This window comes from Halorientalis brevis (assembly GCF_042678165.1).
GTDB lineage: Archaea > Halobacteriota > Halobacteria > Halobacteriales > Haloarculaceae > Halorientalis > Halorientalis brevis.
The window spans coordinates 39,826-209,606 of record NZ_JBHUDJ010000001.1 but is presented as its reverse complement, the minus strand read 5'-3'; the positions used below and the strand labels follow the sequence as shown (position 1 = coordinate 209,606).

Below are 169,781 nucleotides of genomic sequence, written 5' to 3'. Positions count from 1 at the left end.
GCCCACGTGGTCATCTGTGCGCGGGACGCCGACGCACTGGAGGCGACCGCCGAAACGATCCGCGACGCGGGCGGGTCCGTGACGGCCATGCGCGCGGACGTCCGCGACGAGTTCGACGTGGAACGGTTGATGGAGACGGCAGCGCGCGAGGGCGGGTCGATCGACGTCGTCGTCGCGAACGCCGGCGTGTATCACGGGTCGCCGGGCGAGACGCCGCTCACCAGCGAATCCTACGCCGCATTCGACGATCACATCCGAACCAACGCGCGGGGCGTGTTCACGACGGTCCGCGAATCGCTCCCACACCTGGCCGACGACGCCCGAATTGTCGTGCCCTCTGGCGCGATCGCACGCGACGCGAAACCCGGCTACGGGACCTACGCCGTCTCGAAGGCCACCGTCGAAGCGCTCGCTCGCGGGTTCGCCGCCGAACTGGACCAGTCGGTTGCGATCGTCGACCCCGGGCAGGTCGCCACCGACCTCGCGGGGTCCCAGGGGCGCGATCCCGAAGACGTCGCACCGATGTTCACCTGGGCAGCGACGACGGCAGCACCCGACGACGTCGACGGTCAGGTGGTCGATCTGAAAACCTGGAAACGGGCGACGAACTGACCGAACCCCCGTTCTCGCCGGACTGGCCCCGTCTCTGACTCCTCGACCGATGCTTTTATTATTACAAACGGGCGTTTTTAACGCAGATGTCTAATAACATGAGCACGAAAATTATTAACTCTCCTGGCTCTCCGTCACTACTCGGAATGGCAGGGGTCGTGGCGTTGACCCTGCTGTCCGGTGTGGCGGTGATTGCTGGGATCTGGAAGATGCTCGTGATCTCGTGGGTGGCCTTCGCGGCGATGGCGGGGGCGATCCCGTTCGGTATCAGGGCCGCCCGCGAGGCGAATCCGACCGGACTGGTCTGGGGCTACGGGCTTGCCAGCGGGGCAATGATAACGAGCGCGGCGGTGTTTCTGCTCCCGCAGGCGATCGGCCTCGATCCGCGAATCGGCGGGTTCGGCGTCGCTGCGGGCATCCTCGTCGGCTTCGGCTCGCACGTCCTCGGACACCGACTCGCACACGTCAACGCTGCGTTCGACAACACTGCCGTCCAGCTCTCTGCGCACGCGCTCTCGGCCGGCGTCATCATCGGGCTCATCTACGGCTCGATGCCGGAACTCGGCCTCCTGCTGGGCCTCGCGATCGTCTCCCACAAGGGCCCTGCCGGCTACGCTGCCGCGCGTCGACTGGCCAGCGCCGGTCGCTCTCCGTCTGTCATTCTGCTGCCCGCTGCCGGCATCGGACTCGCTGGCATCCCCTCGGCGCTCGTCCAGCTTCCGACCAGCCCCGCGATCAACGCCGCGATCTTCGGGTTCGCCGCCGGTATCTTCCTCCACGTCGCGATGGACTTCCTCCCGCGGTGTGAGGTCGGCGGCGAAGTCGGGGAAGTCGCGCGCCTCTCGGACAAGGCCCACCACCAACTCGACCGACTTCGCCTCCACGCCGTCCTGAGTACGTCGCTTGGCGTCGTCGTCGTCTTTCTCACCTGGCTCGCGATCGGTGCCTGAGACTGGCCGTCACCGGTTCGTTTCTGTGCGATCGGTCACTGTGCTCTGCTCCTTCCTGACGATCGACCATCCCTGGCCGCAATATAAGGATAATATATCTATAGTGGACTAATTAGTGCACAATTGGGACAAGATTTATGCCGTAGTCTGACGTTCGTTTAGCCAAGCGATGACAGAATGTGACAACTGTGGGTGTGCGGTCACGCACGTCTGGCGGCACCGCGCGTTCGGAAGCGAAACGCACCGTACCATCGAGTGGGTCTGTGCGGCGTGTCATCCGGACCTTCCCGACCGGTTCACCGACGACGCAGACGTGGGCGGCGAGCCTGTCGCGATCACGGACGGCGGCAAATCCATGTTCGAGTGTCCTACTTGTACGGGGCCAACGGTCAACGGTCAGGGCCTGTTCAGCTGCGTCGATTGCGGCTGGTCCGGACCGTACTGACTACTCACCAGCAGGTCGAACGCCCCCGCTTTTCAGAGCTCCCGACGCGTTTCCGGATCGTCCAGTTCCCAGAGGACGGCCGGGAGAAACGCGTCGAGATTGTCGACGACGCGGCGCTCGGAGACGTCAAGCCCCTCGCAGTGTTCGTGGGCGGACTCGCGCACGTCGACGTGGATCTCGTCGTCCTCGACGGTGACGGTCAGGGGAAACACCGAGCAGCGGGCGGGCTTCCAGTCGTGGTCGGCGTGCAGCGAACAGAGTCCGTCCTCGCGGAGGAAGAAACAGGCGTCGCCGTTCTCGTCGACGTGATCGTCGCGGTCCTTCCGTTCCTGGCGGACGAAGTCCTCGCCGCGGAACGAGGTCGTCGCCTCGGCGAGGTTGGCGCAGTCCGCCAGGGCGAGGAAGTCCGGTTCGTAGAGGAGGACGCCGTGGTGACAGCACCACGTACACTCCTCGACGCACTCGAAGGTCAGCTCGGGATCGAACTCGACCACGGCCTCCTTGCCGGGGTGGACCTCGACGCGACGGGCGTCGGACGACACAGCCGGCCGTTACGCACGCGGCGACAAAAGCCCGCGGTTCGGCGGCGACGGCCCTGCTACCCGCGTTCGACAGTTGCGTGGATCGACCGGCAGCCGTCCCCGTGGCGTAGTTTCAAGGCCGTCGGCCGACAACTATCGTCTATGACGATGGATACCACCGGGCAGTGGATGGGGACGCCCATGGACGCCGACGACATCGACGACCTGCTCGTCGGGAAAGGGTGGGGCATCCTCTCGCTGGCCAGCGACGACGAGCCCTACAGCCTCCCGGTGTCGTTCGGCTACGACGGCGAGGACGTCTCCTTCGTCTTCCTCGAAGACAGCCCCCACGGCCGCAAGTTCGAGTTCATCGACGACGGCAAGACGGCGCGGCTGCTCGTGAACGACATCAGGGGCCGGTTCGACTGGCAGAGCATCGCGATCACGGGGCCCGTCCGGCGGGTCGAACACGACACCGCTGACTGGGACCGGCTCGTGGACGCGCTCGACGACAACGGCTGGTTCTCCAGCGACTTCGAGCGCGCCGACTCCATCGACGACATGCACGGCTGGCGGCTCGAACTCGACGAAGTCCGCGGCCTCGAAGTCAAAGAGCGTTAGTTGTACTCGCGCCAGCGGTAGCCACACTCCTGGCACTTGAAAAACCGCGTCGGCGGTTCGTCGGCCGACCCGGTCTGTTTGATCGTGTACCAGGCCTTGCCGTGGCCGCACTTCTCGCAGGTGACGTCGTTGGCGGTCGGTTTCCCCTCGAAGTTCGCCCCTTCCTCGGTTTCGATGAGTTCGTCGCCGCTTTGCTCTTCGGTGGTGACGAACTGATCGGCTTTCTCCTCGTCTTTGGCCACGCGAGCGCCGCAGGACGAACAGACCATCTCGTCCCCGTCGGCGGCGTGCATCATCGACCCGCACTCGTCACAGAATTGCATAGTGGATACCCCAGACTACGGTCCCGAATCCCATTTGCCTCTTTCGGCTAGAATGGCTGGAGCGACTCGACCTCGGTGACCTCGAAGCGTGCGCCGCCGTCGTCGCCGTCGGTCACCGTGACCGTCCACCCGTGGGCGTCGGCGATCCGCTCGACGATGGCCAGCCCGAGCCCGGTGCCGTCCGTGGAACTGGTCACGCCCGGCTCGAAGACGTCCGCGCGCTCGTCGGCCGGGATGCCCGGTCCGTCGTCTTCGAGGTACCAGCCGGTACGGTCGCCGTCGATGGTGCCGACGGTGATCGACGGGCCGCCGTGTTCGAGTGCGTTGCGCAGGAGGTTCTCGACGAGTTGCTGGAGGCGGTCCGGGTCGGCCTGCAGCGTGGCGGTCTCGTCGGCGAGGGCCAGCGAGGCGTCGGTCGCGTCCACGGTGGCCCAGGCGTCTTCGGCGACGGTCGCGAGGGTGACGCGTTCGGTGTCGTCGAGGACCTTCCCCTGGCGGGCGAGCGCGAGCACGTCGTCGATGAGCGTCCGCATTCGATCGAGCGCGTCCGCGACGCGGCGGAAGTGCTCGGGGTCGTCCTCTTCACGCGCGGCGGCCAGGTAGGTCTCGGCGACGTCGATCGGGTTGCGGAGGTCGTGGGAGACGACGCTCGCGAACGTTTCCAACTGCTCGTTGCGCGCTTCGAGTTCGCGCTCTCTGGCGACGCGCTCGCTCTCGTCGGTGTAGACGAGGTAGCCGCCGTCCTCGGCGGGAATGTGCTGAAGGCGGAACGGGCGCGCGTCGCCGTCCACGGGACAGGTGACGCGGCGGTCCAGCGAGTCACCGCTTTCGATGGCGTCGGCGACGTCCGAGACGGTCACTCCCGACTCGAGCGTCTCCTGGAGTGACACACTGTCCCCCGCAGTCACGTCGAAGGTCGTCTCGAAGGCGGCGTTGATCCGCCTGATGACGATGCCGTCTGCCGAGCGCCCGTAGTGGATGACTGGGTCCGGGTGGACCGCCAGGAAGTCCGACTGCGCCATTACTCGACTCCTCTCGTCGTTGTCAAGCCCAGCTAATAAGTGTACGTACGAACCCGAGCTGTGAGTCCCAGAGGGCGGTCCGACGACGCGAAATTTCGCAAAGGTATTTCAGTGCGTATCGCGGAACACACGCACGAACGTGTCCGGGAAGTTCACGCAGACGGTGCTCGTCGTCGACGACGAAGAAGACGTGGCCGAGGCGTACGCGCTGAAACTGCGCGACGAGTACGAGACGGAAATCGCCTACGGCGGTGAGCAAGCGCTCGAGAAGGCGGGCGACCACGTCGCTGCCGTCCTGCTCGACCGCCGGATGCCCGACATCCACGGGGACGACGTCCTCGTGGAGTTCCGGGACCGCGGCTACGACTTCCCCGTCATCATGGTGACGGCGGTGGACCCGGACCTCAACATTCTGGAGATGGATTTCGACGACTACCTCTGCAAACCCGTCGACAAGGACACGCTGCTCTCGACGCTCGACCAGCACGTCGACACGCCTGGGTCGGACCCGCGACTCGACGAGTTCTTCCAACTGCTGTCGAAGCTGTCGGTTCTCGAAGCCGAGCGGACGCCCAGCGAACTCGAAGACGACGAGGAGTTCAACCGGCTCAAGCGTGAGGCCGTCGAACTGAGCAACGAGCTCCGGGAGTCGATGGACGACTTCGAGGAAGTGGTCGAAACCTACCGCTCGCTGGAACGGGGCTCCGGGCGCTCCCTGTAGTCAGTCCGAGCCGATCTCGCCGACGCTCTCTTCGAGCGCTCGCTGCTCGGCGACGACCGGACAGTTCACGAGCCGCACCTGCTCCATGTCGAGGAACTCCACGATCGCGGCTCCCTCGTAGGAACACGAAGCTGCGGGCGGCTCGGAAAAGTACTCACAGCGCTCGCAGAACCTGTGTTTCGAGACCTCGTAGAAGACCTTCTCGTCGAACTCCGGCATTCCTTCCGCTTCGGCGGCTGAGAGCACGTCCCAGACCGCGTCCGGGTCGATCTCGTCGACGCCGACCGACTCGAACGCGCCGAACGGATCGTCGTCCGACCCACCCTGGGTCCCGGCGCTGCTGAAAGAGTCGAACGGGTCGTCGGTCGCGTCCGCCCCGTCGCCGCTCTCGTCGGTCGCGTCCGCGTCCGAGTGCGCGTCGCTGCCGACGGGTCCCTTCGCTCCGTCGTCCGGTTCGGAGATCTGAGAGAACGGGTCGTCGGTCATGCGACCCGGCGGCGTCTGATCGTCGTCCGGCGGCACTGTCGGCTCGCCCGCGTCGCTCGTCTCCTCGGCGTCGTCGGGTCCCTCAAGGTCTTCGAAGGGATCGACGTCGTCGGGGGCGTCGAACGACTCGAACGGGTCGTCGCGCTCGTCCGAATCGTCACTCACTGGCGCTCACCGTCCGATGCGGCCTCGATCCCCTGTGCCTTGACCAGCTCCGGTTTCCCGAAGAAGCCCGTGCCCGGCGTGACGTCGGTCACCGTCGCGTTGCAGTGGGGACATTCCGGTTCGGTCAGCAGCGAAATGGCGACGCCCTGACCACAGGCCTCACAGCGGGCGCGCTCGACGTCGTGTTCGGCGGCCGTCCGTTTGAGCTGCTCGACGGACGTGTCTCGTTTGTTGTCGAACGCCGCGTTCTCACGCAGGTCCCTGACGACGTACGCCACCGTCCGCAGTTTCTCCTGCATGTCCTGGACCGTCTCGTCTACCTCGTCCAGGCGCTCCTCGTAGTCGGCCCCTTCGGCGTCGAAATCCGCGCGCAGGTCGTCGATCCCTGCGGCGATCTCCTCGGTCTCGGCGGCGAGTTCCGAAATCCGGTCGTCCAGCGCCTCGTGCTCGTGGTCGGCCGGGGCCTTCTGGTCGGTCTCCTTTTTGACCTGGATCACGCGATCGCGAACGTCCTCGATCTTCGCCACGAAGTCCGACTCGACCGACTGGAGCTCGCTCTGGAGCTGTTGGCTCGCCTGCTCGGCTGCCGTCTGGGCCAGGTCCGTCGCCCGCTCGTCGAGGGTCTCGGCGAGGTGCTCGTCAACCGCCGCGGAGACCTGCTCGTCGACGGCGGCCGCGACCTGGTCGTCGAGCGCCGCCTGCACCTGTTGTTCGACGTCGATGCGGTCGGCGACGGCGCCGGCGATGTCCGAGAGCCGCCCGGCGATGATGTCGCGGACCTCGTCTTCGAGATCGGTCGTTCGGGCGAGGAGATCGGCGTCGATCTCGGTGCCGTCGTCGAACTCTTCGGTCGCCTGGTGGGCCGCGAGCAACTGTACCAGAACCGTCTCACGGTCGGTGTCCCGGTCGGCGGCCTGCTGGTCGATCCACTCTGCGATCTCCGGCGGGAGTGAAACCGACACAGGCTCGTCTGACGGCTCGCTGGCCATCTACCGGACGTTGACTGCTACGATAGTTAAGAGTTTGCCACTCCTTATCAAATTGTAAAACAGTCTCGCCTGGAAGTAAGGCGGTCCTACCGGTCGGTTTGGGGGATCGCTGACGGGACGTGTCAACGAATCTTTCGAACGTCGCTGATGTCGAACCCGGCGTCGCCGATCTCCGTCTCGAAGCGGATGATGTTCTCGTCCTGGATCCGCGAGAGGACGCCGCGGAACTTCTTGAACACGAGCGTCCGGGCGCGTTCGCTGCCGCCCTGTTCCCACTCGAAGATCATCGCCCCGTTGGCCGCGTCGATCAACTGTCCGTGTTCGACCGCCGTGACCGTCTCGTGGTTGACGTGGACGAGGATGAGACCGTTCCATGAGTGGGCGGCCTTCTGGAGTCCCTTGAGGAGGTAGACGATGTCCGACCAGTCGTGTTCGTCGCCGATGGCGCTGATGAGGTCCGACAGCGAGTCGAGGATGACGAGGTTTCCCCGTGCGTGCTCGTTGAGGTAGTCGCCGAGCGCGGCGAACAGCTCTTCGCGGTCGTGACGGCCCGCCATGTCCCGGATGTGAGTCGTCTCTTCGGCGTACCACGGTCGCGGGACGCTGCTGGTGTGGAAGTACACTTCCGCCATGTCCATGAACTCGACCTGATCGAAGCCGGATTCGACGACCTCCGCGTCCATCACGCGATTCATCTCGCGGTAGAGCTGGTCGCTGTCGGCGGTGAAGGAGATGTAGTGGATCTCGTCGGGGAGGTCGGCACTGGACGCGAGGTCGCCGTAGTAGAGGTCGTGGAGGTCCTGGTCCGTGAGCCCCAGGCCGTTCACGATGGCGCTCGTGTACATGAACTCCCGCGAGCCGGCCCCGGACTCGCCCGACAGCAAGACGACGCTCCCCGGCGGCGCGCCCCCGTCGATCAGCGTATCGAGTTGTCGGATGCCGAAGGGGATGCGGTCCATACCGCCCAATACGGACGCGGTGCCGTAGTTGTTACGGGGATTCTGACCAGTCAGACTTTCGGTACAGAGTCAGACAAGATCCATACTACGAATTGCTTCGATTACACCCGCTGTAGAGGATAACTGATGCGGACTCCTCTTCAATCTGAAGTTCGTCGAGACGTGATGAGATCTCTGCTTTCGTCTCGTATCGAGAGAAGATGGACCAAAAACGCCCACTGCCTGCTGTTGCGACTTGCGAGATGCGGACAGCATCAGGGAATACCTCTTGGACTTCTCCCATCGAAGGTGTAGCGGGGATACGAATCTGACTTCGGATATCACAGACTGGTTGACCTCTCCAAACGATAGACGACATGCTTCGCACTTCGTATCCTACTCTGTCGGCCGTTTCACTGAGCTTCCGATGGTCGTCAGTCTCGAAAAAGACCATTTGGACGTCGTCGCCGGTGAGAATCACCGGTGCAGGTGAATCGAACTGTTGCCTGATCTCCTCCGGCGAAGGGGCTTCGAGAACGAACATCAATCCTCGCCACGGCGAACTTTCACTCCCGAGCTTCGATCCTTGTGGACTCTGCTCTCGATCTCCCTCCTGAGATTCCGAGACGTTCTGTTCACCGGGGGATTCCGAGGCATTCTCTGAACATCCTGCAACGGCCACGGAAGTAGCCACGACGGAAGTCTTTCGCAACAGTTCACGACGTTGCATTCGAGAAGACACTCAAAGGAAAATGATAAAAGATTTTTCAATAAATGGCCGTCTCTCCCATCTAATATTCGACGACAGAGTCACTCTAAGCCGGAACACTCTGCGTCTGGTTCTCGGGACAAAGTTGGACTATTCTTCGATTTCTGGATTGATATGGACTTGAACTAAGTAATCGAGGAAGCCCAGAACCAAAATAATCACTACAAGAACAAGAGTAGCTAAAGCCATGTTTGTTACCGTGACTGGGATTCCCTCTAAACTGCCTACAAGTGTCCCAGCTATGGCAGCAATTGCATATCTGAAAGCCTCTGCAACCGATTTTAAGTACCTATCTAAACTCATTTTGGTCCACAATTAAGCATAGGTTGGACCTACCTCCCAATATACATGTCCGATTCTGGCACCAGAGTCGGATAAGTCAATATGTTTTGTTTATTTGTCAATAGAGGTGGTGGGGATGGTATGACCTGAGCTGATCGCGATCCATAATTTCCGGACAGACCGCTCACAAGCGCTAATATACTAAACAATAGTCACCTCGGTCCGACTCCTTACCGTTCGACGCGAACGCCGCGATTCCGCGGCGCGGTGACGAGCACGCGGCCCTCGACGCCTGCTGCCCCCAGAGCGTCCCGTGCGGCCTCTCGCGCCTCATCCACGCCGCGCTCCTGGGTCACGCCGTACACGGCCGGCCCCCACGACGACTGGCCGGCCCCGGCGATGGCGGGGCAGTCGGCCAGTCGGTCGACGATGCGGCCAGCGGGCGGCCGGTAGACGCCGCCCTGCTCGTCGGCGTACCAGGCGCCGTTGAGGCGCCCGAGTTTCGCCACGCCGGCGCCGAACGTCTCGCGGTCACCTTCCGCAGCGGCCGGGAGCACCCGTCGGAGGAGCACGCCCCCGACTTCGTCGGCGATCCCGGTGTCGGCGCGTTCGACCACCGCGCGCATGCTCTCGTCCTCGCGCTGGCCGCTCCGTCCTTCGCTGGTTTCCGGGACGACGACGACGAACCGCCAGCTCTCGGGGAGTTCGTGTCGCGCCGTCACCGGGGGAACGCTCCACTGGCCGTCGGCGGGCGGTGCGGCGGTGAACAGTTCCGTCGGGTGGCCGCCGTCGACGACGAAGCCGCCGTCCGCGAAGGCGGCGACGCCGACGCCGCTCCGTCCGCCGCGACCGAGCGCGGGAGCGTGCTCGCGGACCGCCGGGTCCACGTCGTAGGCGCCGGCGATGGCCGTCAGCGTCGCGAGGGCGAACTGCGTCCCGCTGCCCAGGCCCACGTGGCGCGGGAGCCGGTCTCGAACCTCGATCTTGGCGCCGTCGACGCCGAGGAGGTCGACGGCCGTCCAGGCGTACTCGGCGGCGAGGTCGTCGTCGCAGCGGATGCCCTCGGCCGGTTCGGCTTCGACGACGACCCGGGGCTCGTCGAGGGCGACGCCGACGCCGCCGTACAGCCGCTCGCGGGCGAGCGAGAGGTTCTGGAACCCGAAGTGGAGGCGAGCACCGGCAGCGACGCGAGCGGTCATTGTCGGTTAGTTCTCGCTCCGATGCTAATGCGTTTCGGCACCGGCACTCGCGACGGGTGCGGTCCGAACCCGACTGCGGCATCCGGGCAATTAAAGCCGCCACGGGGACTGTCCTCGATTATGAGTCAGGAATCCGAGCAGCGGACGGCGTCCGACTATCACGAGAAGCCGGACGACCTCCCGAGCAACGACGTGACCGAGGGGGCCGACAAGGCCCCGCACCGGGCGATGTTCCGCGCGATGGGGTACGACGACGAGGACCTCGTCTCCCCGATGGTCGGGATCGCCAACCCCGCGGCCGACATCACGCCCTGTAACGTCCACCTCGACGACGTGGCGGACGCTGCCTACGAAGGCACCGACGAGGCCGGCGGGATGCCCATCGAGTTCGGGACCATCACTATCTCCGACGCCATCTCGATGGGGACCGAGGGGATGAAAGCCTCGCTGATCTCCCGCGAGGTCATCGCCGACTCCGTCGAACTGGTCGCCTTCGGCGAGCGCATGGACGGACTGGTCACCATCGGCGGCTGTGACAAGAACATGCCCGGGATGATGATGGCCGCCATCCGGACGGACCTCCCCTCCGTCTTCCTCTACGGCGGTTCGATCATGCCTGGCGAACACGAGGGCCGCGAAGTCACCATCCAGAACGTCTTCGAGGGCGTCGGTGCGGTCGCCGACGGCGACATGACCGAGGACGAACTCGACGACCTCGAACGCAACGCGTGCCCCGGTGCGGGTTCGTGCGGTGGGATGTTCACCGCCAACACGATGGCCTCGATCTCCGAGGCGCTCGGGTTCGCACCGCTCGGCTCTGCGTCCCCGCCGGCCGAGGACGAATCGCGCTACGACGTCGCCCGCGAGGCCGGCGAACTCGTCGTCGACGTCGTCCAGGAACGCCGCAAGCCCTCCGATTTCCTCACGAAGGAGTCCTTCGAGAACGCCATCGCGCTCCAGGTCGCTGTCGGCGGCTCCACGAACGCCGTGTTGCATCTCCTGGCGATGGCCGCCGAAGCGGGCGTCGACCTCGACATCGAGGACTTCAACCGCATCAGCCGCACGACGCCGAAGATCGCGGACCTCCAGCCCGGCGGCGAGAAAGTGATGAACGACCTCCACGAGGTCGGCGGCGTTCCGGTCGTGCTGAACGCGCTCCACGAGGCTGACCTGCTCCACGGCGACGCGCTGACGGTCACCGGCGACACGATGGCCGAGGCACTCGAAGCGCAGGATCCGTCGGCCATCGAGGACCTGGACGCGGAGTTCCTCCACACGGTCGACGATCCGATCCACGAACGGGGCGCCATCCGCATCCTCACCGGCAACCTCGCGCCGGACGGCGCGGTCATCAAGATCACCGGTGAAGACCACCTCCACCACGAGGGGCCGGTCCGCATCTTCGAGGACGAGGAAGGTGCTATGGAGTACGTCCAGGAGGGACACGTCGAGACCGGTGACGTCATCGGCATCCGCAACGAGGGACCCCGTGGCGGACCGGGGATGCGCGAGATGCTCGGCGTCACGTCCGCCGTCGCCGGGCAGGGTCACGCCGAGGACGTGGCGCTGTTCACCGACGGCCGGTTCTCGGGCGCGACCCGCGGGTTCTCCATCGGGCACGTCGCCCCGGAGGCGTACGTCGGCGGCCCCATCGCCGCGCTCGAAGACGGCGACGTCGTCACCATCGACATCGACAATCTGGAACTCTCCGTCGACCTCTCGGACGAGGAGATCGAACAGCGGCTCGACGCGCGTGACGACCCCGAACCGTCCTACACGACCGGCGTGCTCGCGAAGTACCACCGTGACTTCGGCTCGGCCGCCAACGGAGCAGTGACCAACCCCGGCGCGAAGCGGGAGTAACGAGCACACAACCGCTCGCGAGCCGTTTCCGGCCGTGTCTGGCGGTCCGTTTTTCTTCGGCGTACTTGGTACGGCGCTCGTCGAGGCGACACTCTGTTTATAAATAACCAGTGATATAGGGGATAAGTATAAGGTGAGTAGATGAGAAACAAACCTGTGCCCTAGGGGGGAACGAAGTGTACGATAAAAGCATCCTTGCGAAAAGTACAGGCGCATCGCTGGGGGTTGTCGCCGTCGTCGGCATGCTCTTTTTGAGCACCGGAACGGCGTTCGCAACACCCATCTCAGGTATCGGGGGGTTCGTGATCGAGGCGGACACGATCACGGGGCAGGACCTCATGCTGTACCCCGGTGACGGTGACGCGGAGAACTACTCGAGCGGCGAAGGCTATCCGCAGGGCGTCGTCGAACTGAACGGCGTGACGATTGACGATCTGAAGCTCATCAAGCGCTTCAACCTCAATCAGTACAACGTCGCCGACGCCAACGCGCGGCTCGTCATCACCGCCGGTAGCGGATCCGCGAACGTGACGTCCGGACAGCTGCTCCTCAAGACGCCAGAACTGTCAGCGACCAACGCTGAGTTCAGCGGCCTCGAGATCGACGAGGAGAAGACAGCGAACACCAGGAAGGGTATCCACAACATGATCACGCTGCGCGCACCGGGGAACGCGACCGAAGCCTCGGTCACGCGCCAGGTCAACCTGACCGGCGGTTCCAACCCCGGTCTGCTGCTCGAGGGCGCGCAGATCCGCGCGACCTACCTCGCGACCAATACGATCACGCTGCCCGACCTCGGCCTCGAGGTGCAGCTCGACACCAACAACAACGGCAACTACACCGATCCGCAGGACTACACGTAACGTAGTCACCTCGCTGACCGCGAATTTTTTCGACCCGTCGATCCACCGTGCAGCTCGACTGCTCCCCTCGCTCGGCGCCGAGTACCGGACGCGAAGTGCATCCGCCGGTGGCGTTTCCGCCAGCTCTCGACGCTCACTGAGACGCCGTGACTGCCTGGACGAGTCGTGCTTCGGCTTTTCGGAGGTGGTTCGAGGCGGTGCTCGGTGCGCAGTCGAGGCTGGCAGCGACGTCCTCGACGGTTCCCTCCCGAGGCACCTCGTAGTAGCCGTGGGCGAGGGCGGCACTGACCGCCTCCTGCTGCCGGTCGGTCAGCAGTGACTGTGACGGCCGGAGGCCCTGGCCGTACTCGCCGACCTGGTCGATCTGGACGTCGATCTCGGCCGGGATGGCGTCGACGGTGGCCTGGACGTCCTCGCTACGGCCGACGATTGCGACTTTGGTCTCGCCGTCTTCCGTGTACTCGATGGGCGGAATCGCCAACACGCGCCGTTCGAGGAACGGTTCGCGGAACTGGTCGTCCACGTCACGGGTTTCGTGCTCGATGTAGACGTAGAACGAGTCGCCGTCGATTCGCGCCGTCTCGTAGTCGACGACGAACGCGGAGTCGTCGAGTGCAGCGGTGTACGGGTCCATGGCACCGACGATCCGAAAGAGGATGATGTCGAGGTCCTCGGCGCTCGTGTTCCAGTTCAACAGCTCGGCCGTGTGCATCTCGTCGTGGCCCATGAGAAACGTGTGCATCGGATTGCGCCACTCGGGCGGCTCCCGGAGCGTGAGATGCAGGTACTTCATCGTCCGACTGCTGACCGGCCATTGATAAATAGGCTAGTGACTACGAGTCAATCCGTTTGCCAGTTCACTTCGAACTCCCACTGTCATGAACGGACGCGACGCTGCAGAGTCGACGCCAACGGTGAGCGCCGTCTCGGGGGTGCGTCGCCGATGAGTCTCGAAGAGCCAGCGCCACGCGCGGGCGAACTCGGCGCGACGGAGGCGGGCGTGGACTACGACCGCCTCGCTCAGTTGCTGGGCGAGAAACTTCTCGCTCGCGAGGACCACGGCAACGCCGAGGGGTTCGTCGTCCGTCCCGACGACGTCCAGGACGTCCTCAGCACGCTCAAGCGAGACGCCGGCTTCGACCACTGCGCCTGTCTGACCGCCCAGGAGTACCGGGACCGCTACGAGTCAATCTACCACCTCCGGAAGTACGACGACCCGACCCAGGAGCTGTCGGTCGTCGTCCCCACGAGCAAAGACGACCCGGTGAGCCAGTCTGCCGCGCCGGTGTTCCCCACGGCCGACTGGCACGAGCGGGAGGCCTACGACCTGATCGGCATCGAGTACGAGGAGCACCCGGACCTCCGTCGGATTCTCCTGCCCGAGACCTGGCAGGGCCATCCCCTGTCGCTCGAGTACAACCAGACCCAGCCCCAGATCGTCACGCTCCGCGAGCACGCCAACCCGCTGGAAGAAGACCATCGCGGCGAGGGGAACCACGCGGACACGATGTTCATCAACGTCGGGCCGCATCACCCCTCGACCCACGGCGTGCTCCATCTGGAGACCGTGCTGGACGGCGAGCAGGTGGCCGACGTCGACCCCGACATCGGGTACATCCACCGCTGCGAGGAACAGCTGTGTCAGCAGAGCACCTATCGCCACCAGATCATGCCGTTTCCGGACCGCTGGGACTGGCTCTCGTCCGGGCTGATCAACGAGTGGGCGTACGCCCGCACGGCCGAGGACCTCGCGGACATCGAGGTGCCCGAGTACGCGCAGGTCATCCGGACGATGGGTGCGGAACTCTCGCGGCTGGCCAACCACTTTATCGCCATCGGCACGTACGCGCTGGACATCTTCGGGGAGTTCAACGCCGCGTTCATGTACGCGATGCGCGACCGGGAACTCGTCCAGGACGTCCTCGAAGATCTCACCGGCCAGCGGATGATGTTCAACTACCTCCGGCTCGGCGGTGTGGTCTGGGACGTCCCGGAACCCCGCGAGGAGTTCTTCGCGAACGTCCACGAGTTCCTCGATGGCCTCCCCGAGAAACTCGACGAGTACCACACGCTGCTGACCAGCAACGAGTTGTTCCAGATTCGCTGCGTCGACACCGGCGTGTTAGACCCCGAAACCGCGAAAGAGTACGGCGTGACCGGACCGGTCGCTCGTGGGTCGGGCATCGACTACGACCTGCGGCGCGACGACCCGTACGGCTACTACGACGAACTCGACTGGGAGGTCGCGACGCAGGACGCCGGCGACAACTACGCCCGGGTACTCGTCCGGCTGCAGGAGATCGAAGAGTCCGCGAAGATCGTCCGACAGTGCGTCGACCTGCTGGCGGACTGGTCCGAAGACGACCGAACGCTGCAGGCCAACGTCCCGCGGACGCTCAAACCGGAGCCCGACACGGAAATCTATCGGGCCGTGGAGGGTGCGAAGGGGGAACTCGGGATCTACATCCGCTCGGACGGGACTGACACGCCCGCCCGGTTCAAGATCCGCAGCCCGTGTTTCTCGAACCTCTCGGCGCTGGCGGAAATGGCAGCAGGCGAGTACGTCGCGGACCTGGTGGCGACTCTCGGCAGCCTCGATACGATCATGGGCGAGGTTGACCGCTGAACGCGGTGCCTACCCGTCGGTTTCGTTGTCGGCGGTCGTCGTATCGAGCGGGGTGACGATCCCGTTCCCGACAGTCGCGGTGAGCGTGTACTCGCCCGAGTCGAACGTGACGTCCGAGAGTTCGCGCCACTCGCCGTCCTCGTACTGCCAGAGTGCGGGCGTCGTTTCGTCCCGTTCGTCGAGCGTTATCGACACAACTGGCATGCTCGGGCCGTCTTCGGCGCGCGAGACGTTGATCGCCGGCCCGACCGCTTCGTAGCCCTCGGGCGCGGCCGGCGGTTCGGCGTCCGTGATAGTCGCCGACCCAGCGGTGAGTGAGACCGTCCCGCCGGGGCCCATCGTCAGTGCCTGGACGGTGACGTTGCGCGACTCGACGGCGGCGTACACCGCGCCAGTGTTGTTCTGAACGGTGACGTTCTCGAACCGTGCCCCGGCGACGGCCGTGAGCGAGAGGGCGGTCTCGCCGTTGTCAGTCGCCGTGAGGTGGCTCATCTCGACGCGGCCGCTGTCGAGCATCGTGAGCCCGTCGCCCCCGTTGCTGCTCGTGGTCGTGTTGACGAACTCGGTGTTCCAGGCCGGACCGATGCGAATGCCCGTTTCGCCGTTCTCACGGGCCGTGGTGTTGACGAGCCGATTGCCGTCGAAGTCGTTGCTCGTGTACAGGCCCGTGCCCTCGTTGTTCGCGACGGTCGTGTCGTGGAACGTCGAATCGGTGACGTCCCGCGTGAGGACGCCGTCCTCGTTGTCCGTCGCGGAGGTGTTCTGGATGGTGATCTGCGAGCTTTCGGTCACTGTCAGCCCGTTCTGGCTGTCTGTGACGGTAACGGAACTGAGCGTCGAGTCCGTCACGTCCCGGTAGGTGACGCCGGTTCCCCAGTTGGCGACGTGGACGTTCCGGACCGTCACGTTCTCCAGCAGATCGCCGCCCTCGGACGCGGAGACGAGGATACCCGTCCCCGTCGCGTTCTCGCCGTTCGTCCCCGTGATCGTCTGGCCCTGTCCGTCGAGAACGACGTCGCTCGATTCGATGCGGATGCACGTGTCATTGGCGGGCGCGCTCACGTTGGCGGAGAGTTCGTACGCTCCCGGCTCTGTGATCGTCGTGCACTCGGTGACGGTCTGTGTCGTTGCAGCCGTCGCTCCGGCGGTACTCCCGACGACGACCCCTGCGACGAGTGCGGCAACAGCTACTGTCACTGGCCCTGGGACCCATTCCATATCCGTGGCTGGAATGCCAGTCAATTAGTTAGAAACCGCGTATTTCCAGATAAGCCTGGCTTAGAACGTCCGGTCCCCGGTCACCGCCGCACCGACGGGCTTCGATCGACGAACCGGAATAAACTGTTCAAGCTTACGTCTACGGGCTTGGACAACTAAACGTGTTTGGCTGTTCTCTCCAGGCGAGAATCTGGGAACGAGATAGGGCCGCAGTTCCCGTAGTCCCAATCGAGCGTCTCGTGGGCGACACCCGTCGCCACCTACCCACCATCCCCTGTCACGCAACCTATGCTCGATCCAGTCCTCGCTAGTCGATTCCAGTTCGCCCTGACGACCATCGTCCACATCATCTTCCCCGTGATGAGCATGGGCCTCGCCCCGTTTCTGGTCTACTTCACGTGGAAGGAGATACGCGGTGGTGCGCCGATCTACGAGCAACTGCGCCGCTTCTGGACGAAGATCTTCGCGATCTCGTTCGTCGTCGGCACCGTGACGGGCATCGTCCTGGAGTTCGAGTTCGGGACGAACTTCGCGGCGTTCTCGACGGTCGCCGGCGAACTGTTCGGCGGCCCGCTGGCGGTAGAGGGCATGATGGCGTTCATGCTGGAGGCGACGTTCCTCGGCATCTTCGTGTTCGGCCGTGAGCGGGTCGGCAACGCCCTCTACATGGTCTCGGCGGTCGCGGTCGGTCTGGGAACCTGGCTCTCTGCGGTCTGGATCCTGATCGCCAACTCCTGGATGCAGACCCCGCGCGGGTACGAACTCGTCGAGAAAGGCGGTCGGCAGATCGTGACGCTGACCGACCCGATGGCCGCGTACTTCAACCCGCGCTTCCCGTTCATGTTCGTCCACATGCAGAACGCGGCGGTGCTGTCGGTTGCGCTGTTCATGGCCGGCCTCGGCGCCTACTACGTGTTCCGCCACCACGTCTGGGGCTACCCCATCGAGAACGTGGGCTTCTGGGAGACGACGCTGAAGATTGCCCTCGTGGCGCTCGTCGTCACCGCGCCGCTGCAGGCGCTCCACGGCGACCTCTACGCGCGACACGTCTACGAGACCCAGCCCCAGAAGTTCGCCGCGATGGAGGCCGTCTGGGAGACCGACTCCTACGTCCCCGAGTACATCGTCGCGTTCCCGACGAGCCTCGAGGACCTGACGAACCCGAAGGCCAAGGAACTGTTCGGCATCGGCATCCCCGGCGGGGCGTCCTGGCTGGCCAGCGGGGGTGATCCGGAGGCGACCATCGTCGGGTTGAACGAGTACGGCGAAGCGCCGCCCGTCGCCCTCGTGTTCTGGTCGTTCCGCATCATGGTCGCGCTGGGCTTCTGGTTCATCCTGCTCGGATTCTGGGGGGCCTACCGCTGGTGGCGCGGCGAGCTCTACGAGGACGACCTCCTGCACAAGTCGCTGATGCTGTCGACGCTGCTCGGCATCGTCGCCGTCGAACTCGGGTGGATCGTCACCGAGGTCGGCCGCCAACCGTGGGTGATCCAGGGCGTCCTCGAGACCAGCGAGGGGGTCTCGCCGGGTCTCACCGGTGCCGAGGCGACCCTGACGCTCGCGGGCTTCGCGGTCGTCTACCTCGGACTGCTCGCGCTCTACACGTACGTGATCGCCCGCATCGTCCGCGCTGGACCGCCGACTGGCGACGACCTCCGCGTCGTCGAGCGCGAGGACGCCGCTCCTGAAGGGGTGGCCGGTGATGACTAAGCCGCTGTCGCTGGCCGCCGAGCCGCTGTTCGGACTGCCGCTCGCGGAGCTGTGGTTCGGCCTCCTGTTTTTCATCCTCGGGACGTTCCTGTTTCTCGACGGGTTCGACTTCGGCGTGGGGGCGCTGTTCGCGACTCGCGAGGACCACGAGGAGCGCGAGCAACTCATCGCGGCGATCGGGCCGTTCTGGGACGGCAACGAGGTGTGGCTGGTCGTGTTCGGTGGGGCGCTGTTCGCGGCGTTTCCGGTCGTCTACGCCAGTCTGTTCAGCCGCCACTACCTCCTGATGTTCGCCATCCTCGGGGCGCTCATCCTACGCGGCCTCGCCCCCGAAATGTACGAGCAACGCGAGGACGCGAACTGGCAGCGCTTGTGGGGCCGCGCGTTCGTCGTCGGGAGCGTCACGGCCCCGTTCTTCCTGGGGCTGTTCACGGCCAACTGGGCAGTCGGCGCGAGTCGGACGCTGACGCTGCCGGGCGTCGTGGTCGGGCTGGCCGTCGTCGCACTCACGATCGTCGACGGGGCAGCGTTCCTTCGACTCAAGACCCGCGGCGACCTGCGCGCGGACCTGCGGGCTGACGCACAGCGTGCAGTGGTCGCGTACCTGATCCTGGTCGTGCTCGCGCTCGCGACGATCTACGCGACGACGCCCCCGGTTCGCGCGGCGCTGCTCTCGCCGGTCGCACTGGCGCTCGTCGGGGTGACCGTCGGCCTCGCGGTGGGCTACGTGCTGGCGATCAGGGCTGACCGCCACTACCTGGCGTTCGCGGCGGCTGCCGGCCTCGTGTTCGCGCTGGTGGCCGTCGTCGCCCGGCTGACCTACCCGTACGTCGACCGGGTTGCCGGCGTGACAGTCAGCGAGGGGATCGTTTCGACGCTCCCGCTGAATCTCATGTCGATCGGGGCGGCCGTCCTGCTGCCGCTCGTCTTCGTCTACTTCGGCGTCCTCTACTCCGCGTTCAGCGGCCCAGTCGAGGCCGGGGAGTCGTACTGATGCCGGACGAACCGAAACTGCTCTCCCGCGTGTTCGTCACCTGGCTCGAACTCACGCTCGCCGGCATCACCGGCGGGATCGTCGGCACGTCGATCGGTGGCCCGCCGGGGTTCATCGTCTATCTGCTCACGACGCTCGTCTCCGTGGGTATCCTGCTGTACAACGTGAACGAACTCGTGACTGCGCACCTCGCCGCTGCCGACGCGACTCAGAGGTCGTAGTTCTTCTTGATGTACTCGATCTTGTGCTGGAGCGAGCGCCGCCCGTGGCTGATCTGCTTCGCCTGGCGCACGAACTCCTCGCGGACCCGGTCGAGTCGCTCGCGGATCGGCTCGTCGAAGTCGACGTAGCGGTACTCGGCCGGTTCGAGGCCGTACTTCTCGCGCAGGAGCTCGCCGGTGAAATAGTAGAAGTAACAGCGCTTCACGGTGGCGCTGGCCGCGTGCCGGCGACGGTTGGCCGCTTTCAGTTGCCGTTTCGACTCGCTGAACCGCTCTTTGATCGGTTCTTTGGTTTCGTGGGTGTAGCCCTTCTCGGTCAGGATCTCTCCGACCTCGTTCAACAGCGTCAGGGCGTTTGAACTGTGGTTCCGGGTTTTCGAGACCGCGCTGCGACCGTCCTCGAGCTGTTCGTAGAACCGCACGTAGTTCAGTTCCGACAGCGTCCGCATCGTGTCCTGGAACTCAGCGTACCCGCCGATGTCTTCCTCGCCGGCCGAACTCAACGTCGGGTACAGTCGTTCCTCGTAGACGTCCGCTAACTCGGTCCGGAACGCCTCGACGCCGTCCGAACTGTCGAGATGTCGATCGGGGTCCTCGGTCACTTCCTCCTCGAACTGGTCGCGGAACTGCGATTCGAGGTCGGTGTAGGCGTCCAGCATTCGCTCGCTGCGGTTCAAGACGCCGCCTTCGAGCACACCGACGTAGTCGTCGTAGTCTACGTCCGCGTCGTCGAGTGAGATCGTGCCGAGGTTTCCCGCCGCCATGTCGTCTTGCCGGAAGAACCCGCCGTGTGGTCATCAATGCTTCGGGCGATTCTCAAAATTGGTCCTCCCACTGCACCGTCTGTCCCGCGGTCGCCGCTTACGGTCTGCGCCACCGTCCCTCCGGGACGCCAAACAATCCCCTCGAATACGAGGCAGCAAGTTCAGTCTGGTCGCAATCGAACTGTGCGACGCTATGGCAGACAGAGACGAACTCCGCGAGCAACTCGTCGAGGCGTTCGAAGGCGCAGACTATCCGGTTTCCAGTCCGATGGACCTCGTCCCGGCGCTCCCGAACGGCCCGGCTACCACGTTCGAGTCGGGCGACGTGAGCTTCACCGCCATGGAACTCAACCAGAAGGGCGGTGGCGGGGACTTCCCCTACGACGACGTCGAATCGCTCACGGACGACGTTCTCGACGGCCTCGAAGACGAGGACTACATCTAATCGGCGTCGACGGCCGCTCCCGCTCGCCGGCTGTCCCACCGCCGACTCGCTCCACTACTGTGGTCCGGCGTCCTCGATGTATTAGAATAGTATCATTGCCTGTGCTGTCAACGGGGTGCCACGTGTAATTACGCTTAGGGTCCCTGTTGGCGTTATTTACGGTGGTTTGGCTGCTTAGTTTTCCCAAACTGTTTTATCTACGTCCGAACTACTCCATCGTAACATGACATTTTTTCACCGGTATTGAGTTCTCTCTGAGCCTTCTCTTTTCCGTCTCGGGAGTGTTACTGCTGGGACTCGCGGTCGTCGTCTCTCGGTATCCGGACGTTCGGGGTCGGAAACCGTTCATCGCGCTGTTGGCGCTCTGTTCGGTGTACTCGTTCAGTGCGGCGGCGAAGTTGCTGGCGCCACCGGCGGTCGAGTACGTCCTCGTGTGGCTGGAACTGCCCTTTGGCGTCGCCGTCGCAGTGGTCTTTTTCGTCTTCGCGTCGGCCTACACGGGCCGAGACTGGCACCGCACGCGGGCCTTCACCGTCTCGGAGACGATCACCATGCCACTGCTGGGGGCGATCCTGGTCACCAATCCGTTCCACAACTACCTCTGGACCGAGATCAGCTGGTCGACCGCCGTCTTCCCGCACTACGTGCATTCGGACTTTCAACCGCTGTTTCTGGTCTGTATCCTCGGTTCGTATCTCCTCGCGATGACGGGCATTTACATGCTGCTCAAACTGCACGTCCAGACCCGGTACAACACCACCTCGCAACTCCTGGTGATGTTCGGCGGGCTCCTCCCCTTTCTCGTGAACATCGTCTCGATCCTGGACGTCGCACCGATTCCCGGGCTGGATTACACGCCGTTCGGTCTCGCTGCCTTCGGAGCGCTGACGACCATGGCGATCTCCGAGGACCTCTTCGAGATCGTGCCGGTCGCCCGGGACACGGCCGTCGAACAGAGCAGCGAGGGGATGATCATCCTCGACACGAACCGGTGCGTCCACGACTACAACCAGTCTGCCAGTCACTACTTCCCGCAGCTCCCGCTGTACGAGGAACGGCCCATCGACGACCTCCTGCACGAACACGACCTCCCGTTCGATGCGGTCGACCAGACACAGACCCAGATCACGATCGATCGCCGCTCGACGTGCCATCTCGAACTCCAGATTTCCCCGATCAGGGACGGCCCCCATCATCTCGGGTGGACGGTCAACGTGACCGACGTCACCGAACTGCAGCGCCGACAACAGCACCTCGAAGTCGTCTCGCGCGTGCTCCGTCACAACATCTCCAATCGGATCACCGTCATCACGGGACACACCGACGTGCTGGCAGACCACGTCGACGCGGACGGCCAGCACCACCTCGAGGCGGTCACCGAGAACGTCAATTCCATCGTCGAGACCAGCGAGAAGGTCCGGCTGATCCAGCGCATCGTCGCCGATACCGACGGCAAGTCTACGATGCACCTCTCGAACGTTCTCGAGGACCTCGTTCGCCGGCAACGGGACGTCCACCCCGAGGCGACCATCTCACTGGACTGTCCCGAGGACGTGTGGGTGAACGCGTCGTGGGGACTCGAAGCGGCAATCGCGAACCTCATCGAGAACGCGATCATCCACAACCCGTCGGACACGCCGTGGGTTGAAGTCAGCGTGACGCTCGACGACCGCGTTCGCGTCGCGGTCGCCGATAACGGCCCCGGCATCCCCGCGACGGAACAGCGGATCCTCGAGAACGGCCTGACCGAAACGCCCCTCGAACACAGTTCGGGCGTCGGCCTGTGGCTCGTCTATCGCTTCGTCGAACAGTCCGGCGACGATCTGACGTTCGGCCAGAGCCGTCGCGACGGCTCCACCGTCTCCTTTACCCTCGAACGGGGCGAGCCGCCGCGGTAATTCCGAGCACGTGGCTGACGAGCTGGTATCGTGCTCGCATTTCGAACAGGAATTTTCAGCGGGACGGGTCACCTGTGAGTCGTCATTTCTCGCGTAATGTGTTAATTCACTGCCAGTGATTGGTGGCAAATAGGTTCACTATGGTGTCGGCGAACATCAGGGCACGGGTGAATCAACGTGGTAGTTCACACGCACACGATCGACGAACAGTTCAAACGCGTCGCGCTGCACGTCCACAGCCTCTCGGGCATCCAGGCGATCGTCGCCGCTGCGAAGACGGTGTTCATCACGTCGCTGTTGTCGCTCCCGCTCACGGCTGCGCCGCTCATCGCAGCACTCGTCACGCTGGGGATCTACACGGCGAACAAACTCACCGACCTCGACGAAGACAGCATCAATCGTCCGGAGCAGGTGGAACTGGTGACCGCGCAACGAACCCAGATCGTCGCGGCGATTCTGGTCAGTTTGTTCGCTGCCGCGGCGCTGGCGGTGCTCCGCGGTGGCCCGGCCGCACTGGCCATCACGCTGTGTCCGGTCGTCGCTGGCGTGTTCTACAATCAGGCGCTCGTTCCGGGACGCGACGTGCGGCTCAAGGACGTCTTCGCGGTCAACACGGTCCTCGTCGCCGGCGCGTGGGCGATCCCGCTCACGCTTCTCCCCTCCGTCCTCGCCGGGTCCGCGTCGGCTGGATTGCTCGCTGCCGCGACGCTGTTCATGTTTCTCAAGACCGTCGTCTCGGTCGAAGTGTTCAACGTCCGTGACGTCGCCGGCGATCGCGCCAGCGGCGTCGCCACTGTGCCGGTCGTCCTCGGACTCGAGAAGACCAAATACGTCCTCTACGCCTGTGACCTGCTCGCGCTCGCCGCGCTCGCACCGTTCGTCCTGCTGGTGTCGTCCACCTACCTCGTGTTCCTGCCGTTCGTCCTGAGTTCCCTCCTGATCACGTCCGCGCTCGATACGGTCCAGAACCGCGACCTGCTCTGCCTCCTCAAGGACGCCGAGTACCTCGGGCTGGCAGCCGTCGGTCTCCTCTTCCTGTAGCACTCCCTCGTGGGTCTCTCGTCGAGTTCGTCCACGACAGTCCGTCAGATCCACTCTGAGCGACGCCTTCGGGATCTCCTCGCGCAACGTTTCGTCGTACCGGTCTTTCCATCGACTGGGAACTCCACCTTGAATTTAAATACACGACCGTCGATATATTGGGTGATGTACGAGACAGTGCTCTTGCCGACCGACGGGAGTGAGACGGCCGCCAGCGCAGTCGACCACGCGATCGACGCCGCTGACCGCCACGACGGGACGGTTCATCTGCTGTACGTCGCCGACGCTCGCGTCGCGAACGCCGCGCCGGGACTCGCAATGGGCGAGATCAAGACGAAACTCGAATCCGAGGGCGAACGGGCGACCGCCGAACTCGCCGACCGCGTCGAGAACGCTGACCTCGACACCGTGACGGAAATCCGGGAGGGCATTCCGGACGACGAGATCCTCAAATACGTCGACGACGTGGACGCCGACCTCGTGGTGATGGGTTCGACGGGGAAAACCGTCCAAGAACGCGAGCGCGTCGGCAGCGTCACCGACAGCCTCGTCCGGAAAGCGGGGATTCCGGTCGTGTCCGTCCCGGGGAACTGAGCGGCCCGGCGACGCCGGTACCGATTCGACGACTGGCCCGGCCGATCCCGAAGGCGAGCCTGTGGTCCCGGCCGCGCTGTGACGTGGCAACTCGCGAGTTCTCAGACCAGCGGGTCGGCAGCACACGACTCGGCAGCTGCGCGTTCTCAGTGGGACAGTAGGCGGGCGTTCCGCCTTCAAACGCTGGCTTTGGCGTCTGCGATCCAGTGGAGAGGACGCTCCTGTTCCGTCTGTCCCCCGTAGTAGCTACTTATCGAAGAGTGGCCGATCCGCTATCCAGACGGCACCTGGGTCGACGGGAGACGATTGCGGTGAACTTGCGACACGCACTCCCGTCTGGTTGCGAGTTCATACGCTCTCTGCGGAGCTGTCACTCTCGAATTATACGGGTAAGCGACCTACAGCAGGTAATTCCGGCACCAGATAACCATACGTCCTACCGGGTTCTAGTCCGACGCACGCCGCATACGGGTTGTCGGTGGGTGTCGATGGCGACGGGAATCGGGCGTGCGTGACCATTCATGACCAGTGACCAAGATCCGACGGCAGATGCGAACGGCCTTTCCAACGTCCCTCTCGAAGAGTCCCGACGAACGCTGCTCCGCCTCCTGGGCTCGGCGACCACGGTCGGCGTCCTTTCAGGGACTGCTGCGGCAAGTTCCAGCGGCGGCGACGGTAAAGACGATGACGACCACGACAAACCGCATCACGACGGCGACGGACACGGGCACAAGAAACCATGCAAGGCTGATATATTCGACTGGCGGGGGATGTCGCTCCACCACGACAAGATGTGTGTCAGGAAGCTCTACGCCTCACCCGTCTGTCGTGACAAGAAGGTGTTCGGCTGTAAACACCTCAAGGTGGGCGTCAAAGGCGACACCGTCACGAAAACCCACGTCGAGCAGGTCAAAATGCGGGAGTCGCTGGAGCAGCGACTCCTCATGTTGGTCAAACACCTCGCCGACGGAGACATGGCGGGGAACTTCGACGACCTGGACCACGTCGACTCCCACCTCCCGAAGTGCTCCAAGAAGCATTTCAAGCGCCTGAAAAAAGACTTCAAGCACTACGGGCCCGCGTGTGCGCTCAAATACCGGCTTCGAGCCTATCGAAAGCACGAGCATCGCGGTTGTAAGCACGGCCACGAGAAACGCTGTGAGTGTAACCGCAAGCACGAGAAACCCTGTTACTGTGAGCGCGATCACGACCACGGGAACGGGTGTGACGGGAACCACGGCGGGTGGAAGCCCGGCCACGGGAACGAGTGTGACTACAAGCACGACGACCGCAAGCACGAGCGCTGGGACGGTTGCCACGAGAAACACGGCGGGTGGGAGCCGGGCCACGCGAAGGGCTGTGACTCCAAGCACAAGGACTGGAGAGACTGCGACTGCAAGCATCGCGGTTGTAAGCACGGCCACGAGAAACGCTGCGAGTGCAACCGCGAGCACGAGAAACCCTGCTACTGTGAGCAGGATTACGACCACGGAGAAGACTGCGACGGGAACCACGGCGGGTGGAAGCCCGGCCACGGGAAGGACTGCGACAAGAAACACGACGACAAGCACGAACACGGGAAGCACTGTGACGAGAACCACGACAGTTGGAAGCCCGACCACGGGAAAGAGCGCGACGGCAAACACGACGACGGCAAACACGACCACGAGAAATACCGCGACTGGAAGGACAAGCACGGCGACCGGAAGCCGTGCGTGCTGCTCTTCGAGATCTTCCTGATCTTCATCCTGGTCATGATCTGCCTGCTGTTCTTCTACGACCAGGATTAATTCGGAACCGTCCCGTTAGCCAGTTTTCTTTTACTGAGGTCTCCAGTAGGTACTCGATGGTATTCAGGCGCGATAAAAGGGAAAAAGTCGTGCTGCGTTACGACGTTTTCGGACCGGTGTCGGAGGCGAGCGTCGCGGAGTTGTCGCCCTCGGATGACTCGTAGACGAGACGGAGGTCGTAATCGTTGTCCACCCACATCCTCATATAGTCACCAGACACGACAGCACTGTCGCCACCCTTTTCGGAGCTTGTCGTTGCTGAGCCGTTTGCTTGGGCAGTCGACCATGCTGTGTTGGGGCCGTCTACCACATTTGGAGATCCGTTGTACGTTCCAGAACTGAATCCTTGGCCCCTGATCACCAACTCGCTTGCTTTGATCGTCGTACCACCATCATGAGTCACTGTCAAATTTCCGTATGGGTTGTTATTGTTTGCGTTATAATCCCACGTGAACTTCGCTTGCGGCGTCTTGTTGGTGGAATCGCCCAGTCCGAGTACGAACGATGCGATGACTGCTGCCAGGATGACCGTGATCGCGACCATCAGGATGACCCCGATGACCGGCGACACTGCGTCGTCCTCCTGCCAAAGTTGTTTGATGTTCATGGTTGTAGGTACCGTTTTCCACACCGCACCCCGGAAAGGACTCGTTTCTCTGTCGCTCTCTCCGCAACGACGAGGCGGATGCACCCAGGCATCCGTGACCAGCCCTTTCCGACGTCCCGGTGTTGATTCTAACGTTTCCAACCACATTGCATAAAACTTCTGGCAGTATCACTTTTCGAATTGCCAGCTGGTAAGGGGTGGTTACTACAACGATTAATGGCGTCTTATAGCCGCCATGTCTGGCGATCTCGTAAGTGTTGTCCCACTGTATTATTCAGTATCTCTGTTCGAAACGAGCGAGAAGGACAACGGCTCGAAAACTTCCACGGGCCGACTATTCCCCTGCATCTACTAGAGCATCTTCGTCGAAATCCCGCTGGGAAGGTGACCAGTCGTCAGGATCGTACCGGTCGGCCTGGGCTTTTCGGGTTCACCACGTCTGATCATCCTTCTCGACGCGCTCGACAGCACGGCGAACCTGCTCGTCAGTCGCACCGCTCTCGACGAACTGGAAAGTCGGAACGAACTCGTCTGGTGAGTACGGCCACCGTTCACGGTGCAGTTGTTCGATGACGAAGCGGAGTTTCTTGACAGCCTGCTTGGGTTACTCAGGGCTATTTAAAGAGCGACATCATTCAATAGTAGCACAGCTCGGAATATGGATCAAGGGACTCTGAACTGTCGGCTGTGGGAATTTAACAGAAAGTTGAGTGGGACCGCCGAGATTCGAACTCAGGTCCGACGCACCCCATGCGCCGAGGATACCGCTACCCCACGGTCCCGCATTTCGTCAGAGGAGTGTCCCCCGATTAAACGCTTCGTTTTGCGATTACGCCAAGACCCGTTCTAATTCCACGACGGTCCCGGCGTCGGCGCCGGGGTCACCGACCAGCCGGCCGATACAGACGGCAGCCTCGTCGGGCGTGTAACAGGCCACCAGCGGCCGCGCTTCCGTCTCTTCGCTGCCCACGTCGGCGTCGATCACGCCCGGCGCGTACACTGGCGCGCCCTCCGCGACCTCCACGGCGGCGCTCGGAGCGATCGTCACGCGGGGAAGGTCCACGAGCGCGCGCTCGGCCGGCTGGACGACGTCCCGCAACGCCGTCGCGTCGTCGTCCTCTTCCCACCAGCCGAGGGCGTCGGCGAGGTCCGGCAGCGTCACGAGGGTGGTGTCGTCGAACGATCCCGTCATCGTCCGGCGGAGGTGACCCATGTGCGCGCCGGTCCCCAGCGCCAGGCCGATGTCGTGGCAGAGCTTCCGGACGTAGGTGCCGCTCTCACAGCGCACGCGGAGCAGTGCCTGGCGGTCCTGGACCTCCAGGACGTCCAACTCGTGGATCTCCCGGATGCGGAGTTGTCGGCGGACGGCGCTCTTCCGGGGCGGTTTCTGGTAGATCGGCCCCTCGAACTCGGCGACGACGTCCGCCAGGTCGTTCGGGGCGGGGCCGTGGAGTTCCAGGACGGCGACGTACTCCTTGACGGCGTCGTCGAACACCTGGGCCATCCGGGTGGCGTCGCCGAGCAGGAGCGGGAGACACCCAGTGACTTTCGGGTCGAGCGTGCCGGCGTGGGCGATGCGGTCGGCACCGACCATGTCGCGGACCCAGGCGGCGACCTGGTGGGCGGAGGGGCCCGGTGGCTTGTCGAGATTGACGACTCCGAATCCGAGCAGATCGGCGGGCGAGCGCTCGGCTGGCGGACCCCGTTGCATGTCTGTGCCGTTGGCCCGCCCCGGCTTACGTTGTTCGATTGGCGGGCGAACCGTCCCGGTTCGCCTCCTGCCGTCGCGTCACGATCTTTATAGGTCTCCTCCACGAACCGGACGCCAATGCGTCTCGCTGGGCTGGTCGACGCCATCGCGCTCGTCGGCGTGGGGGCCACGGGACTGCTCGTCGCGGGGGTTCTGTCGGCGCTCCTCAAGCGGCCGCAGGTCGAGGTCGTCGACGTCGGGACGTGGCATCCACGCGGGGACGAACGGCTCGACGTCGTCACGACCGTCCGGGTGACGGACGTGCATCCGCTACTCGCGGCGCTGGGTGACCGACTCCGGGCCAGCTACTACATCGACATGAACGGGGTCCGCCTCGCGACCGGCGAGAAAGTGGGGATCGAACTCGACCGCGACGGCGAGCCCATCGAACTGCGGACGACGATCGAACACGAGAACGTCCCCGATCTCTGGGCGACGTTCGTCCGCAGCGACGAGTCGATCGCGGTCACGACCGGCGGTGAGATCGCTTTCGGTCCGTGGGGGCTGCTGACGGTCGCGATCCCGTCCGTCGAACGGCGCGTCCTCGACGACGAGACGCCGGTCATCGACGCCCTCTCCAGCGCCGCCGATGGGATCGTCGAGAACTACGCGCTGGATACGGGTTCGCTGGTCAGCCAACTCACCGACGGGTTGCTCAGGTTCGGCAGCACCAGTCCGGCCGTCGGGTACGAGATCGAGCGCGGGTGGGCGACCTGGGGCACGGTGACCCCCGCGGAGACGACCGTCCGTTTTCACTTCGACGTTCGCAACAGAGGTGACGTGCCGGTCCCGAGCGTGCCCGAAGTGCTCGACGTGACCCTGGAGATGAACGGCGTCGCGCTGTTCACGGCCAGGAACGACGGAGCCTCGCTCGTGGACGCCACGTCGGAGCCGCCACTGGCCCCCGGCGAGCGGCGGCGCGTCGAGTATCCAGTCACGATGGACAACGAGAAAGTCGACGCCTGGTTCCGCAGTCACGTCCGGAACGGCGAGCGCACAGAGCTGACGGCGAGCGTGCGCCTCGTCTTCAGATCGGCCGTCTTCGGGACGGCGCTGACGCTGCCGCCCGGTCGCGTGCCGACCGTCACCTGCGACGTCCAGACGGGGCTGCTCGTCGATCAGGAGACGAAAACCACCTGTGACGGGCCAGTCGGCACCCCGCGGTGAGGCTCGCCGACCCGGTCGTCGCTGCTCAGAACTCGTAGCGGACGTTCTCGACGGGATACGTCCCTTCGTCGCCGGCCGGGTCGTACGACTCGGCGGCCGCCAGGACCAGGTCGAGCGTCGCCTCGGCGTCCCAGCGGGCCGTGTTGACGACGAGGTCGTAGATCGAGCGATCTTCGATGTCGATGTCGTAGTACTCCTCGTAGCGCAGGGCCTCGCTGTCGGCTCGTTCGCGTTCGCTCTCGCGGACCTGGTCGACGGGGTCGCCCTCGCGGTCGGCGATGCGGTCGACGCGAACGTCGAAGGGGGCGTCGAGCCAGATTCGCAGATCCGCGTAGTCGCCCGCCATCCAGCCCGCGAGCCGCGATTCGAGGACGAGATCGTCCCTCTCTTCGGCGGTCGTCCGGAGGCGCCGGTCCAGATCGCGGTCGATCTGGTCGTCTTCTTCGGCGAGTTTGTTGAACTCGACGAGCGAGTACCCGCGCTCGTCGGCCAGCGCGCGGAAGATGTCGCCCCCACTGACGTGCTCTACGGAGAGCGCGTCGGCCAGGCCGGCAGCGAGCGTACTCTTCCCGCTGCCCGCCGGGCCGGAAACGGTAATCAACATACCCGACCTCGGTCACTGGCGCTAAAAGAGATTGTGTCTTCGCTCCGGCGTCCTCCCGGCCCCGATGACACCTGACCCGACACTCCGCTTTTCCCCGTCCTTCCCCATGTCCGTGCATGGGCGCGAGCTGGGATCTGACCCGCGGGCAGGTCGCCTGGACCGTTGCCGGCCTCGTCCTGACGCTCGTCGTCGCCTTCGTGCTGTACTCGTTCATCGGCGCCATCGTCGTCGGCGTCTTCCTCTACTACGCCATCCGGCCGGTCGACCGGTGGTTCGCCCGGTTCAGCGACCATCCCGCACTCAACGCGACGCTCACACTTCTCATCGTGGGCTTCCCGGTGCTCGCGATTCTCGGCTACAGCGGCCTCGTTGCCGTCCGCGAACTGAATGTCCTGTTCACCCAAACGGGCATCCAGCAGTACCGCGGGTACCTCCAGCCGTATCTGCACATCGCGCAACTCGCGGAACCGGGGCAACTGCGCTCGTTGCTCCGGTCGAACGTCGGCCGCCTCCTCGGCTATACCAATGCGGCGTTCACCTGGCTTCTCCGCCTGTTCGTCATCGTCACCGTCGCCTACTATCTGCTCCGAGACGACGACCGGATCGCCGCCTGGTTCCGGTCCACGTTCGACAGCACGCCTGCCGTCGTCTCGTTCATGAACGACGTGGATAACGATCTGACGACCATCTACACCGGCAATCTCATCACCATCGGCATTACGGCGCTGATCGCCGTCCTCGTGTACAACGGCCTCGATTTCGTCGCGCCGCGGGGGACCGGTGTCGCGTTTCCGCTGCTGCTCGGCCTGTTGACCGGCATCTTCACTATCGTGCCGGTCATCGGCATCAAGCTCATCTACTTCCCCTACACGGCGTATCTCGGCTTCCAGGCCGTCCGCGGTGGGGCGGTGCCCCCGTGGTATCCCGTCCTCTTTTTCGTCGTGACGCTGATCGTCGTCGACTCGATCCCCGATTTCTTCATCCGGTCGTACGTGTCGAAGGGCAGTCTCCACATGGGCCTGGTCCTGTTCGCGTACGTGCTCGGGTCAATTGCGTTCGGCTGGTACGGCATCTTCCTGGGGCCGATCGTCCTCGTGCTGTTCGTCCACTTCCTGCGGAACATCCTGCCGAACCTCGTGCAAGGGCGACGGGTCCAGATCGACGAGGACTGACCACTACTGAGTCCGAGACGAGCGTGAAAACGAAAATCGAGCGATCTACGTCGGCGTCGTCTGGATGTTCAGCGATTTGCGGATGATCTGGGTGAAGCCCATCGAGCAGAGGAAGTACCAGAGGATCCACGCCTGGAGCGGCCCGAGGACGCCCGCCGTCCAGGTCTTCGTGCCGACGAGCGGCATCGTGATCGTCTGGGGGTGAAGCGACTGCGCGGGCGAGAGGATCATCCAGTACATCCAGAGGAAGACCGGGATGGTCAGCAGCATGATCCAGACCATCGGGCGGAACTGCTCTTTGAACATGCCCATCTGGTCGCCCATGGCGTCCATCTGCTCTTGCTGGATGCGGTCGAGGGCCTCCTCGTCGCCCCGTTCCTTCGCCTTCTTGCGTTTTTCCTGGATTGCCTTCATCTGCTCCTGGTACTCGCCCATCTTGTCCATGTCCATCAGGTTCGCCTGCAGGAGCGTCGAGTACAGCCCCGTCAGCATCGCGAGTACCATCACGACCACGTAGAACGGGAGGATCGCTTCCAGGGGACCGAAAATCACGTCGAGCGCGCCACCGATCGTGTTGCGAACTGACGTCAGCGAGTAGCCCGCCATCATCGCGAGCGCGCCGACGCCGGCGAGTTTGTCCCACTGGGACCACGAGGAGTCGCCGTCCGTGTCGAACGACGCCGCCTCCTCGACCTCGTCGTCGGAGAGCGCCTCACGGATGCCGTCGGGGTCCTCGACGGCGAAGCCGTTGCCGTCGGCGTCGACGAGCAGTCCCTTCTCGATGAGTCGCCCCCACTGCCCACTGGTCATCTCGCCGCTGACGTCGCTCCACTCGACGGTGCCCTGCTCTTCGGCAACGTCCAGAACGTCGTCGAGCGCGTCGAGCAACTCGCCGTCTTCTCTGGCGAGCGACTCCACTTTCTCCGCTGTCCGTGCCATTATGCGCTCTGTAGGGAAGCACCGCTAATCAACCTTTTACTCTCGTCCGCAAAAGCGCAGCCGGAGAATCCGGCAGTATCAGACGCGCTCGTCGATCGCAGCGTCGATGTCGGCCCAGACCTCGTCGGGAGTCTGCTCGCCGTCGATGGCGACGAAGCCGTCGTGGTCCTGGTAGTGTTCGATGACCGGCTTCGTGTTCTCCTCGAACACGTCGAGGCGGTTGTTCACCGACTCCTCGTTGTCGTCCTCGCGCTGGATGAGTTCCCCGCCGCACTCGTCGCAGACGCCCTCCTCCTCGGGCTGGTTGAACTCGACGTGGTAGTTCTCGCCACAGTCGTCGCAGACGCGGCGACCGGTCAGGCGGTCGACCAGCTCGTCGCGGCTCACGTCGAGCGAGAGGATCACGTCGAGGTCGGTCATGTCTTCCAGCTCCTCTGCCTGGTCGAGGTTGCGCGGGTAGCCGTCCAGAACGAACCCGTCGGCGCTGTTGAGCGCCTCGTCGACGATGGCGTTGACGACCGCGTCGGGAACCAGGTCACCGGCTTCCATGTACGCCCGCGGCGTGTCGTACTCGGTGTCCATGTCGCTGATGTCCATGTCCTTGTTCGCTCGGAGCGCGTCACCCGTCGTGATGTGCTCGACGCCGAACTCCGCGGCGATGTTGCTGCTCTGTGTGCCTTTGCCTGCGCCCGGCGGCCCAAGGATCAGCAGGTGGGGGTTCGCCATACTCGCCGCTTCACCACCCCGGGACTTTTACTTATTGTTCTCGGCTGACCCGATCCAGGGAGCGAGGCTGGCGCGAACGCCGGCGACGACCCGGCTGCGAGCGACGACGAGTTCGGCGACGCCCCAGCAGAGCGCGATGAGCACGGCGACGACCCCGAGGAAAAAGCCGTCCGGGCCGAACCAGACGGGCCGCACCCAGGGTGCGACGCCCTGATAGGTGTCCAGTCCGCTCGCCAGGAGTCCGCCTCCGGGGAGGCTCGCGACCGCCAACTCGACGCGCTGGGGGAGCGACCGGTCAACGACCGCGTCCGATAGCGCGTCCTGTTCGATGGTGTACGACCCCGTCACGTTCTGGTCTGCCATCGTCGGCCCGCCGGCTTCCTGTCCGTGGACCGGCCGCTCGGCGTCGAAGGGGAGCCACGGCGCGTGATACGACCAGACCACGTCGCCACGCGGGGTGATCTCGACGACGCGGTGATTGATGGTGTCGGTGATCAGCGTGTTGCCGTTCGGGAGGCGGTCGGCGTCGCGGGGCCACGACAGCGTGTCGACGCCGACCTCCCAGGTCATCGACCAGTCGCAGTTGGGTTTCATGTCCCCGTCGAGCGGGTGGTCGGGATCGCCGCGGTCGCAGGCGTACTCGACGACGCGATCGTTCTCGCTGTCGGCGACGAGCAGCGTCGGCCGCCCCGCGTCGTCCTGCAGGTAGGCCGGGTTGTGCTGCTCGTCGAGGATCGAGTGGTTGCCGTCGGCGCCGAGACGCATGACGACGTCTTTCGTCGAGCGGTTGACCACGATCACCTGGTCGAAGTTCCGCGGCGACAGCATGTACAGCCCCGGCGCGACGACGTCGACGTCGTTGACGTGTGTCCAGTCCCCGGCCGAGATGCCGACGTCCGTGTCGTTCGCGTAGTGGTTCTTGAACTGCCACTCCCACTCGACGGCGTCGGTCGTCCGATTGTAGACGTACACCCGGTCGTTGCTCGTCCCGTTCTGCGTGTTTCGCATGTGCGCGATCAGCAGGTTCCCGCGCTCGGTGAGCGTCACGTCGTGGGTGTCCCACAGCGGCAGCGTCTCGCGCCACTTCACCTCCTGCGTCGAGCGGTCGATCCGGAGCACGCGCGTCCGCTGGCCGACGGTCCCGACCACGAGCAGATCGTCGTCGGGGAGCGGGTCGACGTCGTAGAACCACGACACGTCGAACTCCGAGCCGGAGACGTCCCACTGCGCATCGCCCTCCGGACCGACCGACAGCAGACGAGCCGGTTTGTTCGGGTTCACGTTGCCGCCGATGTTGTACCCCTGGACGGCGATGACGGTGCTGCCGTTTGCGGGCTCGCGGATCGTTCCCGGCCCGGCCGAGGGCGGCGTGTGCACGGCTGCTTCGCCGGCCGCAGCCAGGAGCAGGACCACGATCACCAGGGCCAGGACCGACCTGACGACGTGAGCGGTGCCCCAGCGAAACTGCGGGATGGAGGACCTCATGAACGGTTCGCCTGATTTTGGCTCATTTGACATATTTGTCTTTGGATTCCCGTCGTGCGGAACCGCGACGCTGTGTCACCGTGTCACATGTCGGTGGGCACGAGGACTGCCCGAGGGCAAAGAGTTAGGTCGCTGGGCGGGTCCGATACCCCTATGACGGAACGGACGCCGCCACTTCATGCGGTTCACGAGGAACGCGGGGCGAAGTTCACCGAGTTCGGCGGGTGGGACATGCCCGTGGAGTTCGACTCCATCCGGGGAGAACACGAGGCTGTCCGCGAGTCCGCCGGCATCTTCGACGTCTCGCACATGGGCGAGATCGAAGTCGGCGGCCCCGACGCCGAGCGACTGATGCAGCGACTCACCACGAACGACGTCGGCGCGCTCTCGCCGGGCCAGGCCCAGTACGCGATGATCACCGACGAGGACGGAACCATCTTGGACGACACGGTCGTCTATCGACTCCCGGAGGGAAGCGCCCACGACGCCGAGTTCCTCTTCATCCCGAACGCGGGCCACGACGAACAGATGTCCGAGCGGTGGGTCGACCACCGCGACGAGTGGGGCCTGGACGCGACCGTCGAGAACGTCACCGAGGAGTACGCCATGCTCGCCGTCCAGGGTCCGGACGCCGAGCAACTCCTGCTCGACGCGGTCGCCGAGGACCAGCGGACGACGATCTGTGACTGCTCGCGGTTCCAGGCCGAACCCGTCACCGTCGCGGGGGTCGAGACGCTCATCGCCCGGACCGGGTACACCGGCGAGGACGGGTTCGAACTGATCGTCCCGTGGGACGAGGCGGACGCCGTCTGGGACGCCTTCGACTGCCAGCCGTGCGGACTCGGCGCCCGCGACACCCTTCGCATCGAGATGGGCTTTCTCCTCTCCGGGCAGGACTTCGACCCCGAGGACGACCCGCGCAACCCCTACGAGGCCGGCGTCGGGTTCACGGTCAAACTCGACACGGAGTTCGTCGGCCGGGACGCCCTCGAACAGGCCGACGCCGAGGGCGTCGAGCAGAAACTCTGTGGGTTTCGCCTCGTCGACCGGGGCGTGCCGCGCCACGGCTACGAAGTCACCGACATCGACGGCGACGTCATCGGCGAGGTGACCAGCGGTACGATGAGTCCGACGCTGGACAAGCCCATCGGGCTGGCGTATCTCCCCGTGGAGTACCGGAGTCCGGGCGTGAACGTGTTCGTTACCGTCCGCGGCGAGTCGAAAAAGGCACAAACCCAGGCGTTGCCGTTCTTAGATAGATGACCTTCGAAGTGAAAGCGGACTGCCGGTACCTGGACTCCCACGAGTGGGCCCGTCGCGAGGACGGGACGGTGCGCATCGGCATCAGCGACTTCGCGCAGGACGAACTCGGCGACGTGGTGTTCGTCGAACTCCCCGACGCGGGCGACGACGTCTCCAAGGGCGAGGACTTCGGCGTGATCGAGAGCATCAAAGCGGTGTCGGACCTCTACGCCCCGGTCTCGGGGACCGTCACCGCCACCAACGACGACCTCGTCGATGCCCCCGAACTCGTCAACGACGACCCCTACGGCGAGGGCTGGATGCTCGAAGTCGACCTCGACGACGAGAGCGAACTCGAGGACCTCCTCTCGCCCGACGAGTACGAAGACCAGATCGCCTGATTGGCGGGGCCTTCCCCGCCGACCCTTCTTTTATTGGACCTGCTCCCGTACTGCGTGCAATGTTCGAGTCGGTCCTGATTCCGACCGACGGGAGCGAGCGAAGCGAGCGTGCGGCCGTCCACGGACTCGCGCTGGCGAGGGCGTACGACGCGACCGTACACGTGCTCTCGGTCGTCGAGACGACTGCACTCGACGTCGAGTCGGACGTCGAGACGACGGACGTCAAAACGACGCTCGAAGAGCGCGCCGAAGCCGCGATCGGAGGCGTCGAAGCACTCATCGACGACCCGACGCTCGACGTGGTGACCACGATCCGAGAGGGCAACCCGACCACCGAGATCCGGCGATACGCGACCGAATCCGGTATCGATCTGCTCGTCATGGGGACCCACGGCCGGACCGGTGTCTCGCGGTTTCTCCTCGGGAGCGTCACCGAAGAAGTCGTCAGAGAGGCGAGAGAACCAGTGCTGGTCACCCGATCAGAGGACCCCATCAAGACGGACTACGAGACGATCCTGGTTCCCACCGATGGGACCCCGGAGTCACGGGCGGCGACGCGCTACGCCGTCGACGTCGCCTCGCGGTTCGACGCGACGGTCCACGCCGTCTCCGTGGCCGACACGCGGATCGTCAGCTCCGGCCCACTCGTCGAATCGCTGCGAAGCAGTTGCGGCAAGGCCGTCCGGAACGTGGCCGTCCGAGGTACACAGCACGACGTGCCCGTCGAGACGCAGGTCCTGCAGGGGACGCCGGCCGTGGAGATCCTCGACTACATCGGCCACCACGCCATCGATTTCGTCGTCATCGGTCGACACACCCGGAGCGGCCTCGACCGGTTCGTGACTCGCAGCACCGGCGAGCGCGTGATCCGGAACACGGACGCGCCGGTGCTGTCCGTCCGTGATGGGGACGAGTCGTAGCCGGTGTGGCTGTCGGCTCGCGGACGGGTCGGTTGCCGGCAGCGTGCTTTTTTGCCCCGGCTGTGCAACCGAGAGTATCATATGCACCGGGCCGTAACTCCCGCGCATCGATGTCCGTGCGCCGGACGCAGCCACGTTTTACACCTGTTCAGTCATGACTGAAAACGACACACGCGGGAGCCCATACGCACCTCACACCGACGCGGAGACGCAGGCGATGCTCGACGCCGTCGGCGCCGACAGCGAAGAGGATCTGTTCGACATTCCCGAGCCAGTTCGGTTCGACGGCCAGTTCGACATTTCGCCGCGGAGCGAGCAGTCCATCCGGGCTGAACTCCGGGACACGCTCGGTCGCAACGACGACCTGACCGAGTTCCTCGGTCGCGGCCACTACGACCACTACGTCCCCTCGCTGGTCGACCACCTCGCCGACCGCTCGGAGTTTCTCACGTCCTACACCCAGTACCAGCCGGAGGTCGCGCAGGGGTTCCTGCAGGCCCTGTTCGAGTACCAGTCGATGCTGGTCGAACTCACCGGCCTCGAAGTGGCCAACTGCTCGATGTACGACGCCGCGACGGCGCTCGGCGAGGCCGCCACCCTCTCACAGCGGGTCCGCTCGGTCTCCGGCGACCGGGCGCTCGTCCCGGAACGCATGGCCGAGGGTCGTCGCTCCGTCCTCGAGAACTACGCTTCGGGTTCGGGTATCACCGTCGAGTCGTACCCGATGGCCGACGGCAACGTCGACGTCGATGCGCTCGACGACTTGCTGGCCGAGGACGTGGCGCTCGTCTACGCCGAGAACCCGACCGTTCGCGGCACCATCGAGGAGTCGCTCGGGGCGGTCGGCGACCTCGCGCACGCGCACGATGCACTGTTCTGTCTCGGCTCGGACCCGGTGGCACTGGCGCTGCTGGAAGAACCGGCGAGCGTCGGCGCGGACGTGGTGGTCGGCGACGCGAGCACGCTCGGCCTCGGGACCGCCTACGGGATGGGGATCGGCCTGTTCGCGACCCGGGAGGAGTACCTCCGACAGGTGCCGGGTCGACTGGTCGGCGTCGGCGAAGACGACAGCGGCCGCCGCGCGTACACGCTGACGCTCCAGACCCGCGAACAGCACATCCGCCGCGAGCGGGCGACCTCGAACATCTGCACCAACCAGGCCTGGGTCGCACTCAGGACGGCGATCCACGCCGCCTGGCTCGGGCCGGAGGGCCTGGTCGACCTCGCCGAGGACTGCGTCACGCTCGCGCGCGACCTCGCCGCGAGACTGGACGACGTCGACGGCGTTCGGGCACCGGCTCACGACCGCCATCACTTCCGGGAGTTCTGCGCCCGGACCGAGCGGCCGGCGGCTGACGTCGCGGCAGCCCTCCAGACGGAAGGCTTCGCGGTTCACGTCGTCGACGAGCACGAACTGCAGATCTGCGTCACCGACACGACGGCCGACGCGGTCGACGACTTCGTCGCCGCGGTGACGGAGGTGGTCGCATGACCGAGAACAGTCCCGACCACGAAGACGACCGGCTGGGCTACACGCAGGCCCGGTGGACCGACTCCGAGGAGCGCTACGAACCGCTGCTCGCCGAGAAGGACACCACCGAGGTCGAAATCGGTGGCGACTCGCCGCTTCCCGACGACCTGACGCGCGATTCGGTCGAACTGCCGTCGCTCTCGGAGCCGGAACTGGCGCGCCACTACACTCGCCTCTCCCAGATGAGCTACGGCGTCGAGAGCGGTCCGTTCCCGCTCGGGTCCTGTACCATGAAGTACAACCCGAAGTTCACCGAGGACGTGGCCGCCCTGCCCGCCGCAGGGGTCCACCCCGACCGCTCCGACGAGACCGTCCAGGGCACGCTCGAACTCATGTACCGGCTCCAGGACTACCTGGGTCGCATCGGCGGCATGGACGCGGTGACGCTCCAGCCGCCGGCGGGCGCGGCCGGCGAGTACGCCGGCATCCTCGTCGCGAAGGCCTACCACGAGGCCAACGGCAACGACCGCTCGGAGGTCATCGTCCCCGACAGCGCCCACGGGACCAACTTCGCGACGGCGGCGCTGGCCGGCTACGACGTGCTCGAACTCCCGAGCGCCGAGGACGGCCGCGTCGACCTCGACGCACTCGAGGCGGCCGTCAGCGACGACACCGCGGCGCTGATGCTGACGAACCCGAACACGCTGGGCTGTTTCGAGCGCGACATCGAGGAGATCGCGAGCGTCGTCCACGACGCCGGTGGCCTGCTCTACTACGACGGCGCGAACCTGAACGCGCTGCTCGGCCGCGCGCGACCGGGCGACATGGGCTTCGACATCATGCACTACAACGTCCACAAGACGTTCGCGACGCCCCACGGCGGCGGTGGCCCGGGCGCTGGCCCCGTCGGCGTGGCCGAGCGACTCGCACCGTTTCTCCCGAGCCCCCGCGTTCGGCGGACCGACGACGGCGCGTTCGAACTGTTCGAGCCCGAGCAGACCGTCGGGAAGGTCCACGGGTTCCAGGGCAACTGGCTGGTGCTCGTCAAGACCTACGCCTACATCGCGCGGCTGGGCGATCCCGGCCTCGCGGACGCCAGCGCCAAGGCCGTCCTGAACGCGAACTACCTCGCCGCCCAGATCGACTACGAGGTGCCCTTCGGTCCGTTCCATCACGAGTTCGTCGCCAGTGCGGGCGAGCAGGACGCCGCCGACGTGGCCAAACGAATGCTCGACTACGGCGTCCACCCGCCGACGACGAAGTGGCCGGAGATCGTCGACGAGGCGCTGATGACCGAGCCGACCGAGATCGAGAACAAACGCACTCTGGACCAGCTCGCGGCGGCGTTCGACGCCGTCGCAGCCGAGGACGAGGAGGCGCTCGACGCCGCACCACAGCAGACTGCCGCGCGTCGGATCGATCAGGTGGCGGCCGCCCGGACGCCCCGGCTCTCCTGGCAGGCGCTCGACGAGGAATCGTAGCGCCGTCTCCCGTCCTTACCTAGTTTGGTCTCGCGCTTCTCGGGGTCGCGACGCACCGCATAGTCGAATGAGCGAGATGCCACGCGTCATCGACGTCCGTCAGTCACCGATCGGGTGCCCGTGGACGGACTGTCGGCGCGGATCGACACCGTTCATTACCCCGCCGTGCTGTCTGCGCTGCTGCGTGCTCACGAGCACACCACCGTCTCCGGAACTCCGAGTCCCGCTGAGCGGTGCCTCTCCCGGACGCACTCACTCCACAGATTCCGATTTCATATAGCGTCATGTGGTTTATCTGCCTGGCGCTGTTCGCTAGACGGACCTGCCTCTCGCAGACGCGACGGCCGAATCACAGAGTCATCGGGCAAATAGAGTGGGCCAGAGCTGACAGACCGCTGGTGAACCGAGTGCTCGGTAGTGATCCCTCACGCTCTGATTGCTGCCGGCACCAGTCGCGTATCCCGGACGTCGGTGCCGAGATCCGGCGCCCTGGACTGCGACGGCAACCGGCGCGGCCGCTCCGGCGAACTGGACGGCGAGAGTACGGTTCAGACACGGTTCCAGCTAGCGGACGCCAAAAGACGGGCTGGTGTCCTGGTCTAGCTGCCCGCCGACTCCCCGGGGTCACATGGGAATCATCTGGATCAGAAAACTGACGCCGAACCGATGCCGGTGGCAGGCAGATGGGGTCGGCGCCAGCCGAGTCGGCCTCCATCTCGATCCGGCGAACTCGCCGAGGCCGTCACCGTCCTCGACGGCGAGTCGGGAGGGCAATCGTTGGTAGCCACGACGGGGTTGTGACACACGTTAACTGCCGTCGAGCTGAGCGATCGGTTCGATCCAGCGACGACCGCGCAGCTGGGGCTCGGCTATCGAGAATTGGTCGGCAGAAGCGGTGTTCAACTGTGGGGGGTGAATCGGATCAGGCCGTCGCGCCGGTGTTGATGCCGTCGATCGTAACGAAGCCGTAGTCACAGTCCGGGCAGTGCCACTTGACCTTCTCTCCTAGGTGCAGGGTCGTGCTCGCGGCGCGGTAGAACTCCTTGTCCTCCTCACAGTTCGGACAGTACTGCTCGCGGTCCATGCTCATACGTCCCGCATCGTACGCCTGCTAATTGAACGTCCCGGTTTCGACCATCGTCGCCGGGACGACGTAGCTCACTCTTCCCTTTCGAAATCTCCAGTGCTGGCGGTTTCGGATGATAGACCCTGTGTTGCGACTGTTTTGCGTGTCGTGGCTGTCGCGGCGAACGCAGCCCGGTAAACTGGTGGCCGCTATATCGAATCCCTCGGGTCGCCTTTCACGGATGCTCGCCGAACTGCGGCGTTCCGACCCGCTTTCCGGGGTAGGCGGCCACTTCGCCCTGTTTTCTTCCGTGTCCGAGTCGGAAACCTAACGAAGTTAGGTATCATCCATAGTTCGGTAGCGTCCGACCTGTCTCGTATGGCAAACGAGTTCGACGAAGTCATGACGGCGTTCGCAGACGAGATGGAAGCGTTCGAAGAGCGGATGCGGGCCGTCAGCGACGCGTTGTCGAAACACGAGGCGGACGGTCCCGACGCGACGGCGCCTGGCTCACCGGCTGCTGGGGACTGAGCGGTCCGGCGACCGTCTGAGCAGGTGTGCTCGCCCGGCCAACAACCCGACGAGAAAGCCCGTGAAGTGCGCGATGAGGGCGACGCCCGGCTGCCCGGTCGCGACGGTGACGGCGATCGCCAGAATCACGAACGCGAGCAACTGCGTCCGGCCCGAGAGCTCGACGCCGCCGATGGCAGCTTCTGCGAGCCTGTTCGCGGACAGCAGGTACCCGATGAACGCGAAGACCGCGCCGCTGGCGCCGAGGACGCCCGCCGGGCTGCCCAGCAGCGGTCCGATGGTGATCTCTGCGACGCCGGCCGTGGCTCCGGCCGCGACGAAGAAGGCGTGATATCGGAGCTCGCTGGTCTGGTGTTCGAGGATGAACCCCGGGAGCAACAGCGCGATGGCGTTCCAGAGGAGGTGCACCGGTCCCGAGTGGGCGTACACGCTGGTGACGATGGTCCAGGGATTCGTCGTCACCGGCGGCGCCAGGACGAACAGTGCGGGGAAGACGCCGAGCAGCCGTGCGACGGTCTCGACGGCGAACACCACCACGAACAGCGTGATCGTCGTGAGGGTCGGACTTCGGGCGGAGACCATCGCTCCTAGAGAGGGTCGCTGGCCGCATAACTTCCGGGTTCCCGCGCGGTGGGTCCCACGTCCGTCGTCGGGTACTATAAGACCGTGGCAGCCGTCTCCGCGCACATGAAAATCTATACCGGCCGCGGTGACGAGGGAATGACGGACCTCCGGAACATGGACCGCGTCTCGAAGGCCAGTCCCCGGATCGAAGCCTACGGGACCGTCGACGAGGTCAACGCGCTCGTCGGCGTCGTTCGGCCGACTGGCTACGACGACGTTGACGACCAGCTCAGGGAGATCCAGAATCACCTCCACGTCGTCCAGGCCGACTTCGCCAATCCCGATCCCGACGACGACGATCCGCAAATCCGGGACGAACACGTCGAGCAGCTCGAAACCTGGATGGACGACTACGACGACGAACTCGATCCCCTGGAGGCGTTCATCCTCCCCAGCGGGAGCGAGCCGGGCGCGAAACTCCACCAGGCGCGGGCAGTCTGCCGCCGGGCCGAACGCCGTGCCGTCACGTTCGGCTCCGAAGAGGCCGGCGTCAACGACGCCGCGATCGTCTACCTGAACCGGCTGTCGGACTGCCTGTTCACGCTGGCCCGCGTGGTCAACAAACGCGAGGGCGTCCCCGAGGAGAGCCCCAGTTACTGAGCCGGCTGTGGCTTCCCGGATTCGGGGAGCGCGGGCCGCGTCCAGTCAGTCCTGTCGAGATACGCCGAGAGCGGTGTGGGCGCGAAGTCCACGTGTCGCTTGAACTGCGCGACGAGCCCCGCCGGCGCGTCGCGGTTGTACCACTCGAACAGGCGCGCGTAGGCGTCCCCGTGCTGTGAGCGGACGACGTCGATCGGGATGTGAACGGTCTCCATCTCCCGGTGGAGGGCCGCACCGAACGCCTCGGCCATCTCGCCCAGCGTGACCTCTTCGCTGGCGACCGGAATCTCCGCACCCTGATACTGCGCCGGCGTCTCGAGGAGCCGTGCGACGAGGCGGCCAACGTCGGCCGCGTCGGTGAGTGGGAGTCGAGTCCCGGGCGCGAGCGGGAGCGCGAGCGTGCCATCGGTCACGTCCTCGCGTCGCAACTCGAAGTTCTGCATGAAGTAACTCGGGCGGAGGATCGTCGCTGGCAGGTCCAGACGCCGGACGTGGCGCTCGATCCTGGCCTTCGCGTCGAGCACCGGGACCTGCGTGTGCTGGTCGGCGCCGGCGACGGAGCTAAACACGAAGTGGTCGACGTCGGCCCGCGCAGCGACGTTCGCGACGTTGATTCCCTGGGTCACCTCGCCGTCGAAACCGGCTTCCCAGTAGTCAGTCACGGCGAAGACGGCGTCGACCGGCTCGATGGCGTCCACGAGCGTGTGTGGTTTCCAGAGATCTCCCTTGACGACGATCGCCCCCTGTTCTGCGAGTTTGCGAGCGGCCGTGCTGCTCGGATCGCGGGTCAGCGCGTACACGTCGATCTCTCGGTCGTCGGCGAGCAGCCGTCGCGCAACGGCGCCGCCCTGCGTTCCCGTCGCCCCCACGACGAGCACCCCCCGGATGGTCATGTCGATTTGCTATATCGGCCAGTGGTTTAAGCGGACCTATCTGTCAGACTGTCTGTCGGTGAAAGAATCGTCGATGACTCTCCTCACGTCCGCTCGTAGACGAGCACGCCGCCCTGATCGTTGGCGACGACCTCGCCACGGGATTCCAGCACGTCGAGGTGGCCGACGGCTTCGCTGATCCCGGCGAAGTACTCGGTGATCGGGAGGTCGCCGAACAGTCCCTCCATCACGTCCACTGGCGTTGTCGGCCCGTCGACGAGGGCAGCGACGTTCTCGGTTCGCTCGTCGTGTTCGGCCAGTATCTCGTCGATGCGGTCCGACGGCGCGTCGATCGGATCGCGATGGCCGGCCAAGAACCGATCGAACGACTGGTCGCGCAACCGGTCGAGGGATCGGTTGTAGGCGGGGAGGACGCGCGGCCGGTCCGCGTCAGGTTCGGGCGGCGGGACGAGAAACGGGTTCGGTGTGATGTCGGCCAGGACGTGGTCGCCGACGATGGCCCGCTGACCGTCGCCCGTCGCGTAGCGAAAGAGGAGTTCGCCCGCCGCGTGTCCGGCGGTCTCCCGGACCGTGAGGGTCGTGTTCTGGACGACGATGCTGTCGTCGGTCGTGACCTCGCGGTCGATGGGGACGCTGGGTGCGTACCGGAGGAACGCCTTCGGGAGGTCGGTGACGGTCTCGGCGGTCGCGCCGGCCATCCCGCAGCGCTCGAAGAAGTCCGTGAAGTAAGTTCGCTCGTACTCGAACCGCCCCTCGAAGTCGGCCACGATCGCCGCCGCGTCCGGACTGGCGACGACGGTGGCACCGCGGTCGCTGAACCGGTGGGCCAGGCCGAAGTGATCCGGATGGGGATGGGTGACCAGCACGCGCTCGACGTCGCCGGGGGCGATCTCGCGCTCTTCGAGGGCGTCGAGGAGCCGCGACCAGGCCTCTTCGCTGTCGGGACCTGGATCGACCAGCGTTCGCCCTGCGAGATACGCGTTGACCGGCCCGACCTGAAACGGCGTCGGGATCGAGAGGCGTGTGAACATACCTCCAGTTACCGGCACTGGGACAAACCCCTTTGGACTACTCGCTGGCGGGTGTAGGTGACCGGGCCACGGAGGGTGCCCACGGTAACGTCCTCGGCGGCCCAGACATGTGGAACAGACGCTGTGGCCGACCCCGCCGACGCGGGTCGCTTCGGCCAGTTTTAGGTATGCCTAAACCAGTGAAAAACCTTCTGGTTCGTCCGGTAGTACGAGGAATCGTCCCGCAGTGTGGCGATTTCGAAACTGTAGTGCCACAAACCTTATATCTGTCCTCGGCGTAAGGACGAATATGAACAAGCACTTCGAGGACACGCAGTACTACCTGAAACGGGCGGGCGAGACGGCGAAACGCGGTGTCGTCGAAGAGCTCGAACCGGTCGAGGAGCGGTTCAAGCAGTTGACCGGTGGCGACGCGGAACCGGAACCGGGTCGCCTCGACGAGGTACGCGAGGACCTCAAGGAGGTCCAGCTGAAGGCAGAGGGCGAGGCGAAGCAGGCGATCGCAGACGCTCGCGAGAAGATCGACGCGTATCGGAAACGCGAAGCGTGAACCGCGCCCTTCGAAGGTAACTCTTAAGTCGCGTGCAGGGATACGTCCGACCGCGGGTTGGTGATCTAGTCCGGTTATGATACCTCCTTCACACGGAGGAAGCCGGCGGTTCAAATCCGCCCCAACCCACTAACGAAGTTCTCGGTTTTCATCGGATGCTATTTTGGGGGCATAGCGTGCTGTACCTCCCGAATATCCGGGAATCGTGTTTCTGAATTTTGGGGGTGCAAAGTCCAATCGAGGAAGTTGGTTCCCCCGGACGCATTGCGTCCGGTGGTTTCCGTATCCGGAGGTGGGTGCGGTGTCTAAGACTGCAACCTCCACGCGCGAGGTTCCAGAGACGACCGTGCGGAACCGCTCGCAGTACGCGGACACCCTGCACCGGATCGATTCGGACCACGACGAGCCATTTCCGGCGTGCTGGGAACAGAATCGAGACGGCGAGTTTACCGACGTGCCGACCGTGGCATACCTGCCACACTACAATCTTTGTGGCAATCCTGAGTGTTTCGGGGGTGAGCAGGCGTGAACATCAAGCGAACCAGCCTGTCAGATCTGACGCCTGCCGAACGAGAGGTATACGAGGCCGTCGAGCAGGGACCGTTTAGTGCGCGCGAGTATGCGCATCACATCGGCTGCTCACACGAAACGGTGAGCCGTCTGCACGGACAAGTTCGCCAGAGTCTTGACGAGTCTGAAAGCGTTCCGTGGCCTGTCGAGTTTGTCCGGGCGTCACGACTGATTCGGGATGAAGCAACTGACGCCGACGTGCGCGCAGCCGTCGAAGCATTGGAAGCCGAGGAGTAGATGCCCGTCTTCGATCCGGTTTCACAGCAGTCCGTCCACATCCCTCGGCTGGACGAGCGGAGGCGCTGATGTCGCGGTATCTCAAGTGCGCGCCCCACGAGGGCGACGTGCGCTTTACCTTCGGCGTTCATCCCGATCCCGCCGTCATAGATCATGGCCTGGCACCGTACTACGCGATGCACGGGCTGATGAAAGAGTGGGGTGACAAGTGGAAGAGCCACGGGAAGCCCAGCCGAGAGGTCCAGTTCCGAGGAAAGCAGTGGGCGACGGTCTTCGATTACTCGAAGAGTGGTCTCGATCCCTGGAGTCACCAGTCGTTCCAGATCGAGGAGGTGCGTGAGTTCCACTTCTATTTCGTTGCGAAGGACTCCCCGCACTATTCCGGCCGACCTGCCGATCAGGATCAGCGCGTCGAGGGCGGGACTATCACCGTGCGGCCGCGCTGGCCGAATCTCACGTCAAACGGGAAACCCGTGTCAGTGCCGGACTACGGCGGGCCGTATCTGGACGTGCAGGTACAGGCGTCGAACATTCCGCACGAATCATACTTGACGCTCGTCAAGCGCGTCATGGACGCCTACGGGATTGCTGGGCGGTATTTCGACCAACCGCACCCCGACAGCCACATCAACGACCTGGCCTACTACGTGCGCCTGTATCGCTCTCAGAGTGGCCCCCTGTTCGCGCCGGACGGACCAATTGCGCGGTGTCACACGCTGATCCAGGGAGATCGAAGCGGCTACAGAAAGCACGTTGAAGACAACACCAAACTTCCCGGCTACTACGTCACCGCTACCGTCGAAGACGAGAAAGCTAGCGAGTTGATTCGCGGGCATAAGCTGGGCAAGGAGCTGAAACACTACTACCCGGAACATCCGGAAGTGTACGACCCCGACGACGCTCCATACCACCCGAAATTCGAGGTGTCTTATCAGACGGCACGAACCGAGGAAACTGTTCGATGGGACGATCTCGCCGACGCGCGTCGTGAACTGGAAGAGACGATTCTGAATTGCCTGGAATGGTGTGGTATCGCTACCACCGCCGACGGCAGTGCCTTCGTCAAATTTGATCCGTACTGGACAGTCGAAAACACGAACAAAGCTCGGAAGCTCGTGGCTTGTCCCCTGCCGAAGATCGAAGACGACCAAGAACATCGCGTGATGAAACTCTGGGGTGAAATGACGCAGAGCGACCGTGACGTGACCGAGTTACTGCTAGCTGACGGTGGGAAAATCTCGCCCCAGGAGGCAGCCACTCGAACGGGCTACACCTACCGGACGATCCGTAGAGTGATCGACCGGTTGGAAGGACTCATTGAGCATTCCTACGGCGAACTCGAAATTGTGAGTAAGCACGTGCAGCAGAAACTGCTGAAACGGGTGCGTGCAGCCGGTGGGAACTTCGAGCAGGCTATCGGCAGCGCCGTGATGGATCTCGCCGACGAAGCCGAGGAACGACCGCAGAACTCGTGGACGCGTCTGCGCCGTGAGTACGCGATCTCCATCGACACGGAGCCCGCAGACTGCCGGAAGCTTTTGACCATTGGCTACCAGCCAGCAGATCGCGACGAAGCTAGAGAGCTACTGGACCGCGTGAAATCACGCTACAGCGAACACGTCGAGAACAATCTGTTTGGCGTCCACGTCGTCGTTACCTATCAGGACGGCAGCAAAGAGCGGTTCCGGGATCTCGCGACCTTCCGGGGGATCAACGGGACCACGTCCGTCGAAGTTCAACAGCGTCACCGAGAGCACAACGACAAGGTGCGCGAGGGCTTCGACTGGGACAGTTGGATGACCGCTGAGCCAACCGGGTAACATACGACTGGCGAGAGGCATCACTGTCTCATACCCTCTTTTCCCGGCATATTCGGCCTATTCTATGGTTGGACTGTGGTTTGTGGTTAGATCTGCTTCGGTAGTGATCGGCGGTCACCCCGTTTGCCCAAGGAGGAACCGTACAAACCGTGTCCGGTTCCCTCTTAGAAGTGTGGCTAAGGCCACCTCATCAAAATACACCGCACCGCTGCAAAGCGCGCGAAAATTTTTTCATTATCTACTTGTCGAACGTGGCGTCAAGTTGACCTGCTAATGCCACGTCGGCATCCGTAACCGTCTCCGGGTTGACTAATTCGATTTCCTGCGTGAGCTTGTGGTGAATTCTTCGAATAGTACCGTTGGTCCCGTACCGACGTCGACGCCGGTGGATCGTTCTAAGTTGGTTCTCCGCCCAGTCACTCATCTCCTGGCTCTCAAGCAAATTGACGATAGTCTTTGCCTCTTCATTAATCTCTTCGTCACTGTCTGCCAATTGTCTGCATAATTGCTTAATATCGGTTAATACGTCGCTATCGCCTGATTGGCGGCTGAGAATTTCATCCTGCCATGTACTAGGTGTCTCCAATTCGCTAGTGAAGGACTCCAAACGTTCGTAGTCTTCTTTGGGAAGGGTGTGCCGAGTGTTATCGGACGAAGAGAACGACTCGAAGATTCGGACCTCGTCGGTTTCGAGGCGAGGGAACCGTGTAAACATTGTCTGACCGCCGATAGTAGTGCTCTGTAGCCGCTCGGGGTCGAAAATGGTCGTCCTCCATTCGGAGCGACCGCTACTATGTTCTAAGTGAGTGAGGGTAACGTATTCGTCGTCGTCGTTCGGTGCAACGAAATGCTGTGGCTCGGTTCGGCCTGCAACAGTGTCGCGCATCTCCTGCAACTCGTCGATACCCACATCGTGCTCCTCGCAGAATGCTTTCACTGAGTTCCGGAGGTCGTCGTACTTTGACCCAATTCCTTCTAACCGCTCGTCTCCGAACTCCCCACCGCCCTCTTCCAAGCGCTCGTACGTCATAAGCGTCTTATGGACCTGCTCTTCGGCGCTGTCTAGAATCGGCGCAGCGTGACCGAATGTGTTCGAGATGTCTTCGATCTTATCTTCGATCCGCTCGATAAGACCCAACTGCTTTCGGAGGTCACCAGTCGGGGCGAAGTTGTATATCCAGAGTTCATCGTGCCTCGTTGTGATTCGATCGATCCGCCCAATGCGCTGTTCCATCTTCATTGGGTTCCAATGGAGGTCGTAGTTCACTAAGGCCCGAGCGTCCTGTAGGTTCTGTCCAACCCCCAGCACATCCGTAGCTAACAGGATGTCTATCTCCTCTGCAGGGCCGACGTCTGCGTTCTGTGCCTCCGGTGCGAACCGCTCCACGATACGCTCGTCGAACCCACCTCCTCCGTGGACGAACCCAACGGTCGGATTCTCTGGCTCTCGCCCGAGCTTACCTGTGTCCGTCGTAGCTGGGTCTTCCTGAGTTAACTGTTCGAACAGGTGAGTAATCGTAGGAACATACTGGCTAAATATTATAACCTTCTCGTCAGGAAGTTCCCGGTTGATAAGCGCTTTCAGTCGCTCAGCCTTCGCGTCTTTCGTCTTACCGCCTTCCTCGGTTTGGAGTGCATCCTGTGCTTTCTGCTTGATGCGTTCTAGCTCTTTGAGGTCCTCGTCAATATCCTGAACGATCTCTTCTCTCTTGGACGGACTAACTCGGGTAATCGCATCGGCAACCTCATCGAAGTCCACATCCTTCGCAAAGCCGTCATCGAATGTGTCGCTAATTTGTTCGACGGCACTACTCCGAGCCTCCGCGTCTTCCAAGTCACCCGTCGCAATACTCCGAGTGATTCGCTCTCGCTTCATGAGTCGCTCGACGGAACTCTCGAAGGCAGCCAGACTACTCTCAAGACGTTTGAGGAGATTAATGAGCATCAGGACACTCGCATTCTGGTACTCGATTATCAGCTCCTCTTCCTGGTCGCCATCGGCGTCATACCGGTCCGCACTGACGTATGGGATGTTTAGTCCGGAGTCCTTCGAGTCATCCGTTCCAACCACGATATCGACGATTTCGCTGTAGAGTTCGTCGAGGCGAGGATCGTCCGGAGTAACCAGACGAGGCTTTCGTTCTGGGACACTAATCGAACGACCTCCTATCGTGATGTCGTCATAGTTGTCGAGAATGTACTTTCGGTCCCGAGAAATTACAACCTCGCGCATGATGGACTCAATGAGTTCCTCATAGTCTGAGAGGCGATTTTCCTCCCGTACGGTCCTTTCTTCCTCACTTGAGAGGCGATCATACTGTTTGAAAATCTCACTAGGTGAGAGGTTCTGCAGTTCGATGTCGAAGTCATCGTCGTCGGCGAAGACCTTGATGAGGTTGTCGACATCCCTGACAGAGTTGTGAATTGGAGTCGCGGTGAGCATCACGAATTTCTTGCCCTGACGGCCGATTGACTGGAGCTTAGCGTATCGTTGTGTTCCTGTGTTCCGAAGATTGTGGGCCTCGTCTATGAGGACCATGTCGACGCCACGGAGTCGCTGAATCTCCTTCTCGGAGAGACGTGAGAGCTTATTGAAGCTCATGAACGTTTTTTCCGCTGTCGTCGGGAACTCCCCGATCTCGGGATCAAGCAGGTCTCGCATCCACATCCGCTTGAGCCGTTTCGGTGCGATGATCAGGACCTCGTCGGGTGATGTCGTGTAGTCTTGTACGAGTGGAGCTCCGATGTACGACTTACCGAGCCCAACACTGTCCGCCAAAATGACTCCGTTGTACTTCTCCAATGGACGACGGGCAGCACGGAATGCATCCTGCTGGAAGGCCGTCAACTGCTCTTCATAGTCCCCAGAGATGTCCTCAAGCAGGGTTCCCTCGCGAACGTCGCGGTCGAACTGTTCGACGATGAAGCGCTTGGTCGCCTCGTACGGGGAGATTGTTTCGACCTCAGCAACCGACGTTTCTTTTCTACTGTCGATTTCAGGGAGATCATCGCCAAACTGTGAGTCCTCGATCTCGGCGGACATCAGCTCTTTGTCGAACTCACTGGCCTCGGCCCAGATCTCCTCAAACCACTCGCCGAGATACCTGATGGTATTGTTGTCCTTCTTTTCGACGTTGAGTTCGACGTTCCCGCGAAGACCGCTGGCCGAAAGGTTCGAGGAACCGATGATCGCCCGCCCAAGGTCCGGAGATCCAGCGGGGTGTTCGAAGAGGTAAAGCTTCGGGTGGAAGCGGCTATCGTCGTAGACCCTTACGTCGACCTTGTCCTCCTGAATGAGTTCGTAGAGCCGGTTGATACCCTCCTGGGCTTCGTCGCGGTCATACTCCTCCAGATCGTCAGCAAAGCCGCGTTCTATCTCGTCAATAGTACGCTGGTTAGTGTCCGTCCCTATGAGGATCTCAACGCGCTCGGCTCCCCGGAGATTCTCTTTTAGAAGATCAAACCCGCCGAGGTAGAAGTAGCCGACAGCGATACGGACGGTTTCCGCTTCTGGAGCGAGAGCGTTCGCCCGGTCGGCGACATCGTATTCTCGGTTGTCGAGGACATCGGAGTAGTCGGTCCAGTTTGGATTACTCATCCAAGTCCACCTGATAAATTTGCTCTACAATCTCTTCAACCTCTTCCTGAATCGATTCAAGAGACTCTGACCGGTTCCCTCGCTGAGATTCGATCGCTTCTTCTACCAGTGTTTCGACGCTCTCCCGCTGTTCTTCGGTCGGAATCGGAATGGGAATCAGCCGGAGGTCGGCAGTCTCCATTCCGGTTGAATTGATGAAATTTTCGGTGATGTGAATAGGTACTTCCGAGTTGAGGATCCCAGTGAGGTACTTTACCGATAGCTTTTGTGGGTCAGTTGGTGCCAATATACTTCCAGTAGCGTCTATAGCCCGATTATCCGTGTATCGCGCCCGGAGGTTTGCAAATCCACCTCTAGAAATGAAGACACCGGGCTCAAAGTAGTAGTCGATATTTTTCAGAATTCCGTTCCTGTGACTTTGAATCTCCTGTAATGACTCTTCTGACCAGTTTATGTATTCGACCTTAGATTTGTAGTACAGATCTGACTGGCGGAACCCTTTTTCGATTGGAACCCACGTAGCTTTCTCCGAGCTATCGATTCCATTTAATTGTTCATCGGAAGTGAGATTACTAGAATCCGCAACTCGGTCTTCGCTGATGACCCTGTCGAGGTATTTATATGCGTTTTCATTCCGCTCGTTCAGATCGAAATCTGGGTTTCGATTAGCTAACTCATTGGCTTCCTCTGTTCCTTCTAAAAATGCCATATACTTAGCATTTTTATCAGTTGTTAGCCCTTGTCCACCGAGAGTTAGTAGTCCGATTATAGACACGTCACCCGCATCCAATTCTGATATGTGGTTTCTATTTATTTTTTCCACATTATTTTTTAATGTCGTTACATCCTGTAGCTCGGCTTCCCACTCCTCAGCGAGTCCCTTGATCCGGGACATGAATTGGTCATGGAGCCTCAGGTTCATCTCCGTCGGCTCGAAAAACGCGCCCCGCAGCGTATCTTTGTAGACTTGGAGGCGGACGCGGTATCCGCGGGATGAGTCAAGCAAGTCAAGCGGTTCAACCCGTTCCGTGCCTGACTTTGAACTATCTAATTCCTGAACAAACGAGCGATACTCTTGGATCTCTGTTTCCGATGCATCTATATAATTAAACTTACATGATGGGTCCGGGTTCTGTTTCCGCAGTGCGAAAATAGCGGGCTCGACCGTCGCATCGAATGTGTCGGGGTTTGCTCGTAGTAAGTCGAGTAACTTGTTCTGCTGGAGCAATTGTCGAGTCGTCTGCTTGGAGCCGATGGTGTAGAACGTATTGCTCGTAATATAGGACAGCACGCCCCCCTCTCGTGTCAGCTCCCAGCCCCGGATAATGAATTTCTGGTAGAGGTCATGTCGCATCCGGGGAATGGTCTTATAGAAGTCGTACTCCTCGTCGTAGAATCGGGCCAGTTCTCCGATGTAGTCCTGCTGAGACTGCCCCTCGTATGGCGGGTTACCAATAACGATGTCAAACCCACCTTCCAAGATTACCTCCGGAATGTTTGTAGTCCAAGCGAAAGTTTCTTTCGCAGCTTCGGCAACGGGAGTCATCCAGTTGCCCTTTTCTACGGCTAACTGGGTCTCCAAATCGGACGTAAGTTCGCCAAGACGTTCAGTAAGACGGTCTTTTTTGTCGCCGTGGGCAGTCTGATACTTCGTTCGAACTTCGTGGATTTGTTCAAGCGTTTCGTCGAGCCCCCCGGTCAGTGTTTCCTGTTGGGCTTCAACGTTAGTCGGGTCATGTTCACCGACAAGACTGTTCCCAACAAAGAACTTGAACCCGAGGTTAGGAAGTGCGAACTCGTCGTTTGCATCAAGGAACTCCTCGTGATCAACATCAAGATCCTGCATCAAGTGGAGCCAAACGCGGAACTTACACAGTTCAATGCCGCCAGCATCAATGTCGACGCCGTAGAGCGTGTCAGCAATAAAGTCCTCTTTGAGCTGGAACCTACTGCGGTCATCCCCGCGACTCCCATCGAGTGTCTCTGATACCGCAACTAATTCCTCCAGCATAGCGATTATGAACGCGCCACTGCCTACTGCTGGGTCTAGTACCGTCGCAGAACGAAGCGCGTCATTGATATCCTCGATCTGATCATCAGAGAGAGATTCAGGGGCAGTATGGTCGCTAACGAGTGATACCGCTTCTTCGTGAGTGATGTCTGTCTCCCCCAGCAGATGCTGCTTGAGGGCATTCTTTGTCATGTAGGCAGTAATGGGCTTCGGAGTGTAGAACGCGCCTACCTCCGAGCGCTCGTCCTCCTGCATGAACATCTCAAAGATACGCCCGATGAACTCCGGGTCGACGACTAGCTCTTGCTCGCTTGGGTTCGACTCGCGGAGCGAGATCTTGTACCGACGGAGGAATCCTTTTGGCTCACCACCGTCGTCTTTCTCCGGGCTGAGAAGCGTATCGAAGAACGCCTCGTCAATCTTGACATCCTCCTCAATATCCTTTCGCTCGAACAAACCACCGTTGAGGAAGGGGATCCGGCCGAGGTTGTCCAACTCTGTCGTCCCCTCTTCCGAGAGTGCATCGAAGAACAGCGGCTCGAAGAAGTCGTCGTAGACGTGCTTGTCGTCCTCGTCGGCGACATCCTCGTATCTGTTCTCGACGTAGTCTACGTCCCCATCGAGCCATCCCTTCTCCTCAATGAACAGCAGGAACAGCACTCGGTTGACAACGGTTCGCGTGTAAGCGTTGAGGTTCTCTTCTGGGTCTTCCAGCCCATGAATAGCGTCCTGAAGATCTTCCCGGAATATCTCTCCGAAGTCCTGGTAGAAGCTTCGTGTTACCTCCCGGATGGAGAAGACATCCTCGACATCGCCTTCAAGACTCGTTCGTCCCTGTCCGGAGTCCACAGTGAGGTCGTTGAGATAGTCCAAATACGCTGGTTCGACCCCGAATTGTTTGACCGTGAAATAATTGAAGTCGAACGTCACTTCCACGTCTTCTGAAGAGAACTGCTGTTCTAAACGAAGGAATGTCAGGTCGTCATTCAATGGGCTTGTCAGGGGACCTTCGTCGGCGTCCCTATATGCGATAACTGTGAAGAGTTCATTTATCGGACTTCCATGGCGCTTGAGGTGCTGTTTTAGGTCGCTGAACGATGCACTGTCACCGGAGGCCTCAAGTTCGATATACCGGATAATTCCATCTCCGTCCTCGTCCACGAGATGGACTTCGTACCAGTCGTTCTGACCGCGCCCTCGAAGAATTCCGTCTGGCACGTCGACAAAGGAGCCATACCCTAATCCCTCAGAACCGAGTAAATAGTCGAGTATGTCGCCGCCGTCCTCAGCGGAAGCGAGCCCATCGATGGGTGTCCGAACAGACATATTTCGGTTGTGCGTTGGCCCACCACTCTTAAAATACCCTTGGCAGGAATCCCGTGGCTGATAATGATTCATGCGTCTGACGGGGACTGCCTGCCCTCCCCTATGTCAAACTTCGCCCCCTGCTGTGGTTGTTATCTATCCCATGAATTCAAGCCGGGGGTGAGATACAAAATCTCACTTTGCATTGAATCTCGTACGGCATGGAATCAAGAAGCGATACCGTCTCTCGGCTCTGAACAAACGATCCTCTCTTTCCTACGTAAGCCGGTCTTTACAATATCGCGTCATTAGAGAGGGTACATCAGAGTGACGTATTTTTCAATTTGGGAATTGATACACTAGTTCTGAAAACCATATTATACGCGCATATATTATAGAAGTATACTCGCCTGCCGGAAACGGAATCGGCTGTAACCACTTGCCCGCTAGTGATTTATTCGTTGGTCGATTCCACGCCCCATTCCGCGGATTCCGTGGTGTGTTCGTACACCCACGTTTTGCTCATTCCCACGATATCGGCAATCTCTGTGCCACTCATGCCCTTTTCGCGTAATCGTTGAGCTTGCCGACATTTTTCATCTTTCCGCGCTGTCTCAGCGTCACCATCTTGCCCGTCATCGAGCGCCCCGCTCATGTCGAACGAAGGATCTTCAGTTGTACTAAAACTGAGTCTCGTCTTCTTGATGCCAGTATAGACGGTGTTGGGCTTGGTGTCCTGAATTTCGGTGTTCCCAACGAGTTCCTGGCCGTAGACTTCCAGCCGTTTCTTCGAAGCCTTGTGAACGAACGCACCAGTTTGAGCAACCAACCGCCGGAGATCTCGCGAGAGGTCAGTAATTGTCTGCCCGACGAAACACACCGCGCGCTTCGTGCCTGCGGGCGCGTCACCCTTGCGCACGAGTTTCAACAGGCGCGCGAGCGCCTGGGCTTTCTGTTGGTCACCACCGACGCCAGTGAGTCCTTGGCCGGTTTCATCCACCAGCGCGAAAAAGTCGTCTGTGGACTCCTTGAATAGTGTTTCCAGTTCCGCGAAACTTGATACTGCTTCGACGTGCGGGTTCCGGTCGGCTGCACTCTCGACGTTAGTGACGATCCGCCCACGAGTGACCATGTGCCACTCGTCGGCCGCACCGAGTGCCCAGTCAGTTTTCCCGGCACCCATACCGCCAGTCACGAACAGACAGGTGGCTTCGGATATCAAGGTCGAGTGCAACCAGGCGCGATACGACCGGCTCTCGGCGTCTTTATCGTGATTAACCATGCCCACAGCGTACTGCATCTGCGAGACGTTGCCGGCTTCCACGGCATCCGTGAGCGCGTCTGTAGCTTTGTTCCGAAGGATCGTCTGATATAGTTCCGAATCTTCGACGGAATCCAGGCCAGAGTGTGCTGCCGGATCGAAGGCGGTCGCCAGGGAGTTCAACAGTTCGCGGGCGTCCGGGTTCGGGACCATGCCCGCGTGGGCATGCGCCTCATTAATCGCGCCCTCGCTGACGTGCTTGCGCAGCTGTGCGGCTGCGTAGGTGACCTGTTCGCTGGCTTTGCGGTCAGTCATCGGCCTGGCCTCCATCCGCGACAGCCTGCCGATCAGTCTGATCGGTTAGTCCGTCGTCGGAGATTGGGTCGGTTTCCTCGGTCTGGTGTTCCTGTTTCTGCTGTTCGTTCCGCTCGCGTTCTTCCCGCTCTTGGATATCGTAGTCGTCCATTGCGTCAGTAACCGCAGTCTCGATGTGTTCGCCTCGATGGATCGCGGTGGTTTCGTACTGTCCCACGAGGTCATTCACGATGTTTTGGACGGCTGTCCGAACGATGCTGCCCATTCGCGTGCGGATCGTCAGTCCTTCCTGGGCGTGCTGTTCGAGCGTCCGCCGAATTTCGTCGATCCGCTCGCGTTCCTGCAACAGCTCTAGATCGGTCGACGATCCGCGCCAGGTGCCAATGCAGACGTCGTAGTCGGGCCAGTATTGGCGACAGGCGTAGGCGTTGGCCTTGGTCTTGAGACGGTAGAGTTCACCCTTCTCGACGGTCAGATGTTCCCACTTCTCCGGCGAGAGACGATAGAGTGCGAACCCATTGTCTCGACTGTCGATATCGACGAGAAACGTCGCATCTGGCGAGTAGAGATAATCGACGATCTTCATCGCAGGGGCGTACCCGCCCGCGATTGCCGCGAGCGCGCCCATGGCGAACAGACGCGGGCCGCGCGGGATGGGCGGGAGATCGGGCAGTCCGAAGTACCACAACAGGCCGAGCGTGACGACGACAGCCAGGCCGATCCAGTGGCGATAGGCTTTCAGTAGTTCGACGGCTGCTTTTCGGCGGTTCATAGGACACGCTCCACGGAGCCCCTATCACTGTGAACGCGGTACCAGGCGACGAATGAGATAATCACCAAGCCACCGATGAAGCCGCTCAGGCCCGCTATTCGCGTGTCCTGCCAGGTTGGCTTGCCGGTGAAGAGGTGGGAATCTGCACTCTCGCTTGTTCGGTAGGGAACGGCGTAGCGGACACCATCGGAGACGATTGTGATACCGACCATGCTGCCAACCTGTGTAACAGGCATCGTCATGGTGGTGCGGCCGTCAACTACGGCAGTACGGGTGGGGAGTTCGCCCCCGCTCATGAACGCGCCGGCGTCGATCAACGTGACCGCCGTTGGCCTGTCGGCTTTGAACGTCAGCACGAGCGTCCCGTTCTGGCCGCCGTTGTCTCGATACGTCTTCTCGACGAGCAGCAAGTCGCCGTGTATTCGTTCGCCACCGACTGGCTGGGTTGTGTTCTGCGGTGTTGCTGTCGTCTCCTGAGCGGCTGCGGTCCCGGACAGAAGTGAGACTCCGATCAACAGCACGGCCAGCAGGGACAGCAGCGCGGCGAGTTGTGCGTGTTCTCTGGATAGTTTGAGTGTCATGGTCTGAAAAACGGGTAGTCGGTTATCTCCGTGGCATCAGCACCAGCAGGAGTACCAGCAGGAGCGCGCCAGCGGCCGCGACCCCGACCCCGCCGTAGGGGAGAGACACGTCAGCCAGCAGGCCGCCGCCACCACCGCCGGTCGAGCGATTGAGCAACCGTTGTTCGCGGGCTTCAAGCTCGGCCCGGAGGAGTTGGTTGGTCTCGATGATGCTCTTGAGATTCGAGACGTTGGCAGTCTCATAGCGCACTTCTCTGATAACAGTCCGCTCGACCATCTCGCCGTCTGCGTTGGTGATGTTCTCGATGGTAAACGGGCCGTCGAGGTCGATCACTCCGGAATCAGAGATGAGGTACTGCGGCCCCGGAAGTTCGCTCCCGTCGTATGTCTGGCCGCTCTCGAATGCGCCGCTGGGGGGATTTGTCCCGCTCGCGAGCATTCCTTTCCAGGTGTGGTGCCCGTGAGTCACCGAATAGTAACCGACCGTAGAGAGGTTCTCCGGCGTACTCACGTTCCGCGTGTTCGCGAGGCGGACTGCGGCCCAGGCCTGGAAGTTGCCTTCTGCCGCGAAGTTGCGGGCGATGGTCGAAGCTCCGACTGCCTGCGACCACGTGATATCGCCGGCTTGGACTTCCGCGTAGGTCTGATCGATCCAGGTTTTCACCTCTGCTTTCGTCTGCTCGCGCTGGGTGCGCATCTTTTGAAGCACTTGATTCCATGCCGTGGAGTTCGGAGTAGTGACGGTCTGATTCACCATCAGAACCGTGCTGCCGGTTTCAGAGACGAGCCCGTACTGGTTGATCCGGTAGGCATCGGCAGTACTCCCGTTCGAGAGGGAGACGGAATCCGTCGCCTCAATCGAGGCATCGTTCCGCTGCTCTCCATCTGTCCGGAGTCGGCCGACAAAGAACCCGTCTAGACCTTCGGTTTCTTCCGTGTGCTGGTAATCGTCCCAAGCGACGACGAGTTTGTTCCAGTCAGCGACGAGGTTGGTCACGCGGACGCTGTAGAACTCGTTGACAGACTCGTTGGCTTGTATCTGGGCTGCTGCTTGTGAGGTACCGTTATCGAGCGCGCGGCCGTAGGCAGCGAGCGCGTCGTTGCGAGCCTGCTGGGGGAGGCCCTGGAGGCCGTTGTGCCACCACTTCAGTTCGTCGCGAGCGTGCTGGGCAGCCGTGGCCGCGGCGATCTTGAGTTCAGTGCGGGCCTGCTCTTTGTCGGTGCCGTTGAGTGCGCCTGTATCGGTTGATCCATGCAGCAGGTCGCATCCCGGCAGCATGTCGCCATCAAAGTCCTCGTTGGTGCCCAGTCCGAAGGCCTCGGCCGTTTCACCACCTGCGGTGATTGCGAGGCCAGCGGTGAGGTCTATCGCGCCGCAGTTGTGGGAAGCTGCGGCGGTCCCGACCGGGCTCATGCCAGCCGACGACAGCACCAGCAGCGCGAGCGTAACGGAGAGCCCGCGCCGGAGTGTCGCTCGCATAGCGCTCTTGCGATTGGATCGTCCCGTCATGTTACCCCACGTAGGAGAGGCTGTAGTAGCCGCCAGCCTGGATGACGACGGCGATGAGGCCGGCGAACTTGTTACTGAGCAGGCCGCTCAAGACTGGGACGAACGGCGGGGCAATCACCAGGCCGACCGTGGCGACGACCACCCACAGTTCAACGAAGCCCATGCCGGAGAAGTCCCGGCGATTCGTGGCGTAGGCGATCAACAGCGCGAGCAGGCTGATAATCCCGGCGTAGGTAACCGTCGAGACGTAGCCGTCAGAGGTAAATTCGAGTGCGGTACTGGCGAGATCGAAGCCCATCAGCTCGAAGTTGATAAGGCCCATCGCGATGGCCGACGACAGCACAAAAAACGGGCTGATGACGGCATCCGGTAAGTCGAGTTTGCCTTGCATAGTGCGATTGCCGCCTGAAAGCGGCTATCTCGACCGAGTGAGCAATAGAGTAAAACAGAGGGTGGCAACAAAACATGTCTGTGAATAGATCGGGTTCTACACGGTTTTAAATGCAATAACCCATGTATGAATAATAACATATAGTAAAAATTAACAATCTGTATTTGATAATTAGCGCTCAATTGTGCGCACGATAGTAGCCACAAAGAGAGCAGTCAGGAATGCACCTATGAAACTCTCGATTGAACTAATGAAATGAATTATCGGTGCCTCTGGAGCTAAGTTCCCTGGGAGAAAGAATGAAGTGAATGCTTGAAGGCTAAAATTCAGATATTCAATAGATTGCTGGGTGTTTATTTGTATAACTAAATTTTTCTTCTCGATGATGATTTCTTTGGTAAGCCAATAGACAAATGAGAAAATAAATATAGAGCTAATAGACCATGATAAAATCCGCCGAGGGTTTTCACCATATTCACAGGAGATATCATAGAGATAATTTGAGATAATATTCACCCCTAGTTTCAGTTTGTCTTTGTAACTGTCTACTGATTTTATATCCGATATATATCGTTCTCTGCGGAAACGTCGCTCTCTTATCAAGAAATTCGATTCTGAGTGAGTATCTCCTTGCTGAGCGGCTCCCGCTTTTGCTTTTGAGTAAGTGGTTTCTCGTTTTAAGGGCTCCTGATCATTCTGTTTCAGAGCAACACCATCAATAATCCAATCAGAGTCTATTAGGGATCTGCGATAGTTTGAAAAGTCGAATCCATCGAATCGAGTGTCTGCAATATATAAATTATTAAATGCACTTTCACCGTTTGGCCAGCCCAAATCAACCGCGCCAAGAGTCGCATGACTTAATTGATACCGAGTTTTATCAGCATCTTTCACAATTAATTCTCCACGGTTAATATTCGCTCCTTCTAAGGAAATCGCATCTCTCCGATGACGGTGTATTTCCGCGCTCAAAGCCAGATAATCAAATGATAGTTGAGTGAACTCTATCGGCGACGTAGCTGAGACGTTTTCAAAATAGAAATAATCATCAGGACGCGATCCAGCAAAGCTTGCTGACAGGTCCCACATTTGACTGGCCAGAAAAGCGTAAAAATGGTTCCGCATTGCCTTTTGACAGGCAGAAGCATAATTCATGGAACTTTGAATCCCTTCAGCAGTAATATGATTGCTTATCGAGGTTGTAAGATATGGCGGGAATTGCCCTCCAAATGTCACATCTTCGAATCTAATAACATCCTCGAAGTGTGCTGAATTAAAACCAGTATATCCTAATGATGCCTCACTGAAGTCAACACGACCAAGAAATCTTGCAGAACCGAAATGCATTCCTACTTTTGCTTTGACACGCTTGAAACTTCCTCCGAGTCGGAAAATTGCATCTGAAAAAATAGCAGTAGTGTTGAAATTCACACCAGAAAATATTGCAAGATTTTTAAATTCTGTGCCAAGGAAATTTGCAGGCAGGGCGAATTCTGCACCTCTTTTGCCAATCTCTTCACTTACTTCTTTTATTGTTGCATCTTCTGGTTCTTGTTCACAGAACGATGCTGTGCCGTGGAATGTTGTATTATTGAATGTAGCTGTACCAAACGTGGTGTTCTCGAAATGTGAGTCACCACGGATCTCTGTCTTGCTCAAATCGAATACAGCCACTGAGCTATCCCAGAGGTTAAGATATTCAGAAAGTGTACTATTTTGGATGATCAGAGATGGTATATTGCAACCAGATATGTTGACATTATCATCGAACTTCATCTGTGAAAGGTCAATTTTGTGATTGAATGTTGAATAGCCAATACTGATTGGCTCGTCTAGATCAACAACCTCTTGTAGATCTTGAAAATCAAGATAAAGTACAGTACAACCGAGCAGCTTTATCCTCCCTACCTGACGAATTGTCTCTTTATATACCCTCTGCAATTCCTGTCTAGATGAATATAGCATGCTAACGACATCCGCAGAATGAAAAGCACAGTAATCAGTATCTCCTAAAGTTGGGTAAGGGCAAGGCTCTGGTTGTCTAACGCGATCTGCTGCTCCTTCCCAATATTCTGGATGAAACTCAAATTTACAGCTATTCACTATACCAAGATGACGTGTTCATATCAATTAAGTCTTCTACACAAAGGATATGCTAAGAATACATATGATTACTATCATTTGAGTTCATCCCTGAATAATTGTGGGTGTTTTTCCAATGGGCTACTGACCTGAACTTCGATCTGTAAAGCAAGATGTGGATTCAAACATCAGTAATCGGATAGAGAGAAAACCGGTTCGTATACTATGTACCGGACAAGGCGTGATTGTGTGAATTTACCGTAGGTGTACCCATCAATGAAAGTATCATTTACCTGGTCTTATTTCTCGTCTAAGCATATCTCTTGGAATTGTTGGAGTTACTGATATCATGGCAATTTTGTTCATTTTCATAAATGTAAGTGGTAATGCGTGAGGCATCACTTGTGCCCGACTGACCATTCGTGGTCGTAGCACACTGGGAGTTCATCGAGATCGAGGATAGTCGCAATTTGTGCTGGTGTAACGCTCCCCTCATCGACAGCTAACTGCATCAGCTGTTCGACCGCGCCAGTCGGGACGGCATCACACCCAGCCATCTGGATATAGTACTCGGCTGCTGTGTCGATGGCTTTACTCTTGGTGCGTTCACCAGTGGCGTCGACGAGGTGTTCTAGGCGACGCTCCCGGCCTTCGTTCATGTGAATTCGCATCCTGTTTTTGCACATGCTCCCTGGAATCCTAGCTGTTTCGACTAACTCAACCGGATATAGTATATAAAGAGAGGCCTGGTAGCCAGCGTGATCAGGGCGATTTCGCCGGTGGTCCTCAGCGATCACCGATCAAATTGCACATGGGGTGACCGGTCAGTATGTGCAAAACCGGGCGAGGGAAAATATCGACGTGCAACCGCCGGCTGTTGCACTGATATGGGTTTTTGAGCATCCACAGAACTCAATTCTTCCCAGTTTGTTACTGGTACTCATCGGGGGTTCCGGACATCCACCGAGTAGTAACCTTTCGGGATAACTTACATTAAGATGGGAAAAAGCACATGATACGCTGGTCTCATATATCGAAAATATGGCTAGTCTGATTATCGTTAATTAATTAACTATCTGGTTTTAGGGTTGTCACCATGGCAATACAGCAACTTAGAATATATGATATATTAGTGGATATTTTGCCTGGAATAATGTTTCTGCTTTTGCTGTTCCCAGTCACTACTGATACATCATTAGACAATATTCCTGATAGTCTGACCTCTGGAGCCGTCGCAGCCATTGTACTTGTAATATTTGGGTTGATTGTTGGACGAGGAATTCACTTTATAACTGGTAAGATCAATCAAATATTGCACACAAATATCGGGCTTCTTTTCGGAGTACTGATGTTACAAATATCATTATTGTTACTTGTGTCACAGGGGTTGCTACTAGTTTCCTCACCTTTACGCGACACTGAGTCTATTTCCGAGGTCTTCCTTTCATCACCAAGTCCTCAACCGCCGACACCAGAAGCTCTTATACTGTATTTGTTTTCACTGGCTTTCAGCATTTATGTGCTGTTCAGTCTTCAACTACCGATGATTAAACTCCTCCACGGACTCATATTGAATGTGATTCCAATAAATACCGAACAAGAGGGCCAAGATGATATAATAGAAGTGCTATATGCCGATGAAGATTCCTTTCAACCTGTACTTTTCAGCGACATAGACCATTTCAAATTTAGGCATCTTTACAAATTCTTGCCTGCTGAATATCCGGATGAAAATATTGATGAATGGTTTAAGAAAGGGAACACAAACATCACAAATCCATCTACTGAACTGGCCGGTCATTGTGAATCAACCATCTCGTCAAACATAAAAGAAGAAATAGAAAGTAAGGTAGATTTAGACATATATCAGACATCACTTCCAAACGGAAAACCTGACTTCAACTGGGTTCGTTACTTAGGGTATTCAAAACTCTTTGGTGAGCAGACTTTATATGGTCGATATAATATACTAACAACCTTTTCTAGGAACATTTCGTTCTCGCTTTGGGCGCCTTTTTTCATATTTTCATTAGTGAATATATTAGCGATATTAACAACATACACACCTACGATGAGATGGACTGATTGGACACTAGAACAAAGATACTTGCTTACATCGCTATTGTTATTCCTGGCTGTGACTTTTTCTGCACAGGTTAGTAGATTCTCAAAATTCAGAAATAGGCACTTTGTTATTGATTTCCATGAGAAACTCAAATCTGAGGATTAATTCCAACATCGTATTGTGGACACAACTGTTTATTTAGAACCCTGCGAAAAATATAGTAGAAGAAGTTGAGATTGTACGGCCAATTTGTGAGTGGATTGTGGAACCAATTCAACCTCTGTAACAAGATAGAGTAACTGAGAATGTTGAACTGGTTTTTTCCTATGACTAGACGAGAATGACGTAGGTTTCTTTGAAAACTAACCGGCTATAAAAGGTCCCAAGAATAATTAACTGCTTGAAATGAAATCCATTCCTACGTCTGTTATCCACCACGCTCGCCCCTGTCCAATCTTCTTACTCTCTACCAAGCCTCGATCTTCGAGATCCTGGAGTCGTTGATATGTTCCCTGCTCGCCAATCGTGAGTTGATCTGCAATCTCTGGGGCAGAGAGTACCGGATCTGTGGCATCAGCGATAATGGTTAGTATTTTATCATCACTCACAGTCGGTTTTCGGCCGCCCATAGGATAAGTAGTTGCGGGTGGCGTGTATAAGTTGACATGCATCAATACTTACCCTGGCACTATTAACTTCCCCAAAAGTATTAACTTCTCTGGGGAAATTGTATGCTCTCACGGAAGCTACATGCGGACCTCTACCAAGCAGGTCTGATCGCAAGAAGCGGACCCGATGTTGCAGCATCGGCCCGCCGTGGCTCCCGTATCCAAGCTACGGAAGCATGACTATCTTCAAATCCGCGGGACAAAAGCATCCCGCACGAAAGCGTCACGAATCGCTGTCGAAATTCCTTCTCACGGGTATCTGGAACCTGCCCCCGGTAGGGCTGAATCACTTCGCAAAGGTAGCTTCCGAAGACGGTTACCACCTACTGTGGGTGTGGCGGTGAGCGGGAATGAGCGACAATCTTGATCCGCTCGAACCGGAGGCAGCGATGGATTTGTACCTCGATACTCGACGAGGGGAACTTCGGCCGAAGACGTTCCGGTCACAACGCTATCGGCTAACAGCGTTCGTCCGGTGGTGCCGCGCCGAAGGCATCACTAACATGAACGACGTCGACGGTCGGACTCTCCACGCGTTCCGCGTCGCCCGTCGTGATGGATTCGAGGACTATGATCAGCACTACATGGACGATTACGCCGAGGTGGGACAGCAGACTCTCTACAACCATTTGTCCACGCTTCGTGTCTTCCTCCGTTTCGTTTCGAAGGTCGATGCAGTACCAGAGAGCTTGCCGTCGAAGATTATTCTGCCGACCGTCAGCGAAGACGAACAGGTAAGCGACACCACGCTCGACCCGGCCCGTGCCGATAGTATTCTCCACTATCTGGACCGCTATCACTACGCCAGCCGGAAGCACGTCATCTTGCTGTTGCTGTGGCACACTGGCTGCCGTGCTGGTGGTATTCGTGCATTGGATCTGGAAGACGTAGATCTCGACGGCACTCACCCGAGAGTTGACGGCCCAGCTGTGAATTTCGTTCACCGACCGGAAACCGATACCCCACTGAAGAACGGGGAACGTGGCGAGCGGTGGAACGGGATTTCCGAGTACGTCGCTGAAGTTCTCCACGACTACATCAACGGTCCACGGAACGACATCGAGGATTCCTACGGGCGTGATCCGCTTCTGACGACGAGACAGGGCCGGCCGCGTGTCTCCACGATTCGGAACACGATGTACGCGATTACAAGGCCCTGTTGGTACGGTGAAGAGTGCCCCCATGACCGGGAGATCGACTCCTGCGAGGCAGCACCGTACAAGATGGCGACGAAGTGCCCGTCGTCCCGGTCACCACACGATGCGCGGAGTGGATCGTTGACTCGCTATCTGCTACAGGATACGCCGCGCGACGTGGTTCAGGATCGGATGAACGTCTCGGACAAAGTTCTTGACCGCCACTACGACCGGCGGACCCTACGCGAGAAGATGGAACAGCGCCGCAAGTACCTGCCTGATCAGTAACCCATGAGCGAAGACATCAACCTACGAAGCCGCAACTACCACGTAAGCATCCCGACCCGCCCCAACCCACTGATTTTGCGCCGAACAACTCGTGAGGTTCACATCTGTCCTTGGACAGATTGCACCTAGAGGACGAGCGGTAGCGAACTCCTCGCGGTTCAAATCCTCACTAACGACGGCCTCATCTCTCAGTCACAGCTCCGCGACGAGCCGAGCGTCCTTTCTCTGCCGAACGTGGCAGAACCGCTTTTCCAAACCCGTAGCACAAGAACGTGTCTCACGACGAATCGCGTTTGCTGAACTGGTCTGCCCTGATACGAACGTGAGATTGAAGATAGCTACGTGTCTCTGAAAAACTGTAAGAAACAGAAAATGAGTTCGAAAAAACTCGCGAAGAGTGTCCTTTCTGACGGGGCGGACGAGCAGGCAACTCTGCGACGGGAACGTGACTTCTGGCGGCAACTGTTCGACACGGTCGTTGCAGCGTTTCCAGAGCCGGTAGTCGTCGTCGACGAGAGCGGTTGTATTACGCACTGGAACGAGGGAATGGCGGACATCATCGGGCGGGAAAAGCAGGACGTGATCGGCAAGCCGGCGTACGACGTCATCGGAACCGACGGCGAGACGGAAACGCTCGCCGAGACGGTCGTCAGAACGGGTGAGTCCATTCGGGAAGACGAGATCAGGACCGGGACGGGGACGACGGGGGAGACGTGGCACGTCCGGGCGGCGGGGTTCCCGTTGACTGCCGATGACGGCACAGTCGTCGGCGCCTTCGAGGTCGCGTCTCGGGTCACGGAACTCGTCGAACAGCGGTTGATGGTCGAGGAACTGCAGGAGCAGATGGCCGAGGAGGTCGAATCTGCAGTCGCCGATCTACAGACGTCGTCGGAAACCGTGGCGACGAGCTCCGAGCAGATAAGTTCGGTGAGCCGAGAACAGGCCCAGGATCTCGACGAGATCAGCGACGAGATCGCGACGTTCAGCGCGACGATCGAAGAAATCGCGTCGAGTGCGGAGGAGGTCAGCGCGACGAGCGACGAGGCGCGCCGATTAGCCGAGGCGTCCCAGGAGTCCGGGCAAACGGTCCTCGATATCACCCAGAAAGTGGCCCAAGCGGGTGAAAACGTCGGGATGAGCACGCAGGACCTCACCGCCAAACTCGACGAAATCGATCAGATCGTCGACGTGATCACCGAGATCGCAGAGCAGACGAACCTCCTCGCGTTGAACGCGAACATCGAGGCGGCCCGGGCCGATCAGGACGGTGAAGGGTTCGCCGTCGTCGCAGACGAAATCAAACAGCTCGCAGAGCAGTCGAAACAGGAAGTCGACGAGATCGAGCAGATCGTGTCGGAACTGCGGGACAACGCCGCCGACGTGACTGACAACGTCCAAACGGCGAACACACACGTCGAGTCCGCCGTCGGACACGTCGAGACGCTCGTGGAGAACCAGGTCGCGATCGTCGACGCCATCCAGGAAACGACGTCCGGTATCGACGAGATCGCCGACGCGACGGACGAGCAGGCCGCCAGCGCAGAGGAACTCGCCAGTATGGTCGACACGGCTGTCGAACGTGCCAAGACAGTCGCAACCGAGGTGGAAGACGTCGCAGCGGCAAACGAGGAACAGACAGCGATGGTCGACGAGATCCACGCGAGCGTGTCGCGGGTGAAAACGCAACTGGACTCGAAGTCCAGCTAACTCCCGCCCGCCTCGGCACGCGTTGTCCTACTATCCCCAGAACGTCACTTTGTGACCTGCCCGGTCCGAGCGAACCTGGAATTGTGATTTGAATGATAACTCGAGTGTGCGGAACACGAGTTGCTACTGAGGTTCTTTCGGAGTGTGACGGACCCGACAAAACTGATTCGGGTAGTTATCAAAAGTAACTTTCCGATATTCTGGTACAGGAGTCAGATACGATAATTTGGCCGAAAAAATCATAGGCGATAATTCTGTCTGTGGGTTCATGGTCAACACTGAGTATCCGCGAGATTGGCGGTCTCGCAGACGGGAGGTGTTCGAACAGGACGGGTACACGTGCCAGAATTGTGAACGGAAAGGCGGTGAAAAGGGCGACGCCGAACTGCTGGCCTATCACCTGGTCCCGCTCGACGCCGGGGGCTCTCACGATACTGCGAATCTGCTCACCGTGTGTCGGCAGTGTAAGCGACGACTCACCGAGGCGGCCGATGCTTCGGCCGAGGGGGCTGCCGAGGACTCGATGGTCGATCCGATCGAGTCACTGCAGGACCTCCAACGGGCGATCGCGTACGTGGACAAGATCGAAAGCCTGGTGTCGAAATACGCGAATCAGGTGCTCGGCGACGGTGACGTCGACGAGGGAGAGATCGTCAGGAACAGCGAGAGCTTTCTCATCGACGCGCGGGACGCGAAAAACCACATTCTCACGGCCAAGCTAATGTTCGCGAACCTGCATCTCGAGGCCGACACCCAGGCGAAGCGCGACGCGATCGCGCACCTGTCCGAGGAGGTTCTGGGTCTCCTGCGATACGAACTGGAGATCGTGGGCTACTTCCAGGACTACATCAACGTCCTGACGACGGTGAAGTGTCCGAAATGCGGCTACGACGCCGATCAGGACTCGAAGCTCTGCGGTGAGTGCAGTCGCGAACTTCCCGTGTTCTGGGAGTGTCTCCAGTGCCGAACGGACGTCGACGAACTCGACGAGGACTACTGCTCTGCCTGCGGGAACGAACTGCCGGAACTCCCGCCGGAACAGCAGCGGGAACTCGAATCCGTCCAGGAAGCAACCGCGGCGACGCTGACGGAGTGGCAGTCGCAGTTGGAGACGGTGCTGACCGTCGTCGAAACCGAAGTCGTTCCGGCACATAAAAACTGATCGCGCCGGGCTGGCGTCTTGCTCCTCTCGGACCACTCGCCCCTCGATGGCTCAGCTGACGATCTCTTCGATCGAGGCGTGCCCGAAACACACCGTCGTCCCGCGCATCGCGAACCGGTCACAGCCGTCCTCGCTACAGGGTTGCTGGGTGGGCAGACACATGTCTGTGTGGGTTGTCCCCAGGACACATGACTGTGTCGGCCGTTCCGACCCGAGCAGTTGCGGAACGGTAGCCGATCCGGGATCGGCGGCCGTCCGGCGCGGGCTAGTATCGGAGACGAATGGCCTGGGGGCGGGTGGCGTTGGCGCGTTCGACCAGCCGCTCCACGCGGTCGTCAGTCCCGGGGTGGGTCGAAAAGATACGCCCCAGTCCGTTGTCCTCGTCCCCGCGCGTGTACAGCGGGGAGAGCAGTCCCCAGTCGGGATTGCTGATCCGATCGATCTTCGAGAGTGCACGGGCGAGCGCCAGTGGTCTGCCGGTCACCTCGGCGGCCCGGTCGTCGGCAGCGAACTCGCGACGGCGCGAGTGGGCGCGAATCAGTAGCGTCAGCACGAGAAAGACGAGCGCGACGCCGTTGTGGACGAACAGCTGGAACTGCCCGAACAGTCCCTTCGACCACTCGGCGGGCCGGCCGCGTATCCAGGCCATCGCCCGGGCGACCCCAGTGACGAACAGCAAGAGCGGCAGGAACGCGAACGTGACGAACCCCACGACCGTCCGCATCGCGCTGTAGGCCATCGTCTGGACGAGGCTGTCGCGGCTCTCCAGGTGGGCGAACTCGTGGGCGAGGATCGCCAGCAGCTCCTCGTCGGTGAGAAAGCGAAACAACGCCCGATCGAGCACGACGACGCCGTTCCCGGCGCTCCCCAGGGCGAGCGCGTTGGGCAACGACATCTCGGCGACCAGGAGCCGCGGGGAGTCGACGTCCATCTCCGCCGCCAACTGGTCGACGCGGTCGTAGAGCCCCGGCGCTTCGCGTCGCGGAATCTCCACGGCGTCCAGACTCGACAGGATCCGAGCCGTGCCGAACTGATAGCTCAGATACCCGAAGACGACCGTCATCCCCGCGACGACGAGGACGGTCGTCCCCAGCGGGGGACGATTGGCCCAGAACGTCGCCAGGAGCGCGTACGTGAGCCAGGCAGCCAGGCCGTAGAACGCGAGCAGGGAGAGGCCGACGAGTCCCATCAGCAGGCGCAGTCCGAACCGACCCATACGCGGACATTGGCCGACGCCGCTCAAAGGCGTGTCGTCCCCCACAGCGGGCTCGTCGGTCGGCGCCCGACGGCGCGGCACCGACGTCGCTCGCCCCAAGATTGAAAAGGTCCGATGGGATAACTCCCCTCGTGCCGAACGTCGAAGTCTCGCTTCCACAGGACGTGTACGCACAGTTCGAACGGCTCGTCGACGAGGAGTTCGTCACTGAAGAGGAGGCCGTCGAGGAGTTGCTCTCCGCGGGACTGGACGCCTACACGCGTGACACTTCCGCAGACAATCCCGCGACGGACATGGCCGACGAGTTCGCCGACGACATGTGGGACACCGCCGAGGACCCGGCCGGTCGCGGTCCCGACGAGGACTTCCTCTAGGACCTCCCTGGCCTTCGGAGTCGGACCTGCCAGTGGCAACACTGGGGCCTCGCAGTGCCCGATCGCCGCCCGCAGTCACGCCGCTGCGTCGGCCTCGGCCGGACCGGCGTACTCCACGTCGTCGAGGCCGCTCGCTGCCAGAATCTCTGCGATTCGGTCCTCGCCAACTTCGGTGGCCGTCGCGTCGTCCGACGCCTCGACGGTCACGGACAGCGTCACCTCGATGTGGACGCGATACGGATCGAACGGGCCGGAGGGGAACTCGTAGACGTCCGTCGCTTCGACGTCGAGCGCGGCGATCGCGTCCGCACCCGCTTCGGTCAGTTGTTCGCGGACGTCGTCGGCCGCCGTCGATTTTGCGACGCCGGTACTCGCCGCGTTTGCAGTGCCGACAGACTCGATCTCGCGCCGGACCGTGTAGAGAGACATCGCCGCCTGCGTGTCGGCCCTCGAAGGATAAATACTTGTGGCGCAGTTCGAGGGCCGGGACCGCCCCCGGGCCACCACACGCATTTCCACCTGGCCGTGGAACTCCGGCCGTGACTCGCTACCTCCTCTACGGTGGCAAAGGCGGGGTCGGTAAGACGACGTGTGCGGCGGCGACTGCCGTGGGTCTCGCCCGCGACGGCCAGGAGACGCTCGTGGTCTCGACGGACCCGGCCCACTCGCTGTCGGACTCGTTCGAGCGAGACGTGGGGGCGGAGCCGACGCGGCTCGCCGACCACCTCTGGGCCGTCGAGATCGATCCCGAGGCACGCATGGACGAGTACGAGGACCTGTTCGCGACGTTGTTCGACGAGTTCGCCGACGTCGGCGTCCGCGTCGAGGACGAACAGATCGAAGACGTGTTCGCCGCTGGGCTCGCGCCCGGGAGCGACGAGGTCGCGGCCCTCGACACGCTCGTCGAGTACGCCGCCAGCGACCGCTGGGACGTCGTCGTCCTCGACACGGCCCCGACCGGGCACACGCTCAGACTGCTCGATATGCCCAGTGTGGTCGGCGCGACCGCCCGCACGGCGATGTCGATCCGCAGCCAGGTTCGCCGCATCGCCGACTCGACCAAGCGCATGGTCCTCGGGCCGGCCTACTACATGACCAGCCGAGAGGCAGAGACACAGGACCGCTTCGCCGACCTCCAGGAACGGATGGAGCGCGTGGCCGCGATCCTTCGCGACCCCGACCGAACCGAGTTCCGGGTCGTCCTCGTTCCCGAGCGCATGGCGCTAGCCGAAACCGAACGGCTGGTCGAGCAACTCGACGCCTTCGAGATTCCCGTCGACGGCCTCGTCGTGAACAAAGTAGTCGTGGACCCCGCGCCCGACTGCCAGCGCTGTCAGGCCAGACACGAGTCACAGCAGGCGATCATCGCGGAGACTCGCGAGCGGTTTCCGGACCACGAGGTCAGCGTCCTGCCCGAACGCGAGACCGACGTCCGCGGAATGGCGGCGCTCGGGGACGTGGCCGACTGGCTCGCCGACTGAGACTCGTCAGGACTCCCGGACGTGCGTCTCGTCGTCGCCCGCCGGCGAGTGCTCGCTGTCCGGGAGCGGGACGACGGCGTCGGAGCGGAGCCACGCGTGGGGGTTCCCGCGCTCACAGACGACGTACTCACCGTTCGAAACTTCGTATGCGGTCCAGGTCGGTGCCGCGTCCGAACGTTCGCTCATGGCGCTCGCCTGTCTCTTCGGCGTCGGGGACATCAACGCCGTCGACCGTTCCCACGCTGTGAAAACCTGCACTGCGAGCGCCCGTGGGCGGTCAGGCCGCCTGATACACCGTTTCGAGGGCGGTTTCGTATCTCGCGGGGACGCCGGACCTGAACTCCCTGGCCAGGTCGCGCGCCCGTCGGAGGTGTTCGCGGGCGCGCTCGAACGCGTTGCGTCCGGCCTCGTCGTCGCCCTGCTCGCGATACTCCTCGCCCGCCCTCACGGCCTGTTCGGCCGCCCGCTCGTGTGCGTTCAGACAGTTCTGAACGAGCCACTCGATCTGAAAGCGAAGTGCCGCCGGATCGCCGTCGAACCGGTCGTCGCGGTGGAGAATCCCGTGCACGTCGTGACACACGTCGATTGCCGTCCGCCAGCGCTCCGGTGCCGGTTCGTCGGCCTGGATCGCTTCCGCACAGGCGTTCATCGCGCGCAAGAGCGGTTCGGTCCGTATCTCCTCGACGGCTTTCGAGACGTCCGTCAGTTCCGATCGTAACTTCTCGGCGTCGCGATTCTGGCTCGCCGCGGCGAGGTCGACGGCGCGCTCGTACTGGGACTTCGCCGTGGTGTACGCGTCGAGCGCTGCCTCGTAGTCGTCCTCGCCTCGCGCGTCAGTCGCAGTCTCGGCGAGCTGTCGGCCCCGGAGGCGGTGGCCCCGAATCTCCGTCAGCGTGAGCCGGGTCTCGAGCTGGTCGATCCGACGCTCCATCGCGCGGGTGCCGGACTCGAACGCTTCTGCGACCTCGCTGGCCTGGTCGAGCAACTCCTGAGTCCGGCGATACGCGTCGGCTGCGGCCCGTGGATCGCCCGCTTCGATGGTGGACTCGATCGTCGAGAGGTGGTCTCTGGCCTTTTCGAGTCGCCGATCGACCGCGACCCAGTAGGCGATCGCTCGCTCGACGTACGCCTCGACCTCGTCCAGGGCCTCACGGCCGCTCAGCACGAAGTGATACGTGTCGCTGGTTCGGGCCGTGATCGTCAGTCGGCTCTTGAACACGCCGGTCTTGGTCTCGATCGAGCGGATCTCCGTGTACGGCAGGGAGACCTCGCGATTGCGGCCGCCCCGCTCGTCGTTTCCACCGACGACCAACAGCACTCGCTCGTTGGTAACGGCTGCAACGGCCTGGTAGTCCTCGCCCGGGGTGACGACCGCTGTCTCGCCGCCCCGTTCGTGTTTGATGCCCTTCGTCTCGTTCGAGAGCACGAACGCCGGGCGTTCGGACCCCTCGAAGTAGTCGGTCAGTCGTTTGCCTCGCAGGTACCCCCCCGACGACCCCGCGTCGGACCCGGATCGCAGTATCTGCTCGGCGTCCAAGCGTCCCCCCATACACTACACGTCGTATTTCTCACTTGTTGCTCCTCCATAATGAATCGCTCGACCGTTCACGCTCGGAAACCGCCGGTGCTCGTCGCGCTACTCGCCCAGTCGTCCGGCGGTCAGCGCCTCCTCGACGAGCCGATCGATCTCCACCTGTATCGACTCGATGGCTGCCTGCCGGTCTTGTCCGTCGTGGGACTCGCCAACGAGTTCGTGGGCCTCCATCGAGAGGGCTGCCAGTCGCCGACTGGTCTCCGTGTCCGGCCAGCCCGGGAGGTGGAGCTCCGAGACGACGGACTTCGAGAGACTGGCTTTCCCGTTCGACGAGATGTCCCGGAGCGTGCGCTGGTAGGGCGCGGAGTTCAACAGGGCACAGAGGAAGTGCGCGGTCTCACGGTGGTCCGTGGCGACGAACATGTAGTGGTCGCCGGGGATCACCGGTTGCTCTCCCAGATCGGGGTCCTGGCGCGTCGAGAGCACCGCGAAGTCCGGTTTGAATCCCAGCCGACACCAGGCGACCTTGTAGTCGGCCCACGTGTACTCCCCGAGACCGAACACCGAGTAAAAGGGGCCCTTGTCCAGCCACGACGACGACCGATCGAGCAAGGTCTCGCGATGGGCTGCGAGGTAGTCGTAGGTCTCCGGACAGGTCTCCCGGAGCCACGATTCGTTGTCCTCGCCCGCCTTCTCGGCCGGGACCAGGCGCAGGTCGTGCCCGGTCAGCCCGTACTTCCGCACGTGCCGCGACTTGACGTACGGATACACCAGGTCGGGCTCCAGTTCGTCCAGCACAGCCCGGTCGAGCCCGAACACGGCGTTCGCGTCGTCTTTGAGCCCGTGTCTGATGTCGTGGGCGCACTCGCCGAGTGCCGCGCGCTCCGCGTCGGCCCGAATCCAGGCCGTGGTCGCGTCGTCGGGGTCGAGCGGCCGCAACTCCGTCCGCTGTCGCGTCGCCGTCTCGCGCAGCGTCGACCCCGTCCCGTAGTCCGTGGACGCCCCGTCCGTCGACCGCCAGACCGTCGTCTCGATGGGGAACGAAGAGTCGGAATCGGCCGCGAACCGGTATAGCGCCGCGTTCGCGCCCACCTCGGGGAACGGCTCCAGGCCGGCGAAGTCGTGGACGTGTTCGACCGACAGGGACCGGTCGCCGACCTGGAGGCGGCGCAGGACGGCCCCCGCGGCGCCGCGCATGATGTCCCGTTTGAGGACGAAACTCGCCGTTCCGTCCCGGCGCAGGTACCGGTGCAGACAGACCCAGACGAACGGCACCGCGATGTCGTCGTTGTTGTGTCCCAGCCGTGCCACCACGCCCTCGTGTGGCTGCAGTCCTAACTCGTCCACGTACCGCTCGCGCAAGCGGGTCTTGAGTTCGCTGGGCAACCGCTCCCAGGGGACCCAGGGTGGGTTTCCTACGAGGGCATCGAACTTTCCGGTCGCCATCTCGCCGCTGACACGGGGGTCGTCTTCCCGCACCAGTCCGAGCGCGTCGGTCAGGAACACCGGGACTTCGATCTCGTCGACCGCAGGCGACGCCAGGTCGTCGAACAGGGTCGCGCAGTACGCGAGCTTCGCGCTCTTGACGGCCACCGGGTTCAGGTCGATGCCGACGACGGAACTGACGACGGCGTCGAGTCGTTCCTGGGGCGACTCGTCCGCGAGCGCCGTGAGCTTGCGGTCGAGACAGGCGGTCAGGAAGACGCCCGAGCCACAGCCCGGATCGAGGACCGTGGTTTCGGGGTCGTCGACGTCGAGTCCCTCGACGGCCAGGTCGGCGACGCCCCTGGGCGTGTAGTACTCGCCGAGGGCGAGGCGGACTTCTCGCGGGACGACCCGTTGGTAGAGGTCACGGAGCGCGTCGGGGCCGAGACGCCGGAGCGTCGCCTCGTCGACTGCTGCTCGCACTCGGTCGCGGCCGCGCTCCGGCGGCAGGATGCGGTCGTGGAGCGGCCCGAGGGCGACCGACAGCGCGTCGGTGTTCGTGCGCGGGTCGCGGTTACGGAGCGTGACGCCAGCGGTGCCTTCGAGGGCATCGAGCAGGGAGTCGACGAGAAAGTCGAAGTAGCAGGCTCGGACGAACACGCGATCGATGGTCTCGGCGTCGGGGGCGACGTCGCTCTCGGGGAGGGTCACGTCGGCGACCACGTCGCCGTGACACGCGCGAACGTACTCGGCCCAGGTGGCTCTGGCGTCGGCAACTGGTCCGTCTGCCGCCAGTCGGTCGTGTGCGTTCGCCACGTACTGGTGTGCGAGGTCGTCCGTCAGATCCGAGAGCAGTGCCCCCATGTCGCTGCCCGGTGTTCACTCGCCCCCGACATATAACTCCCGTCACGTCGCCTCCCGCTGGCTATTAGGGCGTGGCCCGCGTCTGTACGCGTCACCGATGACTGCGACCTTCGAGTTGTTCCGAGACGACGCGGACGAGTGGCGATGGCGGCTTCGACACGCGAACGGGAACATCATCGCCGACAGCGGCGAGGGATACACGACGAAGGCGAACGCCAAGAAGGGGATCCGGAGCGTCAAGGCCAACGCGCCCGACGCGGCGGTCGAAGAGCTCGAGTAGGGCCAGCGCACAGTGTCGTCGGTCCCGGTTTCTCACCGTCCGTGGAGTTCGACGTCGCCTGGCTCGCGGGGATGCCTCGTGGTCGATTCGTGGAGGCCGATCGAGTTCGTACCGCTGGAGGAAAGTGATGCGGATGAGGCGCGGCCTACACGTCCGTCGTCGCGAATCCCGCGGCGTCGAGAGCTTCGTCGAGGCGCTCCCCGTCGAGTAGCTTCACGTTGTGCTCTCGGGCGAGCGACCGGGCGCGCTCGGTGAACGACCCGTTCGTGACGACGACTACCACGTCGGCGTCGCCGTCGGCGTCGCGAACTGCGACTGCCGACTCGACGACTGACTGGTCGCACTCGCCGTCCGGTGACCGCTCCTCGACGACCAGCAACTGCTTCTCGGGGATCGGAGCCTCTCTGGTTGCGACGACGTCGACCACTCCCTCTCGATCGTGAGTGGTCTCCCAGTCTCGTTCCGTCCAGAGACGGGTGACGCGGTCGCGGACCGACGGCTCGTCGGTCTCGTCGTCGTCCGGAGCGGCATCGTCTGCGTCGTCGGTTCCGACGCGGTCGAGGTCTGCGTCGAGCTCTCGCTTCGCGGCCGCCAACTCGGCGGTCAGTCCGGGCTTGAGTTCCTCGGCGACTGTCAGTGCCGCGTCGACGTGTTCTCTCGCGGCCGTGAGTTCCTCGCGCGCCTGATCGAACTGCCCGGCGTCGCTGTACCAGTTGCCAGCGCGCCAGTGCTTGTCGGCGAGTTCTCGGCGCGCGCCCACGAGTTCGTCGACGACCGCCTCGATCGTCGTGCGGATCTCGTCGCTGTCACCGGCGAACCGCTGCGTGTCGTTGCCCCAGTCCAGGACCAGCGCGGACTGGTACTTCTCCAGGGCGTCCGCGAGCAGGTCGACTCTCGTGGATAGCTCCGTGGCGGCGGTGGCCTCCTCGAAGGTCTCCTCGGCGCGCTGGAGCGGTGACTTCGACAGGCGATCGATGCTCTGGGTCACCTGGTCTGCCCGCGCCCGGATGTCGTCGGCCACCGAGAGATCGCGTTCCCTGGCGAGGTCTAACGCTCGCTCGTACTGGTTTCGCGCCGCCAGGTACGCGTCGTACGCGTCGTTGTACTGCTCCTGGCGCCACAGGCGCTCGGCCGACGCCACGTCCGCTTTCGCGCGGGAGACGTGAATGTTGAGGGCGCCCTCGTCGAGACGCTGCTCCGTGAGCTGGATGCGTTCCCAGATGGCGTCCGCCCGGTCCTCGGTGAGTTCCGTGGCCTTTCGCTGGGCCTCTTCGACGTACTCGCGTGCGTTCTTGGCCGCCTCGCGTGCCGCCTCGTGGTCGCGCTCGGACGTGTGGTCGCTGATCGCGGCGATGTGCTTCCGGGCGTGTTGTAACTGGCTCTCGACGCGCGACCAGACGACCGCCGCCCGTTCCAGGTACTCCGCTGCCGACCTGAGGTCGACGCTACTGCGGACGTAGAACCGCCAGCGGACGCCGCTGGTCGTCCACACGTCGACGCTCTTTTTCAACACGCCCCGGTTCGTCTTGACGTCCTCGATCTCGGTGTACGGGACGCCGAACATCTCGTCACCGTCGTCACAGCCCCCGACGACGAACAACACCCTCGTGTCCGTCACCGCGGCGATCGCCCGGTAGTCGTCGCCCGGCGTGAACGCCGTACTGTCGTCGTCTGTCTCCCTGCGGACGCCCTTTTTCTTGTTCGATAGCAGGTGAGAAACCCGCTCTGACTCCCCCAGGTACTCGATGAGCGGTTTGTCCCGCAGGTACCCACTGGCGAATACGCCACCGCTGCCCGTCCCTGTGAGCAGTTCCTCGTCGCTGATTGCGTCGTCGTCGTGGGAAGCGAGCATGGCGGGTTCGTACTGAGTACTGTCACTCACTGCATATGAGTCATGCGGCCAGCTGTTGCTCAGTTTGAATCTCTTCGACCTCGCGTCGTCTGAACGACGCCGGTCTCACTGCCATCGTCTGCCGGAGTGCAGACGCGCGTCTGACTGAGTTTTAGGTGATTGCTGCCGAAACCGTCTGGCAGTTCACAATGTCAGGGCTCAAGATCGACATGCCGGACGAGTTACGACGGACAGCGACGGAAGCAGGCGAGGCGACTACCGAGCGTGGTCGAGAGGCCGCCGCTCGCCACGAGGGTGCGGTGGCGCATCCGGCTGGGCGGAAAAGCGAGACGTCGACGCCGCGGGTCGTCCGCTGGCACCGTGCCTGGGCGGGCGAGTCGAGCGTTTAGTTCCCGATCAGGTGATCGGCGATGCGCTGGGCACCGACGCTCGCACCGAGGTCCGGATTGTCGGCGGCCACTGCCTCGACGTCGCGGTTCAGCTCTTCGCTGAGTCGGTTCTCGAACTCGTCGACGATGCCCGGGATGCAGGCCATCCCGCCCGTGAGGACGATGGGCTGGTCGAGCGCGAGCTGGTAGACCTTGATGTGGTCGTTGGCCAGTTCCGGGAGGAAGCTGTTGGCGATCTCGTCGACGGCGTCGTCCAGGTACTGGTTGCAGGCGTCCATGACGCTACGCTCGATGGTGAACTCGTGGGCGCCGCCGCCCGGCTGCTGGATGATGTCCGTGAACGGCTCGAAGTCGACGAAGTCCGCGTGCTGTTCCTTGTACTCGCGCGCGGTCGTCGTGTCGATGTTGACGCGACCCTGGGTCTCGCCCTCGACGTTGTTCGCGATCATCCGGTCGACCTCGTTCCCGGTGACCGCACCCGTCGCGAAGGGGTTGAGCTGCTCGCCGCGACGGTACGCGGCTGCCTCCAGGTTCGTCGATCCCATGTTGACCGACACGAAGATCTCGCCGATGGCTTCCAGGCCGTCGCCCATCGCCGGAATCGCGCCACAGAGCGACTCGGGGTAGCTCTCGACCGTGCGCTGGCCGATGGCGCTCTCCTGGATGACGGCTTCGAGGTTGTCCAGGCCGCGCTCGTTCTCGATGGTCGGGATCGCGTACACGACGACGCTGTCCTCCGGAACGTCGTTCTCTTCGAGCACCGTGTTGAAGAACTTCTTCGTCAGCTCTGCCCGGTCGTCGTCCTCGGGCAGCCCGGACCGGAGCATGAACTGGACCCGGTCGGGGTACTGCGTCGCAGCTTCCTCGCCGTAGAGGACCTGTTCCTCGCCGGTGAGCGGATCGTCGTACGTCGCCAGACAGGTCAGCGTCCGAATGATGCGTACGTCGCCCGACTCTTCCGGGATCGCGATGACCGTCCGCGTACTCCCGAGCTTGACACCGACCGGAACCGGTCCGTCGCTCGCTGCGTCCGCCTCGACGTCCTGGGTTTCGGTCTCTTCTTCGACACGTTCCTCGGCCTCCGTCTCGGCCGGGTCTTCGCTCTCAGTCGCCGCCTCGTCGTCGTCCGCATCCGCTTCCTCGCTCATGACGGCCGTCGCTACTCGCGGCTCTGATATATAATCTACTCCTTGTCTTCAAAATTGATAAAGAAAGCGGCAGAACCCGTCCCCGTCCCCGACTTTTCGGTATGTCAGAGCATCGAGACGAGGCGCGCAACGTACACCAGACTGAGCTTGTGGCTGTCGATGTCGCCGTCCTGAACGGTGTTCGCGTCGGGCTCGTTGATCCCGACCAGGTAGTCGTTGAGCGTCGTCTGGATGTCCTCTGTGATCCAGCCGACCGACTCGTAGTACTGCAGTGCTTCGTTGGCGCCCTGGTAGCCGAAGTCCTCCAGGAGGAAATCCAGCCACTCGAAGACGACGATCTCGGCCGCGTAGTTCTCCGGCAGCGCGTCGAGATACGGTTTCGCCAGCTCGTCCTCGCCGGCTTCGAGGGGGAGCAGTTCCCGGTGAATATCGGAGTCGAACTGCTCCTGCAGGAGACCCTCCGGAGCGCCGAGTTCTGGTTCGGGTGTTCCCCAGCCGTCCAGTTCGGGCGGTTCTGCTCCGTCGTCTTCGTCGCTCGCCGGCGGGCTTCGTGGACCCTCGCTCTGACCGCGGGCCATCTTCCGAAGTTCGTCGAGGTCGTAATCACGTGGGTTGATGGTCATATTTTCTAGTGTTCACCCATTCTTGCTACTCTATGTTAAATGTTGCACCCCGTTCATGTCTCTGTTACGTGTGCTCTGGTCCTCGATTTTCGACGCGTCAGCCGGACGGCTGACTCCTGACTCGCGTGCGTCTGACCCGTGCGTCTGTTTCGGTTGCGAACCGACGATCGCTTTGCCCGGGTGAGACGCGAGCGGACCGAAGCCCCGTGACCGATCCACTGAGGGTTCATTCTCCCTGGTCAGTCGCGGCTTCCTGTCGTGGGCTCACCCACTCAGCAACAACGGGACCAGCAGAACGCCCATCAGCGTTGCCCGCCGCGCTCCGAACCGCGGCGGGATCGACCCCACTACCGTCGCGACGGCAAAGACGGCGACACCGAGCGCTCCTGCAAGCACGAACGACAGGACGACGAGCAGTCCCAGGACTGCCACTGACAGCCGGGTGTACTCGACGCGGCCGACCACCTGCAGATAGCGGTCGCCGAGGGCCAGCACCAGCAGGAACCCAACGATGGCCGCCAGCGCGACGCTCGCGAGCAGGAGCGGGAGCGCGAGCGGGACGCCCGCCTCCTCGACGGCGACCAACACGCCGGTTCGCGGCGACCCGAGCGCCTGGAGCGCGAACAGCGCGAAGATGGCGTTGGCCGTGTTCACGCCGCTGGTCGTGACCACGAACCCGCGTGCGCCGTACCGATACGGGACTGCCAGGAGCGCCCCCGTCGCCGCGATGGCGCTCGAGACACCGGGGACGAACCCGACGATCGCACCGGACAGCGTTCCCACCAGCGCCAGCCCGCCGACGGCCGATCGGGAGAGCGCGACCGTCGCATTGTCTTGCGTCGGGACGCCACCGCCTCCGATCGCCTCCAGCAGCACGGGCGCGCCGAACAACCCCGCGAAGAGCGGGGCGAGCATCCCGCCAGCCGCGAGTCCACCTGACTGCAGGTCGAGCGTCGCCATTCCCAGGACACCGCTTGCCACCAGCGCGAGCGCGGCGCCGACCGTCGCCCGGTAGCTCGATTCCGTCGTCACGAGCACGACCGCGACGCCGGCCAGCACGGCCGACAGGTGGTCGCGGAGCGTCGGATAGATCGCTGTCACGGCCTCGGTGACGGGCACCGCGAGCGGCACCGCGAACACGACTGCGAGCCCACTCCCCAGTGCCGACAACCGCAGTGCTTCCCGACCGCGGCCCGCCAGGACGAGTTCGTGCCCCGGGAGGGCCGAGGCGGCCATCGCGGGATCGGGAACCCCCAGCGCCAGGGTCGGAACTACGTCCAGGAACGTGTGGACCGTCCCCGCCGCGAGCATCGCTGCCCCCACGTACCGGGGCGGCCCCGGAATCGCGTTCGCGCCCGCCGCAAGGAGGAGCGCCATGTTGTTGGCGTGCAGGCCCGGTATCAGGCCGCTGACGGTCCCCAGTGCGATGCCGCCGAGCACGAACGTCAGCGCCGTCGCGGTCGCTTCCGGCGCGACTGCGACCCGGACGCCGAAGACCGTTCCCACCATCGAGCGGAGCTGGTCCCGGTTTCGGATAAAAACGTTCGCGCCGCTCAGTCGCCGGCTGGCGTCTCGGTCCCCGGCTGTTCGAGACCGGTGATCTCGAACCGCGCGCCCGCGTCGACGCTGTCGGTGACCGTGATCGACCAGCCGTGGGCGGTGACGACGTCGGTGACGATCGAGAGTCCCAGTCCGGTCCCGTCGGGACTCGTCGTGTAGCCGCGTTCGAGCACGTCGTCTTTCTCGCTGTCCGGGATGCCCGGGCCGTCGTCTGCCACGAAGAACCCTGTTTCGCCCTCTCGCTGGACGTTCCCGACGGTGACCGTCACGTCGTCCAGTCCGTGTTCCAGCGAATTGCGGTAGAGGTTCTCGAAGACGGTGAGCAACCGGGCTCTGTCGGCCTCGACGGTCCGATTACAGGTCACCGTCAGGCTTGCGGTCCGAGTCGAGACGTTCTCCCAGGCCGTCCGTGCGACCGCTTCGACGAGGACCGGCTCGGTGTCGGTGATCGCTTTCCCCTGTCGCGCCAACGTCAACGCGTCGTCGATGATGCTCGCCATCCGCTCGTGTGCGTCCCGTACGTCCACGAGGTGGTCTCGCTCGACCGTCACCGACTCGGTGTCGTCGGCGTCGACCAGCATCAGTTCGGTCCGGCCGGCGGCGACGGACAGCGGATTCCGGAGGTCGTGGGAGACGATGCTCGCGAACTCGTCGAGGCGTTCGTTCTGGTGTTCGAGCTGCGTCTTCTGCGTCTCGAGCGTCTCTTTCTGTCGCTGGAGCTGCTCCTCGCGTTCCTTCTGGTCCGTAATGTCGTGGAGGAGGATGACGTGGGCCGTCGATGCAGCGTCCCCCTCGGTCAGTGCCGAGATGCGCACGTCGTAACAGCGCATGCCGCTGTCGCTTTCGACCCAGATCTGATCGTGAACCGTCTCGACCGGCGTCTCGCCCTGGAGGATCGGCAGGAGTTCGTCCCCGTCGAGGACCTGGTTCAGTCTCGTGATGTCCGTGAGGTGCTTGCCGATGGGCCGTTCGGTCCCGATCATGAACTTCGCCGTCGCGTTGATGTCGACGACCCTGTCGTCGGGGTCCAGGACGACGATCCCATTGTCGACCTCCTGCATGACGAAATCCCGAGCGAGCGGGATCGTGCTGTCAAGTCGAGACCGAAACAGCGAGAGCGCACGGTCGACCGGCAGCCGCCGAGCGAACGTGACGCTCGTGGTCCCGAGCAGGAGAAGGCTCCCGACTCCCAGATACGTCAGCGGGAGCAGGGTGAAGTGCGGAAACGGGCTCACTCGCGTCACCGACGCGACCGTCGCCAGAACGGTGAGGATCGCCGTCATCCAGATGACGAAACTGAGCTTTCTGTAGACGTTTCTCGACCGGAGGAGCTTCCGGAACAGCAGGACGGTGTACGTGGCACAGATCGCGTACGACCCGGCGATCGTCGCGTACATCGCCGGGCCCCACGTGTACCGGAGCGTTCCGGACGCGACCCAGCTGTCCGCGACGACGAGTCCGTGCGTTCCGTTCGTGAGGCTGAAGCCGAAAACTGCGACTGGAAACAGCGACACGAGGGCGCGTCGACCTCGCGTGAGCCACTCGGCGCGTCCGCAAAAGTGCAGCGTAAAGAAGAACGTCGCCACGACGCTGAGGGGAATCGTCGGGATGAACAGCAGGAACCAGTACAGTTTCGCCTCGTAGCTGACGCTGGCGAACGTCAAGAGCGTGAACAGCGCCCACAGTCCGAACGCGACCTGGATCACCACCGCCCACAGTTCGGCTTCGCCGTCGCGCTGTCGCCACGCAACCACTGCACTGACCGCACACAGAACGACGGCGAGGGCGAGCGGAACCGTTACGGGCGTGTATTGAAACTGCATCGGTCTGAGCGCCGCCGAACGTGTCTGATTGTCATCCAGGCTGGCTTAACTCTCTCGTTCGAGTTTCACAGTTGATAATTTGGGCGCGGATCGGCCAACAGCGGTCGGTTCGACCGGTGTGAAGCGGCTCACGCTGGTTCCTTTCGGGCGTGACAATCTTCATGGGTCGAGACTGAGATGTCACGGTATGGCAGACGTGCGATTCCCGATCGGAGTGCCGGACCTGGATCGCCTCCTCGGCGGCGGCGTGACGGCGGGCGAGTCGATTCTGACGCTCGGCGACCCGGGTGCCGGGCATCGAACCTTCCTGTACACGGCCGCGATGGTGCACGGCGCCTGGCAGTCGGGGCTGAGCAGTTCGAGCTGGAGTACGGCAGCCTGACGGCCGAGATGACTGAGCCCGACACGGTCCACTACGTCTCGCTCACGATGAGCGAAGACCGGTTTCGACAGGAACTGCGGCACACGCTCGGCGAGGACTGGGTCGAGGCGGGACTCGCCGGCATCGAGTTCACCAGCTTCGCCGACGGCTACACCTCGCTGGCGCCGCTGAACGGCCACGACGCGGGTCGCTACCGCGAGTTCTTCGATCGGATCAACGACTTCTTCGAGCGGGAGGTCGGCCGGGACGTCGTCTTCTTCGACAGCCTCTCCAATCTCGTCCCGATCGTCCACAAGTTCGCCTCCTGGGAAGACATGTGGCTGGTGCTGGATCTGCGCCGCATCCTGAACCACCGCGACGGGACCGTGACGATAACCCACGCCGACGTCGGTGCGCTCACCGACCGCGGGTACGGATTCACGACCGCGATGTTCGACGCCATCCTGCGATTCTCGTGGGAGAGCGCCGGCACGCAGCGCTACCGCGTGTTGACCGTCGAGAAGTTCCGCGAGCTGATGGCGCGAGCCGGCGAGGACGTCTGGCGGAAGTTCGACATCTCGCTCGATCCGAACGGCGTCGGGATTCACTCGATCAAGAAGATCCCGGCAAGATAGCGCTGCTGCTCGTCGGCGTGAATAAAGTGGAGAATTGAGGGTGTGGCTGCGTTAGCCGAAGAGTTCGCCGAGGCCCTCGCCGTCGGCCTCGTCGTCCTCGTCGTCGCCGTCGTCTTCTGCTTCGGCTTCTGCTTCTTCCTCGGCCTCGTCGTCGTCACCCTCTTCGAGTTCGCCCTCGGCTGCGCCGCCCGCGGGGGCAGCTGCGCCGCCAGCCGGCACGGCTGCGGCCTGTTCGACGGCTTCCTCGATGTCGACGTCCTCGAGTGCCGCGACGAGGGCCTTGACGCGGGATTCCTCCACGTCGACCTCTGCGGCGTCGAGCACGTTCGTCAGGTTGTCTTCGTTGATCTCTGCGCCCGTCTCGTTCAGGATGAGTGCTGCGTAAACGTATTCCATGGTTGGTAGTTGTGGGTTTGGTATTTAGTTGTTAGCCGAACATCGCGCCCATCGCATCGCCTGCGTCCTCGTCATCGTCGTCGTCGTCGCCGGCGTCTTCGTCTGCGTCGGGCTCGTCGGCGTCGTCTTCGTCTGCCGATTCGTCTTCCTCGCCCGCCTCCTCGGCGGCCGGTGCAGCTGCGTCGACGTCCTGGAGCTCCTCAGGGAGCGCCTCTGGGTCGTCGATCTGCGCCGCGAGGGCGCGCACCTGCCCGTCCGCTTTGCTGATGAGGTCGGGCATGAGTTCCTCGTCCTCGATGGCGGCCTGGAGCCCGACGGACTTGGCCTCGCCCGCTCCTTTACCCAGGAGCGCGGAGACCGTCTGCGCGGTCGGGTAGACGGCGTTGATCGAGAGGTTGCGAGCACCCGCAACGGCTGCTTCGATGTCCGCCTGGTACTCCTCGACGTCCAGTTCGAGCTCTTCGGGCTCGAAGAGGACGCCGTCGGCGAACACTGCTCGGAGGTCGAGTCCGACTTCCTTGGGCTCGATGCCGAGTTCGCCGAGGACGTTCGCGAGCTGGTCGTCGACCGTCTCGCCCGCTTCCAGCACCGTCGAGTCGGCCATCACCTGGATGGAGCCTTCCTGGATGCGCGCTTCGGCGCCGACGGCCTGGAGCTCACCGACGAACTGGCCCGGGTCCATGCCGGTGTCGCCCTCCGGAATGACGATGTCGTTGGGGGCGACCTCTCCGGCGTTGATCGGGGCAGCCGTCTTCGAGGCCTCGAGCTGCTTGTACAGGGCGAACGGGTTGTCGTTCGTCCCGATGAGGCCGACCTGCCCGCCGATGTACTGTTCGAGGTCTTCGAGTCCGTCCTGGACCTCGTCGAGCGCACGGTGCATGAGCGTGTTCCGGCTCACGCGGAGCTCTGCGGTGCCGTGCAGGTTGGCACGCATCTTCTGCAGCTGGCGGCTCGGGATGCCGGTGATGTCGACGATCCCGACGCTGTCGTACTCGCCGAGCGTCTCGACGAGGTCGTCGACCTCTTCCTTTTTCCACTGCGGGATGGTCTCTGTCTTGCGTTCTGCGCTCATATCAGACGACCTCCACTGCCGGGCCCATCGTGGTCTTGACGAACACGGTGTCGATGTTGAGCGGGCCCTTCTCTAGTTCTGCGTGCAGTCGGCGGAGAATGACGTCGACGTTGTCGGCGATGTCTTCGGCGTCCATGTCCTCCGCGCCGACGCGCGTGTGGAACGTCCGCCGCTCCTTGCTCCGAATCTGCACGGTGTTTTTCATGCGGTTGACGACTTCGACGACGTCGTCGTCCGGGTCGAGCGGGGTCGGCATCTTCCCGCGCGGCCCGAGGACGGTCCCGAGATAGCGACCGATGTTCTGCATCATGCTCTGCTCTGCGATGAAGAAGTCAGTCGCGTCGGCCAGGTCCTTGGCCGCGTCGTCGTCGTCGCCCAGTTCTTCGAGGTCGTCCCCGTCGAGCACGTCGTCGGCGGCGTCTTCGGCACGGACGGCGGTCTCGCCCTCCGCGAAGACGACGATACTGGTCTCCTGGCCGGTTCCGGCCGGCAGGACCACGCCCGTATCGACGCGGTTCGACGGTTCGTTAAGGTCAATGTCGCGCAGGTTGATCGCGAGGTCGACCGTCTCGCGGAAATTCCGCGGCGGGGCCTCCTCGAGTGCGCGAGTTACTGCTTGCTCTATGTCCTGATCTGCCATTGTCCACCTCCGTAGTACGCGTAGTGCTCCTACGGCGTGTCACAGGCATTCGCCTGTTGTGTGTGAGGAATCGGATGCGAAACTTAAAGCCGTCGAACCGATACTCCCCCGAGCGACGTCGTCACGGGCGACGCTGTGTGCACTCCGTGATCGCGAGCGAACGGGAAGAAACGAGCCTGACAGTCAGGCTTCCGCGGCGAACTGGTCGTCGTACTCGCCCTCGTCGATGAGTTCCTTGAACTCGCGGGGGTTGTTCCCCTCGATGGTGACACCGAGCGAGGTGCAGGTCCCGACGACTTCCTTCGCGGCGTTTTTCAGGTCGTAGGCCAGCAGGTCGGTCTGCTTCTGCTCTGCGATCTGTTTGACCTGATCGACGCTGAGGTCGGCGACGAAGTCCTCCTGGGGCTCACCGCTGCCGGTGTCGAAGCCGGCTTCGTCCTTGATGAGCTCCGCCGTCGGCGGCACACCGACGTCGATGGTAAAGGAGCCGTCGTCCTCGTACTCGACGGTGACGGGCACTTCCGTGCCGTCGAACGCTTCCGTCTCGTCGTTGATCTGTTCGACAACTGCCTGCACGTCGACGGGCGTCGGCCCCAGCTCCGGGCCGAGCGGTGGGCCAGGATTGGCCTGCCCGCCAGGGACGAGTACCTCAATGGTTCCAGCCATATACTCCGCTATCACGTGGGCGCAGTTTTAAGGGTTGCTTTTGCGACCGAACAGACGCTTTTCCGTGCGACTCCGTCACGCGCGGCTGTGGGATCGTTTGTCTCGGTGCACCAGACGAAAATATGACGGGGACGCCGTCACTCGACCGAAATCCCGTTGCGCGTGAGGAACCGACTCGCTTCCTTGATCTCGACCGGACTACCGACGATCCGATACTGTGCGTCGTCTTTGAGGATCGTGAGCGTGAATCGGCTCTCTAGCTCGTCCCGGAGGCCCTCCAGGGCGGCCTCAGGGAGCAGGATTTGCGTGCTGTCGCGCAGCATCGCCGCGTCGGGCATCACCCGAAACGACGCCAGCTCGGCGTATAGGTGTGTCGAAACGGATTCTATGTTGTCTGTCTGATACCACGGGCAGCGGCCAGTCGGGGCAAGTGTCTATTTCCTTTGCGACCGTACGGCACCGTATGAACTACGACGTGGTCACGCTCGCCGTTCCACCTGGGGAGGCACACGACCGAATCACTGCCGCCGTGAGTGGACTGCGGACGACCGAGTCAAACAGCGGGTACGAGTACCGGACGTCACGCGGATTCCATCTTGCGACTGTCAGCGAGCATCGGACCGACGATGGCGAGCGGTACTCGACGCTCCGCTACCGGACGGCGATCGTTTCGCCGACGGCTGCACACGCCCGGCGGACGGCCAATCGAATCAAGGACGCGGTCGCCGACCTCCGCGTCTCGTCGGCACCCGGCTGAACCGACCGAGCGTGAGACAGCGGGGTGCTTCCCTGTCGGGTACCCCACCGTGGGCTGGATTTATTGGGTGGCTCGACCCCAACTACGATCATGACCGTCTACGAGGCCGAGGTCCCGGGCGTCGGAAAGAAGTTCGAACTTGACGCTGGCGACGGTGAGAGACTCATCGTTATCATCCACCACGACGGGAAACGCGAGGTGTACCGGCGACCGGACGAGAACGCCGACAGCGAGAAGCTGTTCACGGTGGCCGGCGAGCAGGCGCGGAAACTCGGTTCGATCCTGGAGGGTGCGTACTTCCAGCCGGTCGAACTCGACGACGTGCAGGTGCCGCTCGGCGACGCGATCATCGAGTGGCTCGACGTCACGGCGGACTCGCCGCTCACCGGACAGACGCTCCGCGACGCGGAAATCAGACAGCACACCGGCGCGTCCGTCATCGCGATCCAGCGGGGCGATCAGACCAGGCCGAACCCCGGCCCGGAGTTCACCATCGAGGCGGACGACATCCTGGTGACGATGGGGACTCGCGACGAACTGCAGGCGCTCACCGACCTGCTGTCGGGCGACCGTGAGGGGCCGACCGACGACGCCGAGGGCGCCTGACATCGATGGCCGGTGAACTGCTGCTTGAAATCGGCATCGCCTTCACGGCGGTCGCCGTCGCGGGGTCGCTGGCGTATCGAATCGGTCTGTCGGTGATCCCCGCCTACATCCTCGTGGGCATCCTGGTCGGTCCGAACGAGCCGACGGCCATCGGGAGCGTGCCCCTGACGCTGGTCACCGACGGGGATCTCATCTCCGGCATGGCGGAACTCGGGATCGTCTTCCTCCTCTTCTTTCTGGGGCTGGAGTTCAGCGTCACCCAGTTGCTCCGGGACCGCACCCGCATCGTCAAAATCGGGTTCGTCGATCTGGTCGCGAACTTCGGAGTCGGCGTCGCGCTCGCGCTCGCGTTCGGGTTCTCCCCCATCGAGACGCTGTTTCTGGCGGGCATCGTCTACATCTCTTCTAGCGCCGTCATCACGAAATCGCTCATCGACGAGGGGTGGGTCGCCAACCCCGAGAGCGGTCCCATTCTCGGGACGCTCGTCTTCGAGGACGTCTTCATCGCCATCTATCTGGCCGTGCTGTCGGCCGTCGCTCTCGGCGAGGGGACGCTCGCCGACGCCGGAACTGCCGTGGGCATCGCCTTCGTCTTCCTGGGGACGCTGACCGCCGTCGCCTGGTACGGCACGGAGTACGTCGAGCGGCTCTTCGGGACCGATTCGGACGAACTGTTCTTGCTGCGCGTCTTCGGCGTCACCGCGCTCATCGCCGGTGCGGCCCTGGCGACCGGCGTGAGCGAAGCCGTCGCCGCCTTCTTCGTCGGGACGGCGTTCAGCCAGACGGACCACACGGAGCGCATCGAACACGTCGTCGCCCCCGCGCGCGATCTGTTCGCCGCCATCTTCTTCCTCTCCATCGGACTCACGACGGAGATCACGGTACTCGCCGGGGTGCTGGACCTGCTGGCGGTCGCGCTCGTCCTGACGACGGCGAGCAAACTGGTCAGCGGCGCCCTCTCGGGACGCGTGTACGGGCTCGATAGCCGGCGCTCGCTACGGGTCGGTCTCGGGATGGTGCCTCGCGGCGAGTTCTCGCTGGTGATCGCGGCGCTGGCCGCGAGTGTCGGCGGTCCGACGCTCGGAACGGTCGTGCCCGCTTTCGCGGTCGGCTACGTGTTGCTGATGAGTATCCTCGGGACGCTGTTCATCCAGAACGCGGACGTGGTCGAGCGACTCCGAGCGACTGGATTCGCTTCGTAGCGGCTTCTCAGCCCCGCAGCAGGTTCATGACCTCGTCGGCCACCTCTGGTTCGGTCGCCACGACGTACTGCTTTCCCGCGTTGAGTACCGTGTCCGGCCGGGCGACGCGTTCTCCCTCGTCGTCGGAGATGATCAACGAGCCGGACGGGAACCGCACGTCGGACAGCTGCTTGCCCGCGGCGGGTGCGCCGTCCTCGACGCGGATGAGCATGATGTCCAGCGTCCCGGTGACGTCTGCCAGCGTCTGGACGTCGTTGCCGACGATCTCGTTCGCTGCGATCCGCGCACCCGCTCGCTCCGGGAAGCAGATGGCGTCGACGAAACGTCTGTACGAGTCGCCGCTGCCGTTCTCCACGCGCGCGACGGTCCGTATTGCGGGTGCGAGATCCGTCGCCGCCATGCAGATGGCGAGGTTCATCCCGCTCTCGCCGGTGAGCGCGGCGATGACGTCCTGGTTTTCGATGTCGACCTGCTCTAAGATCTCGGGGTACGACGCGTCGCCCTGGATGACGGTGGCGATGTACTCGTCGGCCAACTCCTCGCACAACTCCTTGTCGCGCTCGACGATGCGGACCGTGTGTCCGCGGTCGGTGAGAATCCGCGCTGTCTGTAGGCCGACGCGCCCGCCGCCCGCGATCACGACGTTAAGGTCTGTTGTCATGTCTTAGTCCTCCTGTTGCGGTTGCATCTGTATGTCGGTACCGCTGGCGTCCGCCTCGGTGCTCGGTGCGCCCGAGCCGCGTCTCTCCTTGGCTCGTTCGAGCGACCAGTGGACCACGACGCCCAGGCCGAGCCAGACGACGCCCAGCGCCCACGTCTGCCAGCTGATGAAGACGCCGAGCAGAACGTTGAGGACGATGCCGAGCACCGGTGGCACCGGATAGAACGGCATCTCGTATGGCCGAGTCATGTTCGGGCGCTCCCGGCGCAGGCGGATGACGCTCGCGTTCACCACGACGAACGACAGCAGGAAGAACAGGCTGGAGAGGTTGCCGACCTGCCGAATAGGGATGAACAGCACCGAGAGCACCATGACGACCGCGCTCGCCAGGATGGCGACCGCGGGCGTCCCGTACTTGTAGTGGATCTGGCCGAACCGCGGGAGCAACTGGCCTTCCCGTCCCATCGAGAACGCGACGCGGCTCGACGCGATGACGACCGCGTTGAGCGCCGTCAGCGTCGAGAACACGGCCCCGAAGATGATGAGCGCCTCACCGCCACCGAGAACCGGAATCGACGGCATGAACGACTTCGCGGCTTCGGCGATACCGGTCTCGCCCGCCGCGCCGAGTTCCTCCGCTCCGAGCGTCCCGATGGCGACGATCACGACCGCGAAGTAGACGATGACTGTCGCGAGGAGACTGATGAAGATCGCCCGCGGGATGTTCTTCCGCGGGTTCTTGACCTCCTCCGTCACTGTGGTGATGAGGTCGTATCCTTCGAAGGCAATGAACGTCAGCCCCATCGCCGGGAGGAGATCGATGGGCGTGTGGCCCGCCGGAAACATGGGCTGGAACTCCGCGCCGGAGAACCGGGCGGCGGTGAACCCGAAGCCGACGAACACCACCAGAATGGCCACCTTGATGAGCGTGAAGACCGTCTCCACGCTCCCGCTGGCTGCCGTCGAGAGCGCGTTCAGGAGCACGAGCAGTGCGACAGCGCCCAGCGCCAGCCCGGTGATGATCACCGTCGCCGCGTGTTCGGGGGCCGGCACGCCGCCCTGAAAGTAGATGTGGAGCAGTTCCAGGAAGTTCGGGGCAAAGCCCAGCGCGTACAGCGCGCCGGCGATCATGTACGCGAACCAGAGCATCCACCCCATCAGGAACGACACGAGGTCGCCGAACACCTCGTTGACGAAGGCGTAGCCGCCCCCGCTCCTGGGGATGGCGCTCGCTAACTCGGCGTAAGACAGGCCGGTGAACGTGGTGACCACGCCGTTGAGCGCGAACACCAGGATGGCTGCCGGGCCGGCGGTCTTGGCCGCCAGTCCCGTGAGAACGAAGATGCCGGCACCGATCATCGCGCCCATGCCGATCATGGTCGCGTCGAGCAGGCCGAGTGAAGCCTCGGGTGACCGCTCGCCGTGACTGCTCACTGGCACCTCCGACGCAGTGTCTCGCGACAGTTGTCCGCTTTGTCTACATGACTGACATGCTTCGACCTCGTCTGTGAGCCTGTGCGACGCATCAGATATGCACAATTGCTGGCCACTGACTGATAACTCTATGGCAGGTTACACACTGCTGGGGACCGGCCGTGGGAACGAGGCCCAACGAAAGCGCTTTTGAGTACCGATGGCCGAAGGAGAAACGATGGGGCTCGAGGAGGAAATCCAGGAGATCGAAGACGAGATCGCCGAGACTCCCTACAACAAGTCGACAGAGGCCCACATCGGCCGGCTGAAGTCAAAGCTCGCACAGAAGAAAGAGCAACTCGAAAAGCAACAGTCCGGCTCCGGCGGTGGCGGCGGCTACGCCGTCGAGAAACACGGCGACGCCACCGTCGCCCTCGTGGGCTTTCCCAGCGTCGGGAAGTCCACTCTCCTCAACGCCCTCACCAACGCCGACAGCGAGACCGGCGCCTACGAGTTCACGACGCTCGACGTGTTCCCGGGGATGCTCAAGTACAACGGTGCGAACATCCAGATGCTCGACGTCCCGGGGCTCATCGAGGGCGCCGCCAGCGGCCGCGGCGACGGCCAGGCGGTGCTGTCGGTCGTTCGCACTGCTGATCTGGTCGTGTTCATGCTCGACGTGTTCGAGATCGATCAGTACGAACGCCTACACGAGGAACTGTACAAGAATCAGATCCGCCTCGACCAGGAGCCCCCTCGCGTTTCGATCCGCCGCAAGCACAAGGACGGGCTCTCGGTCAACAGCAGCGTCGATCTGGACCTGGACGAAGGGACCATCAAGGAAGTCCTCCGCGACCAGGGGTTCGTCAACGCCGACGTGACGATCGGCGAGCAGGTCGACCTCGACCGCCTCATCGACGGCGTCATGGACAACCGGGAGTACATCCCCTCGATCGTCGCCGTCAACAAGGCCGACCTCATCGAACCGGACTACCTGGAGACGGTCAACGAGAACCTGCGTTCACACGACATCGACCCCGACGAGGCCATCTTCATCAGCGCCGAGGAGGAGAAAGGACTCGACTCGCTCAAAGAGGAAATCTGGGAGGCGCTCGGGCTCATCCGCATCTACATGGACAAACCTGGACGAGGCGTCGACTACGAGGAACCGGTCATCCTCCGGAAGGGCGACACCGTCGACGACGTCTGTAAGGAGATCGGCGGCAACTTCGACGAGCGCTTTCGCTTCGCCCGCGTGACCGGGCCGAGCGCCAAACACGACGAACAGCAGGTCGGCCGGGACCACGAACTCGCCGACGAAGACGTCCTGCGCATCGTGGCCCGGAAGTGATGGCCGCCGCCCGTCGCCGACTCCTGGCCGTCGCCGCCCTCGTCCTCGCTCCCCTGACCGTCGTCTTTTCCCGCAGGGCGCCTACCATCTTCTTCCCGTTCGGCTCGTTCACGCCGAACCCGACCTCGTTCACTGCGATCTGGGACTACTATCTGCGGTACACGAACGGCCTTCCGGAGTATCTCGTGGCGTGGGGCATCGCCGTGGTGCTGGTGGTGCTGGCGATCCTGAGCGCGCTCTCGGGCGTAGTCTGGCGCGAGGACGCCCGCGTCACGGCCGCTCTCCTCGCGCTGGCGGGCGCGAGCAACCTCGCGTTCGCTGGGGGATTCATCCCTCGCGTGGGATACACCGGCGTGCCGGTCGGGACGCTACTGCTCTGGACGGTCGTCTGGTGGTACTATCGGGACGCCTTCCGTCGGGTGCTGGCCGTCACCGAGCGTCAGCCGGACTGAGTCACTAGCCTTTTCGCCGTGCCGCCCGTGCCGTCGTGTATGCACGCGACGCTCGACCACGTGATGATGCGCGTCGAGGACCTCGAAGAGTCCCTGGACTGGTACAAGACCTACCTCGACTACGAGGAGTACGGTCGGTGGGAGGCCGAGACGTTCACCAACGTCTACCTCGCCCCGCCGGACAAACACGATGACGGTGCGATGCTGGAACTCACCTACAATCACGACGACCGGAGCTACGACATGGGCGACGCCTGGGGCCACATCGCCGTCCGCTGTGACGACGTCTACGACGCCTACGAGGAACTGCTGGACCAGGGCGTCGAGGACTACCGCGACCCCGACTCCTGCGGCGGGAGCTACGCCTTCGTGACGGACCCGGACGGCCACGAGATCGAGATCGTCGAGCGCGACCACGGCGCCAAGTGGAGCCTCGATCACACCATGGTCCGCGTCGAGGACGCCGACGCCGCTATCGGCTGGTACACCCGCAAACTGGAGTACGACCTGTTCCGCCGCGAGGAGTTCGACGACTTCGCGCTGTACTTCCTCAAACCCGAGGACGCTGCCCCCGAGGAGATGTCCGTCGAACTCACCTACAACTACGACGGCCGGAGCTACGAACTGGGCGACGCCTGGGGCCACCTCGCGGTCCGGGCAGACGACCTCCACGAGGACTGGGACACGCTGATGGCCCGCCACGCCGAGGACTACCGCGATCCCGAGAGCTGTGACGACCGCTACGCGTTCACCAAGACGAACGACGGCCACGAAGTCGAACTTCTCGAGCAGTAACGCCTCGTCCTGAACGGGGTCGCTGCCGTTTCTCTCCTCGTAGATTCCGTCGTCCGCTAGCTCGGGCACTGGTCGGGACGACTGCTCGCCGACGCTACCGGGCACTGTGGGTTCGCCGTCGAACTACCGAGTGTCGCGCACGTCGCACCCGCAGGCCGGACAGTTGAGCCGGTCCTGCTCGAACGTGAGCCCGCAGTACGTACAGGCGAACGCCGGGGTGCTGTCCAGGTGGCCTCGAAGTTTGTCGGTGATGCTCATGGTTGGGTGCGAGCCGTCAGTCGAGTTTCCCACACGTTCGGCAGCGTGAGCCGCCGGCGTCGGCGTCGTACACGAGCGATCCTTCCTCACAGTGACGACAGCCCATGTAACTGGCACTCAGACGCAGCGGCGGCGTTTCGGACGGTTCGAACGGTGAGTCGGAATCGACGTTTGACCTGTCTACGCTCATCGACTGTAACGAACGTCTACTGTTACAAAAGCTTAGTGGGCATACGTCCTAGTCTACCTAATATAGGTCAATATTCCCCAGGCCAAATGCGCACTCGTCGTGGGAACGACGATTCTAGCGGCTGGAAGTGGACAGTCGAGCAGATGGCGGGAGAAAGAGGGGCCGATGGGCGGTCGGGCGCCGGAACGCGTGCGTCGGCACGGAGACGCGGATTCGAGCCGGTTCGGTGCGAGCGGCTAGTCGTCTGCTTCGCCCGACTCGGTCGCGTGGTCGTGGTCGGGGCTCACCGCCTCGGGCAGGTCGGGAACGCGGCTCATGTCGTGGGTACCGGTCGGCGGGAGGTTCACCTCGGCGGCCGCCGAGGACTCCAGGTCCGTCGCCCCGTCGATGGCGTCCATCTCGCCGTCGGCCACGTCGCGGGCGTCCTGGTCGATGCGCATCGAGCAGAACTCCACGCCGCACATCGAGCAGAAGCGCGCTTCCTTGTAGTTGTCGCCGGGCAGGGTCTGATCGTGGTACGCTCGCGCGCGCTCGGGATCGAGCGCGAGGTCGAACTGCCGGCGCCAGTCGAAGTCGTAGCGGGCCGCCGAGAGCGCGTCGTCCCAGTCGCGAGCGCCCGGCAGGCCGGCGGCCACGTCGCCCGCGTGGGCCGCGATCCGATACGCCGCGAGGCCGTCGCGCACGTCTTCTGCCTCGGGGAGACCCAGGTGCTCCTTGGGCGTGACGTAACAGAGCATCGCCGCGCCGGCTCTGGCGGCCTCGGTCGCGCCGATGGCGCTCGTGATGTGGTCGTACCCCGGCGCGACGTCGGTCACCAGCGGCCCGAGCAGGTAGAACGGCGCTCCGTCACAGACCTCCTGCTGGCGTTCGACGTTGTCGGCCACGTCGTCGAGGGGAACGTGGCCCGGGCCTTCGACCATCACCTGCACGTCGCGGTCCCAGGCCACCCGAGTCAACTCGCCGAGGGTCTCCAGTTCCGCAAACTGCGCCTCGTCGCCGGCGTCGGCGAGACAGCCCGGGCGCAGCCCGTCGCCGAGGCTAACGGTCACGTCGTGCTCGCGGAAGATTTCGCAGATCTCCTCGAACTTCGCGTAGAGGGGGTTCTGCATCCCGTTTTCCTCCATCCACTGGGCGAGGATCGAACCGCCGCGGGAGACTATGCCCGTCGTCCGGCCGTCGGTCAGCGGGAGGTGTTCCATGCGCACTCCGGCGTGGATCGTCATGTAGTCGACGCCCTGTTCGGCCTGCTTCTCGATGACGTCCAGCAGGAGTTCGTGGGTCAACTCGGCCGCGCCGCCGGCGCGTTTGACGGCCTCGTAGATGGGGACGGTCCCGATCGGCACGGGCGAGTGTTCGACGTTCGCCCGGCGGATCTCGTCTAAGTCGTCCCCGGTCGAGAGGTCCATCACCGTGTCCGCGCCGTAGTGGACGGCAGTGTGGAGCTTCCGAAGCTCGCCGTCGAGATCGCTGGTCGTCTCGCTGTTGCCGATGTTGGCGTTGACCTTGGTCGCGAACTCGCGCCCGATAATCATCGGGTCCAGCGCCGCGTGGTCGTGGTTCGCCGGAATGACGGCCTGCCCCGCAGCGACTTGCTCGCGGACGAACGCCGGATCGCGGTTCTCCCGCTCGGCGACTCGCTCCATCGCGTCGGTTATCTCGCCGTCACGTGCACGCGCTAGCTGGGTCCGAGACATGGACAACTAGTGAATACCACTCGGTGATAAACTTTGCTCACGTCGGCGCATAGCCACGGTGGGAAGAAGCAGCACCGGGTTAACATCGAGCGGTCACTCGTCGACGACGACGACCTTGACCTGCTGGACGCCGCTCTGCGCCCGGAGCCGGTTCGCCAGTTCGCTGATCGCGTCGCCGGGACCCTCGACGACCAGCGTCTCCATGCAGGTGTCGTGGGAGAGGTGGATGTGCTGGACGGAGGTGATGATGTCGGCCATCTCGTGTTGGATGTTCTGGAGGGCGTCCGCGATGCCGTCCTCGTGGTGGTCGTGGACGATGACGATGGTCCCGTGGTGGCGCTCGTGGGTCCCTTCCTCCCACTCGTAGGCGGCGAAGAAATCGCGGAGGGCGTCCCGAATCGCCTCCGACCGACTCGCGTACTCCCAGTCGCCGACGATACCGTCGAGACGCTCGACCATGTCCGGCGGCAGCGTCAGACTGATCCGGTCGATGTCGTCGCTCATGGCGTCGCGTAGGAAACCGGTCCCTATAGGGGTTGGCTCACGCTTCTTTCCGGCGCCCCGTCGACCAGTAATACTGGCGAAGGAGAAAGTATTATTTGCGCCGGTCGGTCAGTGAACATATGCACATTCCCGATGGATACGTGGACCTGCCGCTCGCGGTGGCGCTCGCCGTCGCGTCGGTGGTGGTCCTCGCCGTCGCTGCTCGCCGTGGCGGTGACGAGCTAACCGACGCGCGGGCGCCCCTGCTCGGCGTCGTCGCCGCCGGCGTCTTCGCAGCGCAGATGCTCAACTGGCCGATCCCCGGCGGCACCAGTGCTCACTTCGTCGGTGGCGCGTTCAGCGCCATCCTGCTCGGCCCGCATCTGGGCGCGCTCTGTGTCGCCACGGTGGTCGTCATCCAGAGCCTCGTGTTCGGCGACGGCGGCGTCGTCGTCCTCGGCGCGAACGTGTTCAACATGGCCATCGTCCAGGTGTACGTCGGGTACGCCGTCTATCGGGTGCTCTCGCCGGTGGGCGACGTTCGGGCGGCGTTCGTCGCCGGCTGGCTCAGCATCACCGCCGCTGCCGTCACGGCCGGCGTCCAGCTCGGCCTCTCCTCGGCGTTCGCCTACGAACTGACGACGACGGTCGCCATCATGGGCGTCGGCCACCTTCTGCTCGGCCTCGTCGAGGGTGCGATCACGGCGGTCGTCTACCGCTACCTCGCCGACGCGCGTCCGGACCTCCGCCCCGGCGCTGACCCGGAGGTGAGCGTCTGATGACCCGCGCTGATCTCGACGGCTGGCGCAGTCGCGCCGCCCTCGTCCTGCTGGTCCTCGTCGTCCTCGCTCCGGTGTTCGGGTGGGCCGCCGGCCAGGTCGGGTACGCCGAACCGCTCGAAAACGCCGCCGAAGAGACGGGGGCAGCCGACGACGCGGACCCTGTCCACACCGGCGTCCTGCCCGATTACAGCGTGCCCGGGCTCGGGTCAGTGAGTGGGACGTTCCTCTCGGCCGTCGTCGGGACAGCGGTCACGCTGGTCGTCGCGACTGGACTGGGTCGACTCGTCGGCCAGACACATGACGCGGAGTGACCTGTTCGCCCGCACGGTCGGCAACCTCGCGGGGAAAGCGCGCTGGTTTCTCCTGGCCGAACAGACGCCCGACCGCGACGGGTTCCTCCAGGCCGTTGCCCCGTCGGTGAAGCTGGTCGGTCTCGTCGCGCTCGTCGCCCTCGCGGCGACCAGGGATGCGCTCGCGGCGGCGGCCGCACTCGGCGGCCTCGCGTGGCTGCTCGCGCTCGCGTCGCGGGTGCCCGCGAGAGCGTTCTTCGGGCGGGTGAGCGCCCCGCCGGCGTTCGCGTTCCTCGTCGTGGCTCCCCAGGCCGTCCTGATGGACGGCCCGGCACTGGGCGGGACGCCATTCTCGGAACCCGGCGTGAGCTACGTCGTCCTGTTCGTCGTTCGGGTCGCGGCCTGCGTCGGTTTCCTCTCGCTCGTGCTGCTGACCACGCGATTTACGGACCTGCTGGCGGGACTTCGCCGGCTCCGCGCGCCCGGCGTCGCCGTGACGCTGCTGGCGATCACGTACCGCTATCTGCTGGTCTTCTTCGCGGAACTCGAACGGATGGTTCGCGCACGCGAGAGCCGCACCATCCGAGCCCGTGGGATCCGGAAGACGTGGCGGGACTCGGGGAACTTCACCGGGACCTTCCTCCTGCGGAGCATCGAGCGTGGCGAGCGCGTCCAGCGGGCCGCACGCGCCCGGGGCGGCACGCAGCTGACTCACTACGATCGGACGCAGTCACTCGGTCGGGCTGACGCCGCGTTCGCGGCGCTGGTCGCGGTCGCCGTCGTGGCGGTGGTGCTGTGAGCGTGATCGAGGCGTCCGAGGTCAGGTACGCGTACCCTGATGGCACGCTCGCGCTCGACGGCGTCGATCTCGCGATCGAACGCGGCGACCGGGTGGCGCTCCTGGGGCCGAACGGCGCGGGCAAGAGCACGCTGCTCCAGTTGCTCGGCGGGCTGCTCGATCCCGACGGCGGTACAGTCCGGTACTTCGGCACCGATCAGCCTCCAGGCGAGGTCCGCGACCGCGTCAGCGTCTGTACGCAGAACCCCGCGGACTACCTGTTCAATCCCACCGTTCGCGAGGACGTCGAGTACGGTCCCGCCCAGCTCGACGTGCCGCCCGCCGAAGCCGACGAGCGAGTCGACCGCCTCGCGGACCGATTGGGCCTCGAAGGGCTGCTCGACAAGCCGCCGTTCCGGCTGAGCGGCGGCGAGAAGCGACGAGCGGCGCTGGCCAGCGCGCTGGCGACGGAGCCGGACGTCCTCCTCCTCGACGAGCCCGTGAGCAACGTCGACGCGGCCAATCGTCGGGCCATTCTCGACCTGCTCGACGAACTCGCCGCCGAGGGCGTGACCCTCGTCGTCTCGACGCCCGACACCGAACTCGCCCCCCACGTCGCCGATAGGGTGGTGCTGCTCGACACCGACGGGACCATCGTCCGGGACGGACCGGCCCGTGCGGTCCTGACCGACACCGGGCTCCTCGAACGGTGCGATCTCGTCCCGCCGCAGGTGGTCGAGCTGTTCTCCCGGCTCGACGAGTCGGACCCGCCGCTGACCGTCGCTGGAGCGGTCGAACGACTCGAATAGCGTGCACTGTCGGTCTCGACTGCCGATCGGCAGCCGACCGCATCCGGCGACGAGCGGACCGTACCGGCTGACGGGATGACCGTCCGTCCGCCTGGGGACGCTCTTCTCGAACGCTGGGTCGCTTCGAGCGCTGTTGGTCACGGTTCGTCAACGCTCCCGCGGCTCTGGCGCCCGCCCGTTGTATAATGAACGATCATGAGGTTTATGGGCGTAGGCGTCGGACGAGTGAGTGAGGACATCGCGTCCAGACTGACCATGACCCGGCCTCGACGAGACGAGATCGACCCGATGGTGCCAGAGTTCGCAACTGACACGTACGCGGCCGACGGAGGCGGTCGCATCACGACTGCGGGAGGCGTCGCAACCGACGCCGAGGCCGAGGCGCCGCTCGTTCCCGACCTCTCGTGACGAGTCGCCGGGCGTCCGGATTCGTCGCATCGCCAAGCGGATCGCACGGACCGTCCTTTCCCGGCTCTCTTCGCGCCCGAGCGATGGCTCCAAGCCGGCCGCCCTCGGGGAGAGATACAAGCCGTACTTTGATAATCGCGGTCGTTATTTGCGCGAGTATGGGGTCTGACCGAAACGAAGTGGACGACGATGAGTCGGACGCGCAGCCAGCGATCGTCACGGACGGGGGGCCAGAGGACGGCAGCCGGCGGACCTGGGACCAATCAGACCCGGACTCGCTCACGAGTACCGTAGTCCGTGCCGTCGCTGAGACCGCCGAGATCGATCCGCTGGAGATGTCCGAACCCCTGAACGACGTGCTGGACGCCGACGCACTGGGATCGCTCCTGGCGTCCGGCCCGGGTGACGGCAGCGTTTCGGTCACCTTCGAACTCGCTGGACAGGTCGTGACGGCACGCGACGACGGCGTGATCACCGTTCAGTCGGCCCCGTCCGCTTCTGGTGCCTGACGCCTCAGGACGCGTCGCTCGTGGTTTCGCTGAGCGTCGCTTCGAGGAGCGTTGCCAGTCCGCGCCGGAGCCGCTGTGAGGCAGCGGAGTCGGAGATGTCGAGCAGATCGCCGAGTTCGTCCAGCGTCACCGCTCGCGGGACCTCGAAGTAGCCGTGTTCCATCGCGGTCTGCAGCACCTCCCGCTGTTCGGGAGTCAGATCGCACTGTGGCACGTCGGTCGCCTTGCTCGGACTGTACAACTGCTGTAACTGGATCCGGATGTCTTTCTCCCGACAGCGGCGGCTGAACGTCGAGAGCGCTTCGTACTCGCGAAACCGCAGTCGGAAGGTCCACTCGTCGTCCCGCATCGACGCTTCGAGGACGATCGCGTCCGTTTCGAGCAGGACCGGAATCAGATCGTCTGGGCTGTCGTCCCACTCGATGTCGAGGAGCTGTCTCGCCTCCATCTCGGCGACGACCGTCACGCGCTCGACGTACTCGGTTTCGTCCAGCGCGTCGATGAGTGCGCCGGTCTCGGCAGTTTCGACCCAGACGTACGGCATCACTGTCGAGGAGATCGGGACGATCGACTCGACGCTAAGCGTCGCGTCCGGAACCGCCTGGAATGCCCGGCCGAGCGCGAAATCCGACGCGGAGAGGCGGACGCTTGCGATGACGCTCATGTCCCCGCCTCGGCGTCCACTGGCCGCGAGACGTCCCGTGCCGGCCGTCCGAGGGATCCTCTCGGTGAGGTGCTCCGCCGTTCGGGCCCCTGCTCATCGTTCACTCCGCGCTGTCCAGCCACGCGGTAGCTCGCGTCCATCATGTCAGGATCTAACAGTCCTGCGGCTGCGACCCCATCCGTGCGTCCCCGTCCAGATTCCAGACGAGCACCGAGCGCGACCAGTCAGTGTCGTGCCAGCTTGTTGCCCTAATAAATCGGCGTTCATCTCAATCCTGCCTTTTCATTCGAACCCATATACTACCCCTGCTTGGCTTCCGAAGGTGTTTATATATCAACCCGGCTCCCGTCACCCGGTTACCGGCGTCCCTACGTCGGCTGCGTGTCGGGGCGTTCGTTGTCGACCGTCGTCTCGGGTTCCTCCGGACCCTCGACGGGCGTCGACTGTTCGTAGACGTCCAGTTCGGCCGCTCGCTGTCGCCAGAACTCCTGGTACCCCTCCCGTTCGCCTTCGACGGTACTCATGCCGTCACGGACGTAGTCGAGGTTGAGGTTCACCTCTTCGAGCAGGCGTTCGCCGACGGCGTCGCTGAGGACGCCGTTCCGCGACGCGTCAATGATGGCACTTTTCTCCTGGCGGAGGATCTGGCGCTCGCCGACGAGCAACTCGATCGGAATACCGCCCGCAGCTGTACCCACTGGGGTTCCCGGCGCCGACCGAAACGGCCAGTCATTTATCAACCGCCACGTATGCGAGGATATGGGACTGCTGGGCCGGTTACTCGATGGGAGCGAAGCCGTGCGCGTCGGACTGTTCGTCGACGGACCGAACGTCCTGCGCTCCGAGTTCGACGTCGATCTCTCGGACGTTCGCGACGCCGCCGAAACCAGGGGCCACCTCGTCGTCACGCGGCTGTATCTCGACGAACACGCCTCGCCGGGGCTGATCCAGGCGGCCGAAGCCAACGGGTTCGAGGTCGTCACGACCAGCGGCGACGTGGACGTGAAACTCGCCGTCGATGCGACCGCGCTCGTCGCCGAAGACGCCATCGACGTGCTGGCCATCGCCTCGCGCGACACAGACTTCAAACCGGTCGTCGAGGCGGCCGCCCGACGCAACGTCCGAACGTTCGCGATCGCGCCCGGTGAATACGGCCGCTCCGACGCCCTCCGGACCGCAGCCCACGACGCCGTCACGCTGGAGTGACGGCGACCCTCAGAGAAACAGACCAGCGGCGACCGCACCGCCGAGGAGCACCAACGCGGCCCCGGCGACCGCTTGCGTACGTGCTCTGAACTGCAGGCGTCGGCCCCCGTCTTCGAGCGCACCGTTTGCCACCACGAGCGGCATCTCCGTCGTGTCGCGAACGACGAGTCCGTCGTCAGTGCGCGCGATCTCGCCGCGGAGCAGGAGTCTCTCGCCGTCACGGACGATGGTGGCCTGGTACCGGTCCGGCGTCTCCGATTCGAGGCCGAGGCGGCGACCGAGTTCCAGCCCCGCGAGGAGTCCGTCCTCGCCCGTCAGACCGAGGTGCTCCGAGAGCCGAGTGAGCAGACCGGGCTCGCCGAGCGGTCGATCGACGTCCGGGGTGCCGAGTTCGAGGTCCGACGCCTCGAAGGGGTCGTCTATCCGTTCGAGCGACTCCGCCAGGTCGGTGCTGACCCACGACTCGTCGAACCTGACCGGTCCCCACTCGTCAGTAAACTCGAAGTCGCCGACGGCGAGCCCGCTCTCGACGGTGGTCCAGCGGCTCCCGTCGGCTGCGTCGTCGTCTCGCTTCCGGCGGACCCGCCAGGCCCAGAGTGCGGGCGCGGCCCCGTCGATCGGCTCGGGGGGCGTCCGCTCCGGCGTCGCCTGGTCCCGCACGCGCGTCCGCCTGCGGACGATCGTCTCCGCGCCCGGCGCGAGTTTCTGCTCGGTCGTGGTCAGCAACTGGGCAATCGTCTTGAATCGGCCGTACGGCGCGCGCGCCTGGACGAGCGCACCCACTCCGACGACCACGGCGATACTGCCGACGAGGATCGCGTTCACGCTGGTCACGTGTCGGCGTTCTCACGACCGGATAGTAAAAGTCCATACACGAACTCACCGCCCACCACCGCGTCAGTTCGGGAGGAAGTCGACGACCGTGGTCGTGCTCTCGGCGATGACCCAGGCGATGAACACCACGTAGGCGACGAGCAGGAGGGCGGACTCGCCGTCCGTCAGCGAGAGGTCGGTCCGCATGACGGTAAAGAGGAGGATGGTTGCGGCGGTCAGCACCCCGAACATCGGGACGGCCATGGCGAAGTCGATGGGCGACTGGCCGACGATGAGGACGCCGACGGGGATCGCGACGAGGAGGTCGAACGTGTTCGAGCCCAGGACGTTTGCCAGCGACGCGACGCCGCGCTCGTCGCGCGCCTGCCGGACGCTCACCAGGGCGTCCGGCATGCTCGTCGCCGCCGCCAGGATCGTCACGCCCATGATGAACCCCGGGACGCCCAGCGACTGCCCGATGAGGTCGACGGAGTGAACGAGGCGCTCGACGGCCACCAGGATGACGACCAGGCCCGCCAGGAGGTAGCCCCACTGCGTTTTCACGTCGAGGTCGGCCGGGGGTTCCTCGGCCTCGTAGTCGCCCGTGTCCTGAATCTGGATGAAGATGTAGAGGCCGTACAGCCCCAGCGGAATGATGGCGAGCGGGCGCGTCACGAGGCCGACGAGGTCGCTGGTGGCGTTCGGGTCGGGATAGTAGATGACCGCGAGCGCGAACGTGATGACCAACACCGAGACCGCGAGCATGTAGAACTGCGCTTCCTTGTAGACGAGCGTGCGGTTGGACTCGATGTCGTCCTCGGTCAGGATGCCGGCCAGCGCCGGGATCACCAGGATGTTGAAGATCGCGGAGCCGACGATCGCGCCGACGCCGAGTTCGAGCGAGCCGGCGAACACGGCGGCGAACACGACCGACGCGAGTTCGGGGAAACTCGAACCGACCGCGGCGACGATCGCGCCCTGGACGACCAGCGGGAGGCCGTAGTACGTCGAGAGCTGATCGCTGGCGCCTTCGAGCCAGTCGCTCCCCTTCCAGACCGCGAGCGTCGCCACCAAGATGACGCCGACGTCGAACGCAGAGGCCTCGGCCATCGTGCGGGACCTCAGGGGGAATCCACAAAGCCGTTGCGCAGGCCGGGTGGTGAGACGAACCGCTTTTGGCGACGGCAGGCCCGCGTACGGACATGGACGAACTCGACACGCCGGTGCTGGACGACCACCTCCACCTCGATCCGGTGAACGGCCGGAACACCGAGGCCGTCGAGGAGTTCGCCGACCACGGCGGCACGCACCTCCTCGTGCTGAACAAGCCCTCGTGGTCGCTCGGGGTCGACGTCGACGCCCCCGAGGACTTCCGCGAGGTGTTCGACCTCACCGTCGAGGCGGCTGCGGACGCCACCGACGTGCTGGACGGGCGCGCCTGGCCCGTTCTCGGCGTCCACCCGGCGCTCATCTCTCAGCTGGAAGACCGCGGGTACGACCCTGCGGAAGCACGCGATCTGATGCAGGCCGGCCTCGACGTCGCCGCCGAGTACGTCGCCGACGGGCCTGCGCTGGCGCTCAAGTCCGGCCGCCCCCACTACGAGGTGAGCGACGAGAGCTGGGACGCCTCGAACGACGTGATGAAACACGCCTTCGAGTTGGGCGCCGAGGCGGGCTGTGCCGTCCAGCTCCACACGGAGGGCGGCGAGGACTTCCGTCAGGTCGCCGAGTGGGCCGAGGACCGCGGGCTCCCGCGCGAGCGCGTCGTCAAACACTACTCGGGCGGCCACGTCGAAGGCCCCACCCCGAGCGTTCTCAGCAACAAGGACGAACTGGAAGTCGCGGCCCAGGCGGGCGAGCCGTTCCTGATGGAGACGGACTTCATCGACGATCCCGACCGCCCGGGCGCGGTGCTCGGTCCCAAGACCGTGCCACGGCGCGTGCGCTGGCTCCTGCAGGAGGGCTACGACGACGCCGTCCGGAACGCACACGTGGAGACCCCCTCGCGCGTGTACGACATCGACACCGAGGCAACGCTCGATTCCTGATCGCCAGGGCCGAACCACTGATTTCTCGCGGGACCGAACGCCGGGCATGGACGTCGACTGCCCCGACTGCGGCGTGGCCATGCGACAGGTCCAGTACGGGATGAAAGCGGGCCTCGAGGAGTACCAGGCACCGTACGTGCGCACTGAAGAGCGTCGCGAAGGGCTGTTAGGGCAGCTCGGACTCCACGAACGCAAGCGGGTCGTGACCGTGCTGTGCCCGGAGTGTGGGCTCGTGCGCCAGTACGCGGTCCTCGACGAGTAGGCGATCGGCGGGGCGGGACGAACCTGTTAGGATGGTATTGAGTCGCGGTGACAGGTCTTCGTCGCTGGCGGTCGTAGCTCAGGGTGTTTATATTCCCGGCTGTGTATAGGGCGAGGTATGAGTGAACCGCCGGGTGCGTACTACACGGAAGAGCGTTGGCAGAACTGGATCGACAGGATCGACGAAGAAGACATCGATCCGGAAGACGAGGATTCGGCGCGCCTCCTGTTGAACCTCCAGGACGACACCGCGATCGCGGTCGCCAAGATCATCACGGCCTACGACGACGGCCACCTGGAGGAAGACGAGGCCGTTGACGAGCTCGCGGACGTCCGCGACATCGTCCTCGCGGAGGTCACCCTCGACGACGAGGAGAAACTGATGCTCGTCGACGGCGTCCAGACCTCCCTGGTCTGCGTGTTCTACGCGGCCGAGGAGTACATCGCGGGCGGCGTCGCAGAGGACGGCACCATCGAGGAGTACGTCCGCGCCGCCGCGGACGCGGAAGCCGAGGAAGACCTCGACGCGGCGCTGGGGTACTGTGCCCAGGCAGGGACGCGCATCATCGACGGGCAGGAACTGTCGATGGAACTGGCAGAGGACCTGGAGTTCGGCCTCGTCGCCGAGTGGGTCAACGGGCTAGACAGCCTCCAGACCGCGATGAGCGATCCGGAGGTCGTCGAAGAGGACGAAGAGGGCGAGTAAGCGCTGGCGCGTTCGTTTCTCCGATGCGCGTCACTCCCGCAGCGGCAGCGCTGCCCCTCTGTGGGTGACCCGTCCGCTATTTATATCAGTCCGGGTACCCAAATCGCAGTGAAATGCAACTCCGGGACGACGACAGGGCACAGGCCATTCAGATCGGCGCCGTCCTGCTGTTTGGTATTCTCGTCATCAGTTTCAGCACGTACCAGGCGTTCGTCGTCCCGAACCAGAACGAGAACGTCGAGTTCAACCACAATCAGCGCGTCCAGGGCCAGCTCCAGGAGGTGCGCAACGCGATCGTGTCGATGCCGGGCGCGAGCAGTTCCAAGTCGGTGTCAGTGGCGCTCGGCACCAGGTACCCCAGCCGACTGGTCGCGCGCAATCCCGGCCCGGTTTCGGGATCGCTCCGGACGCAGTGGACCGACGAAACGGACAGCGCGTCGTTCGATTTCTCGAATATCAGGGCGACCGACGAGGAAACGGACGACTTCTGGAACGGCGACCGGTCGTTCAACACTGGGATTCTCGTCTACGATCCCTCGTACAACGTCTATCAGGGTGCGCCAGTGAGCGTCTACGAGCATTCGGTCCTGTTCAACCGGTTCCGGGATGGCAATCGTCCCGTCACCGGACAGACGCTGATCGACGGCAAAGACATCACGGTCATCACGCTCGATGGGAAACTCGACCGAGCAGCCTCGGACACCGTGAGCGTCGACGTCGAACCGGTTAGCTCCTCGGACAGAACCATTCAGGTAACGGACACAGGTTCCGGTAACGTCGAACTCACGTTCAAATCACAGTTCCCGGAAGCGACCTGGGAATCGATACTCGAAGCGGAGTACGATCCCGACGGCACGGCTCCGGACAAGTATATTTCCGACATCAGCGATACGGGGGACGACTCTCCCTACGATATCACTCTCGAACTGGAACCCGACACGAATTACAATCTCAGGATGGCGAACGTCGGGGTTGGAAACGGCATTCCGGAGCGGGAACTGGCGTACGTAACTGACGTCGAAGGCGACGGATCCTCGGTGACGGAGGGCAACACCCAGGAACTCGTCATCGAGGCCCGGGACGAGCACAACAACCCACTCAGTGACGTGACGGTCGAACTAGACGAGGGTGATTCGGATGCTGATAGCAGCGAGTTCGATGACGTGAAGAAAACGACAAGCGCTGATGGCCGCGTCTCGTTTTCCTACGAGCCGAGCAGCACCGGCGACAAGGACATCGTGTTCAGCGCGAGCGAGCAAGACGACGTCCCGGACAGCGTTCCTGCAGAGCAGGAAGTGACGTTCGACGTGACTGTGCAAGCGTCAGGCGGCGGTGGTGGCGGTGGTGGTGGTGGAGATGGCGATGGAGATGGAGATGGTCAACCGCCGATTATCGAAACGTTTGACGTGACTGACAATAGCTTTGAGATAGGGTGGTATAGTTCAGCTCTCTACGAGATAGAATGGACCGTTACAGATCCAGACGGGGATATCGGTCCAGACTCGGTAACGGTATTCGTATACAACAAAGACGACAACGAAATGCAAGATACCTTCTCTGGATTAGACAAAACGGAGACTTCCTCAGGTAATTGGGATTACGACAATCAGTACGAGATACAACTCGAAGCAGAAGATGACGCAGGCAATAAAGTCTGTAAAGTCATTAAGGGGAAGGCTGATGGTAACAGTAATAACGAAAATAAGAAAACCTGTTAATTCCTTAGAGAATAAACCTCTGCCTTCAGGAATCTTGTGCTAATCGAAGTCGGGCGCGGAACGTAGCCACGATAGCCCGAGTACCCGCTGAAGTAAACTGCCCTCAGATTCACCGTCCCGGTGCTCGAACGGCCGTCGGCTGACAGCCGCAATCAACAGGTTGCGCCCGCTTCGTTTCGATAACGCATACCAGGATTCGCTCCGAAACGGGAAGATGATTGGTTCCCACGTCGTGCCATCTCCGTCGCCGAGCACGATTTCGGTCCCGTCGATCCGGGACACGCCGTCTCGATCAAGAAGTCGTTCGTGCGCGGTGCCAGCGGCGTCGGCGTCCCGGTACCGTTGGACGAACACCGATTGTGAGGGGAGTTCGGAGCTGTAATACTTCTCGTCGAGGTCTACCCACGCGGATACGATACAGTAGCACCTGTCGACCCGACTCGTGCCGACCTCCAGTTCTTCGACGACGTCCTGCAATCGAAGCTGACCGGATTCCAGATTCGATCCGTCGATGGTCGCTGTCGGCTTGGCCTGATACAGTGCCTCAGTTCGCTCAGTGCCTACTGACTGCTGGTTAACAAACGCCGTGTGACCGAGTTGGCCCTGGTGGTACTCGACCTCGAAAAGCGGCGGAGCAGGGATCGTATCAGCGTCTGAAACCATATAGTCGGCCAACCGATTCTGTATCGGGTCATTGGAGAGGTTCTTTTGGACATACGCCGCGCTGACAACGGCCTCGTAATGCTCGAACAGTCGAACGAGGCCAGCGACCACCATCGCCCGGTCACCCAAGTCGTTGAACCGCTTGATGACGTCGATCGTGTTTTTACTGAACTGCCGTTCCTTCTTCCCACCAGTGAAGTGGGGGTCGAACTCCGCTTCGAAGGTGTCTGCGAACGCCTGTGTCTCGTCTCGTAGCCGCTCGACGTCCGACGCGGCCAGCGGCGTCTCGTCCGACTGGTCCTCGCTCGGCTCCTGCCAGTCGACGTCTATCCGTCGCCAGCGCTTCTCGCCTTTCTCCCACCAGATGTTCCAGGGCCACCCCTGATCCATCTGGGGTCGGTCGATCTCGCCGTCGAGCCGTCGCACGTCCTGCTCGGTGAGCGGGACCGTCTCGCCGACCTCACTGACCGCCGACGTGACCTCGTCGCCAGCCTCCTTGTACGCCTCGATCGCGTTCGGGTATTCGGTGGCGAACCACGCCAACTCGTCCATGATCCGGTCGGTCGTCTCGGCGAGTCTGGCCTCTGCCTCGGTCACCTCCGCCTGCTCGTCAACGTCCGGTTCCGAGGGTTCGGTCGTGACAGTCTCCGGGGTTTCCTCGACGGGTTGGTCGGTCACCGCTCGGGTGGTCACGACCTCCGCGTCCGGCGTCCGCTCGGTCGGGCCGCGCGTGAGACAGCCCGCCGATCCCAGCCCGAGCCCGGCGCCGAGGGCTCGGAGGAACAATCGCCGCTGGTCGTCCATACCGTCTAGACAGACCTCGCACATATAATCATTTAGCCATTTGTGCCGTCAGGAACTCCGTCCGCGTTCTGGGCCAGTCGGCTCACCCGTCGGGGCGCGGTTAGACCGTGTTCCAGCGGCGGAACAGCACGATCCCACCACCCGCGAGCGTGATGACGCCCGCCCCGAAGACGTAATCCGGGACGAAGCCGATCAGTCCGCGCTCCTCCTGCCCGGTCCGCTGTTCGGTCGGCGTCCCGCTGTCCGGCTGCTCGTCCGGCGTTGCCGCTGGTGAACTCTCCGCGGGCGTCGTCGTGACTGTTCCGTTCGTGGTCGCGTCGGTCCCGTTCTGTTCCGTTGCGACGTCGTCCCCGAGAACGCTGATGGTCCGATTCGCGACGGTGTCCTGACTGCGTGCGACGATTTCGATCGCGGTTCGATCCGCCGTCAGCTCCTGGGTCAGCGTCTCGGACTCCCCGCGGTCCAGGTCGAACACGCCCCTGACGGCGGTGTCCCCGTCGACGGCGATCGCCAACTCGCCGGTGCCAGCGCTGTCGCCGGTGTTCGTGACGGTGGCGGACACGTCGAAGGTGGCGTTGTAGGCGGTCTGTGCGGGTGCATCGACGGTCACGTCGAAGTACGGCTCCTCGACCTGGCTGACGTTGCGGAAGACGACGTCGTAGGTGTCGATCGTCTCCTCGCCGACCTGGAACTGGACGTAGCCCTCCTCACCGACGACGCGACTGCCCAGGTCGAGTTCGGTGCTGAAGGAGCCGTCGTCCTCGACGTCGACCTGCTGTCGGGCCAGGAAGCTCGGGTCCTCCTCCGGCAGCTGTTGATCCGGCGGCGTGAGCCGGACGCTCACCATCGCCTCCGAACCTGGTGCGACGTTCGTGGTGCCTGACACCAGCGCGTCGGTGTCCGGTGCCAGCTGGACGGTTTCGTCGTCGCCTTCCCCGTCAGTGTTCGCGAACCGGACAGTCGGCTCCCCGAACGTGATCGCCGCAGCCTCGGTGACGTTCTCCCTGAATCCGTCCGGGAAGTACGGGTATGCGGGATTTGTCTCGTCGCCGTTTTGCCCGCCGAGCGGGCCCGCCCCGTCGAAGGAAAACGCACTGCCGGCCGCGTCGTAGAGCAACCCCGTCTCGAACCGCTCGCCGTCTTGCAGCCCGTCGTCGAACGGTTCCGCGTCGGTGTCCACCACGACGTTCACGACGCCGACGTTGTCTTCTGCCGTCTGCTGGTCGACCAGCACGTACGCGTCGCTGTCGGACGCCCCCGCGAGGGCAATCTCGTTGCGGTCCCGGTTGACCAACTTCTCGCCCTCGAACGAGAAGTGGATGCCCTCGCCTTCCCACGCCGTCTCGCCGACGGCGAGTTCGTGCAGGACGTTCGGCGGGAATCCCTCCTCCAGTCCGTCGGTGATGTCGTTCCCGTTTTCGACGTAGTCGATGGTCGCCATCGCGCCGACGAGGCCGGTCGCGTTGAACTGGACGACTGCCCGGTCGCCCAGCGCGATCTCGTCGCGGGCCGTGAGGTCCGGCGAGAGGTCCGCGACCGTGCTCTCCTCGTCGGCCTGTCCCCGCGGGGCGGCCCACGTGTGGACGTCCCTGATGCTCGGTTGCACGAGGTCGAACTCGGCGGACCCGATCTCGTCGTCGACCGTCGGCTCCCCGTCCTCGGCGACGAACCGACCGTTGTTGGCCACGACGAGGTCGTAGTCGGTCGGCTGTAGCGGCCGGGAGAGTTGTGCCGTGGGGCTGTTGCCGTTCACGTCCTCGACGTACTCGCTGAACGTCAGCTCGTTCTCGTCCGCGACCGTCTCGTCGTAGAACGTCGCACTCGTGACGGCCGTGCCCCTGTTGGCGATCGCTTCGTCGTGAATGTGACTGGTGACGGTGTCGCCGCTGGAGTGGTAGACGACGTCGGTGTCGTCGTCGCTGAGTCCGCTCACGCTGGCGTGGTCGGTTCCGACGAGGCGGGTGTTGGCGGTGAACGTCACCTCCCCGTCGTTGTCGTCGTCGCTCAGGTAGAGGACGTCCACGAAGTTGCTGTCCGGATCGACGAACTGGACCCAGGCTTCGTCGGTCGCGCCCAGCGACACGGAGAACTCGGCGAGGTCGCCGGCGGCACGCGTGTACAGCTCCTGGTCGAACTCGGCAGTCGTCTCGCCGGTCTGGAGCGTGACGTTGTCCGACGCGGTCGTGTCGGTGACGAATATCTCGAACTCGTACTCTTCGCCGGCCGCCAGGCCCTCCTCCGCATCGACGTTCGTGAAGTTCGCGACGATCTCTTCTTCGTTCGCGAAGCGCGTCGAGGTCGAGAGGTTCAGCGTGATGTAGCCGCTGTTCCGGAGCTCCCTGAGGCCGTCGCCCTCGTCGCGGTCGAATCCGAGGCGGTCGAGCGGGAGGTGGCTCGGATCGGTCACTTCCGTGAGTCCCGTCCCGGGATGGATGAACGTCGCGTTCAGTTCGTCGTAGTCGAGACCGTCTGCGCTGATCGTCACGTTGTACGCGGGATCGCGATTGCTGGAAATCTCCAGCGCCACCGCCTCGTCGGTCTCGGTGACCGTCTCCTGTGACCACTCGGCGTCGAACTCCTGCTCTAAGATCCCGAACTCGGTCTGATACGCTTCGTCGGAACTCCGGTTGTTGATCGCGAACTGACCGCCGTCGTCGAGCGTGGCGGTGTCGAGCGTTATCTCGCCGTTTTCGACCGTCTCGGTGTCGATCAGTCTGATGTCGTCCCCGTCCAGTAGCTCGTAGAAAAACACCGTCTCCCCGTCGTCGACCTCGAAATCCTGATTGGACGAGCCGGTCACGCCGACCTCCAGCTCCTGTCCCAGGTAGATCGCCGACGACGGGAGGTCGTTCCCGGCGACCTCCAGCGGCGCGTTCGTCGCCGCGGCCGTTCCCGTCAGAGACGCGGTCATCGTAACTGTCGAAAGGCCGACGACGATCACCAGAAACACTGCTCGTACTTTCTTTCGCGACGATGAACAAGTCATGCTAGTATCATACTCTGACAGTGTCGGTCGATCAGCGATCCGCCGGAATCCGGCCGTCGAGATCGGTATTTATTGAGTGAAATGTCTATTTGCCGCCAGCACATATTAGTTTATGCCTCTGTGCGTCGATGTCGGATTGGAGCGTCGGGCCTGGCCGTCTGACTTCGACAGTTGTCGATAGCTCAGACGACAATATATTATAGTAGCTCTCCTGAGAATAGGATATGACAGCGGTCGGCATCGACGCCATCGAGATCCGGACGGGCAAGTTAGAACTCGACCTGGCTGAGACGTTCGCGCCAGCGAAGGGCGACGACCCCGAAAAGTACACGAAAGGGCTCGGACTCCACGCCAGTTCGTTCCCCGACGCATACGAGGACATCGTGACGATGGGAGCGAACGCCGCCCATCGGCTGATGGAGCGCAAAGGGCTGACGCCCGCGGACATCGGCCGCATCGACGTCGCGACCGAGAGCGCGTTCGACAACTCCAAGCCGGTCTCGACGTACATCGCGGGCTGCCTGGAGCAGGTGTTCGACGAGGACTTCCACCACGCCAACAAGGGCGAACGGAAGTTCGCGTGCGTCGCGGGCACCCAGAGCATCGACGACGCGTACAACTGGATCCGCGCCGGCCGCCACCGCGGTCGCTCGGCGCTGGTCATCGCGACCGACACCGCGCTGTACGCCCGGGGCGACCCCGGCGAGGCGACCCAGGGCGCGGGTGCCGTCGCGATGCTCATCAGCGAAGACCCCGACGTCGTGGAACTCTCGACCGAACAGGGTTTCGGGAGCGCGGACGAGACGGACTTCCTCAAGCCGAACCAGCAGTTCCCCTCCGTGGACGGCAAGCGGTCCGTCCAGGTGTATCTCGCACGCATGCGAGAGGCCGTCAGGGACTTCGAGTCCGTCGCCGGGACGATCCACCCGGACGATTTCACCCTGCTTCCCTTCCACACGCCGTTCCCGGGGATGGTCCGGAAGGCCGCCGCGCTGGCCTATCGCCACACGATCCGCGACACGGAGATCGAGGAGGAACTCGCCGAGGACATCGGTCGCCAGCCCCGTCCGGAGGCGTTCGACTCCGACGAGGCTTACGTCGACGCGATGGGTGAGTACACGGACGAGCTCGTCGAGACCGACCAGTACCGTGACTGGTACGACCGCGTCGTCGACCCGACGCTCGAGATCAGCCGCGAAGTCGGGAACTGGTACACGGGCAGCGTCCACGTCGCCCGCGCGAGCGGCCTCAAACACGCGCTCGAAAACGACATGGATCTGACCGGGGCGACGCTCGGCGTCGCGTCCTACGGCAGCGGTGCCCAGGCAGAAGTCCACGCCGAGACCGTCCAGTCCGGCTGGGAAGACGAGATCGCGGCCCTCAACGTCGACGAGCAACTCGACAACCGCTACAGCATCTCCTACGAAGAGTACGAGCACATCCACGACGTCCACAACCACGACAAGGACACGGACGCCGAGGCGGAGGCGTTCACGCCTCCGGAGGGCGAGTTCGTCTTCGACGGCTGGGGGCGCATGGGCGAGCGGAAATACCGGTACGTCGAGTAACGAATCGCGTCGCGGACGGACCGTTCGTCAGACAGGTGGCTGACGAACGCACGGGTGGTTCCGTTGCCGTCTGGCGGTACGTATCTCTTTTCGAACAGTCGGCGAGAAGATTCAAATCCAGTGAGGCTATACTCCTGGATATGACCAGCCTCGCCGAGAAGGTGTCCGTCGGCATCCTCGTGGTGGCGGGTGCCGCGTACGCCGTCCTCCCGAACCGTGTGTCGAGGCTCCTTTCGCCCGGGACCGCGCTCATCGTCGACGGGGTCACGTGGGCGGATGCGAACCTCCCGCGACCGCTGTTTGTCAGTTTGATCTTTCTGGCGACGACGGTCGTGTCGCTGTTGATCGCGATGTCGTTCGCGCGCGTTCTCTACACGGTGTTGAAACACGCCGGTCCGCGGACCAAACGACTGTTCGGGTTCGTCACGCCGAGCACGCCCGTCGGGAAAGTCGTGCTGGTGCTCGCCGTTGTCGTCCTGTTCCTCCTGGGGTCGGTGTGGGGGATTCCGTACTTTTTCGGGTAGTGCGACCAGGCCGGATCGGAGCCGCGACCCACGCTGTCAGGGAAGTTCGTCGAGACTCTCGAGCATCGTCGGCAGGTCCGCCGTCGTCACCGCGAGCGAGAAGCCGTCGATGCGGGCGAGCGCCGGGGCGTGCTCCCAGAGGGCGTCTTCGTTCAGGCCGTGGAGGACGACGGCGTTGGGCGTGGGATTGACGACGCGCATGGCGACGAGCGGTGACTCGCCGCGCGTGACGCTCGTGAACACCAGCGCACGATTCGTCGACTGGCCGTACAGGCGGTAGAACTCCTCGCTGGAGAGGCGCGTGATCGCTTCGATGCTGTCGATGACGGTGTGGCCGGCGACGGTGTCCTGGGCGCCCCGGACGACTTCGGTGGCGTCGATGGCGTCGTAGTATCGTTCGACCGGAATGGTCGCCGGGTACTCTCGCAGGTCGTGGACGATGTCGCTCTCGAAGCCGGCCGAGAGCACGCGGGCGTGCTGACGGATCCGACCGCCGCCGCGGTGTTCGTCGATGTCGAGCAGTGCGGCGACGACGCGGTTGATGATCCCGATCCCCGGACTCGACCGGCGACCGCTCTCGTAGTCGGAGATGACCGACGAGGAGACGTCGAGTTGGTTGGCGAGTTCAGTCTGGGAGACATCGAAATCAGTGCGCCACTTCCGGAGGGTGGCGCCCGGATCGTCACTGAGCGTGATCTCGCCGGCGATCTTCTCGGCGAGTTCCCGACGGGGGCCGCGAGGCATGTTGAATCCCCTCTCACGTCCGACGCAAAAGCGTATCGACAGCGACCTCTCGGTCGGAAGGCACCGACGGACAGGTAACACTTGCTGGAACCAATATGGGGCTGTCGGCCCATCCATCTGTGGTATGCCCTCCACGGTGGTTCATCTCGCCCTCGCCGGATTGATCGCCGCCGGATTGCTCGGACGCGCGTTCTCGGCTCGGAGTCTCGCCGTCGTGTTGGCCGCCGTCGTCCTCGTGGACTTCGACGTGTTCGTCGGTCTCGTCGTCACGAGCGCCCACCGGGCAGCCTTTCACACGCTCCTCGTTCCGCTCGGCGTCGCCGCCGCACTCGCCTACGACACGCGGATTCGCGACTCGTCGCTGCTCCGCGCCCGGTTCGGTACGGACGCGCCACGGATCGGATGGGTCAGCCTCGTCGCCGTCGTCCTCTCGGCCATCGGGCTGGACTTTTTCACGAGCGGCGTGAACCTCTTTTACCCGCTCCACGACCAGTTCTACCGGCTCAACGGGAAAGCGATCCTCTCGAACAAGCAGGGGTTCGTCCAGACGTTCGTCGAACTCGACACCGGGATGGTGGAGGCGAAACCGCTCGGCTCCACCCAGGAGATGCACGTCGACAGCGGCGTCGACCCCACGCGCGGTGCCGAGCCGAAGCACGTCCGCCGCGTGTTTCCCTTCGTCGAGACCGGCTGGCAGTTCCTGCTGGTGTTGACGAGTCTCGTCGTCGTCGGTGGTCGGCTCCGCGAGACGTGACGGTCCCGCGGACTGTGCCGCGGCGGCGTCAGTCCTCGTCGCTCCCGTCGGCCTTGGGTCGCGACCCCGTTCGGTCGGCAGTTGCGGGTCTGCCACTCAGCAGCCGTCCTACCCCGACCTGTCGGCCTGCGACCCTGAGGGCGTAGAGCCCGATCGCCGTCAGGACGACGGTGCCGCCGGCCGCGAGGCCGTACTGATAGGCGATGGTGATCCCGAAGAGGATGCCGAGTTCGGCGGCGAGAACGCCGGTGACGAGCGACCGCCGGAAACTGCGAGCGCCACCGGCGGTGGCGACCGGGACGACGAGCAGCGCCGCCACGAGGATGACGCCCATGATCTGCATCGCACTGACGACGACCAGGGCGGTGAGGACGGTCATCAGCCGGTTGAACCACGCGCCGCTGATGCCGGCGACGCGCGCCGCCGTCGGGTCGAACGTCACGTACAACAGCGGTCGATAGGCGAGCCCGATGACCGAGGAGACGAGCAGCGTCATCAGCACCAGCAGTCCGACGTCGGCCTTCGAGACGGTCGCGAGCGAGCCGAACAGGTAGGCGTTGATGCCGACGGCGATGCCGCCGTCGGTCACCGAGATGAGGACGCTCCCCAGCGCGAAGCCGCCGGTCAGGACCATCGCCAGCGACGTGTCCGTCGTCACCGACCCGCGCTGGACCAGCAGTTCCACGAGCAGGGCCGTACAGATGGCGACGACGAACGCGGTGGTGATGGGTGAGAGGTTCAGCGCGAGCGCGCTGTTCAGGAACAGGCCGACTGCGACCCCCGCGAAGGCAGTGTGTGCCAGCGTGTCCGCGATCATCGAGATCTCGCGGTGGACGAGGAAGGTCCCGACGAGCGGGCCGATAATCCCGATGCAGATCGCCGCGAGGTACGCCCGCTGCATGAACGGATAGCCCAGCATCCGAACGCCGAGCTCGGCGCTCAGCCCGTTCATCAACGCGCCCCACGCGTCCCGCAGGAACCACTCGAACGCAGCCCTGAGCGGCTCCGTGACCGTCGTCTGGAGGAGAGTTCGTGTAAGCATGTTAGTGACTGTGATGGATCGGGGCCTGATTCCCGCCGTAGGCGTCGGCGAGCGCGTCTGTCTCGACGAACGTCTCGGGGTCGCCGTGGAAGTACAACTGGCGGTTCAGACACGCGATCTCGGTCGCGTGGGTCGTGACGACGCCGATGTCGTGTTCGATGAGGACGATGGTGAGTCCCTCCTCGTTGAGATCGTGGAGGAGGTCGTAGAACCGCTCGCGCGACTCCATGTCGACGCCGACCGTGGGCTCGTCGAGGACGAGCAGGTCGGCCTCCGCCGCGAGCGCGCGGGCGATGAACACCCGCTGGCGCTGGCCGCCCGAGAGGTTCCCCACGCGGCGGTCGGCCAGGTCCGTGACGTCGACGCGATCGAGCGCCTCGTCGATGGCTCGGCGGTCCGCGTCGGAGAACCGACCGACGAGTCGGTGGGGATATCGCCCCATCCTGACGACTTCCCGAACGGTCACTGGCATCCGACTGGCGGCCTCCGTGGCGTGCTGGGCCACGTAGCCGAGGCGCTCCCCGTCGTCGAACGCGTGCGCCGGTTCGCCGAACAGTGTGACGCGCCCCTCGTCGGGTCGCCGAAGTCCGAGCAGGAGTTCGACCAGCGTCGTCTTTCCCGAGCCGTTCGGGCCGACGAGTCCGAGGAACGCGCCGGAATCGATGGTCAGTGAGACGTCTTCGAGAACGGGTCGCTCGCCGAACCCGAAGCTCACGCCGTCGAACCTGACGACGTGACGCTCCGACCGGTCGCTCGCTGCGTCGCGCTCGCTCATTTCGCGTCCAGTGCCGCTTCGAGCGTCGGCAGGTTCAGGTTCTCCATGATCTCGACGTATCCCCAGCCGTCCTCGTCCCAGGCCTCGGTCTGTCCGGGGATCGACGTGAGCGGTAGCACCTCGCTCGCGTCGGTCTCGGCGACCAGTTGCTCGGCGGCCTGCTGTGATTCCAGCGGGTCCGCGCAGACGTACTCGACGTCGTGGGTCGCGATGATCTCCTGGGCGGCCCTGATGTCCCGGGGCGTCGGCGTGTCGTCGGGCGAAAGCCCGGTCAGCGTCTCGACCTGGAACCCGTAGCGCTCGCCGAGGTAGCCGAACGCGTCGTGGCCGGCGACGAAGATGGTGCTCTTCGTCGCGGGTTCGAGTCGCTGCTGGAACGTCTCGTGGAGGTCGTCGAGTGCAGCGCGGTAGCGCTCGGCGTTCTCCGCGTAGGCGTCAGCGTTGTCGCGGTCCACGGCGACGAACCCCGCTCGAACGTTGTCGACGGCCTGCTTCGCCCGCATCGGATCGAGCCAGAAGTGCGGGTCTGCCCCTCCCGAGTGGTCGTGGCCGTCCGATTCCTCGTGGGCGGTCTCGGTCTCGTGCCCGCCGTGGCCGTCCGTTTCCTGATGATCGTCGTGTCCGTCCTCCTCGTGGTCCTGGTGCGCTCCGGGCTCGTGCAGGTCGATTCCCTCGGCTGCAGAGATGGAGCGGACGGCGGCGTCGTCGCTCTCGATCGACGTGACGATGTCGTCGGCCCACGGCTGGAACCCTTCCATGCCGTGGACGAACAGGTCAGCGTCGAGTACGTCGCCCTGAACGCGCGGCCCCGGCTCCCAGCCGTGGCCGTGTTGCCCGAGCGGGACGAGCGTCTCCGCCGTCGCCGTCTCGCCCGCGACCTTCGATGCGAAGTCCCCGAAGACGTGGAACGACGCCTGCGCCGTCGTTCCCGTCTGACTGGATTCCCCCGACAGACATCCTGCCAGCGTCCCCGCGGCTCCCAGTGCGATCCCTGCGCTGATGATCTCTCGACGAGTGTGCGTCGGCATATATTATTAAATCTAAAGCCTATTCTAATAACTCCTATGATTGGGATGTGAAGTTTTATTAATAGTGTTCCGGTGACACTTGTTGCTCGCTCGAGGGGCTGGAGACAGGCACAGTTCCCGGCGGGCTTCGAACGCGGTTGGCCAGCAGCTACCGGATCAGATTCACACGGATAGAAGCAGCAGGAGGCGGTGGTCTCGTCGCGGGTCGCGTCTGGATCGGAACTGCGACCGCTGAGACGGCGGCTGGTCGGGCCCGCCCTCAGGACAGCATGCCGATGTCGTCGACCGGCAGCACCGAGTAGTCGACGGACATGGTGTCTTTCGTCGCTCTGATTTTCCCGACGAAGGTCGAGATGTCCTCCAGTTCTCCCTCCAGCACGAACAGTTCCATGCAGTAGTGGTCGCCGACGTGGCTGTGGAAGTTCGACGCCACGAGTTCCTCGTGGTCGTGGCGCAGGTGCATCATCTTCTCCTCGACGGTCGTCGTCTCGTAGTCGAACATGACGGTGACGACGGCCATCAACTCCCGGTCCTCCAGGCGCTTGTCCTGGAACTCGCCGAGGAGGTTCCGCGCGGCCTCGCGGAACACTTCGCTCCGGCCGGTGTAGCCGTGATTGTCCGCGAAATCGTCGATCCGTTCGAGGAGTTCGTCCGGCATCGAGACGCTGACGACGGTCATGTATTAACTCATGGCCATTGAGTTATTAAATCTTAGTTTTCCGTGCCGTACCGGTAGCGATTGGACCGATCGGTTGGCCGAATCGCGTGTCTCTCGTGTGTTTCGGTGACTCCACCTACTCACTAAAACGTGATCTGAAACCCGAGGTCGGTGATGGGTAGAACGATAGATCTGGGGAACTCTTTTAGACTCACCCATCGTATAGAGAAATATGTCCGATGCAACGCTCGACGACCGCGGGCGTCTCACGCTCCCGAAGGAGATTCGAGAGCGCTACGGCGACAACTACCACGTCGTCGACGTCCACGACGGAATCAAGTTGATTCCGGTCGCCGAAGACCCTCTCGAAGCACTTCGTGACGAATTCGACGACGTGGACAAGTCGTCCGACGAACTCCGAGCGGAGGCGCGCGAAGCGTCGCTGGACGAGGCCGGGCGCTGAATGTACGCCGAAACGGACTTTCTGCTCGCGCTCATCAAGGACGAAGACTGGCTGGGCGAGGCGGCCGAAACGGTGTACCGGGAACACGAAGACGCACTCTGGACGTCCCAGTTCACGCTCATCGAACTCCTGATGGTCGCCTACCGGGAAGACCGCGATACCGAACGAGTCGTCACGAACGCTGCACAACTCGTCGAGGTTCGCGGCGACGTCGACACCGTGGTCGCGGCGGCGACGTACGTCGAAGACCACGGGTTCACGCCGTTCGATGCGATTCATCTCGTCGAATCCGACGGTGACCCCATCGTGTCTAGCGACGAGACGTACGAGTCGTTCGCGCCACGACTCGATCTGAAGGGCGTCGGCGACGAGTGACGCTCCGCAATCCCTAAACGCGGGCCGCGCTTCCCATCGTGCAATGAGCGACTGGACCGAGAAGTACCGGCCGTCGACGCTGGCGGAGGTCCGGGGGAACGACAAGGCCCGTGACGCCCTCAAAAAGTGGGCCGACACGTGGGCGGACCACCGCGAGGCCGTCATCGTCCACGGCAGTCCGGGCATCGGGAAGACCTCGGCGGCACACGCGCTGGCAAACGACATGGGGTGGGACACCGTGGAACTCAACGCCAGCGACTCGCGGACGAAAGACGACATCGAACGGATGGCGGGCCGGGCCGCCCAGAACGCCACGCTCGGCGGGAGCGGTCGCCAGCTCATCATCGTCGACGAGGCCGACAACTTCCACGGTAACGTCGACCGCGGTGGCTCGCGGGCCGTGACGTCGATCGTCAAGTCGGCCGGCCAGCCGATGGTCCTCATCGCCAACGACTACTACGAGATGTCGAACTCCCTGCGCAACGCCTGCCAGGACATCGAGTTCCGGGACGTGGGCAAGCGCTCGATCGTGCCGGTGCTGCGGGACGTCTGCCGCCAGGAAGGGCTCGAATTCGAGGACGAGGCGCTCGAACAGATCGCCCAGACCAACAGCGGCGACCTGCGCGGCGCCATCAACGACCTCCAGGCACTCGGTGAAGGCCGCGAGAAACTCCGGGCGGAGAACGTCGTCACCGGCGAGCGCGACACGACCAACGGCGTCTTCGACTACCTCGATACGGTCATCAAGAAGGCCGACGCCCAGGAGGCCCTGGAAGCGTCCTACGACGTCGACGAGACGCCGGACGACCTCATCAACTGGATCGAGGACAACATGCCCAAGGACTACGAGGGCGCGGAACTGGCGCGGGCCTACGACTTTCTGGCCAACGCCGACCGCTGGCTCGGTCGCGTGCGCGCGACGCAGGACTACTCGTACTGGCGGTACGCCGGCGACAACATGACGGCCGGCGTCGCGGCCGCCCGCGACGGCAAGAAGGGCGGCTGGACGCGCTACGGCCCGCCGAGTTACTGGTCGAAACTCGGTCGCTCGCGTGGCACGCGGAACAAACGCGACCACATCGCCCAGCAGATCGCAGAGGAGGGCGGCGTCAGCATGGCGACGGCCCGCCGCGAGATCATGCCCCACCTGGCGGTGATGACCCACCACTGCAAGAACCGCGAGCTCACCGTTGCGATGGCCGCTCGCTACGATCTGAGCGCCGAACACGTCTCATTTATTACCGGCTCTGGGAAGGATACCAACAAGGTTCAGCGCATCGTCGAGGACGCAGAGCAGTTGCGGGAGGAAGCCGCCGTCGAACACTCGGGCGGTGCCTTCGAGGGAGCGCGGCGATCGACGACTGACGACGAGGACGACGATTCGGACGGGGCGGACGATGCGGACGACGGTGACGGGCAGGCGACGCTGGCGGCGAGCGCCAGCGGTGACGAGGACTCGGCGAGCGACAACGAGGGCGCGGACGACGGGTCCGAGGACGCGGACGCGGAGGCCACTGACGACGACCAGCAGTCCGGCCTCGGCGATTTCATGTAGGTCGCGTAGAGAAGAGCGACCGACTCAGAGCCGGACCGGTCCCGATTGACCGGACTCGGCCCCTGCGTCGGTGTCGGTGTCGGTGTCCGCGTCGGCCCCGGTCGGCGTTTTGGCGGCCTCGAACGACCAGGCGGTCGTGGCGATCATCGACGCGAAGATGATCTGTGCGGCGGCGTGGTGGGCGACTGACGCCATGACGCCGAAATTGAGGACGGTGTTCCCGCCGAGCAGGATCTGAACCGGGAGGACGGCAACTGCGGCGGTCATGGCCCAGCGGATGCGTTTGGACCGGTCCTGGCGCCACGCCTGGACGGCGGTCCCGATGATCATGAACCCGGTCACCATCGCGACGAGACGGTGGAACCACTCGATGAAACTCGGCCAGTTTGCAGGGAACAGTCCCATCCAGCCGTCACAGAGCGGCCACTTTGCACCACAGGACAGCCCCGCGCCGGCTGCACCCGTGTACACGCCCAGGAGGATGAGCGCGAAGGTAAACCCCGTCGTCACCGCGGCGAGGTGGCGAAACCTGTATCGCATACCAAATCGTGAGGACTACGAGTATTTAGACCCGGCTTTTCGTTCCCGGCGCGTGATAACGGATCGATACGTTTAGTCGTCCGATTCCCGATATCGCCAGCGACAGTCGCTCAGCGTCGGTTCCACGTCCGCCATTCGGTCCTGACTCCCGACCGACCGCTCTGGTCACCGTTGCACTGCACTCACTCCACAAATGCGACCACTTAGTTGCGGTCCGTGGAACGTTCCGACGTTCGAACCGGAACACGCAGCTATTGCCCACGAGGGCATAAATTGGTCGACGTGTAACGCGGAATCGACGACTGTCGAATGTCACTTTCGGTTATCTTTTTACGCTGGCCCGGTGCCAGTTTCATCATGGGACTGGACGAGGATTCACTCGATTATCACCGGGAAGACCCTCCCGGGAAGATCGAGATCTCGACGACGAAGCCTACTAACACGCAGCGAGACCTGAGTCTCGCGTACTCTCCGGGCGTCGCAGCGCCGTGTCGCTCCATTCGCGACAACCCCGACGACGCGTTCAGCTACACCGCGAAGGGGAATCTCGTCGGTGTCGTCTCCGACGGCACGGCCGTCCTCGGCCTCGGTGACATCGGCGCGCAGGCCTCGAAACCCGTCATGGAGGGCAAGGGCGTCCTCTTCAAGCGCTTCGCGGACATCGACGTCTTCGACATCGAACTCGACGAGAACGACACGCAGGCGATGATCGACTCCATCGCCTCGATGGAACCGACCTTCGGCGGGATCAATCTGGAGGACATCAAGGCGCCGGAGTGTTTCGAGGTCGAAGAGCAACTCCGCGAGAAGATGGACATTCCCGTGTTCCACGACGACCAGCACGGCACGGCCATCATCTCCGGGGCCGCCCTGCTCAACGCCGCGGACATCGCGGGCAAGGACGTCGAAGACCTGGACATCGTCTTCTCCGGTGCTGGCGCGAGCGCCCTCGCGTCGGCCCGCTTCTACGTCTCGCTCGGCGCCTCACGCGAGAACATCACGATGTGTGACTCCTCGGGGATCATCACCGAGGCCCGCGCCGAACAGGGCGACGTCAACGAGTTCAAACGGGAGTTCGCACAGGACACCGCCGAGGGCGACCTCGCGGACGCGATGCGCGACGCCGACGTGTTCGTCGGCCTCTCGGTCGGCGGCATCGTCGACCAGGAGATGGTCGCCTCGATGGCCGACGACCCGATCATCTTCGCGATGGCCAACCCCGACCCCGAGATCGGCTACGAGGAGGCGAAAGCCGCCCGCGACGACACGGTCATCATGGCCACGGGCCGCTCGGACTACCCGAATCAGGTCAACAACGTGCTGGGCTTCCCGTTCATCTTCCGCGGCGCGCTCGACGTGCGTGCGACGGAAATCAACGAGGAGATGAAAGTCGCCGCCGCCGAAGCGCTGGCAGATCTCGCCCGCCAGGACGTGCCCGACGCCGTCGTGAAGGCCTACGGCGATCAGCCGCTCCAGTTCGGCCCCGACTACATCATCCCGAAACCGCTCGATCCGCGGGTCCTCTTCGAGGTCGCGCCGGCCGTCGCCCAGGCTGCCGTCGACAGCGGCGCCGCGCGACAGGAACTCGACATCGAGGAGTACGTCGAGGAACTGGAGGCCCGCCTCGGGAAGTCCCGCGAGATGATGCGGGTCGTCCTGAACAAGGCCAAGAACGAGCCAAAGCGCGTCGTCCTCGCGGAGGGCGACGACGAGAAGATGATCCGGGCGGCCGCACAGCTGGTCGACCAGGGGATCGCACAGCCGGTGCTCATCGGCGACCGCGAGCGCATCTGGGCGATCATGGAGACGCTGGCGCTGGATTTCGACCCGGAGATCATCGACCCCGGCGAGGGGAACCTCGCGCCGTACGCCGAGCGACTCTACGAACTCCGCAAGCGCAAGGGCATCACCCGGCGCGAGGCCGACGAACTCATCCAGGACGGCAACTACCTCGGCAGCGTCATGGTCGAGATGGGCGACGCCGACGCGATGCTCACCGGTCTGATGCACAACTACCCCTCGGCGCTGCGCCCGCCGCTGCAGGTCATCGGAACCGCCGACGACGCCAACTACGCGGCCGGCGTGTACATGCTGACGTTCAAGAACCGCGTCGTGTTCTGCGTCGACACCACCGTCAACCAGAACCCCAACGCGGAGGTGCTCGCCGAGGTCACGGGCCACACGGCCGAGTTGGCCCGTCGGTTCAACATCGAGCCGCGCGCCGCCATGCTGTCGTACTCGAACTTCGGCTCCGTGGACAACGAGGGCACGCGCAAGCCGCGCCAGGCCGCCGAGATCCTCCGCGACGATCCCGCCTGTGACTTCCCGGTCGACGGGGAGATGCAGGCCGACACTGCGGTCGTCGAGGAGATTCTCAACGGGACCTACGAGTTCTCGGACCTGGAAGAGCCAGCGAACATTCTCGTGTTCCCGAACCTCGAAGCCGGCAACATCGGCTACAAACTCCTCCAGCGCCTCGGCGGCGCGGAGGCGATCGGCCCGATGCTCGTCGGCATGGACAAGCCCGTCCACGTCCTCCAGCGCGGCGACGAGGTCAAAGACATCGTGAACCTGGCGTCCGTCGCGGTCGTGGACGCCCAGCAGAACGACTACTGAGTCGGCGCTTTTTGGTCCAGATTTTTGCGGTGAGTGGGTCGCGCAGCGACCCCGAACCGGAAAAAGGTGGGTTGTGGACGCCCAGCAGAACGACTACTGAGTCGGCGCTTTTTGGTCCAGATCTTTGGACGAGCGGTCCCGACCGTCGGACGCGATCCGCGGCAAAACCAGCGATTATCAAATTACTGTGCTGTCAGCACATATAAAACCCGCTCCCGTTTTCTGGTTCAGAAACTCTCGGAGGGTCTCTTATTGGGTTCGTGTGTAGCCACGGCCGTTGAATGTCACGGAACCATCCCGACAATCCACGACGGCTTCCGCTCGTCGGACTCGTCGGTCTCCTGTTCGTCACTGCCGGCTGTCTCGCGCCGGCCGGGACCGAGATCGACGACTCGAACGCCGTCGCGGATCACGTTGAATCGCGCTACGAAGCACTCGACGGCTTCCAGGCCACCATGGTTCGGACGGTCGAGCGTGGCGGCCACAACAACACGACGCGAGCGACGGTGGCCTTCGATAAGGGGGACTATCTCCGCATCGCCTACCGGGACGGGCCGAACGCCGGCACGGTCACGGTGATCGACGATCCCGAACCGTCGCGACTGTTCTCGGACGGAGCCGCTGCGACCGGCCGCGCCGACGCTTCGGAGGTGTACGGCGCGCTCGCAGCCGACCTCGTCGAGCGCAACGACGTCGTGTACGACGGGACGGCGACGGTCGATGACCGCCGGGTGGCTATCTACTCTCTCACTCCCGCGACCAACCAGAGCGGTGACTCCGACCAGCCCCGACTGATCGAACGGCGGGTCTCGGTCGACGTCGAACGCATGGTCCCGATCCGGCTGGAGTCGACCTGGCGCGCTGACGGGCAGGAGGTCACCGAGACGATTCGATTCACCGACGTCAGCCTGCGAGCCCCGCAGACGCCCGGCGTTGGTGCGCAGGAGGCTGTCGCGCCATGAAACCCGACTCGCCCAGTCTCCTCGACAGACTCGGGGGCCCGCTCGTCGTCTTCGCCGTGATCGGAATGCTCGTCGGTGGCGCACTCGTGCCGTACGCGTGGAACGCCGCGACGGCGTCCGATGGGACCGTGGCTGTCATCGAAGTGCACGGCTTGATCACGGAGGACACTGCGACGACCGCCGTCGATGACCTGCGAGAAGCACGACGGAACGAGTCGATCGAAGCGGTCGTCCTCGACGTCAACACACGCGGCGGACTGGCGTCGTCCAGCGAGCAGCTCTACCTCGCGGTGAAGCGGACAGAGCAACAGATGCCGGTCGCTGTGTCCGTCACCGGGATGGCAGCGTCCGGCGGGTACTACACGAGCGCGCCCGCGGACAAGATATTCGTCTCGCCGGCGACCGTCGTCGGGAGTATCGGCGTCAAAGGACCCGTACCACCGCAGGGGGCACCTGACGGTCAGATTACGACTGGTCCGGACAAGAGCACGAGCGCGACGCAGGCCGAGGCACGGCGACGGGTCGAAACCATGCGGCGCGCGTTCGTCGGTGCAGTCTTCGAGGAACGGGGAGAGAAACTCGAACTCTCCCGAACGGAACTGTCCCACGCGAAGGTCTATTCGGGGACGCGCGGCGTCGAACTCGGTCTCGCCGACGGGGTCGGCGGTCTCGACGCGGCGATCAACTACGCGGCCGAGCAGGCGGAACTGTCCGACTACCAGACAGCTCGGATGCGCTCGCCGGCACAGAGCCCGCTGAGCCAGCTCGGACTGAACGCTTCCGGAGCGTCCGGAGCGGAACGGCTCAACGCCACCGACCTCGAGACAGGTCGGTATTACATGGTGTACGGACAGCTGAACGCTCCGACTGCTGCGGACACAACTGAGGTGACATCCAATGCCACGAACTGATCTGTTGAAGGGCCTCGGAGTATTCGGACTCGTGGTCGTCGTCGTCCTCGCGGGCACGGTGGCCACGGGAACGCTCCTGACAGGCTCGTCGACGACCTCGAACGCGGTGAACGTCTCGGCGTACGATTCGGACGCCCTCCTGCCGACGGCGGTCGACGACGACGGGACCGTCGACGCACCCGACGAAGCAGACGCGAAGACGATCGTCATCGACAAGAGCCACGGAAACGCCGTCAGCGAAGGCGAGATACAGCCGCTGGTCGACGCGCTCGTTCGCGACGGACACGACGTCCGGTTCTACACCGGCGGTCAGAGCCAGAGCTTCGGTGGGGCCGGCGGTAGCTCCAACCTGAACTCGACGCTCGAATCGGCTGACGCGTTCGTCGTCGTCAATCCGAGCAGCACGTACTCGGAGAGCGAGATCGACGGCGTCGAGTCCTTCGCCGACGCCGGCGGTCGCGTCCTCATGCTGGCCGACCCGGTCAGCGCGTCACAGAGCCAGTCCGTCTCGATTCCCCTCATCGGTAGCTCGGGCGGGAATACCGTGACGCCCGGTCAGCCGACGAACCTCGCCGCGCGCTTTGGCATCTCCTTCGGGTCCGGCTACCTGTACAACATGGAGGAAAACGCCAACAACTTCCAGAGCGTCTTCGCGCGCCCGGTCGGAAACGACTCGCTCGCCTCGGGCGTGGACCGGGTCGTCGTCCGCGACGCGACCCCGCTGACGACCAGTACGAACGTGACGCGAGTGGTCGAGAGCGACGGCGCTCGCCTCTCCTCGACGCGCCGAGCCGACGCGTACGCGGTCGCTGCCCGGGTCGGCAACGTGGCGACCGTCGGTGACACCGACTTCCTCGCGCCGGCGACCGCGACCGTCGCCGACAACGACGCGTTCGTGAGCAACCTCGCGCAGTTCCTCGTGACCGGCGACAAGGAATCGAACGCGCCCGCCACCGATTCGGCTGCGAGCGGTCCCGGTGGGATCACGACGCCGTCCATGCCCGGGAACGTCTCCGGGCCCTAGTCACACGCACTGTTTTCGCGGACGACCGCGCCGTCACCCCTCGCTCGGAGCGGGGGCTTCGCTGACGCCGAGCGCACGGCCCTGTTCACAGGCCGGTGAAGTGTCTCACTGACACTGGCTGTTCACAACTTATCCACATGCCCGGACGGTCGGTGTCCAACAAGCAGAACGTCCCGCGGTCGATCGCTGCGTTGTCGAGTCGCCAGGTTGCGAGCGTTTGCTGTGTCTCAGTCATGGTGTCTGGTCCCCGCACGCACGCTGGATGGGGCTCGCACTTGCTCAGTCGCTCCGGTTCGCTCGTCCTCCCGATCGCCGTTCTGTCCGTGTGTCACGGTGATGTGCCCGCTGGAACCACTCGCTGCCCGACTTGCCCGTGGCGTCTCTCGGGCGTCGGCGCTGAAGTCCATCGTGCCTGAATCTGCTGACACAAGGTCGCTGTGTCTTCGGGGTTGTTGCCGATCGCTGGCGACCTCGCGTGGATCGCCCAGTGCCCCGGTCCCCGCGCGAGTCGAACGGCGACGAGTTTCCTCCGGGTCCGGTGAGCCTCACGCTCTCGGGTCATCGTTTCACAGTCGAGCAAAGGCACTCCGCACGGGTCGGACGCGAGGCTGCAAAAGCAAGCAACTGGCCGTCAGTCGCTCGCGTGCCGATCGGCTCGGGACGGCGGTGGGTACCGGTCGTCCGTGCCACCGGTCGAACGCGGCGTCTCGGGAAGGACGCACCGGTCTGATTCGTGATTGACGTGGTCGTACTGGTCGGGAGCGTTCGCGAGTGGGTGCGCCGGGTTCACGTCGCTGTTAATCCGGGCGGCCCGGAGTTCGCCGAACCCGCTGATGCGCGCGCGGATGCCGCGCCAGTGGTTCGTGGTCGCTCCGGGGACGGACACGTCGTGGGTGCCCCAGTCTGCGCCGCGGGACGCCAGGACCGCCTGGTTGACGTTCCCCGCGAGGTCGTCGTGGTCGATGAGGACGCCGACCCGTGCATCGTCGGGCGCACGCGCGGCGAGGACATCCAGTCCCAGGTGCAGGGCGCGATACTCCGCGACGTTGTTGTCGGGCGCGTCGTCGGGAAGCGACAGACGTGCGACGCGCTCTCCGTCGCGTGTTTCGATAACAACGCCGAGTCCGCCGGCGGGTCTGGTTGCCCCGTCGCCGCCGTCTGTGGCGACGGCACCCGATCCTCTGAAGGAACCGTCTGTTGCGAGGTAGAAGTCCCGATGATGGGTGCGAGGGGGGTGTGCGATGTGCGGCGTTGGCGACTCGTCGAACAAGTCCCGAAGGGACGGCCGGCCGTAAGCGGCCATACGTCGTCTATATCGCGGGAGGAATTTAAATATATGGGCAGACCGCAACCAATGGTGGACAGCAGCAGTCCCTGGACCCACCTTAGCCACCGAGGGAGTCCGACCTTTCCGTAAGGTCGTTCGGAAATCGGGGATTTTCATAATGACGAGAATCGAAGATTCTCGAACCACAGGACGGGCGGGAATCGCGGAAGCTCCCGTGACCAACTGCCACGTCACTGCCCGGCTAACTCCCTGACTTTTATAGATAGTCAGTGCCACCCGTGGCCTGTCGATGGAGATTCAGCGTACCGCCGTCGTCAAACTCGCCGTCCCCGATGAGCGCTGCGACGAGCTGAAACGCACCATGAACACGTTTCGGGACGCCGCACAGCGGTTTGCCGACCGGGGATGGCAAGGAGACGACGACGGGTACGTGATAACGTCGCGCTCTCGGCTCCAGCCGCTCGTCTACGACGACATTCGGGACGATACCGGGTTGCACTCGGACCTGACCGTGGCCGCTGTCAACCATGCCGCCGACGCGCTCACACAGTGCGTCGAGAAAATGAAAGCGGGCGAACGAACCTCGAAACCCGTGTTCACGTCGAACACGACCGTCTACAATACGAACGCCATCAGCTACTTTGACGGCTACTGTTCGCTGGCCGCATACGGCAACGGGCGTGTTCACGCTGAGTACGTCTACCCGGACGACTCCCCGCAGGCCGAGTACATGGAAAGCGACGAGTGGACCAAACAGGGCGCGAAACTCCGCTACGATCAGCAGACGGATACCTACTACCTCCACGTTTCCATCAAACAGGAACGCGATGAGTCGTCGGGAGAAACCGAGAACCGAACAGTTCTCGGTGTAGATCGGAACGTGAACGGGTATCTCGCCGTCACCAGCACGGGGGTGTTCATCGGCAACGCCGACCTCCTGAATCACAAGCGCCGCGAATACGAACGTCGCCGCGGTCAACTGCAACAGCAGGGCACGCGAAGCGCACACCTCACTATCGAGTCCATCGGAGACAGGTTTGCCCGGTGGTCCGAGGACTTCTTACATCAAGCGTCGAAGCGACTGGTCGCAGAAGCCGTCTCAAAGGGCTGTTCGGTCATCGTGTTCGAGGACTTAGAGCAGATACGCGAGCGTATCTCGAACGCCTCGAAATTCCAGCAGTGGGCGTTCCGCGAGTTGAAACGTCAGATCGAGTACAAAGCCCATGCCGAAGGCATCACTGTCGAGTCAGTCCATCCGGCCTACACCAGCCAGCGGTGCAGTCACGCCGACTGTGGCTTCACCCACGAGGACAACCGCGACAGCGACAAGTTCACCTGCCAGAAGTGTGGCAAAGAGCTACACGCCGACTATAACGCGGCACGCAATATCGCACACAGATACATCCAGAACCGGCTCAAGTCTGGGTCTGGAGGGGCGACCCATCACCTCGCCCTGAAGTCGGGAACGTTGAACGGAAACGGCGAGTATTCGCCTTCCACGGTATAGTGGACAGACCGGGAGTTCACCGACAAACCCCGCCGTCGTCGGGTTCTGCCCGACTGCTTGAGGGATCTCCGATCCCTCTCTGCTCACGGCGGGTGTAGGTGATCGGAACGCATACGGATGGGCCACTCCTCACTTCAGCTATGTTGACCGCCCGTGACATCATGGAGAGCGAAGTCGAGACCGTCGCACCGGACGAGGACGTCGCCGACGTCCTCACGCGCCTGGCTCGCGCGGAGTTCAACGGGTACCCAGTCGTCGAGGACGGCGAGTCACGAAGTGACTCGGAAACATCGAGCGGGGAAGGGACCGATTCGCGAGAGGGCGAGCTGGTGGGGATCGTCACGCAGGGCGACCTCGTGGATCTGTTCCAGCCCTCGGATCGGACGCTGTGGCTCCCCGTCGGACTGCCGCCGTTCCTGGAGAGCCAGACCTACGCCATCGACCTCTCGTGGGACGAACTGGACGTCGGCATCGACCTGGCCCGGAACGCCAACAAGCCCATCAGCACGGTGATGACCACAGACGTCGTGACAGTCGCGCCTGACGACACCATCGACCACGCGCTGGACCTGCTGTGTGACGAGCGAGATATCAACCGGCTTCCAGTCGTGGAAGACGGCGCAGTCGTCGGGATCATCGCCCGTGAGGACATGCTCAGGGCGCTCCGCGACGAGCGCCAACAGCGATAATAATCATTGGGTAAACACGACGACAAACGAAAGTTTCTCGGCCGGCACGGGAGAATCACGGCCGTGACGCGTTATCGCAACGCCCTCCTGTTTCTGACGCTGGCAGCGCTGTGGGGTTCCGCGTTCATGGCGATCAAGGCCGGGCTGGCGTACTTTCCCCCGGTGCTGTTCGCGGCCATCCGGTACGACCTCGCGGGCGTCATCATGCTCGGGTACGCCGGCTGGGTGACTGACAAGTGGGTGCCGACGACCCGGGCCGGCTGGACGCAGGTGATCGTCGGTGGTGCGCTGATGATCGGCAGCTATCACGCGTTTCTGTTCGTCGGCGAACAGCAGACGACGAGTGCGGCGGCGGCGGTCATCGTCAGTCTCTCACCCATCCTGACCACCGGCTTCGCGCGGGCGCTGCTCCCTGACGAACGGCTCACCGTGACCGGCGTCGTCGGGACGATGCTGGGACTGCTGGGCGTCGGCATCCTGACGCGACCGGACCCCGCGAACCTCCTGACGGCCGACGTCGTCGCCAAGGGGCTGGTGTTCGTCGCCGCGCTCTCCTTTGCGCTCGGCAGCGTCCTGACCCGGCGCATCGACGCCGACCTCTCGATCGAGACCATGGAGGCGTGGTCGATGCTCAGCGGGGCAGCGCTGATGCACGCCGTCAGCGTCGCGCTCCCCTCGGAGTCGCTGGGTGCGGTCCGATGGACGCCGGAAGCACTGGCAGCGCTGGGCTACCTCTCGATCGCAGCCAGTGCCGTGGGCTTTCTCATCTACTTCGATCTACTCGACAGACTCGGGCCGGTCGAAATCAACCTCGTGTCGTACGTCGCACCCGTCTTCGCAGCCGTCTCCGGCTATCTGGTGCTCGACGAGGTCATCGACGGCTACACCGCGGTCGGCTTTCTGGTCATCGTCGTCGGATTCGCGTTACTGAAACGCGACGCGCTGGCGGCCGAACTCCCGAAGCTGCGGGCGGCGCTGGCGCGGGAGTGACAAGCAGTCGTCGGGCTACTCGGCCCGGTGGAAATGACCGACGACGGCGGTGAGGACGTTCAGTGCAACGAGGGCTGTGAAGGCGATCGTGACCGACGTACTTTCCAGACCGGTCGCCAGGAGAGGGAGGTGGAGGAACGGGAGGATGATGGCGCTCCAGAACGCGACGCTGGTCACGCCGGCTTTCAGTCCAGTGCCGTAGCGAGAGAGCGATGGAAGGACGCCACTCTCTGCGAGCACCGTTCGTAGTTCTGTTCGTGAGGGACTTGACGGGGACATCGTGTTGGTCTACTTCGAGATAAGGCCCGACTACCTCTTATAACCGGCCGAGAGTTCGACACGTTTCGACTCATTTCACCGCGACGCTCTCTCGGCGCCGACCTTTCATAACGTACGCAAAGGGAATCTAACGTTTTACCGCTGTATCTAAGCCAGTCTAGGCGGTTGCTCCATGTCAAAAATTACGATAGAGAGGTGGTTAAAATAACGGGCGACGAACTCTGTTGTGCGTGGTGTGTGGCCAGTTAGCACGATACTGCGGTATCAGGCCACCTTCAGATTACCCGAGAAGTGTGACTTCGATCTCGTGGGAGCCGGACTGCGTGTCGATGGTGGTGGTTTCGACGACGTGGCTGCCGAGGTTCGCTCGCCACTCGCCGACGGCAGTCGCGTGGCGTTCGTGGTGACGCTCGCGAGAGTACGTCTCCGTTGGGTCTGCTCGAATTTCGTCCTCTGTCTGGGCGGGCGTGGGATAGTCGGGTGCGGACTCGGCGACGAGCGTCGTCGGATCGACGTGGATGGGAGAAGGATCGTCGTACTGGTCGTCGCCTTCGACGTGGAGCCGGGCGCGCATGCGGCCACTGAACGGCGGTGTCACTCGGAGAACCGCGTCACGGCCGCTCCGCTGGGCAGATTCGAGGGCAGCGACCAGGTCCTCCGTGCTGATAGCGATCGAACGGATGACGGACGGGTCGTCGGACTCTGTCCCCATGCACGTGCTGACGGCCGCAGGAACTTGACCGTGACGACGCGAAGGAATTGCTCCGCTCAGTCGTCGGCTGCGGCCATGGTCTCGACGTCCTCGATGAGGTCGTCGACGGCCTGGTTGATGTCGACGATCTGGTCGGTCTGGCCGTCGACTTCGTCAGTGATCTCGTCGACCTGGGTCGCGATGTCTTCGGCGTTCGTGGTCGCCTGATCGACCATGCTGGCGACTTCTTCGGTGGAGGCTGCCTGCTGGTCGGTGGCGGTCGCGACCTCTTCGATGCCGTTGTTCACCTCGCGAACTGCCTCGCCGATCTCCTCTAAGTTCGCCATCGCCTCGTCGACCGACGAAATTCCCCGGTCGATGCGCTCGTTGTTCTCCTCTAAGCTTCCCACCGCTCGTTCGGTGTTCTCCTGAATCTCCTCGATCATCCCCTCGATCTCGCCGGCCTGGGCCTGGGACTCGCCCGCCAGGTCCTTGATCTCGTCTGCGACGACGGCGAACCCCTCGCCGGCTTCCCCGGCGCGGGCGGCCTCGATGGAGGCGTTCAGCGCCAGGATGTTCGTCTGGTCGGCGATGTCGTTGATGATGTCGACGATCTCGTCGATCTCCGTGACGCTCGCCTGGATGGTCCGGACGTCCTCGGCGACGCTGTCGGCCGCCTCTCGAATCTCTTCCATCGCACCGACGACCTCCTCGGCGGAAGCCTGCCCTTCGTCGGCGAGGTCTCTGGCCTGTTTGCTGGAGGCTGCGACCTCCTCGGCGGAGGAGGCGATCTCCTCGACGGACGCGCTCAGCGTCGACACCTCGTTTGCGACCTCTGCCATCCCCTCGTGTTGTTCGTTCGCGAGCTGGGAGATCTCTCGCGTTCGCTCGGCGATCTCCACCGAGGAGCTCTCCAGTTCCGCGATCGACGTCTGGATCTCACTCGCCGCTTCGTGATCGTACCCCGCGTTGCGGTCGATGTCCTCCTCGATGTCGTCCTCGATATCCTCTTCGATCCCAGCACTCACGCCAGTTTCGTGGGACATTACGTACGGTAGATTGGGACGGCTCTCATAAATGACCACTACCTTACGTATTTGGCATGTCGAACGATGTACCGGTATCTGGGCACATGCCCTGGCCCGTGAAACGGGTTTTGATGGGGTGAACGACGAATACTCGAAAGTATCACTCGCGCTCGAAGAACGCGTCGAGGACCTTCCGTTCGGCGACCCTGAGGTGCTGGTGGAAGGTCGACCGGGAGATGTCCATCATGGCGGCGAGTTCGTCGCCGTCGACGCCCCGGGGCCAGTCGAAGAACCCGCTGTAGTAGGCCGTTCGGAGGGCGGTGAACTGTCGGTCGGTGAGTCGGTCTTCGAGGCTGGCGCGGAACTCCTGGCGGGTCTGGACTGGCCGCTCGTGTTCGTGATAGCCGACGAGGTCGACCCGGTCGTACCGCTCGGAGAGCGACTCGAACAGCGACTTCGCGTCGGCTTCCTGGGGGAGTTCGACGGTGAATCGAGCCTGTCCGTTCTCGCTCGTGACCTCCTGGGTGACGGCGCCGCGGTCGACGAGCGTGTCGATGAGCGATCCGTCGAACGTGAACTGAAACAGCGACTCCTCGTCGTGGTCCGCGAGCAGTCGATACCCGACGACGTCCTCGTCTGCGTCTGCGAACGCCGCCACCGAATCCGAGTCGGCACCGGTGACGGTGTAGAACTCCTGGAGCAGGCCCTCTGATTTGTAGACGGACCCGGAGTAGGAGAGCCGACAGTCCAACTCGGCCGACAACCGACACGGGAACAGCGACTGGTCGGCCAGAGTGACTTCCATCTCGATGATGCGGTTCGTGGTGAGCGTTCGCTTGCTCTGGACGGCGTTCATGGCGTTCGCGATCACCCGGCCGAGCGCTTCGAGGACGACCTGCTCGCGCTCGTCGAACGCGTCGGGCTCGCTGGCACACACCGTCAGGACGCCGTAACTGGCGTCCCGTGCGACCAGCGGGATCGCGATGAGCGAGGCGACGTTGTCGGCGCCGTAGACGCGAGCGAGGTGCTCGTCGTCGCCCGCGGACTCGACGATCTGGACCGTTCGGGTGGCGAGTGCGCGCCCGCTCGGATCGCCCGCCGACTCGCCGAGCTGTTGATCGGTCGACTCGATGGCGACGTCGACGGTGCTGGCGACCGCCCGCGGCTCGACGTACTCCTCGGGGAAGTCGGCGTCACCGATCCAGGCACAGACGTAGGGATCGGTGTCGACCAGCCGCTCGCAGACGCCGTCTTCCATCTCCTCGCGGGACGCCGCCCCGACGAGTAACTGTGTGATGTCCTGGACGAGTCCGTTGATGCGGTCGACGAGGTGTTCGAGATTCTGCCGCTCACGCTCGGCCTGTTCGGCGTTCTCGTTCGCCTCGATCTCTGCGAGGCGGCGCTCGGTGATGTCGATGTGGGCGACCGTCGCGAAGGTTCGCCCCTCCAGGGAGAACGACGTCGCGCGCATCATGAACCACCGCTGTTGGTCGGGCGAGTGACAGGGGTACTCCAGGCGGAACGCGTCGGTCTCACCGTTCAGAACCGCTCTGATACCGCTGACTGCCTCGGTTGCGTAGTCGTCGTCGGTCGGATCGACCGAATCGAAGTAGTTGGTCCCTTCGGGTTCGGAACCGGGGGCGGACTCGTTGCTCGTGGTCCCCCAGGCACTGTTGGTAAAGAGAATGTGGCCCTCGGCGTCGAGCACTGCGACCTGGCTCGACAGCGTATCGAGAGCGGCACGCGTTATCGACTCGGAGACTTCCATTCACCGGCTATCGGCGTTCCAGCCACATTATTCCCGCGGCGACTCGTCGCGTCGCCCGGGCAGGGCTCGTCGTCCTCGGCCCCGCCCAACGCGGGTGTTTTCGCGCTCTGAAAACACTCGTCTCTGTTTATAGTTTTAGAGTTATACGTTACTGGTAGACAGATGGTTTCGGATGGAGCGGACGCAGAGACCGTTCGGGTGTTGGTAGTCGACGACAACCCCGCCGTCGTCGACCTCGCCAGCGAGTATCTGGAGCACACCGACAGCCGGTTCTCGGTGCGGACGGAGACGAGCGCGGCTGCCGCCCTCGAGCAGTTGCGCGAGCGAAACGTCGACGTCGATTGTATCGTGAGTGACTACAAGATGCCCGAGATGAACGGGTTCGAGTTCCTGGAGGCGGTCGAGGAAACCTGTGCGGACGTACCCTTTATTCTCTTTACCAGTCAGGCTCGGGAACTGTTCGAGCAACCGACCCCCGATGGAATCACGGAGATGATCCAGAAAGACGGCAGGCGGGGGCTCTACTCCGAACTGGTCGAACACGTGGCCAGAGTGGCAGAATCCGAAGCGACCTAGTCCTCGGTTCGCTCCGTGTCCCCGGGCGAATCCAGCCCGTCCAAGTCTTCTCCCGCGTCCCCCGGAGTGATGCCGATCGTCTCGTCCGTCTCGATCGAGGCCACGCCGTCGAGTTCACAGAGCGCTGGAATCCCTTCGTGGGGAATCGTCACGGCGATCGTGTTGAACTGGAGTTTCTCCTCGACGGTACCGCCGGCCTCGGAGACCGTTTCCTCGATGTCGGCTTCGACCGCCGCCGTGTCGTCTGCGTGCTCGTCCGCCAGCGAGAGCAGGAGCGTCACTCGCTCGCCGGGGACGGGATCGTCCCGGAGCGTTCGCACCACGGGTGAGAGATACATGATACCGGCCGTTCGAGCGGCCGTTCCTTAGCGGTACCGTCACGAGCACGCTCCGCTGGCGTCGCCGTCGGTGCTCGCCGCACGGCCGCTCACTCCGGCGCGAACCGATCGAGGACGGGAATCTCCGCGCGGCGCTCCTCGGACAGCAGGTCCCAGTCGATCCCCGCGGGTTTCGTCGCTGCCGTCTCCGTGTGGACGGTCCGTTCGGGCGTGGCGACGACGTCCATCGGGACGTCGTGAGACTCGATGGGAACCTCGTCGTCGACGACCTGGCTCTCGTGGACCGTGGTCGCCACGGGCGTCTCCGCGTCGACGAGCCCGAGTTCGCGAAGCACCGCGTACTCCAGGTCACTGTACCCTTCTCCCTTCCCGACTCGGGCGCCGTCGGTCGTCACGGCGACGCTACCGGAGACGATCAGATCGATCGGCCCAACGGCTTCCGGGCCGACCTGTTCGCCCAGTTCCGACGACCCCGAGATCGTCGTCGCGCGGTCGACGTCGTCGATGCGCGCCGGGTCGAGTTCCAGGAAACACTGTTCGTCGCTGAGCCGCGGAACGGCCATGTAGACGGTCTTGCCGGCTTCGAGCGCCCGTCGGCGGACGGGTCGCTGGGGCGAGTCGGGATTGGCCTTGATCGTCGCCGCTGCCTGCCACTCGTCGGTGGCAGCCAACCGCTCTGCCGCGTCGTCGGCACCGGCGAAGTTGGGGATGCGCCCGTGGGGCGGGAAGGGGAAGCGAGCGTCCCCCGACGCTTCGAGGGTGTCCCACACCCGCTCTCGAAGGGAGTGCTTGTCCATACGTGTCCGTCCGCGGGCGTCGCACTAATAGCTCGATACACTGCGACTGTTTCGCGCTGCTGGGCCGTTAAAAAAGGACCATACAATGTTCGCAGAACGGCTACCCCGGATCCTGTGGGTAGTGTCCAATACACATGAGTCAGGCTGACGACACGGGAGAGGAAGCATGGGGGTGCAGTGGGCAGGACGAGCCACAGTGCGGGCCGCGGACTGGGACGCCGCGGATCGCGGCGTACGAGAGCGACGGCAGTCACGCGGTGTTCACGGAACCCGGGAACAGTGACGCGTGGATCGCGACGGACCACGTCGTCGACGTCCGGAAGTAGGAACCACCGCCGTATCGAGGGGCGGGCGGCTAGATGGTCCCGACCTCGGTTACTGCTCGACCGGTGGCTGTGTCGCAGCAATGTCCATCAGCGAATCGAACACTTTCTTCTCTGCTTTCCGGAGATGCTGGTGGAACGTCGGTGACTGCGACGGCATCGACTGGCGACCGGGCGCGCCTCGCAGCGGAAGTGATCGACGTCCACGGCGTCGTCAACGTTCGGGAACTACTGACCCATCAGCAGAACCTGGTGATCGAACTCGTCGACATTCCCGTTCCACTCTCCGAGGTGATCGGTCCCGACGCGCTCGATTCGCTCTTTTCCCTCCTTCGCGGTCTAGCGCGAACGGGACCGTCTCGTTCACGTACTTCGGCTATCGGGTCGTCGTTTCCAGCGACGGCCAGGTGTCGGTGACCGACTCTGACTGAGTCAGCAGGACACGGAACCCGTCACGGTTGCCTCGATCCCGCCGCGGCAGTCGTTTGCCGCCCGCCGTCCGCTGTCGCCTTCTCCCCGCCTTCCGCCCGAAAACTCCGCAATCTCGGAGTCATCTGCAATACGACTGTTGAACAGATCCAGGCTTCTCTGGCGGGAGACACCACCGCTCGCGAACCAAACAGTGCTAACGCGTCCCAACGGTTTTGCAATCACTCCACCGAGAGCAGGGTATGAACAGACGCCGCTACCTCGCCGCGATTGCAACGACGACGGCCGTTCTCGGTTTGCACGGCCAGCGAGGAGCGAACGCCACCCAGGGAGATTCCGGCAGGGAGACTGGGACAGCAACTGCGGACGGACAGCCCGGCGGCCAGACGCCAGGCCAGAGCCCGACCGGGCCGGCGGTGCAATCGTTCACCGGCTCCGGGCCGAGCGTCGAACGCGGGATCGAGATCGAGGGGGGCTTGACCGTCGTTTCGGCCACGCACGCTGGGACGTCGAACTTCGTCGTCACGCTCGTCGGAGAGGGCGAGTTCGACGACCTGTTCGTGAACGCCATCGGCGAGTACGAGGGTGAGACCGCAGCGCTGCTCGAACAGGGATCGTATCTCCTCGACGTCGACGCCGACGGCGACTGGGCGGTCGAGATCCGCCAGCCACGGGCGGCACGCGGCGAACCGCTGCCACAGTCACTGCGCGGGAGTGGTCCCAGCGTTTCCGGCCCTTTCCAATTCACCGGCACTCACGTCGCGAGCGCGACCCACTCCGGCGAGAGTAACTTCATCGTCGAGGTGTATCCGGTGGCGGGAGCGTTCGCCGAACTCGTCGTCAACGAGATCGGCCAGTTCGAGGGCGAGTCGGCGTTCCGGTTCGACGGCCTCGGCTGGGTCGCCGTCCAGGCCGACGGGGACTGGACGGTCGCGCTGGAGTGACAGGCCGCGGCGTTGTACAGCATCACCGCTCACTATCGATCCTGGTTTCTGTGAAAATGCCCGGGGAGGGCCCGCGAACTACGGGAAATCGAAGATTTCCCTACTCTGCGCTCACTGGCGTTCGCGCAGACCCTCCCGGGTTCTCCGCCCACCGCTGGCATTTCGAGCGCTGTCGCTCGACGAAGCGAGCGACGAAAGGAAATGCCCGGGGAGGGCTCCGAACCCTCGATCTCCGCATGTCCCAGGTTCGAGGTTCGACGTTCCTCGGGGGACCGGGAGCACGCCGCGTGAGTCTCGATAACCCTATGAGTGCGGCGCTATGTCCAGCTAAGCCACCCGGGCGCACTCGTTCGTAGTTGAGTGCCCACCTTTAAGCTTCCCATCTCCGTCCGCGGATTCCCTCGCCGACACCCGGGACTGTTCAGCCAGTTGAACAGTGGGGCGGATTTTCCCCACCATCCGAGGGGCGACACACCGAACGCGCTGGGACATAGCCCTGTCGTGGTCTGCCGAGAGGGGATCGGCGCGGGCCGCGACACGTCGGGACGAGCACAGAAGCGTTCCCCGCGGACGCCGAACCGGGTGGTTTGCTGGGCAGTACCGCACCGACTGGTGCGTTCGGGGATGGCCGACGAACGGTCCGGTTGTTGTCACGACGGGGTGGAACTACCCGCGGATTTAAGCCACCCGGACGGCACACAACGGGCATGGAGGTACCTAGCCTCGTCCGGAACGTGCTCGGGGGCGAGGAGATCGAGGCGAGCGTCAACCTCGGTGACGAAGACACGGTCTATCTCACCGGATCGCGCACGCTCCTCTACCGGGCCGAGGGACTGCTGAGCGACGAGAAAGTCGAAGAGTTCACTCACGACGTTGAGCGCCTCGACGTCAAGGAGGGACGACGCAAGACGAAGTTCGTTCTCGAATACGTCGACGGGACCGAGACGTTCACCGTCCCGGGTAACCGCGCCGACCCCGTCCTCGAACTGCTGTTGACGGGCGTCCTTCGCGCGGCCGACGTCACTGCCCCCGACGAGACGCTGGCGGGCGTGTTCCGATTCAGCGAACTCGCGGTGATCGTCACCGAGACGAGCGTCGTAAAACACATCGGCGCCGACGTCTGGACCGACGATTACGAGGTCTACGCCTTCGCCGACCTCACGCACCTCTCGTTCGACCGCGGCAGCGTCGCCACCGAGATCGTCATCGAGATCGACGGCCACCCGCGCCGCATCAAAACCCCGAACGACGACGCGCGGAAGGTCCAGCAGGTCCTCGAAAAGGCGGTCTTCCACTACTACGGGGTTTCCTCGCTCGAGCAACTCAACGCCGAGATCGCGCCGACCGAGGACGCCGCAGACGCCGGCGGCACGGCGAGACAGAGTCGCAGCGACATCGAGATCGGCGACGGCATCGACCCGCTGGTCACTGACAGCGACGAGTCAGACGACGAACAGTCGGGAGCGACCCAATCGACCCAGTCGCAGCCGTCCTCGACGCAATCGCGCACCACGCAGAGCGACGCGGCGACGGCCGATGCGGCCACGTCCCAGTCCGGCTCAGGGTCGAGCGGGACGTCCCAACAAGCGTCCGGATCTGAGGCTCAGTCGTCGAGTCAGACCTCACAGCAAACCAGTACGCAGGCCGACGTCGCTGCGCTCAAAACACAGCTCGACGAGTTGACTGCCGTCGTCGAGCGACAGAACGAACTGCTGGAGAGCCAGCAAGAGACGATCGATCAGCTCATCGCGGAACTCCGCGAAGGGCGCGCCTGAGGCTACTCTCTGCCGGTGACTTTTCGGATACACGACGAGCCGAAGGGACCGTGCTCGCCGGCGTCGAAGCTGATGAAGTACCCGGTCGAGATGCCGGTCCCGCATCGCTGGCAGGTAAACTCGCCCTCCCGGGAGACGACGTCGGACTCGAAACTCACGTAGTTGTGGCTCGTCGGGCGGACGAACCCAGCCTCGCGGTCGATGATGCCGCGAACTTCTGCGGTGTCGAGGATTTCGCGCTGGACGTTCGGATCGGTCGTGATGGTTTCGATCCGGTCGAGCGCCTCGGCGACGGACAGCTCCTCGTGTTCCAGACTGGCCAGCAGGTCGAGACCGAGCGCGACCTGATCGCTGTCGGGCACACTCGTTGCTGGGACAGCCGGTGAAGTAAGCGTTGTGTCACGCCAGTTGGCGCCGAGACGACCACAAGAGGTTTTACCGGAGACGGTGGGCACATGGATAGATGCAACGGGCGACGCGCCGGCAACTGTTCGGCAGCGTTCTCGCGGGCGGAGCCGTGCTCGCGGCCGCAGTCGTCCTCTCACCGGCGGCAGTGCTCGGACAGGCCGAGACGCTGTCGTCGCGGCCGGCCCTGTTTCTCGCCGCGTTGACAGTCATCTATCTGTTCCGCCCGTTCGTGCTCTGGCCGATCAGCGCCGTCTCCGTGCTGGTCGGCTACGTCTACGGCGTGGCGATCGGAATCCCGTTGGGGCTCGCCGGGGCCGTCGTCACGAGCCTCCCGCCGTTCGTGCTGGCGCGCTACGTTCGATCCGACGACGGCGTGTTCGGATACCTCGGGCAGCGTGGCGACCGACTGGTCGAGGCGACCGGCGCGCTCCGCGGCATCGTGGCCGCGCGGCTGGCCCCGCTCCCCGCAGACGGCGTGTCGTACGCTGCGGGCCTCTCGCAGGTCTCGGCGGTGACGATGCTCGTCGGGACTGCGCTGGGCGAGACGCCCTGGGTGATCGCAGCGGTGACGGCCGGCAGTTCGATGCGGACCCTCTCGCTCCAGGGACTCAGTAGCGGCCTTCCGCTGGTGGTCGGCGCGGGCTCGCTGGCCGTGCTCGTGCTGGCCGGCCCGGCGTACCGCCACCTGCGCGACGGCGGTGACCTGGCCTGACAGACGGCTGTGCAGTCACTCCGCGGCGACGCTCCGCACACGTCCCTGAACCGCAGTCGCTCAGTAGAAGGTGTCCGCACAGTCGAAAATGACGCCGTGTTCCGGACAGACGTACTTGCAGTGGCGACTGTACATCGGCCGCTCACAGCGCGGACACGGACGGCCGCCGACTGGTTGCTCACTGCGCTCGTCGCCGGTACTGTCGCTCTCGGTCCGGTCGGTCCCGTCGGCCCCGCGACCGTCGTCCATACGTGTGTGGTGCTGTTGAACGTGCTTGACTGTTCTGGACGTGTCCGGCCGACTGCTGGCCTGCCGACCCGCGTCCCGTATAATTCCAGTCGACGGGCCCAGTGACCCGCCGAGCGTCGATGCGACGAGCCGGTGGGGTGGGAACGAGGCCGTCTGATCGCCGGTGCACTGTTAGCTGCGCGACAGTGGACGTAATACCGCTGGCGCCCTAGCTCTCACGATGGCCATGTCACGAATTGTCACGCTCGTGCGGCGCGCGCTCCCGACGGTTCTCGTCGGCGTCTTCGCTGGCGTGGCTGGCGTCGTCGGCTCGTTCGCCGTCGCGGGGTACACCCCGACGTTCGTCGTCTCGCCGGTCGCGGACTTGCTCCGGACGGTGATGCCGGACGTCGTCGTCCGGTACGCGATCACGGTGCTGGGGAGCCTCGGCCAACAACTCAACCTCTTGACTGCGTTCCTGCTGGTGATCGGCGGTATCGCGACCATCGCCGCGCTGTCGCTGTTCGTCGGCCAGTGGCTCACCAACCGGGCACTGCCGGTCGTCTTGACGACCGTTGGAACCTGGGGCATGGCTGTGATGCTGACCGGGAGCCTGCTGCTCTCGCTCGGCGCGGGGCTGGCCGCAGGGGCGGTCGTGTTGCTCGCAGTCGCCGTTCCCTCACTTCCGATCGCGACCGGGATCGACGAGGACCGACGGACCGTCCTCGCGACTGCGCTCTCGGTACTGGGACTCAGTGCTGGGGGGTACGTCCTGGGAACCCAGCGCACCACGACGCCCGAGTCACTGAGTCGCACGGAGCAGATCCAGCGGCTGCTCGACGACGCCGACGCGAAGTCGCTCGGCGTCACGGGCATCGAGCCGCTCGTCAGCGAGACTTTCTACGAGGTCGACTACAGCGCCGTCAACCCGGCAGTCGACGGCGACGACTGGACGCTCACCGTGACGGGCGCGGTCGAACGGGAGGTCACCTACACGCTGGACGACCTCACGTCCATGCAGTCCGAAGATCGGTTCGAGACGCTCCGCTGTGTCGGTGAGGACCTCAACGGCCACAAGATGGACAACGCGCTCTGGACGGGCGTTCCGATCATGGACCTCGTCGAGCGGGCGAACCCCCACAGCGGGTGTGGCTGCGTGATGCTGCGGGCTGCCGACGACTACTACGAGGAGTTCCCCATCGCCGCGATGGAAAACGGGTTGCTCGCGTACGGCATGAACGGGACCGAACTGCCGCGGGCGCACGGGCATCCGGCCCGCGCGCTCATCCCCGGCCACTGGGGCGAGATCAACGTCAAGTGGCTCACGGAGATCGAGATCCTCGACAGAGAGGTGGACGGCTACTGGGAGAAACGCGGCTGGCACGGCACGGGCCCGGTCAACACCGTCGCGAAACTCCACGCCGTCAACGATCTCGACGACGGCCGCACGGAGGTCGGCGGACACGCCTACGCTGGCACGCGTGGCATCCGGTCGGTCGAGGTTTCGACCGACAGTGGCGGGACCTGGACCGAGGCGACGCTCTCGGCGGAACTGCCCGGCGACGACGTCTGGCGGCAGTGGCGCTACGCCTACGACCCGCCGACCGGCAGCCACGAGGTCGTCGTCCGGGCGATCGACGGGACCGGAGCGCGCCAGTCCAGCGAGCGGTCGGGCGCGTTTCCGAGCGGGCCGACCGGCTGGGTCGCACAGACGATCGACTGACCGTCGCCGTCGTCCCTGCCACGGGGCAACCGGCGACGACGCCAGTTGCCGTGACCCTCGTGAACGGGGCACAGAGGGCTGTAGCCCCCACATAAACACGTTTCACATACAACCAGGTCAGTCAGGGTGAGCGAACGTGGAGTGACAGTACTGACAACAATGACAGGAATCGACGTAGTTACCGATGGTGACGACCAGTGTCGGACAGTCGTCGGCGAGAGCGAGGCGGTGAGCGAAGCGGTCGTCCGCCTGGTCGCGACGGTCGACGAAACCGATCCCCTTGAGCTGCCACCGCTCGCACGCGTTCTCGACCCCGACGCCGTCGATGCAGTCTTCGAGCCCGCTCCCGGCCGTGCGGGGACGGCGAGCCGCACGCTGACTTTTTCGTACGCTGGCTACACGGTGACAGTCGACGGGACCGAGTCTGAGCAAGTCTGCTTGATCCGGGAGTCGTAAGGGCTGAACCCCGCAAGGAAGCCGAAATAATCCCCTTGTGGGAACGACAGGATTGCGAGCATATGTGTGTCATCGCGGAGTTCACGCTTCCGCACCGGGCGTTTGCGCTCGCCGAAACGTTTTCGCAGGTACCGGGCTTGGTACTGGAAGCCGAACGGACGGTCGCACACGCGTCCGGCAGTTCGATCCCGTTCCTCTGGGCGGTCGGGACGGCGATCGACGTCGAGCGAGAACTCGACGCCGATCCGACGACCCGCCGCGTCGCGTGTCGGGCGACGTCCGGGTCCGGTGCGCTCTACGAGATCGAGTGGGTTCCCGCGGTCGAACGCCGCATCGGGACGCTCATCGATGCGGACGTCACGGTGCTGACGCTGGTCGGCCGTGCGACCGGGTGGACCTTCAGGGTCCGAGCCACCGACCACGAGACGCTGGCGGCCTACCGGAATCGACTCCGCGAAGCGACCTGCTCGGTGACGCTCGACCGGCTCCGCACGCCCGAGTCGCCGGTCGCCGACGGCCAGTTTCTGCTCACGGACAAACAGCGCGAGGCGCTCGTCGCCGCCCAGCAGCTCGGGTACTTCGACGTTCCTCGCGAGACGACGCTGTCCGAACTGGCCGACGAACTCGGCATCTCACAGCAAGCGCTGTCGAAACGGCTGAGACGCGCACAGCAGACGATCACGCGCGAAACGCTCGCTGGTGGACGAAAACAGCAGCAACCGGCATCGATCGGTCGGTAACGCCGCGCGGGCGCGACCGACCAGTCGTCGGCGATCGGTTCTGGCTCCGTCGTGTCACACGCGCCGGATTCTACCCGCTCAGCACTCCGACCAGCCGCAGGACTCGCAGTGCTTGCAGCCTTCGGAGTAGTACAGCGTCATCGCACCACACTCGGGACACTCCGGGCTCTCGCCGCTGGCGATGAGGTCCTGGGTGGCGTCTTCTTTGGCGCCGGCACCGCCGGCACTCGCTGTCGCACCGCCGGGACCGCCGTCGGGTTCGGGCGCGCCGGAGCCGGTGTTCGTCGCGGCGTCGGCGTTCGGGTCTTCGGCGACCTCGGTCGCGGTCTCGTCGAGAGTCTGTTGCTTGGGGTAGGGCTTGTCGACCTCGTCGTCGAGGTAGCGGCGCATCGCCGTACCGATGGCGTCCGGGATGGACTGGATCTGCTCGCCCTTGTCCCAGGCGACTTTCGGCGATCGGGTGCCCTGGAGTTCGTCGACGATCTCGACCGGATCGACGCCCGAGCGGAGCGCCGTCGAGATGACCTTCGCCAGCGCCTCGGTGAAGGAGTTGGTGAAGCCGCCGGAGTGACCGATGTTCGCGAACAGCTCGAACGGCTCGCCCGTCGCGGGGTCCTCGTTGATGGTGACGTACACCTTGCCGTAGCCGGTGTCGATGCGCTGGGAGACGCCCCGGAGTGCGGCCGGTCGCGAGCGCTTCTCGGCGTACTTGGCCGCCTCGAAGTCGAACAGGTCCTCGACCTCGGTGTCGACCTCGGCCCGGACGCCCTCGTGTTCGAGGAACTCCTCGAAGCTGCCGAAGATGTCCTCGATCTGCTCGGTGAGGACCTCGGCGGCCTCGTCTTCGTCCATCTCGGAGAACTCGGCGTTGTCGGCGCGCGTCGTCAGCACCTGCTTCGAGCGGGTGCCGTCGCGGTAGTAGGTGACGCCTTTGCCGCCGTGTTCGTAGATGTACTCGAACACGTCCGCGGCGTCCTCGACCGAGGAGTCGTTGGGCGCGTTGACCGTCTTCGAGATGGCCGAGTCGACGCCCTCCTGGCAGGCACACTGGATGGCTGCGTGCTGCTTGGCCGTGAGGTCGCCGGTCGTGACGAACAGTTCGCCGATGGCGTCCGGCACCGTTTCGAGGCCTTCCAGGCCGTCGAACTCGTTGTTGGCCATCTGCTCCTGGGCCTCTTCCTTGACGGCCTCGACGTCTAAGTCGTTGGCCTCCAGCGTCCGGAGGAAGTAGTCGTCGAACTCGACGAGCATCTCGTCGCCCTGGACGTCGTCGGAGACGTTCTTGTAGTAGGCGACGTTGTAGATGGGCTCACAGCCGCCGGTGGTGTTGCCGACCATCGAGGTCGTGCCGGTCGGTGCGATGGTGGTCGTGTTGTGGTTGCGGACCGGGAAGCCGTCCGCCCAGTCGTCGGCGTCCAGGCCGGTCTGTTTCTCGAACCACTCGCGGTACTCCGTGGGGTCGGCGTACTTCGAGTTGTCCCACTCGTCGAAGACGTCGCGCTCTTCGGCGAGTTCGTGGGACGCCCACTTCGAGCCGTGGTTGATGTGGGTCATGACCTGCCGGGCGACCTCGTTGGAGGCCTCGCTGCCGTACTCCATGCCGAGCTGGATGTACAGCTGCGCCAGACCCATGATGCCCAGGCCGATCTTGCGCATCTCGCGGACCTTCTGTTCGATCTTGGGCACCGGGAAGTCCGACATGGTGACGACGTTCTCGAGGAAGCGCGTCCCCATCTCGATGCGGTGGTCGAACTCCTCGAAGTCGATGGCCTCCTCCAAGAAGGCGTCGACGGCGGCCTCGATGGAGTCGTACTCGTCGCCGTGCTCGTCGTACCAGACGCGCCAGTCCGGCCCCTCCTGAGCGGCGAGCGTCGAGAGGTTGATGTGACCGAGGTTGCAGGCCTCGTACTCTTCGAGGGGCTGCTCGCCACAGGGGTTCGTCGCGAGGATCTGGTGGTCCGGGTGCTTCTCCACGTCGAAGGAGTGCTGTTTGTTGATGCGTTCGAGGAAGACGATGCCCGGTTCGCCGTTCTCGTGGGCGCCCTCGACGATACGCTGCCAGACCTCGTTGGCGGGGACCGAGAGGACCTCGCCGACCTCGACGTACTCGCCGAGGTCGAACATCTCGTACAGTTCCTTGGTCTCCTCGGTGGCGACGTGGGGCTCCTCGGTGCGCGGGTTGGTGAACGTGAACTCCTCGTCGTTCTGGACTGCTTCCATGAACCGGTCGGTGACGCCGACCGAGATGTTGAAGTTCGAGAGGTGGCCCTCGACGGCGTTGCGGAGGTGCTTGGGCACCTTGCCGTCGTCGTCGATGAGTTCGCGGGCCTCGTCCAGGGCGTCCGCGAAGGACGTGTGGGTGTAGTCGTCGGGGTCGTTGAGGCGCAGCGAGTGTGCGAGCGAGACGTCCTTGTTCTTGGCGTGGATGAACTGGATGACGTCCGGGTGGGAGACGCGCATGACGCCCATCTGGGCGCCCCGACGAGCGCCACCCTGTGCGATCGTCTCACACATCTGATCGTACGTCCGCATGAAGGTGATCGGCCCGGAGGCGATGCCACCGGTCGAGCCGACGGCGTCGCCGTACGGGCGCAGCTTCCAGAAGGCGTACCCCATCCCACCGCCGCTCTGGAACACCTGCGCGGCCTCCTTGGCGGTCTGGTGAATGTCGTCGATGTCGTCGGCCGGGGAGTCGACGAAACAGGCCGACAGCTGCTGTAGTTCGTCGCCCGCGTTCATGAGCGTCGGCGAATTTGGCATGAAAGCGAGGCGCTCCATCAGGTTCTGGAACTCCTCGGCGGTGTCCTCGACGTGTTCCTTGATGTCCGCGGGGAGTTCGGGGACCAGCGTGTCGTAGGCGAACTTGTTGACGTTGTAGATAGAGAGCGTCGTCTCTGCGTCGTCGTCCGCGGCGACGCCCTTGCCGAACACTTCCGCGGCGAGCTCGTCGCGGCGCGGGTGGTCGGGCTTGAGCTGGTCGGGCGTGACCGTGATCTGTTCGTCCCGTTTGTCGGCTTCGTAGACCGCCTCGGCGAGGGCGATGTTCTTCGCGACGCGGTCGAACAGATCCTCCTGTTCTTCGATGAGATTGCCGTCCGCGTTCTTCCGCAGATAGCGCGCGGGCAGAATGTTGTGATAGGCGTTCCCCGTCAATCGCTCTTCGAGCGTGTCCCCCTCCGTCCGCTTGATCGGGAGTGTTACTTCGTCGACCGTCAGTTCGTTCCGACTCATAGTGGCTCCTCCGTTGCTGCCTGGCGTACGATACTCTGGTGATATGTGGGCCTCAGACCTGTCATCTCTGGCGGAATTCGTGTACTCATTGATCGCTAAATAACCCTTCTCTTTGGGTTGCTCTACCGGCTCGACACAGTTGTCACTGTTCTGTAAGTCCGTACTCGCAAATGGCCATCTGCGGGCCTGTTGTCTACGCTGGATAGCAACGTGACGGCCCGTCTTAATGCCTACCAGACCGAAGTGAAAGTGAAACAACCGACGACAGAATCGACAGACGTGGCGTGGGAGTCCAGTGGAAATCGTCGGGGGTTCGACCGCGATTTGTGCGCCCGCGACGACAGGTCCGACTCGTCGTGCGCCGATGGCGACTGAACGTCTCAAAACCCGTAGACGTCGCAGGGATTGCGGCGGTCGAGGCGCCGACTGTCGGCGGGCGAGCGATCGACTTCGCGACCCGAGAGAAGGAGCGCTTCGACGGCGCGGTTCGCTCGGCCAGCAGCGTTTATGTCCCAAGACTACCACATTCGAGTATGGTCGCGTTGCAACTCAGCCAGATGCTCTCGATGCCGGAACTCGTCGTGGGGCTGGTCGCCCTCGTCGGCGTCGTCATGCTCGTCCGATTCCTGATCGGCCTGGCTATCAAGGTCGCCATCGTCGGGCTGGTCGTTCTCGGGACGATGCTGGTGCTGAATCAGGTTCTCGGTCTCGGACTGCCCGGGATCGAAACGCTGCTGGCCGCCGGCTGATCGCGCGCGCCGGCTCAGACGGCGTCGACGAAGTTCGCGATGACGTCGTGACCGACGGCCGTCAGGACCGACTCGGGATGGAACTGCACGCACTCGATCGGATACTCGCGATGGCGGACGCCCATCACGAGGTCGTTCCCGTCGCTCTCGCAGGTGGCGCTCACCTCGTAACAGTCCGGAACGCGCGTCGCGACGAGCGAGTGATAGCGTCCGGCCTGGAAGCCCTGGTCCAGTCCCGCGAAGACGCCCTCGCCGTCGTGCTGGATGGCGAATGCCTTCCCGTGGACTGGCTCGGGCGCACGCCCGACCTCCCCGCCGTAGGCGTACACTGCGGCCTCCAGGCCGAGACAGACGCCGAGCGTCGGGATTTCGGGACTCAGTTCGTCGAGGACGTCCATCGTCACGCCCACGTCGCGGCTGTTTTTCGGATGGCCGGGGCCGGGGCTGATGATGATCGCGTCGGGGTCGACCTCGCGAACGTCGGCGAGCGAGGCCGTGTTCCGGAGGACTTCGGTCTCGGCGTGCTCGCTCGTGTACTCGACGAGGTTGTAGGTGAACGAGTCGAAGTTGTCGACGAACAGCACTCGTTTCTCCTCGCTGTCGGTCGCGGCGTCGGTGACGTGGGCGGTCATCGCTGCACCTCCTCGGCACCGGCCGCCCGATCCGGGGCGGGTTCGCTGTCGGCGCTCACGTCCACGTCGGCGATGCGGTCCAGCGCCGTGAGGACGCCGTTCATCTTCTTCTCCGTCTCGAAGTACTCGCTCGCGGGGTCGCTGTCGGCGACGATCCCCGCGCCGGCCTGGACCGTGATGCGGTCCGCGTCGCCGGCCAGGTCGTCGGTGTAGGGGCCGTCTCCGCTCTCGACCGTCGCCGTTCGGATGACGATGGCGAAGTCGGCGTCGCCGGTCCAGGAGTAGTAGCCCACGCCGCCGCCGTACAGACCGCGGGGCGAGCGTTCCAGGTCGTCGATGATCTCCATCGCCCTGATCTTCGGTGCGCCCGAGAGCGTTCCCGCCGGGAACGACGCCCGCGTCGCGTCGAACGGGTCCGAGTCGGCGGCCAGCGAGCCCGTGACGGTGGACTCGATGTGCTGGACGTGCGAGTACTTCAGCACGTTCATGAACTCCTCGACGCGGACGCTCCCCGGTTCGGATACGCGCCGCACGTCGTTGCGTGCGAGGTCGACCAGCATCGTGTGTTCGGCGCGTTCCTTCCCGTCTGCGAGCATCTCGCCGGCCAGCCGGCGGTCCTCGACCGGGCTCGATCCGCGGTCGCAGGTGCCCGCGATGGGGTTGGACATCACGTCCCGCCCGCGCACGGAGATGAGCGTCTCCGGACTCGCTCCGACGACCGTCATCCCGTCGTATCCCAGGAGGTACATGTACGGCGAGGGGTTGACCGCGCGCAGCGCCTCGTAGAACCCGAGCGGATCGACGTCGCCGTACAGCTCGCGTTTCCGGGAGATGACGCCCTGGTAGATGTCGCCGTCGAGGACGTGCTCTTTGGCGGTGCGGACGGCGTCCTCGTACTCCTCGCGCGGGCCGGCCGTGTCGCGCTCGTGGGCGAAGCCGCCTGTCTCGACGCGCACGTCTCCTGCGAGAAGGTCGGCGACGCGGTCCGCTTCCGCACGCAGTTCGTCGTACCGGTCGCCGGCGTCCTCGCCCGGCGTCAGGAGGGGCGTGAACACGAGCGAGACGGTGTCGTCGATGTCGTCGAAGACGAGCGTCCTGGTGTTCAGGACGAACTGAGCGTCCGGAAATCGGGAGTCCGGGTGGTCGAGGCCGACCTCGTCGAGCCAGAGGTCGTACACGGCGTCGTAGGAGAGAAAGCCCACGAGTCCGCCGTCGAGGTGCTGGCGGTCCTCGCCGTTGAACCCCCGGAGCGTCGCGTCCGGGAGCGCCCCGCGCAGACTGTCGACGGTGTCGCCGTCTCGGTCCGGCGTCACGTAATCGGCGTAGCGGTCGTCGAACGTCTCGACCGTGGTCTCGTCGGCGTCGACCGTCACGACGGCCTCGGGGTCGTACCCGACGAACGAGTAGCGGGCGTGGCGTTCCTCCATCGAGGGTGCGAACGCTCCGTCGGGGTCGCTGGAGGCGACCTTCTCGGCGCTTTCCAGCAGGAACGCGTAGGGAGCGGGGTCGGCCTCGGCTGTGCGCCCGGTCAGCGCGGCGTACGCCGAGAGCGGTTCGACGTCCACGTCGAGGTCCGCGGCGACGCGCACGACGGCCGGTCGCTCGCCTTCGCTTCGTGCCTCGTCTCCCAGCTCGACGAACTCCTCGCGCGACGTGTCCATCATGCTTCCACCCGGGCGCGCGTGGCCCGCTCGACGAACGCCTGTACTGCCGCCTGGTCTTTCACGCCGCCCTCCTGCTCAACCCCGCTCGCCACGTCCACTGCGAACGGTTCGACCGTCTCGACTGCCGCGGCGACGTTGTCCGGCGTCAGCCCTCCCGCCAGCACGACAGGCACGTCGAGGTCGGTGACGAGTTCGCGCGTGCGATCCCAGTCGTGCGTCTCGCCCGTCCCGCCACCGCCCTGTTCGTCCACGGAGTCGACGAGCAGTGCGTCGGCCGCCGCGGCGTACGCCTCGATCGAGTCGCTCTCAGCGTCGATCGCTGCAATCACCTTCGAGGGCACGTCCCGCCCGACCGCAGCGATCTCGTCTGGGTCGAGGGTGCCGTGGAGCTGGACGGCGTCGGGCTCGACGGCTTCGACCAGTTCGACAGCGCGCGCGACCGTCTCGGGCATGGTGACCAGAACGCCCGTGACGAACGGCGGGACAGCAGCGATCAGGTCCGCTGCGCGGTCGACCGAGACCTCTCGCGGCGTGTCGACCGACACGGCCGCGGTGACTCCGACCGCGTCCGCGCCCGCGTCCACGACCGCGTCGAGGTCCGTCTCGCGCGTGATCCCACAGATCTTCGTCCGCGTCATGCCTGCCCCGAACACAACTCGGCGAGCTGCTCGGCGGCGCTCCCGGAGTCGATCGCCTGCTGCGCGACCTCGACGCCCTCGCGATGCGAGTCCGCCTCGCCGGAGAGGTAGATCGCCGCCCCGGCGTTCGCGAGGATGATGTCCTGTTTCGGCCCGTTCACGTCGCCCTCGACGATCCCACGGAGGTCGGCCGCGTTCTCCTCGGGCGTGCCGCCCGCGACGGCCTCGATGCTGGCCCGTTCGAGGTTCAGATCCGCCGGTTCGATGGTGTACTCTTCGACGTCGGTCCCCTGGACTTCCGCGACGGTCGTCTCGTCGTGGATAGTGATCTCGTCCAGTCCGGAGCCGTGGACGACCATGGCGTGCTCGACGGGCATGTGTTTCAGCGCGTTGGCGATGAGCGGCACCAGGTCGGGGTCGTACACGCCGAGTACCTGCGCGTCTGCGCCCGCGGGGTTCGTCAGCGGCCCGAGAATGTTGAAGATGGTCCGCATGCCGAGCTCCTTCCGCGGCCCGATGACCGCCTTCATCGCCGGGTGGAACACCGGCGCGAGCATGAACCCGATCCCGCTGCTCTCGATCGCGTCCTCGACTGCCGGCGGTTCGGCCTCGACGTTGACGCCGGCGACTTCCAGGACGTCCGCGCTCCCGGACGACGAGGACACCGAGTAGTTGCCGTGCTTGGCGATGGGAACCCCTGCCCCGCTGGCGACGATGGCGCTCGTCGTCGAGACGTTGATCGTGTTGTAGTCGTCGCCACCGGTGCCGCAGGTGTCCACCAGCGGCGTCCGCTCCGGTTCGATTGTTCGTGCAGCTGCGCGCATCCCCTGTGCGAACCCGGCGATCTCGGTCTCGGTCTCGCCTTTGGCTCGCAGCGCCGACAGCAGCGCCCCGATCTGTGCCTCCGTCGCCCCCTCGAAGACGAGCGTCGCCGCCTCCCGCGCCTCTTCGAGCGTGAGATCCTCGCCCTCTGTCACTCGTTCTATGTAGTCCTGCATTGTGGTCACCAATGAACTAGTCTGTGTTACGATGTACAAATCCGTACATCAACTTAATCCCTTCGGACCACCTTTTTTCATGGGGGCATCGCGCTCGCCGCAGGCGAGCGCTCAACCCCCATCAAAAAATCTGGACCAAAAAAGCGCGAGCGACAAAGTCGCTCGCGTACAAACAAACCCGCAATTCCTGACTACACCTCTTCCATGGTCCTGATTGGCAGACGGCACGCCGATGACGAATCCGAAACCTTCAATTACCACTGCCGATTACGCTTGAGTGCAAGCAGCAAGGGTTCGTGGTCTAGACTGGTTACGACACCTCCTTGACATGGAGGAGGCCGACGGTTCAAATCCGTCCGAACCCATCTCGTAATTTTCTTTACATTTCCAGCCCGTTAGATGGGGAGTTGTTATTCGAGGCTATTGGCCTCCTCACTGGGTTCTACAGTTGTTCCCGGTGCATCAGGATAGTGTGTGCGGCAGACAGTTGTCAGATTTCGTAGTACGTGAGCATCTGCTGGTGGCTTATCCCATGCGGCAAATGCCCTCACTGGGACTTTGTGATGGACTTCGAGTCCGCGACCAAATCGGCGAACGTGTTCTTCGTCACTGATTCCACACACTGTACATTGGTAACTATCACGTTCGAGTGCTTTCTCCCGTTGTTTAAACCAGGTCGTCGAATAGTATCCCTCCGTCTCAGTTTGATATCCGTTACCCCAGCAGGCCATCGAGCAATACTGGGTGTCCAGCGACGCTCGCCGTTCGAACGTTTCCTCACATGATGGACATGTCATTTGGATCTGTCTACTACGCTGTCCGTTTGCACAGTCGTTCGAACAGTATTCGCCATCGCGAACCGAGGGATAATATCGAAACGGATCACCGCACTCCGCACAATGAGTCCGTTTCAGTGATCCCCCATCCGTGATGCCGTGACGACCCAACCAATGGCAGATTGTGGTTTTTGCGACATCACATTCCGCAGCGATATCATCTTGATGGCGACCCTCACTTACATACTGGTCGTAAAGCCAGTCACGTTTCTTGTACCGAGGTTTACGGCTGATTTCGTGTCTATCGAGCCATCGTCTGATCGTGCTTGGAGAGACACCACATGATTCCGCGATCTCGTTCGAGGAACGTCGACGTTCGATATATTGTTCGGCGAGCCACTCACGGCGAGTATACAGTGGTTCACGTTCAATATCGTGACGTTCGAGCCACCGCCTTATCGTCACAGATGTAACATCACAAAGATTTGCGATCTCCTCTAACGTCTTTCCTTGTTCCACATACTGCTCTAAGAGGAACTCGGGATTGCGATACCGACGATTGGTACCACCATCACAAACGATGCGTGAGTCAAAGTTTTGCCTCTCAAGATTCTTTCTCGACATGCTTCTCAGACCCGAGAAGCGCGGTCGCCTGTGCCAGCAGGCGGCCACTTTCTCGTGACCCCAGGACCACACTCCTCACCTTTTCGTACGTAAAGTCACGCAAAGGATTTTACTATATGTCTACTGCAATAGTAAACAATCAATCAGTGAACCCAAACCGGTAAAACGGATTGCGCTCATCGGTGAGAACGTAACAGTGCCGGTTGACCTCACGGCTGCCGACGACGCAATTCTCGATCTCTTAGCCGAGGGGCGGTGTACAGTCGGGTATCTTGCTGACGAGACGACCTACTCCCGTCAGCACATTCACAACCGGCTCAACGTTCTTCTCGCAGCTGATTACGTGCAGAAATTTCACGACCCAACAGGGCTCTACGAACTCCGCGACGATCCTCGGTGATTCCGATATTGTCCTGGTCGCAACTGGTCACGCAGTCCCTTCCTCGGTCGTTCCCGACGACGACAGCGGCACGTACTCGCCGCCCAGCAGCGCCCGTTCGAGCGAGAGGACGCCGGGACCGCTCAGCACGAGCGAAACCGACGCGAGTGCGAGCAGCAACGTGAACTCGTAGCCCCCGTCCGAGACGGCGAAGCCGTTGGGGAGGTGGACGAGCAGCGTGGCGACGACCATGTCGCCCGCGATGAACACGGCCGCGTACCGGACGAACAGGCCGACGAGCAACAGCACACCACCCACCAGCTCGACCAGCGTCACGAACCAGGCCGTCACGAGGGCGAGCGGAACCCCGAGCGACGCGAGGAACCCGGCGAACCCGGCGACGCCGTCGGGGGATGCGAGGGGTCCTACGCCGAGTTTCCCCAGCCCGTGGATGGTCATGATCGTCCCGATACCGATGCGGAGGGGCAGCGGCACCCACGACGAACGAGTAGATAGCATCGTACACGCGCGAATCGGTCAGACGGAGCAACGGTGTTTCGGCGACGTAGTGTCGATTAGTAGCACAGTCGCTGCGACCAATCCATCGGATGGCTATCGGTGCGTCCCCAGCGGGACCTGGCGGTTGGCGGGAACAGAGTCTCGACTGATCGTGGACTGAAAGGATAAGAAGACGAACGGAACCACCCGCGGAAGCAGCGTCACTCTTCTGCGACGGGCGACACTGTCGCCTGCTCGGCGGCCGAGGGGCCGGCGAGCCGACGTTCGAGTTCGTCGAGATGGTCCGTGATGCTGTAGACGTCGTCACCAGTCGTGCACGGGGCGACCTGTTCGAGTTCGCTGCCGTGGTACTCGGCGAGCCCCATCTTCGGGAGCACGATCTTGGTATGGTCCTCGCCGGTGATCGACGAGGACTGCTCGTGGGTCTGGTAGAACGACTCCAGCGTGGTGTTCTCGGCTAGCGCCCACTGCTTGAATTCCGCGATCCGGTTCAGGATGAACTGCCCCTGGTCCGTGTCCGCGGCTCTGGTCGTCGGGTCGATCTGTTTGCCCCAAACCTTCACGTAGAAGTCGTCGATGTGGCCCTCGTCCTCGAGGCGCTGGAGGCGTTCGAGAACCGCTTCCTGACGGGCCCGTGCACCAGATGGTGACAGTGTCCGTACGTAAAGTTCGAGACGAATCGAATCGGAGTTCGTAGTTGCTTCCATGGGTTTCCCCTCCCATCAGTAGATGGTCGCTGATCTCCCTAAAGCGTTGCTTTAATAGATATAATACCACATAGGACCCCTTTCACTGATATAATGTCACGCAGGCCGCGAAAACTCGCTACAATGTAAGAACTCTACCTGGAATAAATAAACATACCGATCCGACAGAACGAGTACGGAAACCAACTTATGTTTCTGCAGTTGACTGTTCGGAATCTCTGGACGTTGGTTGATCGAGGAGTTGCTGGAGAGTTTCGTGTGTGCCGACGACCATGGCGGGGACGACGAGCATGAAGATGTGTTCCTCGATGGGGATGCCCAGCAGTTCGATCCCCGTCCGTAGCGGAATGACGAAGACGCCGACTTCGAGGGTGTACCAGTCCCAGAGGTACGCGAAGGGGTAGAGGACGGCAGTCGTTCGGAGCGCCTCCCTGGCAACGCCGGCGTACGTCACCAGGACGATGGCGACGGTTCCCCAGAGCAGTTCAGTCACCAGGTAGGTGTACCGACCGAAGACGGTGATGTCCGGAAGCACAGGCAGAATACGGGCTCTGGCTGGAAATTGGTACCGCTAAGTTTGATTACCCCCCGCGACCAAGCCACGAGGAGAGATTACGATGGATATTGCCGAGATCGCGACAAGTGATTTTATAGAAGTTGATACCGGCGAGCGACTGGCGAAAGTCCGCTCTATCTTCGAGCGCAAGAACCCCCGAGGCATCATCGTCACGGACGACGGCGAGTACGCCGGCGTCATCGGGAAGCGCCAGCTCGTCCAGTCGCACGTCAACGACGACATGAAAGCCGAGTCGATGCTCGTCTCGGCGCCGAACGTCGAGCGCACCGACGACGTGCGCGAGGTCGCCCGCGTCCTCGTCGAGGGCGGGACGAAGATCGCACCGGTGTTCGAGGCCGGCGATCTGTGGGGAATCGTCACGACGAACGAGATTCTCGACGCCGTCCTCGAAAACCTGGACGCCATCGACGTCGAAGACATCTACACGGAGAGCGTCATCACCGTCGAGGAGGACACGCACATCGGGCAGGCCATCAACCTCCTGCGCGAACACAGCATCTCGCGCGTACCGGTCCTGAACGAAGACGGGAACCTCTCCGGGATGACGACGACCCACGACATCGTCGACATCGTCGTCCGCGACGTGGACAAAGCCACCACCGGCGACCGCGCCGGTGACATCGAGCGCATCCTCGACATCCCGGTCTACGACGTGATGTCCAGTCCCGTCTCGACGACGACGCTGGCCGAGTCAGTCAAGACCGCCGTCGAGCGGATGCTCGAGAACGACTTCAACGGACTGGTCGTGACCCCCGAGGACAACGACAGTGAGGTCGTCGGCATCCTCACCAAGACCGACGTGCTCCGGGCGCTCACGTACACCGAGGAAGAGCACATGGACGTCCAGATCACGAACATCAACCTCCTGGACACGATCGTCCGCGAGGACATCCGGACGGACATCGAGGAGGTCGTCGACAAGTACCAGGACATGCAGGTCCGCCACTCGCACGTCCGGTTCCACGAGCACAAGGAGAAACTCCGCGGGACCCCGCTCATCCAGTGTCAGATCCGCCTCCGGACGACCGAGGGCCAGATCGCCGGCTCTGGCGAGGGCTACGGCGCCGAACAGGCGTTCAACGTCGCGCTCGACAAACTCGAACGGAACGTCCTCGAACTGAAGAACGTCCGCTCCGACGAGGAGTACCGCGGTCAGCTACTGCGCAAACTCGCCCAGCTATAGGACACACGGCCGAGCGCGTGCGGGTTCCACCGTCGACTTGGTGGCTCCCGCTTCCACTATTGTCTCTATATAGTGATCTGTCAGTTATTGCTTCTCAATTCCCGAATAGAGGGTTGATAATAGAAATTTACGTTCGATAACTGGCGGAATACGTTTAACTCGATGTGTCTTCGCTCTCCGAACAATGGGGCCCAACGGTGACGCCGGTGAGTGGCTAGCAAAATTCGACAGGATACTTCCCGTGTCGGTCCGGGAGAGTTACTTCCGGAAGTTCCTCTTCGGTCTCGGATGTGTTGCACTGCTCACGTGTCTCATCGGCTTGTACACCTACGTGGCGGTCGGACAGGCCGTCACGACGGACACGAACGCCGAGTTACAGACGGTCGCGAGTTCGAAGGCGACCCAACTCGAGCAGTGGCATACGCAGCGCGAACTCCTCACGCGCATGCTGTCGCGGTCCGGCGACCTGTCGGACGGTGACGTCTCCACGATCAGTCCCTTACTCGACGCCAAGAAGGCGCATTTTCCGTCCGACATCCACAACATCCACTACGTCAACGAGAGTTCCGACACGATCCTCGCGTCCACGTCACCGATCCTCGAAGGGCAGACCGTCGAGGACGCGGCAGCCCCGTGGGCTGGTGAATCGCTGACGTTTATAAACGAATCGTCGGTGCTGGTCAGCGAGCCCTACGCCGGCGGGAGCGGCCAGCCCGTCATCGCGTTCATCAGCCCGGTGCCGCAGTCCGGTGACCGTGTCATCGTCATCACCGTCTCGCTCCGGGCGGTGGCGGACACCCTGGAGACGTCCGTCCAGGACGGGCGGACGATGGTCGTCAACGGCGACAACACGGTCGTCTTCGACCAGGCGGGGACGGCGACCATGGACGCGTACGGCAACGGGACCGAACCCCCGGTGACCGTCGTCCGGGGGCTCAACCGGACGACCGGCGTCGCGACGCAGGGGACGAACGCGACGGCCAACGGGACCCTCGTCGCGTACGCACCGGTGAACAAGTCGAGTTGGGCGCTGCTCGTCCGGGCGCCGACGGGCAGCGCCTACGCGCTGCGCTCGCTCGTCACCACGCATCTGGGCGTCTTGCTCGGCGTGATGTTGCTCGGACTGACGCTCATCGGGCTGACGCTCGGGCGTAATACCGCTCGTCAACTCAGTGCCCTTGCGACGAACGCCCGGACCATCGCCAGGGGGAACGTCGACGTGGCGATCGAAGCCACCGATCGGGAGGACGAGGTCGGCGACGTCGTCGATTCGTTCCAGGAGACCCAGTCGTACCTCTCGACGGTCTCCCAGCAGGCCGAAGCGCTCGCGAGACAGGAGTTCGACGCGCCCGTCATCGACGAGGACGTCCCGGGTGGGCTCGGGCAGTCGCTGTCGACGATGGCGACCGATCTCGAAACGCTCATCGACGACCTCGAAGCCGCTCACGAGAACGCAGCCCAGTCCCGCGAGGAAGCGGAACGCCTCACCAGTCAACTCCAGCGGAAGGCAGACGAGTTTGCGGCCGTCATGGAGCGGGCAGCGGACGGGGACTTCACGCAGCGGCTCGACGCGGACGCCGAGAGCGAGGCGATGACCGAGATCGCCGACTCGTTCAACGCGATGCTCGCGGACCTGGAGACGACGATGGGCGACATTCAGGCGTTCGCGGCGTCGGTCGGGCACGCGAGCGACCGCGTCGTCGAGAGTGCGACCGACGTGGAAGCGGCGAGTCAGCAGGTCGCAGCCAACATCGACTCCATCGAAGACGGTGCGAGCGAGCAGTCCGACCGCCTCCAGGCGATCGCCAGCGAGATGAGCGACCTCTCGGCGACCGTCCAGGAGGTCGCTGCCTCGGCCGACGAGGCAGCGTCGGTGACCGGCGATGCGGCCGACGAGGGCGAGCGCGGGACGGCGCTGGCGACCGAGTCAGTCGAGACGCTGGATCGCATCCGGACGACCGCCGACGAGACCGTCGACGCCATCGAACAGCTCGAATCGGAGATGACGGCCATCGTCGAGGTGGTAGATCTCATCGACGACATCGCCGAGCAGACGAACGTGCTCGCGCTCAACGCGTCGATCGAGGCCGCTCGGGCCGGGGAAGCCGGCGAGGGCTTCGCCGTCGTCGCCAGCGAGGTCAAGGACCTGGCGACGGAGACGCGCGAGGCGACCGACGACATCGAGGCGCGCATCGAACGCGTCCAGCAGACGACCGACGCCACCGCGAGCGACGTCCGCGAGATGCAGACCTCGCTCGCCGACGGCATCGATACCATCGACGACGCGCTCTCCTCGCTGGAACGACTCGGTGACCACGTCCAGCGCGCGAACGAGAGCGTCCAGTCCATCAGCAGCGCGACCGACGAGCAGGCGAGTGCGAGCCAGGAAGTCGTCTCGATGGTCGAGAGCGTCACCTCGATCAGCGAGCGCACGGAGGACGACGCCGTCGGTGCGGCCGAGGCAGTGGCCCAACAGGACGCGCGGATCGACCACATCGCGGCGAGCGCCGACCAGTTGAACGCCGAAGCGAGCGATCTCACGAGCGAACTCGCCCGGTTCGAGACCGACGAGACGACGGATGCCGGTGCCGCTGGGAGTGACGTGACAGCCGGCGACGAGAAAATGCGGACGGAACCTGACCAAGAGTCGCACGCACTCTCCTCGCTCGAGGGGACGACCGACGACTGAGCCGGTTCCGACAACAGCCGGTGTCGCCCTGGGCATGACGATACTGACGATCTGATGGCCACTGACTGGCGGTGTCGTCTCTCTATACCGTTACGTCGGTCGGACGAATGGCAGCGACGCTGTTCGCTCACGGTCTCCCAGCAGTCGTCGGGGCCACGGGCTGCGCTGTGAGTCGTGGGCAGCGCGTGGCGCGGCGGAGCCGCGCCGTGAAAAACGGGATCGCTTACTGGAAGCCGATGCGGCCGCCACCGCCGCGGCGCTGCTGGGCCTCGGCACCGCCGCCCTTGAACTCGTCTTTCATGCGCTCGAAGTAGTCGCGGATGTCTTCGTCCACGGTCGGACGGACGCCCTCGAGCGCCTGGCGGAAGTGGCGCATCTCGACGACCTCTGCGTCGTCGTCCTCGCGGAGCGCCTCGATGGCCGCCTCGCGCGCGATGGATTCGAGATCGCTGCCGACGTAGCCCTCGGAAATCTCGGCGAGTTCTCGCAGGCTCACGTCGGCCGAGAGCGGCATGTCCTGGGTGTGGATGCGGAGGATCTGCTCGCGGCCCTCCACGCCCGGTTCGCCGATCATCACGAGGCGATCGAACCGACCCGAGCGGATGAGCGCCGGGTCGATCATGTCCGGCCGGTTAGTCGCGCCGATGACCATCACGTCCTCCATCTCTTCCAAGCCGTCCAGTTCCGTCAGGAGCTGGTTGACGACGCGCTCGGAGACGTTCGAGCCCACTTCGCCGCCCCGTCCAGGGGCGAGCGAGTCGAGCTCGTCGAAGAAGATGATCGTCGGTGACACCTGTCGGGCCTTCCGGAAGGTCTGCCGGATCGCCTTCTCCGATTCGCCGACCCACTTCGAGAGCAGTTGCGGGCCGCGCACCGAGATGAAGTTGGCGTCGGTCTCGTTCGCGACGGCTTTCGCCATCAGGGTCTTCCCCGTGCCGGGCGGGCCGTACAGCAGGACGCCCGAGGGTGGCGTGATGCCGAAGCGCTCGAACTTCTCTGGTTGGGTCATCGGCCACTCGACTGCCTCCTGGACCTGCTCTTTCGGCTCGTTGAGGCCGCCGACGTCGTCCCAGTCGATCTTCGGGAGTTCCACCAGCACCTCCCGCATCGCGCTCGGACTCACCTCGTTTAACGCGCCGCGGAAGTCGTCGCGCTTGATGATCATCCGGTCGATGAGGCTCGGCGGGATGTCCTCCTCGTCTAAGTCGATCTCGGGGAGGTACCGCCGGAGCGCCTTCATCGCGGCCTCTTTCGTGAGGCTCTCGATGTCGGCACCGACGAAGCCGTGGGTCTCCGTGGCGAGTTTCGAGAGGTTCACGTCGTCCGAGAGGGGCATCCCGCGGGTGTGGATCTGGAGGATCTCCTCGCGACCCACCTCGTCGGGGACGCCGATCTCGATCTCGCGGTCGAAGCGACCGGGACGACGCAGCGCGGGGTCGACGCTGTCGACGCGGTTCGTCGCCGCGATGACGATGACCTGGCCGCGGGATTCGAGGCCGTCCATCATCGTCAGGAGCTGGGCCACGACGCGGCGCTCGACCTCGCCGGTCACGTCCTCGCGCTTGGGGGCGATGGAGTCGAGTTCGTCGATGAAGATGATCGAGGGCGCCTCTTCGCTGGCGTCCTCGAAGATCTCTCTCAACTGCTGTTCTGACTCACCGTAGTACTTCGAGATGATCTCAGGGCCGGCGATGGAGAAGAAACTCGCCGACGTCTCGTTGGCGACGGCCTTCGCGAGCAGGGTCTTCCCGGTGCCGGGCGGCCCGTGGAGCAACACCCCCTGCGGTGGCTCGATGCCGAGTTTCTTGAAGATCTGGGGGTGTTTCATCGGGAGTTCGACCATCTCCCGGACCCGCTGGATCTCGTTCTGGAGGCCGCCGATGTCCTCGTAGGTGATGCCGCCGCCCGTCTTCTCGAACCCGGAAATCGGTTCTTCTCTGAGTTCCACTTCAGTGTCCTCGGTGATGAGGACGACCCCCTCCGGTTCGGTCTCGACCGCGATGAGCGGGATGGCCTGGCCGGGCGAGCGCATGAACGGGTGGTTCGTCGAGGACATCACCGGGACGATGTCGCGCTCGACGACCGGCCGCTTCAGGATCTGTCGCTTGACCATCCCAGCGGCGTCGCTGCCGAACTGCACGCTCGCTTCCTCGGGAGGCGCGAGGACGAGTTGATCTGCTTTCTGTGCTTCTGCTTTGCGGATGGTGACGCGCTCACCGATGCCCACGTCGGCATTTTGCCGCGTGAACCCGTCGATTCGGACGGTATCGGTGTTCCAGTCCTGCCGATCCGCTCGCCACACCTTCGCCGCAGTGGTGTCGCTCCCTTCGATCTCGATGATATCTCCGGGAGAGAGCTTCAGGTGGAGCAGAGTATCCGGATCAAGGCGGGCGATACCGCGACCCGAATCGTTCGGGTAGGCCTTCGCCACCTCCAGTTGGACTTCATTCATACTTGTTGCCTGTGGGGATGTGACACAGTCCGGGACGCCGGGAGATATGCTTTTTGCTACCGGTGGTCCGCTTTGATAATTGCGACGGCGACTGAGTACCACACTGCACCCACGTGGGAGGCGAGTCAGGGCTCACTCGGACGTAGTTCCCGCCGACCCACGAGCACACCGCCGAGCGACACTGCACCGACGACCGCCGTCACGCCCGCAGCAGCGAACGCACCTCGAACGCCGACCGCGGGAACCAGCGGGCCGAACGCTAGCGGCGAGAGGAACTGGCCGACGTACCCGAAGGAGGCGACGTAGGAACTGTACTGGCCCTGCCGGTCCGGCGGAGCCAGGGACTCGACCCACGCGAACGCGGAGGGAAAGACAAGCCCCAGTCCGAGCCCGAAGAGGATCACCGGCCCTGCGGCCAGCACCGGCGAGTCGGCCACCGTCGCGAGACCGAACGCCAGGCTCCAGAACGCGAAGGCAGCGAGGACGAGCGCGTGCCCGCCGACCCGCCGTTTGAGTCGGTCGTACGCGACCGCCGAGACGCCGCCCGCGGCTCCGTTCGCAGCGAGATACAGGCTGATCGAGAACGAGGAGGTGACCCCGATGCGATCGAGCAACTGCGGGTAGAAGACGACGATCCCGTACAGAAACACGTTCGCCCCGAAGTACAGCAGGTAGACGAGCAAGAGCGCGGGCGTGCGGCGGAACACGGCGAGCACCCCAGCCAGTCCGCCATCCGTCTGCGGTTCGGGCGAGCCGCCGTTGGCCTCCACTTGCCCCTCGCCACCATCGCCACGACCGGTTTCCGGAACCGTCGCGATCGCGAGCAGCCCCAGCGGCAGTGCGATCAGGTAGATGGCGAAGGGGAACTGCCAGGAGAGGGTTCCGAGCGCGCCGCCGACCAGCGGCCAGACGGCGGCGCCGGCGCTGTTGGCGCTGCTGCGGAGCCCGAGCGCGCGTTCCATCCGCTGGCCCTCGTAGAGGTCGTAGATGAGGACCGTGATGCCGGTGTAGACGAAGGCGGTGCCGACGCCGAGTACCGCCCGCGAGACGAGCAGCGGTGGCAAGGTGTCGACGACGAGGCCGGCACTGCCGCCGATCGCGTACACCACCAGGCCCCCGATAAAGGGCCGACGCGGGCCGAACCGGTCGATCACCGCTCCGGCCACGGGGCTCGTCAGCACGATGAGCGCCCCGTGGGTCGTGATGACGAGCCCGGCGAGCGACTCCGACACGTCGAGCCCGTCCTGGATCTGCGGGACGACCGGCCCGAGGATCGCGCCGGCCATCACCGTCAGCGTCGCCGAGGCGACGATCACCCACAGCGTGTACTTCGATGCCGCCGACGATTCCGTCATCGAATCGACGGTACCCGGGCCGCACCCATGACAGTACGGGGTTTCGCTGTCCGTCGTGGCCCTCGTGCGGACCGGCGGCCGTGCCACTGCGGATCGGACGCTTTTACCCGTGCAGGGCACTCTGTACGATCATGCGAACGCTCGCTTTCGACGGCCGGATGGGTGCCAGCGGCGACATGCTTCTGGGCGCGCTGCTGGCCGCCGGTGCCGACCGGGACGCCCTCGCGCCCGTCGAGGACGCCGACGCGCTGGACGTGGCCTACGAAGTCGACACTGTCGTAAAAAACGGCATCAGTGCCACGGCAGTGGACGTCGTTCTGACCGCCGAGGACGCTGACGAGTTTGCGGACGACCACGACCACTCTCACGATCATCACCACGATCACGACGAGGCTGACCACTCGCACGATCATCACCACAGTCACGGACACGACCATCACGACCACGATCACACCCACGCAGAAGGGCACGGTCCGAATCGCTCCTACGCGGAGGTCGTCGACGTCGTCGAGTCCCTCGATCTTCCGAGCGGCGTCGTGGCGGATGCGACGGCGATCTTCGAGATTCTCGGGGAGGCCGAGGCGGCGGTCCACGGCACCGACCTCGCCGAGACGCACTTCCACGAGGTCGGGGCGGACGACGCGATCGCCGACGTGGTCGGCGTCTGTCTCCTGCTGGACGACCTGGGCGTCGACCGCGTCGTGACGACGCCGCTCGCGACGGGCGGCGGCGAGACGGAGATGGCCCACGGTACCTACCCGGTGCCGACGCCCGCCGTCGTCGAGATCGCCGAGCGAGCCGACTGGAACCTGAAAGGAGGACCAGTCGACGCGGAGTTGCTGACGCCGACCGGCGCCGCCATCCTCGCACACGTCGCCGACGGCGTCGAGACGCTGCCCTCGATCCGCATCGCCTCGTCCGGCTACGGGGCAGGCGGCTACGAGTTCGCCCACCGACCGAACGTCCTGCGGGCCGTGGTGGGCGACGGCGGTGGCGACCTCCGAAAAGACGAGATCACGGTTCTAGAGACGAACCTCGACGACGCGTCCCCGGAGGTCCTTGGGGGCCTCCAGGACACCCTCGCGGACGCGGGCGCGCGAGACGTTTCCATCCTGCCGGTGACGATGAAGAAATCGCGGCCCGGTCACCTCGTGAAGGTCATCGTCCGGCCGGCCGACGCCCAGCGAGTCGCCCGCAAACTGGCCGAGGAGACGGGAACGCTAGGCGTCCGCGAGCACGGCGCCGGCCACCGCTGGATGGCCGACCGTAGCATCGAAACCGCGACGATCGAAATCGGCGGCGAGGACTTCGAAGTCGACGTGAAAGTCGCCAGCGACACCGACGGCACGGTGTTCGACGTGAGCGCCGAGTACGACGACGCGCTGGCCGTCGCGAAGAAAACGGACCTGCCAGTCCGGGAGGTCATGCGGCGGGCGGAGAACGCCGTGAGCGAGTAGGCGCTCGGTCAGGTGTCGTCGCCCTGGTGTTCGGCCAGCGCTTCTTCTATGGTCAACTCGCCGACGGCGACGCGGCGCGCGAGTTCGTCGTCGATCGTCCAGTTCGCCTCGGACAACTCGCGAGAGCGCTCCTTGATCGTCTGGAGTTCGCCGGCCGTCGGTTCGACCTCGCGGGATTCGACTTCCTCACCCTCGATCTGGGCGATGTTGACCGCGGCGAGGACGTCGCCCATTCCACGTGCGCCGGTCCCGAGGTACGGCGTCGTCCCGGTCTCGTCGACGAGTTCGACCGGCACGTCCGGGAGGTCGTCGATGATCTGTGCGCCGATCAGCCGCGCGCCGTCGCCGATCCGGACCAGGGGATTCGGGGCGTCTTCGAGTTCCGCTGCGACCACCTCTGCGGTCTGGGCAGCGGGGACGTGAAAGGCAGCGACGACCGAGTCCCCGGAGAGGACGGCGATGCCCGGTCGGTCTCCTGGGTCGATGCCGACGACGATCCGGCCGCCACCGCCCCGGAGTATCGTCAGGACTTCTTCGACGGCCCGGCGCGGGTCTTCCGGGTCGGCGCTGACTGCCGGGACGCTGGCGTCGATCGTGCTCTCCGGGCCGGTCACGAGGACCGACGCCTGGTCGGGGAGCGGATCGCCGGGCTCGACTGTGGTGAACGGGACGCCGCGGTCGCGCAGCTCGTTGACCACGCCGTGGTACACCTCGAAGTCCTCCGTGGCGACGACGATCACACCGGGCGTTCGCAGCGTGGTGACTTAGATTGTAGGAGAAGTTCTTTACCGATGTGCTTCGGTGAATCAAACATGCACGAGCAGTTCCGGAGGCCTGCCCGCCAGTTGCCGGACCGGCCGGACACGTTCTTCGCGTTCGTCGCCGGCCTGTACGCTGCCGCCCTCCTGTCGCCGTTCGTCGTCATCGGTCTCGGGGCTTGGGTCACCGGCGACGCGGGTGGTCTCTATATCGGCCTGCTGGTGGCCATCACGGTGATCACCGGTCTCTCGTCGTGGGGCGTGTCCCGCTGGCATGGACTTCCGGAGCGACTCGGCGCGACGCCACTCGCGTGGGGGCTGGCGCTGCTACCGGTCCTCGTACTAGTGGGACACTTCGCGTTCGTCGCCCACATGAACGCGGCCGGGACCGATGGGGCCGCGGTCGCTGGGTTCCTCCTCGCACTGCCGGGGATGCTCGTCGGTATCGGTTTGGTGACGATGGCGAGGAACCGGTACTCCGCAGCCCTCGTCGACGAAGACGCGGTCGAGTGCGAGTGGAAAGCCGGGTGGCCCGAGCCCCAGCGCCAGCGCATGCAGTACGCGAGCATCGCTGGGATGTTGCTCCTCGTGGGTGCCATGGCCGTCGACGCGCTCTGGAACGTCGACTGGCTGTTCACCGTCGCCCAGTTCCTGTTCGCCCCGGCGATCGTCCTCGGGAACCTCGGCCAGCAGCGCACCTACCGAGCGACGCCCGTCGGACTGGAACGACGATACCCGGCCTCCCGGTACGTCTACGGCTGGGACGACTTCGAGAGCTACGCCGTGACCGACGAGACCATCGTCGTCCGGTGGCGGGCGTGGTGGCGGCCGGCCATCCGGTGTGCCCGCGCTGACCTTGACGACGAAGACGCCGTCGTGGACGCTCTCGCGGCGCACCTCCAGCGAGCGTGAGTGAGAGGGCTTTTGTCCGGTGGTTCCCAACGCCAGGACGTGAGCGAGCCGATTCCGACCGGTTGCACGTCGATCGACGACCTCCTCGGCGGCGGGTTCGAGCGCGGTGCGGTCACCCAACTGTACGGCCCACCGGCCGCGGGCAAGACCAACCTGGCGCTCTCCGCTGCGGTTGAGACTGCCGCCGCTGGCGACAGCGCGCTGTTCATCGACACCGAGGGGCTGTCCGTCGAGCGCCTCGAACAGGTCGCCGGGGCGCGGACCGACGACATCGACGACCTGGCCTCGCGCATCATCATCTCGGACGTCCTCGACTTCGACCAGCAGGGCGAGGCCGTCCAGGACGCCGCGGAGTTCGCAGAACGGGTCGAACTGATCGTCCTCGACAGCGCGACCGGGTTCTACCGGATCAAGCGCTCCGAAGACGACGAAGCCGGCGACGCCCTCCGGACGGTCGCCCAGCAGGTGACGCATCTGCTCTCGCTGGCCCGCAAATACGACATCGCCGTCGTCATCACGAATCAGGTGTACACCGACCCGGACACCGACCGCGCCAGCCCGCTGGGCGGTCACACTCTCACGCACTGGTCGGGCGTCGTCTGCCGGATCGAGCGGTTCCGCGGCGGTAACCGCAGGGCCACGCTCGAAAAACACCAGGCCAAGCCGGCCGGGCAGACCGCCCGGTTCAAGATTACCGGTGAGGGGCTGGCGAGCGTCGAGGAATCGCCCTGAGCAGGATCGTTGTTGCGGTGGCCGCGCTCGCGTTTCATCGCGAGCGTCGGGGAAGGGCAGGCCCACCACGAGCATCCGGCGCCTGTGGCCGCCGGTTCACTCCGACGAACGAAGTGAGTCGGAGCAGTTTTTAGCGTAGCTTTTTGCGAACCGGGTGCCCGCAGGCCCAACGGGCCGAGGACACCCGGTGAAGTAAAAAGGTACTAGTAGATGAGCGCGTCGTCGTTTTCGACCATGTAGAGGGTGCGAGCGGCGATGTTGACGGCGTGGTCGCCGACGCGTTCGAGGTCGCGGATGGTCAGGAGCATGCGGGAGACTTCCTGCATGAACTGTTCGACGTCCTCGTCGTCAGTCTCGCCGTGCTCTTCCAGCTCCGTCTCGATGAGGTCCCGGACGACGAGTTCGGAGGCGCGTTCACAGCGGGTGTCGATGTCGTCGTCGCGGTCAGCGATCTCGAAGCAGATCTCGGGCTCGCGGTCGGCGTAGGCGATCATGGCGTCTTCGACCATCTCGAGCGTCTCGTCGCCGATGGCCTGGATGTCGACGTCGGGGAAGACGTCCCGGGAGGCGTCGAGGGTGTAGTCGCCGAGGTTCGTCGCCAGGTCGCCGATCCGTTCGAGGTCGGTGATGATCTTGAACGAGGCGGCGATGAAGCGCAGATCGCTCGCGACGGGCTGCTGGAGCGCCAGGAGGTCGATACAGTCCTGTTCCAGATCCAGGTACAGTTCGTTGATCTCGTGATCGCCCTCGATGACGTCCCGGGCGAGTTCGTCGTCTTTGTGTTCGAGCGCTTCCAATCCGACTCGGAACCGCTCCAGGACGACCTCACTCATGTAGAGAACGTCGTCCTGCAGATCCTCGAGTTTCTGTTGGTAATCTTTCCGCGGCATAGTGGCTCCGACACAGCCGAACTTAAATAACCTTATGTTCGCTTATAAATCACGCTGAAGGCGCTCAGTAGATGAGTGCGTCGTCGTTTTCGACCATGTAGAGAGTGTGGGCGGCGATGAGACGCCCCGAGTACCGGCATTTTGATGCAGGGCCTCGCTCGCGTTTCGTCGCGAGC

170 protein-coding genes, 4 tRNA genes and 1 pseudogene are annotated in these 169,781 nt (G+C 63.5%); 86 read left to right on the top strand and 89 right to left on the bottom strand.

What is annotated here, in order from left to right; genetic code table 11:
- The 3 genes from ACFR9U_RS01085 to ACFR9U_RS01075 form a co-directional block, all read left to right on the top strand.
- Window positions 1-612, top strand: a 612-nt coding sequence (locus ACFR9U_RS01085) for an SDR family NAD(P)-dependent oxidoreductase (RefSeq protein WP_379813605.1), incomplete at its 5' end; no start/stop codon positions are given.
- Window positions 613-698: 86 nt separating this feature from the next.
- Entirely contained in the window at window positions 699-1,562 is an 864-nt protein-coding gene (locus ACFR9U_RS01080; RefSeq protein ID WP_247378046.1) for a ZIP family metal transporter, read from the top strand.
- Between the two features lie 169 nt (window positions 1,563-1,731).
- Window positions 1,732-2,007, top strand: coding sequence for a hypothetical protein (locus ACFR9U_RS01075; protein ID WP_247378045.1), 276 nt, complete (start codon window positions 1,732-1,734; stop codon window positions 2,005-2,007).
- A 32-nt stretch (window positions 2,008-2,039) separates the two neighbouring features.
- Here ACFR9U_RS01075 and ACFR9U_RS01070 read toward each other — a convergent pair whose 3' ends face one another.
- Window positions 2,040-2,549: a YkgJ family cysteine cluster protein gene (locus ACFR9U_RS01070; RefSeq protein WP_247378043.1), complete on the bottom strand. Its 510-nt coding sequence runs from the start codon at window positions 2,547-2,549 to the stop codon at window positions 2,040-2,042.
- A gap of 141 nt (window positions 2,550-2,690) precedes the next feature.
- On the opposite strand from ACFR9U_RS01070, the gene ACFR9U_RS01065 reads away from it, so the two are divergent.
- Entirely contained in the window at window positions 2,691-3,149 is a 459-nt protein-coding gene (locus tag ACFR9U_RS01065) for a pyridoxamine 5'-phosphate oxidase family protein (protein WP_247378040.1), read from the top strand.
- On the opposite strand, the gene ACFR9U_RS01060 is transcribed toward ACFR9U_RS01065, so the two are convergent.
- Together ACFR9U_RS01060 and ACFR9U_RS01055 are read right to left on the bottom strand one after the other, a co-directional pair.
- Entirely contained in the window at window positions 3,146-3,472 is a 327-nt protein-coding gene (locus ACFR9U_RS01060) for a transcription factor S (protein WP_247378039.1), read from the bottom strand. The genes ACFR9U_RS01065 and ACFR9U_RS01060 overlap by 4 nt on opposite strands.
- A gap of 47 nt (window positions 3,473-3,519) precedes the next feature.
- On the bottom strand, window positions 3,520-4,494 hold the full coding sequence (locus ACFR9U_RS01055) for a sensor histidine kinase (RefSeq protein ID WP_247378036.1): 975 nt from the start codon (window positions 4,492-4,494) through the stop codon (window positions 3,520-3,522).
- 163 nt (window positions 4,495-4,657) lie between these two features.
- On the opposite strand from ACFR9U_RS01055, the gene ACFR9U_RS01050 reads away from it, so the two are divergent.
- A complete protein-coding gene (locus ACFR9U_RS01050; RefSeq protein ID WP_247378086.1) occupies window positions 4,658-5,215 on the top strand; it encodes a response regulator transcription factor in 558 nt (185 codons plus the stop codon).
- On the opposite strand, the gene ACFR9U_RS01045 is transcribed toward ACFR9U_RS01050, so the two are convergent.
- From ACFR9U_RS01045 to ACFR9U_RS01020, 6 genes are all read right to left on the bottom strand, one after another.
- A complete protein-coding gene (locus tag ACFR9U_RS01045) occupies window positions 5,216-5,866 on the bottom strand; it encodes a DUF8135 domain-containing protein (protein ID WP_247378033.1) in 651 nt (216 codons plus the stop codon). It abuts the gene before it with no gap.
- Complete coding sequence (locus tag ACFR9U_RS01040) at window positions 5,863-6,855, bottom strand: hypothetical protein (protein WP_247378030.1); 993 nt, start codon at window positions 6,853-6,855, stop codon at window positions 5,863-5,865. The genes ACFR9U_RS01045 and ACFR9U_RS01040 overlap by 4 nt, the downstream gene beginning before the upstream one ends.
- A 122-nt stretch (window positions 6,856-6,977) precedes the next feature.
- The gene (locus tag ACFR9U_RS01035) at window positions 6,978-7,814 is read right to left on the bottom strand and encodes an RAD55 family ATPase (RefSeq protein ID WP_247378028.1); all 837 of its coding nucleotides are present in this window, start codon (window positions 7,812-7,814) and stop codon (window positions 6,978-6,980) included.
- 85 nt (window positions 7,815-7,899) lie between these two features.
- Complete coding sequence (locus ACFR9U_RS01030) at window positions 7,900-8,337, bottom strand: hypothetical protein (RefSeq protein ID WP_379813600.1); 438 nt, start codon at window positions 8,335-8,337, stop codon at window positions 7,900-7,902.
- A gap of 315 nt (window positions 8,338-8,652) precedes the next feature.
- Window positions 8,653-8,865: a hypothetical protein gene (locus ACFR9U_RS01025; protein WP_247378023.1), complete on the bottom strand. Its 213-nt coding sequence runs from the start codon at window positions 8,863-8,865 to the stop codon at window positions 8,653-8,655.
- Between the two features lie 209 nt (window positions 8,866-9,074).
- Window positions 9,075-10,043, bottom strand: a complete 969-nt coding sequence (locus ACFR9U_RS01020; protein ID WP_247378021.1) for a beta-ribofuranosylaminobenzene 5'-phosphate synthase family protein — start codon at window positions 10,041-10,043, stop codon at window positions 9,075-9,077.
- A 120-nt stretch (window positions 10,044-10,163) separates the two neighbouring features.
- Between ACFR9U_RS01020 and ilvD the strand changes: the two genes are divergently transcribed.
- Complete coding sequence (gene ilvD / locus ACFR9U_RS01015; protein WP_247378017.1) at window positions 10,164-11,906, top strand: dihydroxy-acid dehydratase; 1,743 nt, start codon at window positions 10,164-10,166, stop codon at window positions 11,904-11,906.
- Between the two features lie 176 nt (window positions 11,907-12,082).
- Window positions 12,083-12,769 carry a DUF6230 family protein gene (locus ACFR9U_RS01010; protein WP_379813597.1) on the top strand — a complete coding sequence of 229 codons (687 nt, stop codon included), beginning with the start codon at window positions 12,083-12,085 and terminating at the stop codon, window positions 12,767-12,769.
- Window positions 12,770-12,902: 133 nt separating this feature from the next.
- Here the strand turns inward: ACFR9U_RS01010 and ACFR9U_RS01005 are convergent, their stop codons facing one another.
- A complete protein-coding gene (locus ACFR9U_RS01005; RefSeq protein WP_247378011.1) occupies window positions 12,903-13,562 on the bottom strand; it encodes a helix-turn-helix domain-containing protein in 660 nt (219 codons plus the stop codon).
- A gap of 150 nt (window positions 13,563-13,712) precedes the next feature.
- Here ACFR9U_RS01005 and ACFR9U_RS01000 point away from each other — a divergent pair, with 150 nt between their 5' ends.
- Window positions 13,713-15,395: an NADH-quinone oxidoreductase subunit D gene (locus ACFR9U_RS01000; RefSeq protein ID WP_247378008.1), complete on the top strand. Its 1,683-nt coding sequence runs from the start codon at window positions 13,713-13,715 to the stop codon at window positions 15,393-15,395.
- A gap of 9 nt (window positions 15,396-15,404) precedes the next feature.
- On the opposite strand, the gene ACFR9U_RS00995 is transcribed toward ACFR9U_RS01000, so the two are convergent.
- On the bottom strand, window positions 15,405-16,613 hold the full coding sequence (locus tag ACFR9U_RS00995) for a right-handed parallel beta-helix repeat-containing protein (RefSeq protein ID WP_247378006.1): 1,209 nt from the start codon (window positions 16,611-16,613) through the stop codon (window positions 15,405-15,407).
- 288 nt (window positions 16,614-16,901) lie between these two features.
- Here ACFR9U_RS00995 and ACFR9U_RS00990 point away from each other — a divergent pair, with 288 nt between their 5' ends.
- Genes ACFR9U_RS00990 through ACFR9U_RS00980 form a run of 3 tightly spaced genes read left to right on the top strand, consistent with a single transcriptional unit; the run spans window position 16,902 to window position 19,538 of the window.
- Entirely contained in the window at window positions 16,902-18,323 is a 1,422-nt protein-coding gene (locus tag ACFR9U_RS00990) for a cytochrome ubiquinol oxidase subunit I (RefSeq protein ID WP_247378003.1), read from the top strand.
- Window positions 18,316-19,317, top strand: a complete 1,002-nt coding sequence (gene cydB, locus ACFR9U_RS00985; RefSeq protein WP_247378001.1) for a cytochrome d ubiquinol oxidase subunit II — start codon at window positions 18,316-18,318, stop codon at window positions 19,315-19,317. The genes ACFR9U_RS00990 and cydB overlap by 8 nt, the downstream gene beginning before the upstream one ends.
- Window positions 19,317-19,538, top strand: coding sequence for a hypothetical protein (locus ACFR9U_RS00980; RefSeq protein WP_247378000.1), 222 nt, complete (start codon window positions 19,317-19,319; stop codon window positions 19,536-19,538). The genes cydB and ACFR9U_RS00980 overlap by 1 nt, the downstream gene beginning before the upstream one ends.
- Here ACFR9U_RS00980 and ACFR9U_RS00975 read toward each other — a convergent pair.
- Entirely contained in the window at window positions 19,526-20,302 is a 777-nt protein-coding gene (locus ACFR9U_RS00975) for a hypothetical protein (RefSeq protein WP_247377998.1), read from the bottom strand. The genes ACFR9U_RS00980 and ACFR9U_RS00975 overlap by 13 nt on opposite strands.
- A 193-nt stretch (window positions 20,303-20,495) precedes the next feature.
- Here ACFR9U_RS00975 and ACFR9U_RS00970 point away from each other — a divergent pair, with 193 nt between their 5' ends.
- The 5 genes from ACFR9U_RS00970 (at window position 20,496) to ACFR9U_RS00950 (ending at window position 26,070) form a co-directional block, all read left to right on the top strand.
- Window positions 20,496-20,747, top strand: coding sequence for an MTH865 family protein (locus ACFR9U_RS00970; protein ID WP_247377995.1), 252 nt, complete (start codon window positions 20,496-20,498; stop codon window positions 20,745-20,747).
- Between the two features lie 281 nt (window positions 20,748-21,028).
- On the top strand, window positions 21,029-22,645 hold the full coding sequence (locus tag ACFR9U_RS00965) for a histidine kinase N-terminal 7TM domain-containing protein (protein ID WP_247377993.1): 1,617 nt from the start codon (window positions 21,029-21,031) through the stop codon (window positions 22,643-22,645).
- Between the two features lie 177 nt (window positions 22,646-22,822).
- A complete protein-coding gene (locus tag ACFR9U_RS00960) occupies window positions 22,823-23,686 on the top strand; it encodes a UbiA family prenyltransferase (protein ID WP_247377990.1) in 864 nt (287 codons plus the stop codon).
- 165 nt (window positions 23,687-23,851) lie between these two features.
- Window positions 23,852-24,280, top strand: a complete 429-nt coding sequence (locus tag ACFR9U_RS00955; RefSeq protein ID WP_247377988.1) for a universal stress protein — start codon at window positions 23,852-23,854, stop codon at window positions 24,278-24,280.
- A gap of 521 nt (window positions 24,281-24,801) precedes the next feature.
- Window positions 24,802-26,070 carry a hypothetical protein gene (locus ACFR9U_RS00950; protein ID WP_247377985.1) on the top strand — a complete coding sequence of 423 codons (1,269 nt, stop codon included), beginning with the start codon at window positions 24,802-24,804 and terminating at the stop codon, window positions 26,068-26,070.
- 97 nt (window positions 26,071-26,167) lie between these two features.
- On the opposite strand, the gene ACFR9U_RS00945 is transcribed toward ACFR9U_RS00950, so the two are convergent.
- The 3 genes from ACFR9U_RS00945 to ACFR9U_RS00935 all read right to left on the bottom strand — a co-directional run bounded on the left by ACFR9U_RS00945 (window position 26,168) and on the right by ACFR9U_RS00935 (window position 28,388).
- Window positions 26,168-26,677 carry a type IV pilin domain-containing protein gene (locus ACFR9U_RS00945; protein WP_247377984.1) on the bottom strand — a complete coding sequence of 170 codons (510 nt, stop codon included), beginning with the start codon at window positions 26,675-26,677 and terminating at the stop codon, window positions 26,168-26,170.
- 711 nt (window positions 26,678-27,388) lie between these two features.
- A tRNA-Pro gene (locus ACFR9U_RS00940) sits at window positions 27,389-27,459 on the bottom strand.
- 47 nt (window positions 27,460-27,506) lie between these two features.
- Window positions 27,507-28,388: an RNA-guided pseudouridylation complex pseudouridine synthase subunit Cbf5 gene (locus ACFR9U_RS00935; protein ID WP_247377981.1), complete on the bottom strand. Its 882-nt coding sequence runs from the start codon at window positions 28,386-28,388 to the stop codon at window positions 27,507-27,509.
- Between the two features lie 117 nt (window positions 28,389-28,505).
- Between ACFR9U_RS00935 and ACFR9U_RS00930 the strand changes: the two genes are divergently transcribed.
- On the top strand, window positions 28,506-29,594 hold the full coding sequence (locus tag ACFR9U_RS00930) for a hypothetical protein (RefSeq protein WP_247377979.1): 1,089 nt from the start codon (window positions 28,506-28,508) through the stop codon (window positions 29,592-29,594).
- 25 nt (window positions 29,595-29,619) lie between these two features.
- Here ACFR9U_RS00930 and cmk read toward each other — a convergent pair whose 3' ends face one another.
- On the bottom strand, window positions 29,620-30,198 hold the full coding sequence (gene cmk / locus ACFR9U_RS00925) for a (d)CMP kinase (protein WP_247377976.1): 579 nt from the start codon (window positions 30,196-30,198) through the stop codon (window positions 29,620-29,622).
- Window positions 30,199-30,314: 116 nt separating this feature from the next.
- On the opposite strand from cmk, the gene ACFR9U_RS00920 reads away from it, so the two are divergent.
- Window positions 30,315-31,370 carry an AI-2E family transporter gene (locus ACFR9U_RS00920; RefSeq protein WP_247377974.1) on the top strand — a complete coding sequence of 352 codons (1,056 nt, stop codon included), beginning with the start codon at window positions 30,315-30,317 and terminating at the stop codon, window positions 31,368-31,370.
- A gap of 45 nt (window positions 31,371-31,415) precedes the next feature.
- On the opposite strand, the gene ACFR9U_RS00915 is transcribed toward ACFR9U_RS00920, so the two are convergent.
- The 3 genes from ACFR9U_RS00915 to ACFR9U_RS00905 form a co-directional block, all read right to left on the bottom strand.
- Window positions 31,416-32,309 (bottom strand): DUF106 domain-containing protein, encoded by an 894-nt coding sequence (locus ACFR9U_RS00915; RefSeq protein ID WP_247377971.1) that lies wholly within the window; start codon window positions 32,307-32,309, stop codon window positions 31,416-31,418.
- Window positions 32,310-32,387: 78 nt separating this feature from the next.
- Entirely contained in the window at window positions 32,388-33,035 is a 648-nt protein-coding gene (locus ACFR9U_RS00910; RefSeq protein WP_247377968.1) for an adenylate kinase, read from the bottom strand.
- 27 nt (window positions 33,036-33,062) lie between these two features.
- Window positions 33,063-34,520, bottom strand: a complete 1,458-nt coding sequence (locus ACFR9U_RS00905; protein WP_247377966.1) for an aryl-sulfate sulfotransferase — start codon at window positions 34,518-34,520, stop codon at window positions 33,063-33,065.
- 153 nt (window positions 34,521-34,673) lie between these two features.
- Between ACFR9U_RS00905 and gcvT the strand changes: the two genes are divergently transcribed.
- From gcvT to gcvPB, 5 genes are all read left to right on the top strand, one after another.
- Entirely contained in the window at window positions 34,674-35,783 is a 1,110-nt protein-coding gene (gene gcvT / locus ACFR9U_RS00900) for a glycine cleavage system aminomethyltransferase GcvT (RefSeq protein ID WP_247377961.1), read from the top strand.
- A complete protein-coding gene (gene gcvH, locus ACFR9U_RS00895) occupies window positions 35,780-36,163 on the top strand; it encodes a glycine cleavage system protein GcvH (RefSeq protein WP_247377957.1) in 384 nt (127 codons plus the stop codon). Before gcvT ends, gcvH begins: the two co-directional genes overlap by 4 nt.
- A gap of 59 nt (window positions 36,164-36,222) precedes the next feature.
- Window positions 36,223-37,083, top strand: coding sequence for a universal stress protein (locus tag ACFR9U_RS00890; RefSeq protein ID WP_247377954.1), 861 nt, complete (start codon window positions 36,223-36,225; stop codon window positions 37,081-37,083).
- Between the two features lie 154 nt (window positions 37,084-37,237).
- Window positions 37,238-38,575, top strand: a complete 1,338-nt coding sequence (gcvPA, locus tag ACFR9U_RS00885; RefSeq protein WP_247377951.1) for an aminomethyl-transferring glycine dehydrogenase subunit GcvPA — start codon at window positions 37,238-37,240, stop codon at window positions 38,573-38,575.
- Window positions 38,572-40,035, top strand: a complete 1,464-nt coding sequence (gcvPB, locus tag ACFR9U_RS00880) for an aminomethyl-transferring glycine dehydrogenase subunit GcvPB (protein WP_345893368.1) — start codon at window positions 38,572-38,574, stop codon at window positions 40,033-40,035. Before gcvPA ends, gcvPB begins: the two co-directional genes overlap by 4 nt.
- 922 nt (window positions 40,036-40,957) lie before the next feature.
- On the opposite strand, the gene ACFR9U_RS00875 is transcribed toward gcvPB, so the two are convergent.
- A complete protein-coding gene (locus ACFR9U_RS00875) occupies window positions 40,958-41,125 on the bottom strand; it encodes a DUF7838 family putative zinc beta-ribbon protein (RefSeq protein WP_247377949.1) in 168 nt (55 codons plus the stop codon).
- A 354-nt stretch (window positions 41,126-41,479) separates the two neighbouring features.
- Here ACFR9U_RS00875 and ACFR9U_RS00870 point away from each other — a divergent pair, with 354 nt between their 5' ends.
- Window positions 41,480-41,632 carry a hypothetical protein gene (locus tag ACFR9U_RS00870; RefSeq protein ID WP_247377945.1) on the top strand — a complete coding sequence of 51 codons (153 nt, stop codon included), beginning with the start codon at window positions 41,480-41,482 and terminating at the stop codon, window positions 41,630-41,632.
- Here the strand turns inward: ACFR9U_RS00870 and ACFR9U_RS00865 are convergent.
- A complete protein-coding gene (locus tag ACFR9U_RS00865; RefSeq protein ID WP_247377943.1) occupies window positions 41,612-42,214 on the bottom strand; it encodes a rhomboid family intramembrane serine protease in 603 nt (200 codons plus the stop codon). The two genes, ACFR9U_RS00870 and ACFR9U_RS00865, sit on opposite strands and share 21 nt — an antisense overlap.
- A gap of 105 nt (window positions 42,215-42,319) precedes the next feature.
- Between ACFR9U_RS00865 and ACFR9U_RS00860 the strand changes: the two genes are divergently transcribed.
- A complete protein-coding gene (locus tag ACFR9U_RS00860) occupies window positions 42,320-42,856 on the top strand; it encodes a cob(I)yrinic acid a,c-diamide adenosyltransferase (protein WP_247377940.1) in 537 nt (178 codons plus the stop codon).
- On the opposite strand, the gene ACFR9U_RS00855 is transcribed toward ACFR9U_RS00860, so the two are convergent.
- Window positions 42,850-43,749, bottom strand: coding sequence for an NmrA/HSCARG family protein (locus ACFR9U_RS00855; RefSeq protein ID WP_247377937.1), 900 nt, complete (start codon window positions 43,747-43,749; stop codon window positions 42,850-42,852). The two genes, ACFR9U_RS00860 and ACFR9U_RS00855, sit on opposite strands and share 7 nt — an antisense overlap.
- 83 nt (window positions 43,750-43,832) lie before the next feature.
- Window positions 43,833-44,780, bottom strand: a complete 948-nt coding sequence (locus ACFR9U_RS00850) for an MBL fold metallo-hydrolase (RefSeq protein WP_247377933.1) — start codon at window positions 44,778-44,780, stop codon at window positions 43,833-43,835.
- Window positions 44,781-45,069: 289 nt separating this feature from the next.
- Between ACFR9U_RS00850 and ACFR9U_RS00845 the strand changes: the two genes are divergently transcribed.
- The 4 genes from ACFR9U_RS00845 (at window position 45,070) to ACFR9U_RS00830 (ending at window position 47,957) form a co-directional block, all read left to right on the top strand.
- A complete protein-coding gene (locus ACFR9U_RS00845) occupies window positions 45,070-45,330 on the top strand; it encodes a DUF7553 family protein (RefSeq protein WP_247377930.1) in 261 nt (86 codons plus the stop codon).
- A gap of 54 nt (window positions 45,331-45,384) precedes the next feature.
- Window positions 45,385-45,459: transfer RNA gene (locus ACFR9U_RS00840), tRNA-Val, on the top strand.
- 172 nt (window positions 45,460-45,631) lie between these two features.
- Window positions 45,632-45,859 (top strand): hypothetical protein, encoded by a 228-nt coding sequence (locus ACFR9U_RS00835; RefSeq protein ID WP_247377927.1) that lies wholly within the window; start codon window positions 45,632-45,634, stop codon window positions 45,857-45,859.
- 346 nt (window positions 45,860-46,205) lie between these two features.
- On the top strand, window positions 46,206-47,957 hold the full coding sequence (locus tag ACFR9U_RS00830) for a DUF7845 domain-containing protein (protein ID WP_247377924.1): 1,752 nt from the start codon (window positions 46,206-46,208) through the stop codon (window positions 47,955-47,957).
- A 238-nt stretch (window positions 47,958-48,195) separates the two neighbouring features.
- Here the strand turns inward: ACFR9U_RS00830 and ACFR9U_RS00825 are convergent, their stop codons facing one another.
- The 9 genes from ACFR9U_RS00825 to ACFR9U_RS00785 all read right to left on the bottom strand — a co-directional run bounded on the left by ACFR9U_RS00825 (window position 48,196) and on the right by ACFR9U_RS00785 (window position 62,442).
- Window positions 48,196-51,555: a helicase-related protein gene (locus tag ACFR9U_RS00825; RefSeq protein WP_247377921.1), complete on the bottom strand. Its 3,360-nt coding sequence runs from the start codon at window positions 51,553-51,555 to the stop codon at window positions 48,196-48,198.
- The gene (locus ACFR9U_RS00820; protein ID WP_247377918.1) at window positions 51,548-54,892 is read right to left on the bottom strand and encodes an Eco57I restriction-modification methylase domain-containing protein; all 3,345 of its coding nucleotides are present in this window, start codon (window positions 54,890-54,892) and stop codon (window positions 51,548-51,550) included. The genes ACFR9U_RS00825 and ACFR9U_RS00820 overlap by 8 nt, the downstream gene beginning before the upstream one ends.
- 433 nt (window positions 54,893-55,325) lie before the next feature.
- Window positions 55,326-56,447 (bottom strand): hypothetical protein, encoded by a 1,122-nt coding sequence (locus ACFR9U_RS00815; RefSeq protein WP_247377915.1) that lies wholly within the window; start codon window positions 56,445-56,447, stop codon window positions 55,326-55,328.
- The gene (locus ACFR9U_RS00810) at window positions 56,440-57,219 is read right to left on the bottom strand and encodes a DUF8125 domain-containing protein (protein ID WP_247377913.1); all 780 of its coding nucleotides are present in this window, start codon (window positions 57,217-57,219) and stop codon (window positions 56,440-56,442) included. Before ACFR9U_RS00810 ends, ACFR9U_RS00815 begins: the two co-directional genes overlap by 8 nt.
- Entirely contained in the window at window positions 57,216-57,800 is a 585-nt protein-coding gene (locus ACFR9U_RS00805) for a hypothetical protein (RefSeq protein ID WP_247377910.1), read from the bottom strand. The genes ACFR9U_RS00810 and ACFR9U_RS00805 overlap by 4 nt, the downstream gene beginning before the upstream one ends.
- Before the next feature lie 22 nt (window positions 57,801-57,822).
- Window positions 57,823-59,280, bottom strand: coding sequence for a hypothetical protein (locus ACFR9U_RS00800; RefSeq protein WP_247377907.1), 1,458 nt, complete (start codon window positions 59,278-59,280; stop codon window positions 57,823-57,825).
- 31 nt (window positions 59,281-59,311) lie between these two features.
- On the bottom strand, window positions 59,312-59,701 hold the full coding sequence (locus ACFR9U_RS00795) for a hypothetical protein (protein ID WP_247377905.1): 390 nt from the start codon (window positions 59,699-59,701) through the stop codon (window positions 59,312-59,314).
- 171 nt (window positions 59,702-59,872) lie between these two features.
- Window positions 59,873-61,804 carry a pentapeptide repeat-containing protein gene (locus tag ACFR9U_RS00790; protein WP_247377902.1) on the bottom strand — a complete coding sequence of 644 codons (1,932 nt, stop codon included), beginning with the start codon at window positions 61,802-61,804 and terminating at the stop codon, window positions 59,873-59,875.
- A 377-nt stretch (window positions 61,805-62,181) separates the two neighbouring features.
- A complete protein-coding gene (locus tag ACFR9U_RS00785; RefSeq protein ID WP_247377900.1) occupies window positions 62,182-62,442 on the bottom strand; it encodes a hypothetical protein in 261 nt (86 codons plus the stop codon).
- Between the two features lie 437 nt (window positions 62,443-62,879).
- Between ACFR9U_RS00785 and ACFR9U_RS00780 the strand changes: the two genes are divergently transcribed.
- On the top strand, window positions 62,880-64,013 hold the full coding sequence (locus tag ACFR9U_RS00780; protein ID WP_247377897.1) for a hypothetical protein: 1,134 nt from the start codon (window positions 62,880-62,882) through the stop codon (window positions 64,011-64,013).
- Between the two features lie 227 nt (window positions 64,014-64,240).
- On the opposite strand, the gene ACFR9U_RS00775 is transcribed toward ACFR9U_RS00780, so the two are convergent.
- Window positions 64,241-64,456 carry a winged-helix domain-containing protein gene (locus ACFR9U_RS00775; protein ID WP_247377894.1) on the bottom strand — a complete coding sequence of 72 codons (216 nt, stop codon included), beginning with the start codon at window positions 64,454-64,456 and terminating at the stop codon, window positions 64,241-64,243.
- 410 nt (window positions 64,457-64,866) lie between these two features.
- Here ACFR9U_RS00775 and ACFR9U_RS00770 point away from each other — a divergent pair, with 410 nt between their 5' ends.
- From ACFR9U_RS00770 to ACFR9U_RS00760, 3 genes are all read left to right on the top strand, one after another.
- Entirely contained in the window at window positions 64,867-65,940 is a 1,074-nt protein-coding gene (locus tag ACFR9U_RS00770; RefSeq protein WP_247377892.1) for a tyrosine-type recombinase/integrase, read from the top strand.
- Window positions 65,941-66,312: 372 nt separating this feature from the next.
- Window positions 66,313-67,647 carry a methyl-accepting chemotaxis protein gene (locus ACFR9U_RS00765; RefSeq protein WP_247377888.1) on the top strand — a complete coding sequence of 445 codons (1,335 nt, stop codon included), beginning with the start codon at window positions 66,313-66,315 and terminating at the stop codon, window positions 67,645-67,647.
- A gap of 268 nt (window positions 67,648-67,915) precedes the next feature.
- On the top strand, window positions 67,916-68,809 hold the full coding sequence (locus ACFR9U_RS00760) for a double zinc ribbon domain-containing protein (RefSeq protein ID WP_247377887.1): 894 nt from the start codon (window positions 67,916-67,918) through the stop codon (window positions 68,807-68,809).
- 265 nt (window positions 68,810-69,074) lie between these two features.
- On the opposite strand, the gene ACFR9U_RS00755 is transcribed toward ACFR9U_RS00760, so the two are convergent.
- A complete protein-coding gene (locus tag ACFR9U_RS00755) occupies window positions 69,075-70,025 on the bottom strand; it encodes a M48 family metallopeptidase (RefSeq protein WP_247377885.1) in 951 nt (316 codons plus the stop codon).
- A 131-nt stretch (window positions 70,026-70,156) separates the two neighbouring features.
- Here ACFR9U_RS00755 and ACFR9U_RS00750 point away from each other — a divergent pair, with 131 nt between their 5' ends.
- On the top strand, window positions 70,157-70,399 hold the full coding sequence (locus ACFR9U_RS00750) for a DUF7120 family protein (protein ID WP_247377883.1): 243 nt from the start codon (window positions 70,157-70,159) through the stop codon (window positions 70,397-70,399).
- A gap of 75 nt (window positions 70,400-70,474) precedes the next feature.
- Here the strand turns inward: ACFR9U_RS00750 and ACFR9U_RS00745 are convergent, their stop codons facing one another.
- Entirely contained in the window at window positions 70,475-70,828 is a 354-nt protein-coding gene (locus ACFR9U_RS00745; protein ID WP_247377880.1) for a hypothetical protein, read from the bottom strand.
- Window positions 70,829-70,938: 110 nt separating this feature from the next.
- On the opposite strand from ACFR9U_RS00745, the gene ACFR9U_RS00740 reads away from it, so the two are divergent.
- Complete coding sequence (locus ACFR9U_RS00740) at window positions 70,939-71,880, top strand: ArsA family ATPase (RefSeq protein ID WP_247377878.1); 942 nt, start codon at window positions 70,939-70,941, stop codon at window positions 71,878-71,880.
- A gap of 6 nt (window positions 71,881-71,886) precedes the next feature.
- Here the strand turns inward: ACFR9U_RS00740 and ACFR9U_RS00735 are convergent, their stop codons facing one another.
- The 3 genes from ACFR9U_RS00735 to ACFR9U_RS00725 all read right to left on the bottom strand — a co-directional run bounded on the left by ACFR9U_RS00735 (window position 71,887) and on the right by ACFR9U_RS00725 (window position 75,703).
- Complete coding sequence (locus tag ACFR9U_RS00735) at window positions 71,887-72,066, bottom strand: DUF7331 family protein (protein ID WP_379813579.1); 180 nt, start codon at window positions 72,064-72,066, stop codon at window positions 71,887-71,889.
- A 91-nt stretch (window positions 72,067-72,157) separates the two neighbouring features.
- Window positions 72,158-73,429 carry a PH domain-containing protein gene (locus ACFR9U_RS00730; RefSeq protein ID WP_247377869.1) on the bottom strand — a complete coding sequence of 424 codons (1,272 nt, stop codon included), beginning with the start codon at window positions 73,427-73,429 and terminating at the stop codon, window positions 72,158-72,160.
- 87 nt (window positions 73,430-73,516) lie between these two features.
- Window positions 73,517-75,703, bottom strand: a complete 2,187-nt coding sequence (locus ACFR9U_RS00725; RefSeq protein ID WP_247377867.1) for an N-6 DNA methylase — start codon at window positions 75,701-75,703, stop codon at window positions 73,517-73,519.
- A gap of 103 nt (window positions 75,704-75,806) precedes the next feature.
- On the opposite strand from ACFR9U_RS00725, the pseudogene ACFR9U_RS00720 reads away from it, so the two are divergent.
- Window positions 75,807-75,983: pseudogene (locus ACFR9U_RS00720) on the top strand (HVO_2922 family protein); the annotation flags it as partial.
- A gap of 145 nt (window positions 75,984-76,128) precedes the next feature.
- Here ACFR9U_RS00720 and ACFR9U_RS00715 read toward each other — a convergent pair.
- The gene (locus tag ACFR9U_RS00715; protein WP_247377865.1) at window positions 76,129-77,865 is read right to left on the bottom strand and encodes a restriction endonuclease; all 1,737 of its coding nucleotides are present in this window, start codon (window positions 77,863-77,865) and stop codon (window positions 76,129-76,131) included.
- A gap of 158 nt (window positions 77,866-78,023) precedes the next feature.
- On the opposite strand from ACFR9U_RS00715, the gene ACFR9U_RS00710 reads away from it, so the two are divergent.
- Complete coding sequence (locus ACFR9U_RS00710) at window positions 78,024-78,224, top strand: hypothetical protein (RefSeq protein ID WP_247377864.1); 201 nt, start codon at window positions 78,024-78,026, stop codon at window positions 78,222-78,224.
- On the opposite strand, the gene ACFR9U_RS00705 is transcribed toward ACFR9U_RS00710, so the two are convergent.
- The 4 genes from ACFR9U_RS00705 to ACFR9U_RS00690 all read right to left on the bottom strand — a co-directional run bounded on the left by ACFR9U_RS00705 (window position 78,221) and on the right by ACFR9U_RS00690 (window position 83,378).
- Window positions 78,221-79,372, bottom strand: a complete 1,152-nt coding sequence (locus ACFR9U_RS00705) for an acetate and sugar kinases/Hsc70/actin family protein (RefSeq protein ID WP_247377862.1) — start codon at window positions 79,370-79,372, stop codon at window positions 78,221-78,223. The two genes, ACFR9U_RS00710 and ACFR9U_RS00705, sit on opposite strands and share 4 nt — an antisense overlap.
- A gap of 104 nt (window positions 79,373-79,476) precedes the next feature.
- A complete protein-coding gene (locus ACFR9U_RS00700) occupies window positions 79,477-79,995 on the bottom strand; it encodes a FlaD/FlaE family flagellar protein (RefSeq protein WP_247377860.1) in 519 nt (172 codons plus the stop codon).
- A 264-nt stretch (window positions 79,996-80,259) separates the two neighbouring features.
- On the bottom strand, window positions 80,260-81,504 hold the full coding sequence (locus ACFR9U_RS00695) for a tripartite tricarboxylate transporter permease (protein WP_247377858.1): 1,245 nt from the start codon (window positions 81,502-81,504) through the stop codon (window positions 80,260-80,262).
- A 44-nt stretch (window positions 81,505-81,548) separates the two neighbouring features.
- Window positions 81,549-83,378, bottom strand: coding sequence for a histidine kinase N-terminal 7TM domain-containing protein (locus tag ACFR9U_RS00690; protein ID WP_247377856.1), 1,830 nt, complete (start codon window positions 83,376-83,378; stop codon window positions 81,549-81,551).
- A gap of 187 nt (window positions 83,379-83,565) precedes the next feature.
- Here ACFR9U_RS00690 and ACFR9U_RS00685 point away from each other — a divergent pair, with 187 nt between their 5' ends.
- Entirely contained in the window at window positions 83,566-83,760 is a 195-nt protein-coding gene (locus tag ACFR9U_RS00685) for a hypothetical protein (RefSeq protein ID WP_247377855.1), read from the top strand.
- An 8-nt stretch (window positions 83,761-83,768) separates the two neighbouring features.
- Window positions 83,769-84,374, top strand: coding sequence for an RAD55 family ATPase (locus ACFR9U_RS00680; protein WP_247377852.1), 606 nt, complete (start codon window positions 83,769-83,771; stop codon window positions 84,372-84,374).
- Window positions 84,375-84,425: 51 nt separating this feature from the next.
- On the opposite strand, the gene rpl12p is transcribed toward ACFR9U_RS00680, so the two are convergent.
- From rpl12p to ACFR9U_RS00655, 5 genes are all read right to left on the bottom strand, one after another.
- Window positions 84,426-84,770: a 50S ribosomal protein P1 gene (gene rpl12p / locus ACFR9U_RS00675; protein ID WP_247377851.1), complete on the bottom strand. Its 345-nt coding sequence runs from the start codon at window positions 84,768-84,770 to the stop codon at window positions 84,426-84,428.
- Between the two features lie 31 nt (window positions 84,771-84,801).
- Complete coding sequence (locus ACFR9U_RS00670; RefSeq protein WP_247377850.1) at window positions 84,802-85,842, bottom strand: 50S ribosomal protein L10; 1,041 nt, start codon at window positions 85,840-85,842, stop codon at window positions 84,802-84,804.
- Between the two features lies 1 nt (window position 85,843).
- On the bottom strand, window positions 85,844-86,482 hold the full coding sequence (locus ACFR9U_RS00665; protein ID WP_247377847.1) for a 50S ribosomal protein L1: 639 nt from the start codon (window positions 86,480-86,482) through the stop codon (window positions 85,844-85,846).
- Window positions 86,483-86,665: 183 nt separating this feature from the next.
- Entirely contained in the window at window positions 86,666-87,148 is a 483-nt protein-coding gene (locus ACFR9U_RS00660; protein WP_247377845.1) for a 50S ribosomal protein L11, read from the bottom strand.
- Window positions 87,149-87,285: 137 nt separating this feature from the next.
- Window positions 87,286-87,486, bottom strand: coding sequence for a VNG_1110C family protein (locus ACFR9U_RS00655; protein ID WP_247377843.1), 201 nt, complete (start codon window positions 87,484-87,486; stop codon window positions 87,286-87,288).
- A 125-nt stretch (window positions 87,487-87,611) separates the two neighbouring features.
- Between ACFR9U_RS00655 and ACFR9U_RS00650 the strand changes: the two genes are divergently transcribed.
- From ACFR9U_RS00650 to ACFR9U_RS00640, 3 genes are all read left to right on the top strand, one after another.
- On the top strand, window positions 87,612-87,905 hold the full coding sequence (locus tag ACFR9U_RS00650) for a hypothetical protein (protein WP_247377841.1): 294 nt from the start codon (window positions 87,612-87,614) through the stop codon (window positions 87,903-87,905).
- Window positions 87,906-87,995: 90 nt separating this feature from the next.
- Window positions 87,996-88,511: a cation:proton antiporter regulatory subunit gene (locus tag ACFR9U_RS00645; RefSeq protein WP_247377839.1), complete on the top strand. Its 516-nt coding sequence runs from the start codon at window positions 87,996-87,998 to the stop codon at window positions 88,509-88,511.
- A gap of 5 nt (window positions 88,512-88,516) precedes the next feature.
- Window positions 88,517-89,713: a cation:proton antiporter gene (locus ACFR9U_RS00640; RefSeq protein WP_247377837.1), complete on the top strand. Its 1,197-nt coding sequence runs from the start codon at window positions 88,517-88,519 to the stop codon at window positions 89,711-89,713.
- Window positions 89,714-89,720: 7 nt separating this feature from the next.
- Here ACFR9U_RS00640 and ACFR9U_RS00635 read toward each other — a convergent pair whose 3' ends face one another.
- Window positions 89,721-90,374, bottom strand: a complete 654-nt coding sequence (locus ACFR9U_RS00635) for a potassium channel family protein (protein WP_247377835.1) — start codon at window positions 90,372-90,374, stop codon at window positions 89,721-89,723.
- A 3-nt stretch (window positions 90,375-90,377) separates the two neighbouring features.
- Entirely contained in the window at window positions 90,378-91,808 is a 1,431-nt protein-coding gene (locus ACFR9U_RS00630; RefSeq protein ID WP_247377832.1) for an APC family permease, read from the bottom strand.
- A 217-nt stretch (window positions 91,809-92,025) separates the two neighbouring features.
- On the opposite strand from ACFR9U_RS00630, the gene ACFR9U_RS00625 reads away from it, so the two are divergent.
- From ACFR9U_RS00625 to ACFR9U_RS00615, 3 genes are read left to right on the top strand one after another with little or no spacing between them, the layout of a single operon-like run.
- Window positions 92,026-93,138, top strand: a complete 1,113-nt coding sequence (locus tag ACFR9U_RS00625) for an OBG GTPase family GTP-binding protein (protein ID WP_247377830.1) — start codon at window positions 92,026-92,028, stop codon at window positions 93,136-93,138.
- On the top strand, window positions 93,138-93,590 hold the full coding sequence (locus tag ACFR9U_RS00620; protein WP_247377828.1) for a TIGR04206 family protein: 453 nt from the start codon (window positions 93,138-93,140) through the stop codon (window positions 93,588-93,590). Before ACFR9U_RS00625 ends, ACFR9U_RS00620 begins: the two co-directional genes overlap by 1 nt.
- A gap of 39 nt (window positions 93,591-93,629) precedes the next feature.
- Entirely contained in the window at window positions 93,630-94,385 is a 756-nt protein-coding gene (locus ACFR9U_RS00615; protein WP_247377825.1) for a VOC family protein, read from the top strand.
- Between the two features lie 123 nt (window positions 94,386-94,508).
- Here the strand turns inward: ACFR9U_RS00615 and ACFR9U_RS00610 are convergent, their stop codons facing one another.
- The 4 genes from ACFR9U_RS00610 to nikR (ACFR9U_RS00595) all read right to left on the bottom strand — a co-directional run bounded on the left by ACFR9U_RS00610 (window position 94,509) and on the right by nikR (ACFR9U_RS00595) (window position 97,031).
- Complete coding sequence (locus tag ACFR9U_RS00610) at window positions 94,509-94,643, bottom strand: hypothetical protein (RefSeq protein WP_282594268.1); 135 nt, start codon at window positions 94,641-94,643, stop codon at window positions 94,509-94,511.
- Between the two features lie 16 nt (window positions 94,644-94,659).
- Window positions 94,660-94,833 (bottom strand): hypothetical protein, encoded by a 174-nt coding sequence (locus ACFR9U_RS00605; RefSeq protein ID WP_247377823.1) that lies wholly within the window; start codon window positions 94,831-94,833, stop codon window positions 94,660-94,662.
- 236 nt (window positions 94,834-95,069) lie between these two features.
- A complete protein-coding gene (gene thiC / locus ACFR9U_RS00600) occupies window positions 95,070-96,527 on the bottom strand; it encodes a phosphomethylpyrimidine synthase ThiC (protein WP_247377820.1) in 1,458 nt (485 codons plus the stop codon).
- 93 nt (window positions 96,528-96,620) lie between these two features.
- Entirely contained in the window at window positions 96,621-97,031 is a 411-nt protein-coding gene (gene nikR / locus ACFR9U_RS00595; RefSeq protein ID WP_247377818.1) for a nickel-responsive transcriptional regulator NikR, read from the bottom strand.
- A 119-nt stretch (window positions 97,032-97,150) separates the two neighbouring features.
- Here nikR (ACFR9U_RS00595) and ACFR9U_RS00590 point away from each other — a divergent pair, with 119 nt between their 5' ends.
- From ACFR9U_RS00590 to ACFR9U_RS00565, 6 genes are all read left to right on the top strand, one after another.
- Complete coding sequence (locus ACFR9U_RS00590) at window positions 97,151-97,789, top strand: energy-coupling factor ABC transporter permease (protein WP_247377815.1); 639 nt, start codon at window positions 97,151-97,153, stop codon at window positions 97,787-97,789.
- On the top strand, window positions 97,789-98,103 hold the full coding sequence (locus ACFR9U_RS00585; RefSeq protein WP_247377813.1) for a PDGLE domain-containing protein: 315 nt from the start codon (window positions 97,789-97,791) through the stop codon (window positions 98,101-98,103). The genes ACFR9U_RS00590 and ACFR9U_RS00585 overlap by 1 nt, the downstream gene beginning before the upstream one ends.
- The gene (gene cbiQ, locus ACFR9U_RS00580) at window positions 98,090-98,881 is read left to right on the top strand and encodes a cobalt ECF transporter T component CbiQ (protein ID WP_247377809.1); all 792 of its coding nucleotides are present in this window, start codon (window positions 98,090-98,092) and stop codon (window positions 98,879-98,881) included. Before ACFR9U_RS00585 ends, cbiQ begins: the two co-directional genes overlap by 14 nt.
- On the top strand, window positions 98,878-99,669 hold the full coding sequence (locus ACFR9U_RS00575) for an energy-coupling factor ABC transporter ATP-binding protein (RefSeq protein ID WP_247377806.1): 792 nt from the start codon (window positions 98,878-98,880) through the stop codon (window positions 99,667-99,669). Before cbiQ ends, ACFR9U_RS00575 begins: the two co-directional genes overlap by 4 nt.
- Window positions 99,670-99,894: 225 nt before the next feature.
- Window positions 99,895-100,077 (top strand): hypothetical protein, encoded by a 183-nt coding sequence (locus ACFR9U_RS00570; RefSeq protein WP_247377804.1) that lies wholly within the window; start codon window positions 99,895-99,897, stop codon window positions 100,075-100,077.
- Window positions 100,078-100,235: 158 nt separating this feature from the next.
- Window positions 100,236-100,586, top strand: a complete 351-nt coding sequence (locus ACFR9U_RS00565; protein ID WP_247377801.1) for a HalOD1 output domain-containing protein — start codon at window positions 100,236-100,238, stop codon at window positions 100,584-100,586.
- Window positions 100,587-100,590: 4 nt separating this feature from the next.
- Here the strand turns inward: ACFR9U_RS00565 and ACFR9U_RS00560 are convergent, their stop codons facing one another.
- Together ACFR9U_RS00560 and ACFR9U_RS00555 are read right to left on the bottom strand one after the other, a co-directional pair.
- Window positions 100,591-101,250, bottom strand: coding sequence for a helix-turn-helix domain-containing protein (locus tag ACFR9U_RS00560; protein WP_247377798.1), 660 nt, complete (start codon window positions 101,248-101,250; stop codon window positions 100,591-100,593).
- A 368-nt stretch (window positions 101,251-101,618) separates the two neighbouring features.
- A complete protein-coding gene (locus ACFR9U_RS00555) occupies window positions 101,619-101,948 on the bottom strand; it encodes a hypothetical protein (protein WP_247377796.1) in 330 nt (109 codons plus the stop codon).
- Window positions 101,949-102,009: 61 nt separating this feature from the next.
- Here ACFR9U_RS00555 and ACFR9U_RS00550 point away from each other — a divergent pair, with 61 nt between their 5' ends.
- Window positions 102,010-102,456, top strand: coding sequence for an NYN domain-containing protein (locus ACFR9U_RS00550; RefSeq protein ID WP_247377794.1), 447 nt, complete (start codon window positions 102,010-102,012; stop codon window positions 102,454-102,456).
- A 9-nt stretch (window positions 102,457-102,465) separates the two neighbouring features.
- On the opposite strand, the gene ACFR9U_RS00545 is transcribed toward ACFR9U_RS00550, so the two are convergent.
- Both ACFR9U_RS00545 and ACFR9U_RS00540 read right to left on the bottom strand, forming a co-directional pair.
- Window positions 102,466-103,290, bottom strand: coding sequence for a hypothetical protein (locus ACFR9U_RS00545; protein ID WP_247377790.1), 825 nt, complete (start codon window positions 103,288-103,290; stop codon window positions 102,466-102,468).
- 63 nt (window positions 103,291-103,353) lie between these two features.
- Window positions 103,354-104,379, bottom strand: coding sequence for a sodium:calcium antiporter (locus tag ACFR9U_RS00540; RefSeq protein WP_247377788.1), 1,026 nt, complete (start codon window positions 104,377-104,379; stop codon window positions 103,354-103,356).
- A 92-nt stretch (window positions 104,380-104,471) separates the two neighbouring features.
- Between ACFR9U_RS00540 and ACFR9U_RS00535 the strand changes: the two genes are divergently transcribed.
- The 4 genes from ACFR9U_RS00535 to ACFR9U_RS00520 all read left to right on the top strand — a co-directional run bounded on the left by ACFR9U_RS00535 (window position 104,472) and on the right by ACFR9U_RS00520 (window position 108,002).
- Entirely contained in the window at window positions 104,472-105,317 is an 846-nt protein-coding gene (locus ACFR9U_RS00535) for a TatD family hydrolase (protein WP_247377786.1), read from the top strand.
- 46 nt (window positions 105,318-105,363) lie between these two features.
- The gene (locus ACFR9U_RS00530) at window positions 105,364-105,579 is read left to right on the top strand and encodes a hypothetical protein (protein WP_247377784.1); all 216 of its coding nucleotides are present in this window, start codon (window positions 105,364-105,366) and stop codon (window positions 105,577-105,579) included.
- Between the two features lie 117 nt (window positions 105,580-105,696).
- The gene (locus ACFR9U_RS00525) at window positions 105,697-106,284 is read left to right on the top strand and encodes a DUF2150 family protein (protein WP_247377782.1); all 588 of its coding nucleotides are present in this window, start codon (window positions 105,697-105,699) and stop codon (window positions 106,282-106,284) included.
- A gap of 296 nt (window positions 106,285-106,580) precedes the next feature.
- Window positions 106,581-108,002 carry a hypothetical protein gene (locus ACFR9U_RS00520; protein WP_247377780.1) on the top strand — a complete coding sequence of 474 codons (1,422 nt, stop codon included), beginning with the start codon at window positions 106,581-106,583 and terminating at the stop codon, window positions 108,000-108,002.
- 39 nt (window positions 108,003-108,041) lie between these two features.
- On the opposite strand, the gene ACFR9U_RS00515 is transcribed toward ACFR9U_RS00520, so the two are convergent.
- Both ACFR9U_RS00515 and ACFR9U_RS00510 read right to left on the bottom strand, forming a co-directional pair.
- Complete coding sequence (locus tag ACFR9U_RS00515) at window positions 108,042-109,469, bottom strand: hypothetical protein (RefSeq protein ID WP_247377779.1); 1,428 nt, start codon at window positions 109,467-109,469, stop codon at window positions 108,042-108,044.
- Window positions 109,470-109,569: 100 nt separating this feature from the next.
- The gene (locus ACFR9U_RS00510; RefSeq protein ID WP_247377777.1) at window positions 109,570-112,380 is read right to left on the bottom strand and encodes a BGTF surface domain-containing protein; all 2,811 of its coding nucleotides are present in this window, start codon (window positions 112,378-112,380) and stop codon (window positions 109,570-109,572) included.
- A 299-nt stretch (window positions 112,381-112,679) separates the two neighbouring features.
- Between ACFR9U_RS00510 and hmgB the strand changes: the two genes are divergently transcribed.
- Window positions 112,680-114,023 (top strand): hydroxymethylglutaryl-CoA synthase, encoded by a 1,344-nt coding sequence (gene hmgB / locus ACFR9U_RS00505; RefSeq protein ID WP_247377775.1) that lies wholly within the window; start codon window positions 112,680-112,682, stop codon window positions 114,021-114,023.
- A gap of 140 nt (window positions 114,024-114,163) precedes the next feature.
- A complete protein-coding gene (locus ACFR9U_RS00500) occupies window positions 114,164-114,547 on the top strand; it encodes a hypothetical protein (protein ID WP_247377773.1) in 384 nt (127 codons plus the stop codon).
- Between the two features lie 36 nt (window positions 114,548-114,583).
- Here the strand turns inward: ACFR9U_RS00500 and ACFR9U_RS00495 are convergent, their stop codons facing one another.
- On the bottom strand, window positions 114,584-115,291 hold the full coding sequence (locus ACFR9U_RS00495; RefSeq protein WP_247377772.1) for a helix-turn-helix domain-containing protein: 708 nt from the start codon (window positions 115,289-115,291) through the stop codon (window positions 114,584-114,586).
- A gap of 124 nt (window positions 115,292-115,415) precedes the next feature.
- Between ACFR9U_RS00495 and ACFR9U_RS00490 the strand changes: the two genes are divergently transcribed.
- Window positions 115,416-116,045, top strand: coding sequence for a metal-dependent hydrolase (locus ACFR9U_RS00490; RefSeq protein WP_247377770.1), 630 nt, complete (start codon window positions 115,416-115,418; stop codon window positions 116,043-116,045).
- Window positions 116,046-116,073: 28 nt separating this feature from the next.
- Here ACFR9U_RS00490 and ACFR9U_RS00485 read toward each other — a convergent pair whose 3' ends face one another.
- The 4 genes from ACFR9U_RS00485 to nikR (ACFR9U_RS00470) form a co-directional block, all read right to left on the bottom strand.
- Window positions 116,074-117,087 carry a metal ABC transporter permease gene (locus tag ACFR9U_RS00485; protein ID WP_247377768.1) on the bottom strand — a complete coding sequence of 338 codons (1,014 nt, stop codon included), beginning with the start codon at window positions 117,085-117,087 and terminating at the stop codon, window positions 116,074-116,076.
- A 1-nt stretch (window position 117,088) separates the two neighbouring features.
- Window positions 117,089-117,862, bottom strand: a complete 774-nt coding sequence (locus ACFR9U_RS00480; RefSeq protein WP_247377765.1) for a metal ABC transporter ATP-binding protein — start codon at window positions 117,860-117,862, stop codon at window positions 117,089-117,091.
- Complete coding sequence (locus ACFR9U_RS00475; RefSeq protein ID WP_247377764.1) at window positions 117,859-118,890, bottom strand: metal ABC transporter substrate-binding protein; 1,032 nt, start codon at window positions 118,888-118,890, stop codon at window positions 117,859-117,861. The genes ACFR9U_RS00480 and ACFR9U_RS00475 overlap by 4 nt, the downstream gene beginning before the upstream one ends.
- Before the next feature lie 259 nt (window positions 118,891-119,149).
- Window positions 119,150-119,569 (bottom strand): nickel-responsive transcriptional regulator NikR, encoded by a 420-nt coding sequence (gene nikR, locus ACFR9U_RS00470; protein WP_247377762.1) that lies wholly within the window; start codon window positions 119,567-119,569, stop codon window positions 119,150-119,152.
- A gap of 211 nt (window positions 119,570-119,780) precedes the next feature.
- On the opposite strand from nikR (ACFR9U_RS00470), the gene ACFR9U_RS00465 reads away from it, so the two are divergent.
- The 3 genes from ACFR9U_RS00465 to ACFR9U_RS00455 are packed head-to-tail and all read left to right on the top strand — an operon-like array spanning window position 119,781 to window position 121,941.
- Complete coding sequence (locus ACFR9U_RS00465) at window positions 119,781-120,011, top strand: AbrB/MazE/SpoVT family DNA-binding domain-containing protein (RefSeq protein ID WP_247377760.1); 231 nt, start codon at window positions 119,781-119,783, stop codon at window positions 120,009-120,011.
- On the top strand, window positions 120,012-120,386 hold the full coding sequence (locus tag ACFR9U_RS00460) for a PIN domain-containing protein (RefSeq protein WP_247377758.1): 375 nt from the start codon (window positions 120,012-120,014) through the stop codon (window positions 120,384-120,386).
- Window positions 120,387-120,429: 43 nt separating this feature from the next.
- Window positions 120,430-121,941: a replication factor C large subunit gene (locus ACFR9U_RS00455; protein WP_247377756.1), complete on the top strand. Its 1,512-nt coding sequence runs from the start codon at window positions 120,430-120,432 to the stop codon at window positions 121,939-121,941.
- A 24-nt stretch (window positions 121,942-121,965) separates the two neighbouring features.
- Here ACFR9U_RS00455 and ACFR9U_RS00450 read toward each other — a convergent pair whose 3' ends face one another.
- Complete coding sequence (locus tag ACFR9U_RS00450) at window positions 121,966-122,481, bottom strand: COX15/CtaA family protein (RefSeq protein WP_247377754.1); 516 nt, start codon at window positions 122,479-122,481, stop codon at window positions 121,966-121,968.
- Window positions 122,482-122,838: 357 nt separating this feature from the next.
- Here ACFR9U_RS00450 and ACFR9U_RS00445 point away from each other — a divergent pair, with 357 nt between their 5' ends.
- The 4 genes from ACFR9U_RS00445 (at window position 122,839) to ACFR9U_RS00430 (ending at window position 127,994) form a co-directional block, all read left to right on the top strand.
- On the top strand, window positions 122,839-125,097 hold the full coding sequence (locus ACFR9U_RS00445) for an NADP-dependent malic enzyme (RefSeq protein ID WP_247377752.1): 2,259 nt from the start codon (window positions 122,839-122,841) through the stop codon (window positions 125,095-125,097).
- Between the two features lie 281 nt (window positions 125,098-125,378).
- A complete protein-coding gene (locus tag ACFR9U_RS00440; protein WP_247377749.1) occupies window positions 125,379-126,059 on the top strand; it encodes a LolA family protein in 681 nt (226 codons plus the stop codon).
- Complete coding sequence (locus ACFR9U_RS00435) at window positions 126,056-126,970, top strand: S49 family peptidase (RefSeq protein WP_247377747.1); 915 nt, start codon at window positions 126,056-126,058, stop codon at window positions 126,968-126,970. Before ACFR9U_RS00440 ends, ACFR9U_RS00435 begins: the two co-directional genes overlap by 4 nt.
- Window positions 126,957-127,994, top strand: coding sequence for a GldG family protein (locus ACFR9U_RS00430; RefSeq protein ID WP_247377745.1), 1,038 nt, complete (start codon window positions 126,957-126,959; stop codon window positions 127,992-127,994). Before ACFR9U_RS00435 ends, ACFR9U_RS00430 begins: the two co-directional genes overlap by 14 nt.
- An 85-nt stretch (window positions 127,995-128,079) precedes the next feature.
- Here the strand turns inward: ACFR9U_RS00430 and ACFR9U_RS00425 are convergent, their stop codons facing one another.
- Window positions 128,080-128,229 carry a hypothetical protein gene (locus ACFR9U_RS00425; protein ID WP_247377743.1) on the bottom strand — a complete coding sequence of 50 codons (150 nt, stop codon included), beginning with the start codon at window positions 128,227-128,229 and terminating at the stop codon, window positions 128,080-128,082.
- Window positions 128,230-128,625: 396 nt separating this feature from the next.
- A complete protein-coding gene (locus ACFR9U_RS00420) occupies window positions 128,626-129,297 on the bottom strand; it encodes a ribonuclease H family protein (RefSeq protein ID WP_247377741.1) in 672 nt (223 codons plus the stop codon).
- 274 nt (window positions 129,298-129,571) lie between these two features.
- Between ACFR9U_RS00420 and ACFR9U_RS00415 the strand changes: the two genes are divergently transcribed.
- From ACFR9U_RS00415 to ACFR9U_RS00405, 3 genes are all read left to right on the top strand, one after another.
- The gene (locus tag ACFR9U_RS00415; protein ID WP_247377739.1) at window positions 129,572-130,789 is read left to right on the top strand and encodes an RNA-guided endonuclease InsQ/TnpB family protein; all 1,218 of its coding nucleotides are present in this window, start codon (window positions 129,572-129,574) and stop codon (window positions 130,787-130,789) included.
- A gap of 140 nt (window positions 130,790-130,929) precedes the next feature.
- Window positions 130,930-131,478 carry a CBS domain-containing protein gene (locus ACFR9U_RS00410; RefSeq protein ID WP_247377737.1) on the top strand — a complete coding sequence of 183 codons (549 nt, stop codon included), beginning with the start codon at window positions 130,930-130,932 and terminating at the stop codon, window positions 131,476-131,478.
- 63 nt (window positions 131,479-131,541) lie between these two features.
- Window positions 131,542-132,468: a DMT family transporter gene (locus ACFR9U_RS00405; RefSeq protein ID WP_247377735.1), complete on the top strand. Its 927-nt coding sequence runs from the start codon at window positions 131,542-131,544 to the stop codon at window positions 132,466-132,468.
- 15 nt (window positions 132,469-132,483) lie between these two features.
- On the opposite strand, the gene ACFR9U_RS00400 is transcribed toward ACFR9U_RS00405, so the two are convergent.
- The 4 genes from ACFR9U_RS00400 to ACFR9U_RS00385 form a co-directional block, all read right to left on the bottom strand.
- Window positions 132,484-132,747, bottom strand: coding sequence for a DUF8028 family protein (locus ACFR9U_RS00400; protein WP_465262010.1), 264 nt, complete (start codon window positions 132,745-132,747; stop codon window positions 132,484-132,486).
- Between the two features lie 280 nt (window positions 132,748-133,027).
- Window positions 133,028-133,459 (bottom strand): DUF8009 family protein, encoded by a 432-nt coding sequence (locus ACFR9U_RS00395; protein ID WP_247377731.1) that lies wholly within the window; start codon window positions 133,457-133,459, stop codon window positions 133,028-133,030.
- 56 nt (window positions 133,460-133,515) lie between these two features.
- Complete coding sequence (locus tag ACFR9U_RS00390) at window positions 133,516-134,484, bottom strand: methyl-accepting chemotaxis protein (protein WP_247377729.1); 969 nt, start codon at window positions 134,482-134,484, stop codon at window positions 133,516-133,518.
- Between the two features lie 142 nt (window positions 134,485-134,626).
- On the bottom strand, window positions 134,627-136,234 hold the full coding sequence (locus ACFR9U_RS00385) for a bacterio-opsin activator domain-containing protein (protein WP_247377726.1): 1,608 nt from the start codon (window positions 136,232-136,234) through the stop codon (window positions 134,627-134,629).
- Between the two features lie 162 nt (window positions 136,235-136,396).
- Here ACFR9U_RS00385 and ACFR9U_RS00380 point away from each other — a divergent pair, with 162 nt between their 5' ends.
- The gene (locus ACFR9U_RS00380; RefSeq protein WP_247377724.1) at window positions 136,397-136,810 is read left to right on the top strand and encodes a response regulator; all 414 of its coding nucleotides are present in this window, start codon (window positions 136,397-136,399) and stop codon (window positions 136,808-136,810) included.
- Here the strand turns inward: ACFR9U_RS00380 and ACFR9U_RS00375 are convergent.
- Window positions 136,807-137,148 carry a hypothetical protein gene (locus tag ACFR9U_RS00375; RefSeq protein ID WP_247377723.1) on the bottom strand — a complete coding sequence of 114 codons (342 nt, stop codon included), beginning with the start codon at window positions 137,146-137,148 and terminating at the stop codon, window positions 136,807-136,809. The genes ACFR9U_RS00380 and ACFR9U_RS00375 overlap by 4 nt on opposite strands.
- An 89-nt stretch (window positions 137,149-137,237) precedes the next feature.
- Complete coding sequence (locus tag ACFR9U_RS00370) at window positions 137,238-137,945, bottom strand: 5-formyltetrahydrofolate cyclo-ligase (protein WP_247377721.1); 708 nt, start codon at window positions 137,943-137,945, stop codon at window positions 137,238-137,240.
- A gap of 134 nt (window positions 137,946-138,079) precedes the next feature.
- Here ACFR9U_RS00370 and ACFR9U_RS00365 point away from each other — a divergent pair, with 134 nt between their 5' ends.
- From ACFR9U_RS00365 to ACFR9U_RS00355, 3 genes are all read left to right on the top strand, one after another.
- Window positions 138,080-138,271: a DUF7331 family protein gene (locus tag ACFR9U_RS00365; protein ID WP_247377719.1), complete on the top strand. Its 192-nt coding sequence runs from the start codon at window positions 138,080-138,082 to the stop codon at window positions 138,269-138,271.
- A gap of 80 nt (window positions 138,272-138,351) precedes the next feature.
- The gene (locus tag ACFR9U_RS00360) at window positions 138,352-138,699 is read left to right on the top strand and encodes a HalOD1 output domain-containing protein (protein WP_379813784.1); all 348 of its coding nucleotides are present in this window, start codon (window positions 138,352-138,354) and stop codon (window positions 138,697-138,699) included.
- A gap of 240 nt (window positions 138,700-138,939) precedes the next feature.
- Window positions 138,940-139,641 carry a hypothetical protein gene (locus ACFR9U_RS00355; RefSeq protein WP_247377715.1) on the top strand — a complete coding sequence of 234 codons (702 nt, stop codon included), beginning with the start codon at window positions 138,940-138,942 and terminating at the stop codon, window positions 139,639-139,641.
- 202 nt (window positions 139,642-139,843) lie between these two features.
- Here ACFR9U_RS00355 and ACFR9U_RS00350 read toward each other — a convergent pair.
- Window positions 139,844-139,983: transfer RNA gene (locus tag ACFR9U_RS00350), tRNA-Met, on the bottom strand.
- A gap of 365 nt (window positions 139,984-140,348) precedes the next feature.
- Here ACFR9U_RS00350 and ACFR9U_RS00345 point away from each other — a divergent pair.
- Window positions 140,349-141,416, top strand: coding sequence for a DUF7115 domain-containing protein (locus ACFR9U_RS00345; protein ID WP_247377713.1), 1,068 nt, complete (start codon window positions 140,349-140,351; stop codon window positions 141,414-141,416).
- 2 nt (window positions 141,417-141,418) lie between these two features.
- On the opposite strand, the gene ACFR9U_RS00340 is transcribed toward ACFR9U_RS00345, so the two are convergent.
- Window positions 141,419-141,778, bottom strand: a complete 360-nt coding sequence (locus ACFR9U_RS00340) for a DUF5830 family protein (RefSeq protein ID WP_247377712.1) — start codon at window positions 141,776-141,778, stop codon at window positions 141,419-141,421.
- A 101-nt stretch (window positions 141,779-141,879) separates the two neighbouring features.
- Here ACFR9U_RS00340 and ACFR9U_RS00335 point away from each other — a divergent pair, with 101 nt between their 5' ends.
- Window positions 141,880-142,536 (top strand): TVP38/TMEM64 family protein, encoded by a 657-nt coding sequence (locus ACFR9U_RS00335; RefSeq protein WP_247377710.1) that lies wholly within the window; start codon window positions 141,880-141,882, stop codon window positions 142,534-142,536.
- A 60-nt stretch (window positions 142,537-142,596) separates the two neighbouring features.
- Here the strand turns inward: ACFR9U_RS00335 and ACFR9U_RS00330 are convergent, their stop codons facing one another.
- Complete coding sequence (locus tag ACFR9U_RS00330; RefSeq protein WP_247377708.1) at window positions 142,597-142,785, bottom strand: HVO_2523 family zinc finger protein; 189 nt, start codon at window positions 142,783-142,785, stop codon at window positions 142,597-142,599.
- Window positions 142,786-143,011: 226 nt separating this feature from the next.
- Between ACFR9U_RS00330 and ACFR9U_RS00325 the strand changes: the two genes are divergently transcribed.
- The 3 genes from ACFR9U_RS00325 (at window position 143,012) to ACFR9U_RS00315 (ending at window position 145,683) form a co-directional block, all read left to right on the top strand.
- The gene (locus tag ACFR9U_RS00325) at window positions 143,012-144,487 is read left to right on the top strand and encodes a molybdopterin-dependent oxidoreductase (protein WP_247377705.1); all 1,476 of its coding nucleotides are present in this window, start codon (window positions 143,012-143,014) and stop codon (window positions 144,485-144,487) included.
- Window positions 144,488-144,646: 159 nt separating this feature from the next.
- Window positions 144,647-144,943: a HalOD1 output domain-containing protein gene (locus tag ACFR9U_RS00320; protein ID WP_247377703.1), complete on the top strand. Its 297-nt coding sequence runs from the start codon at window positions 144,647-144,649 to the stop codon at window positions 144,941-144,943.
- Between the two features lie 62 nt (window positions 144,944-145,005).
- Entirely contained in the window at window positions 145,006-145,683 is a 678-nt protein-coding gene (locus ACFR9U_RS00315; RefSeq protein WP_247377702.1) for a helix-turn-helix domain-containing protein, read from the top strand.
- 78 nt (window positions 145,684-145,761) lie between these two features.
- Here the strand turns inward: ACFR9U_RS00315 and ACFR9U_RS00310 are convergent, their stop codons facing one another.
- Window positions 145,762-148,914 (bottom strand): adenosylcobalamin-dependent ribonucleoside-diphosphate reductase, encoded by a 3,153-nt coding sequence (locus ACFR9U_RS00310; protein ID WP_247377700.1) that lies wholly within the window; start codon window positions 148,912-148,914, stop codon window positions 145,762-145,764.
- Window positions 148,915-149,447: 533 nt separating this feature from the next.
- Here ACFR9U_RS00310 and ACFR9U_RS00305 point away from each other — a divergent pair.
- On the top strand, window positions 149,448-149,663 hold the full coding sequence (locus ACFR9U_RS00305) for a hypothetical protein (RefSeq protein WP_247377698.1): 216 nt from the start codon (window positions 149,448-149,450) through the stop codon (window positions 149,661-149,663).
- Between the two features lie 14 nt (window positions 149,664-149,677).
- On the opposite strand, the gene trpG is transcribed toward ACFR9U_RS00305, so the two are convergent.
- The 4 genes from trpG to trpD are packed head-to-tail and all read right to left on the bottom strand — an operon-like array spanning window position 149,678 to window position 153,595.
- Complete coding sequence (trpG, locus tag ACFR9U_RS00300; protein ID WP_247377696.1) at window positions 149,678-150,295, bottom strand: anthranilate synthase component II; 618 nt, start codon at window positions 150,293-150,295, stop codon at window positions 149,678-149,680.
- A complete protein-coding gene (gene trpE / locus ACFR9U_RS00295) occupies window positions 150,292-151,959 on the bottom strand; it encodes an anthranilate synthase component I (RefSeq protein WP_247377693.1) in 1,668 nt (555 codons plus the stop codon). Before trpE ends, trpG begins: the two co-directional genes overlap by 4 nt.
- Window positions 151,956-152,597 carry a phosphoribosylanthranilate isomerase gene (locus tag ACFR9U_RS00290; RefSeq protein WP_247377690.1) on the bottom strand — a complete coding sequence of 214 codons (642 nt, stop codon included), beginning with the start codon at window positions 152,595-152,597 and terminating at the stop codon, window positions 151,956-151,958. Before ACFR9U_RS00290 ends, trpE begins: the two co-directional genes overlap by 4 nt.
- Complete coding sequence (trpD, locus tag ACFR9U_RS00285; protein ID WP_247377688.1) at window positions 152,594-153,595, bottom strand: anthranilate phosphoribosyltransferase; 1,002 nt, start codon at window positions 153,593-153,595, stop codon at window positions 152,594-152,596. Before trpD ends, ACFR9U_RS00290 begins: the two co-directional genes overlap by 4 nt.
- Window positions 153,596-153,885: 290 nt before the next feature.
- Here trpD and ACFR9U_RS00280 point away from each other — a divergent pair.
- Together ACFR9U_RS00280 and ACFR9U_RS00275 are read left to right on the top strand one after the other, a co-directional pair.
- Window positions 153,886-153,960, top strand: a tRNA-Val gene (locus ACFR9U_RS00280).
- A 1,231-nt stretch (window positions 153,961-155,191) separates the two neighbouring features.
- Window positions 155,192-155,395 carry a winged helix-turn-helix domain-containing protein gene (locus ACFR9U_RS00275; RefSeq protein ID WP_247377686.1) on the top strand — a complete coding sequence of 68 codons (204 nt, stop codon included), beginning with the start codon at window positions 155,192-155,194 and terminating at the stop codon, window positions 155,393-155,395.
- 27 nt (window positions 155,396-155,422) lie between these two features.
- Here the strand turns inward: ACFR9U_RS00275 and ACFR9U_RS00270 are convergent, their stop codons facing one another.
- The 3 genes from ACFR9U_RS00270 to ACFR9U_RS00260 form a co-directional block, all read right to left on the bottom strand.
- A complete protein-coding gene (locus ACFR9U_RS00270) occupies window positions 155,423-155,893 on the bottom strand; it encodes a DoxX family protein (protein WP_247377684.1) in 471 nt (156 codons plus the stop codon).
- Between the two features lie 200 nt (window positions 155,894-156,093).
- The gene (locus ACFR9U_RS00265; protein WP_247377682.1) at window positions 156,094-156,600 is read right to left on the bottom strand and encodes an HTH domain-containing protein; all 507 of its coding nucleotides are present in this window, start codon (window positions 156,598-156,600) and stop codon (window positions 156,094-156,096) included.
- Window positions 156,601-156,787: 187 nt separating this feature from the next.
- On the bottom strand, window positions 156,788-157,135 hold the full coding sequence (locus tag ACFR9U_RS00260; protein WP_247377680.1) for a lycopene cyclase domain-containing protein: 348 nt from the start codon (window positions 157,133-157,135) through the stop codon (window positions 156,788-156,790).
- An 82-nt stretch (window positions 157,136-157,217) separates the two neighbouring features.
- On the opposite strand from ACFR9U_RS00260, the gene ACFR9U_RS00255 reads away from it, so the two are divergent.
- Both ACFR9U_RS00255 and ACFR9U_RS00250 read left to right on the top strand, forming a co-directional pair.
- Window positions 157,218-158,360 (top strand): CBS domain-containing protein, encoded by a 1,143-nt coding sequence (locus ACFR9U_RS00255; protein WP_247377678.1) that lies wholly within the window; start codon window positions 157,218-157,220, stop codon window positions 158,358-158,360.
- Between the two features lie 184 nt (window positions 158,361-158,544).
- Window positions 158,545-161,049 carry a methyl-accepting chemotaxis protein gene (locus ACFR9U_RS00250; protein WP_247377676.1) on the top strand — a complete coding sequence of 835 codons (2,505 nt, stop codon included), beginning with the start codon at window positions 158,545-158,547 and terminating at the stop codon, window positions 161,047-161,049.
- Window positions 161,050-161,272: 223 nt separating this feature from the next.
- Here ACFR9U_RS00250 and ACFR9U_RS00245 read toward each other — a convergent pair whose 3' ends face one another.
- Window positions 161,273-163,501, bottom strand: a complete 2,229-nt coding sequence (locus ACFR9U_RS00245) for a CDC48 family AAA ATPase (protein WP_247377674.1) — start codon at window positions 163,499-163,501, stop codon at window positions 161,273-161,275.
- Window positions 163,502-163,626: 125 nt separating this feature from the next.
- Window positions 163,627-164,856: an MFS transporter gene (locus ACFR9U_RS00240; RefSeq protein ID WP_247377672.1), complete on the bottom strand. Its 1,230-nt coding sequence runs from the start codon at window positions 164,854-164,856 to the stop codon at window positions 163,627-163,629.
- Between the two features lie 131 nt (window positions 164,857-164,987).
- On the opposite strand from ACFR9U_RS00240, the gene larC reads away from it, so the two are divergent.
- Window positions 164,988-166,313: a nickel pincer cofactor biosynthesis protein LarC gene (larC, locus tag ACFR9U_RS00235; protein ID WP_247377670.1), complete on the top strand. Its 1,326-nt coding sequence runs from the start codon at window positions 164,988-164,990 to the stop codon at window positions 166,311-166,313.
- Window positions 166,314-166,321: 8 nt separating this feature from the next.
- Here larC and ACFR9U_RS00230 read toward each other — a convergent pair whose 3' ends face one another.
- Window positions 166,322-167,053 carry a hypothetical protein gene (locus ACFR9U_RS00230; protein ID WP_247377667.1) on the bottom strand — a complete coding sequence of 244 codons (732 nt, stop codon included), beginning with the start codon at window positions 167,051-167,053 and terminating at the stop codon, window positions 166,322-166,324.
- Between the two features lie 72 nt (window positions 167,054-167,125).
- On the opposite strand from ACFR9U_RS00230, the gene ACFR9U_RS00225 reads away from it, so the two are divergent.
- Both ACFR9U_RS00225 and radB read left to right on the top strand, forming a co-directional pair.
- Window positions 167,126-167,983 carry a hypothetical protein gene (locus ACFR9U_RS00225; RefSeq protein WP_247377664.1) on the top strand — a complete coding sequence of 286 codons (858 nt, stop codon included), beginning with the start codon at window positions 167,126-167,128 and terminating at the stop codon, window positions 167,981-167,983.
- A gap of 12 nt (window positions 167,984-167,995) precedes the next feature.
- Window positions 167,996-168,715, top strand: coding sequence for a DNA repair and recombination protein RadB (gene radB / locus ACFR9U_RS00220; RefSeq protein WP_282594288.1), 720 nt, complete (start codon window positions 167,996-167,998; stop codon window positions 168,713-168,715).
- A 203-nt stretch (window positions 168,716-168,918) separates the two neighbouring features.
- Here the strand turns inward: radB and phoU are convergent, their stop codons facing one another.
- Window positions 168,919-169,605 (bottom strand): phosphate signaling complex protein PhoU, encoded by a 687-nt coding sequence (gene phoU, locus ACFR9U_RS00215; RefSeq protein ID WP_247377660.1) that lies wholly within the window; start codon window positions 169,603-169,605, stop codon window positions 168,919-168,921.
- Window positions 169,606-169,781 lie beyond the last annotated feature (176 nt).

Coding starts and splice junctions, on each gene's coding strand:
- larC (WP_247377670.1), top strand. CDS start 164,988: ATGCGAACGCTCGCTTTCGACGGCCGGATGGGTGCCAGCGGCGACATG.
- ACFR9U_RS01005 (WP_247378011.1), bottom strand. CDS start 13,562: ATGAAGTACCTGCATCTCACGCTCCGGGAGCCGCCCGAGTGGCGCAAT.
- ACFR9U_RS00690 (WP_247377856.1), bottom strand. CDS start 83,378: ATGCAGTTTCAATACACGCCCGTAACGGTTCCGCTCGCCCTCGCCGTC.
- ACFR9U_RS00435 (WP_247377747.1), top strand. CDS start 126,056: ATGAAACCCGACTCGCCCAGTCTCCTCGACAGACTCGGGGGCCCGCTC.
- ACFR9U_RS00950 (WP_247377985.1), top strand. CDS start 24,802: ATGACCAGTGACCAAGATCCGACGGCAGATGCGAACGGCCTTTCCAAC.
- ACFR9U_RS01035 (WP_247378028.1), bottom strand. CDS start 7,814: ATGGACCGCATCCCCTTCGGCATCCGACAACTCGATACGCTGATCGAC.
- ACFR9U_RS00420 (WP_247377741.1), bottom strand. CDS start 129,297: ATGGCCGCTTACGGCCGGCCGTCCCTTCGGGACTTGTTCGACGAGTCG.
- ACFR9U_RS00535 (WP_247377786.1), top strand. CDS start 104,472: ATGGACGAACTCGACACGCCGGTGCTGGACGACCACCTCCACCTCGAT.
- ACFR9U_RS00695 (WP_247377858.1), bottom strand. CDS start 81,504: ATGGTGGGAACGGTCTTCGGCGTCCGGGTCGCAGTCGCGCCGGAAGCG.
- ACFR9U_RS00710 (WP_247377864.1), top strand. CDS start 78,024: ATGTCAGGGCTCAAGATCGACATGCCGGACGAGTTACGACGGACAGCG.
- ACFR9U_RS00325 (WP_247377705.1), top strand. CDS start 143,012: ATGTCACGAATTGTCACGCTCGTGCGGCGCGCGCTCCCGACGGTTCTC.
- ACFR9U_RS01020 (WP_247378021.1), bottom strand. CDS start 10,043: ATGACCGCTCGCGTCGCTGCCGGTGCTCGCCTCCACTTCGGGTTCCAG.
- ACFR9U_RS00680 (WP_247377852.1), top strand. CDS start 83,769: ATGACTGAGCCCGACACGGTCCACTACGTCTCGCTCACGATGAGCGAA.
- ACFR9U_RS00795 (WP_247377905.1), bottom strand. CDS start 59,701: ATGCAAGGCAAACTCGACTTACCGGATGCCGTCATCAGCCCGTTTTTT.
- ACFR9U_RS00930 (WP_247377979.1), top strand. CDS start 28,506: ATGCGTCTCGCTGGGCTGGTCGACGCCATCGCGCTCGTCGGCGTGGGG.
- ACFR9U_RS00490 (WP_247377770.1), top strand. CDS start 115,416: ATGCCCTCCACGGTGGTTCATCTCGCCCTCGCCGGATTGATCGCCGCC.
- ACFR9U_RS01025 (WP_247378023.1), bottom strand. CDS start 8,865: ATGAGTTTAGATAGGTACTTAAAATCGGTTGCAGAGGCTTTCAGATAT.
- ACFR9U_RS00945 (WP_247377984.1), bottom strand. CDS start 26,677: ATGAACATCAAACAACTTTGGCAGGAGGACGACGCAGTGTCGCCGGTC.
- ACFR9U_RS00650 (WP_247377841.1), top strand. CDS start 87,612: ATGAACTACGACGTGGTCACGCTCGCCGTTCCACCTGGGGAGGCACAC.
- ACFR9U_RS00495 (WP_247377772.1), bottom strand. CDS start 115,291: ATGCCTCGCGGCCCCCGTCGGGAACTCGCCGAGAAGATCGCCGGCGAG.
- ACFR9U_RS00890 (WP_247377954.1), top strand. CDS start 36,223: ATGTTCGAGTCGGTCCTGATTCCGACCGACGGGAGCGAGCGAAGCGAG.
- ACFR9U_RS00565 (WP_247377801.1), top strand. CDS start 100,236: ATGGGGTCTGACCGAAACGAAGTGGACGACGATGAGTCGGACGCGCAG.
- nikR (WP_247377762.1), bottom strand. CDS start 119,569: ATGACCGTCGTCAGCGTCTCGATGCCGGACGAACTCCTCGAACGGATC.
- ACFR9U_RS00705 (WP_247377862.1), bottom strand. CDS start 79,372: ATGAGCGAGGAAGCGGATGCGGACGACGACGAGGCGGCGACTGAGAGC.
- ACFR9U_RS00540 (WP_247377788.1), bottom strand. CDS start 104,379: ATGGCCGAGGCCTCTGCGTTCGACGTCGGCGTCATCTTGGTGGCGACG.
- ACFR9U_RS00460 (WP_247377758.1), top strand. CDS start 120,012: ATGTACGCCGAAACGGACTTTCTGCTCGCGCTCATCAAGGACGAAGAC.
- ACFR9U_RS00370 (WP_247377721.1), bottom strand. CDS start 137,945: ATGGACAAGCACTCCCTTCGAGAGCGGGTGTGGGACACCCTCGAAGCG.
- ACFR9U_RS00815 (WP_247377915.1), bottom strand. CDS start 56,447: ATGACTGACCGCAAAGCCAGCGAACAGGTCACCTACGCAGCCGCACAG.
- ACFR9U_RS00905 (WP_247377966.1), bottom strand. CDS start 34,520: ATGAGGTCCTCCATCCCGCAGTTTCGCTGGGGCACCGCTCACGTCGTC.
- ACFR9U_RS00410 (WP_247377737.1), top strand. CDS start 130,930: ATGTTGACCGCCCGTGACATCATGGAGAGCGAAGTCGAGACCGTCGCA.
- ACFR9U_RS00915 (WP_247377971.1), bottom strand. CDS start 32,309: ATGGCACGGACAGCGGAGAAAGTGGAGTCGCTCGCCAGAGAAGACGGC.
- trpG (WP_247377696.1), bottom strand. CDS start 150,295: ATGACCGCCCACGTCACCGACGCCGCGACCGACAGCGAGGAGAAACGA.
- ACFR9U_RS00785 (WP_247377900.1), bottom strand. CDS start 62,442: ATGAACGAAGGCCGGGAGCGTCGCCTAGAACACCTCGTCGACGCCACT.
- ACFR9U_RS01000 (WP_247378008.1), top strand. CDS start 13,713: ATGAGTCTCGAAGAGCCAGCGCCACGCGCGGGCGAACTCGGCGCGACG.
- ACFR9U_RS00745 (WP_247377880.1), bottom strand. CDS start 70,828: ATGTCTCTCTACACGGTCCGGCGCGAGATCGAGTCTGTCGGCACTGCA.
- ACFR9U_RS00390 (WP_247377729.1), bottom strand. CDS start 134,484: ATGTCCCACGAAACTGGCGTGAGTGCTGGGATCGAAGAGGATATCGAG.
- ACFR9U_RS00935 (WP_247377981.1), bottom strand. CDS start 28,388: ATGCAACGGGGTCCGCCAGCCGAGCGCTCGCCCGCCGATCTGCTCGGA.
- cbiQ (WP_247377809.1), top strand. CDS start 98,090: ATGACGCGGAGTGACCTGTTCGCCCGCACGGTCGGCAACCTCGCGGGG.
- ACFR9U_RS00970 (WP_247377995.1), top strand. CDS start 20,496: ATGGCAGACAGAGACGAACTCCGCGAGCAACTCGTCGAGGCGTTCGAA.
- ACFR9U_RS00615 (WP_247377825.1), top strand. CDS start 93,630: ATGCACGCGACGCTCGACCACGTGATGATGCGCGTCGAGGACCTCGAA.
- ACFR9U_RS01060 (WP_247378039.1), bottom strand. CDS start 3,472: ATGCAATTCTGTGACGAGTGCGGGTCGATGATGCACGCCGCCGACGGG.
- ACFR9U_RS00585 (WP_247377813.1), top strand. CDS start 97,789: ATGACCCGCGCTGATCTCGACGGCTGGCGCAGTCGCGCCGCCCTCGTC.
- ACFR9U_RS00955 (WP_247377988.1), top strand. CDS start 23,852: ATGTACGAGACAGTGCTCTTGCCGACCGACGGGAGTGAGACGGCCGCC.
- ACFR9U_RS00725 (WP_247377867.1), bottom strand. CDS start 75,703: ATGGGGGCACTGCTCTCGGATCTGACGGACGACCTCGCACACCAGTAC.
- ACFR9U_RS00635 (WP_247377835.1), bottom strand. CDS start 90,374: ATGACAACAGACCTTAACGTCGTGATCGCGGGCGGCGGGCGCGTCGGC.
- ACFR9U_RS00270 (WP_247377684.1), bottom strand. CDS start 155,893: ATGCTATCTACTCGTTCGTCGTGGGTGCCGCTGCCCCTCCGCATCGGT.
- ACFR9U_RS00770 (WP_247377892.1), top strand. CDS start 64,867: ATGAGCGACAATCTTGATCCGCTCGAACCGGAGGCAGCGATGGATTTG.
- ACFR9U_RS00685 (WP_247377855.1), top strand. CDS start 83,566: ATGGCAGACGTGCGATTCCCGATCGGAGTGCCGGACCTGGATCGCCTC.
- ACFR9U_RS01030 (WP_379813600.1), bottom strand. CDS start 8,337: ATGTTCGTTCTCGAAGCCCCTTCGCCGGAGGAGATCAGGCAACAGTTC.
- ACFR9U_RS01055 (WP_247378036.1), bottom strand. CDS start 4,494: ATGGCGCAGTCGGACTTCCTGGCGGTCCACCCGGACCCAGTCATCCAC.
- ACFR9U_RS00975 (WP_247377998.1), bottom strand. CDS start 20,302: ATGGCGGCGGGAAACCTCGGCACGATCTCACTCGACGACGCGGACGTA.
- ACFR9U_RS00730 (WP_247377869.1), bottom strand. CDS start 73,429: ATGGGGGGACGCTTGGACGCCGAGCAGATACTGCGATCCGGGTCCGAC.
- ACFR9U_RS00430 (WP_247377745.1), top strand. CDS start 126,957: ATGCCACGAACTGATCTGTTGAAGGGCCTCGGAGTATTCGGACTCGTG.
- ACFR9U_RS00655 (WP_247377843.1), bottom strand. CDS start 87,486: ATGCCCGACGCGGCGATGCTGCGCGACAGCACGCAAATCCTGCTCCCT.
- ACFR9U_RS00590 (WP_247377815.1), top strand. CDS start 97,151: ATGCACATTCCCGATGGATACGTGGACCTGCCGCTCGCGGTGGCGCTC.
- ACFR9U_RS00990 (WP_247378003.1), top strand. CDS start 16,902: ATGCTCGATCCAGTCCTCGCTAGTCGATTCCAGTTCGCCCTGACGACC.
- ACFR9U_RS00510 (WP_247377777.1), bottom strand. CDS start 112,380: ATGACCGCGTCTCTGACGGGAACGGCCGCGGCGACGAACGCGCCGCTG.
- ACFR9U_RS00995 (WP_247378006.1), bottom strand. CDS start 16,613: ATGGAATGGGTCCCAGGGCCAGTGACAGTAGCTGTTGCCGCACTCGTC.
- ACFR9U_RS00735 (WP_379813579.1), bottom strand. CDS start 72,066: ATGAGCGAACGTTCGGACGCGGCACCGACCTGGACCGCATACGAAGTT.
- trpD (WP_247377688.1), bottom strand. CDS start 153,595: ATGCAGGACTACATAGAACGAGTGACAGAGGGCGAGGATCTCACGCTC.
- ACFR9U_RS00445 (WP_247377752.1), top strand. CDS start 122,839: ATGGGACTGGACGAGGATTCACTCGATTATCACCGGGAAGACCCTCCC.
- ACFR9U_RS00310 (WP_247377700.1), bottom strand. CDS start 148,914: ATGAGTCGGAACGAACTGACGGTCGACGAAGTAACACTCCCGATCAAG.
- ACFR9U_RS00315 (WP_247377702.1), top strand. CDS start 145,006: ATGTGTGTCATCGCGGAGTTCACGCTTCCGCACCGGGCGTTTGCGCTC.
- ACFR9U_RS00455 (WP_247377756.1), top strand. CDS start 120,430: ATGAGCGACTGGACCGAGAAGTACCGGCCGTCGACGCTGGCGGAGGTC.
- ACFR9U_RS00610 (WP_282594268.1), bottom strand. CDS start 94,643: ATGAGCATCACCGACAAACTTCGAGGCCACCTGGACAGCACCCCGGCG.
- ACFR9U_RS00845 (WP_247377930.1), top strand. CDS start 45,070: ATGAACAAGCACTTCGAGGACACGCAGTACTACCTGAAACGGGCGGGC.
- ACFR9U_RS00825 (WP_247377921.1), bottom strand. CDS start 51,555: ATGAGTAATCCAAACTGGACCGACTACTCCGATGTCCTCGACAACCGA.
- ACFR9U_RS00625 (WP_247377830.1), top strand. CDS start 92,026: ATGGGGCTCGAGGAGGAAATCCAGGAGATCGAAGACGAGATCGCCGAG.
- ACFR9U_RS00700 (WP_247377860.1), bottom strand. CDS start 79,995: ATGACCATCAACCCACGTGATTACGACCTCGACGAACTTCGGAAGATG.
- nikR (WP_247377818.1), bottom strand. CDS start 97,031: ATGAGCGACGACATCGACCGGATCAGTCTGACGCTGCCGCCGGACATG.
- ACFR9U_RS00805 (WP_247377910.1), bottom strand. CDS start 57,800: ATGACACTCAAACTATCCAGAGAACACGCACAACTCGCCGCGCTGCTG.
- ACFR9U_RS00245 (WP_247377674.1), bottom strand. CDS start 163,501: ATGAATGAAGTCCAACTGGAGGTGGCGAAGGCCTACCCGAACGATTCG.
- ACFR9U_RS00485 (WP_247377768.1), bottom strand. CDS start 117,087: ATGCTTACACGAACTCTCCTCCAGACGACGGTCACGGAGCCGCTCAGG.
- ACFR9U_RS00440 (WP_247377749.1), top strand. CDS start 125,379: ATGTCACGGAACCATCCCGACAATCCACGACGGCTTCCGCTCGTCGGA.
- ACFR9U_RS00330 (WP_247377708.1), bottom strand. CDS start 142,785: ATGGACGACGGTCGCGGGGCCGACGGGACCGACCGGACCGAGAGCGAC.
- ACFR9U_RS00290 (WP_247377690.1), bottom strand. CDS start 152,597: ATGACGCGGACGAAGATCTGTGGGATCACGCGCGAGACGGACCTCGAC.
- ACFR9U_RS00465 (WP_247377760.1), top strand. CDS start 119,781: ATGTCCGATGCAACGCTCGACGACCGCGGGCGTCTCACGCTCCCGAAG.
- ACFR9U_RS00645 (WP_247377839.1), top strand. CDS start 87,996: ATGACCGTCTACGAGGCCGAGGTCCCGGGCGTCGGAAAGAAGTTCGAA.
- thiC (WP_247377820.1), bottom strand. CDS start 96,527: ATGTCTCGGACCCAGCTAGCGCGTGCACGTGACGGCGAGATAACCGAC.
- ACFR9U_RS00660 (WP_247377845.1), bottom strand. CDS start 87,148: ATGGCTGGAACCATTGAGGTACTCGTCCCTGGCGGGCAGGCCAATCCT.
- ACFR9U_RS00855 (WP_247377937.1), bottom strand. CDS start 43,749: ATGACCATCCGGGGGGTGCTCGTCGTGGGGGCGACGGGAACGCAGGGC.
- ACFR9U_RS00365 (WP_247377719.1), top strand. CDS start 138,080: ATGAGTCAGGCTGACGACACGGGAGAGGAAGCATGGGGGTGCAGTGGG.
- ACFR9U_RS00910 (WP_247377968.1), bottom strand. CDS start 33,035: ATGGCGAACCCCCACCTGCTGATCCTTGGGCCGCCGGGCGCAGGCAAA.
- ACFR9U_RS00820 (WP_247377918.1), bottom strand. CDS start 54,892: ATGTCTGTTCGGACACCCATCGATGGGCTCGCTTCCGCTGAGGACGGC.
- ACFR9U_RS00560 (WP_247377798.1), bottom strand. CDS start 101,250: ATGAGCGTCATCGCAAGCGTCCGCCTCTCCGCGTCGGATTTCGCGCTC.
- ACFR9U_RS00810 (WP_247377913.1), bottom strand. CDS start 57,219: ATGAACCGCCGAAAAGCAGCCGTCGAACTACTGAAAGCCTATCGCCAC.
- ACFR9U_RS00380 (WP_247377724.1), top strand. CDS start 136,397: ATGGTTTCGGATGGAGCGGACGCAGAGACCGTTCGGGTGTTGGTAGTC.
- ACFR9U_RS00670 (WP_247377850.1), bottom strand. CDS start 85,842: ATGAGCGCAGAACGCAAGACAGAGACCATCCCGCAGTGGAAAAAGGAA.
- ACFR9U_RS00850 (WP_247377933.1), bottom strand. CDS start 44,780: ATGTTCACACGCCTCTCGATCCCGACGCCGTTTCAGGTCGGGCCGGTC.
- ACFR9U_RS00830 (WP_247377924.1), top strand. CDS start 46,206: ATGTCGCGGTATCTCAAGTGCGCGCCCCACGAGGGCGACGTGCGCTTT.
- ACFR9U_RS00665 (WP_247377847.1), bottom strand. CDS start 86,482: ATGGCAGATCAGGACATAGAGCAAGCAGTAACTCGCGCACTCGAGGAG.
- rpl12p (WP_247377851.1), bottom strand. CDS start 84,770: ATGGAATACGTTTACGCAGCACTCATCCTGAACGAGACGGGCGCAGAG.
- ACFR9U_RS00530 (WP_247377784.1), top strand. CDS start 105,364: ATGGACGTCGACTGCCCCGACTGCGGCGTGGCCATGCGACAGGTCCAG.
- ACFR9U_RS00870 (WP_247377945.1), top strand. CDS start 41,480: ATGGCAAACGAGTTCGACGAAGTCATGACGGCGTTCGCAGACGAGATG.
- phoU (WP_247377660.1), bottom strand. CDS start 169,605: ATGCCGCGGAAAGATTACCAACAGAAACTCGAGGATCTGCAGGACGAC.
- ACFR9U_RS00640 (WP_247377837.1), top strand. CDS start 88,517: ATGGCCGGTGAACTGCTGCTTGAAATCGGCATCGCCTTCACGGCGGTC.
- ACFR9U_RS00265 (WP_247377682.1), bottom strand. CDS start 156,600: ATGGAAGCAACTACGAACTCCGATTCGATTCGTCTCGAACTTTACGTA.
- ACFR9U_RS00620 (WP_247377828.1), top strand. CDS start 93,138: ATGGCCGCCGCCCGTCGCCGACTCCTGGCCGTCGCCGCCCTCGTCCTC.
- trpE (WP_247377693.1), bottom strand. CDS start 151,959: ATGATGGACACGTCGCGCGAGGAGTTCGTCGAGCTGGGAGACGAGGCA.
- ACFR9U_RS00800 (WP_247377907.1), bottom strand. CDS start 59,280: ATGCGAGCGACACTCCGGCGCGGGCTCTCCGTTACGCTCGCGCTGCTG.
- ACFR9U_RS00765 (WP_247377888.1), top strand. CDS start 66,313: ATGAGTTCGAAAAAACTCGCGAAGAGTGTCCTTTCTGACGGGGCGGAC.
- ACFR9U_RS00320 (WP_247377703.1), top strand. CDS start 144,647: ATGACAGGAATCGACGTAGTTACCGATGGTGACGACCAGTGTCGGACA.
- ACFR9U_RS00475 (WP_247377764.1), bottom strand. CDS start 118,890: ATGCCGACGCACACTCGTCGAGAGATCATCAGCGCAGGGATCGCACTG.
- ACFR9U_RS00345 (WP_247377713.1), top strand. CDS start 140,349: ATGGAGGTACCTAGCCTCGTCCGGAACGTGCTCGGGGGCGAGGAGATC.
- ACFR9U_RS00605 (WP_247377823.1), bottom strand. CDS start 94,833: ATGAGCGTAGACAGGTCAAACGTCGATTCCGACTCACCGTTCGAACCG.
- ACFR9U_RS00920 (WP_247377974.1), top strand. CDS start 30,315: ATGGGCGCGAGCTGGGATCTGACCCGCGGGCAGGTCGCCTGGACCGTT.
- ACFR9U_RS00860 (WP_247377940.1), top strand. CDS start 42,320: ATGAAAATCTATACCGGCCGCGGTGACGAGGGAATGACGGACCTCCGG.
- ACFR9U_RS00255 (WP_247377678.1), top strand. CDS start 157,218: ATGGATATTGCCGAGATCGCGACAAGTGATTTTATAGAAGTTGATACC.
- cydB (WP_247378001.1), top strand. CDS start 18,316: ATGACTAAGCCGCTGTCGCTGGCCGCCGAGCCGCTGTTCGGACTGCCG.
- ACFR9U_RS00450 (WP_247377754.1), bottom strand. CDS start 122,481: ATGCGATACAGGTTTCGCCACCTCGCCGCGGTGACGACGGGGTTTACC.
- ACFR9U_RS01075 (WP_247378045.1), top strand. CDS start 1,732: ATGACAGAATGTGACAACTGTGGGTGTGCGGTCACGCACGTCTGGCGG.
- ACFR9U_RS00755 (WP_247377885.1), bottom strand. CDS start 70,025: ATGGGTCGGTTCGGACTGCGCCTGCTGATGGGACTCGTCGGCCTCTCC.
- ACFR9U_RS00250 (WP_247377676.1), top strand. CDS start 158,545: ATGGGGCCCAACGGTGACGCCGGTGAGTGGCTAGCAAAATTCGACAGG.
- ACFR9U_RS00550 (WP_247377794.1), top strand. CDS start 102,010: ATGGGACTGCTGGGCCGGTTACTCGATGGGAGCGAAGCCGTGCGCGTC.
- ACFR9U_RS00425 (WP_247377743.1), bottom strand. CDS start 128,229: ATGACTGAGACACAGCAAACGCTCGCAACCTGGCGACTCGACAACGCA.
- ACFR9U_RS00360 (WP_379813784.1), top strand. CDS start 138,352: ATGTCCATCAGCGAATCGAACACTTTCTTCTCTGCTTTCCGGAGATGC.
- gcvPB (WP_345893368.1), top strand. CDS start 38,572: ATGACCGAGAACAGTCCCGACCACGAAGACGACCGGCTGGGCTACACG.
- ACFR9U_RS00525 (WP_247377782.1), top strand. CDS start 105,697: ATGAGTGAACCGCCGGGTGCGTACTACACGGAAGAGCGTTGGCAGAAC.
- gcvH (WP_247377957.1), top strand. CDS start 35,780: ATGACCTTCGAAGTGAAAGCGGACTGCCGGTACCTGGACTCCCACGAG.
- ACFR9U_RS00240 (WP_247377672.1), bottom strand. CDS start 164,856: ATGACGGAATCGTCGGCGGCATCGAAGTACACGCTGTGGGTGATCGTC.
- ACFR9U_RS00760 (WP_247377887.1), top strand. CDS start 67,916: ATGGTCAACACTGAGTATCCGCGAGATTGGCGGTCTCGCAGACGGGAG.
- gcvPA (WP_247377951.1), top strand. CDS start 37,238: ATGACTGAAAACGACACACGCGGGAGCCCATACGCACCTCACACCGAC.
- ACFR9U_RS00375 (WP_247377723.1), bottom strand. CDS start 137,148: ATGTATCTCTCACCCGTGGTGCGAACGCTCCGGGACGATCCCGTCCCC.
- ACFR9U_RS00400 (WP_465262010.1), bottom strand. CDS start 132,747: ATGTCCCCGTCAAGTCCCTCACGAACAGAACTACGAACGGTGCTCGCA.
- ACFR9U_RS00865 (WP_247377943.1), bottom strand. CDS start 42,214: ATGGTCTCCGCCCGAAGTCCGACCCTCACGACGATCACGCTGTTCGTG.
- ilvD (WP_247378017.1), top strand. CDS start 10,164: ATGAGTCAGGAATCCGAGCAGCGGACGGCGTCCGACTATCACGAGAAG.
- ACFR9U_RS00500 (WP_247377773.1), top strand. CDS start 114,164: ATGACCAGCCTCGCCGAGAAGGTGTCCGTCGGCATCCTCGTGGTGGCG.
- hmgB (WP_247377775.1), top strand. CDS start 112,680: ATGACAGCGGTCGGCATCGACGCCATCGAGATCCGGACGGGCAAGTTA.
- ACFR9U_RS00385 (WP_247377726.1), bottom strand. CDS start 136,234: ATGGAAGTCTCCGAGTCGATAACGCGTGCCGCTCTCGATACGCTGTCG.
- ACFR9U_RS00225 (WP_247377664.1), top strand. CDS start 167,126: ATGCACGAGCAGTTCCGGAGGCCTGCCCGCCAGTTGCCGGACCGGCCG.
- ACFR9U_RS00355 (WP_247377715.1), top strand. CDS start 138,940: ATGAACAGACGCCGCTACCTCGCCGCGATTGCAACGACGACGGCCGTT.
- ACFR9U_RS00395 (WP_247377731.1), bottom strand. CDS start 133,459: ATGGGGACAGAGTCCGACGACCCGTCCGTCATCCGTTCGATCGCTATC.
- ACFR9U_RS01065 (WP_247378040.1), top strand. CDS start 2,691: ATGACGATGGATACCACCGGGCAGTGGATGGGGACGCCCATGGACGCC.
- ACFR9U_RS00875 (WP_247377949.1), bottom strand. CDS start 41,125: ATGAGCATGGACCGCGAGCAGTACTGTCCGAACTGTGAGGAGGACAAG.
- ACFR9U_RS01040 (WP_247378030.1), bottom strand. CDS start 6,855: ATGGCCAGCGAGCCGTCAGACGAGCCTGTGTCGGTTTCACTCCCGCCG.
- ACFR9U_RS00780 (WP_247377897.1), top strand. CDS start 62,880: ATGGCAATACAGCAACTTAGAATATATGATATATTAGTGGATATTTTG.
- ACFR9U_RS00980 (WP_247378000.1), top strand. CDS start 19,317: ATGCCGGACGAACCGAAACTGCTCTCCCGCGTGTTCGTCACCTGGCTC.
- ACFR9U_RS01080 (WP_247378046.1), top strand. CDS start 699: ATGTCTAATAACATGAGCACGAAAATTATTAACTCTCCTGGCTCTCCG.
- ACFR9U_RS00480 (WP_247377765.1), bottom strand. CDS start 117,862: ATGAGCGAGCGCGACGCAGCGAGCGACCGGTCGGAGCGTCACGTCGTC.
- gcvT (WP_247377961.1), top strand. CDS start 34,674: ATGACGGAACGGACGCCGCCACTTCATGCGGTTCACGAGGAACGCGGG.
- cmk (WP_247377976.1), bottom strand. CDS start 30,198: ATGTTGATTACCGTTTCCGGCCCGGCGGGCAGCGGGAAGAGTACGCTC.
- ACFR9U_RS00335 (WP_247377710.1), top strand. CDS start 141,880: ATGCAACGGGCGACGCGCCGGCAACTGTTCGGCAGCGTTCTCGCGGGC.
- ACFR9U_RS00305 (WP_247377698.1), top strand. CDS start 149,448: ATGGTCGCGTTGCAACTCAGCCAGATGCTCTCGATGCCGGAACTCGTC.
- ACFR9U_RS00415 (WP_247377739.1), top strand. CDS start 129,572: ATGGAGATTCAGCGTACCGCCGTCGTCAAACTCGCCGTCCCCGATGAG.
- ACFR9U_RS00515 (WP_247377779.1), bottom strand. CDS start 109,469: ATGGACGACCAGCGGCGATTGTTCCTCCGAGCCCTCGGCGCCGGGCTC.